This window comes from Halomicrobium sp. HArcel3 (assembly GCF_058933135.1).
Window position 1 is genome coordinate 56,807 of sequence record NZ_JBZYDN010000005.1, and the last position, 208,660, is coordinate 265,466.

Consider the following 208,660-nt stretch of genomic DNA (forward strand, 5'->3'; position numbering starts at 1 on the left):
AGTTCACCGACTGGCAGGCCGTCGACGACTTCGCGAACGACGTCGCCGCGTTCGTCGAGGGTCGCCTCGGTCACACGGTCCCCGACGCCGGAGTCAGTGAGGCGGGCGAGTAACCGAGCGAGTGACTGTGACTCCCTAGCCCAGGATGTACCGCATCCAGGGGTAGCGTTCGACGAGCGTCTCGCCGCCGACGTCGTAGTTCTCGATGTACGCGTCGAGACCCAGAATTCGGCCGGCGCCGAAGGCGGCGACGGCGAGGAACGTGAGCATGTACGCGAAGTCGCCGTTGATGAACCCGTGGGCCATGTCCCAGTTACCCAGGTAGAACATGAGCATCATGAACGCGCCCCAGAACGCCGCCAGGCGCGTCAATGCACCGAAGACGAGGCCGAGGCCGATGAGGACCTCACCCCACGGGACGGCGACGTTCACGAACGAGACGAAGACCTCCGACTGACCCATCGCCAGGAACAGGTCGGCGGCCGGACTGCCGCTGTTCGGGACGGCACCGGTGAGGTAGCCGCCGGCGCTGAACTCCCCGGACAGGACCTTGCTGAACCCGCTCTGGAAGAACGCGATTCCCATCATCAGCCTGAGCGCGAGGATGAACCAGACGCTCAGCGTGTGTAACCTGCCGCTCGCAGTGAACCCGGCCACAGTGCTCTCTAAGCGGACTTCTTCAGTAGACATGGTGTGGGCAGATACCACAGTATGGAGGGTCTTAAGTGTGTTCGCCAGGGCCGGCTCGATGAACGGCTCAGACGGCGCTGTGGGCCCGGTGTCGGAGACGTCTCGCTGGCGGTCTCGATCACGCGCCCGTTCGGCGGTAGGCGTCGTACAGCGCGGGGAGTCCGAGTGGGAGTGCGAGCACACCGAACGTCACCTCCAGCGCGACGACCCTGGCCGAATCGCGGAACGCGACAGCGGAAACGGCCGCGATGGCGCCGATGGCCACGACGACGTACGCGAAGTCGCTCCAGAGCGGGTCGTACGTCGAGCAGTACAGCCAGCAGACGAACGTGTACGACGGCGCGTTCCACGTCGGCGGCGTGAGTTTCGGCCAGAACACCCGACAGTAGGTCGTCCAGCCCAGCATCGCCAGCGTCGGTGCTCCGACCAGCCACGTCTCGGCACCGAACCGCGACCGGTCGGCGAGGCGTTCGTACCCCGCCAGAAACAGGGCGGGAAAGCCGAGTATCCACAGCCAGATCCCGATCGAGTACGTCACGGGCCAGTGCTCGATCCGGGGCTGCGTGACCGGCAGGCGGAACGAGGCGGGCAGGGAGAACCACGGGAACGACGGGTCCGGGACGGGGTTCGTGAACAGGGCGAGGAGACACAGACCCGTCCCGACGACGAGGCCGGACAGTGCGTACCTCGTGTACGTAGATAGCGAGCGTGGTAGCCGTCGCTCGCCGCCAGCGGTCGCCGTCCGTCGCGTAGTGTTTCGAGCCATCGGTCAGTGGTCGTCGTGCCCGCCCGAAGCCGCCCCCGACGCCGTCGGGTCGACCGTGGCGAACTCGTCTGGCGTCGCCTCGAACGCTCGTTTGCAGGTCCGCGAGCAGAAGTGGTACGTCTCCCCGTCGTGGGTCGCGCTGGGACCGTCCTCGCCGGTCCGCATCCCGCAGACCGGGTCGCGGTACTGGCCGGGCGCGCCGAGTCCGCGGCGGTAGACGAAGAGGAGGAACCCGGAGAGGGCGAACGCGACCAGGTTGAGGTAGAACGTGTAGTTCAGTTCGAAGTACGTCTGTTCGGTCGCCGTCTGGCCGCCGGCCAGGTCCGGGACGATGCCGAGCAGGTCGAACAGTTGCTCCATGAGAAAGCCCGTAAATGCCATCGTCACGAAGAAGACGCCGAGGATGTACGCCATCACCTTCCAGCCGTAGTACTTCCGGTAGACGTTGAGGACCGGGACGGTGATGAGGTCGGCGTAGACGAACGCGATGACGCCGGCGAAGCTGACGCCGCCGCCCCAGAGCGCGACGGCGAAGGGGACGTTGCCCATGCTGCCGACGAAACTGACGACGGCGATGGCGACGCCCATGACCGCGTTCTCGGCGCTCACCAGCAGGCCGTCGCCCTGCAGAAAGAGGGCGTTCCACACCCACTGGGGGACGAAGACGATGACGAACCCGGAGATCAGGAAACCTGCGATCACGTCCTTCCAGAGCATCGACCACTCCTTGCGGTACTGGTTACCGACCCTGTACCAGCCGCCCCACGACAGGAGTTCGTCGCGCCAGCCGCCGGTGCTCGCCGCTTCCTGCCGGTAGGTTTCCATGCAGCCCGCCGAGCAGAATTTCAGCGTCTCGCCGCCGTCCATGACGATGGAGAACTCGTCACTGCCCTCCATTCCGCAGGTCGGGTCCTCCGTAACACCGTGCTCGTGGTCGCGCTCGTTCAACTCCTCGCGAACCTCGTCGAAGAGATTCTCGGGAAGGGTCAGGTGGACGATGACCGCCATGACCGCGATGAGGACGACGACGCCCAGCAGTTCGGCGACGAGGAACTCCCAGCCGAGCAGTAGCAGGATCATCAGCCCGAGTTCGACGATGAGGTTCGTCGACGCGAACATGAACGCGAAGAAGTTCACCGCGTGGGCGCCCTTCTTGAACAGGCCCTTGCCGATGGCCACGGCGCCGAAGCTACAGCCGCTACTCGCCGCGCCGAACAGCGTCGCCTTCGTGAGTCCCTCGACGTCGCCCTCGCCGAGCACCGCCGCCATTCGCTCCTTGGAGACGTAGACCTGAACGAGACTGGTGATGGTCAGCCCCATGATGATCGCCCACGCCGCCGTCCAGAGGAATCCCACGCCGATGCGAAGCGCCTCGAGCACCTGCGGAACGAGTGTCCCTTGCATCGGTCGGTCTCACGGGCGGGTTTCGAGGCGTTCCCGTCGCCGTTCGTACTCCTCGTCGCTCAGTTCGCCGCGCGCGTAGGCGGCCCGGAGTTCGTCGAGCGCGGGGTCGGTCGACGCGTCCCGGCCGGTCAGCGCCCTGTAGCCGAGGTAGCCGACGCCGACGAGGACGGCGAGGAAGAGGAGTTGCATCCCCACGCCGACGACGAGCAGCCACCCCGACGGCCCGCCACTCGCGCCCCACATTCCGTGGTCCCACGCCCCGCCCATCATCGGTCCGGTGCCCATCGGTCCCGTGCCCGCCATTCCAGACCCCATGCTCAACACGGGGACGGTGACGAGGGCACCGACGAGTGCCAGGACGACCCAGCCGAGTTGCCGTTCGATCGATTTCGTTGTCATGGTATCACCCGGGTCGCGCCAAAACGCGACTCTTGTCTGAACAGACGGGTGCATCGTTCAATGCGATTGTCGTTACGATGTCAAATACAGACCGGGTGGAAATATTCGAATCGTGTCTCTGCACCGGTCCAAAGCTGTGAACGGACAGCGAACGTCGGGCAGGCCACGGGAGAAGGCGACAGTTTCGAGCGAGGGCGACCGCTTGCGATCCGAAGCCGGCGTCGAACCAGCCGGCCCGCCGTGACGGCCTTACTGGGTGAGTAGCCGTCTGAGGACGGCGTGGAGGATGCCGCCGTGTTCGACGTAGCGCACGGCGGCCGGCGTGCCGACCTGCGCCGTCACCGGGAACTCCACGGTCGAGCCGTCGTCCCGCTCGGCGACGACGGTCAACTCGTCCATCACGTCCAGGCCGTCGTCGAGGCCGTGGATCTCGAACACCTCGGACCCGTCGAGGCCGAGCGACTCCCACGAGTCGCCGTCCTGGAACTGGAGCGGCAGGACGCCCATGCCGACGAGGTTGTCCCGGTAGATGCGTTCGTAGCTCTCGGCGATGGTCGCGCGGACGCCCAGCAGGTCGGTCCCCTTCGCCGCCCAGTCGCGGCTGGACCCGGTCCCGAACTCCGCGCCGGCGAGCACCACGAGCGGCGTGCCCGCTTCCTGATAGCGCTGGCTCGCCTCGAACACAGTGGACTGCTCGCCGGTCGGGTGGTGGATCGTCTCCCCGCCCTCGACGCCGTCGAGCATCTCGTTCTCGATGCGGACGTTGGCGAACGTGCCGCGCATCATGACCTCGTGGTTGCCGCGGCGCGAGCCGTAGGTGTTGAACTCGTGGGGGTCGACGCCGTGGTCGAGCAGCCACTGGCCGGCGGGGAGGTCCGGACCGAACGGACCGGCGGGACTGATGTGGTCCGTCGTCACGGTGTCGCCCAGCGTCAGGAGACAGCGGGCGTCCGCGACGTCCGCGACGCCGGGCTTCTCCAGCGGGAAGTCCTCGAAGAACGGCGGCTCGCGGATGTACGTCGAGTCGTCGTCCCACTCGTACACGTCGCCGGTCGGCGCGTCGAGGGCCGCCCAGCGCTCGTCGCCCTCGAACACCGAGGCGTACTTCTCCGCGAACATCTCCGGCGAGACGCTGTCGTGGATGGCTGCCTGCACCTCCTCGGCGTCCGGCCAGACGTCTTCGAGATAGACGGGCTCGCCGTCGGCGTCGGTCCCCAGCGGCTCGTGTTCGAGGTCGACGTCCATCCGCCCCGCGAGGCCGTAGGCGACAACCAGCGGCGGGCTGGCCAGGTAGTTCGCCCGGATCTTCGGGTGGATGCGCGCCTCGAAGTTGCGGTTCCCCGAGAGGACGCTCGTCGTCCAGAGGTCGTGTTCGTCGATGGCCGCCTCGATGGCGTCGGGAAGCGGACCCGCGTTGCCGATACAGGTCGTACAGCCGTACCCGACGACGTCGTAGCCCAGATCTTCGAGATACGGGAGCAGCTCCGACTCCTCGAGGTACTGCGTGACGACGCGGCTGCCCGGTGCGAGGCTCGTCTTCACGTAATCGGGCACGGTGAGTCCCTTCTCGACGGCGTTGCGGGCGAGCAGGCCGGCCGCGATCATGACCGACGGGTTCGAGGTGTTCGTACAGCTCGTGATGGCGCTGACGAGGACGTCACCGTGACCGATCTCGACCGTCTCACCGTCCAGCTCGACGTCGACGCGCTTCGTGAGCGGACCCAGGTCGGCCTCGGGTTCGACCTGGACGCCGCCGTCTGACCGGGGGCCAGACGAGGTATCGTTCGCGTCGCTCTCGATACCGCCGTCGGTCTCCGCGCCTGCACCGCCCTCGCCGAGCCAGCGCTGGAGCGCGTCCTCGTCGACGGCGTCGAGGTCGTCCTCGAACTGTCCGTGGAGCAAGCCGCGGAAGCTCTCCTTCACGTCGCCCATCGGGATGCGGTCCTGCGGGCGCTTGTGCCCCGCGAGGCTGGGTTCGACGGTCGAGAGGTCGAACTCGACGACTTCGGAGTACTCGGGTTCCTGTTCCCCGAACAGTCCCTGGGCCTCCAGATACTCGCGGACGAGGTCGACGTGGTCGGGGTCCCGTCCAGTGAGTTCGAGGTACGCCAGGGTCTCCTCGTCGACCGGGAACATACTGACAGTCGAGCCCTGTTCGGGGGCCATGTTGGCGATCGTCGCCCGGTCGGGCACGGTGAGGTTCCCCACGCCCGGGCCGAAGAACTCGACGAACCGGTCGACGACGCCCACCCCGCGGAGCTGTTCGGTGATGTGGAGCACGAGGTCGGTCGCCGTCGCCCCCTCGGGGAGTTCCCCCTCGAGTCGGACGCCGACGACCTCCGGGAGCTTCATCGTGATTGGCTGGCCGAGCATCGCCGCCTCCGCCTCGATGCCGCCGACGCCCCAGCCGACGACGCCGATACCGCCGATCATCGGCGTGTGGCTGTCCGTCCCGACGAGCGTGTCGGGCAGCAGCCACTGCTCGCCGTCCCGCTCGCGGGCGTGGACGACGCGCCCGAGGTGTTCGAGGTTGACCTGGTGGACGATGCCCGTCCCCGGCGGGACGACGTTGAAGTTCTCGAAGGCGCCCTGGGCCCACTTGATCGCCCGGTATCGCTCCGCGTTGCGCTCGTACTCCAGGTCGACGTTCTTCTCGTAGGCGTCCTCGGAGCCGAAGTAGTCGACCTGGACGCTGTGGTCGATAACCAGGTCGCAGGGGACCTCCGGTTCGACGAGCGTCGGGTCCCGGCCCTCCCGCTCGACGGCCGACCGGAGCGCCGCCAGGTCGACGACGGCCGGGACGCCGGTCAGGTCCTGCAGGACGACCCGCGACGGCCCGAACGGGAGTTCGGTGTCGGGAACGTCGGGCTCCCAGGCGGCCGCGTTCCGGACGTCGTCCTCGGTGATCGTCTCCCCGTCGGCGTTCCGGAGGACGGACTCCAGGAGGATCCGGATACTCACCGGCAGGTCGTCGAGGTCGCACAGGCCCTCGTCTTCGAGGACCGTGAGGTCCGCCATCCGGTAGGTCGTTCCACCGACTTCGAGTTCGCGAACCGCGTCGAATGGTACTTCGGTCACAATGTGTGGACGTTCGTGCCAGGGCGATATCAATGACGCCCCCAATCTCACGCGCCGAGAATCGTTCGTGCGCGGGCAACGAGGTGCAGGGGTCCGGGCGGTCCGCTAGTCCCGGTCGATGACGCTCGTTCGCTGGGTGACCGGATCGACGTAGACGACGTACGACGAGGCGTCGCTCTCGGCGTCGACGACCCAGACGCTGACCTGGCGCTCGACGCCGGTGACGGTCGCGTCGATACCGTCCCGTTCGATCGCGGCGGTCGCGAGCTCCCGCGCCTCGTCCTTCGAGTCGACCGTGACGTCGGTCTCCCCGAGGCGGACGGTCATCACGGGACAGGTCGCGTTGCGGACGATGCGCTCGGCGACGCTCCCGATGACGCGTCGTTTGATCCCGGTCCGGCCGTGGGTCCCCGCGACGATCAGGTCGGCGTCGATATCGTCCGCGTACGCGACGATGGACTCGGCGGGGTCCCCCTCCTCGATGGCCGTGGTCACGTCGACGCCGTGGGCCTCGGCCATCTGCTCGATCCGTTCGAGCGCGCGCTGTCCCTCCGTCTCGAGTGCGTCCTCGCCGGAGAGCCCCTCGACGAGGCCCCGGAGGTCCTCGTCGACGACGTGGAGGACGTGTATCGTGGCGCCGTACTGCTGGGCGAGGTCGATCGCCTGCAGCGCGACGTGGGCCGTGCCGGCGCTCCCGTCGGTCGGGAAGAGGATCCGTTCGTACATAGCGGACTCAACGTCCTCCGGGGGTAAGAAAGCAGGCGTCCGTCGGCGCGTGGTGGTGGGGCGAGCGTGCCGCCGCTATTCCCCCGGCCGGGCGTCGGCGCGCGGCGACACGCCAGGGAGACTCGGGACGGAGAGGTCGACGCGGCGGAGCAACTGCGCGTTGACGGCGACGATCACCGTCGAGAGTGACATCAACAGCGCGCCGACGGCCGGCGAGAGCAGGATCCCGATGGGCGCCAGCACGCCCGCGGCCAGCGGGATGGCGAAGACGTTGTAGCCGGCGGCCCAGACGATGTTCTCCTGCATCTTCCGGTAACTCGCTTTGCTCAGTTTCGCGAGCCGGACGACGTCCATCGGGTCGTTCTGGACGAGGATGACGTCGGCCGACTGGACTGCCACGTCCGTCCCGCTGCCGATGGCGATACCGACGTCGGCCCGGGCCAGCGCGGGCGCGTCGTTGACGCCGTCGCCGACCATCGCCACGAGCTTGCCCTGGTTCTGGAGTTCCTGCACTTTGGTGTCTTTGTCCTCGGGCAGCACTTCGGCGAACACGGTGTCGATCCCCAGTTCGTCGGCCACGGCGCTCGCCACGTCCCGAGAGTCGCCGGTGAGCATCGCCACCTCGATACCGAGGTCGTGGAGCGCGTCGACGACCCGGAAACTCGACTCGCGGACGACGTCGGCCATCGCGAACGCCGCTATCGGTTCTCCCTCGCGGCTCGCGGGTCCGCCGTCCCCGCTCGCCCGTTCCGTGGCCTCGCTTCGCTCGCCCCCGCGGATCAAGTACACCACGGTCTGTGCGTTCTGGCCGGCCTCGTCGGCGAACGACTGGAGTTCGGGCGGCACGTCGCTATCGAGGTGAGCCAGGAGGTTCGGGCCGCCGACGTAGACCTCCCGGCCGTCGACGGTCGCCCTGACGCCCCGGCCCTTCATCGCCTCGAAGTCGGTGGCGTCCGGGACCGCGACTTCGCGTTCGGCGGCGGCCTCCCTGACAGCCCGAGCGATCATGTGTTCGGAGTCCCCCTCGACCGCGGCGGCGAGCGCGAGCGCCTCGTCCTCGTCGACGCCCGCGACGGTCTCCGTCCCGACGACGCCGTGTTCGCCCTCGGTCAGCGTCCCGGTCTTGTCGAAGACGACGGTGTCGAGGTTCCGGGCCTGCTCCATGGCGACGCGGTCGCGGACGAGCATCCCGTTGCGGGCCGCCAGTGAGGTGTTGATAGCGACGACGAGCGGGATGGCCAGCCCCAGCGCGTGCGGACACGCGATGACGAGGACCGTGACCACGCGCTCGATGACGGCGGCGTCGAACGACGTCGCGACGGTCCAGGCGACGGCGGTGACGACCGCGGCCCCCAGCGCGACGTAGAACAGCCACCCCGCGGCCCGGTCGGCCAGGACCTGCGTCTTCGACTTGCTGCCCTGGGCCTCCTCGACGAGGCGCATAATGCCCGCCAGCGTCGAGTCGTCGCCCGTCGCGTCGACCCGCACCCGGAGGCTCCCGTCGCCGTTGGTCGTGCCCCCGATGACCTCGTCGCCGGGTTCCTTCGAAACGGGTTTCGACTCGCCGGTGATCATCGCCTCGTTGACGTCGGAATCGCCCTCTTCGACGACGCCGTCGGCGGGCACGTTCGCGCCGGGCCGGACGAGCACCAGATCCCCCTCGGAGAGGTCGCTCACGGGCACTTCCTCGGTCTCGCCCGACTCGGTGATCCGCTCGGCCGTGTCGGGCAGCAGCTTCGCGAGTTCGTCGAGCGCGCTGGAGGCCCTGCGGACCGAGCGCATCTCGATCCAGTGACCCAGCAGCATGATGTCGATCAGCGTCACCAGTTCCCAGAAGAACGCCGACTGGGTCGGGTAGACGACGCTCGCCAGGCTGTAGACGAAGGCGACGAGGACGGCCATCGAGATGAGCGTCATCATCCCCGGCGACCGGTCCTTCAGTTCGGGCACCGCCATCCGGAGGAACGGGACGCCGCCGTACGCGAAGACGATCACCGCGAAGACCGGGTTGATCCACTCGCTGCCGGGGAACGCCGGGACGGAGAAGCCGAGCCACTCCTGCAGGGTCTCGCTGTACAGCAGGACGGGTATCGACAGCAGCGTCGAGAGGAAGAAGCGCCGGCGGAACAGCTGTTCGTGGCCCTCGTGCATGCCGCCGCCGTGGCCGTCACTGTGAGCGGCGCCGTGGCCCTCGTCGTGGCCGTCACTGTGACCGGCCCCGTGGCCGGTCCGGGAATCGGCCTCGCTCTCGGCTTCGTCCGCGAGCATCGACTGTTCGACCCTGGATTCGTCGTCGAGTCCGTCGTCCGTCTCGGCACTGTCGTGAGGACGGGAGTGTTCCGGCGAGTCGCCATCGTCGGGTGGATCGTCGGCCATGCCGTCTCGTTGACAGACTCTACAGTAGCGAGCGTGATGGATGTATGGGTGATGCCGGTTGCCAGGCCCGCCGAGCGTAGGGCGCGGGATGTCACAGAGAGACGAGACGGAGGCCAACGGCGTCAGTCCCGAGAGGAGGTCGACTCCGAACCAGGCCACTGCCGTTCGTCAGACGTGACGAGCCCCAGCAGTTTTCGTCGTCGGTCGTCGAGCGCGTCTACCGAACGCCCGAATTCCCCGTCAGAGACCGTCGGAATCCCCGCGTCGCGGAGAACTGATATCTCCGGGTCGGGCGGGGCCTCGTCGGCCGGTTCGACGAACGCGCTATCGAGCGTGTCCAGATAGCTCTGGACGCTGGATCTGGCCCCCGTCAAAGCGAGTTCGTGACGTCCATGCTGTTCGGGAACGCCGAACCGGAGGAGCGTGAGCGTCTCGTCGAGAAGAGCGATGCTCCGTGCCGGTGCCTGGCCGGCCTGTGGGGTGTAGAAGTAATGGAGAACTGGGTACGCCTTGTGGTTCGAGACGAGGGTGTCGAGCTCGGAAGAAATCGCGTTCAACTGGACGTCGAGTCCCCGGAACTCGTCGCCGTCCCAGCTCGTTTCGAGGATGTCGGTACTCCGGTCACCGAGGCCGCTGATACCGCTCGCGACGGACCGCTTCTGGGTGACTGCGCCGAGGACGGAGAGGACGTAGGTGACGCCCAGGGTGACGAACAGCATCCCGCTCCCGGTCGTCAGAGCCGTCGCGACCTGCCAGACCCCGTCTCGCGGCGTGAAATCTCCGTTGCCCATCGTGAACACCGAGTAGCCGACGAAGTAGAACCGCTCGACCCAGGATATCGGGCCCGCATCGCGAGTGTCGAAGAGGGCGTTCTCACCGCCAGCGAAGAGAACCGTCCAGCCGGCCCAGAGGAGCGCGATCCACGTCGCGAGACTGACGACGAGGACGAGGGGCCCAGCGAGGGAGAGCACCCGCGAATTGCCGCCCGCAACCGTCCGGAGCGCCTTCCAGGTCCACGACATCAGTCGCGTCGTGAGCGGGCCGGCACCGCCCTCCACCCACAGCGTCGTCCACAACAGATCCGTCGTGACGACCGCGAGGAGGACCGCACCGAGAGCGAGATACGCGGGCTCCACGGAGCTACCTCCGGAGGTGCGTCTCTCGCTGGCGGTCGGGCCTCGCAGTGGCCGCTCGCTCGATAGCTGGACTGGCCGGGGTGGTCGACGGCAGTGATGACACAGGCACGGCTACCTGTTCGCTCGCCAACCGGAAGTCCTCGGCGGTGAGCGTTCCAGTAGCCACGTCTCGATCCGGGCGCTCACCGGGAAACGCCGTGGAACCGCACGCCACCGACGACGGGATGGCCGTCACCGACGCCGGACGCCTCGACCGCGTTCGACCCCCTCCAGGTCGGCGTCGAGTAACTCAGTCCACTCGCTCGTCGAGGTGTCGGGCCAGGCCACGTCCGATAGCCTCCATCCCGGCGTCGCCCGGGTGGAGGAGGTCCGCGGCGAGCCCGGATATCTCCAGCAACTCGGGCCCCTCGACGATGGAGAGGTTGTCGTGGGGCGACTCGGCGACGATAGAGCGCAGCGACTCCCGGTAGGCCGCGGCGTGGTCGGCGTCGCCCGAGTCGGTGAGGTCGTCGAAGTAGGGGAACAGCGTCACACAGGCGATGGGTTTGTCCGGGTGTGCCGCTGCGATCGTATCGACGAACGTCTCGGCCCGGTCGCGGAACACCTCGGGGTCGAAGCCGCCGGTGTTGGCCATGTTGACCGAGAGCGCGAGCGTCGCGACGTCCCAGTCCTCGCGACTGGCGATGTAGTCGGCCATCGCGGCCTCGCAGTAGGCGGACCCGGAGCTACCGAAGTTCAACGCGTCGAAGCCGCAGTCGCGAGCGACGTGAGTGACGTAGTCCGTGTGAGTCGCCGACGCCGCGGCGCCCTCGGTGATCGACGTCCCGTAGGCGAGGTAGCGCCGGTCGGGCAGTTCGTCGGCCGTCGGCGGGCGACAGTCGCCGGCGACGTCGTGGATGGCGGCTGCGGTCCGGCGCTCGAAGAGGATCCGACCGACCCGCGGGTCGAACCGGCCCGTCCCGTCGCTCTCGGGGAGTTCCCGGAGTCGCTCGGGAACGGTGAACGTGAGCGTCTGGGGTTCGGGACCGATCTCGGTGGGCTCCCAGGGCTGGAACTCGCCCCAGAATTCGCGGACGTGCGTGGGTTCGACCGCCGAGAGCGTGATCTCGATCTCCGCCGCCTCGTCGGTGGGTACGAACCGGACCTCGCTCCCGGTGGGGTGGCGAACTCGCTCGCTGGCCATCTCGTTCAGTTCCGCGCCGACGTCGGCCGGGACGCGACAGAGCCTGTCACCGGCCGCGTCCCACTCGGCGGGCACTGTCTCCGCGACGTTGTGCAACGAAACCGACGGATACACCTCCCCCGTCATCTAAATCGGATTACCAGTCGGGGACCGCCCACATGGTTCTGTTGGAAACGGGCCGTCTCGCACTCGCTGAAGTCGACCTGACGTCGGCTCACACCGGTGCCGTGCCGGGAATTCTTTCGGAGGGGTTATCCGTTACAACACCAAGTGTAAAACGCTGGTACACGCACAAGTACTGGCATGGGACGCCCCGGCCGTCGATAGCCACCCCCACCCACCCCCAATCCACCCCACAGGCCATCACACCGGGGCCTTTTCGACGTACATCGTCGCGACGTGTTCGTCAGCGCGTGGTCGACACTGTTTGCCCGGCCAGCCACAGTGACGACGGGAACGCACGGGGACCGTTTTCCGACCCAGAAGTTCGGCATCGGCGTTCTTTACCACGGACGTTCCAGGGTCACACGCCAGCACAACTGGCAATGGGCCCCCTGGGAGTCCCCGCATAGCCTCTGACACCGCTATCGTCGGTCTCTTCCCGGGGTTTTTCGGACGAGTGGGCGAAGAGTTGCGACGCAGCCTGCTATCAGTCCCCGAACTCACTCACCGCGAGCAGGAGCTGACGTCCACGAACACGACAGTCGCTACCGCGAGATGTACGAGAGCGGCGACACCCTGGCGATCAGGACGGTCGCCGCGAGGCCGCTCAGGAAGCTGATCACGACGCCGAGCACCAGCCCGCCGGCGAGAACCTCCGTGGAGAGCTGGACGAGCCCCTCGAACCCGGCGATGGCCGCGGCCACCTCGTTGACCACCGCGACGCCGGGGTAGGTGAGGACGAGCCCCAGCGCGGCGCCCAGAATCCCGACGACTAGCGCTTTCACCGTCGTCACGGCGACGAGTGTCCGGGTTCGCCAGCCGATGGCCTTGATGGCGGCCAGCCTGTCGCGGCGCTGGTACACCAGCGAGAACTGGAGGTTGGTCGTCAGCGCGACGCCAGCGGCGACGGCGAAGGCGACCAGCGAGATACCGCTGGCGATCAGGACTGCTTGCTCGCGCAGCGTCGCCTCCAGTTGCTCCTCGTTGGTCCGGACGTCGTAGGAGGGGTAGTCGGCCTGTATCTCCCGTTCGACCTGTCCGACGTCGGCGCCGTCGTGGACGTCGATGGAGACGAACGTCGCCCGGTCCGAGTCGGTCGTCCCCGTCACCTCCTGGAGTTCGCTCAGGTGCATCGTCACCGTCGCGGAGCCGACGAACGCGGAGAAGGTGTTCGAGACCCCGACCACCTCGAACTCGTTCTGCCGGGCGGCGCTCAGCGTCCCGCCGACGTAGAGACTGTCCCCCACCTCGACGCCGAGCTGGTCGGCCGTCCGCTCGTCGACGACGATCTCGTGGGACATCGGCCCGTCGTAGGTGCCGTTGGCGTAGTGGGTGTCCCGCGTCGAGAACTCGCTGCCGTTGATGACGTTGACGGAGGGCCCGCGGGCGGGCGCGCCGACGCCGACGACGGTCTGGAACTCCTCGCCGTCGGTGCTGGCGTAGACAGTTTGGAAGCTCATCGGCACCGCCGTCTGTATCTCCTCGCGTTGCTCGATGTCGTCGGCGACGCGGTGGGAGTCGACGAGGGTGTTCTCGAAGCCGCCGACGGCGCCGGGGGAGAACTTGAGCGGGCCACCGGTCACCCACAGGTCCCGGCCGGAGGTGTCGAACTTCTCCTGGCCGGTCTCGACGACGCCGTAGCCGACGCTGGCCAGGATGGTAGTGGCGAGTACAGCCAGTGCCACGGCAACGATGGCCAGTAGCGTCCGGCCGCGCTCGTGGCGCAACTGCGCCGCCGCGATGCCCAGTACGGCGCGCATGCGCGACCCGATCATTCCGAAAGCACCTCCAGGATATCGGTGCGGCGGCCGAGGTAGATGGGGTAGACGCTCCCGACGACGCCGACGACGGCGGCGACGACGAGCCCGTAGGGGACCAGAAGCGGGTCGAAGACGGCCACCTCGGCGATACCGAACTGCGCGCCGACGACGCGGTTGACGACGCCGATGCTTCCCGCGCCGATGGCCACGCCGACCAGCCCGCCGACGACGGCGACGACCAGCGTCTCACAGCCGATGAGCAGCGAGCGGGAGCGACTGGCGAAGCCAAGCGTCGCGAGGGTCCCCAGCGTCGCCCGGTCAGAACTCACCTCCAGGCCCATCAGCGTCGCGATGAAGAGGACGCCCACGACCAGCGCCGACAGCAGCGCCGACAGCCCAACGGCCAGCGGGAGATTCGACGTCGATGCCTGCTGGGCGGAGAGACCGCGCTTGGTGACCACGGTCGTGTGCGGGTACAGCGACGCCAGGTCCGAGCGGACGGCCGGGTCGTTCGTGCTGACGAGGATCTGGTCGGCCTGGTCGCTTTCGGCCAGCCCCGTCGCCGACTGCAACTCGCTCAGGTGGACGACGGCGATGGGCGCCGACCCGAAGCCGAAGCCGGCCTCGCCCTGGGAGACGTTGAGTACCCGGAACGACCGGTTCGTCCCCGTCCGGGCGACCTGGAGTTCCTCGCCCTCGGACGAGTTCGTGATGGACGCGGCGGCGTCGTTCACCACGGCCTCGCCGGTCCAGGGGCCGTCGTAGCTCCCGTTCGCGTAGTGGGGGTCGCCGGGTGCAAGCGGCGTCGTCGAGAGCCCGAACAGCTCCTGGCCCTCCCGCGGGATGATCCCCGCGGCGAGTACGTACTCCGTCTCGCCGGTCGTCCGGTCCGTGACGGGGACGACGCTCAGCGCCACGGGCGTCGCGTAGTCGACCCGCTCGTCGCGCTCGATGCGTTCGCTGACGGCGTGGACGTCGCCGAGTTTGACGCCGCCGCTCGACACCGCGACGGACTCGGCCGTCGACTGCTCGGGGACGACCCAGAAGTCGGTGTCGTCGTTCTGGACGACGGACTCGGCGGTCAGGCCCAGTGCCACGCCCGTCACCGCGACCACCAGCGCGACGGCCAGCGCGACGCCGAGCACGCTCAGGACGACGCGCTGGGGACTGGACCGCAGTCGCCCGACGACGCGGTGGACGGCCAGCCCCACGAGCGCCCGGCGGCGTCGCAGCCACCTGGCTCCGGGAAGGCTCATCGGTCGGCGCCCTGCACGCGGCCGTCGCGGAGGCTGATCACCCGGTCCGCGATGGCCAGGGTCGGCTGGTCGTGGGAGGCCAGGACGATGGCGTGGTCCTCGCCCAGGTCCTCGAACAGGTCGAGCACCTGCCGGCCCGTCGCCGTGTCGAGTTCGCCCGTCGGCTCGTCGGCGATCAGGAGGTCCGGTTCGGTCGCCAGCGCCCGCGCGATGGCCACCCGTTGCTGTTCCCCACCGCTCAACTGCCCCGGCCGGTGCGTGGCCCGCTCACCGAGGCCGACGTCCGCCAGCAGGCTCGTCGCACGCTCGCGTCGCTGCCGCTTAGACCACCCCAGCTCCACCAGCGGCAGGGCGACGTTCGCCCGCGCCGACAGTGCCGGCAGCAGGTGAAAGCGCTGGAAGACGAGGCCGACGTGTTCGAGGCGAAGTTTCGCCCGGCCGCGTTCGGAGAGGCGCCTGATGTCCTCGCCGGCGACGGTGAGTTCGCCCGCCGTCGGCGTGTCGAGGGCGGCCAGCAGGTGCAACAGCGTCGACTTCCCGCTCCCGCTGGGGCCCTCGATCCCGACGATCTCACCGCGTCTGACCGAGAGGCTTACCCCGTCCAGCGCGCGCACGGTCGGCAGGCTGCCGCTGCCAAACCACCCACCGCCCGACCCGCGCGTGTACTCCCGGACGAGTGACTCGCAGGCGGCGATCACCTCGGTCTCGGTCGCACCCTCCCGTGCCACACCCCGCTCCTGGTTCCGGGAACTCATTCCTATGCGCACTCTGTAACGACAGTGACATAACAGTTTGGCGTTTGGTGCGACGGTGTCGATGGGGCGGCAGCGTTTCCGAAAAAGGATCGACGGGTTCGGTCCGGCCTCAGATCGCCAGGTGGCTGGCGATGGCGTCCTCGTCGGCGATCTCCGCGCTCGTCAGTTCGTCGACGATGGTGCCCCGTTCCATCGCGTAGCACCGGTCGGCCATCGTCTGGATGACGCCGAGGTTCTGCTCGACGAAGAGGACGGTCGTCCCCAGTTCGTCGTTGATCGCGCGGATGTCCTCGCTGATCTGGTCGACGATGGAGGGCTGGACGCCCTCGCTCGGTTCGTCGAGCAGCAGGAGGTCGGGGTCGCCGACGAGCGCCCGCCCGATGGCGAGCATCTGCTGTTGCCCGCCCGAGAGCGTCCCGCCGTCCTGCCCGGCGCGCTCTTCGAGCACTGGGAACAGGTCGTACACCTCCTCGTAGCGGGTCACGTCGCCGTCGGCGTTGACGTGCTCGCCCATCCGGAGGTTCTGCTCGACGGTCAGGTCGGGGAAGATGTCCCGGCCCTGCGGGATGTAGCCGATGCCGGAACGGGCGCGGTCGTCGGCCGCCAGCCCGGTGACGTCCCGGCCATCGTAGGTGATCGACCCCGACGTCGGTTCGAGCAGCCCGATGACGGTCTTCATGAGCGTGGTCTTGCCGACGCCGTTCTTGCCGACGACGCCGACGATCTCGCCTCGCTCGATGGCCAGATCGATCTCCCGGAGGACCGGCGTCGGGCCGTATCCGACGGTGACGCCGTCCAGCGAGAGCACGGTCATCGCGAATCACCGTCCGAGTCCTCGTCGGAGCCGAGGTAGATCCGTTTGACCTCGGGGTCGGACTCGATATCGCCTATCGAGCCCTCCCGGAAGATATCGCCCTTGTGGAGGACGGTCACCCTGTCGGCGATCTCCCCGACGAAGTCGGTGTCGTGTTCGATGACGACGAAGGCGATCCCCTCCTCCTCGTTGAGCGTCGTGATCCTGTCGGCGATCTCGGCGCGTTCGTCGACCGAGAGCCCGGCGACGGGCTCGTCGAGCAGGAGCAGGTCCGGTTCGAGGGATGCGGCCATGCTGATCTCCAGTTGCTGTTGCTGGCCGTGCGAGAGGGTGCTCGCGTCGACGTCCTCGGAGCCGGTGAGGCCGGCGGCGTCGATGGCCTCCTGGACGCGGCGACGTCGTTCCTCCCCGTCGGCGAACTGCTGGATCGGCAGCCGGGCGTTCTCGCGGACCGAGAGGTCGCCGTACACCGACGGCACCTGGAACTTCATGCTGATGCCCCGGTCGACGCGGGCGTTGGGTTCCATCTCCGTGATGTCGTGGCCGTCGTAGAAGATGCTCCCGTCGGTCGGTGAGAGCGTCCCGGTGATCAACTTCAGCAGGGTCGATTTCCCGGCACCGTTCGGGCCGATCAGACAGCGCAGTTCGCCTTCCTCGACCGAGAAGTCGACCTCGTCGGTCGCCGTGAACCCGCCGAAGGTCTTGACGAGCTCGTCCGTCTGGAGCAGCGTGTCCGTCCGGTCGCCGGTCGCCAGTTCGGCGGCGGTCTGGCGGACGTTCACGTCGAGACTTTCCTGGCCAGTCGAGTCGCTCACGATTCGGTCACCTCCGAGGACGCGTCCCCGCGAACTCGCTTCCGGATCCACGGGATGCCGTCGGTCCTGACCCACGGGATCCCCCGGGAGGCAGTCCACGGGACGACGCCGCCCGGGAGCACCAGGATCGACAGCAGGAGCAGCGCGCCGACCGCGACCAGCGCGAACTCCCCGCCGATGGACAGCCGGAGGTACTCGACTGCGATGGTCGCGCTGACCGCGCCGAGCAGGCTCTTCCGGCCGCCGACGCTCACCCAGACGACGGGCAGCGTCGCGAAGTACAGCTCGAACACCGACGGATCGATGTACACGTTCCGGGCCGCGTACAGCACCCCGGCGAAGCCGGCGAGGCCGCCGCCGAGCGTGAACGAGACGAGCTTGGCCCGCTTGACGTCGTAGCCGAACATCATGGTCCGGTCCTCGTCCTCGCGGATGGCGACGAGCACGCGCCCGAAGTCCATGTTGACCAGGACGCGCAGGCCGAGGTACGCGACCACGAGCAGGAAGAGCGCCAGGTAGTAGAACGGGTCGAAGACCCGCGTTCCGAGGAACGGGACGAACACCTCGTACTCGTTGAACACGAACTGGAAGGTGAACACGCCCTCGGCACCGAGGGTCAACAGCGGCATGCCGGGCATCCCGTTGAAGCCGCCAAGCGCCGCCTCGCCGATGGTCCACTCCGAACCGGCGGTCTGGGCCATGAACGTCAGCATGACCAGCGTCGAGACGAGGGTGATGATCGTCACGTAGACGTCCCTCACGCCGCCGTAGAACATGAAGTAGCCCAGCAGGGCCGCGAGGACGGCGCCGGCCAGCGTGCCCGCGGCGATGGCACCCGTGATACCGCCCGGCGACGGGAAGTTGATCGAGACGACGCCGAACGTGTAGGCGCCGACCCCGAAGAACACCGTCTGCCCGAAGCTGAGGATACCGGTGTAGCCCCAGACGAGCGAGAGCGACAGTCCGAGCAGCCCGAGCACGAGGAACAGCGAGAACTGGTTCCCGGTGCCGGCGCCGAGGATCGGAAACGCCACGAGCGCCGCCAGGACGAGGGCGAACCCGATCCAGAACGGTCGCGAGTTTCCGATCGTGTTCGGCCCCTCCAGCCGGTTCCGAAGGCGAGCGATGGGGGTAGGGGAGGTTCCCCCCGCAGGTGCCGACGATTCCGTAGCCATCTACGATCCCCCCTCTCGCCGGGCACGAACCCGTTCGATCAGCCCGGTGATGCCGCCTGGCAGGAACCGGAGCGCGAGCATCGCCGTGATCAACAGCGCGATCCGGCCGGCGAACTCTCCGAACTCGTCGGAGAACAGCGCGTCGATGGGGCCCAGCAGCAGGCCCGACAGCGACGTCCCGACGACGACGCTCGCCCCGCCGACGACGACGGCGACGAACGCCTCGACGAGGAACTGGTCGCCGATCGACGGTTGCATCGACAGCAGCGGCGCGAACAGGGCGCCGGTGAAGCCGGCCAGCCCGGAGCCGATGGCGAAGGTGTACATGTAGGTCCGCTCGGTGTCGATCCCGAGAGCCTTCGCCGTCTGTTCGTCCTGCATCGTCGCACGCACGCGCGTGCCGAACAGCGTCTGCGTGAACAGGACGTAGACCAGCGCTAACACGCCGGCAGTGATACCGACGAGCGCGATCCGGTAGTCCGGGTAGCCGGCGGTGCTCCCGAACGGGACGCCGATCTGGTCGATCGAGTTGCCGAAGACGATGCGAGCACCCTGGACCATGATCAGGCTCAGCCCGAACGTCGCCACCATCGAGTCGGCCAGCCGGTCGTAGAACGGCGTTATCAGGTCGCGACCGACGGTCCGCTGGCCGATCCAGTTGGGGACGTACCCGGAGATGACGACCCGCTCGACGACGAGGCCGAAGACGGCGGTGACCAGCGCACCGGCCACCATCGCGACCGGCAGCGGCAGGCCGACCTTCGTGACGGCGAGCGTCGTCGCGTACGCGCCGACGAGGATGAACTCCCCGTGGGCGAGGTTGATCACGCCCATGATCCCGAAGATGATCGCGAGTCCGATCGCCGCGAGCACGACGAACGAGACCGCGTAGGAGATCCGGAAGGTGAGGTTCGGGGTCGTGAGCGCGCCGACTGCGAACAGTACCCCGACCACGACGACGGCCCCGATGCCGTAGCGGGCCTGGGACAGTGCCTGCATCATCGTCTCGGCTCGCGGTCGCTGCGGGGCCGACCCCACAGCGACGGTGGGGAGACCCGTCTCCCGGTTCCGCCCGGTGCAGACAGACCCTCGCTCATCCTACTCGGCCTCCTCGAAGTAGTCGACCGGGGTGTACTGCGTCTGTTCGTCCTCCTGCGTGAGGTCGCAGCCGACGGTCTCCGAGAGGAACTGCTCGGGGATCTTCCGGTCGGTGATCGCCTCGACGTTGTGTTCCTCGTCGGCCTTCATGACCCACATGTGGTGGTCGACGTGGTGGGTCGCCGGGTCGAGTTCGATCGTCTCGCCCGCCGGCGCTTCGGGGGCGCGCTCGGTGCCGAGGCTGATCCCTGACTCCAGTGCCTCGATGACCTCCGGCTGTTCGAGCGTGCCGGCCTGCTCGACGGCCTCCTTGTACATGTAGGTCGAGAAGTAGTTCGTCTCGGCCTCCTCGTTGAGGTACGGCGCGTCGGGGTACATCTCGTAGTAACGGTCGACGAAGCCGCCGTCGCCGGTGTTGCTCTCGGTGGGGACCTCCTCCATGTAGTTGACGCCGGCGTAGATGTTGGCCATCGCCGGCGGGTCGATGCGGCGGTGTTCGTACCCCTGGGCCATCGCCGTCGAGGTGCCGATGGGGACGTCCAGTCCCGAGGAGGCCTTCTGCTCGTAGAAGGCGGTGTGGTTCGCGCCGACGAGCATCGACATCACGAAGTCGGGGTCGGCGTCCTGGATGCGGCTGATCGTCGAGCCGAAGCTGGATTCGGAGAGCGGGATGAACTCCTCGCCGACGACCTCCGCGTCGTTCTCGTCGGCCAGCACCTTCACCCAGTCGGCGGATAGCTGGCCGAAGTTGTAGTCCGCCGCGATCGTGTAGATCTTGGGCCCGAACTCCTCGCGGAGGTAGGGCAACACGCTCCCGAGCTGCTGGCGCGCGGTCGGTCCGACCGCGAACGTCGTCCAGTCACAGACGCCGCCCTCGTACTGGGTGGTGTAGAAGTACAGCTGCTCGTTGCGGTTGATGATCGGTCGGATCGCCTCCCGCGTTGCCGAGGAGTAGCCGGCCCAGAGAACGTCGACCTCCTCCTCGTTGATGTACTCGCGCGTGAGTTCCTGGTAGCGCTGGTTGTCGGACTGCGGGTCGGCGGTGACCGGTTCGATCTGCTTGCCGTCGATGCCGCCGTTAGCGTTGATCTCTTCGATGGCGAGCATCGACGCCTTGTACTTGGGGTCGCCGACGAGCGCGAAGTTGCCGGACTGGTCCTCGAGGACGCCGATCTTGACGGTGTCGGCGCTGCTGGCCGTGTCGGTCGACGCGCCGTCACTGCTCCCGTCGCCGGCGTCGCTGCCCTCGCTCTGGGAACAGCCAGCGAGGCCGGCGACCATCGCGGCGCCACCGGCAGTGACGAAGCGGCGACGACTGATTCGGTCGTTCATTCGCTTACCCCCGTAGAGAGAACGAGATTCGAAGACGTATTCGGAGATTTATCGATTGATTCGCACGTTTCGGCCGCGAATGCGTTACGAACGTCCATCATATGTTCCACTCCTTCCGTTTCGGACGTCGTAAATAAGGGTTGTCCATCCAATCTTATATTCACCCATTTCTCCTAAGTGGCGTATAAGGATGGTGTGGAGATAGAGGATTTATTGGCTGAACGTCCAAACTATAGGAGTTGATCTTGAGGATGTGCGATTTTCACATCCAGCGTCCGGCCGAACTGCCGGAGCGTCCAGCGCGGTCAGAACGTCCCTAGTCGGGGAGGTGTGCGAAAATCTGCGGTGTTTTTACCGGATCGTCACGGAATCGGGTCGACGGCCCTCACTCGCCCACGACGACGACCTTCACCTGGCGGACCCCCTTCACCGACCGGAGGCGGTTCGCCAGGTCGCTGATCTCGGTCCCCGGTCCCTCCACCGTGATGGTCTCCATGCAGCGGTGGTGCGAGAGGTGGACGTGCTGGACGGCGGTGATGATGTCCTCCGATTCGTGCTGCAGGCGCTGGAGCCGGTCGGCCAGGCCGTCGACGTGGTGCTCGTGGATGACCACGAGCGTCCCGTAGTGGGTCTCGCCGTGGTCGCTCTCCCACTCGTAGGCGGTGAAGAAGTCCCGCAGCGCGTCCCGGACCGCCTCCGACCGGCTGGCGTAGTCCCAGTCCGTCGCGATGTCGTCCAGCCGGTCGGTCATCTCCGGCGGGAGGGTGAGGCTGATGCGGTCGAGGTCCTCGCTCATGCACGGCCGTTTCGCGCCGGGCGCCAAGAGCCTGTTCCCACACCGAATAATACTGCGCGAAGGAAAAGTATTATCGACGGGGCGCCGGTCTCTGTGGGTATGCACATCCTCGACGGGTTTCTCGACCTGGCGGTCGCGGCCGTCTGCGCCCTGGCGTCGGCCGCGGTGCTCGCCTACGCGGCCAGACGCGTCGACGGCGAGCTCTCGGACGCGCGGGCGCCGCTGCTGGGTCTCGTCGCCGCGGGTATCTTCGCCGCCCAGATGCTCGACTGGCCGATCGTGGGCGGCACGAGCGCCCACTTCGTCGGCGGTGCCTTCGCCGCCATCCTGCTGGGCCCCCACCTCGGCGCGCTCTGCGTCGCCACTGTGGTCACCGTCCAGGCACTCGTCTTCGGCGACGGCGGCGTCGTCGTCCTCGGCGCGAACGTGTTCAACATGGCCATCGTGGAGGTGTACGTCGGCTACGCTATCTACCGGGCCCTCGCGGGCCACCACGAGATCGCCGCGGCCTTCACCGCCGGCTGGCTCGGCATCACGGCGGGCGCGCTCAGCGCGGCGGTCCAGCTGGGCCTGTCGTCGGCGTTCGCCTACGAACTCGGCACGGTCGTCCTGATAATGGGCGCCGGCCACCTCGCCCTCGGACTGATCGAGGGCGCCATCACGGCCGTCGTCTACCGCGCCGTCGTCGACGCGCGGCCGGACGTCCTCCCCTCGTCCCCGCTCCGGGAGGTGAAGGCGTGAGCGCTCTCGACCGCTCCTGGTTTCTGAAGGGGCTCGCGATACTCCTCGTCCTGGCCCTCCTCGCCCCGGTGTTCGGCTGGGCTGCCGGACAAGTGGGCTACGCCGAGCCGCTGGACAACGCCGCCGAGGCGACCGGCGCGACCGACGCCGCGGAGACGATCAACCCCGGGCTCATGCCGGACTACGGCGTCCCGGGGCTGGGCTCCGCGTCGGGGACGCTCCTGGCCGCGCTCGTCGGGACCGGACTGACCCTCGTCCTCGCGACGGGCATGGGCCGGGTGCTGGCGGACTGAGATGGTCGTCGACGCCCTCGACCGCACCGTCTCGACCGTGAGCGAGCGCGCGACGGCGTTCCTGCTGTCGGCGACCGTCCCCGAACGGGACGGCTTTCTCCAGGCAGTCCACCCCGTCGCCAAGCTCGTGGGCCTGGTCGCGCTCGTCGTCGTCACCGTCGTCACCGACGACGGCCGCGCCCTCGCCGCGCTGCTCGGCCTCGCCGTCGCACTGGCCCTCGCCTCGCGCGTCCCGGTCGGCACCTTCGCCGAGCGACTCACCCTGCCGACGCTCCCGTCGCTCCTGGTCGTCGCGCCGCAAGCCGTGCTGATGGACGGCCCAGCGATGGCGACGCTCCAGCTGCCGGTCGCTCCCCTGACGGTCACCGAACCCGGCGTCGCCTACGTCGTCGCGTTCGCCGTCCGGGTCGCCGCCTGCGTGGGCTTCCTGTCGCTGCTCTTGCTGACGACGCGCTTTGCCGGCGTGCTGGCCGCGTTCCGCCGGCTCCGCGCGCCACCGCTCGCCATCACGCTCATCGCCGTCACCCACCGGTACCTGCTGCTGTTCTTCCGGGAGTTGACCAGAATGACGCTCGCCCGGCGGAGCCGCCGGTTCGCACCGGAGTCGCTGCGGTCGTCGTGGCGGACCTCCGGGTCCTTCCTCGGCACCTTCTTCCTGCGGACGTTCGAGCGAGGCGAGCGCGTCCAGCGCGCCGCGGCCGCCCGCGGCGGCACCCAGATGCGTCCCTACGCCCGGCGCCAGCCCGTGGGCGTCGCAGACGCCGGATTCGCCGCGGTGGTGGCCCTCGCCGTCGTCGGCCGGGTGATGCTCGCGTGACGGACCCGGTGATCGAGGCCCGGAACCTCGCCTACGCGTACCCGGACGGCACGGCCGCCGTCTCGGAGCTCGACGTGTCCATCGGCGCCGGCGAGCGCGTGGCTATCCTCGGCCCGAACGGCGCCGGGAAGTCGACGCTGTTGCTGTTGCTCGGCGGGTTGCTCGACCCCGACACGGGGACGGTCCGCTTCTTCGGCGAGGACCAGCCCGCAGACGACGTCCGCGAGCGCATCGGCGTCCTCACCCAGGACCCCGGCGAGTACCTGTTCAACCCCACCGTCCGCGAGGACGTGGAGTACGGCCCCTCGCAGTTCGACCTCCCGAAGGAGGCGGTCGACGAGCGAGTCAGCGCCCTCGCCGAGCGGTTCGGCCTGACTCACCTGCTGGACCGGCCCCCGTTCCGCCTGTCGGGTGGCGAACAGCGCCGTGCTGCGCTGGCGAGCGTGCTCTCGTTCGACCCAGAGGTGCTCCTGCTCGACGAGCCCCTCTCGAACGTCGACGGCGCGAACCGGGCGGAACTGCTGGACCTGCTCGACGACCTCGTCGACGACGGCGTCACGCTCGTCGTCTCGACGCCCGACGCCGACCTCGTCCCCGCGGTCGCGGATCGGGTGATCCTCCTGGACCGCGAGGGTGAGATCGCCGCCGACGGGCCGACCCGCGAGGTGCTGACCGACGTGGCGTCGCTCCGGCGGGTCGGGCTCTCCGTCCCGACGGTCGTCGACCTGTTCGACCGGCTGGGAGTGGACGACCCGCCGATTACGATCGACGAAGCGGCCGAGAAACTGGACGATCGGTGAGTTCTGTCCGGTGGGAGTGCCAATATTGCGCACAACGTCGGTGATTTAGTCGCGACAGGGGAACCTCAGCGCAGATGAGCCACGAACGAGTACCGGCGAAAGCGGAGTCGAAGCGCGCACGGACGGGAGCGGGTGATCCGTCGTGACCGACCCGTTCGTCCCCGGCGAGGTACGGACGGACGAGGGAACGGTAACTCTCAACGAGGATCGCGAGACGACGACGGTCCGCGTCGCGAACACGGGCGACCGGCCCGTCCAGGTCGGCTCGCACTTCCACTTCTTCGAGGTGAACCGGGCGCTGTCGTTCGACCGCGCGGCGGCCTTCGGGACGCGGCTGAACGTCCCGGCGGGCACCGCGGTCCGGTTCGAACCCGGCGACGAGAAGACGGTCGACCTGGTCGCCGTCGGCGGCGAGGGGCACGTCCACGGGATGAACGGCCTGACGAACGGCGACGTCGACGACGCGACGAAGGAGCGCGCACTCCAGCGGGCCCGCGAGCGGGGCTTCGTCGCGGACGAGGACTCGACCGAGGGAGGTGAGCAGGCGTGACCCGCGACGTCGACCGGGAGTCCTACGCCGAGCTGTACGGGCCGGGCGAGGGCGACAGCGTCCGTCTCGGCGACACCGAGTTATTCGCCGCGGTCGAGCGAGACCTCCGGACGCCGGGCGACGAGGCGGTGTTCGGTGGCGGCAAGACGCTGCGGGACGGCCTGGGGCAGGCGCCGGGCGTCACCAACGCCGATGGCGCGATGGACTGGGTGATAACGAACGCGACGATCATCGACCCCGTCCTCGGCGTCGTCGCCGCGGACGTCGGTATCCGCGACGGGGAGATAGCGGGGGTCGGATCGGCCGGCAACCCTGACACGATGGACGACGTGGACCTGGTCGTCGGCCCCGGCACCGACGTCTATCCCGCCGAGGGGAAGATCGTCACCCCCGGCGCGCTGGACATCCACGTCCACTTCAACTCCGGCCAGCTGGTTGAGCACGCGCTGGCCTCCGGCGTGACGACGATGCTCGGCGGCGGCTTCGGCGGCGGTGCGACGACGTGCACGCCCGGTCCACGCAACGTCGAGCTGTTCCTCCGGGCGGCGGAGGAGTGGCCGGTCAACGTCGGCTTCTACGGGAAGGGGAACGCCTCGAAGCCAGACGCCCTCCGCGAGCAGGTCGAGGCGGGCGCCTGCGGGCTGAAGCTTCACGAGGACTGGGGCTCGATGCCGGAGGCCACCGACACCTGCCTCGACGTCGCCGAGGAGGAAGACGTCCAGGTGTGCATGCACACGGACACGCTCAACGAGGCGGGCTTCGTCGAGAACACGTTCGCCGCCCTCGACGGCCGGACGATGCACCTGTTCCACATCGAGGGCGCCGGCGGCGGCCACGCCCCCGACATCATGGCGATGGTCGGCGAGGAGAACGTCCTCCCCTCGTCGACCAACCCGTCGATGCCCTACACCGAGAACACCTTCGACGAGCACCTGGACATGGTGATGGTGTGTCACCACCTCAATCCAGACGTCCCCGAGGACGTCGCCTTCGCCGAGTCCCGCATCCGCGCCGAGACCATCGCCGCGGAGGACGTCCTCCACGACGAGGGCGCCATCTCGATGATGACGACGGACTCCCAGGCGATGGGGCGGATGGCCGAACTGGTCTGTCGAACCTGGCAGACCGCGGACAAGATGAAGCGACAGCGCGGTCCGCTCCCGGAGGACGAGGGAACCAGCGGCGACAACCACCGGATCAAGCGCTACGTCTCGAAGTACACCATCAACCCGGCCATCTCGGCCGGCATCGACGACTACGTCGGCTCGCTCGAACCGGGCAAGGTCGCCGACCTCGTCCTGTGGGACCCGGCCTTTTTCGGGATCAAACCGTCGGTGACGTTCAAGGGCGGCTTCCCGGTGTACTCGGAGATGGGCGAGGCCAACGGCTCGCTGATGACCTGCCAGCCCATCCAGCAGCGACCCCGGGCGGGGGCGATGGGGACCGCCAAGCAGGCGACGTCGATGGCGTTCGTCAGCCAGGCGGCCCACGACGCCGGCGTCGGCGAGGCCTACGACCTCCAGCAGGAGGTAGTCCCGGTCGGCGGCGCGCGCTCGCTCTCGAAGTCGGACATGCACTACAACGACTACTGCCCGGACGACGTCGAGGTGGACCCCGAGACGTTCGAGGTCCGCGTCGACGGCGAGCCGGTCACCTGTGAGCCGGCGGACACGGTGTCGCTGGGCCAGCGCTACATGCTGTGATGAGAGGAACGCCCAGTATTCCGGACACGATCTGGACGTATTTACACTATCCACAAAGGTCTTGCCCCGCCTGAGGAAATAACTCGCTGATAACAACAGATGTTCAACGAAATCGCGACTTCCGCGACCGGACGATCCAGTCGAGGCACGGAGAGCGATCAGTCGACGGGATCGCAGCGGCCGATGCGGGCGGGGTCGCGGCGGTCGATGCCGGCGGAGTCACGGAGGTGGGTATGAGCGGCGATCTAGTGCCGGGAGCCATCACCGCGCGCGGGGACGGCGTCCGAATAAACGAGGGGCGCGAGACCGCCACGCTCCGCGTCGCGAACACGGGCGACCGACCGATCCAGGTGGGGTCGCACTTCCACTTCTTCGAGGCGAACCGGGCGCTGTCCTTCGACCGCGCGGCGGCGTTCGGGATGCGCCTCGACGTGCCCGCCGGCACCGCGGTCCGGTTCGAACCCGGCGACGAGAAGACGGTCGACCTGGTCGCCGTCGGCGGCGCGCAAATCGTGACGGGGATGAACGACCTCACCAACGGGCCGATAGACGAATCGACGAAGGAGCGGGCGCTCGAACGCGCCGCGGCCGCGGGATTCGAGGGGGCCTGACCGATGCGTGACCTCTCCCCCGACGAGTACGCGTCCCTCTACGGACCGACGACGGGAGACCGGGTGCGCCTCGCCGACACCTCCCTCGTCGCCGAGGTCGAAGAGGACCGGATCACCCGCGGCGACGAGACCGTCTTCGGCGGCGGCAAGACGCTCCGCGACGGGATGGGGCTGAAACCGGGCCACACGGCCGCCGAGGGCGCGCTCGACTGGGTGCTGACGAACCTCACGATCCTCGACCCCGTGCTCGGCGTCTGCAAGGCCGACATCGGGATCAAGGACGGGCAGATCGCCGGCGTCGGTAACGCCGGCAACCCGGACACGATGGACGGCGTCGACGAGGACCTGATCGTCAGCGCCAACACCGAGGTCATCTCCGCCGAGGGGAAGATCGCGACGGCCGGCGGCCTGGACATCCACGTCCACTTCAACTCGGCACAGCTCCCGAAACACGCCATCAGTTCGGGCGTGACGACGATGCTCGGCGGCGGCGTCGGCCCCTCGACGGTCGGCATCATCACCAGCGGGAAACGGAACCTCGAACTGATGATGAAGGCCGCCGAGGAGTGGCCGCTCAACTTCGGCTTCTACGGCAAGGGCTCCTCGAACGAACCCGAGGTCATCCGCGAGCAGGTCGAGGGCGGCGCGGTCGCGCTCAAGATCCACGAGGACTGGGGCGCCACCCCGGCCGTCATCGACACCTGCCTCGAGGTCGCCGACGAGACCGGCGTCCAGGTCGCCATCCACACGGACACGCTCAACGAGTCCGGTTTCGCCGAGGACACCCTCGACGCCATCGACGGCCGGACGCTCCACGCGTACCACGTCGAGGGCGCCGGCGGCGGCCACGCCCCCGACATCATCGAGATCGTCGGGAAGCCCCACGTCCTCCCCTCGTCGACGAATCCGACGATGCCCTACACCGAGAACACCTTCGAGGAACACCTGGACATGGTGATGGTGTGTCACCACCTCAACCCGGACGTCCCGGAGGACGTCGCCTTCGCGGAATCGCGCGTCAGGACCGAGACAATCGCCGCGGAGGACGTGCTGCACGACCTTGGCGCCATCTCGATGATGACGACGGACTCCCAGGCGATGGGACGGATGGGAGAGCTGATCCCGCGCACCTGGCAGACGGCGAGCAAGATGAAGGACCAGCGCGGACCCCTCGCACTCGACGCCGAGGCCGACAACGACAACGAACGTATCCTGCGCTACCTCGCGAAGTACACCATCAACCCGGCCATCGCGGCCGGTATCGACGAGTACGTCGGCTCGCTCGAACCCGGGAAACTCGCCGACGTCGTGGTGTGGGATCCGGCCTTCTTCGGGATCAAACCCGACGTCGTGATCAAGGGCGGCTTCCCCGCGTGGAGTTCGATGGGGGAGGCCAACGGCTCGCTGATGACCTGCGAACCGGTCGAGCAGCGCCCGCAGTTCGGCGCGATGGGACGGGCCGGCGACGCGACCAGCCTCCAGTTCGTCAGCCGCCAGGCCCACGAGAACGGCCTCGCTGAGGCCTACGAGCTACAGAAGGAGGTCGTCCCCGTCGCGGACACGCGCGACCTCTCGACCGACGACTTCGTGCGGAACACGTACAGTCCGTCCGTGGATGTCGACCCCGAGACGTTCACCGTCGCGGTCGACGGCGAGCGGCTCACCTGCGACGCCGCGGACGAAGTGGCGCTCGGACAACGGTACCTACTATGAAACTCAATCCGAAAGATCAGGAACGGCTGACGGTGTTCATGGCGGCAGAGCTCGCACGACGGCGCAAGGACCGCGGCGTCGCGCTGAACTACCCCGAGACGGTGGCGTACATCTCCGACTGGGCGTTCGAACGCGCCCGCGACGGCTGGTCGGTCGCCGAGATCCGGTCGGAGGCAACGCAGTTGCTCTCCACGGACGACGTGATGGAGGGAGTCCCGTCGATGGTCGACATGATCCAGGTCGAGCCGACGTTCCCCGACGGGACGAAGCTGGTCACTATCCACGACCCCGTCCGGTCGTCGAGCGCTCGCGGGGAGAGCGGCGGTGCCGAGGAAGACGAGACGAACGAGGCCGACGACGCCAGCGCGGAGGCCGAGTCGTGAGCCTCACCCACCGGGACGTCGCCACGGTCGGCATCGGCGGCCCCGTCGGCTCCGGCAAGACCTCGCTGGTCAGCGAACTCGTCCCGGAACTCGTCGACCGCGGCCTCGACGTGGGCGTCATCGCCAACGACATCCTCACCCAGGAGGACGCCGACGCGCTGCGCGAGCGGTTCGCGGGCATCGTCCCCGAAGACCTCGTGGCCGGCGTCGAGACCGGCGCCTGCCCGCACACGGGCATCCGCGAGGACCCGTCGATGAACCTCACGCAGATCGACGCGTTTCTGGCCGACCACCCCGACCTGGACCTCGTCCTGATCGAGAGCGGCGGCGACAACCTCGCGGCGACGTTCAACCCCGAACTCGCCGACTACTCGCTGTACGTCATCAGCGTGGCGGAGGGCGAGGACATCCCGCGCAAGCGCGGCCCCGGCGTCGTCGACTGCGACCTCCTGGTTATCAACAAGACCGACCTCGCCCCCCACGTCGGCGCGGACCTGGACGTGATGAAAACAGACGCCGAATCGGTGCGAGAGGGGCCGTTCGTCACCACGAACTGCAAGACCGGCGAGGGGGTCGAATCGGTCCTCGAACACGTCACCGAGGGGGTCCTGTTCGCGTAGATGGCCGCCGACGCCCCCCACCCCGCGTTCGAACCCTACGCGGCCGAACCGGTCCCGCAGGCCCCCGTCGGCGCGCCGGGCAAGGAGGGCCGACTGGAACTGGCCTTCGCCGCCGACGAGGACGGCCAGACCCACCTCGTCCGCGACTTCGCCCGGGTTCCCTTCCACCTGAGCGGGACGCTCGGCCACGATCCACACCCCGACGCGGAGACGGTGTTCGTCCAGTCGCCGAACGGCGGCGTCGCCCAGGGCGACCGCCACACCATCGACGTCGAAGTGAAAAACGGCGGCGTCGCCCACGTCACCACCGGGAGTTCGACGAAGGTGCTCACGATGGAGCGTAACTACGCCGCCGCGGACGTCTCGCTCTCGGTGGGTTCGGGGAGCCACCTCGACTACGTGCCCGAACCAGTGATCGTCAATCCCGACGCGCGATACTACCAGGAGCTACGCCTGGACGTGGCGCCCGACGCGACGGCTGTCGTCGGCGACGTCGTCGTCCCCGGGCGTCTGGCCCGCGGCGAACGGTTCGACTTCGAACGCTACGTCTCCCGGTTCGCGTGCCACAGCGACGGCGACCTGCTGTTCGAGGACGTGACGCACCTGACGCCGGCCGACGGCGACCCGACCGCCCCCGGCGTGATGGGCGAGTATTCGGTGTACGGGACGCTGTTCGTCGTCGCGCCCGAGCGCGACGCGGCGTCGCTCTCAGACGCGATTCACGACCGGGTCGGCGATCAGACGGCGGACGCTGCGGCGGAAGCCCCGGAGAACGCCCGCGCCGCGGCGACGACGCTCCCGAACGACGCGGGCGTCGTCGTCCGCGCGCTCGGCCACCGGGCCGAGGACGTCACCGGGTTGCTGCACGCGGCCTGGGACGAGGCACGAAGCGAGTTGCTCGACGTCGGCGCCCCCGACGGGAGGAAGCTCTGATGCTCGTCGCCGACAGCTACGTCGGGAACGTCGACGAGGACTCGGACCTCGCCGAACGCCTCGACACCGATGACGCCCTGACCGTCACCGTCGACGAGACGGAGCGCCGTCGCTCCCGGTTCCGGACGACGGCCGACGACGGCACCGACCTCGGCGTGGTCGTCGGGCGCGAACTCCGGGCGGGCGACGTCCTCTCGGCCGACGGACGGCTCGTTACGGTCTCGCTCGAACCGGTCGACGCGATGGTGGTCGACCTCGGCGGCGTCGACGCCGATTCGGCCGCGGTCGCGACCGCGCTCGAACTCGGCCACGCCGTCGGCAACCGGCACTGGGATCTGGCCGTCGAGGGCCAGCGGGCCTACCTCCCGATGGCCGATTCCCGCGACCGGATGGAAGCCGAGCTCGAACCCCATCTGCCCCAGGGCGCCACGATCGGCTACGACGAGGTGAGTCCCGCGCTGTTCGACGAGGGCAGTGGTGGTGGGCACGGTCACGAAGACGGTAGTCACTCGCACAGTCACGGCGACGGCGGCCACTCTCACGACCACTCGCACGGACACGACGGCCACAGCCACGCCCACGGCGTCAGAGAGATCGACCCGGAGGGATCGTCGTGAGCGACGAGTCGACGCTGGCGGCGCTCCGGCTGGCCGACTCGGCGCTCCCTGTCGGGACCGACAGCGTCTCCTACGGCCTGGAGCAGTTCGTCGCCGAGGACCGCGTCGAGGACGCCGACGACCTCCGAGCCCTCCTGGAGACGTACCTCCGCCGTCAGCTCGGCGTCGCAGACCTGGTTGCGCTCCGGGTGGCTCACCGTAGCAGTACCGAGGACGACGTCGACGCGGTCGTGGCGGCCGACCGGCGGCTGACAGCGACGACGCTGACAGCGGAGTTCCGCGAAAGTTCCACGCGGACGGGCGAGCGGCTGCTCTCCCTCCAGCGCGAGTTGCGTGACGACACAGTTCTCGACGAGTACGCCGCCGCGGTCGAGGCGGGCGACGCGCCCGGGAACCACGCCGTCGTCCTGGGTGCGGTCGCCGGCCGCGACGGGGTCGACGCCGACGAGGCGTGCCTGGTGGCCTGTCACGGCTTCGTGACCGGCCTGCTCGGCGCCGCCCAGCGACTCCTGCGTCTCGGCCACACCGACGTCCAGCGGACGGTCGACGAGTTGCGGCCGGTGATGACGACCGCAGTCGAGGACAGCGCCGACCGCTCGCTCGACGAGATGGAGCCGTTCGCGCCGCTCGTCGACGTGGCGTCGGCCGACCACGAGCGCGCCGACCGGCGGCTGTTCGTCAGCTGATCGGCGGCGATCGGCTGGACGGCACTCGGTTCGAGAACGGCGACGTCGCGACGGCGACACTCCCCTCGCCGCAGCCGTGACGGCGGCGCTACGGAGGTCCGGAAGTCGAACATCCGTCGTATCAACGGCCCTACTTAAACTGAGTTCAGCAAGCCGTTATGGGGTAGGGCGCCATCGTCTCCGGTGTCATGTCTGAACAGTCGAACCCGGAGCTTCCGGAACTGCCGTACGACTACGATGCGCTCGAACCACACATCTCCGAGCAGGTGCTGACCTGGCACCACGATACGCACCACCAGGGCTACGTCAACGGCCTGCAGTCGGCCGAGGAGACCCTGGCCGAGAACCGCGAGTCCGGTGACTTCGGCGGCTCCGCCGGCGCGCTCGGCAACGTCACCCACAACGGCAGCGGTCACTACCTCCACACGCTGTTCTGGGAGAACATGTCCCCCAACGGCGGCGGCGAGCCCGAGGGCGACCTCGCGAGCCGCATCGAGGAGGACTTCGGCTCCTACGAGGGCTGGAAGGGCGAGTTCGAGGCCGCCGCCGGCGCCGCCGGTGGCTGGGCGCTGCTCGTGTACGACCCCGTCGCCAAGCAGCTGCGTAACGTCGCCGTCGACAAGCACGACCAGGGCGCACTCTGGGGATCCCACCCCATCCTGGCTATCGACGTCTGGGAGCACTCCTACTACTACGACTACGGCCCGGATCGGGGCAGCTTCGTCGACGCCTTCTTCGAAGTCGTCGACTGGGAGAAGGCCGCCGAAGAGTACGAGAAGTGCCTCGACCACTTCGAATAGGTCGGTAACCACCGCGCTTTTTTCGCGAATCCGGCCGTGGGCACACGGTTCGAACGCCGGCCAGCTGCGGATCGAGGAGATCGGCAGGGCCGGCCCGCTCAGTGCGCCATCGACGGTTTCGGCGGCTGGTGACGCTTGTGGCGGGTCCGTGCACACCACCGCCTGGCCCGGCGGACGACGGCCTCGTCGACGTCGACCCGCTCGGCGACGGCGGCGTCGGGTTCCTGCTCGTCGATAGAGAAGTGGAGGAGACTGTCCAGGGTCGTCTGCCCGACGCCGAGTTTCTCGGCGTCCGTGGGTTCCGCGTTCCCGGTGCGGCGCCGGGTGCCGTCGAGGATGACCTCCGGAAGGTCCATGTCCCTGGCGAGCGCCCGGATCTCGGTCCGGTAGAGGTCGCCGAACAGCGAGAGGTCGACGCCGTTCTCCCCGTACTTCGTGACGGAGCCGAGCAGGCGCTCGGTGCGGGTGACGGTGCCGACGACGAGCCGGTTCGTGGTGTTAGCGACGTAGTACGCGCAGGCCATCCGGAACCGCTCGCTGGCGTTCCCGACCGCGACGAGGTCGTCGGCCGGGGAGCCGGCCGTCCCGACGACGCGCTGGAACGCAGTGAGGAGCGGTTGCAGCGCCAGGCGCCGGTAGTCGACGTCGAGTATCGAGGCGACGGCCTCGGCGTCGCGAGCGGGCGCCTCGTCGTTCAACTGGGCGGGCATGACGAGTCCGGTCACGCGGTCGGCGCCGACCGCGTCGACGGCCAGCGCGGCGGCGACCGCCGTCTCGACGCTGCCGTCGAGTCGGACGACGAGGCCGTCCGCGTCCGCCTCGGCGACCCCGTCCTCGAGAAAGGCGGGCAGCAGTTGCTGGACCCGCCTGACTGCCGGTTTGGACGTCGCCAGTCCCGTCTCCTCCCGGGGCAGTTCGAGTATCCGTGGGTGTGTCGTCGCGTCGCTCACGTCACGCCGCTCCGTTCGCCGTGGTCGGTTCGACGGCCATCGCGACGTCGTCAGCTTCGACAGGTTCGACTGATACGTTCACGGTGAGTGTTGGGATTCCGATTCGGTATAACGGTTGCCAACAAATACCATAATCGCATTGAATCCCCTCACAATACCTATTACATAGAAAGCGATCTGTGATGTTTGAAAATAGCCGTACAGTTCTTCCCCCAGTCAGTCGAATTTCTGTCGGAAAAACGAGACTGAACGCGACGACCCAGCGTGCCCGAAACAGTGTGGATCAGTGGCAGCTGTGGGCGGTCCGAGCCGTCGCTCCGGGATGCGTGTACAGTGAAGCGCAGGCAGTGCCGTCGGCCCCCTCCGAGAGAGGCGGACCGGACGGCGACTGGCCGCTCCAGACGAACACCAGTTCGGCCGAACTGGGACGAATCGGCCGGTATATGCCGGTGATGGTGACAGGTCACGTTCTCGACGATGACACGGTACGACCGGGTTCGAGCACCAGCAGCGAGCTGCTGGCGAGTGATTTCGTCTCACGCTCGGGTCGCACCACCTCCGTGAATCATGAGAGTAACTGACTCACGCAGGGGCTTGAGTGTTTCGTACGATCTCCTAGAACACATCCCCAGTATAGAAAAGATATAACGAAGTTTGTCGAGATTTCCAGCTATTCTAAGATTTGGGTGGTGATAGATAAATACACGTCAGATTGTGTAGCTCACAATGAGACCGCCGAGACAGCCGGTATCACCGCCGGGTGTCTCGTCGTGTGTGCCGGGTCAGCAGCGGCTACAAGTACAGTGTGTGAAGAAAAGCAGCCGGAAGTCGGAATCTCGATCTAGTCGGCCGTGCTCTCGACCGGCGTCGTCTCCGTGTCGCCCCCGGCCATAGGCGTCGCGAGCTTGTAGAGGCCCCACAGCAGCAGGACCACTAATCCGAGGATCACCAGCCCCGTCCGGAGGTTCGGGTCTATCAGTGGCATCGCGATCACTTCGCCCGCGTCGTTCGTCAGCGGTGCCGCCCCGTAGGGCTGGCCCGCGAGCGTCTCTATCAGTCCGAGGACGACGACACCCAGCAGTATCAGGCCGCCGCTGACCGCCATCGCCGCCCTATCGACCGTCGATTTGATCTGTGTCATTGTTTGGTCACCTCGTCAGCCGAGCAGGTACCGGAGTTTCGGACGTTGCTGTACGAACTGCAGCTTCTCGATGACGGCGTCCAGGCCGTAGTACCGCCCCGCGGCCAGGACCATGATCGTCACGAACAGCAGCAGGCCCATCAGGTCGCTGTTGACCAGCCCGTGGCCGAAGCCGGCGTTCCCGACCCAGAACAGGGTCATGAAGAACGCCCCGCCGAAGGCCGCGAGCCTGGTCAGGACGCCGGCCATGACCGCCAGGCCGATCAGCGTCTCGAACAGCGGCACGCCCGGTGCGATCAGCCACGCCAGGTTGTTCCCCATCCACACGGGGATGGGGCCGAGCGCGGTGCCCTCCATGCCCTGCATGTACATCGGCCCGTAACTGTACGCCAGGCCGTCCTCCAGCAGCTTGGTCATGCCGGCGTGGAAGAACCACCAGCCGGTGAGTACCCGGAGGATCGCCAGCCAGTACGCCGTCAACGGCCCGTCCATGGCCAACTCGAACTCGCCCGCCAGTGGGTTGGCTGTGTTAGTAGACATCTGTGTGGCTCACATGTACGACTCCGTCCTCATAGCAGGTATAAACGGGAGAGGGTTCCCGATAGCTGAAAATCCGGGTAGATGGGTTAAGTGTGGACTTCTTCACTGGGGGTGTAGGCCACAGACGACCATCGCTTGACAGCTGGCCTACCTCTGGCGGTTTTCCTGTCGGTAGCCAGATATCACGAGGTGACGCTCTTCCCGGGGCGTGAGAACGACGCTCACGCTTGAAGGTGTGTCCAGGAGAAGTCGCTAGTAGATGCAGCGGTCGTATCACTGGGCCCGGGCGTCCCGGTCTCCGGGCCACGAACCAGGCGTTCCACGCACGAGCCGACACCATGACACTTCACGACACACTCACCCCACTGATCGCCGTCGTGACGACCGTCGCGGTCGTCATCGGCGCGACGATAACGGTTCTCGCCTTTCGAGCCGCAGATAGACACACGTCCCGGGCGCTCCGGCTGTTCAGCTACGGGTTCGGCGCCATCACCCTCGGGCTGCTCGTCGGCGGCGTCGGCGGCCTCGTGGTCGGTCTGGACGTCGAGCGAACCCTGCTGATCCAGGGCGCGCTGGTCGCCCCCGGATTCGTGCTGTTGCTCCGGTCGCTGTACAGCATCCCGCGGTCCGTCAGCGCGTAGTCGAGCACGGCCGCGAAAGTGGAAAAGGAACGGAGCGGAAAGGGGCGCGGAAACGGGAACGGAGCGGAAACGAGTGCAAACCGCCGGTTCTCAGGTCACCTCCCGGGTTCGTCACTCACTCCCGTCGAGAAACGCGGAAATTCGTCGCGCGGAGTCCGCCAGGAGCGGGACGTCGTCGGTGAACACCTCGACGGCGACCGTCCCGTCGAAACCGGCGAGGTGTTCGGTGACGAGGTCGTACTCGATTTCGCCCGCGCCGAGCGGGAGGTGGGTGTCGCCGCGCCCGCGGGCGTCGTGGACGTGGAGGTGGGAGACGAGGTCGGCGTACTCGCCGAGGAACCTGTCGACGCCGTCGTCGCCGTCCTCCATGTAGGCGTGGCCGACGTCGAAGCAGACGGCCGTCCCCGTCTCCTGCGCGATGTCACCGAGGACGGAGAGCTGTACCCCGCGGGCCTGGTGGCCGACGTTCTCGACGACGACCTCGACGCCGGCGTCCGCGCCGGCGGCGGCGATGGCCGAGAGCTGGTCGGCGAACACCGGGCGCTGGTCGGTATCGTGCGGGTTCCGCATCGTCGCGTGGAGGACGGCCTTTCTCGCCCCGAGCGAGCCCGCCCACTCGAGCAGTTCCGACTGGTAGTCGACGATGGCGTCGTCGATCTGTGGAATCGCCGTCGCGACGACCTGGTCGAACGGGAGGTGGACACAGAGGTCGGCTTCGACGGCCGCCAGTGCCTCGCGGATCCGTGCCTCGTCCGTCTCGGCCGGAACGAGCGCCGACTCCCCGACCGAGAGTTCGACGAACGAGAAGCCGTCGCCGGTCGCTTCCAGCCGTTCGATCGAGTCTCCTACCGTGAGTCCGACGTCCATGGGATCACGATAGTCCCGACGGGCCTTATGTGGTCGCCAGGGCGACGAACCCGGCCAGGGCCGCCGCCAGCGAACTGGGCGGCGGACCTGATTGGGTTATCCCTCCTCGTCGGCCCGAACGGTGAGTACCGGAACGTCGGCAGCCCGGACGACCTTCTCGGTGACACTTCCCAGCAGGTACCGGTCCAGGCCGCGCCGTCCGTGCGTTCCCATGACGATCACGTCCGCGGCGGCCTCGTCCGCGTAGTCGAGGATCTCCCGGTACGGTTCGCCGCTCCGAATCGTCGTCGTGACGTCGACGCCGCGGTCGCGAACCCGGTCGGCCGACTCCTCGACGGTCGTCTCACCGGTCGTCCGGAGGGCGTCGACGGTCGTCGCTTCCGCGGCGCTGCCACCGAGGTACGTCGTGTTGACGACGAACAGCACGTGTATCGCCGCGTCGTGGACCGCCGCGAGGTCGAGCGCGTGTTCGAGCGCCGTCTCAGCACCGTCGCTCCCGTCCGTCGGGAACAGTATCCTGTCGTACATACGTCGAACTTCACTGCCGAATCAGTTAATTGGGAGGTAGCGATCCCGCCGAGCAGGAATGAGAGGAAAACGTAAACCGAGGACCAGCTGTCCGTTCGTCCGATCGACGTCACTCGGGTGCAATCTGCTCCAAACCGGCGACAGACGGCCGGCCCCAGACACGGGGATCTCATAGTGGTAGTTGTACGCCCGTCCCGGCGTCCACGCGAACAGAGCGAGCGTGGGCTCGACGGACGAGCAGCGCGAGTCCGTCGGCGTCCCGACGAGCACGGCGAGTCGGGGCTCAGCAGTCGAGCGCAGCGAGTCTGCTGGCGTCCGGCCGAACTGCGTGAGGCCGGACTCGATAGACGAACGGAGTGAGTCTATCGGCGTCCTGTCGAGCGCAGCGAGACAGGGCTCATCGGATGAGCAGCGCGAATCCGATGGCGTTCGACGTGGCGGGTGCCGTCGAACGCCGGTGAAAAGGTACAACCACCACTATCAATCGTTGGCAGGGACGCCGGTGGCGTCGCCGATCTCGACCTCGAGCGGGTCGTTCGTCCAGGTGACGTCCAGCGAGCGGCGCGAGCAGTAGGGCGCCAGCGTCGCCCTGGAGACGACGCCGTGGGAGACGCCCCGGTCGTCGACGACGGGGAGGTGTTTGACACCGGCACGGCGCATCCGCTCCGCCGCTTCGCGGACAGTCGCCGATGGTCGTATCGTCCTCACGGGGGCGCTCATACACCGAGCGACCACGCCGAGGTCGTCCGTCTCGGCGACGAGCGCTACGACGTCGGATTCGGTGACGACGCCGACGACGGTGTCGTCCTCGTCACAGACGAGGAGGACCCGCACGGCCGGGTCGCGAAGGTGCTGGGCGGCGTCCGGGACCGGGGTCGAGGGCGAGACGACGGGTGCCTCGTGCATCGGGGTCGTTTCGACGGGGAGATCGAGCATGGCTTGGTAACAAGTGACAATCGTGACGACATAACGCTAGTGGACATACAGGATAAATTGCCTAGAGACCCTAGTAGACAGCGAACGTGTTCGCCTGTTGGGAGCAAGTTCGTCCAGAAATCGGTCGAAAAGTGGAGGAACGACAGAACAGAACGCGGTCGGGCGTCTGCGGTTCGCGCCCCTACCCCGCCGACCCGTCGGTCACGTTGACCCAGAGGTGGAGGTCCCGATACGAGTTCTCGACGCGCGGGTTCGCAGGCGCCTCGTCCGTGTAGAGCAGGAACTGCAACCGGAGCCGGGTCCCCGTCGTCGTCGGCGTGACCTCGTAGGGGTGGTGCCAGGTCTCGTTGTGGGCCAGTCGCGTCCCGAACCGGTCGAGTTCGCGCCGTTCGCGCACGCGCGTCTCGTTGTCGACGACGGCGACGTCCTGTAACTGGACCACCACCGTGTACGTCGTCGCCTCGTGCTCGTTGTTGCCGACACCGACCACCAGCGGTTGCCCCTCGCCGCGGACGAACTCAGTGGGGTAGCCGTCGGCCACGAGTTCGCCGTCCTCGCCCTCGGTGAGGAGGTAGAACTCGGAGAAGGACTCGCCCTCCTTGGGGACGGCGACGGCGTACCCGACGCTGGCGACGGCGACCAGCATGCTCAGCGCCAACAGGACGTTCAGCGCCCCGTCGGTCCGCGTCTCGGGGGCAAACAGCTCTTGGCGAGCGCCGCGGTACCACTGCCGGTAGGGGACGCGGAAGCGCTCGTCGGCGGGCAAGGCCCACCGGCGACGGGCGCCGACGGCGGTACAGGCCAGCGTGACGCCGCTGACGCCGACGAGGATGGGGACGAGGCGGATGCCCCACGGCGTGAAGTTCAGGACCAGCCCCACCAGCGGCACCACGGCGATGCTCGTCCCGAAGGCGAGCGCGACGCGTTCGATGCCGTCGATGCCGGCGTCGGCCACGCCGGACGTTCCGGTCGTCGAGCCGTCGGTGCCGGAGTGGTCGTCGTCCGCCGACGACTCGCCCCACGCCCCTCTCGTGACCCAGCCGGCTGTCTCCTCATCGTCGGTGCCGCCGGAGTCCTCGGCTGGTTCCCCCACGCGGTCCGGTCCCGCCTCGGGGAACAGCGCGGCGACGAGCGCGTAGCCCGGGAGGAAGAGCAGGTACGGCAGGCCGAGGACGACCCGCAGCGGCGTCTCCGCGACCACGGGAAGCGTCGCGGCGAGGACGGTGGCGAGCGTCAGGACGACGACCGTCGCCAGGTCGGCGGGCAGGTTCCTGAGCTGTGGCGGCAACAGTGCCCACAACCACCGGCGATTGTCCATTGGCGTAACATGTGTGAGTGACCTAAAAGAAACCCGTGGAAGGCGTCCCGCGACGCCGGTTCGGATCAGCGGTTGCGTACGGTGACCGAGGTGATCGCCTCGAGCACGGCGCCGACTGCCAACAGCCCCTTCACGACAGTCGGGAGCGCGCAGCCGAATCGAGTTCGCTTCTGCAACCTGCATCCGAACGTGAATTACTGCCACTGCGTCGACTGGCGCATAAATTGATTGTTTTTCACGGGCATACTCCTAACAAAGTTGTATTAAACGCGGATAAGGATGTTCCTAACCCTGGCCAGGCCTTCAAATTATCTTGTCATATCAGCAAGTATTATGCCACTGTCGTTTGTCCAACCGATCAAATGGTGGGATCCAGACTACCCCAGACGGTGGTGGCGACGATACTGGTGGGCATCGTGGTCGCCTCCGTCTCGACGATGGCGCTCGCCGGCGGGGCGACCGGAATCGCCCAGGCCGGTGACACACCCCCGAGTGGCGAAGTGTTTCAGCAGGGCGACATGGGCGTCTGGGAGCGGTCGATCGTGACCCTCCGCGCGGACGACGACGACGCGGCCTACGCCCTCCCGAACGCGGCCTGGCAGATCGAGAGTACCAGCGGCGACCAGGCGTCGCTGAACCGGGACCCCGTTCCGGTGTACGACGACGGCCAGAAGGTCAGGCTGACTTTCGATCCGGACCGGGCCCAGAAGGCAGACGACTACCTCGCGGGCCAGAAGACACAGCTGATCGCCGCCCACCTCGAGGAGACCGGCAACGGCGACGTCCCGCGCACGACCGCCGAAGCGTTCGACCTGCTCGACACGGACAACGCCGACGACGCGAACGAGAACGTCTCGTTCTCCGTCGCCGACGGAAAGCGCAAACTCGCCGCTGGCGAAAACGAGTACTTCGATTCGGTCGAGGCGGGTCACACCGTCTACTTCCTCGTGACCGTGAAAGACGGGGACGGCGTCACCGTCTCCGACGACGACGTCACTGGCGTCGACGGCGAGGTGACGGTCGTCGGGCTTGAACACGTCGTCGCCCGCGCGGGCGCGAGTTCGGTCGACGCCCCCAGCAAGGTCAAACCGGGCGAGACCGCCTCCTTCGACGTCGACGCGTCGGAACTCGAGGCGGCCGACGCGGGGGAGACCATCAACCAGGGCGTCGTGATCTACGACGAAGAGAAGTACGTGAACCAGCGCTTCCTGATCGAACTGAACGACAGGGTGAGCCGGGACTTCGACGTCGACGAGGACGCCACGTTCCACTCCGATATCGACGAGGTCAACGGCGTCGCTCGCCTCGACGACCGGGTCAGTATCTTCGGTCGCCAGATCGGTGACAACCGGGTGGCCGGGAGCGCCGGCCTCGGGTTCCTCTTCGACTTCGTCGGCGAGCAGGCCGGCACTGACATGGGGAGCATCGAGGACGACTCGGCGGACACCGTCGTCCTCGACGCGTCGACGACGTTCGTCAGCGGGTCGAGCGCCGACCGAACCGTCGAGGTCGAGACGTTCAAGAACTGGTCGACCGGCGAGTACCGCTGGGTGTACGTCGGCATGGGGCAGGACAGCTCCGACATGGTCACACAGACCGGGACCATACACGTGAAGAAGAAGTCGAAGGGCGGCAGCTCCGGCGGGAGCACCGGCGGCGATACCGGCGGTGACACCGGTGGGAGTACCGGTGGCGACGACGGCGGTGATTCCGGCGGTGACGACGGCGGAACGGGCGACGCCGGCACCGGCGGCACGGGCGCGCCCGACGCCGGCAACGAGACGGAGACCGAGAAGGACGCCGGCACCGGTGGCGACGACGACGATGACGACGACGGAGACGACACCGACGAGCCCGAGCCGGCCGCCATCGAGATTACGGACGCCTCGCTGAGCGCCTCAGAGATACCGGCCGGCGACTCGGTGAACGTCTCGGTCACCCTCGAGAACGACGGCGGCGAGGAGGGGTCCGCGACGATTCGCATCCGTGCGAACGAATCGGTCGTCGCGACCGAGCAGGTCACCGTCGGCGCGGGCGAGACGGTCACCGAGACTGTCGCTGTCACCTTCGACGAAGCGGGCACCTACGAAATCTCCGCCAGCGGCACCTCGGCCGGGACGCTGACCGTCACCGAGGCCGGCGGCGGCGACGACACGCCCGGCGGTGCGGAGCCGCCCGAGGACGGCGGCGGACTGCCGGTCGTCGCCATCGGCGTCGTGGTCGTGTTCGCGGGCGGCGCGGGCGCGTTCTACGTCTTCTGGATTCGGTAGCCCGCCCCGTCGTTTGGCGCCCACTACCAGCAATTTTCCAGTTCCGTTCGGATGTTAGCAGGTTGCTTAATCCCTGAATAAACCCGTCGTTTCATCAGGGTTGCACGTTCCCTGTCAGATGTATGAACGCGCGCAATCTCACAGCCCTCCTCGCACTCGTCGTCGTGGTGAGCCTCGCCCCGGCGGCCGGTGCCCAGTCCGGCTTCGAAATCTCCTCCTCAGACACGACGCCCATTCCGGAACGGACCGAAACCGTCGGCGGGAACACCTTCACGATCGACTCGATGATCCGCGCCGACGAGGGCGACACCGTCACGGTCGACGTGACCACACCGAACGACGACAGCTATCGGCTCGAACTCCGTAACAAAGACAACCAGGTCGACGCCCAGCGCCGTGGTAACGGCGGCGACGAGTCGTTCACATTCGACCTCTCGAACTACGAGCACGGCTCCTACGCCTTCGCAGTGTCCCAGGACGGGAGCTACGAGAAAGTCCAGCCGTTGCTCGTCAGCGGCTACGACGTCGCGGTCGACGCACCCGAGTCGGTCGGGAGTGACGGGAGTGCCGAGGTGACCGTCGACCTCACCGAGACGGCGGCGAGTGGCGACCCGGCGAACGTCCAGGTGATCGTCGCCCAGGGCGACACCACCGAGACGTTCGACGCCTCGGGCGGTGACGGCGAGTACACCGCGACCATCGACGGCGGCGCGCTGGAAGCGGGCGACTACACCGTCTACGCCGTCGCCCAGGGCGACGAAGAGGCGTTCGGCCGGAGCGAACTCCTCGGCCTCAGCGACGGCCACTCGCTCACCGTCGAGGCCGAGTCCGGCGGTAGTGGCGGTACGGGTGGCTCCGGCGACGACGGGACTGACGGCTCGGAGTCCACCGAGGAGTCGGAGACGACCGACGGAGACGACGCGAACGAGTCCGACGGCTCGGACGACGGGTCGAGTGACGGCGGCGACTCCGACGACGAGTCGGCGGACGACGGCGCAGCGAACCCGCCGGCCAACGAGACGACCGAGACCGAGACGACGACCGAACCCCCCACCACGACCGTGGCGATGACGGAGACGGCGACCGACACCGACGACGGCGTCGTCACGCCGGCCGACGACACCGAGACGGAGACAGAGACGGAGGCCACGGGCCTGGCCGGGCCCGGATTCACCGCCGCCGGTGCGCTGGCGGCGCTCGTGCTGGTCGGGCTGCTGGGCCGACGCCGACTGTAGGAGAGTGGCGTCTACCGACTGGAGGAGTGCCGTCGCTCGTCTGGTGAGCGCACGCGAAAAATAGGCGATTTGGGTCGGTTCGGGTCGGTTCAGGTCGGTTCAGTTCGTGTCGAGTCAGTTCGGATCGCGGTCGATTCTGTCGCCGACCGCCACCGAATTCACTTGTCCGACCCCTGTCCGTTCCCTTGCTGGCCGCCGTCGTTCTGGCCGTTCCCCTGCTGGCCGCTGGGGTTCACGGTGATACGGCCGTCGCTCGTGCTGATCTGGGAGCCGTTCTCGGCGGTGGCGACGTGGACGACGCGGTAGTCGCCGTTGGGCCAGTCATCGCCGGTCTGGACCGTCAGGACGCCGTTCGGGCCGCCTTCGACGGCCGTCATCGACGCGTGGAGGACGTTCTCCTGGCCGCTGCCCTGGCCGGAGCGGGACTCGGTGACGACGACGTCGAACAGCCCGTCGAGGGTCATCGGGAGCTGGAACTGCTCGTCGGTGAGGTTGACGCCGAGCAGGGTGGCGTTCTCGCTGGTGGTCGTGGTCCCCTCGACCCGGTCGAGGGTCGTCTCGACGGTGAGCTGGTCGGTGCTAAGGTTCCGGTCGAGGTCGCCCTCGAGGGTAGCCGTCGCGCGCTGGCTGACCAGTTCTGACTGCCGGTAGACGACGAGGCCGTGGGTGACGTTGTCCGCCTCGATGTTGGAGTCGACGTGGAACGAGGCTTTCTCGCCCGGTGCGACGCGGTCGGAGACCGGTTCGACGGTGGAGGAGGTGTCGTGGACGAGCGCACCGTCCATGCCGACGACGGTCACGTCGCTATCGGCCCGGAGGCTGTCGCCGTCGGTGGCGAAGCCGTCGCCGGACTCGACCGTCGCGAGCATGAAGAGGTAGCCCCCGGACTCGTTGGGCGTGTAGCTCACGTTCAGCCGGCCGTCCTGGTCGATGGCTCCGACACCGTCCTCGTCGTCGAGCACCTCGACGGAGACGGCCTCGGAGTCGTTCTGCACGAGGTCGCGGACTTCGGTGACGGTGAACCCGTCGGTGAACCGCTGCATGCTGGACTCGTTCTCCAGCTGGACGGCGACGAGCTGGGCGTCGTCACCGGCGAATGACTCCGTCCCCGCGCCCAGCGAGGACTCGAACACCATCGATATCGGTTCGCCCTTGTCGTACACCGAGAGCGTCGGCTTGTTCAGCGGGACGTCGCCGGTGTTCTGCTGCGGGACGTTGAAGAAGAGGCTCATCCCCTGTACCTGCGTCGGCCCGCCCGGATCAGTACGCAGTGGAAGGGGCGCTCGCTCCCACACGGAGACGTTGTCCGTGACCGAGACCGTCCCGACCGACGAGTCGCTGTCGACCTGCGGCGCGGATGCGGACACGGCGCCGGTCACGGGCGCGACCATCGATAGCAAAACCAGGCTACACACCGCTCCAACGGCCAGTTCTTGGAGTGTCGGCATGGGAACAACGACCAATCCGACGCCAATAGTACTTGTTATATTTCCAACCAGTTATGGACGTTCGTCGCTTGCCAGTAGCGGGCCGCGTACTCACGGGACGCGACAGATTACTCACCGCTGGCAGCCGACTGGGTACGGGATACTCTGCGGTTTTTCGGCGGTGAAATCCGCTGCAAGGGTCTGGCCACACGGGGCGACGTCGGCCCGGGTCTCAGCCGAACTGGGCCCGGAGCCGCGCGGTCCCGGGCGCCCCGTCCCGGACCCAGCACGCGAGCGCGACGGCGACCAGGGCGAACTCGAAGAGGAGGAACGGCGTCAGTTCCATCCCGAGAAAGTGGCCGACGAAGCTCCCGGGACCGTCGTAGACGACCGGCGGAAGGACCGGCCAGGCGAGGAAGGCCAGGTCGGCGACGTCCCCGGCGAGGGCGGGCTGCAGCGCGTCGCCGGCGAGGTGGAACGCGTAGCCGACGACGAACGCGACCCCGACCTCATGTTGCCCGATGCGACGCGCGACGGCGAGGACGACGACCCAGAGCAGGCCGGCGATCAGGACCGAGTGCGCGAGTGACCGGCCGTTCGGCAGGAGGGCGAACCACCACGCCAGAGGCTTGTCGACGAGGTCCGGCGCCTGCGTCCCGAACGCGAGGGCGACGGTACCGCGCTCGGTCGGATAGTCGCCCGACCGGCGCCGGAGGAGGGCGTAGGCGAGATAGCCGACGGCGAGGTGTCCCCAGGGCCACATGGTATTCTCCACTCCGGCGGCCGGGTAAAATAGCCTGTCCGTTCGGCCCAGCGGCGGCCGTCCGGGTGGCTCGTCGTTCCGAAATCCCGACAGCTTCTAACGGTTCGCGTGAGACGGTCCTGTCAATGACAACTCGCCGGCGCCAGCGCTTCGTCATCGGGCAGGTCGTCTGGATGCTCGGGGCGGTTCTCGTGCTCGCGCTGCTGGGGTCGCTGTCGCTGGAGCTGTTCTTCGTCGTCTCGCTCATCGGCCTGCTGATCGTCGTCGAACTGACGGCGTCGTTCAGCGTCACGCCGACCTGGCGGTCGCGCCTGAAGTGGCTGATACTGCTGGGGCTGGTCGGGTTCACGTACGTCGTCGTCAGACGGATCCTGGAGATACTGCCGCCGGGGGTGATCTGAACGTGGCGCCGGACTATCCGCGGATGGCCCTCGCCGGCTTCACGCTCGTGGTCGTCCTCGCGCTAGCCGTCGCCGGGAGCACCTCGGGAGCGGCCTTCGGCACGTACAACCCCTCCTGGGACGGCACGGCGGAGTTCCGATCGATCGCGGAAGGGACCGGCACGGACCAGGAGATCGCCCGGAACGCGAGCGTCTACCGGACGAGCCAGCCGAACGGGACGCTCGCCGTCGTCCTCTCACCCGAGACGGCCTACGACGAGCGGGAGAGCGCGGACGTTCGAGCGTTCGTCCGGGACGGGGGGACGCTGCTGGTCGCGGAAGACTTCGGCCCCAACGGTAACCGGCTCCTCCGGGACGTGGGCGCACGGGCCCGCTTCGACGGCGACCGCCTCCGCGACGAACGCAACTACGAGAACTCGCCGGCCCTGCCCACCGCCTCGGCCGTCGCCAGTCACCCCTACACCCGCGACGTCGAGACGCTCGGACTGAACCACGCGACGGCCGTCGCCGGCAACGTGACCGAGAACGGGACGGCTGGCGCGACGACCAACGGGACGGCGAACGAGACGAACGCGAGCGTGCTCGTCGAGAGTTCGTCGTACGCCTACCTCGATTCGAACGGGAACGACCAGCTCGACGACGACGAGACGCTGGCGAGTTCGCCCGTCGTGACCGTCGAATCCGTCGGCGAGGGGCAGGTTGTCGCGGTGAGCGACCCGAGCCTGTTCATCAACACGATGCTCGAGCGGGCGGACAACCGCGCGTTCGCGCGGAACCTCTACGAGACCCACGACCGGGTCGTCCTGGACGTCTCCCACGCCGGGTCGGTGCCGCCGCTCCAGGCCGCGGTGCTGACGCTCAGGGAGTCGCCGCTCCTGCAGGCAGCGGTCGGCGGAGCCGCGCTGGCGCTCGTCGCCGGCTGGGCCTCCCTCGCCAGCGCCGGACTGGCCCTCAGACGGCGGTTTGGCCGGGAATCGTCGACGATCGGTCGACTCGGTCGCGAGGCGATCGTCGCGGGCGTCCGCGAGCGCCATCCAGACTGGGACGAGACGCGGATCGAACGGGTAACGCAAGCAATTATGGACCGACCGCCGGAAGGGACGAACGATGAGTGAGCCTGCCGCCCTGTACGAGGCCATCGAAGCAGAGGTGTCGACGGTGCTCGTCGGTCACGACGAACTGGTCGAGCAGATCACCGTCGCGCTGCTCAGCCGCGGCCACGTCCTCCTCGAAGGGGTCCCCGGCGTCGCCAAGACGACGCTCGCGAACGTCTTCGCCCGGGCCAGTGGTCTCGCCTACAACCGCATCCAGATGACGCCCGACCTGCTGCCGGCCGACATCACCGGGACCACCGTCTACCGCAGCGGGACCGGCGAGTTCGAACTCCAGAAGGGACCGGTGTTCGCCAACGTCGTCGTCGCCGACGAGATCAACCGCGCGACGCCCAAGACCCAGTCGGCGCTGCTGGAGGCCATGGAGGAGAGCGCCGTCACCATCGAGGGAGAGACGCTCGCGCTCCCGGACCCGTTCATCGTCATCGCGACGCAGAACCCCATCGAGATGGAGGGGACCTTCGAGTTGCCCGAGGCCCAGCGCGACCGCTTCATGCTGAAGCTGACCGTCGACGTCCCCGACCGCGCCGACGAGCGCCAGATCATCGACCGCTTCTCGGCACAGCCTGACCTGGGTGCTGGCGACGTCGAACAGGTGGTCACCCCCGTGGAGATGCAACGGGCCCGCGAAGCGATCACCGAGGTCCACGTCGCCGACAGCGTCCGCGAGTACATCCTCGACCTCGTCGAGGCCACGCGGACCCACCCCGACGTCGAACACGGCGCCTCGGTCCGCGCCTCGCTCGCCCTGCTGTACACGGGCAAGGCCCGCGCGGCGATCCACGGCCGCGAGTACGTCATCCCCGACGACGTGAAGGCGATGGCCCGACCCGTCCTGGTCCACCGGCTCGTGCTGAACACCGACGCTGAACTCGGCGACGTCGGCCCGACGGACGTCGTGGCGGCCGTCCTCGACGACGTGACCCCGCCCGGCGGCGACCCCGAGGCCGAACTCGACGCGGCGGAGACGATAGCCGAGGGGGCCGCCGACGGTGGCCGGTCGGGAACTGATTTCACCCCCGACGGGGGCGAAGCCGCAGACAGGCGATAACGCGCTGTCGGGGACCGTTTCTATTCGGTCTCGTCGCCGTTCTCCCTACCGTCGTCATTCTCCGACTGCCCGGTGTCCCACCGGAGCGTGGCGACCGCCTCGCCGTCCGCGTCGTCGAGTTCGACCGTGACCGGCCGGTCCAGGCCGCGCGCCAGGGCGACGGCGACGGTCGAGACGATCGGATGGTCGAAGCGGGCGATGGAGCCGTAGGCGCCGTCGGTGACCGCCAGCGTGAGGCGACCGCCGGCGGGGTCGAGGTCGGTCCGGAGGGCGCCGGCGACCTCGAACTGTTCGACGACGGCCTCGCGCACCTGGCCAACCAGTTCGGCGGGGTCGCTGGCGAGCGGGCCGCCCAGCGCGGCCTCGAACTCGCGGAACAGCGTCTCGCCGGTGGGTTCGAGGGAGACACCCCGGGTCGCCGCGTCGCCGGAGACGACGAACAGCGACTCCAGCGCGTCGACGTCGGGGAGTGTCCACTTCTCTCGCTGGGGGACGTACAGCCGGACGCCGATAGACTCACTCCGTTCGTCTATCGAGCCCGTGGGAACGTACACCCGCTCCTCGGAGAGGCCGAGGACGAGACAGAGGCGCTCCTGGTTCCGGGCCAGCGCCTCGTAGACGGCGTCGCCGACGTCGGCCGAGACGAAGCGCTCGGGCGTGACGAACCAGGTCAGCAGGGCCGCGAACAGCCCCGTCCCGCCCAGCGCCAGCAGGACGGTCCGCGTCTCGGGGAATAGGACGCCGCCGGCCGTGGCGAGCGCCCCGAGGGCGGCGAAGCCCAGCGCCGTCCGCCGGTACTGGCTCCGGCGGGCGCGGACGTAGGACTCGCGGAGGCGGTCGGCCTCCGCTCGCTGGCGCTCCAGTTCGGCCAGCAGCGTCTCCCGGTCCGGTTCCTCGGACGGGGCGTCGTCGGCCGACGGCTCGTCGGCTGACGCTGGTGGCTCGTGGGGCTGGGCCTCGGGGTCGGTGGCGGGTGTCTCAGAACTCATCGGTTACCTCGACGGTGACGACTGTGAAGCGGTGCAGCCCGTAAGCGACGACGGCGGCGACGGGGATCAGAAGTGCCGCGGTCTGCCAGAGCCGGTCGAGCCAGACGACGCCGGCGACCGCGAGGCCGACGAAGGCAGCGAGGGCGACGACGGCGGCGACCAGGGTTCCGACCGGGGCTCGCCAGTCGGTCAGGTCGACGAGCAGAATCGCGGCCAGCGGCGCCTCGACGAGCGCGATGGTCGCGAGGGACGCGTCGGCCGGAAGCAGCGGGGCGAACAGCACCTGGCCGAGGGCGACGACGACCACGGGCGGCGCGAGGAGCCATGCGACGACCAGCGCCGCGCCGGCGAGGATGCCCGAGACGCCGGCGACGAGGAAGCCCACGGCGACGGCCCCGAGGGTCGCGAGACCGGTGAGGACGGCCGTGAGCCGGTCGTCGGTGTCGAGTACTCCCATCATGCGCTGGCCCTCCGTCGGCGGCGGTCCCGTCCGATCGACAGCACCGCTGCGAGCCTGTCGGCCGGCCCGACCTCGTAGGCCGAGACGCGCTCGAGGTTGGCCAGTTCGCGCCGAAACGCCTCGAACTCGCTGTATCGGTCGTAGGCCGCGTCCAGGTCCGCGACGTCGCCGTCGGCGAACAGCGCCGTCGGCGTCAGGAAGACGGTGACCTGGTCGGACTCGCCGCGGGCGTAGGTGACCGCCTCGCGCAGGGCGGCCCGGTCCGCGTCGTCGGTGACGATGACGGTCCAGACGGCCGTCGCCGCGCCGAACTCGGCGTTCCTGACCGTCCGATAGAGCGGGCGCGAGTCGAACCGGCGGCGGTAGGCGTCCCGGTCCGCGAAGTAGGGAGCCAGCGTCCGGCCGAACGCGGAGTCGTCGGAATCGAGGTGTGCGCTCGCGGCGCGGGCCGCGGTCGGCCGGACCGGGTCGGACGCGGCCGGCGCGCCGCGCGTCGGTTCGACCTCGAACAGGTGGGTCCTGACCGGGCGCCAGGTCTCGGTCCGGGTTCCCGGGTCGATCAGCGCCGTGGTCCCGCCGTCGCCGACGGCGTAGTAGCCCAGTTTGTCGTCCGACCGGCCGACCTGGTCGACGAGGGCGACCGCGAGCTGGCGGGCGTAGTCGATCTTTCGCGTCCCGGGCCGGCCGTCGGCCATCGTGGCCCGGTGGTCGAAGAACAGCAGCGTCTCCCGGTCTGTGTTGCCCTCGAACTCGCGGACGTGGGGCTGGTCGAGGCGGGCGGTCGACTTCCAGTCGATCTGGCGGACGGCGTCGCCGGGGACGTACTCACGGACCTCAGCAGGTTCGACGTCGCCGCCGGGCCGGCCCGCCTCGTGTTCGCCGAAGCCGGCCGCGATGCGGTCACCGCCCTCGCCGACGTGGACGTCCCGCGGCGCGCGCGGGTCCACCGCGACGTCGACGCCGACGTCCAGGGCAGCGGTCTGGCCGAACAGGCCGGCGTCGTCCGAGATCGTCGCGGTGACGTCGTCGACCCGGAACGACCCGGCGACGGGCCAGGTGAGCGTCGCGTGGTCGACGGCTGCGCGCTCCCCGGAACCGAGCGTGACCGTCACAGGCTCGCCCCTCGCGCCGGGCGGCGGCGTCACCGTGACGGCGACCGTAACCGGGAGCGCGCGGGCCAGTTCGGCGTCGACAGAGAGCTGTGCGGACTCCTCGGCCATGAGACGCGGCGCCGTCGTCAGTGAGACGTCGAGCGTGGCGGGGACCCGGCCGACGGCCCGGGCGAACTGGAACTGCCTGGCCACCAGCCAGGCGGCGACACCGGCGGCGCCGAGCAGGGCCAGCGGCTGTGCGACGACGACCCCCCAGCACGCCAGAAACAGGCCGACGACGACGAGCGTCCAGTACCGGCGGGTCACCTCCATAGCTGGTGAGTGCCACGGGGCGCCATTGAAGCTACTGGTCTAGTCAGTCAAGTTGATCGTTCCGTCCGCGGCGATCAGCTCCCCGCCCGGCGCCGCACTAGAATATCGATCTCAGTTTTGATATCGGTACGGCACGTTTATGGCTCAGAATATATCTCCTATTCTAGCAGGTAGAGCAGATTTGAAAACAATCTTGAGGTTGCGTAATTGCCAGCCAGTCTCTGAAACTCGAAATCGATTTTGATTCCAGACGAATGACGACCGAACCAGCCGAACCGTCCGAGGAGTCGCCGACAGCGACGCGCGAGCGCCGGCAGCGCGTCCGGTCGGCGCTGCCGGTCGTCTTCGTCGTGGTCCTCGCCGTCCTCACGACGGGATTTCTCGTGGCGGGTGGGCCGGTCCCGGACCAGAACGACGCCGCGGAGCGAGCGGCCGAGGGAACGCCGGGCGCCGAAGCCGACCGGCAGGACGGACCCGAGGAGGGTGACGGGTCGACGTCGGCGCCGTTCGAGACACTCCGCTCGGCGGGAGCTGAGACAGACGCGACCGGCGGAAACGACGGCGGGGCGAGCGCCGCCCAGCCCCCGAAAGGAATCGTCGGGCCGAACGAGAGCGGGGTGAACGACACCGACGGCGACGGCATCACGGACGCGGCCGAGCGAGATATCTACGGAACCGACCCGGCCGACCCTGACACGGACGGCGACGGCTACGCTGACGGGATGGAGGTCGCTTGCGGCGGTTTGCTTCCCGGCGCGGACCCGCGCCACCACGACGTCTTCGTGGAGGTCGATACCGTCCGCGGGACGCACCTGGACCCGGCCGCCGTCGGGCGCCTCCGGGCGGCCTTCGCCGACGCGCCGGTCGACAACCCCGACGGCGAGTCGGGTATCGCCCTCCACGTCAGGCGGAGCGACTCCGGCCTGCCGGTGAACGGGTCGGTCGACAGCGGCGCGCGGCCCGGCGACCACAACGACCTCCGAGACTACCGGGAGCGGTACGTCGACCACGGCGACTCGGGGTACTACTACGTCCTCGTGACGACGGAGGCCGCCTTCCGGGGTGACGACTACTACGCGGGGTCTGGCGTCGACGGCGCCGCAGTCGTGGAGTCGTTCGACTCGCCGAAGATCACGAGTTCACTGTTGATGCACGAACTCGGCCACGCCTTCGGGCTGGGCCCCGGCGAAGTCGGCGTCGACGAAGAGACCTTCGACGCGACCGACTACCGCAGCGTGATGAACTACAACGCCCTCTACGAGGTCGAGACGTACTCGGACGGCTCGGGCGATGTGGGCCGCGACGAGTGGTCCTTCGTCGCCGAGGACCGCTACCAGCCCCCCGTCGAGTGCGAAGACGACGGGACGGGTGGTGCCTGTGCGACCGCCTGCGTCGCCGGCCAGTGATTACGGACGGCGGCCCGCCCCGTTCTCGCCCCGTGCCAGTCCATTAATGGGGACTGCCGCCCTCTACCCGGTATGAGCCAGCTCCACGCGCTCGTCATCGGCGAGCGCACGTTCCCGTTCCACAGCTTCGACGAGATGGGGCCCCACGTCGAGGCGGCACTCGGCGACGACGTCAACGCCACCCTCACCGAGGACCGCGACGACCTCCTCGACCTCTCCGGCTACGACCTCGTCGTCGACTACCTCACCGACAGCACGCTCACCGACGACCAGCAGGCGAGCCTCCTCTCGTTCGTCGAGGACGGCGGCGGCTACCTGGGCGTCCACTGCGCCGCGGACGTCACCAGCACCCACGACGGCGAGGGTGGGATCGACGCGCGCGACGAACCCATTCCCGAGTTGCACGACCTGCTCGGCGGCTACTTCCTCACCCACCCCGAGCAGTCCACCTTCGACGTGAACGTCGTCGACGACGACCACCCCGTCACTGCGGGCGTCTCGGACTTCTCGGTGTTCGACGAGCCCTACCAGGTCGACTACGACGCCGACCGCGTCCAGGTGCTCGCGCGCATGGATCACCCCGACCTGGAGGACTACCCCGTCGTCTGGGTCCGCGACCACGGTACGGGGCGCGTCTGCTACGCCTCGCTGGGCCACACCGAAGAATCGCTGGAGAATCCGCAATACCGTCGCATCCTGCAGAACGCCGCCGGCTGGGTCGCTGGCGCGTAGTTCGGCAGCGCGGTCGCTTCTTCTGAAAACGAGGGTTCAGTACTCCGCCGGCCACGTGCCCGGCAGCGGCTCGGGCCGATCGAGAGCGGCGTCGAAGGACTGGTGTTCGCCCGTCTCCGAGGACTCCCGGATCCCGGCGAGGACGTCGAGGACGTGGGCGGCCAGGTCACCGCTCGTCCGGTGGGCCCAGTCGGTCCGGACCGCGGCGGCCAGGTCGGCGACGCCCGCGCCCCGTCCAGCGGTGTACTCGTGCGTGAGGTCGACTTCTTCGAACTCGCGCTCGCCCCGTTTCTGGACGCGGACCGGCCCCTCGAAGTGGTTCGGGTCGGGCAGGGCCAGGGTCCCCTCGGTGCCGTAGAGTTCGAACGCCGGCATGGGGAACGTCGACCCCTGGACGTCGAAGCTCGTCAGCAGGTTGGCAGAGACGCCGCCGGCGAACTCGATCAGGCCCGACTCGTGGGTCGGCACCTCGACGTCGATGGTCTCGCCGTTCCGCGGCTCGCTCGTAATAGTCCGCTCGTCGCTGGCCCGGGTGACCGAGCCAGTGACCCGCGTCGCCGGGCCGAGCAGGGAGACCAGCGCCGTCACGTAGTAGGGCCCCATGTCGAACAGCGGCCCGCCGCCCTCCTGGTAGTACAGGTCCGGGTTCGGGTGCCAGACCTCGTGACCCGGACTCGTCCAGATGGCCGTCGCGCCCACGGGCTCGCCGATCAACCCCTCGTCGAGGACCTGCCGGCAAGTCTGCAGGCCCGCGCCGAGGAAGGTGTCCGGTGCGGACCCGACCAGCAGTCCCTCGCGCTCGGCGGTCTGGAGGATGGATCGTGCGCCCTCGACGGTCGACGCCAGCGGCTTCTCGACGTAGACGTGGTTTCCCGCCTCCAGCGCCTGCGTGCAGGTCGCCTCGTGGACCGACGGCGGCGTGAGGTTGATGATTATCTCGATTTCAGGGTCGGCGAGCATCTCCTCGGGAGCCATCGCGGTGACGCCGTACTCGTCGGCCGCCTGTTCGGCGCGTTCCGTATCGAGGTCGGCACACGCGGTGATCTCGTAGGCGTCGAAGCGGTCGCCAGCGGAGAGGTAGGCGTCGCTGATCGTCCCACAGCCGAGCACGCCGGCTTTTACAACGTCCATACTCCCCCAAACCGACGAGCGGAAAAAGAGGTGTTGGGTCGCCAGTGGCGACTGGCGGGGGACTGGCGGCGGAGATCAGTTCTGGTCGTCCGCCCGCTCCCGGATCAGCGAGTTCTCGTCGACGTAGTAGACGTACGTCAGAGTGGACCAGTCGGAGATGAGTTCGGTGACAGCCTCCGTTCCTTCAGCCGGTCCGCCGGTGTTCGAGGAGCCGGAACAGCTCACCGTCGCCTCGTACCAGCCATCGCGCTCGGTGACATTCTGGAGTTCGCAGTCGAGGGTCACCTCGCTGTGCTCGCTGTACCACAGACCGTTGTACGCGTACCGGTACTCGTGGGTCTTCACGAACTCACCCACAGAGTCCTCGGTGAGCGTCTCTGGCCGCTCGGGTCGCTCCTTGGGGCCATCGGGGAGTTCGACCGTCCGATTCGGCAGCGGGGTCTGGACGTCGGTGGCGGTGTCGGTGACGGTGTCGGTTGGCGACTGGACAGCCTCGGAATGCGTCGCCGTCGGAGGACCAGCGGGACCCTCGACGCAGCCCGCCGTGAGGACGACGAGGGCGAGGACGGCGATCAGTGAGAGGGACGATTTCGGGGACACGTGCCGGCGTACCGACGGATCCGGTAAATGCTTTCTACCGGCGTGGCGATTCCGGGGCGCGAAAACCGCCGATCGTCGCACAGAGCCGCCACAGAGACCCAAGGGAAACGCTACAGAGACCCCACAGATGCTCGCAGAAGCCTTCTCGTTCCAGATACTCGTCGATTGACCGCGACCACTTCCGCTACGGATGGCGAACCTTCTTGAGCGAGGACGCAGTACCTACCCTCGATCGAATGGCCACTGCCGAGAACACCGAACTCACCGACGCGTTCGAGGAGTTCTACCGCAACTACTACCGGAACGAGATCGGTGAGCTCGCCCAGAAGTACCCGACCGACCAGAAGTCGCTGTGGATCGACTGGCAGGACCTGTACCGCTTCGACCCCGACCTGGCCGACGACTTCAGGAACAAGCCGGCCCAGCTTCAGGACTACGCCGAGGAGGCGCTGCGGCTGTACGACCTGCCGGTGGACGTCAAGCTCGGCCAGGCCCACGTCCGCGTGCACAACCTCCCGCAGTCGGAGGACATCCGCGCCATCCGGCACGAGCACCACGGTAACCTCATCTCCGTCCAGGGCATCGTCCGCAAGGCCACGGACGTCCGTCCCAAGGTCACCAACGCCGCCTTCGAGTGCCAGCGCTGTGGCACCCTGACCAGGATTCCGCAGGTCGCCGGCGACTTCCAGGAGCCCCACGAGTGCCAGGGCTGTGAGCGACAGGGCCCCTTCCGGCTCAACATGGACCAGTCGGAGTTCGTCGACGCCCAGAAACTCCGCGTCCAGGAGTCCCCCGAGGGCCTGCGCGGCGGCGAGACGCCCCAGGCGATCGACGTCAGCATCGAAGACGACATCTGCGGCGAGGTGACGGCGGGCGACCACGTCAACGTCACCGGCGTCCTCAAGCTCGACCAGCAGGGCAACGACCGCGAGAAGTCGCCCATGTTCGACCTCTACATGGACGGCGTCGACGTCTCCATCGAGGACCAGCAGTTCGAGGACATGGACATCACCGACGAGGACAAGAAGGACATCGTCGAGCTCTCGAACGAGGACGGCCTCTACGAGAAGATGGTCGGCGCCATCGCCCCCTCCATCTACGGCTACGACCAGGAGAAGCTCGCGATGATCCTCCAGCTCTTCTCGGGCGTCACCAAACACCTCCCCGACGAGTCCCGCATCCGCGGCGACCTCCACATGCTGATGATCGGGGATCCCGGTACTGGTAAGTCGCAGATGCTATCGTACGTCGAGAACATCGCGCCCCGCTCCGTCTACACCTCCGGCAAAGGGTCGTCCTCGGCCGGTCTGACGGCCGCCGCGGTCCGCGACGACTTCGGCGAGGGCCAGCAGTGGACCCTCGAAGCGGGTGCGCTCGTCCTCGCCGACCAGGGAATTGCGGCGATTGACGAACTCGACAAGATGAATCCGGACGACCGCTCCGCGATGCACCAGGCCCTGGAGCAACAGGAGATCAGCATCAACAAGGCCGGCATCAACGCGACGCTCAAGAGCCGGTGTTCGCTGCTGGGCGCGGCGAACCCGAAGTACGGTCGCTTCGACCAGTTCGAACCCATCGGCGAACAGATCGACCTCGAACCCGCGCTCATCTCCCGATTCGACCTCATCTTCACCGTCACCGACCAGCCCGACGAGGAGGAGGACGCCAACCTCGCCGACCACATCATCCAGACCAACTACGCCGGCGAGTTGAACACCCACCGCGAGATGAACGCCACGTCGGACTACAGCGAGGAGGAGGTGGCGAACGTCACCGACGAGGTCGCGCCCACTATCGAGCCGGAACTCCTCCGGAAGTACATCGCCTACGCCAAGCGGAACTGCTACCCGACGATGACGGAGGAGGCCAAGGAGTCGATCCGCGACTTCTACGTCGACCTGCGGGCGAAGGGGCAGGACGACGACGCGCCGGTCCCAGTCACGGCCCGAAAGCTGGAGGCGCTGGTCCGCCTGGCCGAGGCGTCGGCGCGCATCCGCCTCTCCGATACCGTCGAGGAGGAGGACTCCGAACGGGTCATCCAGATCGTCCGGTCCTCGATGGAGGACATCGGCGTCGACCCGGAGACCGGCGAGTTCGACGCCGACGTCGTCGAGACGGGGACCTCCAAGACCCAGCGCGACCGCATCCAGAACATCAAGGGCATCATCAACGACATCGAGTCCGAGTACGACGAGGGCGCGCCCATCGACGTCGTCGTCGAGCGCGCCGAGGAGGTCGGCGTCGACCAGTCCAAGGCCGAACACGAGATCGAGCAGCTCAAACAGAAGGGCGAGGTGTACGAGCCCCGCACCGACCACCTGCGGACGACGTAGGATGGACCGGATCTCGGCGCTGCGGAACGTGGAGGAATCGCTGGCCCGCTTCGAGGCGGGCGAGTGCTCGCTGGCGGAGCTGGAACGGGACGTCCGCGGCGTGCTCCGGACCTACGCCACCGACTTCGACGGGGAGTTGCGGGCTTACGAGGCGTCGGGCGAGGCCCTGGGGACGCTCACCGTCCTGGCGTCGTCCCGCGACGAGGCCCGCGAGCGCGTCGCGGACCTGGTCGAGGAACCGGGCAACTTCGCCGTCGAATCTGTCGAGTGAGGGGAAAATGGGAACAAATATGTTGTGGTATCGACAACTGCTGGGACGATGACCGGGGTCGCCGAGATGGTCGACGGTGTCACCACGACGCTCCTGTGCGGGGCGTCGCTGGGCGGCGAGACGCGGGAGTGCTGTGAAGCGTTACTCACGGCGGGCGCCGACGATGGCCGAGATGTGCTGTGGGTGACCTACACGCGGCCGCCGGCTGACTGTCTCGCGTCGGTGCCCGACGACGTGTCCGTCCGCGGCGTCCTCGCCGTCGGCGACGCGCCCCACTGGGAGACGTCCATCGACGGCGTCGACGTCGAGGTGGTCGCGACGCCCGGCGACATCACCGCGCTGGGGATCAAGCTGAGCCGGTTCCTCTCGGCCGGCGACGGCGACCTGACCGTCTGTTTCGACTCCGTGACGGCGATGTGCCAGTACGTCGAGCCGGAGACGGCCTACGGCTTCCTCCACACCATCGCCGTCCAGCTGTACGCCGCCGACGCGACAGCCCACTTCCACATCGACCCCGCGGCCCACGACGAGTCCACGGTCGACCTGTTCGCGTCGCTGTGTGACGCCGTGGTGAACGTCGGCGACGACGGCGACGACGAACCAGCCGTCCGGACGCGGCCCGTGCTCGACTAGACGGGCTCGTCGGACCGTCACTCGGCCGGCTCCATCCGGAAGCGCTGGATAAGAGAGATGTTATCCTCTTTAGTTTTAGTTAATTTTATGCAATATCAAGTGGCAACTAGATACGTGCTCCTCGTGATAACCTACTCGCGGGCGGCCCGACAGTCACTCCGGAACGTCTGCCGGGCCCACGAGGACAGCGTCGTGCGCCGGTTCGGTCGTGCCGCCCTGCTGGAGGCCACAGGGTTCGGCGCGTTCCAGGCGCTCAGGCTGCAGGCGAAACACGGCCTCGACGTCCAGGTCGAACGCGTCGAACCGTTCGTCGAGAGCGACGTGCCCGAGCGTGTTCGCGAAGCCGCCACCGCCTACGAGAACCGCGACCAGTCGTCGGTTCCCTACCGGCAGTTCGCGTCCGGGACCGACTACCCGTCGCCGGAGTCGCTCCGGGAGACCGACGTGTGATCCTCCGCGTCGGCGGGCGGACGTTCTGCGGTGCCGTCGTCGACCTGCGAGACGTCGACGTCGACGCCAGCAGCGATGGAGCGTCGATCGCGGCCGCAATCCGTGGCGAGGAATCCCGCTGTGGCGTGCACTGTCCGCCGGCGTCGCCGGTCCACGCCCGGGCGGGGTACGTCAGGCCGGGGATGGGACTGTCGACGCGGACCGCACTCGCCGCCGCCGGTCGGTCGCGCGGACTCGATACGTCGTCCGACGACGAACTGGCCGCGGTCCGCTCGGAACTGGCGGCGCTCGACGGCGACGAAACCGAGTGTCCGTCCGCGCCGACGACGGCCCCAGACGCCGACCGGGAACGCTTGCGCGAGCGAGTCGCGGAGCTACGGGGTCGCGTCCAGGCGCTCGAATCGACCGACCGAGACGCCAGCAACGCCCGGTCGAAACTCCGGGACGCCGCCCGTCGGCTCTCGGAACTGGAGACCGAACGCGTGGCCGCCGTCGAGACGCGCGAGCGATCGCGTGCGCTGCGGGACCGGCGGGAACGTCGACTCAAACTCCAGGACCGGGCGGCGAACCTCGAACGCGACGCGCGCGCTCACCTCGTCGCCGACCTCCGCGAGGAGTTCGCCGCCGCGGTCGACTCGCTGCAGGCGGTGAGTGTCGGGGGCGCCACGGCGAACGACCGCGACCACCCGTTCGACGTCGACCCGGTCACGGCGGCCCTGGCAATCCTGCGGATCGCCGCGGTTCGTGCCCCGGTCGTCCTCACTGTCGACCGGTTCGAGCACCCCGCAGCGGCCGCCCGGTGGCTGGCGGCGCCGGTCGTCCGTCTGTGACTGCCCGGAGTTTATACCGGAGGACGGGCCCAGCCCCGCCATGGTATCACTCACCTGTGACGCCGACCACCGGGACGGGGTCACCCTGGTCACGGTCCGCCTCGACGGGGCGGGCGTCGCCCAGCGCGTCCGGTTGGCGAACCGACTCGACGGGCCGGTCTGGCCGCCGCGCCGGCACGGGGTTCCGGCGGCGGGCTGGACCGACGACGGCTTCGAGACGGTCGTGCCGGCCGACGGAGTCGTCGCCGTCGGCTACGCCTCGCCCGCACCGCCGGTCGACGCGCCGGTCGCCGTCGTCGACCGCGAAATCGTCGAGGAAGGAACGGACGAGAAGGCCGCGACGGCGGCCGACGCGATCCGCGACCTGGGCGACCCGTCGCCGCCCCGGGACGCGGTGCCGGTGCCGGTCGACGACGCGCCGGAGCCGGCAGCGGAACCCGAGCCCATCGACCCCGAGCATGCCGACGACGGAACCGCTGAGACGTCGGCCCGGGAGCGTGCCGGCGGAGCGACCCGCGATCCGACCCCGAAAACGGAGACGGCACCCGAGCCGTCACCAGACGGCGAGATTCCAGCGGCCGTCACGGCGTGGCTCGACGACGTCGAGGAACGGGTCGCGACGGCCGAACGACTCGCAGCGGCCGAGACGGTCCCCGAGGCGACGGCCGCGATGCGGGCGGCTGGCGGGCTGGAAGAGGCCGAAGCGGTGGTCGAACGGCTCCAGCGGGATGCGGCGGCACTGGAATCGGTCGCCGAACGGGCCGAGGAACTCGCCGGGCGAACGACGGCCGCGGACGTCCCCCTGGAGACGCTGGAGCGCCTCGCATGATCCTGGCCGTCACCGGCGGGAAGGGCGGCGTCGGCAAGTCGACCGTCGCCTACAACCTCGCCGCGGAACTGGACGGCGTCGTCGTCGACGCCGACCTCGGGATGGCCGACCTCCCCGCCTCGCGCGGGCCGGACCTGCACGACGTGCTCGCGGGTCGTGCCGCGCCGCTGGAGGCCGTCCGCGAATCGGGTCCCGTGGCGATCCTTCCCTGTGGGCGCTCGCTCGCGGGCGCACGCGCCGCGGACCCGGCGCGACTCTGTGACGCCGTCGAGGCGGTCGAACGGGCCTACGGGACCGTCGTCGTCGACTGTCCGGCCGGCCTGCGGGCCGATGCGGGCCTGCCGCTGGTCGTCGCCTCTGCCTGCGTCGTCGTGACGACGCCCTCGGAGGCCGCCATCGCGGACGCGGTGCGGGCCCGCGAACTCGCCCGGGAGTTCGACGCCGGGCTGGTCCGCGTGGCCGTCAACCGCGCCGGATCGAACCCCCCGACCGCCCGGGTCGCCGACCTGTTCGGCGCGCCGGCGGTCCCCATCCCCGACTCGGAACGGCTCGGACGGGCCCAGTCGTCGGGCCAGCCCGTCCGCTCGCTGGCGCCGGCGTCGGCACGGGTCGTCGAGCAGTTCGAAACCCTCGCGCGGGCGGTTCAGTCCTGCAGGGCCTGATACGTCGACCGAAGCGTGACCGGGCTGACGTCCGCGGCGTCGGCAGCCGCCACCTGCGTGAGGTCGTGTCCCAGTTCCCTGGCGGCGGTGTACAGACAGCCCGCAGCGACGCCGCCGGGGTTCCGGCCGGCGACGACGCCCTCGTCGTGGGCGCGTTCGACCAGTTCCCCGGCCCGGCGCTCGACGTCGTGGGACACGTCGAGGTCGCTGGCGAACCGCGGCAGGTACTCGGCGGGGTCGATGGGGCCCGTCGGGAGCCCGAGTTCCCGGTTCAGCGCGTCGTAGGCGACACGCAACTCGTCCTCGGTGGCCTGAGCCGCGCCGGCGACCTCGTGGAGCGTCCGGGACACCCCCGACGTCCGGCAGTTCGCGTACACCGCGGCGGCGGCGAATCCCTCGATGGAGCGCCCGACCAGCAGGTCCTCGCTCTGGGCAGACTCGAACAGCACGCACGCCCGGTCGCGGATGGTCTGGGAGAGGTCCAGGCCGCTGACGACGCGGCGGACCTCGATGAACCCGAGCATCCTGTTCCGGTCGCGTTTCGACTCCGTCTGGGCGCGCCGGTGCTGCCGACGCAGGCGGCGCATCCGGCGGCGCTTGCGTCCCTTGAGTCGGGTCGACCGGCCGATCTCCGTCGACAGTCCCCAGTCGTGGCGCGACCGGGTGAGGGGCGCGCCGGTCCGGGCCTTCTCCGTCTCGTCGTCTTCGAACGACCGCCACTCCGGCCCGCGGTCGATGGCGTCCTCGGCCACCACCAGCCCGCAGCTCGCACACACTGTCTCGCAGTCCGACGCTTCCAGCGCCCCGTCACACTCGGGGCAGCCCTGAGATGTGATACTCATTACAGTTCGAACTTCGTCTCGAAGGGGAATGTAAAGACCGGGGGAATCACCGACTCGGCGGCGTCGGCCGGCGGATCTACCGACCGGTAACCGGTAGGTGATTCGGCGGCAACCGGACCCGTCGATACCGCAGCCGACAGGCTTACGTTCTGTCAACTGAATTGTGAAACGAATGGCGCTGTCGGACATCGCTGCGGGGATCGAGGTCACTACCGAGCAGCGCGACCGCGGCGTCGCGAGCGTCGACCGGACCGACGAGGCGCTGGCCGATCGACTGGCCGGCGCCGCCGACGACCTGCCGTGCGACGCCGAGACCGCGGCGACGCTGGTCGAACGCTACGCCGCGGGCGAGTCAATCGGCGACGCGGGCCGGGCCGCCGGCGTCGCGCCGATCACCGCCGCGAAGACGCTGCATCACGTCGGCGAGCACGTCTCACCGCTCTCGCCGACCGCCCGCGACGTCGTCCGGGACTGGCTCGACGGGCGGGTCTCGCGGAGCGAGGCGCTCGCGCTCACTGGCGCGAGCGAACGGGAGTTCGCGCTTGGCGTCTACGTGGAGACCCACGAGCCCTCGGCCGACGCCCAGGCCGCCGCGGAAGGCTATCTGACCAGTGAAGACGCCACCGGCGAGAAGCGGGCGTCGCTCGGCGAGTCGGTGGAAGCCGGCGACGGACTGCGGTAGTCTACGAGCGGAGTCGCTGGATGCGCTTCTCTGTCGGCGGGTGCGTCGAGAACACTCGCTGGAGGAGACCTCCGTCGGCGTTGAAGATACAGAGGGCGTTTACGCTGTCCTCGACGGTCGACTCGCGGCCCTCCGCGCCGCGGGATATCTTCTCGAGCGCGCGTGCCAGCGGGTCGCCAGTGCCGATGGCGTCGCGTGCGTCGGCGTCGGCGACGTACTCCCGGTACCGCGAGATAGCCATGACGAACACCATCACGAGCGCGTTCGCAAGCGACGAGGCGACCATCGCCAGTATCCACGAACCCACGTTCCGCTCGCCGCCGAACAACACCGCGAAGTAGGCGACGTAGCCCACGAGCATCCCGATTGACTGCCCGACGACCATCGTGATCACGTCCCGGTTCTTGATGTGGGCCAGTTCGTGGGCGACGACGCCCTCGAGTTCGTCGTCGTCGAGCAGTTGCATAAGCTCGGTCGAGACGACGACCACGCCCGCACCCTTCCGCCCGACGGCGAAGGCGTTGGGGACGCCCATCTCCATCGTCATCAGCCGCGGTTCCGCCAGGTCCATGTCGCGGCAGAGCCGCCTGACCATCTGATGGACGTGTCCGTACTGGCCGTCCTCGGGCATGTCCCGCGCTCCCCGGAGCGCCATCCACTTTCCGAGTTTGTACTGCACGGCTGGTACGACGAGAATGCCCAGGAGCAGGACCGGCACCAGCGGAAGGCCGAGGAGGGCCGACAGTGCGGTCCCGGCGAAGAGGTAGAACGCGAACAGGATCGCGCCGACGACGAGCATCCGCAGTTGCAGTCCCGTGTCTGTCATACGGCGGATGGAAGGCCGTCTGGCGGTAAAAGCCTCTTGGTGACCACCTGGATCCGGGCCACTAACCAGCCAGCTCTCGCTCGGCGGGTGGCCGGTGGTCGCGGGCCGGTGACGACAGACCCTCAGCCGAAAAACCCGTCCGAAGAGCGGTCGACCTCGACGTCGCGGTCGAAGAGGGCCGAGGTCACGTCCGCCATCGTCGCTGCGAACTCGCTGTCTGGCGCGACACAGGTTGGCGTCACGACGCCGTCCTCCCCCGTCGGGACGACGTGGTCGGCCTCGGGGAGGTGGGTCGGGGTTCCGTCCGCGACGCGGTTGGCGACCAGCGCGTCGGACTCGGAACCGAGGTCGACCAGTCGTCCCCGCATCCGGGGGAGCAGGTCCGCGCCGCGGCGGGCGTCGGGCGCGACGAGAACGCGCCGGTCCACGCCCGTGACGGCGGCGACCGACTGGTTGTCGGCCACTGGCGGGACGTCGACGACGACGTGGTCGAACTGGCGAGCGGCGTGGTCGACGCAGGTCTCGAACTGGCGCGCGGCGTCGGGCGCTTTCGCGCGGGCGACGCGCTCGAAAGGCGCGTGGACCGGAGCGATCGCGGCGCGGCCGTCCAGATCCGGCCAGACGTCCACGAGAGCGTCGCCGAAGGCGGCCTCGTCGGTGAGGACGCGGGTCAGGTCCGGGTCGATGCGGCCCTCGACGTGGGTGGCCAGTCCCTGGGTAGCGAACGCGGCGTCGAGGACGGCCACGGAGTGGCCGGCGCGGGCGAGCGTCGCCCCGGCCTCGACGCTGACGCGCGTCGTCCCCGCTCCGCCGGTCACCCCGACGAACGCGACAGTCGTGCTCATCGTAAATTCACTGTGTCGTCTCCCGATAAAAAGTGTCGGACGACCGCGTCCGTCGGCCAGGACCGATAGCGACCGGGCGAAGGCGGTCACTACCAGTTGCGTCCGGGCCGCCGTCGTAACCACAAAACATATTCCCCCCGTCTCGCATGTACGTGGTACGAAGTGGGCAGCGGGTAGGGGTACTCGTGCGTTCTGCCCACCATTATCTCACTCCCGAGAGTCTTCTCCGTCCGGCGCGCGCTACAACGAGACGGTGGAGAGTTCCTCGGAGATCTCCCGGACGTGGTCGTTGTACGCCTCTACGAAGGCCGGAACGTCCTCGACGTGGCGGCGCAGGTCCTTCGGCGACGGCGGTTCGTACTGGGAGAGGAGGTAGACGCCGCCTTCGCCGCCGACCCGGAGGTACTGCGCCCGGCCGTCCTCCCACTTGAGTTCCCAGCGGCTGCCGCCGACGCGGGTGTCGAAAGTGCCGTAGTTCGACCCCGCGACGCGGTGGAGTTCGCCAGCCATCCGGTCGGCACAGTCCCGGATCCGACTGAGGACCCGCTCGCGCTCGGCGACGATGTCCTCGGTCGATTCGACTGCGGGAAAGTCTGTCTCGACCTGGTCGAGCACGCCGTCGAGCGACCGGACGTGGTCGGCGAACGCCCGCACGAACGCGCCGTAGTCTTCCATCGCCGCGGCCAGCGCCTCGGGTTCGGGCTGTTGCTTCGAGGAGACGACGTACGTCTCCGTGCCGCCGTCCTCGAACCGGAGGTACTGGACGGTGCCGGCCTCGTACTTCAGCGTCCAGGTCCCGCGGCCGGTGTCGAACTCGGCCTGGCCGTAGTCCCCGCCCTGAAGTATCGAGAGTTCCCGGGCGACCAGGCTGGCGTGTTCGGTGACCTCGGCGACGACCTCGTCGCGGCGTTCCGTGGCGGCTTCGACGCCGGCGACGTCGGCGTCCAGTCCCTCGATCATGGTTGTAGAGAGGAGGGGATCGAGGGGGATAACGGCGTCGCATCGCCGCCGCGAGTCGCTTCTGGAACCGCCGTCACGCTCCCCGAGAGGTCCTCGAGTGGCCAATTCGCTCAGCCAGTCGGGGCGTCCCACTGGTCCGGTTCGTCAGGGTAGGCGAACAGGTCGACGAGGTGGTCCTCGTGACACCCCCGGCAGACGTAGTAGTCGTCGACCCCCTCGGCGTAGCTCGGGTTGAGCATGACGTGGACGGTGGCGTCGAAGGACGTCGCGGACCCGCAGATGGCGCAGTGTTCGGTCGGCATCGCTGACTCACCAGTGTGGATCGTTCACACCCCACGCACGTAAGTTGTCGTGTCCGGAGCGGTTCGTGGCGGGAGCGTCCGTTCGAAGGGGCTCGACCGTTTTCAGGCCGCATACCGTCGAAAACCGGGAGAACGGATCGTTGTTCACCAGTTACGGACCACAAAACCTATTACACACTTCGAGAACCCACCGAGTACGAAGGTGGGCAGCGGGTAGGGGTACTCGTATTCTGCCCACCGGAATCCCGTTTCGTGAGCGACGGCGCCGTCCGTCGCGATCGACTGGAGCGGGTCCCCTATTGGTAGGTACTCTATAGCGCTGGTTTCAGGCACTCTCTCCCGATAGCCCTCGAGTGAGCCGAGGCGTCAGTCGGCGCGTAACAATGGCCGGAGACCGCAAGGGCCGATCCATGACTTCGAGCGAGGGACCGAGACGAACGGGCAGACAGACGTCGCGTCGACGGGCAAGGGGTGACTGGCGACCCGCGGACCGCGCCGGCGGGCGAGCAACTGGCCGCGAGGTCGATCGCGAATGAGCAACCGGGCAGTCAGGACCGACGGTTGGCTGGACGGCCGGATAGACCAGATCGGTGCGGTCGCCGGCCTGCTGCTGGCGGCCGCCCTCTTCCCGCTGCGCTTTCTGACAGAGAACCTGTTCATCCAGGTCGTGCCGGTTCTCATCGGCATCGGAAGCGGGCTCTACCTGGTGACGGCCCACTTCGGGCGCGAGGACGTCGCGGCCGTCCGGTGGCGCCTCTCCGACCTGGCGGGCCGGAGCCTCGGCGGCGTGACGCTGCTGGCCGTCGGTTCGCTGGGGCTCGTCGCGACGACGACCGGCGGTCGGAGCCTCCCCTTCTTCGGCGTGGCGTCGGTCACCGGCGCGCTGATCTTCGTCCAGATACTGTTCGTCCGGGACTCGGCGTTACGCCCCGGGTCGATCGTCCTGCAGGTGGTCGCCTTCGCCCTCGTGGTGCGGTTCGCGGCGCTGGCGACGACGCCGGGGCTGATCGGCGTCGACAGCTGGACGCACGTCACCGAGTACGCGCAGGCGATCCGCGAGGGCGGGTCACTCGCGGCCATCGCGGACGTGAAGTACGTCGCCGCGCCGCTGTATCACCTGCTGGCCGTCGTCGCCGCCGAGGCGTTCAACACATCGATCCGGCTGGCCGTCTACGCGACGCTCGGGCTGGTGATGCCCCTCTCCGTCGTGCTCGTCTACCTGACGACCCGGCACTTCCTCCCCGTCCGCTGGTCGCTGTTCGCGATGGCGACCTACGCCGTCGCCGACCACGTCGTCCGGTGGGGCGTCCACCTCATCCCGACGAGCCTGGGGCTGGTCTTCTTCCTGGTGGTCGTCTACGGCATCACGAAGCTGTTCTTCGTCGACCGCGAGGGGCCCGTCTTCGGGCTGACGATACTGGTCGGCGTCGCCGTCGTGCTCACGCACCAGATATCGGCGTTCGTCACGCTCTGCTTCCTGGCGGCGGCCGTGGCCGCCCAGTGGGTCGTCTGGCTCGCCGACAGGCACGGCTCGCTCGGCCGGGTCACGGCCGGCCGGGAGACGACGAACGTGACGCCGGTGTTCGCATTGGTCTGCGGGCTCACCGTCGTCAACTGGGCGTTCACGCCCTACGGGTCGGGGACGTTCATCGAGACGATGGTCGGCAGCCTCCGGCGGGCCCTCGACGGTTCGGTCGGCTTCCTCCAGTTGATGGGGTCAGAGCCGGCCGCGGGCGGCGCCCTCGCGGCCGTCGTGACGGACGTCCCGAAGTGGGTCGAGTTCGTCGACGCGCTGGGCTTCTTCCTGCTGTTGACCGCGGTCGTCCTCGGCTCGCTGACGCTCGTCCGGAGCGACCGGTTCTCCCAGCTCTCGCTCACCTACGTCATCGCTGCCGCGGGGATGCTCGTGGTGGTGCTGGGGCTGCCGTTGTTCGGGCTGAACATCTTCCTCCCCGGCCGGTGGTACGCGTTCATGTACGCGCCGATGGCCATCATCGCGGCCATCGGGGTGCGGTACCTCTCGACGCGGCTCTCCTCGCGGGCCGTCGTCGCCGGCCTGCTCGTCCTCGCGCTGGTGTTCCCCGGCGCGATGCTCGCCTCGAACAAGGCGGCGCCGGGCGACCCGATGTTCGACGAGCACTACCCGCGCTACTCCGGGACGAGCTCCGAACTGGCCGCCGTCGAGACGGTGAGCGCCATCCACCCCGACGGCGCCCCAGCGCTCCAGACCGACCACCCCTACCGAACGCTGTTCACCCGCTGGCAGGGCGAGGAGGTAGAGGGGCTGGCGCTCGGTGAGGACGGCACCGTCAGCGCCGACGCCGCCGTCTACCGGGAGTACCAGACCCACGGCGCGGCCTCCGCGAGATACCAGGACGACTGGGTCCAGGTCCAGCTACAGGAATCGACCGTCTGCGGCGGCGAAACGGCCGTCCTCTACGCCAACGAGGAGGTTCGCTACTGCCAGTCGCCCGCCGCACTCTAGACCGATGTCAGGAACTACCACCACCTCCGGACGCGTCGCATCGCACACCGACCTGGCCGTCGCCGCCGGCTACGTCGTCGCAGTGACCGCCGTGCTGGCGCTCGTCGGCGACCTGCCGACCGCCGTCGCCGTCCCGCTGGCTCTGCCCGTCCTGCTGTTCGCGCCGGGGTACGCCGTCGTGACGGCAATCGCGCCCGCCACGGCCACCCCGACAGGTGCCGACGGGCCCGGTGACCGCCTCGGCGTCCGCCAGACCCACGACGGCCTCTCGCGGCTCGAACGGCTGGTCCTGTCCGTCGTGGCGAGCGTCGCCGTCGTCCCGCTCGTCGCGCTCGCGCTCGACTTCGTCGTCGGCGTCACTCTCGTGCCCGTGCTGGCCGGCGTCGCCGCCGTCACCGTCGTCTCCGCACTCGTCGCCGCGTACCGACGCGGGCCCGGTGCCGCACGAGGTGCTGGCGCGGCGGGCGGACCGGCGACCGACCGGTCGCTGCTGGCCGGCGTCCCGACGGACGGCCTCACCCTCGGCTGTGCGGCCGTCGCGGCCCTCGTGCTCGTCGGGAGCGCCACCATGGCCGTCACCGGCGACCAGGCCGCCGAGACGGAGTTCTACCTGGTCACGGAGACGGCCGACGGCGAGTACGAGGCCAGCGGCTACACGACCGACCTCGCCGACGGCGAGACGGCCGAGTACACGCTGGGCATCGAACAGCACAGTGCACAGCCCCGGGAGTACACCGTCGTCGCCCAGTTACAGGAGCGGTCGGGCGCTGGCGCGAACGCGACGGTCGAGAGCCGGGAGGAACTCGACCGGTTCTCGACCACGGTCCGACCCGGCGACGCGACCATGGAGACGGCGACGGTGACCCCGACGACGACCGGCGAGCACACGCTGGCCTTCTTCCTCTACGAGGGGGAGGCGCCCGCGGAGCCCGACCGGGCGTCGGCCCACCGGGTCGTCCACCTGCCGGTCGAGGTGACGTAGTCGGTAGATCACCGGACTGCGGTCGGCCGGAGTTCGGCAGTACACGATGCATAACTAACGAGCGATGTGGCGACGTTCCGGACGAGACCGGAGACAAACGAGTGAGTAATTGATGGTATCTGACACGACGACGCGCCGACACGCAGGTGACGCGGATGGCGAGTGACGTCGGTTCGGACGGCGGGGACGGGCGACCGCCGTGGCGACGGCGCAGCGACCCGTCCGGCGGACGGAACGGCTCGCCCGGCGAACGAAACGACGCCCAGTGGTCACTCCGTCGCGCGGAGACCCGACCCGGGCGAAGGACGGCCGAATCGAGTGACCTCCCGTCGCTGTCCGTCGTCGTCCCGACGTACAACGAGGAAGACCGGATCGAGACCTGCCTGGAGTCGATCCTGGCGGCCGTCGCGGACGACCCGTCGCTCGAGGTGATCGTCGTCGACTCGAACTCGACGGACCGGACGGTCGAACGCGCCCGCCGGTTCCCGGTGACGGTACTGCGGATCCCGGACGACGACCTGACGACCCCGGGTGCGGGCCGCTACGTCGGCCAGCGATACGCTACCGGCGACCAGTTGCTGTTCGTCGACGGCGACATGCGCCTCTCGGGGGAGTGGCTCGACCGCGCCCGGCGCGTGCTCGACCAGCGCGACGACGTCGCCGGCATCGACGGCCACCTCAACACCGCCGAGGCCACCGACCCCGAGCCGGTCGAGGCGCTCCGCGGCGTCGTGCTCTACGACGCCGACGTGCTCGACCAGGTCGACGGGTTCGACCCGTTCCTGCGGGCGCTCGAAGACGTGGAACTGGGCTACCGGATCACGGAGGCGGGCTACGACGTCCGGCGCCTCCCGATGGTCGCTGCCTCCCACCCCTACGCGCCCGGGGCGGCCGAACTGCGCCGGCGGTGGCGCAACGGCTACTACTTCGGCCTCGGGCAGGCCGTCCGGAAGAACCTCCGCTCACCGCGGACAGTGTGGAAGTTCGTCGACCGGTATCGCTACCGGGCGGCCTTCTACGGCTGGCTCGTCGTCGGGGCGGCGAGCCTGCTCGTCCAGCCCATCCTGGTGGTGGTGTGGCTCGCCGTCTCGCTCGCCATGTTCGCCGCCGACGTCGCCTGGGAGGGTCACGCCGACGCGACCCAGCGGCTGGGCAAGTACGTCCTCAGCAGCGCCGGGTTCGTGCGCGGCTTCTTCATGCCGCCGGACGAGCACTCGGCGTTCCCCGTCGAAGTCGCCGAACAGGTCGCCGAACCGGACGGGGGCGAACGCCAGCGATCCGTCGCCGACGGTGGCGACGTCGTCGAGTAGGCGACGGCTGCCCGGCGCCGGTCGATGCAATGGAGACACAGCGGCTGCGTAACTAACCCGCAGGCGAGGAACTCACACCACATGATCACCGACGACGCCGCGCCCGCTCGGTCGCTCCAGAGCGGGCCACCCGCCCACGCAGAAGCGGCGCCCGCGAGTCAGCCATGACCGGCAACCGTCCCTCCAGGCGGTCGTTCCTCCGTCGCGGGGCCGCCGTCGCCCTCCCGGCCGCCGTCGCGGGCTGCCAGTTCCGAGATGACGCGCCCGAGACGACGAGTCCGGAGCGAGACCGGACCACGGACACACCCACGCCGACGACGCCGACCTCGCGGGAGCGCCTCGCGTCGGCGTACGACGACCGGTTCGACGAGTACGTCGACGTCGTCGCCGCCGGCGCCAGCCCGGACGGATCCGAGCCCATCGACGACGTCCTGGAGCGGGTCGTCGCCGACGACACCCTGGCGTACGTCCCGGCGGGCACCTACCGGGTGAACTCGCTCCGCGTCGAGGGCGTCGAGAACGCCGGCCTGGTCGCCGAGTCGCCCGACGAGACGAGCCTCGTCCCCGGCCGGCCCGCCGTCGACATCGGGCACCAGTTCCTGCAGTTCCACGGTGTCAGCGACTTCCTGTTCGAGGGGTTCACGCTGGACTACCGCGCGTCCGGCGCCGGCGGCGCGACGCAGGTCTTCTCCCGGGGCGACTTCGCGGTGCGAGACGTCCGCGTGCGCGGGACCATGCCCGACGAGTCGCTGCCGGGCAACCCCGCCGCCTTCCGGTTCGACGTCCGCGAGGAGTCGGCGACCGGCACCGTCGAGCACGTCGTCGCGACCGACGGCGGCCACGACGGGGGCAACGCCGTCGGCCTCTACGTCGGCGCCGCCCACGCCGGCACCCTCGAGTTCGTCGATTGCGAGATCTCGGGGTTCCCGAACAACGGGCTGTACGCCTCTGCACCGGGCCGGGACGACGAGGCCCTGCGGGGCCGGGACGGCACGGTCCACGTCCGCGGGGGGCGCTACGCGAACAACAACATCGCCAACGTCCGCCTCGGCTCGACCGACTCGACGGCGCGGGACGTCACCGTCGTCGTCGACGAGCGGCCGCCCTCCCACGCCGGTGCGATGAACGCCCGCGGCATCCGCCTGCGCAACCGGAGCGGTATCGTCGTCGAGGACTGCGACGTCGTCGTCGGCGCCGACGCCGGCGAGGGGTTCGGCGGCCTCGTCTTCCACCCGAACGCCGGGACGTCGACGATCCGGGACACGACCGTCCGCGTCGACCGCGACGACACCCCAGCCATCCGGGCCCTCGACGACGACCCGGCGGACCCGTCCCCGGGCCCGACCTTCGAGAACGTGACCGTCACCGGGTCGGCCGCCGGCGGGTGGGCCGTCGAGATCGCCGGCCGCGCGGACGTCGCCTTCGAGGACTGCACCGTCAGCGGGACCGGTCCGGGCCGCAACGGCCTCTCCTTCACGGCCTGCGAGAACTGCGTCGTCGACGGCGGCGAGATCGACGTGCCCGGGATTCCGGTCCGGGGACGACGGTCGACGGTGGAGACGCTCGACGTTCGAACGGGCGACGCGCTGGATAGCGAGCAGTGAGGAGAGGGACCAGGACCAGTTCGGGAACTCGGCCGTAGGTCGTTTCTACGCCCCGTCAGCCGAGAAATAACAATCGGTCGGGGGTCGGACGGTCCACCCGAGACCGATGACATCGCTACGACGACGAACGCTGCTGAAGCTGGCGGGGGCCTCCTCGGCCGCCGTCGCCGGCTGTCAGGGGTTGAATCTGGACGCGGGGCAGGGAGCGGCGAAGACCGACCAGCAGGCGTCGGGTAGAGAGGTGACGACCCGGGAGGCCATCGAGACGGGACTGCTGAACGGCATTCCGCAGGTCCGGGCGCAGGCCGACGAAGGCTCGGGGACGCGCGAGGACCCCTACCAGGTGCCCCCGGACCTGTTCGCGGACTACCACGGCACCGTCGAGTTCGGCAGCGGCTGGTTCGAGACCGACGGCGTCGAGACCGACCCGGACTTCGACTACAGCGACACGTCGACGTACCTCAACGGCGAGGGAGTCCGGACGACGACGCTCCGTCACGCCGCGGACGAGCCGTCGACGCCGACCGTCCGGCTGGCCGGCGAGGCGGGCAACTTCGGCGGCGTCCGCAACATGACCGTCTACGGCGCCGGCGAGGGCGACCGGAGCGGCGACGCCAACATCGTCGAGACGGACGGCAACGTCATCGACTACACCTTCGAGAACGTCATCTTCCGCTGGGGCGGCGGCGACGCGCTCCACCTCGCGGCCAGCGCCAGCGGCTGTCGCGTCCAGAACGCCTGGGTCGAGAACGTGAACGGCCACGCGCTCTATCTCGGCGGCGGGAACCGGCTGAAGGTCGACAACGTCCACGCCATCGGGTCGGGGTTCAAGATAGAGGGCGCGGAGAGCCACTTCACGAACGTCACCATCTTCTCGGCGGGGGGCAACGACGGCATCGTCAACACGACGCCGGGCAACCAGTACGCCGACGTCATCCTGAAAGAGGGGCTGAACGCCGGCTTCCGGGGGACCTCGCGCTTTTCCATCTCGAACATGCACGTCGAGGGCGCGAAGCAGAGCGCCATCGTCGACGGCACCGGCAACTCGCCCATCTCGAACGTCTTCGCGCGGAACTGGGGACGCGACGACGGCTGGCGGCCGCTGCTACGGGCCAGCGGGTCGTCGGTGCGGGCCAGCGGCGTCTGGGGCGACCGGACGAGCGAGGAGTACTCGACCACCTTGCTCCGCGTCGAAGACGACGACTGCTACGTGAACGGCATCGGCGGCACCGCCGGCGATCCCTGGTCGATCACGATCACGAGTGGCACCGAGAGCGTCCTCGACAACGTCGCCAACGTCGACTACGAGCACGTCACCGACGAAGGTGTCCGGACGCTGATCAACCGCTGGGGGACCAACGACGGCGACCCGGCCGTCGAGGGCGAGTGGAACGGGCACGCCGACTACGCCGGCGCGACGAACGCCACCGTCTGGGACACGTCGACCGAGCCCTGGACCGCCTACCGCGCCCAGCCGGACGGCCAGAACTGGGTCGCGCTGTAAGGGAATCCGGCGCATCCCGGGCGGGGTGTTGTGAGGCGTGGTTCCGGAACGGGCCACCGTGCCGTCGATCCACGCCACTGGCGACGGTGCTGTAGCGAAGGCATAACTACGTGGAACGTCGTGGAACTGGGCTGGTATGCCAAGCGTCGCCCTCGTCGTGCTGGACACGCTGCGGTCGGATACCTTCGACGACCACTTCGAGTGGCTCCCGGGCCGGCACTTCTCGCGGGCCTACTCGACGTCGCACTGGACCGTCCCCGCCCACGCCTCGCTGTTCACTGGCACGTACGCCAGCGAGGTGGGCGTCCACGGCCACGCCGGCGACCTCGACTGCGACGAACCGGTCCTCGCGGAGTCGCTCCGGGACGCCGGCTACCGCACCCGGTGTCTCACGGCGAACCCGCAGCTGTTCCAGCACGACGGCTGGGACCGCGGCTTCGACGAGTTCGTCGGCCGCGACAGCCTGCCATCCTTCGCAGACGACGCCTTCGACTGGGGCGAGTGGTTCGCCGACCTCGATTCGACCGGCGTCCGGCAGTACCTCGACGCCGTCTGGCGCTGCGTCCGCTCGGACTGCGCGACACGCGAGTCGATCCGGCAGGGGTACGAGCTGTACTCGCGTTCGGCGGCCGACGGCGGCACGGCGGCGGTCCGCGACCGGGTCCGGGCCACCGACTTCGGCGACGAGGAGTTCCTGTTCGTCAACCTCGTGGAGACCCACACGCCCTACCACCCGGCGCGGCCGGACGACGACCCCGTCACGGTGGTCGCCGCAGACGCCTTCACCGACGAGGAGCCGGACCTCCAGGCTGCCCGTCGGGCCTACGAGCGCTCGGCGGCCTATCTCTCGGACCGCTACCGCGAAATATTCGACGAACTCTCCGAGAACTTCGACTACGTGGTTACTCTCTCGGACCACGGCGAGCTGTTCGGCGAGCACGGGATGGTGAACCACTCCTTCGGTCTCCACCCGGAACTGGTCCAGGTTCCGCTGGTTATCAGCGGCGACGGCGTCGCGGACGACGTCGACCACGGCGTCGTCAGCCTGCTGGACGTTCACCGGACCGTGGCCTACCTGGCGGGCGTCGACGTCGACTCCCGTGGCCGGAATCTGCTGGCGGCTGACCGCGAATCGCGGGACTTCCGCACGGAGTACCACGGCCTGCTCCCCTTCCACGAGGCCCAGTTCGCTCGCGAGGACGTCCCCGAAGCCGAGTACGAGAAGCGCGACGCGCCACTGTCCGGGTTCGTCTCCCGGACCGGCGCCTACGCCTACGAGACCCACACCGACGGCTTCCGGACCCTCGGGGAGTTCGCCGTCGACCCGCGCGAGCGCCTCGACGAACTCGACGACGCGGTCGACGTCCGGGCGGTGACCGACGGCGACCCGGCGGTCGACGAGGACGTCCGGGACCGGCCGGAGCGGGTCGGCTACGCCTGAGCGCGAGGGTGGGGACGCTGCTCGACGCCGGCGTCTGGCTGCGTCGGTCGACGCCGGCGCTCGTGGCGTCACTCGGCGTGGTCGGCGAATCGCGAAAACAGCGTTCAGCGAGGAAAACGGACGCGTGACCGGACTCGGAGACAGCCGACCTCGGGGACAGCCGACCTCGGGGACAGCCGACCTCAGGGACAGCCGATGTCCGACGACGGCGGCGTCGAGGAGCCGTAGTGATTGTTCTCGAACTCGACGTTCTGCCAGCTGGTGGTGTGGACCTGGATGATGGCCTCGTCGGTCCAGCCGTCGGGGGTGCTCCGGGGTTCCTCGGGGTTGTAGAACCAGTTGTCGTGGACGTACGCTCCGTCGGAGGGGACGCCGCGGATGGCCACCGCTGGCGCGTTCTTGTCCTTCCGGTCCTGGTCGACGACCTCGACAGTGTTGTTGTAGATCTCGATCCGGTCGCCGCCGGGCTTGTGCTGGTCGAAGACGTGAGAGATAGCCTTCCCGGTGACGTGGTTGTAGCGGGCCGTGTAGTCGCCGCCCGTCGACTCGACGCTGTGGCGGTTGTCGTAGAAGTGGTTGTACTCGACGAGGACGTCGTTCGCGCTCGTCGTCGCCACGCCGTAGCCCGAGCCGTCCTCGGTGTTGGTGTGGAGTTCGCTGTGGTGGACGTGGGCCGACTGCTGGCACCGGACCGCCGCCCAGCCCCAGCCGTAGGCCTCCACGTTGTCGACCTCACAGCCGCTGCCGGCCAGCGTCAGGCCCTGTTCGAGGACGCCGCGGTCGTACCAGTCGCGCCGGGGACCCTCGATCCGGAGGCCGGTGACGCGGACGTCGTCGGCCGCTTCGAGCATCGGCCACGGGTGGCGGTCGGTGTAGAGCCGGCCGCCGGCCGCGCCGTCGATGCCCCGGTCCGAGGCGAGCGTGACGCCGCTCGGGATGGAGAACTCGCTTTCCCCCATGTAGATGTCGGCGTCGCCGCTGACGTAGACGACGTCACCGGCGCTCGCGCTCTGGAGCGCGTCGTTCAGCTGGGCCTTCGTCGAGACGACGACGTCGGCCGCGGACTCGGGGACCGTGTTCGCGTATCCCTCGCCGCCGCCGATGACTGGTCCGTCGTTCTCCGGCGGTTCCTCGCCGGTGAGCTCGTAGGCCGAAACCTCCTCGCCGTCGAGGGTGAGCGTGAACTCGCCCTCCATCGGGGAGAAAGCGGTGACGTCGCCCGTCAGGTCGAAGGTGTCGCCGTAGCCGTTCCCGGTGAGTCCGCTGACCTGGTAGGTGCCGTCGGCGTTCTGCTCGATGGTGTCGTTGTTGGTCTCGGCCGCGAACTTGCTGCCGTCCTCGACGCGCTCGGCGCCGTCGGTGACGGTGAAGGTGTAGTCGATCTCCGTGGGGGAGACGATGCGCAGGCGCTTCGACTGTTCGGGTTGCTGGCCGGTGAGCTCGTAGGCGGTCATCTCCTGACCGTCGACGGTGATCGTGTGGTCGCCCTCGAGCGGCGTGAACTCGGTGACGTCGCCGTAGACGGTGAAGGAGTCGCCGTAGCCGTTGCCGGTGAAGCCGTCGGCGGTGACCGTGCCGTCGTCGTTCTCGGTGATCGAGTCGTTCCGGGTCTCGGCGGCGTTCCGGCTCCCGTCCTCGATGCGCTCGATGTCCTCGGTCGCCGTGAACTGGTAGTCCACCTCGGTCGGCGAGGTGACGACGATTTCCCGGCCCGTGTCGGGGAACAGCGCCTCGGCCGAGTCACCGAAGCGGACGTAGGCCCGGCCGTCGATCTCGATGGTCGAGACCCAGCTGGCGTACCTGATAGCGACGTAGCCCTGGTCGACCTCGCCCTCGACGCGGGTGTCGGTCGCGGTCGAGACGGTGTTCCCGTCGGTCGGGACGACCTCGATGGCCTCCGAGGCCTCGACGACGTAGTGGCAGACCTCCTCGGTGTCGGTCGTGTCCAGCAGCATGTACTTCGAGGGGGTGGTCTGGGCGCCGGCGCTCCCGACGCCGAGTAGCGTCGCGGCCGCGGCCGAACCCGTCAGCGTCAGCATACTGCGTCTATCGATTAATCGCTCCTTACCGGCAGTAGCGTCGTCTTTCTCTGTCACTGTACCCGGCTTTCTCTGGAGTTTTAGGTTAAGTGTTGTCGCGAGTAACTGGCTGAAACCTCCCTGATTGGCGTCGGTTACGTCCCGGGAGGGACCAGTTACACCGAGTTAGTTACCAGGTAGAGGCGAACTCCTCGTCCGAAAGGGCGGATAAAGAGCCACTCTGATAACAAGAAGAGGGTAGTACGGTCCGCTTACCAGGCCGTAACGCGTTAATACTGGCCACGCGCGTCCCGGACGGTAGCCCGTTGAGAGCCTACGAGACGATCAGCCGGACGCCGCGTTCGACCGGGTCCGGCAACAGTTCCGCGGCTTCGAGCAGTTCCTCGGCGTCGAGGGCGCCGGTGCCGAGCGCGACGGCGGCGAACGCGAGGAAACCGACGGCGGGGACGACGGCGAACGCGACGAGCGTGTTCGAGACGAGCGCGTCGAGCCCGACGATCAGCGGCGCGCCGACGGCGACCGTCGCGAGGAGTCTGGTCGGTCGCAGCCCCGAGAGCGGGTCGTAGCCGAGGTAGCGAGCGCAGGCGACCTGGAGGACGAACATCGACCCGTAGCCGATACTCGTCGCGGCGGCGGCCCCTGACATGCCGTACAGGGGGATCAGGGCGTAGTTCAGGCCGGCGTTGACGGCGGCCGCCCCGCCGGTGGCGACGATGAGCGGCCGGAGGTTCCCGTTGGCCTGGTTGATCCCGTACAGCGGCCGGGCGAGCGCGAACCCGAGCGCGCCCGGCAACAGCAGCGTCAGCGGCTCCAGCAGGACGACGAACGCCTGGCCGTAGTAGAACGGGACGAATCGGTCGGCCAGCGCGTAGACGCCGATGGCCAGCAGCGCCGTCAGCAGGAACGCGTAGCGCGTGACCCTGGTGGCCAGCTCTGAGATGGCCTCACGCCGGTCGTTCGACCAGAGGTTCGACGTCGAGTGGAGCAACAGCGTCTGCAGCGAGATCGGGACGAGCCACATGTACTCGGCCAGCGCCAGCGCCGCCTTGTAGTAGCCCGTCTGCGCGCTGTCACCCAGGAGCCGGAGCATCACGATGTCCACGTGGAACAGCGACATGAGCAACAGGACGAGGACGATGTTGAGCCCGTTGAACGACAGCAGCTCACGCCGCGGAAAGGAGGGCGCACTCGACCGAAGGACGCGGGGGATCGAGACGTGTCGCGAGAGGACGAACCCGCCGACGACGGCCGTGAGCGCGGAGGCGGCGATCTTGCCGATCAGGAAACCCGCGACGCCGTAGCCGATCCACGCCAGCCCCAGGCTGACGCCGAGCCAGGTGAGCTTCCCGGTCACGACCAGCGACTCGGAGTACTTCTCGAGGCCGACGCCCATCAGCGACCGCCGGACGAACGCCCGGAGCTGTGCCGCGACCACCAGCCCCGCGAGCAGGTAGAAGTACGTCCTGAACCGGGGCGAGAGCAGGCCGTCGACCAGCCCGAGCCAGGTGGCGCCCGCGAGGAGGACGCTGCCGACCAGCGCGAGCGCGACGGCGAGTTTCCCGTAGAAGCCCAGCACCTGCTCGCGCCACCCCGCGACGTCGCGCTCCTCGGCGACGAACTTCTGGACCCCCTCCGTCACCCCGGAGCTCACCAGGATCATCAGCATGGAGAACGTCGACATGAGGAAGGCGTAGTCGCCGTACCCGTCGGCGCCCAGTGCGCGGACGACGAAGGGCAGGGAGAGCACGCCGACGAACGAGACCAGTATCTTGGCGTTCAGGATCGAGAGGAAGCCGCTGGTCAGTTTGCGATTCATCGCCGTCTGCGCCCCGCTCGGCCCCGGATCGATCCGACGCTGTCCTGCCCGGTGCGGCCGGGCGCACGCGACGCGACCGCTGGTAGCCCCGTCGAGACGATCGGCAGTCCCATCGCTCCGATCCGTGCACGGCCCGGGCAAGGTAATACGGCGTCTACCAGTGAGACACGCGCCTCATTCCGCCTCGACGGTCGCCGTGATCGCGACGGCGTCCGCGTCCGACCGCTCGACGGAGACGCGACAGTCGGCGTACTCGAAGCTGAGCGCCAGCGGTTCGGCGCGCCCGGACGGGCGGGGCGCGAGGAGCGCGTCGAGAGCCTCCGGGTCGATCGTCCGGAACAGCGGCGGCAGGTCCATCTCGTCGCGCGACGTCGCGTCGGCGACCGTCTCGATCACGGCCCGGCTGATCGCCTGTTCGTCCCCCAGTGTCATCACCGTTCGTCGTCGCTCGCTCACGGTGCTATCACGACAGTGTGTTGCGCGTCGTCCCGGATAGCGGCTGTTTGTACGTCTGTAGAATCGGGTCGCCCCAGAGGAGTGCTATCGCCGACGGGCACCGCCGTCGTCGTCGAATATCGGCGTCAGGAGCTTGCGGAGACTGTCCCGGAGGTGGCGGTTGAACGTCGGCTGGCTGACGTCGAGGCGCTCGCCGACCTCCTGGCCGGAGCGCTCCCGGGGCCACTCGAAGTAGCCGCTCAGGTAGGCCATCTGGAGCGCGTCCCACTGGCGGTCGGTGAGCCGCTCGCGCAGCGCCGCCCGGAAGTCCGCCCGGGTCGTCGACTCGGTCTCGACCTCGCGACGGGCCACCAGGTCGGTCCCGGGGTATCGGTCCCGGACCATGCCGACGAACGAGGCGACGTCGGTCCCCGGGGGAAGTCGGACGACTGCGCGGCCGCCCTCGCCGTCGGGCGCCACCGACTTCGGGACGACCGCGTGGTCGAGCAACGTGCCGAGCAGTCCCTCGCCGTCGACGACCGCGTCGTAGGTCACCTCGCCGTCCCGCTCGGCGACCAAGGAGAGCGAGGCGAACGCGCCGACCGCCGCCGCGGCCGTCTCGACCCGTTCGGGGGTCGTCCCCTCGACGGTGAGAAACACGCCAAGTCGACCGGCCGTCTCGCCGTCCGCGTCCGGTTCCGGCACGACGCCGTCCACCTGGACAGTCTCGCCCGTCCGGACGGCGAAGTCGACGAAGGGGTCGCCGTCGGGGAGGGCGAGTGCGAGTTCGGTCGCCCGGCCGCTGACGAGAGCCCGGCGCCGGTCCATCGCGTTGCAGGCGAAGGCGACCGCCCGCCCGACGTCGGCGAGCACCGACTGCGCCCGGTCGTCGAAGGCCCCCGGTTCGTCGCCGTAGACGGACACCACCCCGTAGGAGACGCCCTCGTAGACGAGGGGCACGGCGGCGACGGCGTCGAACCCGCGGTCGCGGGCCGCCCCTCGCCAGTCGGCGTCGTCGGTCGCCGCGCCGACGTCGTCGACGACCTGCACCGAACCCGTTGCCGCCGCGCGGCCTGCCGGTTCCGCCGCCAGATCGGCCGTCGCGGCGACTGGCACGTCGTCCGGGTACGACGCAGACTCCCCGGCCGTCGCTCTCGGGGTGAGTCGGTCGCTCGTCGCGTTCGTCTCCCCGACCCAGGCGAAGCGCCAGCCCGGGACGTCGGTCAGGGCGTCGCAGACTTCACAGTCGACCGCCTCGCGGGCCGACGCCGTCACCAGGGCCGCGATTACGTCCCCCACGAGTTGCCGGTACGACCGGGCACTGACCCGACGCTCGCGCTGGGCGCGGACGGCGTCGAGCTGGCGGTCCACGGTCGCCTCGGTCGGGCCGTCGGCCAGGAACTCGTCCGGGGGGACGTAGAACGCGTTCGGACAGACCGCCCCGTCGGCGACCAGTCTGGGATGGGTCCGGACGACGTCCCGCAACACGGCCGGCGGAAACTGGCCGCGGTCGTACTGGCAGAGGCCGGTCATCGGCACGTCCGACCAGAAGTCGTTGAGCGTCGCCTCGTACTCGACGAGCGCGTCGGCGACCGCGCCGCGCTCGCCACCGGCCGCCCACGTCATCTCGGCGGTGAACCTGACGTGGTCGTACCCCCCGTTCTCGACGGCGTCGGACACCGTCTCGTCCAGGAACTCGATCGTCTCCGCCGGGTCGAACGACCCGCCAGAGCGGTAGACGTCGTCCGTCGAGTGGAAGGTGAGTTGCCCCGTCTCTCGGGCCGCCGCGACGGCGAGTCCCGCCCGTTCCATCGCCGCGACGACGTCGGCCGTCGCGGTGTCGTCGACGACGTAGAGGCATCGGTCGCCGCGTTCCAGGCCCGCGCGGACGAACGGGACGGCGGCCCCGAACTGCTCGTCCCGGCTCTCGTAGAGGAGGGCCGCGTGGTTGGCCGGGCCGCCGTGGTCGAACGCGGCGTCGATCCGCCGCTGCTCGGCGCCCAGGAGGTCACCACCGCCGCTGGCGTCGGATCCGAGAGGGTGTTGCATTGGAGAGTCGCTCGTCGTCGCGGTCGCGCTCGATGGTCGGTGACGGCCCTTCCGTTCCTCCCCTCCCCGGGCCACCGATTTCACCGGCGACGACCGACAACGCGCGTACGAAGTGCGTATGCGATACGAAGTGAAGGGGGCATGGCCTAGCTCTTTAGGTACCCCAGTCGGCAGCGGTCGGGACCGACCGCCAGCAGGCGACGATTCACCGTTCCTCGCACCGTAGGCACTCGAAAATGACCGAGGACCCCGCCGGTTCAAGGACCAGGCCGGCCGCGCCACGGGCGGTCGGACGAACCCGGATCGTGGTGTCTGTTGTACGCCCGTACAGTCGTTCGACGGCACCGGTCACGTCGAACACCGGCAGACTCGCTGCACTCGTCTCCCGAGCCCCGACTCGCCATGCTCGTCGGGACGCCGGTGAAAAGGGACAACCGACAGTATCAGTCCCGGGACAGCGCGACCTCGAAGGCGTCGCCGTCTTCCAGCGAGTCGCCGACGTCGTCGAGTTCCTCGCGAAGCCGGGCGAGTTGCTCCTCGACGGAGGCCAGTTCGTCGGCGGTCGCGTCAGTGCCCGTCACGAGTTCGGCGTAGCGCTCCGAGAGCGAGTAGTACGTCGCGAGCGTCCGGTCGTACCGGCCGCGGCGGTGGAGCCAGCGGACCGTGGTCCGGAGCGTCTGGTCGTCGATCGGGTTCTCGACGACCCCGTCACACCGGTCGCGGAGCGACTCGGCGACGGGCGCGTCGGCGATGGCCGCGACCTGGAAGCGACAGTCGCGCTCCGTGCCCGTCTCGACCAGGCGGTCGAGGGCGAACTCGTCGCTCGTCTCGTCGACGACGAGGACGGTGACGTTGCCGTCCAGGCTGGCGAGCGCGTCGGACTCGGAGTCGGCCGTCCGGACCGGGTAGTCCTGCCTGAGCACCGACGCCAGCCGCGCCCGCTCGGTCCCGTCGGTCACACACACCAGCACCGCGTCGTTCCTCGTACCGATACCGACTTCGGCGTCGTCTAGATATGTCCTGTCCATAGTCACTCACTCCGGCCTGGGGCCGCCGCTCGGACCGGCACCAGCGGCCCCGCTCACGTCGGGCCCCCTGTGGGAGTCCCGGAGCCACCAGGGGGCCGGTTCCGGTCAAACTGGACGACGAGGTCGAACAGCGTCGACAGCTTGACGAGCGTCGCCGGGTCGTGGACGTCGGCGTCGACGTGGTAGACGCCGCGGGCGCCGTTGCGTCGCACGCGCGAGAGGACGACGTGGAGGAAGTCGAAGGCCGTCTCCACGTCGACGTACTCCAGCAGGTCGGTCAGCGAGTAGAAACACATCGCCGTTCCGGCGCCGTGGTCGGCCACCTCGTCGGCGACGGTCTGGCCGAACGCCTCGACGGGGAGGACGTCGTCGACGTGCGTGACGTCCGAACCCGTCCCGGCGTCGTCGGTGGTGTCCGCGGCGGCCACCGACCGCGAGATGCCGTCGGTCGAGACGAACGAGAACGATGTCGACCCGCGCGGGAACGACCGGCGCCACGGCTCCAGGAAGTCCCACGGCGACTTCGACATCGTCACGCCGACGACGTGGTCCGGCGGTGATTCGAGCGATACCAGTAGTTCGGCGAAGAGCGACTCGACGGACTGGCCGACTTCCGGTGCGACGAGGAGGACGTTCGTCGCGTCGTCGAGGGCCGCCTGGTCGAGGTGGGGGAAGCCGGTCATGCGCCGGGCCACCTGCGTTCGCCCAGTTGGGGCATAATCGTTGTTAGGTATAGCATTCTACACCCTCTTAAGTATTTTCTCGGCCGGAGAATCGCACCACTGCAGGGTATTTTATCGTTCAGTGACTGTTTCGATTCGTATTCTTACAGTTATTTTTACGGTTAAAATATTGCATTTCTTTAGATAAATTGAATGCAGTTGGCATCCACTACCGACATGGATATGAGCCAGACAGAATCCACGACCGCGGCGTTCCTCGAATCGCACCCCAAGCTCCTCGGCGCGCTGTTCATGGCGCTCGTCCTGCTGACCCAGGCCGGCGCGGCGGCAGGTGCCATCGCCGGGACGACGGCAGGCCCCTAGAGCACGGTCGACGAAGAGATCTCGTTACTCCAGTACAGCGTGTCGTCCACGACCACTGGAATCGTCTCCATCTCCAGAAACTCGTCCAGTTCGTCGGCAGTCATCACGAAACGGTCGAAGAGTCCCGAGTTGAGATACTGGACGTCCTGGTCGTCGAAGTAGACCGACGACAGTGAGCCGAGGTGGTAGTTTTTGGACGGGTAGCCGTACAGTCCGACCCGAACCTGGTCTGAGCCGTCTCGTTCGACGGTGGCCGAAAGCGACGTCCCCGACTCGCTCTGGACGATGGAGGCGTTCCCGTCACCGACGACCATGTACCGCTGGGCCAGGCGATGGCTCTCCTCCAGCAGGTCGAGCATCGACAGCAGGGAGAATCCCTGGTTCAGGAGGTGTGAGACCGTCCGCCCGATCTCCGTCGCGGTCCGGTTGAGCACCTCGGTCAGCGTGACGACGCCGCCGAGCGCGCCGGCGTCGACGAGCCCCTGGCCCTGGTCGTAGGACTGGCAGGCGTTCAGCAGGAAGGCACCGACGTTCACCTCGGTCAGCGAGCGGGCGTCGAGGTGGCCGTCGGCACAGCGGATCCCGTCGTCGTCGACGTGGCCGATGTAGTGGAGGAAGTCGTAGTTCTCCCGGAGCAGGTCGGTGAGTTCGTCGGTGGTGACCCCCTCGCGCGTGGTGATGTCGAACTCGATCCACTCGCGCATGCCGTAGACGTCGCCGACGGCGTTCTCCTCGCGCATCGCGGGGTCGTTACACACCACGAGGACGCGGATGCGCTCGTCGGTCGTGGGCTCGACCGCCAGCCGGCGGTAGAGCTGGTCGACGGATATCTTGCTCGCGCCGAGCGGGACGCCCGACCCGATGTAGGTCTGCTCGATGCTGTCGGCCGGCGGCGGTTCGAACACGAGTTCGTCGGTAGTCGACTCGTCGTCGTTCTGTTCGGGACCGCTGGAGCGGGTGTTCGACCCGCGGACGAAGCCCGGCCGGGCGGTGGCGCCTCCCGACCAGGCCACGTCGACCCCTGGCTGGCCGCGGAAGAACGAGCGCACCTCGGGCGTCGAGTCGTCGAGCGAGCGCGAGTGCAGGGTCGCCGCCGCCGGACAGCGGATCGCCGCGAGTTCGTTCGCGAGGAACGGGAGGGCGGAGACGTGCTCGGCGTCCGGGACGACGTCGGCGGTGAGCTTCCACGCCGGGACGGCCCCGGCGATGGCCTCGTAGGGGACCGCGAGGTACTCGCGGAGCTGGGCGGCCAGCGGCTCGTCGTACAGCGACGCGAAGTCCAGGTCGACCGCGTCCTCGACGAGACCACGCTCGTGGAGGTCGACGTCGTAGTACCCCTCCGTGCGCGTGACGCAGTCCAGCAGGAACGCCTGGCGAAGGACGCGAGTCACCGTCGCCTCGACGTCGCCGTCGGCATCCAGCGGGAAGGATGCCCCGTCGGCCCGTAGCACCGGTTCTCCGCCGATCTCGACGGTCGCGCCGAGGTAGTACGCTAGCGACGCGACGGGGAAGAGATGGCCCAGGTCCGGCGGCACCTCGATGGTGACGCCGGTGTCGGGCGCCTCGATGGCGTCGGGGACGTCGAGTTCCGGGCCGAGTTCGATCAGCGGCGGGTGCCCCCGGAGCGTCGGGAACGAGCGCTCGCAACTGAGCGTCTTCAGCGCCGACCCGAGGTGGGACAGCGCCGTCGCGACGTCCGCGGGGTCGGTCGTCGTCTGGATCGTGGCCGCGGGCTGCTCGTGGAACGAGCGCGCGCCGACGGTCACCGACGCGGCGTCGGGGAACGTCAGCCGGACCCGACCGTCGCGCGGTTCGACGTCGACGCCCCCTTCGACGCCGAGGTAGAGCTTCATCTTGGCCGAGGACAGTTCCACGTAGTACTCGCCGGGGGGGAGCGACACCGACTCGCCGCTGGTACACTGGGCGACGAGGTTCACGTCCGCGTCGCGGACCCAGACGTCGACGAGGTGGGGCGTCTCCAGTTCGGTCGTGGCGACGGTCACCGCGGTGTCGACGGGCAGCGCGAACGCGTCGGTGTCCGCGCGGGTCGGATGGACCGGGACGGGCGTGAGGAGCGTGAACTGGGCGCTCTCGATGGGGTCGGAGATCCGGATCCCGGTGGGGCCAGTGATCGGCTCGACGTCCGGTGTCGTGTCCCTCATGTGCGGTCGTCGGTGTCCATCATATGCGGTCCTCGACAGGCCACAGCGTCCCGTCCGGGACGCCGGCCGTCGTCGTTCGTGCCGTGTCAAGATCCTAGCCGGAGAAAAGCCTTCCTCACAGCGCGTTCGAATCCGTTGCCCGCTTGCTATTTCCCACGTCGGATCCGTCCCTGCGGCCATGCTGGCCCACCGCGTCTGCTTACCGCTCGGCCTGGATGGCCGCAGCGATGTCGTCCATCTCCTCGTCGCCGACGCCCGGCCGGTCGTCGAAGAGCGCGTGGATCGGCCGCTGGCCGTCGTCACCGGACCGCGGGACGATGTGCCCGTGGACGTGAGGCACCTCCTGGCCCGCCGCCTCGCCGTTGTTGAACGCCACCGTCGTCGCGGGCGCGTCGACCGCCGCCTCGACGGCCGGGACGACGTCGTGGAGCAGCCCCAGCACCTCGGCCGCGACGTCGTCGGGCACGTCGTTCAGCCGGTGGTAGTGTTCCCTCGGGATGACCAGTGTGTGCCCCGGCGTCAGCGGATTGGCGTCGAGGAAGGCGACGGCGTCGTCCGTCTCGGCCACGACGTTTGCGGGGATGTCACCGGCCACGATCTGACAGAAGATGCAGTCCGAGTCCATGTGCGGGGATGCGAGCGGCCCGGCTATGAAAGTTGGTGTGAGAGGCACTTCTCGGTCGGGTTGTCGGAGTGCGCGTTTCGGATGGAGATCGATCGGTTCGCTCACTAGGAGTCGGCGTCGATACAACAAACGCCTCGAAAGCCCTCGGCCCGCTCTCTGGAGTCGGCGTCGATACCGCAAACACCTCGAAAGCCCTCGGCCCGCTCTCTGGAGTCGGCGTCGATACCGCAAACACCTCGAAAGCCCTCGGCCCGCTCGACTCGTGCGAACCCGCTGTGCGCGCTCGTTCCTCGCGTGCTTGCGGGTTCGGACTTCGCCGACCGTGCCTCGCCCTTTCAGTCCTCCAGGGGCAGCGTTGCTCGCGCCACGGAGGCGCTCGCGATTGAGTCCGCCACTCCTCCCCGAATTCGCGGCGTCCGCCGCGAATCACGCTTCCTTCCGCAACCGCGCGGCGGTTGGCCGGGAGCGCGTTTCATCGCGCGACCAGGGGAAGGGCAGGGCTGCGGTGCCTGGAGGACTGAAAGGGCGAGGCGCGGTCGTCGGCTCCCCGACGACGTAAGTACCGCAGCGCTAGCGAGGAGCGCAACGAGTCGCGGAGTCACGAGCGTGCCGAGGGCTTTCCTCTGTTTGCTGTATTGATGCTGACTGCAGAGGGCGCGCCGAGGGCTTTCTGGCTGTTGGCATCGGTACTCGTCCTCTAAGTCCTGAAGATGAGACCGAAGACCACTCGATGACGACCAGCCCAAACTGCTCCTAGTCCAGCGATTCGACCGTCTTCTCGGCCCAGGTGACGGCGTACTCGGCGCCGTACTCGCGGTAGGCCTGGGTGTCCAGCGCTGCAAAGGGAGTCGGCAGTTCCACGTCGTGTTTCACTGCGGAACAGGCCAGTTCCGCCGCGGCGGCGAAGTCGGTCCGGCCCATCGCGACCTCTTCGCTCAGGTCCGAGAGCCGCGGTTCCAGGCGCTGGCCGGCGTCGACCCAGGCGGCGTGGAGGCGAGGGAGGTTACCCTCCCAGTCGGCGAAGACTTCGCGGGAGTGGCGGCCGACGTAGGCGTCGAACAGCGCGGCGGCGAGCTGGTAGGTGCCGGCGGGGTCGAGCCGCCCGTCGACGGCGTCGGCGAGGTCGGCGTAGCGGTCCTCGAAGAAGCCCAGGAAGTGCTCGGGGAGGTCCAGACCCACCTCGACGAACGCCTCGGCGAGCAGGAAGTCGACGAAGTCCTCGGGCGAGCCTTCGAGGCGGGGCTTGACAAGCACGACTGGCGGGTCGGTCTGGCGAGTCCAGGCGACGCCGCCGTCGCCGGGCATGCCGACGGAGAAGGCCGTCGAAGCCAGCCGGTGGAGCGGTTCGGGCGCGTCGGCGGGCACCCAGTGGTCGGGGTAGGAGAGCGGGTCGACCGAGTCGGTCAGGAGGAGGAGGTCCTCGGCGACCGCGGGGTCGAGCGTCTCGAAGTCGCGCTCGCAGTCGCGGACGACCGCGTCCGGGACGTGGCGCTCCCGGACCGTCGCCACCTCGCCGTCGAGGGGGCGTTCCGAGAACATCACGCCGAGACGAGGACGAAGCTGGCGACGACGAGGAGCGAGAGGAGTGCGGAGATACCGACCGTGCCGACGACGATCTTCGTTGCCTTGCTCATACGTTGAGTTTCGAAAGGGGCCGACATTAAAGCTTCAGTTCTCGGCAGCGACGACGAGCATCCCTGGTGGCGGCAACGACGAGCATCGACAGCGACGACGAGCATCGACCGCCGCCGGCCTGCCGTCGTCAGTCCACGTCAGTCCGCATCCTCCAGCAGCGTCCGCGTTCGCTCGTTCAGCCTCGTGATCGACTCGCTGGCGGCGTCGAGCAGTTCGTCCTGGGGGTCGGCGAGGCCCGACTTGCCGTCCGGGTCCGGCCGGCCGACGACGACCGTCCCGACCATGCCGTTGGCCCGGTGGGGCTCGCAGTAGTAGTCGTAGACGCCGGGCGTCTCGAAGGTGTGCTCGAAGGTCGGGTTCGACTCCGCGAGCACGTCGCTGTCGAAGGACGACGCGTCCTCGGGGATCCGCTGCGGGCGGTCGTTGTCGGGGTGGTAGGCCGTCACCGAGTGGTTCCCGCTCTCGAGGCCCCAGGTGACCGTGCCGCCCGTCTCCACCCAGACCAGCGGCGGGTCGAACTGGAGTTTCGTGCCGTCGTCGCCCGCCACCATCGAGACCGTGAGACTGTCCCTGGGTTCCGACTGCAGCGGGATGGTCTCGGTTTCCGCTGCGTCGGAGCCGTCGGTGGCCTCGCTGCCGTTCTCCGAATCGGAGCCGTCGCCGCCACCGCCGCTCCCGTCGTCACCGGCGCCAGTCTCGTCGGCGGCGCCGTCACTCCCACCGCCACCGCTTCCGGCGTCGGTCGCCTCCTCGGGCGACGAATCGTTCAGTATCCCGCTACAGCCGGCCAGCGACGCGGCGGAGGCCCCCGCGAGTGCGGCCATCCGGCGTCGCGTCAGCGTCGGATCGGACATCGTTCGAGATACCAGAGGAGTGCCCCCACCATTACTAGCGACGTACTACGTAGCGGCCTTAGAGAGGTGGTACGGGCCCATCCCCGCGGCCGTCAGTCGTCACCGGCGCCCGCACCGACGCCCGATGCGCGAGCCACGTCGCGCCACTTCCCGGACCAGAACCGGCCCGTGTTGACGGCGGCCTTCAGGTAGAAGTCGCCGACGATGGCGGCGTAGATGGCTGGTAATCCCCAGCCGAGGCCGGGCGCCAGTGTGACGCCGACGAGCGGAGCGGTCACGGTGAACCCCACCGGGAGCGCGAGGAAGGCCACGGGGAGGCGGTAGACGTAGGCCCCCAGAACGGTCCCGTACAGCGGCCAGCGCGTGTCGCCCGCGCCGCGCAGGCTCCCGCGCATCGTCCGCGAGACGCTGAAGCCGGCGACGCCCAGCGCGAACGCCCGGACGAACTGCACCGTCAGGTCGGGGTTCTCGGTGCCGAAGGCGGCGGCGATGGGGCGAGCGAACGCCACCACGACGACGGCGATGATCAGCTGGGTGACCAGCGCGATACGCAACGTCTGCCAGCCGTAGTCCGTCGCCGACCGGTCGTCGCCCGACCCGACGTGCTGACCGACGAGCGTGCTCGCCGCCGTCGAGTAGCCCCAGGCGGGCATCAGCGCGAGTTGCATCACGCGGTTGCCGATGGCGTAGGCCGCGACGACGGGCGTCCCGATGGTGCCCAGCACGAACAGGAAGGGGAAGCGGGCGAACGTCTGGAGCAGTCGCATCCCGGTCAGCGGCAACGCGACGCGGACGATCTCGGTGATGAGCCCGAGGTCGAACTGCCGCCCACCGAGGCGGAGAGTGACGACGTAGCGCCCGGAGACCAGCAGCGCGAAAAAGACCACACCGGCGATGGCGTTGGCGACGACGGTGCCGATGGCCGCGCCGGCGATGCCGAGTTCCGGAGCGGGGCCGAGCCCGAAGATGAGCACGGCGTTGAGGGCGATGTTCGTCGGGAGGGTGAGCAGGCGGACGTACATCGGCGTGCGCGTGTCCGCGCTGCCGGCCAGCGCTCGCGCGGCGATCATGCTCCAGAAGCGCGGCACGAGCGCGATCATCACGATAGAGAGGTAGGTCGCGCCGTTCCGGATGGCGTCCGGGTCGTCCGTGAGCACGTCGACCAGCGCCGGCGCGTGGAACCACGAGACCAGCGTGAGCGGAATGGAGATGGCGAGGCCGAGCCACAGCGACTGCTTGACCGCCAGGTCGGCTCGCGCCGGGTCGCCCGCCCCCTGGAGCCGGGAGACGACGCTGATCGTCCCCGACGTGATCGCCAAGGAGAGCCCGAAGCCGACGAAGTAGTACTGGAAGCCCAGTTCGAGCCCCGCGATAGCGGCGTCGCCGAGCGCCAGCCCGACCATCGCGAAGTCGGCGATGCGCAGCAGGATGCGGAGGGCGCCGGTGACCATCACCGGCGCAGCGAGATCCAGCGCCTCGGTGGCCTTCTCGCGCTCTACGAGGCCGAGGCGCGCGAGGAACGCGGGAAATCCTTCGATGAGCCGACGCGGGACGTCGCGGACCATCTACTCGGAGTGTGCGCGGGAGGGTCCTGTCGTTTTCGGACGAACGGGCGAACCCGGTGGAATCCGCGGCAGGACGGCATACGTCTTTTGTCGCTCGACGGGATTCGGTGTGATCTAGCGGGTCGTTAAGTAAGTCCCCGTCCCCCGAGGTGGCGGATCGAAGTCATGTCCACACGAAGAACATTCATCGGAACGATCGGTGCGGCGATCGGCGCGACCGGTTTCGCCACGGCGGTGTCAGGACAGACGAGCAACGGCACGAGCCAACGGAACGGTGCGACTTCGGCGGCTGACCCCACCGACTGGCCCCGGTTCAAGTTCGACAGCGGCAACACCGGCTACAATCCGGCGGGGACGGCACCCCAGACGACACCGGAAACGCTGTGGACCGCCGAAAACGGGATATACGGGGATCAAACCCAGGACCCCTGCGTCGCCGGCGGGCTGGTGTACGACGCCCGCCAGAGCACCAACGACCAGACCCCCGGAGTCTGGGCGTTCGACGCCGAGTCGGGTGAGGAAGTCTGGAGCGCCGAACTCACCCAGACCCCCCGAACGATCGTCGCGGCGGACGGATCGCTCCACGTCGCAACGAGCATGCGCCTCATAAAGCTCGACGCCGAGACGGGCGAGCGACTCGAACAGCGACTGACGGCCGACGAGATCGATGCCACGCCGCCCGTCGTCGCCCCGCCGGCAGTCGCCGACGGAACGCTCTACGTCCTCAACAACGATCGGAACACGATCACCGCAGTCGACGTCGAGAGCTACGACCAGCTGTGGCAGACCGACCGGAACGTGGACGAGACACCACCGGCCGTCGCCGGCGGGTCCGTGTTCTTCGAATCCGACCACCGCGTCGCGGAACTCGATGCCGCGAACGGCGGCGAGCAGCGCGTCTTCGAATTCGATCTCGTCAGGGCCCCGGTCGTGTCCGACGGGGTGCTCTACGCGGCCACCGAAGGGGCGCTCGACGCGTACGACCTCGACACGGGCGACCGCATCTGGCGCTACGTGTCTGACGAGGTACGCCGCTACTATCCGACCTCACCGGTCGTCGACGACGACCGCGTCTACGTGTCAGACGGCCAGCCCAACACGCCGCTCGTCGCACTCGACGCCGCCACCGGGTCCGTCGAGTGGCGCTTCACGGACGATGCGGCCTGCGGAAGGCGGGACTGGGAGCCCGGTGTCGCTCGCGTCGGTGACCTCCTCGTCACGGCGAACAGCAAGGGCACGTTCTACGGTATCGACCCGTCGTCCGGCGAGATGCGCTGGCGGTACCATACCGACGCTGTCGACCCGTGGTCGAGCCGCACCCTCGTCGATTTCGCCGTCGCGGACGGCCATATCTACGCCCAGTTCCACGGCGAGAACGGCACGTACGACGAGATCCACGCCATCGGGGTGGCGGGGGGAAGCGAGTAAACGAGCTACTCGATCCGGTGCAGCGGCGAACGGAACTCCCTGTCGCGGGTCTTCTCTCGCAGGAAGAAGCCATCCGGACGACAGCGCCCCGTGAGTACGCACGGATCCAGGCGGCCGGGAAACGAAACGGCGGGAGACTGGGTAGGCGTCCCACTCGGACGGAATCGACGGCCTCGTTCGACGGCTCCGTGAGCCGGCCGGGGACACCGGGTCGCCGTCGCACTCGCTCCGCTCGACGCCCGCGAAGCAGTCGAGCGACCCGCCGGCGAGTCGTCGAAGAAAGGACCGGAGCGGTCAGTCGTCGGCAGCCGCCGCGTCGGCCTCGTCGACGGTCGCGTCACTCGCACCGTCCGCCGTGGCCCCGTCGGCACGCGGGAAGTTCCCGATGGTTGCCTCGCGGAAGCTCTCCTCGTCGAACTCGATCTCGCCGCCGAAGAAGTCGACGAGCGTGTGCGTGTCCTTCATCGCGTTCTTCAGGCAGGTCGAGGCGCCCGGCGAGGGCGTGATGTTGAAGATGACGCCGTCGCCGACGATCTTGGCCTCGCCCATGTCCAGGGACTTCTGGGAGGTGTCGACGATCTGCGGGCGGACGCCGCCGTAGCCCTCGGCGCGCTCGATGTCATCTAACTCGACGTTCGGGACGACCTTCTGGACGTGGGGGAGGAAGGCGCGCCCGCCGGCCTCCGGGACGTCGTAGACGAGGTTCCGGAGGACGTACGGCAGGAGAATCCGGTCGGCGAGGATGTTCCCGTAGCTGAGGAACGAGTCGGCACTGAGGCCGAACACGTCGAGGAAGTCCTGAACGGTCTCGTACTCGCCGCGTTCGAGCGTCGGGACGACCTTCGCCGTCGGACCGAACCGGGTGATCGAGCCGTCGTGGACGTCGGCGTCGCCGTGGACCGCGGCGAAGGGGAGCTTCTTCATCTGCAGGGTGTAGACCTTCCCGTTCAGCAGGTCGTCGGCCAGGAAGAAGCTGCCAGCGACGGGGAGCAGGGACAGGTCCTCGCCGTAGCCCATCTCCTGGGCGATCTGGAGGCTGTGGGAGCCGGCGGCGACGACCGTGGCCTCGGCCTCGATGAGGGCCTCCTCGGTGTCGATGGTGAACCCGTCGGCGGTCTCCCGGATGTCGCGGACCTCGGTCCCAGTGCGTACGTCGACGCCGGCCTCCGCGCGGGCGGCCTCGACGAGGGAGTTCGAGACCATGCCGTAGTCGACGACGTAGCCGTCGGGCGTCTGCAGCGCCAGCATCGGGACGTCGGGGTCCCGACCTTCGACGACGGCGGGTTCGATCTCGGCGATCTCCTCGCGCCCGATCGGTTCGAGCTTCGGGAACAGGTCGCCGAAGCCCTCCTCGTGGTAGCGCTCCTCGAGTTCGGCGACTTCGTCCTCGCCGACGGCCAGTACCATCTTCGAGCGCTTGCTGTGCATCTCACGGTCCGCGTCGACGCTCTCGAGGTAGCCGGCAAGCAGCTCGGCGCCCTCCTTGACGTCTTCGGCCTTCTCCAGGGTGTAGTTCGTCTCGATGTCCCCGAAGTGCAGCGTCTGTGAGTTGTTCGTGTGGTGGGAGTTGATCGCCGCGATCTCATCCTCCTTCTCGAGTAGCGCGACGCGCTCGACGTCCGTGAACTTCGCGACGGTGTAGAGCAGCGACGCGCCACTGATGCCTCCGCCGACGATGACGAGGTCGTAAGTGTCAACCATGGATCCTGAATTGTCCGGCGATATCGCAGTCGCTCGATGGTATCACAGTGCGTCTCATACTTAATCCACACTATCTGACATTCTGTTAGAAGGCGTGAAAATGCGAGAGTGTGTCACCCAAAGTCGGCAGTGCCGGCGTGCGATCGACGGCGTGGACGGGTGCGGGACGTGGACGAGTTCGTGGCGTGGACGAGTTCGTGGCGACCGGGCGGACTCTGGCGGCCGCCTCAGGGGACGATCTGTTCGCCGTCGTCGTCGTAGACGGTGATGGCCTCCACCGGACAGGCCCGCGCCGCGAACTTGGCGTCGAGTTCCGACCCCTCGGGCACCTCGCGGACGAACAGGCCGTCCTCTGTCTCCTCGCTATCCGTGAGGACTGCTTTGCCGGCGTCCTCGTCCCGCTCGAAGGCGTCCCACTCGGCGACGCACTGGAACATCCCGATGCAGGTGTCGCGGTCGTACTCGATTCGCATTAGTGGGGGATTGGTCCGGACGACCCTTAGCGTTCGGGATGTGCGCCGATAGACTCACTGCGTTCATCTCCCGAGCCCGGCCTCACACAGTTCGGCCGGATGCCGACCCGGCAGTGCTACCCGCCGTTCTCGAGACGGTCGAACGTGGCGGCGACGGAGCGGGCGAGGATGCCCACCAGGTCGCGCTCGGCGTCGTCGAACGTCCGCGGAGTGGTCGAACCGATGGCGAGCAGGCCGTGCTCACCGAGCGGATACATGAAGAGAGTCTCGAAGGCGTCGGTGACGGCGTCCTCGCGGTCGCCGTACTCCTCGACGACGCGGGGGTCGCCCGCCTCGAAGACGGTCATCTCGACGGCCCAGTCGGGGAGCGGCGAGACGCCGGCTTCGAGGCCCGCTTTCTCGGCGATGCGAGTGGCGTTCTCGGTGGCGGCGAGCGGGGCGAGGCTGTCGCCGCCGGAGTCGTACTCCCAGACGACGGCGACGGACTCGTCGAAGACGTTCTCGACGACGTCGAGCGCGACGTCGGCGACGGTCCCGCGGTCCTCGGCGACGAGCAGACGTCTGGTCGCGTCGTGGAGCGCTTCCAGGCGCTGTTCCCGGCAGTAGCGGTCGGTGACGTCACGGAGGACGACCTGCGAGGCGCGGACGCCCTCGAAGACGACCGGAGCGGCCTGGCTCTCTACCCTGCGAATCTCGCCGTCGAACCGGCGGAGGCGCCAGGAGAGCCAGCCGGCGGGCTCCCGGTCCCGGAGCACGCGGTCGACCCGGTCGGCCAGGCGCTCGCGGTCGTCGGGGTGGACCAGCGTGACCGGGTCGCAGCCGTACACCTCGGCGGCGTCGGCGGCGCCGGCGAGTTCGACGAGTCGCTCGTTCGCGTACCGGATCGCCTCGCCGTCGTGGACGAGGATGGCGTTCGGGGAGCTCTCGACGAGCGTCTGGTAGCGGGACTTCGTCTCGGCGGCGGCCTCGACCGAGCGCCGGTGGGCGACGGCGTTGCGGATCCGGTTGGCGAGGACGGCGTACTGGTCGGTCCCGGTCCCTTTCTGGAGGTAGTCGGTGACGCCGGCCGAGATGGCCTCGCTGGCGATCTCCTCGCTGCCGCGGCCAGTGAAGAGGACGAACGGCAGCGTCGCGTCGAACTCGCGGACCTCACGGAGCAGGTCCAGGCCGTCTCGCTCGGGCATCTCGTAGTCGCTGACGATGCAGTCGACGTCGCCGTCGAGGACGTCCAGCGCCTCGGCGGCGCCGTGGGCGACCTGCGTCTCGAACGCGCCGTCCCGACGTTCGAGATGCATGCTAGTGACGGCCCCGAGGTCGGGGTCGTCGTCGACGAGGAGAACCCTGATCGGCTCCTCGACAGTAGCCATGACATCGGGGTAGGACCGTGGCGGGTTAATTTCTTGTGGCCGACTAGCACACACCGGGAAGGGGCGACAGTTTAAACGGCGGGAGGGGCAAAGGTCGCCCTAATGGACGTCGCGGATCTGCCGAGCGTGCCCGACTGGTTACCCGACCACCTCCGCAACGAGGGGATCGAGTCGCTGTACCCGCCCCAGGCCGAGGCGGTCGAAGCCGGCGTCACGCGGGGACAGAACCTCGTCGCGAGCATCCCCACCGCCAGCGGGAAGACGCTCATCGCGCAGTTAGCGATGCTATCCGCTATCGCCGGGACCGCTTCGGGCGACGAAGCAGCGGACGACGAGCGGGCGGCCGGCGGGACCGCCCTCTACATCGTCCCCCTACGCGCGCTCGCGAGCGAGAAGAAAGCCGAGTTCGAGGAGTTCGAGCAGTACGGCCTCGACGTCGGCGTCTCGACCGGCAACTACGAGTCCGAGGGCGGGTGGCTCGCCAGCAAGGACGTCGTCGTCGCGACCAGCGAGAAGGTGGACTCCCTGGTCCGCAACGACGCGCCGTGGCTCGAAGACCTCTCCTGCGTCGTCACCGACGAGGTCCACCTCGTCGACGACGGCGAGCGCGGCCCGACACTCGAAGTCACGCTCGCGAAACTCCGCCGCATCAACCCGGACATGCAGACCGTCGCGCTGTCGGCGACCATCGGCAACGCCGCCGAACTCGCCGAGTGGCTCGACGCCCACCTCGTCGATTCGGACTGGCGCCCCATCGAACTCCAGAAGGGCGTCCACTACGGCCAGGCGCTCCACCTGGAGGACGGCAGCCAGAGCGAACTCCCTGTGCGGGGCAACGAGAAGCCCACCGCCGCCATCGTCCGCGACACGCTCGAGGACGAGGGGTCGACGCTCGTCTTCGTCAACTCCCGCCGGAACGCCGAGGCGGCGGCCCGCCGGCTGGCCAACACCGTCGAGCCGTACCTCTCCGGCGAAGAACGCGAGAAGCTCCAGGGCGTCGCCAGCGAGATACGGGACGTCAGCGACACCGAGACGAGCGACGACCTGGCCGACGCCGTCGCGGGCGGCGCGGCCTTCCACCATGCAGGATTGTCGCCGGGCCACAGAGAACTCGTCGAGGACGCCTTCCGCGACCGGCTGCTGAAGGTCGTCAGCGCCACCCCGACGCTCGCCGCGGGGGTCAACACGCCCAGTCGCCGCGTCGTCGTCCGCGACTGGCGCCGCTACGACGGCACCGCCGGCGGCATGCAGCCACTCTCCGTGCTGGAGGTCCACCAGATGATGGGTCGGGCCGGTCGTCCGGGTTTGGACCCCTACGGCGAGGCCGTGTTGCTGGCAAACAGCCACGACGAACTCGACGAACTGTTCGAGCGCTACGTCTGGGCCGACCCCGAACCGGTCCGCTCGAAACTCGCCGCCGAGCCAGCGCTCCGGACCCACCTGCTGGCCACCGTCGCCAGCGGCTTCGCCCGCTCGCGCGAGGGGTTGCTCGACTTCCTCGACCGAACGCTGTACGCCACCCAGACCACCGAGAGCGGCCGGCTCGAAGCGGTGGTCGACGACGTACTCGCCTACCTCCAGGTCAACGACTTCCTCGAACGGGAGGGGGACGAACTCTCTGCCACCTCGCTGGGTCACACCGTCTCGCGGCTCTACCTCGACCCGATGAGCGCCGCCGAGATCATCGACGGCCTGCGGGAGTGGGAGCGGACCGCCGGGCAGCAGGAGACCCAGTCGCCCCACGACAGACGGGCGGCTGCCGATGCGGGGGATGCCGACGCGGACGGCGAGCCGCCGGGCTTCACGACCGCCAGCGACCTGGTATCGGACGACGATAGGGGAGCCGGCGACGAGGACGGCGACGACGACGAGATCCCGGACCCGACGGCGATGGGCCTGTACCACCTCGTCTCGCGCACGCCGGACATGTACCAGCTCTACCTCCGCTCGGGCGACCAGGAGGAGTACTCGATGGTCGCCTACGAGCGCGAGGACGAGTTCCTCGGCGCGATGCCCTCCGAGTACGAGGACAACCGCTTCGACGACTGGCTCTCCGCGCTGAAGACGGCGCGCCTCCTCGAAGACTGGGCCGACGAAATCGACGAGAACCAGATAACCGAACGCTACGGCGTCGGCCCGGGCGACATCCGCGGGAAGGTCGAGACGGCCCAGTGGCTGCTCGGCGCCGCCGAGTCGCTGGCAAGCGAACTCGACCTCGCCGCGACGCCGGGCGTCCGGAAGGCCCGAACGCGCGTCGAACACGGCGTCCGCGAGGAACTGGTCGACCTGGCCGGGATTCGCGGCGTCGGCCGCAAGCGCGCCCGCCGGCTGTTCGACGCCGGCATCGAGACCCGCGCCGACCTCCGGGACGCCGACAAGTCCGTCGTCCTGGCGGCACTGCGGGGACGGGAGAAGACCGCCGAGAACGTCCTGGAGAACGCCGGCCACCGCGACCCGTCGATGGAGGGTGTGGAACCGAGCGACGACGTCTCCTACGAGCGGCGAGAGCGAAGCACAGCCAGCGGCGACGGCGGAGGTATCCCGTCGGAGAGTGCCGAAGACGACGAAGACCAGTCCAGCCTGGGTGACTTCTGATGGAACTCGTCGAGGGGACGGCGACCGTGGACGACGTGAACGGATTCGTCGAGCGTCTCGGCGCCGTCGGAGACGAGTACGGCGTCGCCGTCCAGGCGTTCGACGCCCGCTACGTCGTCGACCGCGAGCACCTCGAACGCGCCGTCGAACTGGCCGACCGCGCGTTCACCCGCGACGACGCCATCGCCCGCGACCGGAGCGTCGAGATCCTGCTCTACGCCGCGGGCCGCCGCCAGATCAACCGCGCGCTGGAGATGGGCGTCGACGAGGGCGAGACGCCCGTCGTCGTGGTCGTGCACGATGCCAGTGGCGATGGCGACGAATCGGGAGCCGTGGCCGTCGTCGCCGACCTGCTGGAACCGGCCAGCACTCTCGGAGAGTACGACGACGAGCGTGTCCGCGAGTTCTTCGACGTCGGGGACCGGGAACTGGCGGCGACGGACGGCACCCTGGCCGACCTGGTCCGCGAGCGCGTCGCGCTGTTGACCGTGGAGAAGTAGTCGGGAGGAGCCGCTTCAGTTTTCGTCACAGAGGACCCGCCCGTATTCGTCGATTTCGCCGGCGACCACGCGCGTCGACGAGATGCGCTCGCCGTCGTCGGCCAGGACGTACGGGACGAGAATTCCCTCGATTGGTTCGAGGTCGCGTGCCCGGCGGTTCTCGTTGATGTCCGCCAGCTCCTCGGCCGTCTCGGGCGAGGTGACCAGTGCGTCGATAGAGGGGTCGGTCGATGCGATACCGTGCTCGTCGTCGAGGGTTCGAATCTCGACTTCGCGATTCCACTCGTTCAGGGCGTCGAACTCTTCCCGGACCGCCGCTGTGCGATCTTCGAGCGACGGGACCTCCCGCGTGCGAGACGACGTGGCCATCTCCTGGCTCGTCACCGCGACCAGCACGCCCTCGTCGCCGTACTGCAGGGCGTGCTCGAACAGGTTCCGGTGCCCGTCGTGGATGGGACCGAACGTCCCCGCGACTGCGACTTTCATTCTCGTGACGACGGTTCGCTCGGAGAGGGGATAAGAATCGGGTCGGACGTGGATGATCTGAGTACGAAACTGCCGGAGCAACCTCTGCAAACAACAAGAAAGCCCCCGGGCGTTCACGGGCTGCGAACCCGCCTGCGCTCCTCGCTGACGCTGTCGTTCGAAAGGCGCGCAGCGCCTTTCGTGATGACGAGAGAGCTTCGCTCTCTCGAACCACGGTGCTTGACGGTTCTCGCTCCGTGAACGCCCGGCCCCTTTCAGTTCCGCCCCGTGGATCATCCAGTGGGTGGGACTGAAAGGGGCGCCCAGGTGGCCGAACCCCGGCGAAGGTGAGCCGAGTGCAACGAGGCGAACGTCGGAAGACGAGCGAAGCGAGTCTTCCGGAATAAGCACCGCAGGGAGCGCAGCGACTGAGGAGGGCAGCGAGCCGCGGGAGGTCAGCCGGGCGGGGCTTTCTTGTTGGTAGTGGCGTCACCGAGTTCAGTTGCGGCGATCGAACCAGCTTGAAATTCCCGTAGCCCCACCAGCCTTACCACCGGACCGGGCCGTATCAGAAGTCGATGGCGAGCCTGGAGGACCCCATCGACATCGGCGGCCTCACGGTGCCGAACCGTCTCTATCGCGCGCCCTTGCTCGAATGCGCGGGCAACGGTCCCGACGCCGTCGACCGCTTTATCGACGAACTCGAACCCACGGCGGCCTCGGGCGTGGGTCTGATCTTCCAGGGGGCGAGCATCGTCAGCGCCGAGAGCGGCTGTGCGGCGCCGAACATGACGCGGGTCCACGACCCCGACTTCGTCGCCCGACTCCAGCGGCTCACCGACGCGATTCATGCACACGAAGGAAAGATATTTATCCAGCTCGGCCACGGCGGGTTGCGGAGCCTGGAGGTGTGGCACGCCGAACACCGCCAGCGGAATCCGGACGTTTCCCAGCTGGCGGTCTCACAACCGCCGTGGCAGCTCCGGGCGCTCGACCACGCCGGGCTGATCGACCTGGACCCGCGCGTCCTCTCGGCGGCGGAGGTGTACGACCTGGCCGAGCAGTTCGGTCGCTGTGCGGGCTACGCCGTCGACGCGGGCTACGACGGCATTCACCTCTCCGGGGCGAACATGGGCATCGTCCAGCAGTTCCTCTCGCCGTTCTACAACCGCCGGGACGACGAGTTCGGGACCGGAGCGGACGGCCGCGGCGGCGTTCGCTTTCTGGAGGTCGTCCACGACGCCGTCCGCGACCACGCGGGCGACGTTCCGCTCGCGACGAAAGTGCCGGCAGAGACTGCCGCCCCTCCCATCGTTCGGCGGTCCCTCTCGGCGGCGGACGGCGTCGCCATCGCCGAGCGACTCGCGGCGGTCGGCTACGACGCGCTGGTTCCGGTCGAGGTCTCGACGTTCTGGGACATGAGCGTCGTTCGGGGAGCGTTTCCCGACCGGGCGTGGGACGCCGCGGACCTGCAGAACGACTACGCGACGGCCTTCGGCGGGCCGTGGCGGGCCCGGGCAGTCGAACTTCTCAATCGGTTGCAGGCGACGCAATTCGGCGACGAGTCGGGCTGGAACGCCGGGTTCTGCCAGGCCGTGCGCGAGCGGGTCGACGTACCAGTGCTCTGCGAGGGCGGGATTCGCGAGCGGGCGACGTGCGACCGGTTGCTCGGTGACGACGGCGGCAGCGGCGCCGATGGCGACCGAGCCGGTGCAAGCTGTGAGCCCGCGGCGGACCTGGTCGGGATGGGCCGGCCGTTCTACGCCGAGCCGCGGCTGGGAACGCGGCTGCTGGACGGGGCGGACGCCCTGTGCGAGAGCTGTAACAACTGCACGATTCCGCAGGTGGCCGGCGAGCCAGGCCGATGTCGAACGCCGTCGGTCGTCCGCGAACGGGCGCGACTGGAGCGGGCAGGAGAGTATTACGGGCAAAAGCGGAACGAAACGGACTCGGGGACCGGTGCGGGCGAGGACTGAGTCACTCGACCACCGTGGTCGGCGTCGCGTCTGCCGCGACGTCGCCGGATCAGTCGGCGTGTTCGATGTACCAGTCGTCGATGTACGTGACCGAGCGGCTTCCGCGGAGGTTGTGCCAGTAAACCTGTACCCAGACGTAGCTGTCGTTCCCGCCCCGGTCGCACGTCCCGACGACTTCGCCGGTGTCGCCCTTTTGCCGGTCTCCTCCGGGACAGAGCTCGTGGAAGTCGCAACACCGGGTCATCGTCGGCACGTGGTAACTGGTTACCTCGACGATGTCGCCCGGTTCGAAGCTGGCCGCCGTCGCCGAGATGGACGCCGTCGCGATACCTGTGGCCCCGACGGCCCCCGTCGCTGCGGTTTTCCGTAACAGTGCTCGTCGGCTCATCTGCTGTGCGTCATCGTCTGACATACAGTTCTAAAAGACGTGTATTTAATATATAAAGTTTTTTCAGCCATCATTTATGGAGTGAAACGATCGTTGCGGCGCGTCTCTCCCGTCTCGTCTCGGCTTGACACCCGACACCGCGACGCCGGGCGTCCGGCAGAACGTTCATTCCCGTCGGGCCGTGAGTGGTATCAGATGAATCGCCCACCAATCCGGACCAGTACCGCGTCCCTCGCCGTGGACGGGGACGACGTCGACGTGCGCTACCTCCACGGCGGCGACGGGCCGCCGCTCGTCTTCCTCCACGGCATCGGCCTCGACGCCGCGGCGGTCTCCTGGCGCCACGCCCTCCCGGCGCTGGCCGACGAGTTCTCGGTGTACGCGCTCGACCTGCCGGGCCACGGGGAGAGTGACGGGGTCGACCGCACGTATACGACCGACTACTACGTAGACGTGCTGGCTGCGTTCCTCGAAGCGATGGGAATACGGGGTGCGGGGTTAGTCGGCATCTCGATGGGTGGTGCCGTCGCCCTGGGCCACGCGCTCGACGGCGGGTCGCCGGAGCGGCTCGTCCTCGTCGATAGCTACGGCCTGGGCGCGGACGCCTACTGGCGTCAGGCAGCGAGCGCGGCGCTGCGCATCCCCTTCGCGAGTAGCTTCCTCTGGGGCAGCGTCTCTTCACGCGCGGGCGTGCGAACCAACCTCCAGGGACTGCTCGGGTCGTCGGTGCCCGAAGAGCTGGTCGACGACGTCCACGGGACGGTGACGAGTCGGTCGATGGACGCGCTCCGGAGCTGGCAGCGCCACGAGTTCCGGCCCCACGGCCTGCGGACGGACTACCGGTCGCGGCTCGGCGGGCTGTCGACGCCGACGCTGCTGGTCCACGGCGAGCACGACCCGCTGTTCCCGGTGTCGTGGTCGCGTGACGCGAGTACGCGGCTGAGCGACGGGGAGCTACGGGTGTTCGACCGGTGCGGTCACTGGGTGCCTCGCGAGCGACCGGAGCAGTTCAACGGGCTCGTGCGCGACTTCTGTCTGTCGTAGCGATCGCGACGCTCGGGAGCGAAAACCGTCGAAAATCGAAAGTAAGCGAGAAGTCGAGCCGCGTCCGTCCGGTCAGTCGTCGTCTTCGGGCAGGTCGTCGATCAGGACGACGGCCTCGCCGTCGATGACGACGTCGCCCGCGTCGACGACGCGGGTGGTGAGCCGGAACTGGTCGTTGCCGAGATCCTCGACGATCTCGACCTCGGCCGTGACGGCGTCACCGATGTGGACCGGGTTGTGGAACTCGAGATCCTGGGAGAGGTAGATAGTCAGCCCGGGCAGGCGCGCCAGCGCGGAGCTGATGAGCCCGCCGACGAGCCCGCCGTGGGCGATCCGGCTCTTGAACCGGGTCTCGCTGGCGAACTCCTCGTCGAGGTGGAGCGGGTTGGTGTCCCCGCTGGCGGCCGCGAACTTGCGCACGTCGTCGTCCGAGATGGTCTTCGTGAACTCGACGCGGTCGCCCACGCCCAGCCGGTCCGGGTGGTCTTCGCTCAGTTCGACGTGCCACTCCGGCAGGTCCTCGTCGGCCTCGATCCGCTCCGTCGGATCGGCAACGACGCCGTCCTCCTCGGAGGGATTGACGCCGAACGCGGCGAACGCGGCCCGGTTGGCCGCGACGACGCTGTTGAACATGTGCGTGGAGGTCTCCGTCCAGGTATCCAACAGCGTACTCCGGTGCGATTCAGAACTCATCGACAGCCGTGTTTGGGACTGGTGCTATTAAAGCATGGTGGTGAATCGGATCGAGGCTCGTTGACGGGGTCACAGGGCCGTAAACAGGACATTCGACTGTCGAAGACGGCAGCGGGCGAGTGATTTTCGAGCCTATTGAGGGATTTCTATGGTAGCATATGGTAGCAGATGGTAACGAGCGCAATCTTTATCCCTGCGAAGGATGTAGACTCTGTTGACAGATGACCGACGAGGACGACGCCCTGCCGTGGACGCCCCCGATGTTCAAAGGGATGCAGGAGATGAGCGAGCAAGCGATAGAACGCCAGCAGGAGATGATGCAGCAGATGCTGGGCGCCGGGATGTCCGGCATGGACATGAACCAGCTCGGCGCGATGAGCCAGACGGCTGCGTTCAAGACCCGCGTGCAGAGCGGCGGCCGGATATCTATCCCGGACGCCGAGCGCGAGGCCCTGGACATCGAGGAAGGCGACATCGTGCAGGCGTTCGTCCTCCCGGTCAAACGTTCCCGAAACGAGTAATCATGACTGAATACACCACCCCCGTCACCACCGCGTTCCAGCTGCAGCGACAGTCGATCGAACAGAGCCAGAAGGTCTTCGAGCAGAGCGTCGCGTTCCAGAAGAACGTCACCGACGCCGTCGTCGACAGCCTCGACAGCCAGGAGTCGGCCCAGCGCCGCGGCGTCGAGCTCGCCCAGACGGCCTTCCACAGCTACCTCGACACCGTCGAGGCTACCGTGCCCGGCGTCGCGCCGACCGTCGAGGAGGTCCGCGCGGCCGTCGACGAGCAGTACGAGTTCCTGCTCGAGAACCACGCCGAGGCGTTCGAGAACGTCGAGACCGAACTCGTCGAGCAAACCGACGCCTACGACGAACTCACCGAGGACGTGCTGACCGCGATGAACGAGCAGGTCGACCTGCTCGTCGAGGCCCACGAGGACCTCGAGGCACAGTCCGTCGAAGCAGCCGAGCAGTGGGGCACCCAGATCGAGGAGCTCCAGGATCAGGTCGAAGCGGTACAGGACCAGGTCCGCGAGGTCCAGGAGCAAGCAGCCGACGCCGTCGAGGCGTAAACGCTCGCAGCTTTTTGTACCGCGGCCGCGATGTGATTCCCAATGAGTAATTCAAACCAGATGCAACAGGAGTGGGCAGAGATGGTCGAACAGATGAACGAGGCGGTCTCCGAGTCCGTCGAACAGAACATGAAGGCCCAGGCGGCCTTCGTCGAGTCCTGGGCGGACGCCGTCGAGGACTCCATCCCCGAGGAAGACGAGTTCGCCGAGGGCATCCAGGGGTACAACCAGGCCTACGAGGAGTGGATGAACGCCGCAGAGCAGATGCTCGAACGGACCACCGACGCCGCACAGGGCGAGGAGGTCGACCCGACGGAGTTCCGGGACATCTGGCTCCAGTCCGCCAACGAGGCGTTCAAACACGTCATGGGCACGAGTGCCTTCGCCGCCGCGAACGGCCAGCTCGTCGAGGCGATGATGGAGATGCAACAGGAGGCCGACGACATCAGCCAGGACACCGTCGCCCAGCTGGGCTTCCCGACGCGGGACGACGTCGACGAGGTCGGCGAACGCCTCGTCGAACTGGAACGACGCCAGCACTCGGTCGAACAGAAGCTCGACCGCATCATCGACGAACTCGAGGACTAGCCATGGCGAGCAACCCCGCCAACCCGTGGGCCGCCGCGTTCAACTGGCAGCGCCAGTCCATCGAGGCGATGACGGAGGCCGTCGACAGCTCGCAGGCGGTCCCCGACAGCGTCGAGACGATGCAGGGCGTCGACGTCGGCCAGACCCCTAGCGACGTCGTTTACGAGGAGAACAAGCTGGAACTGCTCCACTACGACGCCGAGGCAGCCGGCATCGACGTGCCCGAGGAGGAGAAGGAGGAGATTCCCATCCTCATCGTGTACGCGCTGATAAACCGGCCGTACATCCTCGACCTGCAGCCCAATCGCTCGGTCGTCCGCCGCCTGCTCGAAGGCGGCCACGACGTCTACCTCATCAAGTGGAACGAGCCCTCGCGGCTCGACCAGCATCTGACGCTGGACGACTACGTCAACCGCTACGTCGAGAACTGCGTCGACGAGGTCCGCGAGCGCTCCGGTCAGGACGCGATCAACCTGCTCGGCTACTGCATGGGCGGCACCATGTCCGTCATGTACAGCGCGCTCCACCCCGAGAAGGTCAACGCGCTGGGCCTGATGGCCGCCGGCCTCTGCTTCGAGGACTCGGGCGGCGTCCTCGAGGAGTGGGGCTCCGACGAGTACTACGACCCGGAGACGATCACCGACACGTTCGGCAACGTCCCCGCGGAGTACCTCGACGTCGGCTTCGCGCTGATGGACCCGGTCGACAACTACGTCTCGAAGTACGTCCGTTTCGCGGAGAACCTCGAGAACGAGGGGTTCGTCGAGAACTTCGGCCGGATGGAGCGCTGGCTCTCGGAGGGCGTCGACGTCGCCGGCGACACGTACGTCGAGTTCCTGGAGAAGATCTACCAGAACAACGATCTGTACCACAACCGTCTGGAGATCGGTGGCAAACGCGTCGACCTGGACGAGATCACCATGCCCGTCCTCCAGCTCATGGGCGAGTACGACCACCTCGTCCCCGCGTCGGCCTCGAAGCCGTTCAACGACGTCATCGCCAGCGACGACGTCGAGACCATCGAGTACGCCACCGGCCACATCGGCCTCTCGGTGTCTTCCTCGTCCCACGAGGACGTCTGGCCCCGCGCCAGCGACTGGTTCAAAGAGCGGAACAGGGCGGCCGAACAGCGTGCAGCCGCCGACAGTGCGAGCGGGGCGGCCGAGCAGCGCGCAGCCGACGACGGCGCCGTCGACATCGAGATCGAATCGCCCGAGGAGGCAGCCGCCGAGGCCGTCGAATCGGTCGAGGAGCAGACGGACGAGGCCGTGGACGAGTCGCCCGACGTCTCCTCGGTCTCGGGCATCGGCCCGACGTACGCGGACCGCCTGCGCGAAGCCGGCGTCGAGACCGTCGCCGACCTCGCCGACTACTCGGCAGCCGAACTCGCAGAGATCGCCCAGACCAGCGAGACGCGCGCACAGGACTGGATCGACCAGGCCTGAACGCGGGTCGACGTCGGGAACGTTTTTGCGGTGACCGATTTCCTAGTGGCGACCGCAAAAGAGACTACGTCTGCAGTTCGTCGAGCCGGGCGGTCGCGAACGGGACCAACATCTCTCGCGGAGTCAGCCCGCCGTGCATCCCAATCTTCGGAACCACCGTCTCGGTCTCGTCGGCGACGAGTTTCTTCTCCGGATGATAGCACACTAGATCCCCGCATCGCCGCTCGAACGTCGGCTCCGGACTGGGACCGTACAGACCGAGGTCGGCCACTTCCGAGCGAGTGAACGTCCGCACGCCCATCGCTTCGAGCGCTTCCACGACGACGTCGGCAGCCCCATGGCGAAGCCAGAAGTGAGTCCCGCGAGGGTCGGCAACCGGCGGGATCACACGTCCCGACGACCACCGCGCCAGGTTCTCGGTGACCTCATCGATTTTACCCAGGTTGAGACAGCCCGCGGGACCAGGTTCGAGATCTGTCATGCCGTGGTCAGCAGTGATGATCAGCAGCGTCTCACTAGCAACGGTGCTGTCGAGGTCGTCGTATAGTTCGCGAGAGAGGTGACGAGTTACACGGGCGAGCGCGTCGTGATACGCACTCGAGTCAGTACCGTTGTCGTGCGAGGTACTGTCGAGCGCGGGCACGTAACAGTAGGCGTACGTCGGGCCCACGCTCGTCTCTAGAATCCGTCGCAGGCCCGCGGCACCCGCTCCGTACTGGTCGTAGGGGACCTGCCGCGCGCCACGGAAGGTGGCGTCTGCGTAGTCAGTTCCCAGCGTGTCCGCCGGCTGGACCACGTGGGACGTGACGCCCGTGTCAGCGAGCGTCGGATAGATGGGTTCGACGGCAACGACGTCCGCAGCCCCGACCGGGGTTGCGTCCAGTCCGTCGGCGTTCTCGCCAACCTCGTGTGGGAAGACCGAGACGACCGCTTCCTCGACTGGAAGGTGGACATCCCAGCCGAAGACGCCGTGGGCGGCCGGTGGCGCGGCTGTGTGGATCGTCGTTATCGCGGCCGCGGTAGATGACGGAAAGGTGCTCGTGAGCGGCGTGACAGTGCCCCGTTCGGAAACTCTGTCGAGGAACCTGTGGTCGGTCCGGTCGCGCTTCCAGCGGTGGAGACCGAGACCGTCCAGGAGGACGACCACGACGTTTTCGATGGTCGTCGATCCAATTGGGACGACATCCGCCGGGAGCGATGGACCCACCTCGACGCCGAAGACGTCCCCGATGGTGCCGGGGACGTTCGCCAGGCAGTAGTCGCGGTAGGCGGGGACGAGACCGGTGTCCCGGGCTTGCCGATCGCGGAGTGTCAATTCAACGTCTTCTCGGATCACTGCTAGTTACTCAAAACCTTAGTAAATAAGTGTGGTGGCGGTGTGTAGACAGATTATATCCTTCGTAGGAGACCGCCCGACGCGTACCTTTTTGTCGCGGCGTGCGATTGTCAGCCCATGTTGGACGGTCAGACCTGTCTGGTCACGGGGTCGTCTCGCGGCATCGGGCGCGGGATCGCCGAGGACCTGGGCGAACACGGGGCCGAGGTCGTAGTGAACTACCGGTCCTCGGAGGAGGCGGCCCACGACGTCGTCGACGCCATCGAGGAGTCGGGCGGCACAGCGATCGCCGCCCAGGGCGACATCTCGAAGTACGAGGACATGGAGGCGCTGGCCGAGCGGGTTCACGAGGCCTTTGGCCCCCTCGACGTGCTCGTCAACAACGCCGGCATCACCGTCGACAAGAAGTTCGACAACATGACCAAGGAGGACTGGGACGCCGTCATCGACGTCAACCTCGGCGGCGTGTTCAACGTCACCCACTGTTTCTGGGACGACATCAAACGCTCCGAGACGGGCCGGCTGATCAACGTCTCCTCCGTCGTCGGCCAGCAGGGCAACTACGGGCAGGCCAACTACGCCACCACGAAATCGGGACTGTTCGGCTTCACCCGGACGCTCGCGCTGGAACTCGCGAGCACCGGGTCGACCGCGAACTGCATCGCCCCCGGGTTCGTCGCGACGGACATGCTGGAGGAAGTTCCCAAGCGCGTCCAGGAGAAGATTCTCCGCCGCATTCCCCTCGATCGGTTCGCCACCATCGACGACATCGCGCCGGTGATCCGCTTTATGGCCAGCGAGGATTCGAGTTACATGACTGGCCAGATCATCGGGGTGAATGGGGGGATGGAGTGGTAGGATGGTTCTGAGCGGAGCGAAGAACCATCTTCCGTGCGAGCGGTGAGCGGAGCGAACCGCGAGCAGGCTGGGGCCGACCGTAGGGAGGGCCCAGCTTATGGACGAACGGCGAACGAAGTGAGCCGTGTGGTAGGGTGATTCCGACCGCAGGGAGGAATCACCTCGATTGCGAGCGGGAGCGACCGTAGGGAGCGACACGCGAGCAGGGTGGTTTCGAGCGACGTGAAGGGCCGACAAATTTCGAGCAGGCTGGTGCGAACTGAAGAACGTTCTAGAGCGCGTAGCCGTAGTATCGGTCCTCGTCCGATACTTCGAACAGGGCGACGTAGGGCTCGCCGTCATCCGCCGTCGGGCACTCGTCGGTCCGTTCGACGGGGAACTGCGCACCGGACAGGTTCGCGCCGTTAACGTCGAGCGTCACGGGGTACGACTTCGAGTCGAAGCCGAGGACGTGTTCGTTGTACCCGTCGTCGACGTACAGGCTCACGTGGACATCGCGTTCGGGTTCGCCCTGGGGCGACGGCGGGGCGTAGGCACTCCAGTTGCCGGCTGGACAGGCCTCGTACCGGGGTGCCTCGACGCGCTCGGGGAGCGGCGTCGGGTTGGTGGCGGTGATCGATCCGAGTTCGATCTGGTGCCGGTCGGCGCCGTCGACTTCGACCGTCGCGTCGTGCTGGAGCTCGTACGCGAGACCGCCGGTGACGACGTCCACGGCGAGGACGACGACCGCCAGCGCGACGAGCGCGCCGAAGGCGTAGGTCGCCAGCCGACCGCTGACGAACTGGCCGTCGGCGTCGAGCCGCGTCCGGAGGCCGAACAGGAGCCCGGCCAGGACCAGCAGTCCGAGGACGGTCAGTCCGTCGCCGAGGTCGAACGTCCCGACGACGTCGAAGAAGAGGATGACGGCGCTGACGACGACGACGGCGTAGCCGAACAGGACCAGCTGGTAGTCGTCGGAGCGCTGGGTGAGTGCGAAGACGCCGGACAGGAACGCCGCGACGAGGGCGACCTCCGACACCGGCGAGTAACCCAGTTCCACGTTGAGGACGAACACGAGGACGGCGATGGTGGCGACCGCGGCCGCCGCCCCGTTGAACAGCGTCTCGGAGTCGATGTCGACCATACGAGTAGCACCTCGACCGGCGTAAAAAAGCCGCGGGTGGGTGAAATCAGGGTTTGACCGTGGCGAGCCGCGGCGAGGGTCGCCACGGCCGGCGGTGGATTCACGGCGGCGTCGGACCCACTGGCAGGTATGCGCGTCTCGGTCATCGGCGGCGGCACAGTGGACGACGCGGCGGCCGAACTGGCCCGCGAGGTGGGCAAACTGCTGGGGAAGCGCGGCCATACCGTGGTCTGTGGCGGCCTCGGCGGCGTGATGGAAGCGGCCTGCGAGGGCGCGAAACGTGAGGACGGCGAGACGATCGGTATCCTCCCGACGGAGCGCCGGGCGGACGCCAACGAGTTCGTCGACACCGCGATCGCGACCGGCCTTGGTCACGGCCGGAACCACCTCGTCGTGCTCAACGGCGACGCGGTGATCGCCATCGACGGCGGATCGGGGACGCTCTCGGAGATCGGCTTCGCCGGCGTCTACGACCGCCCGATAGCGGGGCTCGGGACCCACCGGATCGACGGCCTCGACCACGTCGAAGAGGTCGGGACGCCCCCCGAGGCCGTCGACTACGTGGAATCGAAGGTGTGAGGGGAGGAACGAAGTTGCGGTCGCGGGAGTTCAGTGAGTCCTGGGGTTCGGCTGGCGTGATTCAGTGCCCAAATACCAACAGAAGAAAGCCCTCGGCCCGCTCGCCTCGTGCGACTCGCTGCGCGCGCTCACTTCGTTCGCGTGCTTACGTCGTCGGACTTCGTCGACCGCGCCTCGCCCTTTCATTCCTCCAGGAACGTACCGCATCACGGCCACACGCCTCCCCAGCCGATTCGTTCACTCGCTTCGCTCGTTCACTCATCCCTCGTGCGGTTTCGTCGCGGCCCGGAGGCCGCGACAGCGCACGCCACGGTGGAGGTCAGGGGTCAAGTGCAAAACCAGACTACAGCCAGTCGACGAAGCTTCCCTCCAGCAGGGTCCCCTGCTGTCGGTCGACGTAGCGCGATTGCATCCCCCAGATGGCTTCAGCCAGGGGGACGTTCTCGTCGACGGCCTCGCGGACCTGGTCGTGTTTCCAGCGGGCGGGGGTCAGGCGGCGGTCGACGCGCTCGCGGAGCGGGCGAACGTAGGAGTGGGCCGCCTCCGTCGAGAGGCCGCGCTGTTCGAGGCCCTCCCGGGCTATCTCGAACAGTTCGCCGTAGAGCTGGTCGGTGTCGGTGGTGTGGGTCCCGTCGACCGTGATCCACTCCATGTCGGCCCGGAGGCCGTCGCTGGCGGCGGCGTAGAAGTTTGTCTTCGCAGTCGCCCAGTCCAGGCCCTGGATGGGGTGTTCGACGCGGGGGAGTGCCTCCATCAGCCCGCCGAAGACGGCCTGGAAGGCGACGGCGTCGGAGAGCGTGGGCTGGCCGGGCAGTGGGCGGAACTCGATGCGGGCGTTGGCGGCCGACCGGGAGGCGCCGTCGAAGACGGGGCGGATCCACCGCCAGTAGGAGCCGTGTTTGTGCCGGAAGTGCGCGAAGGCGTCGTCGAAGCGGTCGCCCTCGGGGACGTCCATCGGGACGATGGTGTGGTCCGCGAGCACGTCGTCGATGGCGTCCTCGACAGTCTCGAAGTCCGGCGGGAAGCGGACCTTGTCCTCGTACTGGTCGTCCGCCGCGTTAAGCACGGTCTCGAACACGCCGATGCGGTTCTCCATGCGGGCATCGGCGACGATTTCGGGGTCGGGCGCGTCGTCGTACAGGTCCGGCGGGAAGAAGGGGGCGTTGACCCCCAGTGCGAGCAGCGGGCCGGCGATCCGGAGCGCGTAGCTGAAGTACTCGGGGAGGTCCGGCGCGTGGGGGATCTGGTAGTGGGGCTGGATGGAGGTGATGAGGCTCTCCGGCATGACGGTGTCGCAGGAGAGGGAGACGTGCGGGGCGTCGAGGCGCATGCCGGCCGGATAGTCGGCGTTGGCCATGACGTGGTAGCGAACGGCGTCGGACATGTTGGTCGCCAGCCGCACGCCCTGCTCCTCGACGGAGTCCGAGAGGTAGCTCCGGGCGGTCTCGCCCGTCGGCGGCACCGTCCACATGCCGTCGCTGACGAGCCGGATCCCCTGGTGGCCCGTCCGCTCCTGGGCGGGCGCGAGGTTGGCCCGGAGTTCGGCGACCTGTGCCGACAGCCCGTAGGAGTTCAGCGGCTGTGGGCTGGTCTGCATCTCCGCGTTGTGCAGCCCCAGCTCCTTCTCGAAACCGATGAGCCCGAGCAGTTCGCGAGGCATCCGCCGGAGCGCGTCGGTCTGGTCGTCGACGCCGTACAGCTCCAGCTCCAGCCCGACGATGGCCTGGGTGTTGTCGAAGGTGCCGGCCCGGACCTCCTCTTTGAGCCGGTCGGCCTCCGCGGCCGCCCGCTCCTGAAACTCCTCGGGGTCGACCTCCAGGGCCGCGGCCACCTGACTCGCCAGTTCCGAGGCAGACATGTCCGCGGCTTGGCGTCCGTCCGTGTTAAGCGCGGGGGAGTCAGGAGAGCGCGGGAGTCGGTACCACGACGACGGGCCGGTCCAGTTCGGCCAGCAACGCCTGTGCCGTCGACCCGACGCCCGCGGCCCCTGGCCCGCCGCGGTTGGGGCCGACGATCAGCTCGTCGGGGTCGTGCTCGTCGACTGCCGCCAGCAATTCCGGGAGGACTGTGCCCTCGCGCGTCTCGACAGTCGGCGTCGACGTCGCCAGTCGAGCGCGTGCGACGTTGGCCGCGTCGGCCACGTCCCGGTCCGAAGCGTCCGGCCCGGTCACGCCGACGACCACCACTTCGTCTGTCCCCGGATCGAGACGGTCTTCGAGGTAGTCCACCGCGGCCGCGGTCACGTGGACCGAGGCCGTCGCCACCAGAAAACGCGTCATGCGCGGGTGTGGACTCCGGAGACGCAAACCAGTTGTGGCGATCCTCCACCGGAAAGGAAGGGGTTACGGCAGGGGGTCGATCGCGGTAAGCCGCCCTCCTTCGTCGGTGGCGTAGACGGCGTCGTCCCTCGCTGCGACGCCGCCGAGGTCAGTCTCCCCTTCGTAGTAGTTCAGGACCGTCCCATCGGACGGATCGAGGGCGACCACGTACCGCTCGTAGGAGAGGTAGAGAGTGCCGTTGGCCAGGGCAGGCCTGGCGGTGTGGGAGGCGTAGGGATCCATCGTCGCGCCCGAGACGTCCCGTTCGAACTCGTTCAGTGGGTTCGACCAGCGCTCGGCGCCGTCGTCGAAGGCGACCGCTTCTACGCCCCGGTGATTCGTGTCGAATCCGACGTTTGGAACGTAGACAGTGTCGTCGCTGCTCGCGACCCCGACCTCGTGGATGCCACGGTCGATACCGGTTCGCCACACCTCGGAGCCGTCAGAAGGATCCCACGAGGCAAGTACGGGCTGTGAGAAGGACTCGCCCATGTCGCTGGTGAAGACGTACCCCGCTTCGGAACCAACCAGTCCGCGGTGTCTGCCGGTTACGGACCAGTTTCGACGGCCCGTAGCGGCCTCGACTGCGATGACGGCGTCCTCGCCGTCGGTCTCCGCCTCGACGTACACCTGCCCGTCGCCGATGGCCAGGTCGTCGATCGTCGAGAGCGCGCCGTCCGAGCCGTCGAACCGCCACCGTTCGGTGCCGGAAGCCACGTCTAGCGCCACCAACGACGTCTCACTGGACGAGCCGCCGGTTACCGGTGCGTACACTGTGTCGCCGTCGTGGACGAACGCGGCCGCCACGGACACCCCGTCGTCCACCTGCCACTGAACACTCCCGTCCGCCGCGTCGAGGGCGAGGAGCCGGTCCACGGTCCCGGCAAGGACAGTCCCACCGGTCACATCGATCCCACGCGTGACCGGCATACCGACGTCGTAGGACCACTGCCGTTCCTGGCTCGAACGAGCGAGCGAAACGATGGCGTTGCCAGTCGCCTCCGCTGGTGGACAGAATTCGCTCGCCCCCGCCGCCCCGGCAACGACGACGGCGTCGTCGGTTACGGCGGGCGGAGATTCGAAGGACATCGGCTTGCCACTGTCCACCTCGAACGTCTCGCGCCACTGAACCGCGGGACGTTCCGTTTCCGGCAGACACGGTGCCTCCGCCGCTGCCGAACCGATCACGGATCCACTTCCGGCCAGGAGCGTACTGGCCGCCGCGACTCGCCGCGCGAACGAGCGGCGTGTTTCTCGGGTCATGGTAGGTGAGGCATTGAGGAGAGAATCAATTACTACCAATCCGATAAGCCGGCTAAATTTCGGATTATCTACCACACAACGCGAGGATCACGGAGTGTTCGGCGAGTGCAGTATTCGAGAGAGGAACGCCGTCAGGACCTGACGGCGGCGCTGTGGCACCCAACCCAGCACGTGAGAGATTGCTGCCTGGCCGGAATTCCCATCCGGATCCGTATTTAATTGACTGTTATCGACATAACGTCGTATTATGACCGGAATCGCCCCCACCGATCCGAGATCACTCCCCGGTCAGAACGGTCAGCGCGTCGCCGCCGAACAGCAACGCGTCGCCCGCGATGGCAGGCGACTGGACCGGGAACGGCGACTCCGGTTCGAACTCCCAGCGGGTTTCGCCGTCGGCCGAGTCGAGCGCGTAGACGGCGACCTGCCGGCTTTCGGGGTCGGAGACGGCGGCGTAGACGGTCTGACCGCCGACGGTGACCGAGACGTCCCCGAGGCGGTCGGACCGCCACTCGGTCGACCCGTCCGCCGTCGAGAGCGCCGCGACGTGCTCCTCGTCCACGGGGACGTACAGGCGGTCGGGGCCGACCGCCGGCACGCCGGAGGGGTCGGTGGATCCGTCGGACGGCGACCCGTTCGCGTGCCATCGCTCGGTACCGTCGGCGAGTTCGATCGCGACGACGCCGTGTCTGGTGGTCGCGTACACGCTGCCGTCTGCGATAGACGGACGTCCCGCGTCGGGGACGTCGTGGCGCCACGCCTCGGAACCGTCGGCCTGATCCACTGCGACGACGCCGTCCTCGTCCGCCGTGACCACGAGGCCGTCCGCGACGGTCGGGACGAGCGTGCGGTCGGCGGCCGTCCCGTCCGCCAGATCCGTTCGCCACGCGACGGTCCCGCCGTCGTCGATGGCGACGAGCGAGTCGTCCGCCGCCACGAACGTCCGGCCGTCGGCGACCGTCGGCCAGGTGACCGTGACGGGGTCGAACTCGTGGTCCCACTCGACGGTCCCGTCGGCCGCGTCGACCGCCGCCAGCGTGGGCGGGACCGGGACGCACTCGGGCGACTGCTGGGATCCGCCGACGACGTAGACCGTGTCGTCAGCGACGGTCACGCCGGCCGCCGATCCCGGCGTGACGACCGTCTCCCAGATCGTCGTCTCCTGGTCCAGGTCGAACGCGGCCAGGCTCGGTCGCGCCCGGTTCCGGACGAAGTAGGCCACGCCGTCTGCGACGGCCAGGTTGCTGTCGATAGACGGTCCCGACTCCGCGAGGCGACGCGACGCCGGCGCATCGACCGGCCCCGCCGCCGACGTGAATCCGGCCCGGGCTGCGGTGCCGCGATACGTCGGCCAGTCCGTCGTCGCGTCGGCCAGCGACCACTCGACCCCCGTCGTCGATTCGGCAGCCCCCGCGCCAGGTCCGACACCGAGCCCGAGTAACACGGTACCCCCCAGTCCAGCGTTGCGAAGGAACGAACGCCTTGTTTTCCTCGTCATCTTCGGAAAAATAATCTAACGATGGAAAGATTATTAATCGGGTCGTAAATTCCACTAGCCACCTGCTATCCGCCCGTTCGGAAGCGGGAAAAACGGCGGCGTCGCTCCAGTCAGCGGACGACGCGGCGTGGTGCCGGATCCAGGTCGCGTCGGGGCAGACCCACCGACTGCGGACGGTCGATCCACGAGTTTAACTGCGACCGCGACCCCACCTAGTGTCGTGCGGGTCGAGAATTCGTTCATCGGGGTCAGCGGCGTCGGCGAGAAGACCGAGCGCGGGCTGTGGGAGGCGGGCGTCACTCACTGGGACGACTTCCACCCCGAACCGGTCGGGCCGAAGACGGGCGAGCGCATCGAGGCGTTCATCGACGAAGGGCGATCCCACCTCGACGACGAGAACGTCCGCTTCTTCGACGAGCGATTCCCCTCCGGGGAGCGCTGGCGCCTCTACGAGACGTTCGCCGACCAGGCGTGCTTTTTCGACATCGAGACCACCGGCCTCGAACCCCAGTGGTGTGACGTCACCACGGTGAGCCTCCACCAGGACGGCGAGACGACGACGCTTGTCCGGGGCGACGACCTGACTGCCGAGTCGCTCCGCGCGGCCTTCGCCGACGCTGGCCTGCTGGTCTCCTTCAACGGCAAACGCTTCGACGTCCCCTTCCTCGAAACCAGCTACGACGTCGACCTCGATATCCCACACCTCGACCTGATGTACACCTGTAAACAGATCGGCCTCTCCGGCGGGCTCAAGCCCATCGAGCAGGCCATCGGCATCAAGCGCGATCGGCCGGACATCTCGGGCGAGGACGCGGTTCGCCTCTGGCGCGAACACGAACGTGGGCAGGACGGCTCGCTGGAGACGCTGATCTCCTACAACCGCGAGGACACGAAGAACCTGGAGACCCTCGCCGAGGAGGTCACTGGGCGGTTGCACGAGGACGTTTTTGTGGAGTAGGGTGGTTCTGACCGCAGGGAAGAACCACCTATATGCGAGCGGTGAACGGAGTGAACCGCGAGTAGTAGGCTGGCGCGGCCGAAGGCCGGGCCAGCTAAAGGACGAACGGGGAGCGAAGCGACCCGTGAGTAGGGTGGTTCTGACCGCAGGGAAGAACCACCTATATGCGAGCGGTGAACGGAGTGAACCGCGAGCAGTAGGCTGGCGCGGCCGAAGGCCGGGCCAGCTTGAGGACGAACGGTGAACGCAGTGAACCGCGAGTAGGATGGTGCCTCACTCCGTTCGGCGCCATCACAATTGCGAGCTGCGTCAGCCCACTCCGGTACCCCATCGTTTCATGTGGAGAATCGCCCGACAGAGCGTTCGCTCCGCGGGAATCGATCGGGAAACCGCGACACGGAAGCCAGACCCGATCGTTTCGAGTGGAAACAGAGGGGTCGAACGGCGGTCCTGATCCGGTCAGGCGACCCCCGGCGCGGGGTGGTTCGACCGGCGCCGGAGGACGTGCAGCCGACCAGCGAGCAGTCCGAGTAACAGCCCGGTGAAGTGGGCGACGAGAGCGACCTGCTGGCTCGCCGTCGCGACGGTGATAGCCCCGGCGACGACGGCGAACAGGGCGAGCTGGACGCGCGGGCTCACCTCGAAATTGCCGACGACGCGGTCGGTGAGGCGGTTGCTCGTCAGCAGGTAGCCGAACAGCGCGAAGATGGCGCCGCTGGCGCCGAGGACGTTCACCTGGGCGACGATGCCGGGGAGCATCGACCCGACGACGGCGGCGAACCACACCTCGGCGAGGCCGGCGAGTGCGCCCGTGAGGAGGAAGAAGGCGTGGAAGCGAAGCGCCGTCGTCTCCCGTTCGAGCGGGAAACCGACGAGGACGAGCGCGACGGCGTTGGCGGCGAGGTGGGAGATGCCGCCGTGGGCGTAGACGCTGGTGATCACCGTCCACGGCTCCACGGCGACGGGCGTCGAGAGCGCGAACAGGGAACGAGACGCGAGCGGGCCGGAGACGACTCCGACGAGCGACTGGACGGCGAACACGACGGCGAACACCCCGAGGAGGGTGAACGTCGGACTCTCCAGCAGGCGGCGGCGCATACCGACACTATGTAGTGCAGCATACATGAAACGTGGGGACCGGGTCGTGATCACCGAGTCGCCAGCGCGGCCGGGGCCGGAACGCATAGACCGACGGCGGTCGAACGGGGGACCGAGCCGATGCCAGTCGGAACGTACACGCTCGTCGTCGAACGAACCGTGAGCGACGCCGTCGCGGTCGGCGCGCTCGGCGAGGTCCTCCTCCCCGCGGGCTGGTACGCCTACGTCGGGAGCGCGTTCGGCCCGGGCGGATTCATAGTGGTGGTTGTAAGCCCGTACCGGCGTTCGACGTGGCCGGTGCCGTCGAACGTCGGTGAAAAGTTACAACCACCACTATCAGTCGGGTCGACCGCCACCGCGAGATCGCCAGCGGCGAGCGCGACGTCCGACACTGGCACGTCGACTACCTGCTCGGCGACCCGGCCACGCGACTGGATGTCGCGGTGAAAACGGCGGACGTCGAGGCAGAGTGTGCGATAGCCGGGCAGATCGGCGGCGAACGGGTGGCCGACTTCGGGTCCTCGGACTGCGGGTGTGAGTCGCATCTCGTCTACCGCGAGGAACGGGACGTGCTCGTCGACGCAGTCGAGCAGGCCCACCGCGACGCGCGTGAGTGAAGACTACTGGGAGTCCGCCTGGGCTTCGGCGCGGAGGCGCTCTCCCGCCTCGGTCTCGACAGTGAGTTCCTCGGGCACGGGTGTTGGTTTCCCGTCCCGGATGGCGACGAAGACGAAGTGCGCGTCGGTTGTGCGCTGGGTCTCGCCGGTGTGAGGGTTCTCGCGGGAGGCGCGTACCCGCACGTCGACGCTCGTCCGACCGGCGTCGTAGACGTACGCCTCGACGAGGGCGGTGTCGCCGACGGGGATCGGTCGTTTGAACTCCAGACCGTCAGTCGCCGCGGTGACGCAGGCTTCCCCGGCGAAGCGCATCGCAGACATCGCCCCGATCTCGTCCATCCACTTCATCACGATCCCGCCGTGGGCTGACTCGTAGTTGTTGGCGTGGTTGGGCTGGACGCGGTGGCGGTTGACGATATGAGTGTCCTCGAGCGCGGGCATGTGCGAGGTTGGGTCGATGCGGGAAAAAAGGCAGCGGCTGGCCGGTCAGGGCTCGGTGCGCTCGACTTCGACGCCGGGTTCCTCGTAGGCCATCTCGATCTCCTCGTCGTCGTCGCCGGAACGGTATCGCTGGACCGCGATGGCGACGCCGGCGAGCACGAGCGCGACGAGGAACAGTTTCCCCTTGGAGCCGCCGGACTGGTCCGGGTCGTCGTCCGCATCGACGTCGACGTGCTCGACGTCGGTCTCGTCGACGCGACCGCTACTGAATACTTCGTTGGGCAGGTTTACCTCGAAGAACGTGACGTTGTCGAATGCCATGGTAGCAATATGGGTCGCAACCCACTTATAACCACAGTGACAGCTGCTGGCACCCGCACCGTCCAGTGGTTTTCGTACGGGCGCGTCAACTGATGTGGATAGCGGGCTTGTTCGGGCGGGCCTTCGGCGCCAGGTCGTCGCCGTCCGCGGCGCGACGGACTTCGACGGCGGCGTCGAACTCCTCCTCGAACAGCCAGGCGGCCTCCTCGATGATCTGGTGTTCGCGCTCGGCGTCGAGCACCGGTTCGAGGACGGCCTGCTCCGCGGCGAGCCAGTTCGCGAAGTCGGCGGCCGCGTCGCCGTGCTGCTGGATCCTATCCTCCGTCATGATGGTGCCGACAACGGCCTCGTCCGGGCTCGCAGTCCGGGCAATTTCGTAGGCGTCGTACTTCCACGGCTGGGCGACGACGAGTTCGATCCGGTCAGGGTCGGTGATGTCGACGACGTCGGTGATGTCGCGGACGTCGGCCAGCGTCGTCCGGACCAGGTCGCGTTCCAGGGCGTACTCGTCCACCTCCTGCAGGGGAGCGGGCCAGTCGGCCTCGGCGATCAGCCCGTCGCCGTCGAGTTTGGTCCAGAGTTCCTCGGCGAGGTAGGGAGCGATAGGCGCGATCAGTTTCGCGAGCGTCCGCAGGCCGCGGCTGTAGGCGAAGCGGTAGGGCTCGTCGTACGATCGGTAGCGACGGAGCAGCCGCGCGAACGACTGGAGTTCGCTGACGACCTGGTGGAAGCGGAAGCGCGCGTACTCGTCGGTGACGGCGGCGATGGTCCGGTCGATTTCACGTTCCAGATAGGCGTCGTGGGGCGCCTGGTCGGTTCGACCGCCACCGCTCGCTTCGAAGTCCGCGACCATCCCGTAGATCTCCTGCTGGAAGTCGTAGGCCGACCGCACGTCCTTGACGGTCCACTCGAAGTCCTGCTGGGGGTGGGCCGCCGAGAGGACGAATAACCTGGTGGTCTCGGCGCCGTACTCGTGGGGCGCGACGGCGTTGCCCTTCGACTTGGACATCTTCTCGCCGCTGTGGAGCACCGTTCCCTGGTTGATGAGGCGCTCGACGGGTTCCCGACGGTCGAGCAGGCCCGCGTCGGCGAGCGCCCGGGCGAAAAAGCGGATGTACAGCAGGTGGAGCACGGCGTGTTCCTCGCCACCGACGTAGACGTCCACCGGGAGCCACTCGTCGGCTCTCTCCTGGTCGAAGGGGGCCGAATCGAGGTGTGGCGAGAGATAGCGGAGGTAGTACCACGAAGAGTCGACGAAGGTGTCCATCGTGTCCGTCTCGCGCTCGGCCGGGCCGCCACAGTCGGGACAGTCGACCCGCTTCCACTCCTCGGCCGCGTCGAGCGGGTTCCCGGTCGTCTGGACGAACTCGGGGAGTTCGACCGGGAGGTCGTCCTCGGGGACCAGCACCGGGCCGCACTCCTCGCAGTGGACGACCGGAATCGGCGTCCCCCAGTAGCGCTGGCGGGAGATGAGCCAGTCCCGGAGACGGTAGGTCGTCGCTTCCTCGAACGCGTTCGCTTCGGCCAGGAGTCGCTCGGTCGCGGCGGCGCTCGCCAGGCCGTCGTAGTCGCCGCTGTCGGTGAGCATCCCTTCCCCGGTGAACGGTGCGTCCGGGAGCCCCGCATCGCTGCCGCCTACTGGTTCTACCACCTGTTCGATCGGAAGGTCGTGGGCCGTCGCGAAGGCGTGGTCGCGCTCGTTGTGGGCGGGCACGCCCATGACCGCGCCCGTGCCCACGTCGTCGAGGACGTAGTCGGCGACGTAGACGGGGAGCTCTTCGCCGGAGAGAGGATGGACGGCGACGGCGTCGGTCTCGATGCCGGAGGGACCGTCGGTGGCGCCGTCCGCGTCTCCGGGGCCGTTCCTGACCTGGTCTACGTACTCGGCCACGTCACCGTCGTCGCTCGCGAGTTCGTCGGCCAGTTCGTGGCCCGGAGAGACCGCGAGGAAGGTCGCGCCGAAGACGGTGTCCGGCCGGGTCGTGAACACCGCGACGTCGCCGTGGCCGGAGATCTCGAAGGAGATTTCGGCGCCCTCCTGTCGGCCGATCCAGTTGCGCTGGCTGTCCCGAACGCCCTCGGGCCAGCCGTCGAGGTCGTCGAGGCCGTCGACGAGTTCGTCGGCGTAGTCGGTGATCGCGAAGAACCACTGGTCGAGTTCGCGCCGCTCGACCGGCGTTTCACAGCGCCAGCACGTGCCCTCGACGTGGCCGTGGGACGCGCCATTCCCGTGGCTACCGTCGTCTCCGTCCGTAACGACCTGCGCGTCCGCCAGCACCGTCTCGCAGTCGGGACACCAGTTCACGGCGGCGCCCTCGTACTCGACCAGGCCCTCGTCGTACAGTTGCTCGAACAGCCACTGGTTCCAGCGGTAGTACTCGGGGTCGCAGGTGGTGATCTCCCGGGACCAGTCGTAGCCAAAGCCCATCGTCTCCAGTTCCTCGCGCATCCGCTCGATACAGCTACGGGTCCAGGACTCGGGGTCGGTGTCGCGCTCGTAGGCGGCGTTCTCCGCCGGGAGGCCGAACGCGTCCCACCCCATCGGATGGAGGACGTCGTCGCCCTGCATCCGGCGGTAGCGCGTGTAGGCGTCCGTGATGGCGTAGTTTCGGACGTGCCCCATGTGGAGCGCGCCCGACGTGTAGGGGAACATCCCCAGGACGTACGTCGGGTCCGACGCCCCCTCGTCGAGTTCGTACACCCCCTCCCGCTCCCAGACGTGTTGCCAGTACTCCCGGACCTGTGCGTGGTTGTAGCGATCCGTCATCGGAAATTCGTCGTTGGTGAGGGTGGGAGTGCTGGATACAAGATTGTTCGGGGGAAGGACGGGGCGCGACCGACGGGAGCGGCCCGTCTTATTGCGAGCGGGAGCGAACGAAGTGAGCGACACGCGAGCAGGATGGTTCCGAACGCAGTGAGGAACCATCTTATAGGCGAACGGCGAGCAACGCGAGCCGTGAGCAGGACGGGGCGCGACCGACGGGCGTCGCCGAGCGAAGCGAGGGGACGTCAAACAAGCGAACGGCGATCGCAGGGAGCCGAGAGCAGCGGGAGGCGCCGAACGGAGTGAAGGGGCTCCGAACGAGCGTGCAGTGAGAACCGAAAAAGCGGGTCAGGGCGCTCAGTCTCGGGAAGCCTGGCCATCCCCGGGTCAATTGGAGACGAGCGCCATCGGTGCGGCGCCCTGGCTGGCGTCGAGCGTCAGCGACTCCTCGTCCACGTCGGGATGGTCGGCGTACCGGACCGTCTCGAGGCCGTCGTCGACGACGAGTCCGGCGTCGCGGAGTTTCGGCAGGTGCACGTGGTACAGCGACGCGAGCGCGTCGTCGACGTCGTTCGCCGAGAGCGACGACGTCGGGGCGTCCCGCTCGCGGGCGAGGGTCCGCCGCGCGAGGTTCCGACGGCCGATGGCGCCGCCGTGGTCGACGACGATGGAGAGGGCCGTCCGGCGGCGGTCGTGGGCCAGGCACTCCAGGACGTCGTCCCACTCCGCCTCGGGCGCCGCCAGGACGCGGCGGATCTGCGGACTACCGAGCGCGGGGTGGTCGGCGGCCGCGACGGTGTCGGCGTCGCGGTCCCACTCGACGAGGCCGGTCGCGTCGAGTTTCGGCAGTTCGCGGTGGACGAGGGCGACGTGTTCGCGTCGGTCGTCGGTCACGTCGGTCGACGCGTCGCGGTCGTCGGCGACGCGCTTCGCGAGGACCCCGACGGAGACGGGGCCTGGTTCGTCGACGAGTGCGGCGAGTGCGATCCGGCGGCGTGAGGCCGCCAGGGCGACGAGGACCGAATTCGTCCGGTCCGAACGTGCGTGAACGCTCTCTGATTCCATACTCCTCCGAACGGCGCTTTCGGGGTTAAGGGGTCTTCCTAATTCTTTATCGTCGTACGTATGCCGCGATCAGTCGGTAGAAGTCCGGAGAGGACTGGGACCCAGATCGGAGTAAGCTGGAACCGACCCGGCGTAACCGCGGCGTATTCCCGGAGGGTGAACTGCTTCACCGGAAAGGGCAAGACATTCGCGAGCGGGGAATCTGGTCGCGTCGGCACCAGGAATGCGTTCCGCCGCCCGGGCGGAGAATCGGCGGAGGCGGCACCGCTCGACCGTCGCGCCGAGAACGGAGCGGGCGATCGAACACCGTAACCGAGAGTTACTCGACGTCCGTCTGCAGGTCGCGAAAAACGGTGGATTACCGCCGTCGGTGGCACCTCATAGTGGTAGTTGTTACTTTTCACCGGCGTTCGCCGGTACGGGCTTACAACTACCACTATCAGTCGACGAACTCGCGTATCGCGGTCAGGTTCGCCGGACCGACGCCGGCCACGCCGAGCAGGGCGTCGTCCGAGGCCGTCCTGACGTCCGCTTCGGTGACGAACCCCCGGGACCGGAGCTTCGCCGCAGTCGAGGGACCGATGCCGTCGACGGCTTCGAAGGGGACCTCCGGGGATACTGGTTCGTCGTCATCGTCGGGATTTTCGACTCGACCGAGCGCTTCGCGAAGGGCGTCGGCCTTGTGCTCGGCTTTACGGCCGTCCTGGCGATCGTACTCGGCGAGCAGGTCCTGCAATCGTTCGAACGGCCCGCCGGCGACGTCGGGATCCGCCGCCGGACGCCGGCGGTAGCGCGCGTCGAGCTCGGCGACGAACGACGCGCGTGGAACGAGCGTCGAGTGGGCCGTCTCGTCCCGGACGAGCACCACGCGGTCGTCGGCGTAGACGACCTTCCGGAGGTCGCCGGTGCGCTGGTCCGCGAAGACGAGGCCGATGTCGAAGTCAGTTCTGTTGGATTTCGGGTGGGCGAACTGCGTCTGTGTCATTGTCGGACGGGGAGCGGGTGCCGTGTTCGTTTTCCGCGACCGGCACGTCGTCCCTCGGTTCGACGGAGTCTCCGGGCGCTATAGAGGGCGTCGCTTACGCAGGCTATTCGAATTCGACGGGTACGTATCTGGCTCGTACGGGCGGGCAGGCGAGCGGTTCGGCTATCGTGCAGGGCGACGTTGCAATCCCCGCCGGAGAGAAAGCGATAGACGCCGCGTCGCGCAGGTTTTTGACCTCTGCGTGCGCAGGTACGGGTATGGCGACGACGGACGAAGTCGGACTGGCTGAACGGCTCGAAGACGCGTTCTGGTCGCGACACTCGAATCCGAAGAGCGGCTGGTCGCGGACGCTCACTGGACCGCTGCTCCTCCTCGCGCTCTACCGGCGGAGCTGGCGACTGTTCGTCTTCGCCGTGGCGTTCACGGCCCTCAATCCGGTACTGTTCGGCCGCCCCGACCCGGAGGCCGAGAGCTGGATGAAACGCGCCGTCGAGGCCGAGCGGTGGTGGCTCGCGGAGGGGAACGCGACGATGAGCCTCGGCTGGCCCAACGTGCTCAACGTCGCCAACGTCCCGACGTTCTGCTACGCGCTGCTGGCCGCCTATCGCCGACGGCCGGTCCGGGCGACGGTCGCGCTGGCGGCGTCGATGGGGCTGAAGTTCGGGTGGATAGAACTGATCGCGCGCCAGTACGACGGTGCGGCGGAGTCGGTCTAGACGGACGTCACTGCATCGCCTTGACCCAGCCGGGCACCGACGCCATCCCCTGCTTGTCCGCCCAGCCGTTCTCGCGGAGGTACGTCTCCAGGTCGGTGAAGGCGAAGCCGAAGCGGTCCTCGAGGGCGTCGACGTCCGCGTCGTAGCCGACCTCGTTGAACCACTCGCACATGACGGTGAACTCCTCGCCGAAGGAGTCGTAGGCGTCGTCGATGGGGACGTGGACCGCCTCGACGTCGACGCCGGTGACCTCGGAGAGCACCGCGGCCGTCTCGTCCAGTGTCAGATCGTCGCCAGCCAGTTCGACCCGCTCGCCGACGAACTCGTCGAGGTTCGCGAAGGCGACTGCGGCGGCGTGGCCGACGTCGTCGACGCCGACCATCTGCAGGGAGACGCCCTCGGCTAGCGGGAGTGCGATCTGGCCGTCCTCGACGATGTCCTCCGCGAACGCCTCGAAGTTCTCGAAGAAGAAGACGGGCTGGAGCACGGTCAGTGGCAGGTCCAGGTCCTGGGCGTACTGCTCGATGTCCCAGGCCGAGTCGAAGTGCGGGACGCCGGTGTCGCGCTCGTGGCTCCCGACGCCGCTGAAGACGAACTGGTCGACGCCCTCCTCGGCGGCGACGTCGGCGAGGTTCTGTCCCTGCTGGACCTGCGTGTCGTACCCCTGGGTCCAGAAGTTGGTGACGGCGAACACCGCGTCCGCGTCGGCGACGTGGGCCCGGACGGAGTCCGGGTCGTCGAGGTCGCCCTCGACCATCGTCACGCCGCGGTCTTCGAGCGCCGCGGCGGCGTCGCTGCCCGCGTCCCTGGTCAAACCGCGGACGTCGAAGGACTGCTCGGCCGCGAGCAGGTGGTCGACGACCGCACCGCCCTGGTTCCCCGTCGCACCGGTGACGAGAATTCGCTGGGTGTCTGTCATCGACTGCTACTCCGGCGCCCCCGTATGTGTCTTTTCTGCTACACGAATGTGACCACGTGACGTCGATGTCACTGGCCCCCGGTCCGCAGTCGCCGACGGCCGAGAGTATCGCGGGTTTAGGCACGTGCTAGACCACGGTTCGGCGCCGTCGGTGTTCCTGCGATCGATCCGACAGTAGCCATGGCCTTCATTAGCGTACCCCGAAAACCCGAAGCCATGGAAGACGTCGAGATCACGGACGTGCAGGCGACGCAAGTCGACGCTGACTGGTCGTGGACGTTCGTCCGCGTCTACACGGACGCGGGCGTGACGGGCACGGGCGAGGCCTACTGGGGCGGCGGCGTCGGCGACATCGTCGAGGGCGAGTGCCGCGACCGCCTGCTCGGCGAGGACCCGCGCGACATCGGGCCGCTGGTCCACGAACTGTTCGAGTACACCTCGGCGACCGGGTCACTGGCCGGGACGACGGTGTCGGCCATCGCCGGCATCGACGTCGCGCTCCACGACCTGGCCGGCAAGCTGGAGGAGCAACCGGCCTACCAGCTGCTCGGCGGGAAGTTCCGCGACGCGCCGCGGGTGTACGTCGACTGTCACGCCGGCGCCCACCTCGGCGGCGCCCACGACCCGGCGGACCGGGACGCCCACGACGTCGACATCTACGCGCCCGAGAGCTACGCCGACGCCGCCGAGGTGGTCGTCGACGAGGGGTTCGACGCGATCAAGTTCGACCTCGACGCCAGCAAACGTTACGAGAAGGACCGGCACAACCGCCACCTCAACGCCGAGGCCATCGACTACAAGGCCAGCGTCGTCGAGGCCGTCACCGAGCGCGTCGGCCACGACGCCGACGTCGCCTTCGACTGCCACTGGAACTACGCCGGCGAGAGCGCGACCAAACTGGCCCAGGCCGTCGAGGACTACGACGTCTGGTGGCTCGAGGACGTCGTCCCGCCGGAGAACCTCGACGTCCAGCGCGAGGTCACCCGGGCGTCGGAGACGTCCATCTGTGCCGGCGAGAACCTCTACCGCACCCACGGCGTCCGCCAGCTCATCGAGGAGCAGGCCGTCGACGTCCTCCAGCCGGACATGCCCAAGTTCGGCGGGATGTTCGAGACGGCGCGCGCGGCGTGGAGCGCCTCGGACTACTACATCCCCGTCGCGCTCCACAACGTCTCCTCGCCGCTCGGAACGGTCGCCAGCGCCCACGTCGGCGCCGCCATCCCGAACTTCCTCGCCCTGGAGTGGCACGGCCGTGACGACCCGGACTGGCCCGAGTTCGTCGAGGAGGACTCGGTCATCGAGGACGGTGGCATCCCGCTGTCCGACGACCCCGGCCTCGGCGTGACGCTGGATCTGGACACCGTCGCCGAGTTCGTGGCCGACGGCGAGACGGTACTGGACGAGGAGTGAAAGAACAGGTACGGGGGAAGAGCGAGTGTCGTCCGTCCCGGCTCACTCCGAGCCGTGGACGGCCGCCAGGATCGCGCGCTCGGCGACGGCGTCGTCGAGTTCGGTCACGTGCGTCTCGGCGTCGTAGGTGATCACGTCGGTCTCGGCGAGCCGTGGGAGGTGGTTGTGGACGAGTGCCGTGCGGACGTCACTGGCCGCCGCTGAGTCGTCTCTGTCGGTTATCAGGGTGACGAGGTCGTCGAGCGTCGCTGGTTCGCCCCACTCCAGGCGCTGAATGATCGCCCGCCGATAGCGATGTGCGAGCGCGTCGAACACCTCGTCGAGCTCCTCCGCGGAGTGAGGGCGAGCGACGACAGTAGTGTCGTCAGCGGTCATCGATCACCACCTGGTAGATTACGCAGTGCATAGTAAACTAAAGGAACAACCGTGTAAAAACAACGCGGCCTAATTGGATAGGGAAACCCGAGCAGGTGGCGTCGCCAGGACGTAGGCACCGGCCAACTTCGACGACGGCCGGACCGAACGATTATCGCGGGCGTCCAGGGCGTGATCTGAACCGGCAGGAGACGGCCAGGTGCGTCAATACTTTCCACGTTCGGGGCGACGGTACCGACGATGAGCGAAATCAGGTGTCGCGTTCCCGGATCCCGGGGACGGAATCACTGACCGTGGCAGACGCTATCTTCTGGGGCCTCGTTGCCCTCGCGACGGTCACCGGCCTGGTCACCGCGTGGGCCCTCGGTGCCAACAGTAACTCGCCGCCGTTCGCACCCGCCATCGGCGCCAACGCCATCTCGACGATGCGGGCGGCGTTCCTCATCGGGATCCTCGCGGCGCTCGGCGCGCTCACCCAGGGCGGTGCCATCTCGGAAACCGTCGGCGCCGGCCTGATCGACGGCGTCGCCATCACCTCGCTGGCTGCGACAGCGGGGCTGTTGACCGCGACGCTGTTCATGGGTTTCGGCGTCTACACCGGCTATCCGGTGCCTGCGGCGTTCGCGACGACGGGGGCGATGGTCGGCGTCGGCCTCTCGCTCGGCGGCGACCCTACTTTCGACACCTATCGGCGTATCGCGACGTTCTGGGTCCTCGTCCCGCCCGTCTCCGGTGGTCTCGCGTACCTGACGGCGACCGTGCTCCGGCGCGACGACATCCCGGAGACGGTGGGCGTTCCGCTGCTGGCCGCCCTCGTCGGCGGGATCATCGCCAACGTCCAGCTCGGCGTCATCCCGTCCCCGCCCGGTCAGGCACAGAACTCCATCGCCGGATTCGTCGCCGGATCCGTCGAGGCGCCGACCGTCGTCGGCCTCGACGTCGTCGCCGTCCTCGTCACGCTGGCTGCCGCCGCCGTGAGCTTCCAGTTCATCCGCCGACGGACACAGCAGTCCGTCGACCAGGGCGTCCGGACCTTCCTCGTCGTCCTCGGGAGCGTCGTCGCCTTCTCCAGCGGCGGGAGCCAGGTCGGGCTGGCGACCGGGCCGCTGGAGAACCTCTACACCGCCGAACTGGGCCTCCCGGGAATCGTCCTCCTCGCGCTGGGTGCGGCGGGCATCCTCGGCGGCGCGTGGATGGGCGCCCCGCGACTCCTGCAGGCCACGTCCCGCGAGTACGCCCAGCTCGGCATCCGGCGGTCCATCGCCGCGCTCGTGCCGGGGTTCGTCATCGCCCAGGCGGCCATCTCGCTCGGCATCCCCATCTCGTTCAACAACATCATCATCTCCGGCGTCATCGGCGGCGGTCTCGCCGGCGGGTCGGCCGGCGTCTCCCGCCGGAAAATCGGCGTCACCCTGGCGTTCTGGGTGATCACGCTCGTCAGTTCGATCCTCGTCGGCTTCGGCCTCTACCGGGCGCTGGCCTTCGTCCTGGGTGGATGACGAAATCGACCCGGCGTGGCCACAGGAGAGAACTGGTCCGGATCTCGGTGACCGTCACCGCACCACGGTGACGGTGACCGGCGTCTCGCCGACCACCTTCGTCGCCACGGTCCCGAGCAGTCGGCGGGCCACGGCGTTTCGCTCGCCCCCGTGGCCACCCATGACGACCTGGTCGACGTCGGTGGCCGCGACGTAGTCGACGATGGTCTCGGCGGGCGCCCCCGTCTCGACCACCACGTCGACGTCCCGCTCGCTCGGTTCGTCGTCGCCGACGCGCTCGAGGATGGATTCGGCGCGATCGCGCGCCTCGTCCAGTCTGTCCCCCTCCGGGGGCAGTGCGCCGCTCTCGCTCATCGACGCGTCGACCGGACTGACGACGTTGAGAACGGTCACCGGGCAGTCGAACACGTCGAGCGCGTACTCGAGGGCGTCCTCTGCCAGCGGCGACCCGTCCAGCGGGACGAGGACGTGCGAGGGTTGCATGTGTCACCCTCCCGTGGCCAGCGCCAAAAGGTGGCCGGTGGATCGGCCGGCGTCTCCCGCCGCGAGCGAGGCGTCGCCGCGCCGGTGTGAAGGCGTCCACTCGTCACTCGATTCCCGCCGGCCTGTGCATCCGCGGTGGGTTCGCGAGAGACCCGGCGCCCGAACGAGACGGCGACGCTGATGGGGGGCTGATAGCGCCGTTCTGCGTCGAATTCGCCGGTTTCCGGGCCGGACACGAACTGTGTAGCGTCGGTGTTTATGCCGGTAGCCGGGAGTGAGACGACCACATCGAATGAATGGAATGCGATCCGGGTCGGCCGGCGACGAGGACGCCGAGAGATACAGCAGGCGACGGGTGCTCGCGAGCGGCCTCGGCGGCGTTGCCGCGAGTTTCGCAGGGTGTTCCGAGCGGCTCTCCAGTGTGGGTGCGGGGGCAGACGACGAGACGGACGGCCTCTGGGAGGAGTGGTCCTTCGAGGACCCGCCGGAACTCGACGGGTGGCCGTCCAGACAGTACGACGGGAGGAATCTCGGCTGGAAGCCGAACACCACGGGACCGACCGAAGACGTCGACACCGCCTGGTCGTTCGACCCCGGGAGCGACGGCCGGTTCGGGTCGAGCCCGGTGGTCGCGGACGGCAGGGTGTTCGCCGGACACGAGGACGGGTTTCTCTACGCCGTCGACGCGGCGAGCGGCGACGAACTGTGGGCCGCCGACACCGGGGGCGAGATCCGGTGGAACAGCGCGACGGTGGCCGACGGGACCGTCTTCGTCGGGTCCGCCGGCAAGCGCTTCTGGGCGTTCGACGCCGCGTCCGGCGCAACGCGCTGGTCACACGAGGCTCGCTGGGGAATCCACAGCACGCCGGTCGTCGACGGCGGGCGGGTCTTCTACGCCGACGACGACGGGTACGTCTACGCGCTCGACGCGGTGACGGGCGAACTGATCTGGGAGATCGAACGGTCCTTCGGCACGCGAGTCCAGAGCGGCCTCGCGGTCGCGGACGGGACGCTGTTCGTGATGGCGGGACTCCTCACCGCGATGGACGCGGCCACCGGCGAGGTGCTGTGGACCGGCGACGACGGGGCGAACAACTTCCCGAACGGAACGCCGACCGTCGCGGACGGCTTCGTCTTCGGCGAGTTCGGCCAGTATCTCGGCGTGGCGAACACCGACGGGGAGAGTCTCGGCGGTGCATTCCGGTTCGGCGGGACTGGCTGGGGATCGCCCGCGCTCGCCAGAGACAGGATCTTCGTCGGACACACCGGCGGCGAGAGCCACCCCACGGTCCGGGCACTGACGCTCCGGAAGTCGGCGGTGACGACGAAGTGGGAAGTCGCCTGGGAGGTGACGACGTCCCGGGGCTGTTACGGGAGCCCGGTCGTCGTCGACGGAACGGTGTACGTCGGCGCGAGCGACCAGTTGCTCGCCGTCGACGCCGAGAGCGGTCAACGCCAGTGGACACTGGCGATGGAGATCCCCGACAACACCGCGCCCGCCGTCGTCGACGGGACGCTGTTCGTTGGGAGTGACCGACTCTACGCCATCGATGAGGGGGCCTGAATGCGAGAGAACGGCTCCGCGGAGCGCTGGCAGCGGGTCCTCGCTCCCTGCTGGGCGCTGTTGCTGATCACCTCGGCGATATCACTGGCCGGGGCAGGTGCCGGGGCGGCGGCCCGACCACAGGAGGTGGCGGACGAGACCGGCGTCGAGCCGGGCTTCGGCGCCGTCGCAGTCGACGCGGCGGCGGCCTCGAACCGCACGGTCGACGGCGCCTGCGTCTGGGAGAACACCGCCCAGGGCGACTACCGCACGCACTTCGACGTGTCCTGTCCGACCTCGACGCGCGATCGTGGGACGGTCCACTTCGACATGCAGGGCGGCTGGGCGTACGTCGTCGTCGTCGAACTGCCGACCAGCGTCGACAACGCGACGGCCAGCGTCGCACTGACCGGCGACGGCCAGACCCGAATGGAATCGCCGCAGACCCCCGAACTCGTGGGCGATCCGGAACTGCGCGAGGCGGTGGCGGACCACCTCAACCGCTCGTCCGTCGAGACGACGCCGATCCCCGACGAGGGCGGCGGGCAGGCCGAAGCCATCACGACGCATCGCGGCGAGGCCATCCTTCGCCCGGTCGAAGTGTCCGGCCAGAAAGACGGCCGACCGCGCGCCTTCCGCGCCCAGTCCGAGGACTTCTGGAACGCGGAACTCGACCTGGGTCGCCGGGACGTCGCCGTCGTCGGTGAAGGGTACACGAACGCGGGGGCCGGTGGCGGCGACGACAGCGTGCTGGTGTATCCGAAGAAGTCGATGACGGCGACCTTCGAGCTGGAGCCGGGCGTGTACGACTTCGAAGTCCGGGCGTACAGACCGCGCGTCCTGTCGACGAATCGGTACGCGGACGCCGTCCAGGAGAAGTGGCACCCGGTCGACGACGTCGAGGTGTCGTCGGGCTCGTTCTCCGTCGGAGTCGGCGACTGCACGCCGCGCTTCGCCGCCCAGCCGAAGCTCGAAGAGCTCTCGGTCCGATCCGACGAGGCCGGCGCTGACGTGGAACGGACCCAGCGGGAGCACCGACAGGGAGGCGGTGGCGGCGGCGGTGGAAGCGCAGCCAGCCGCGCGGCCGCGGCGGCGCGAGCCGGGGACGCGGACCTGAGCGGGTCCACCGGCGGCCCGATGACTGCCGGCCTCCCGAACGTGAGCCTGAAGCGGGCGTACGAAGGGCCGACCGACGACCCGAACGACCGCCAGCCGGACGTCGAGCAAAAGCGCGAGGATTCGGCGGCGCTGAACCCGCTGGCCCGGACGAAACGCGCCCTCGAAGACCGCGTGACGGCCAGCCAGCGGCTGGCAGGCGGGAGCGCCCCCGCCGGCGACGGCCTGGACGCGGTCGAGCGCGAGTACGCGGCGACGATGAGCGAAGTCCGTCGGTGCCACGGCGGTGGCTACGTGTCGGTCCCGCCGTCGACGGACGACGACGAAGCGACGTACGCCGCCGACATCGACGGGCGGACGGCGACACAGGCGGTGGCCGCGGCCCTGCGCGAGCGCGGCCTCGAACCGCCACAGGGGAGCGGTCTGACGATGGAGGACTACGTCTGGACCAGAGTGACCCAGGGATCGCGGGGCCAGACTGTCACGGGCACGCGCGAGGCGTACGTCCGCGTCGGCCCGGACGGGAACGTCCTGCCCAATCCCCAGACGCTCGCCAGACAGCGAGCACTCGGCGACGTCGAGGCCGAGACCCTCGAAGGCGCTTCGCACGTGCTGAACGTCGAGATGTACCGCTATCCCGACGGACAGCACGACGCGACGGTCCGGTTCGTCGAGGTCGAGACGGGGCTCATTCAGAACCAGCGCCAGGGCGTGGGGGCGACCGGCGACGCCGGCCTCGCCGAGGCCGTCGACGACGGCCTCGACCAGCTACAGGTCGACCTGGCCGAACCGACGGACGGCCGGAGCACCGGGAAGACGATCGGACTGTCCAACGGCGAGGGAAGCGGCAGTGGCGGCTCGAACGGAGGTGGTGACTCGTGACCCGAACGGGTGCACCGGTCCGTCGAGCGCTGCCAGTAGTGGCACTCACCCTCCTCGTCGTCCTCTCCGGGTGTAGCTTCCTCGGCGTGGAGCGCCCGTTCGGTGGACCGGATGCGAGCGGCAGCGCGGCCTTCGCCGACGTCACCGCGAACCAGTCGGCCGCGCTCGACCGGGCCGGCTCGTTCACGCTCTCCGTCGAGACGACGACGCGTAACGGCTCTCGGTCCGTCGAGGAGACCCAGACGATCCGGGCCGACAGGGACGCGGGGGTGGCGGCGTCTCGCATCGTGCGCGAGGTCAGCGGCCCGAACGAGACGACGCTGACGACCGACTCGTTTACCACCGGTGACCGGACGTACCTCCGCCACGTCGACCCCGAGCGCTCGTCCTACAGCTACGAGGTACACGAGTCGGACGCGGTCGCGAACTGGTCTGCGCCGTCGAACCTGTCGGCGCAGTTCGCGTTCGACCACCGGCGGACGGACGGTGGCGACCACCGCTTCGTTGTCGACTCGGCCGAACAGATCCGAGGCGACGACGGGGTCGACCAGGTCGAGAACGTCTCGATTCGGGTGCGCGTCGACGGCGACAGCGGCCTCATCACCGACCTCACCTACCACCTCGCGTTGAGTGGCACCGGTGGCACGACGACGTATCACACCGAGCGATCGCTGACCGACGTCGGGTCGACGGCGGTGTCGGCGCCCCACTGGCTCGACACGGCGGCCGATCGAACCGGGACGAGCGTCTCGCAGGCGCCGGCTTCGAGCGAGGACGACTCCTCGGACCCGACCCAGGCGGAGGCGGCCCCGGAGACCATCGAGGCCATCGCGGACCCGGCGGCACTGCGGGGGGACGTCACCGTGCGCCGGCCGGTGAACTTCAGCGTCTCTCGCGCGACGAGCGGCAACTTCGAGACCCTCGAAGGCGGCCCGTACGTCCACGACGGGCGGGTGTACGCGCTCTACACCGGCCTGAAGAAGTCCGGCGAGGACGGGGAGTTCTACACCGCGCTGTTCGCCCACGACCCGACGACGATGGACCCGACGTGGCGCCACGAGTTCCCCGCCGACCACTCGCGCGTGGGCGAGCCGGCGTTCGAAAACGACACCGCCTACCAGATCACGCTGGAAAACCGCGGCCGTGACGAACGGAACCCGTACACGCTGTTCGCCGTCGACGCAGCCGACGGCACCACGCGCTGGGAGCGCGGGCTCGGCGAGATCCACCTCCGGAACGACGTCGACCTCGCGGCGGGGAGCGCAGAAGTGTACACGCACGGCGGGCTTGTGTACGTCCTCACCGTGAATTCGGGGCCACAGAAACTGCTCGCGCTCGACCCAGAGACCGGCGAAACCGTCTGGTCGACCGGGGGCGTCAGCGTCGACGGCGGCGGGGTCGCGTTCCACGGCGACCGCGTCTTCGTCGGCACCGAGCGCGCGGGAACGAGCGCTGCGGTCGCACTGGACGCGGCCACCGGTGAGGTCCGCTGGACCCGCTCGTTCGCGGACCGGTCGGCCGCTTTCGGCGTCGACCACGCCGATTCGAAGGGGGTCTACGTCGCGGAAGCGGCCAGGGGCGCCTCGACCACGCTCCGCTCGCTCCGGCCCGACTCCGGCGAGACGCGCTGGGAGTTCGACGTCGAGGCGAACTACCCCACGTTCCTGCGGTCGTACCCCGACGCCGATATGGTGGTCGTCGAGCGACGTAACCAGCAGCTACTCGGTCTCGACCGCGAGGACGGCACGACGCTGCTGTCCTCGCCGGGGAACGAGCCCACCCGCTGGAACTCCCAGGCCGGCGAGCGGAACGTCTACTTCGGCACGACCACGAAAATCGAGGCCGTTCAGCCGGCCACGTTCGTCGCGGACTCGGCGGCCGGGTCCTGGACCGTCCGGCGGGACGGGGGAACGTTCGGCAGCGGTGAGATCCACCGGCTCCAGGTGGTCGACGGCGTCGTCTACGCGACCGATGGCGAGGGGACGATGACGGCCTACGCGGCCAGCGACGGCCGCGCGCTGTACGAACAGTCACTCGATTACGCGATCGTCGACCGCGTCGACGCCTACCGGGGCGTCGTGTACGTCGGCGACCGCAATATGAACGCCGTCTACGTCCTCGCACCGGTGGCCGCGAGCGACACTACAGAGACCGAGCGCGAACCAGCGGACGGGAGCGGGACCGTCACCGCGGCCTCGTCGAGAACCGGTCCCGGCTTCGGTCTCGGCGTCGCTCTCGCGAGCCTGGTCGCGCTCGCGCTGCTCGCAGGCCCTCGCGGTCGCCGCGGTAAGAGGTAGCCCGGGTTCTCGCGAGGGGACCCGGGCCGCCGCGACGTTCGTCGCGAGACAGTGATTCAGCAGGACTCGAACCGGAGGGAGACGTGCTCACTCACGGACTGTTCGTGGCAAAAATAGTCCATCCTGGATTCGAACCGGAGGAAGACGTGCTCACTCGCTCCGCTCGTTGCGCGTGACTTCCAGGGTTCGAATCCAGTCGGACGTATTCGTCGCTCACACGGAGAGCCGAGCACACGCTACGCGGTGCTCGGCGGTGGTTCGCGACAGAATAGTCCATCCTGGATTCGAACCAGGGTCGAAGCCCCCAGAAGGCTTCAGGATTGGCCACTACCCTAATGGACTGCGTGCAATATCGAGTAAATCGTAGGGCAATGTAAGCGTTGCGCGATGGAATTTGTCGTGGTACTGGATAGCAAGCCCCTCGAAGACATCGACATCTACTTTCCGGCGACGGCCGCAGCCTCTTCCATGTACGTCGGACGATTCGTCGTCGTCAGTCCCGAAGTCGGCGCGTATCGCGTCTCCTCGCGCTCGTTCCCCAACCGCAAGGCCGTCGACCGCGACGGCACCGTCACCGTCGGGCCGACGGCGGACGCCCCGGAGACGGACAACCCCTACATCTCCTACAACGCGGTGCAGGTGACCGACCGGGGCGCCGTCGTCGGCAACGGCTCCCACGTCGACCCGATCGCCGAGAAACTCGAACTCGGTTATCCCGCGCGTGACGCGCTGGCCGAGCCGCTGCTGGCGCTCGACTTCGAGAAGGACGACTACGACACGCCCCGCGTCGCTGGGATCGTCGGCGTCGATCCAGAAGACCCCAGCACGAACGCCGACGGGCCGGGCGCGGTCATCGGCACCGTTCGTCGGGACGCGCTGCTCGTCGAGGAAGTCACCGAACCGACGCTCGTGGCGACCTACGAGAAGGACAGCCCCGAGTCGTTCGCCCTGGACGCTCGCGACGCCGAGAGCGCCGCACGTCAGGTGTACGACCTCGAGTTCGAACACGCGGTCTGCTCGGCCGGCGTGGCCGTCGAGGGCGAGGCGTTCGGGGTCGCCGTCCACAACGGCTGAACAGGAGGTTCCGTACTCCGAGAAGCCCCCTCTTCACTCTTTTCGACGCGTGGTAACGTTTATCATCATAGACCATCAAGGAGATAGTGACGATCACCCATGGGTACCCTCGAGAAACTGGGACGCTGGTTCGAACCGCCCGTCGTCGAGCGGGCGGTCTACCGGTGTCTGGAGTGTGAGTCGGAACTCGGGCGGAAGGAACCGTCCTGTTCCGAGTGTGGTGGGGAGGTAACGGAAGTGACCGAGCCGGTCGAGTACATCTACTGGGGGCCGTACCACTGAGAGGGACCGCTGTCGTTCTGTAGCGGCCGGGGAACTGCGTTCAGGTCCAGCAGGTGTCGAGTCACAACCATAGACCGGACCGTGAGGGGGTCTCAGGAGCTGAGGCAGGTGTCGATACTATAAGGACGGAGCAGAAGTAGTCCCTAGTAATGAAGCTGGGCGTCATCTCCGACATCCACGGGAACCGGGTCGCGCTCGATGCGGTGCTCGCCGACCTGCCGCCCGTCGACGCGCTGGTGTGCGCCGGCGACGTCGTCGGGTACAATCCCTGGCACGCCGACTGCGTCGACGAGATCCGCGAGCGCGAGATCCCCACCGTGCAGGGCAACCACGACCGCGCGGTGGCGGCGGGGTCGGCCCCGCACTTCAACGGGATGGCCCAGGCCGGCGTCGAACACGCCCGCGAGCAGCTCTCGGACGACCAGATCCAGTGGCTGCGAGAGCTCCCCGTCGAGCGCCACGTCGCCGACGGGCGCGTGAAGGTCGTCCACGGCCACCCCGACGACCCCGACCACTACACCCGGCCCCGCGAGTTCGGGCCGGACCTCCTCGACGACGAGGACGTCCTCGTCATGGGCCACACCCACGTCCAGGCCCACGAGGTGTACGACGAGGGTATCGTCATGAATCCCGGGAGCGTCGGGCAACCCCGCGACGGCGACCCGAAGGCCGCCTACGCCGTCCTCGACCTCGAGGAGATGGCCGTCGACGAGCGCCGCGTCGACTACGACACCGGCGAGGTGATCCGGACCGTCGAGGACGAGGGACTCCCCCGCCAGATCGGGTTCCGGCTGGCGCAGGGCCGGTAGGAGAAGGCCTTTTTCGCCGCTCCGAGTAGGCCGACACACCCCGCCCGCTCGACGCATGGCCGACGAGACGCCCCTCCCCCGCCGCGACACGGCCGAACGACTCGCGCTGGTAGCGGTGCCGACGCTCCTCGGCGTGGTTCTCGCCGCGACGAGCAGTGCGTTCGATCACCCGCTCACTGGCCTGGTCCTCGGTGGCGCAATCGGGTTGCGCCTGTCCCGGGCCCGGAACCACTACCGCGCGGTTCGAACGGCCGACGGCATCGAACGACGACGGCGTCCCCCGGAGGAGTTCTGGATGTACCGCGTCGCACAGATCGATTACGACGAGCGCTGGGACAGAGTGCTCGCGGTGGTGGCGCTGCTCGTCGGCATCGGCGCGTTCGTCGCCGTCCCGGTCGTCGACGTCGAACCGATGGACAGGGTCCGCCTGACGGTGCTGGGGCTCGGTGGAATCGTCGTCGCCGCGATGACCTACGGCTCGCTGTTCGTCGACGACGAAGCGGGAAGCGAGAACGGAGCGGGAAGCGAGAGAACGGACGGCGGCGGCAGCGAGTTGCGCGAGTGAACAGTCGGTCAGAAGACGCCCTGGACGAGTTCGAGGGCCTGTTCACGGTCGTCCCAGGGGACGAACACGGACACCGACGTCGCAGAGGTGATCACGTCGTACAGAGTGATGTGGGCGTTCGAGATGGGGTCGACGACGCGCTTGACGGTGTCGGGCTGGTTCGGGAGTTCGCCGCCGGTGACGCGGACCACGGCGATCTCGTCCTCGACGGTGACCGACGACAGGGCGTCCTCGTCGACGACGCGGTCGTGGAGCAGGGCCTCGACGTCGTCGGAGTCCTCGTCGTTGACGTAGAACGTCAGCGAGTCCATCCCCGAGGAGTTGGCGTCGATGTTGATCCCCTCCTCGCCGATGGCGCTGGCGAGGTCGCCGAGGATGCCGGGGCTGTTACGGATGGCGCGGCCGGCGACGGTGACGCAGGACAGCTTGTCCTCCTGGAGGTCGATGAGGTTCTGGAACTCGCCCTCGATGGAGGTGCCGCCGGCGAGCAGGTCGCCGTGCTGGTAGTGGACGACGCGCACGGAGAGGTCCTTGTCCTTGTAGGAGAGGGCCGAGGGGGCGACCACCTCCGCGCCGCGGAACGACAGCGACCGGAGTTCGTCGACGGAGATCTTCCCGACGTTACGGGCGCCCTCGACGACGCGCGGGTCGCCCGTCATGACGCCCTCGACGTCGGTGACGATGACGACCTCGTCGGCGTCCATGTAGTTGCCCAGCATGACGGCCGTGGTGTCGCTCCCGCCGCGACCCAGCGTCGTCACGTTGCCCTGCAGGTCCTGGGCGAGGAAGCCGGTGATGACCGGGACGACGTTCTGGAGCTGGCCGGCGAGCGCGTTCGCGCGCCGCATCGTCTCGTCGACGTCGACCTCGCCGTACTCGTCGGTGATGATCGGCCACTCCTCGCTGCCGGGTTCGAGGAACATCGCGTCGATGCCCCGGGAGGCGAGTGCGCCCTTGAGCATCCGGACGGAGGTCCGTTCGCCCATACTGACGATCTCGGCGCGGTCGGCGTCGTCTGCCTCGTACTCGATGTCTTCGAGCAGTTCGTCCGTGGTGTTGCCCATCGCCGAGGCGACGACGGCGACTTCGTGGCCCTTCTCGACGGCGGTGGCGATGGAGTCGGCGGCCCGGTTGATCCGGTCGCCGCTCCCGAGACTCGTCCCGCCGAACTTCGCGACTACGCGCATGCTGCCACCCGGCGCGTGCGTGCGTCTATCATATGCCCCCGGTTGCCCGCCGTCCGGGATAACTGTGTCCATCTTTTTCGGCAGGGGGAGACGGGTATCGGGCGCTCCCCGGATCTAGCCACCGTCTAAGTCGTGGAAGCGGAACGGCGTTCAGCGGAATCGAAGCGCAGCGAGGGAACGGTTCCGGGACGGCCAACCGTTTATTTGCCTCGCCACCGACCGACACGACATGGAGATTCGGGACGCCGTGGAAGCCGACGCCGAGCGGATGGCCGACATCGCGGACAGCCCGCCGGACGTGATGCGGAACCTGGTTCACGACCGGACGGTGCGAGTCGCAGTCGAGACTACCGACGACGAGGGCGAGGAGACGCTCGGCCTCGTCAGCTTCGACGCCCGCGACGCCACCGTCCACGTGACCCAGCTCGGCGGGACGGGCGAGGCCTGCGGCCGCTTGCTCGACGAGCCAGTCCGGTTCGCCCGGCGCGAGGGGATGGCCGTCGAGCTACTGGTCGCGGAAACGGACGACGACGTCCGTGACGCCGTGGAGGACGCCGGCTTCGAGCGGAGCGGCCCAGGCCCGCGGTTCGAGGGCGAACAGACCACCCGGTACCGGCTCGAACCAGGCAAAGCCGAGCAGTAGGCACGTCCACTCGCCACCGTGGCGAACGACCGCCCGCTTCTGACTCCACCCGCTCGCCCAGCGATCGTTCCGTCTCACCGACAGAATCAAATAGGTGTGTAAAGAACGCTTTACTGTAAAGTCCGCTTTACGATGCGGGCGGTACACCACCCATGTCGACGACACCGACCGGACGGAACCGGCACGAACTCCTCGCGAAGCGACGGCGTTACCGCCGGCTGATGGTCGGCTCCATCGCCGTCGGCGTCGCGCTCAGTCTCCTGCTCAGAGCGCTCGAGTACCCGCTCGTCGGCGAAGTCGTCTACTGGGCCGGCATCGTCGGCTTCGTCGCCGTCTGGCTGGCGACGCCAGTACAGCTGTTCGACGAACGCGACGTCGCCCTGGAACGGCGGGCGGCCCACCTCACGCTGAACGTCTTCGCGCCGGTCCTGGTCCTCGGCGCGTCGGCGGCCCGTATCCTGACCCACGTCGGCGCCTACGAGGTGCCGGCAGTCGTCAGGGGTGCGCTGTGGGGCTACTTCGCGCTGTTCGTCACCTTCGCCGTCGCGTACGGCTGGCTCCGCTACCGGTCATGAACAACGACCTCCCGGCGCGCCGCGAGACCGCCGGTCTGAGCCAGGCCGACCTGGCCGCCGCCGTCGGCGTCAGTCGCCAGACGATCAACGCCATCGAGCGGGACCGCTACGACCCGTCGCTGGAACTGGCGTTCAAACTGGCCGCGTTCTTCGACTGCGCCGTCGAAGAGCTGTTCGACCCGGGGTTCGACCCCGACCGCCTCCACGAGTGATCCATGTCATCCGCTCCGTCAGTCACCGACTGGCTCCCCGTCTCGCCCGACAACGCGCTCCCGTTCGCCACGGCCGTCGCGATGGTCGCCTGGGTCGCGCTCGAATTCGTCTTCCGCCGGGGACTCGGCACCGTCGTCGCCGAGTCGCTGGGAACTCCCGGCACCGGGGACCCGTTGATGCTCGCGCTGGCGTTCCCCCTGATCGCGGGAATCGTCGCCTGGTGGGGGACCCGGGTCGGCATCGGCCGGGCTGACTGGGCGTACGTCACGTCCCTGCGGACAGTCGGTGCGGGCATCGGCGGTTTAGTCGCCTACTTCGTCGTCTTTCTCGCCCTGGTGCTCGTCCTCGATTCGGTGCTGGGGGTCACGCAGACCGCCACCCCGGGCGCGCCCGGCGTCGGCGGCGGTGTCCCGACATGGGTCCTCGTCGTCTTCCTCGCGGGTAACGGCATCGTCGTCCCGATCGCCGAGGAACTCGCGTGGCGCGGCGTGATCCAGACCGCGCTCACCGAGTCCTACGGCACGTACGTCGCCGTCGTCGTCACTGCGCTGGCATTCGCGGGCAAGCATCTGGTCGTGGACTTGGCCGCGCCGCCCGTCCGGGTGACCTCGCTGCTCGTCCTCGCGTTCGTCCTCTGCGGCCTGCGCGCCCGCTGGGGAACGACAGCCAGCACGGTTTCCCACCTCCTCGCGAACTTCCTCGCGACGGCGTCGCTCGTGTTGCTGTGACAGACAACCACGAGACACTTACCACCGACAGTGGACTTGCGAGCTATGCGAACGGTCGTCAACCTCGACTACGACTTCCCCGTAGATCTCCCGGAGTGGGCCGACAACGAGGTCAGATCCCCGCCGGCCGTCGTCGAACGGTTCCTTGCAGAGTTCACCGAACCGGGCGACGTCGTCCTCGATCCCTTCGCCGGGTTCGGGACGACGCTCCGCGTCGCCACCGAGATGGATCGGGAGGCCCACGGCGTCGAGTACGAGCGAGAGCGCGTCGACTATATCCGCGAACGCGGCGGCCACGGCGGGAACCTCGTCTACGGCGACGCCAGAAAACTCGGCGACCTCGACCTGCCGGCAGTCGACTGCGTTCTCACCTCCCCGCCGTGGATGGTCGAGGGAATGGAGACCAACCCGCTCCAGAACTACGACGGCGAGAGCAATTACGGACAGTACCTCGACGATATGGCCGACGTGTTCGCCGGCGTCGCCGACTGTCTGGCACCGAACGGCGTCGCGCTCGTCGACGCGACGACCTTCGACGTCGACGGGCAAGTCACGACGCTCGCCTGGGACCTCGCGGACGCCATCGGCAAGCCCCTCGACTTCGACGGGGAAGTCGTCGTGGCGTGGGAGACAGAGGGGGAACCCGGGCCGGACGGCGTGGACGGGACCGGGTTCGACCACAACTACGTCCTACGGTTCTCGAAGGAGTGAGCGAAGAGGGCGGTAGGCGTCAAGCATACCGCGGCGCGACGCGCCGCGGTTTCACCGGCCGCGAACGAAGTGAGCGGCCGGGACTTTTTCATCGACGTTTTTCGAGGAGAGGTTCGAGCGCGGCGGAGCCGCGACTCGAACCCGACGAAGAAAAAGGTCGTCTTACATAAAGTCGGCAATCCCGCTCTGCTTGTTCTTGTCGTTCTCGAAGACGCGCTCGATGGAGCGTTCCAGGATCTCCAGGCGCTGTTTGGTGTACTCGCGGCAGCCGAACTCGTGGGCCACCTCCGTCGCGGTGTCGATGTACTTCGTCACCGACCCCTCGTGGACGGTGAGGTTGACGCGGCCGCCGCACTCCCGGCACTCGCCCGACAGGGGCATCCGGCGGTACTTCTCGCCACAGTCCAGGCAGCGAGTCTCCTGGCGCGAGAACGCCCGGAGGTTGCCGATGATGTCCGGCATGAAGTGGTACTCGATGATGCGCTCGGCGACGTCCGTCTCGTCGACGGCCCGGAGCTTCCGGGAGAGGGCGAGCTGGGCGTCCATCTTGTCGGTCATCGACCCCAGCGTCTTGTACGCCGAGAGGTCCGGCCCGGCGGCGAGGTTCGAGGTGTCGTGCGTGTGCGCGAAATCGGTGTACTCTCGATCCGTCCCGAGCGTCTCCTCGGCGATCTTCATGATGTCCTCGACCTCGCCGGGGTCGGCCAACTCCCGGGTGGCCTCGTAGAACTCCTTCGGGTACTCCCACATGATGTCCATGTTGTGGGCCTCGTCGTCGATCTCCGAGGGGTCGATGCGGGAGGACATGACGAGCGGGGCGTCCATCTTCCCGCCGCGTTTGTCCGGGAGGAACGACTTGCTGAAGTTCAGCAGACCGTCCATCAGAAGCATCACGCAGTCCTCGTCGCCGTCGCACTGGCCTACGAAGAGGTCATTGGCGACTAGCGTGTTGGTATCCTCGACAGTCAACGAATAGAGGTGGGAGACCTCACTTTCGACGATTTCAACGCGCTCGACCTCGTCGGTCCAGATCTCACCGCCGTCACCGCAAAGCCGTTGTGTTCGAAGTTCGATCGAGTCGAGGGCGTTCTGCAACGTGTCTGATTTTCTATCAAGATGGAATCCGATCCTGTCCGCAAAACGCGCGGCGTTTTCTGACGTGAGTTTGAGGACCCATGTGTCGAATGTCTGTGGTTCGTCGTAGAACTCCGCAACAGCGCCAGTCTCCGGGGTACGGGTTTCCTGATAGGCCTTCGCTACCATATCGAATCGTTTCAGTGCGGCAATTAGATCCGACTTCAGTTCGTCGCTAACGGTGTGGGCCCGTACCTCGATACGGTCCGCGGAAGCACTACCGTCACCGCTGAAGTACGCCGCGAGGAAACTCTGGAGGACCGGTTCTGGACTCTCCATAATCGCAGACGGTATCCGCTTCCTCTCGGCACGGCATCCAGTTGAAAGGATGTCGTCGAAGAGAACCGTGACCAGCCGGCTCGAAACCGTGACTTTCCACTCGTTCTCTTCGAAACAGTCGACGCCCAGTGACTCGTCGAAGACATCGATGATATCCTCACGGGCCGATTCGTCGGGGATACAGATCGTCGTCTGGTAGAAGTTGCCCGACTGCTGGCGGGTGAACCCTTCGGCAGCGTAGTATCCAAGAACGGTAGCGAAGTCGTCATCGATTTCCAGATATCGATCGACGTTGGCCGAATCTCGTCGTATCGAGAGTGAAACATCGCCAGGAATTACCTCGGAGAGGGGCTCTTCAAGTAATTGATCGAGGACGCCCGCAGGGATACTATCACGGCCAACCCAGTTGTAGACGGTGGAGTCGCTGACACCTAACTGTTCGGCAGTCGGTTTCAGGTAGTAATCGCCCGACGTTGCGTCGTCGAGAAGTGATTTGATCGTCTCCGAACCGAGCCCCCGGATCATCAGATCCTCGTTTGGAATCGCATCAGAATCGAGGAATCGGCTGAGGAGATCGATCTCCTCAACCGAGCCGTCGACTGTAACCGACTTCGGCATCGGTAACTCGTCGCCCTCTTGGAGGTCACGAGCGTGTACGCGCTCGATCGAACCATCCCAACGGCGCATCGAATGCTCGGGTGAAACGGTCAGCGTGCGACCTGCTTTCGTTTCAATTTCGATGAGGTGGTCCGGGGACGGATGCTTTGAAACCGCATCGATAGGTTTTCTCACCGGTTCGCCATCCTCAGTTACCGACGGAACGAACAGATTGCCGTCCAGTTCTTCGACCAGCGAGCCGAAGTCGTCTTCTCGTGGGCTGTCGAGGTTCTCTTCGACGACCTCCGCTATGGTAGCGTATCTGGCATCGCCATCAGCGGCCTCGTACCATACTTTCGTCTCCGGATGGAAACAGTTGCGACGCTTAGCGGCGTGAAAGTACGGATGCGCGTATCCGACCGCTGCTGTCGTAAATCCGATAACTCTCCCAACTGTCGCCGCGCTGGTGTGTGGCGCCATCCCGAAGACGAGTTCGCCGACGAGTTCCTCGCGGTCGTCGAGGTCGTAGAAGGGTTCGAGGCCGTAGTACTGCTCTAACAGGTCGTCGACGAAGTCGGCGGTCTTGAGCATGTGCTCGGCCGCGCCGTCGGAGAGGACGACGTCCTGGACCTTGAGTTCGACCAGCTGGTCGTCGTGTCGGAGCGGGTCGCCGTGGACGTCGGTCTCGTAGCCCAGCGACTGGAGCTGGTCGACGGTCACGTCGAGTTCCGTCGCCCGAACCGCCGTCACGGGCAGGTCCGTCATGTCGTAGCGGACGGTGCCGTCCTTGAACGCCGTGACGTCGTGTTTGGCCCGGAGGATGCCCTTCTCCATCGGCTCGGGGACCTTCTCCGCGGACATCAGCCCTTCGACGCCTTTCACGATGTCGAAGGCCGTCTCGCGCTCGCCGACCGATTCGAGGGCGTTCCGGAACTCCTCGCCGATGTCGATCTCCGTGTACTGGGTCGGATAGGCGCCCGTCTCGCAGGAGGGACACTCGGCGATACCGGCCTCGTCGGGTTCGACCTCGCGGTCGCAGTCGGGGCACTCGTAGACGGCGTCGGTGAGGCCGTTGCACTCCGGACAGCGCGCGCGGAACGTCTCCTCCCCGCAGTCGGTACAGCGCTGGCGGGCGATTTCGACGTCGACGATGCCCTGGCGGTCGTTCATCTCCTCGGCGTGGGAGGCCGCGTCGCTCACCGAGCGCTGGGCGCCGCCGGCCTCGTCGATGGGGAAGAGCGTGTGGACCGCCGGCGAGAGGTCGCGGCTCTCCGATTTCTCGGGGCGGCCCATCCGGTTGCCGATGCGGGTGGGGGCCCGTTCGCGGACCTCGAAGGGGGCGACCTCGTTGATCGCCTCGATGGCGTTGTCGCCGCCGTCGTAGGTGCGAGCGCGTTCGGAGAGGTCGCCGACCGTCCAGTCCCGGTCCATGGTGTCCAGGTCGAAGCCCAGGGTCGCCACGAGCGGGCGCCAGTCCGGGACGACGAGGTCGTCCTCGCGCTGGGTGTGCTCGACGAGCAGGTGTTCGAGGGCTTTTCGGACCGTCTCGGAGCGCGGGAGGACGAGGTCACCGTCCTGCGTCGACGCCGGGTCCACCGCGACGGCACCGTCGGTCTGTGCGACGCGACTGTTCTCTACCGCCGTCGCCAGCGCGTTGACCTCGCCGACGCTCACGTCGTGCCAGCAGTGGGTGTACTTCGGATGGATCGGTGCGTCGTACTCGCGGGCCCACGCCATGGCCTCGTCGGCAGAGGGGTCCGCCAGGTCGACGTGGACGTCGTCGGCCATCGCCTGAACGTCGGCGCCCGCCGCGTCGAACTCCTGGCGCCACCACTCGACGGTGTAGGAGGCGGGCGCGAGCGGGTGGTTGTTCTCGACGAACTCGCCGTAGTTGACGAGGTACTCGCCCAGGTCGAGTATCTTCTCGACGCCGTTCCTGACTTCGAGCGCTTCCTCGGGGTCGTCGATCCGCCGGACGTCGCCGTTGGCCAGGCGGACAGTCGGGCCCTCGATGCTGTCGACCGGGACGACCCCTGCCGCTTTGCCGGGCCGTTCGGTCTTGATCTGGGTCCCCGTCGCGAGGAAGTCGTCGACGAGGTGCATCGTCGCCGGGTGGACGCCCGCGGTCGCGAACCCGTGGTTGCGCGAGCGGCCGTAGCGCAGGCGGAACCCGCCGGCGTTCGAAGGGTGTGAGAACACCGGGCGACCCGCGATCAAGTCCCGGAGGTACTTCTTGGCGGGGTCGACGCGGGGCGAAGTGGGGTAGTCGTCGCCGCCGTCGCCGCCCTCGGACTCCTCGGCGTCGCTCGCTTCGCCCTCCGCTTCCTCCCCGTCCGCTGCGTCGCCGTCGTCCTCTCCTTCTCCCTCGCCGTCGTCCTTGCCGATGGTGCCGTCGATGAGGTCCTGCAGCCACGGCCAGTCGACCTCGTCGAGGTTGCGGGTGTAGCGCTGGATCTTCGGGGCCTTGAGCGCGATCCCCTCTGCAGCGACGAGGCACATCCCCCCGCGGGCGGAGTTGGTGTCCACTCGGTCGAGGTCGCGGAAGCCCGAGACTTCCTCGTCGCCAGTGGCCTCGCCGTCGAGCATGATCGGCATGTTCTCGGCGATGAACTTGCTCTCCTTCTCCTTGGGCGAGTACTGGAGACCGGTCTCCTTGTCGTAGAGGTCGATCTCCTCGGCGTAGCGGTTGATCTCCTCGTCTCTCGCCTTGTACTGGTCGATGCCGAGCAGCGCGCGGGCGTAGTCGGCAACCAGGACAGAGAGGGCCTGGGCGGTCCCACCGGCCGACCGGATCGGGCCGGCGTAGTAGACGTTGACGAACTGCGTGCCGTCGTCGTTGTCGAGGATCTCGACCCGGTCGATCCCCTCGATGGGAGCGGCGACCACGCCCTCGGTCAGCAGCGCGACTGCGGTTCTGACTGCCCCCTCGATCTTGCCGGCCTTGGAGTCGTAATCACCGACCTCGCCCTCGACGAAGTCCTCGACGAGTTCCAGGGCCGCCTCCTCCCTGCTCATCTCGCCTTCGAGCTCGCGCACGCGCGCGGCGACCCCCTCGATGCCGAGGATGTTCTCGACGCGGTCGGCCATGTCGCGGGCGGTCGGAATCTCGACGTCCTTCGTCGGGTCGCCGCCGCGTTCGCGGGCGGCCTTCGCGACCTCGAAGGCGTCGTCGAGGTCGGATTCGAGCCGTTCGAAGTACTGCTCGTCGGCCTCCCGCATCTATAGCTCCCAGAGATCTAGATCGGTCGCTTCGTCGTGTTCCCGTTCGAGTGAGCCCTCGAACGCGCGGACGTGCAACTCACCGGCCCAGACGGTTCCGCTGTCGAGGTGGCCCGCGATAGCCTCGCCGTCGGGCCGCGAGAGCACCGCGTGTGTGTGCGCGAACGGCTCTCCATCGAGGATGGAGACGTTGCCGACGCAGGCGGCGACCTCCAGCGGTTCGGGGAACACCATCGACTCGTACGCCATCTCCTCCTGGTCGTAGAACATAATCTCGGCGTCCTGCACCGCGCCGAGGCCGGTGAAGAAGGCCGCGTCGATCCCCTCGTCGGCGGCGAAGGTCTCGATCTGGGCGCGCCAGTCGCCCCCGTGGTCGAGCGTGCAGACGAACTCGCGAGTCGTCTCGACCTCACGGTAATCCATACGCGAATGAGACGGAGTCGGTTATCAAAAGACTACCGCCACCGGTCTGCAGTCGGCGCGGCGTCCGACGGATACGACGGACTCGTCGGCGGGTCGGACGACAGTGCTACCCCCGCCGTGTCGGCAAGAGGTATAGCGCTCCGCGCCCTATGCTGACGTATGCCAGACAGCTCGTCGCTGGAATCGACCTCGGTGACCGAACGGCTCGTCCTGCACGAACTCGCCGAACTGGCCCGTGCGGACCGGACGCCTGCCCAGGCGACGGACGTCCTCCAGGCGTGTCGCGGCCGGCTCGAAGACCTCGAAACCGTGGTCGGCAGCCGACTCACGGAAGGCGACCTCGTCAAGGCCTGTCGGACTCTGGAGGACCGGGGGCTGGTGACCGGCGAACGACCGGAGCGGACCTCGCCAGTCGGCAAGGGTCGGCCGGCGTACGAACTCGACGTCGCCGTCGAGACGGTCCGGACGTTCGTCCGCGAGGACGACCGGCTCTCCGAGTTGCCGGCCTGAGAAGGGCGGCACTAGGCGGCGCAGTTCGGCGACGGGTGCGATCAGGCCGGGAGGGAGATGCGACTGGCCTCGTGGCCGCGCTCGGCGTCGAGGAAGGAGAGCGCCTCGACGTGCCACTCCACCGGCTCTATCTCGCGGTCGCACATCCGCCGCGCGGCGTCCATCGGCCCGCCCCGGGCGATGGTGACGTGGGGGTCGTAGTCCTCGCCCTCCAGCCCGTCGAGCGCGCCGAACTCCTCGCACAGGCGCTCGTGGAGGTCCCACAGCCCGGGGCTCTCGACGGTGAGGTAGATCACCGGCGAGGAGCCGTTCGTGGCCTCCTCGAAGATGTCGATGCCGTCCACTCTGGCGGCGAAGGCGGGCTGCCCGTCCAGAAGCTCCCGGACGCGGGCCTCCATCGCGTGGTAGGACTCGTAGCCACCCGTCCCGAGGCGCTTGACGACGAGCGTGTGGCGGCCGCGCGAGCGCTCCTCCGCGCCCGGAATCTCCAGGGCGAGGTCGCTCGCCAGCCTGGCCACCTCGCTCGGAACGGGGACGTTGAGGCTGAACACGTCTATCGAGAGATGGGCAGCCGGCAAAAGCGCCGCGATCACGTCTCCGGGCTCGTCGCCCGAAATCCGGAACGTCCGTCGGTCCCCATCAGTCCAGCCACCAGACGACGACCAGGACGACGATCAACAGACCGACGAGGGGGCGGAACGGTCCGAGCAGTTCGAACACCAGTTCGGAGACGATGTCGAGCGCGATCCAGACGATCACGAGGACCAGTACGACCTTCAGGAGCGTCTCTACCGCGACGTCGTCGAGCATATCCGCCGGTCGGAGAGGGGCCACGACAAGCTTTGTGGCCGGCGAGTGGGGCGTGTCATACCACCGCACTCCGGACTGATCTCGCAAGCTATTAGTACGAATCCGTGATACCCCGAGGTACATGAGTCAGACCCGCGCCGATGGCGTCCGCTCGGTCGCCACCACCGGGTCTGTTCGACGTTTCCCACCGCGATTCCGGCGACGGGCCCTCTTCTAGGCCCACCACTACTTCACCTCTCGTCCTCCGGTTCGTCTCGCTTCCGAGCACCGCTCGCCGTCTGTCGAGCGGACATCTGAATCGACAGACACACCACACGCTACACCAACACACCAATCATGACAGACGGAAACGGAACCGTCGCGCTCGCCTTCTCCGGTGGGCTCGACACCACGGTCTGCGTCCCGCTGCTGAAAGAAGAGTACGGCTACGACGACGTCATCGGCGTCACCGTCGACGTCGGCCAGCCGAGCTACGAGTTCGACGAGGCCGAGGAGACGGCCGAGGCCCTCGGGCTGGACCACTACGTCGTCGACGCCACCGAGGAGTTCGCCGACCTGTGCCTGCAGGCGGTCAAGGCCAACGCCGACTACCAGGGCTACCCGCTGGGCACCGCGCTCGCGCGCCCGGTCATCGCGAAAGCCATCCTCGACGTCGCCGAACAGCAGGGCTGTGCCGCCATCGCCCACGGCTGTACCGGCAAGGGTAACGACCAGCTCCGCTTCGAGGCGGTCTGGCGCGACTCCGACCTGGAGGTCATCGCCCCCGTGCGCGAACTCGGTCTCACCCGCGAGTGGGAGAACGAGTACGCCCAGGAGAAGGGCCTGCCCGTCGAGGGCGGCGACGGCGGCCGCTACTCCATCGACACGAACCTCTGGAGCCGCTCCATCGAGGGCTCCGAACTGGAGGACCCCTCGACCATCCCCGAGGACGACATCTACCTCTGGACGGACAATCCCTCCGGCAAGGACGCCGAACTCGTGGATATCGAGTTCGACGAGGGCGAGGCCGTCGCCGTCGACGGCGAGGAACTCGACTCGGTCGAGCTCGTCGAACAGCTCAACGAGCAGGCCGGCGCCCACGGCGTCGGTCGCACGGACATGATGGAGGACCGCATGCTCGGGCTCAAGGTACGCGAGAACTACGAGCACCCCGCCGCGACGGTGCTGCTCACCGCCCACGAGGCCCTCGAAGGGCTCGTCCTCACCGCCGAGGAGCGCGAGTTCAAACAGCACGTCGACCAGCAGTGGTCCCAGAAAGGGTACCAGGGCCTCGTCGACGCCCCCCTCACGGGCGCGCTGGAGGCGTTCATCGACGAGACCAACGAGCGCGTCACGGGCTCCGTCACCGTCAAGCTCGAAGGCGGCCACTGCCGCGCCGTCTCCCGCGACTCCGAGTACTCCGTCTACAGCGAGTCGGCGGCGTCGTTCAACGAGGAGGCCGTCACCGGCTCCATCAGCCAGGAGGACGCCACCGGCGTCGCGAAGTACCACGGCTTCCAGTCCCGCCTGGCGAACAAGGTACTGGAGAAGGCGAAGGGCAAGAGCGAGGCCGTGACGGACGGCTCAGGTATCTCCGCCGCGGAGCACCACGACACGGAGGAATAGAGAGATGAGCGACGGAGAGGACCAGACCGGCGCGAACGACGCGGGCCAGGCAGCCGCCGGACGCGAGACGGCCGTCCGCCGCGACCGCTTCAGCGGCGGCCCCGCCCGCGCGTTCCTCTCCTCGCTCGACGCCGACGAGCGCATCTTCCACGCCGACCTGGCCGTCGACCGCGCCCACGTCGTGATGCTCGCCGAGCAGGGCATCGTGGACGACGAGACGGTCGGCGAGATTCTGCGCGCGCTGGACGACATCGAGAAAGACGGCCACGGCGCGCTCCCCGACGGCGAGGACGTCCAGGAAGCCATCGAATCGGCCGTCATCGACCGCGTCGGAAGCGAGGGCGGCAAGATGCACACCGCGCGGTCGCGCAACGACGAGGTGGCGGCGGACATCCGCTACCGCCTGCGTGAGGATCTGCTCGACACCATCGAGACGGTCGTGGAGGCCCGCGAGGCGTTGCTGCGCGTCGCCGAGGAACACGCCGACACCGTGATGCCCGGCTACACCCACCTCCAGCCGGCCCAGCCGACGACGGTGAGCCACTGGGTCGCCTCCTACGAGCAGGCCCTCGCTCGCGACACCGAACGCCTGCTCGACGCCTACGGGCGCGTGAACCGCAATCCCCTGGGCGCCGGCGCCTTCGGCGGCGTCCCCTACGACGTCGACCGCGAGCGCACGGCCGAGTTGCTCGGATTCCAGGGTATCGTCGAGAACTCGATGGACGCCGTCTCGACGCGGGACTTCCTCGTCGAGACGAACGCCGCGCTCGCCGCGCTGGCGACGACGCTGTCCGGGCTGGCCGAGGACGTCGTCGGCTTCGCCAGCAAAGGCCACGTCGAACTGGCCGACGAGTACTCGTCGACGTCGTCCATCATGCCCCAGAAGAAGAACCCCGACACGATGGAACTCGTGCGCGGGCGCACCGGCGACGCGACGGCGGGGCTGAACGGCCTGCTCACCACGTTGAAGGGGCTACCCCGCGCGTACAACCGCGACCTGCAGCGCGCGACGACCCACGTCTGGGGCGCTGTCGACGCCGTCACCGAGAGCGTCGAAGTCGCGACCGGTGCGGTGGCGACCGCGGAGTGGCCCGCGGACGTGCTGGCAGAGGCGGCCGGCGAGGGGTTCTCGACGGCCACGGGCGTCGCCGACCTGCTGGCGAAGGCCGGAGTCCCGTTCCGCACCGCCCACGAAGTCGTCGCGACGGTCGCCAGTCGTGACTTCGAGGGACAGGCGCCGGACTACGAGGACCTCGACGCGGTCACGCGGGAGGTTCTGGGCGAGTCACTCGACGAGCACGTCTCCCGCGACGCGGTCGAGGCCGCACTCGATCCCGTCGAGAGCGTCGCGATGCGCGACTCCCGCGGTGGCCCCGCGCCCGACGCGGTGACGGCGCAGTTGTCAGCCGCCGAAGACGAACTGTCGGCCCACCGCGACGCCGTCGTCGCCGAACGCGACGCCGTCGAATCCGCCGGCGAGACGCTCCAGACGGAGGTGGAGCGCTATGTCTGAGTTCCGGTTCGCCCGGCGACCGGTAGAGCGGCCATCCCCGCGAGGGGAAATTATACCACATTCCTGATATAGGAAGTCGCCGTGTTGCTGTAATTGCGCGTTTCTGACCGTTAGACGGTAGTATGCGTTACTATTCTATTCTGATAAGTTCGAAGGCTTTAAGTGGGTCGCTGATCGAATTGGGAGTACAATGCCAGAATGCGTCGAGTGTGGGGCCGAAGTCTCCCTGCACGAGGACCTCGAAGTCGGAGAGATCGTCGACTGTTCCACCTGCGGCGCCGAACTCGAAGTGATCGGCGTCGACCCCGTCGAGCTCGACTCCGCGCCCGAGCTCGAGGAAGACTGGGGAGAGTAAGTCCGTCGTGACTACTCTCGCCGCACAGAGACAAAAATGAACACCACTGAAACACGTTTCAGTGAGCTCACCCTCGCCACCAGGAGGTGGCTCACGTGAACGTAGGAATACTCTATTCGCGCATCCGCCAGGACGAGAAGCTCCTGCTCAACGAGCTTCGCGAGCGTGACCACGAGGTCACCAAGATCGACGTCCGGAAACAGCAGTTCAACATCGAGGACGCTCCCGAGATTTTCGACGGCGTCGATATCGTCGTCGACCGCTGCCTCGCGACCAGTCGCTCCGTCTACGCGACGAAGTTCGTCGAGGCCTACGGCATCCCAGTCGTCAACGGGCCAGAGACCGCCGAGATCTGTGCCGACAAGGTGAAAAACAGCCTCGCGCTGGTCGAGGCCGGCGTCCCGACGCCGAACACCGACGTGGCGTTCACCAAGGACGCCGCCATGGAGTCCATCGAGGCGTTCGGCTACCCGTGCGTCCTCAAGCCCGTCGTGGGCTCGTGGGGTCGCCTGATGGCCAAGATCGACTCGAAGGACGCCGCCGAGGCCATCCTCGAACACAAGGAGACCCTGGGACACTACGAGCACAAGATCTTCTACGTCCAGGAGTTCGTCGACAAGCCGGGCCGCGACATCCGCGTGCTGGCCACCGACGGCGAACCCGTGGCCGCGATGGTGCGCGAGTCCGAACACTGGCTCACCAACGCCGCGAAGGGCGCCGACACCGACACCTTCGAACTGGACGACCGTGCGCTGGAACTCGTCGAGAAGGCCAGCGACTCCGTCGGCGGCGGCCTGCTGGGCATCGACCTGATGGAGGTCGGCGAAGACGCCGACGGGAACCCCGAGGACTACACCGTCCACGAGGTCAACCACACGGTCGAGTTCAAGGCCCTGTCCGAAGTCACCGACGTCGACGTCCCCGCGAAGGTCGTCGACTGGCTGGAGACGAAGGTCGAGGAAGAAGCAGAAGCGGGCGAGGTGTCGGCCTGATGTCCTACACCGCAAGCGTCGTCGGCGGCTCCGGCTTCACCGGCGGCGAGTTGCTCCGTTTGCTGGACGGCCACCCCGAGTTCGAGATCGCACAGGCCACGAGCCGTTCGAAGGAGAACAAGACGGTGGGCCACTCCCACCCCAACCTCCGCCACCTGGACCTGCGCTTCACCAGTCCCGAGGACCTGGAGAGCGTGGACGTGCTGTTCGCCGGGACGCCCCACGGCGTCTCGATGCAACAGATCGACGCCTTCCAGGAGGCCGCCGACACCGTCGTCGACCTGTCTGCGGACTTCCGCCTCGATTCGGAGGAGCAGTACGACGAGTGGTACGACGGGCACACGCGCCCCGAACTGCTCGCCGAGTCCGAGTACGCGCTCCCCGAACTCAACCGCGAGAACCTGCCCGGCGCGGACCTGATCGCCTCCGGCGGTTGTAACGCCACGGCGACGATCATGGGCCTGAAGCCCCTGTTCGACCACGACATTCTGAGCGGGGACGAACAGATCGTCGTCGACGTCAAGGTCGGCTCCTCGGAGGGCGGCGCCGGCGGCGGCGAGGCGTCGAGCCACCCCGAGCGCTCGGGCGTCGTCCGCCCGTACGCGCCCACAGGCCACCGCCACGAGGCGGAGATCGAGCAGTTCCTCGGCGTCGACGTCTCCTTCACCGTTCACGCCGTGGACATGATCCGCGGCGCGGCGGCGACCTGCCACGTCTTCCCCGACGGGCCCGTCTCGAAGGGCGACATGTGGCAGGCCTACCGCGGGAGCTACGAGGACGAACCGTTCGTCCGCATGGCTTCGGGCGGCGGCGGCGTCTACCGCTACCCCGAGCCCAAGGCCGTCGCGGGCACCAACTTCGCCGAGGTCGGCTTCGAGGTCGACGCCGCGAACAGGCGCCTCGTCGTCTTCTCGGCCATCGACAACATGATGAAGGGGTCGGCGGGCCAGGCAGTCCACGCCGCCAACGTCGCGCTCGGTCTCGAAGAGACGGCGGGGCTGGACTTTACCGGCTTCCACCCCGTCGGCGCGCCGTAAGCTGGAGGTGAATTTTCCATGACAATCGTTATCAAAGTCGGTGGCGCTCGCGCGGTCGACCCCGCTGGAGCGCTCGCTGACGTCAGTGAACTGGTGGAGCAGGGCGAAGACGTGGTCGTGGTCCACGGCGGGTCGACCGCCGTCGACGACACGCTCGAACGGCTCGGCATCGAGCCGACGTACGTCGAGACGCCGTCGGGCGTCGTCGGTCGATTCACGGACGAGGAGACGATGGAGGTGTTCGAGATGGTGTTCGGCCACCTCAACACCCAGCTCGTCGCCGGCCTGCAGAGCCAGGGCGTCGATTCGGTCGGACTCAACGGCGTGGACGGCAAGCTCCTCCACGGCCCCCGCAAGTCCGCCGTCCGCGTCGTCGAGGACGGGAAGAAGAAGATCAAGCGCGGCGACCACTCCGGAACCATCCGCGAGGTCAACGTCGACCTGCTGGAGTCGCTGTTCGACGGCGGCTACACGCCCGTCGCGAGCCCACCGATGGCCGGCGCCGACGACGACGAAATCCTGCCCGTCAACACCGACGCCGACCGCTCGGCCGCGGCCATCGCCGCCGCGCTGGACGCGACGCTCGTCCTGCTGACCGACGTCGAGGGCATCTACGAAGACCCGGACGACTCGGAGACGCTGATCGAGACCGTCGAGACGGGCGAGGAGTGGGCAGACCTGGAGGACGCCGCCGAGGGGTTCATGGGCCGCAAGGTCATGGCCGCCGAGGAGGCCCTCGACGGCGGATCTCCCGAGGTCGTCGTCGCAGACGCCAACGCGGACGAACCGATCCTCTCGGCGCTCGACGGCGACGGCACCCATCTCTACGATTCGGCGCTTTCCGACGCCGAGGAGGCCGAGCAATGAGTTTCGATACGACAACGTACGCTACCACGCGCTTCGACGCTTCGACAAACCGCCGTTCGGGAGGAATGAAAGGGGCCGGCCGTTCGATCCGTCCCGGACGACGTAAGCACCGCAGCCCGAAGTCCTCGCGAGCGAAGCGAGGGAGGGCTCGTCAGAGCTTCGCTCTGACGGTGGGCGAGGAGCACAACGAGTCCCGGACGGTCGAACGGTCGGGGGCTTTCGAGTTCCTGTCGACGACGGTAGATTCGACGACAGCGGTCGCTACAGGTGATTTCCAATGAGCGGATTCGTCTTCAACGAGAAACCGATCCAGATCGAGGAGGGCGACGGGCCGTACCTCTACGACGACAGCGGTACCGAGTACCTGGACATGGGCGCGAGCTACGCGTGCGTCCCGCTCGGACACCGCCACGAGGCGGTCGACGCCGCGGCGAAGGGCCAGATAGACAAGCTGACCTACGTCCAGGCGTCGTATCCCAACTCCGCCCGCACGGAGTTGTACGAGACGCTCGCCGACACCGCACCGGACCCCATCGACAAGGTGTGGCTCTGTAACTCCGGGACGGAGGCCAACGAGGCGGCGCTGAAGTTCGCTCGCAGCGCCACCGGGAACTCGAAGATAATCGCCGCGATGCAGAGCTTCCACGGCCGCACCATGGGCTCGCTCGCGGCCACGTGGAAGGACAAGTACAAGAAACCCTACGAGCCCCTGGCCGGCGACGTGGAGTTCGTCCCCTACGACGACCCCGAGGCCATGCACGAGGCCGTCGACGACGAGACGGCCGCCGTCATCGTCGAACCCGTCCAGGGCGAGGGCGGGATCAACCCCGCCTCCGCCGAGTACCTCGAAGCGGCCCGCGAGGCGACCGAATCGGTCGGCGCGGCGCTCGTCTTCGACGAGGTCCAGACAGGGATGGGGCGCACCGGTTCGCTGTGGGCCTGCGAACAGACCGGCGTCGTCCCCGACATGATTACGTCGGCCAAGGGACTCGCCAACGGATTCCCCATGGGCGCGACGCTCTGCCGGGACTGGATCGCCGAGGAGTACGGCTCCCACGCCTCCACCTTCAGCGGCGGTCCCGTCGTTTCCGCTGCAGCCAACGCCACCGTCCAGACCATCGTCGAAGAGGACGTTCCCGCCCACGCCGAATCGGTCGGGAACTACCTGCAGGAGCGCCTGGAAGCGGAACTCGGCGACGACGTCCGCGAGGTCCGCGGCGAGGGGCTGATGGTCGGCGTCGAGGTGAAACGGGGGGCGATGCGGTACCTCAAGCAGCTCGCGATGAGCCACCAGATCCTGGCGCTGCCCGCCGGCCGCACCGTCGTCCGCCTGCTCCCGCCGCTGACCATCACGGAGGACCAGGCCGACGAGGTCGTGGAAGCCATGGCCGAGGTGATAGGATGACCGCAGCGGAGACGGCCACCACCGTCACCGACCAGTCGGCCCGCGAACTCCTCGAAGAGGTCGTCCGCATCCCCTCGGTCACGCCCGAGGAGGCGGAGTGCGCGCAGTTCCTCCGCGACTTCTTCGAGGACCACGGCCGCGAGGCGTGGCTCGACGACGTCGGCAACGTCCGCGCGCCCGCGGACGACGGCGTCCTGTTGACCTCCCACGTCGACACCGTCCCCGGCGACATCCCCGTCCGCATCGAGGAGAACGACGAGGGCGAGGAAGAGCTGTGGGGCCGTGGATCGGTCGACGCCAAGGGACCGCTGTGTGCGATGGCGGTCGCCGCCGTCCGCACCGGCGCGAGTTTCGTCGGCGTCGTCGGCGAGGAGGTCGACTCCCGCGGCGGGCGTTTCCTCGTCGAGGACCGCGATGCCGAGCCCGACGCCGTGATCAACGGCGAGCCCTCCGGCTGGGAGGGTATCACGCTGGGCTACCGCGGCCTGCTCGCGGGCACCTACGTCGCCACCTCCGAGTCGGGCCACTCCTCCCGTCCCGAGAACAACGCCATCCAGGACGCCATCGACTGGTGGGCCGCCGTCGACGAGGAGTTCGAACCCGACGACTGGATCCCGGTGTTCGAACGCGTCACTACCAAGCCCGTCTCGATGGACGGGGGCATCTCCGAGGACGGCCTCTCCGTCGAGGCGACGATGGACGTGCAACTGCGGGTCCCGCCGGAGTACACCACCGACGAGATCCGCGAGATCGCCGACGGCCACCTCACGAACGGCACCGTCCACTGGGACGACAAGGTCGAGCCCGTCATGCAGAGTCCGCGGACCAGCGTCGCCCGGGCGTTCCGCGCGGCCATCCGCCAGCAGGGCGGCGACCCCGCCCTGCTGCGCAAGACCGGGACGAGCGATATGAACGTCTTCGCCCAGTCCTGGGACTGCCCGATGGTCACCTACGGCCCCGGCGACTCAGACCTCGACCACGCGCCGAACGAACACATCGTCCTCGATGAGTACGACCGCTCGGTCGCCGTCCTCGAGGACGTCACCGACCGCCTGCTGGAGGACTGACCATGCAGCACTACCTCGACGTCGACGACCTGACGACCGACGAACTGACCGACGTGCTGGACCGCGCGGCGACGATCAAGTCGCTGGGCGGGGAGAACCTCCTCGGGGGCCAGACGCTAGGGATGGTCTTCGAGAAGCCCTCGACGCGGACCCGGGTCTCCTTCGAGACCGGGATGACCCAGCTGGGCGGCCACGCCGTCTTCCTCGGCCCCGACGACATCCACCTGGGCCACGGCGAACCCGTCAGGGACACCTCCCGGGCGCTCAGCCGCTACGTCGACTTCCTGATGGCGCGAGTCTTCGACCACGCGGACGTGGAGGAACTGGCCGAGTACGCCGACGTTCCCGTCGTCAACGGCCTCACCGACGACGCCCACCCCTGCCAGACGCTCGCCGACCTGCTCACCATCCGCGAGGAGTTCGGCGACTTCGACGAGGTCAGGGTCGCCTGGGTCGGCGACGGCAACAACGTCTGCCAGTCGTTCGCCCTCGGCGCGGCGATGACCGGCCTCGACCTGACCGTCGCGACGCCCGAGGGGTACGGCGTCGACGAGAGCGTGCTAGAGCGGGCCGAGGCCGTCGGCGACGCCCCCGAGACCACCAACGACCCGGACGCCGCCATCGCCGACGCCGACGTGGTCTACACCGACGTCTGGGTCAGCATGGGCCAGGAGGACGAGCGTAGCGAGAAACTCGAAGCGTTCGACGGCTTCCAGATAACCCCCGACGTGCTCGGCGACCGGACGCTGATGCACTGCCTGCCCGCCCACCGCGGCGAGGAGGTCACCGACGCCGCCATCGAGAGTGAGAACGCCATCGTCTGGGACCAGGCAGAGAACCGCCTGCATGCCCAGAAAGGGTTGCTGGCGTGGCTGGCGGCGCAGAGCTAGTTTCCGGGCCGAACGCAGTGAGGCCCGCCTTTTTTCGCCCACGTTTTTCGAGAAGCGGTCGTGAGCGGAGCGAACGACCCGACGAAGAAAAAGGTGGCTCGGGAGGGGTTGCTGGCGTGGCTGGCGGCGCAGAAGTAGTGCCGAGCGAGCGGAGCGAGGTCGGTTTTTCGGTCCAGATTTTCCGAGGAGTGCCCGTGAGCAGAGAGCGGTTCGCGAGCGCCGCGAGCCACCCACCTATTTGGCGATTGTAAGTTCCGCAATCGTAACAGGAATGGTGGCCGTGGGAGTCTATACACCTGACGGGGCCGATGTCGAACCGGCCGACGTCGCCAACAACCATGTCACAGGACGCTACAGCGACGAACGGCGAGCGGACGGAGCATCGAACGAACGGGCTGATCGGCCGGCGGCGGTTCGTCCAGTCGGCCGTGTCGACGGCGGCGCTCGGAACGTCGGGACTCGCGAGCGCCAGTGCAAGCGGGCGAGAGGCGAGCGGGTCCGGCGCTTGCGGCGGCTTTCCGCCCGAGTCGCTCACGAAGTGGGGTCCCTCGGTGACTCTGGGGGACGGTGAAGCGCGGACGTTCACGACGACGACCACCTCCGGGACAACAACCATCCACGGTGTCCTGATCGACCGGGCAGCGCTCCAGGAACTACCGTCCGCAGCCGATCTCGCGGACTGCGGCGGATACGACGACAAGTACGGGCCCGGCGGCCTGGCGACGACGATACACGGGAAGCGCTCACTGGAGTTCTTCGTCCCGTTCCCGGACGCCGAGGGCACGTCGATCACCTTCCTCGGACTCAACTGGAACCCTGGCGGGCATCCGCCGCCTGGCGTCTACGGGGTTCCCCACTTCGACGTCCACTTCCACGCGCTGCCGATGGCCACCGTCGACGCCATCGAGGGTTTGCGACGAGCGAGCCACGACGTGCCAGCGGCCCGGATCCCGGAAGGCTTCTCGCGGGCGCCGGACCCGAACGTCGGCGGCCCCGCCGTCGTGACGGACATGGGCGAACACCTGGTGAACCGCAACGCATCGGAGTTCGACGGCGAACCGTTCACGAACGCGCTCATCTGGGGCGTGTACGACGCGGACGACGACGGCGTCGCCGAACTCTCCTTCGTCGAGCCGATGGTCACGAGAGCGTACCTGACGGGACTCTCGGGCACCGACGAACGGCCCGTCCCACAGGCAGAAGACGCCCACGGGACCGGGCCGTGGCCGAGAACCTACAGCGTCCGCGACGTCCCGACTCGGGACGCCATCGCGATAACGGTCCGGGGATTCGACGGCGACTGACTGGCGGTGCCGTGGCGACGTCGCCCACCGCGTCTCGTACCAGATGGCGGTAATTCTGCCACCCGGCCGCCGGATGCCGGTACCGGCGCTACACGGGACGAGAAGGATAATTACACCGGCAATGTTTTGCATAATATCCAAACGTTGAATACGGATGGGAAAGAGTGTCTCTCTGGTATGGCTGAGGCACAAGCGGATACAGCAGGTGGCAGCGGCAACGAACAGCTGATAGCGCTCGTCCTCTCCTTTTTGATCCCCGGCGTCGGGCAGCTCTACCAGGGGCGGAAGAAGGAAGCGATCGCCTTTTTCGGGGGATTCGTGCTCGCGATCGTCCTCAGCGTGGTACTGACGGTCGTCACGCTCGGTCTCGGGGCCATCCTCGTCCCCATCATCGTCGGCTCCGTGTGGGCGCTCGGCCTCTACGACACGTACGCCGAGTGGCTCGAACTCTGAACGGGCGGTTCTGACGACGAAGTGGGCCGGTCTGACCGACCGCGATTTTTCTCGACCGACGAGCCACTGGAATCGCACTCGTAGCAACTGCTCGCCGCCGAAACGGGACGGGGCTTGACTGGACGGGATCACCACCGTCTACCCCGCCCGAACGACGGCCGGGGACGAACCGGTCCGCGCTAGAACCGGTCGTGGACGACGGCGAAGACGCCACCCAGGACGGCGCCGTAGACGGCGTGCCACAGCAGCGACGGGAGCGCGAAGTTCGGGAACGGCGGGCTCGCCGGGGACCCGACGGCGCCCAGCCACAGAGGCATGACGAGCGCGGCCAGCACGAGCCAGGTCACGACGCCCCAGCCGAGGCCCGCGGCGACGACTTTCGCCGGGGAATCGACCGAGAGCGTGCCGACGAGGCCGGCGAACGCGAGCCCGAGGGCGGCTCCGTGGAACACGTGAACGAGAAACCCAAGTTGCAGGTTCGCCGGCGGTGCGAGCGTGTACAGCGACGGGATGGCGACGGCCAGGACGGCCGCGTTCATGACGACCATGAGCGCGCCCATGGCCAGGCCCCCGACGATTCCCCCGATGACACCAGCCGTCGCGTCGAACGAGACGTCGTCTTCGATCGTTACGGACCGTTGTGTTTCAGATGACATACAGGAGAAGATTCACGCGGAGTGAGGTATGACAGTATGGCGGCTGTGTTCCATCGGGGTCAGACCGCGGTACTTCAATACGGTTGCCGCTCGAATCGGCGGCAACGACCAAACCGATGGCCTCCGAAGTTCCCACTATGGACCCGCTCGTCACGACGGACGGCGCGATGGGCGCCGACGAACTGCTCGCCGCGCTCGATGACGGCCGACGCGTGGTCGTCCGGACCGAGTTCCTCGGCGAGGAACACGAGGTGACACTGCGCCGCGACGGCGACGTCTTCTACTGCGACACACCGACCCGACTCCACAGACACGAGAGTCGCGAGGAGATGCGGACCTGCATCGAGAAGCAGGGCTACGCCAGCGAGTGAGCGCGGGCGGACGCGGCGTCCTTTTAACCGGATTGAGCTGGCGGGTCACCCATATCGTCCGCCCGCCGACGAAGTACGGTCACCGTTCAGAACGGCATCCCACGAACGAACGGAGGGAGACGAGCAACGAACGGTCCGGAAAACATACACACCCAACCTGTGGAATCAGCAATATGAAGCGGCGGACGGCAATGATAGCAGGAGTCGTCGTCCTCGCCCTACTAGCGGGCCTGACGTGGTATCAGGGCGAATCCTGTGGTGACCCGTCGGGTATACACGTCGACAGCCACTACGCCCAGCGTGACGTGCTGTCGCAGACGGCGTCCGCGGAACGGGGGGTTCTGGAGCAAGGCAGTGAGCCGCGGACGGTCGTCACCAGTGAAAGCGAGGCGCGACGAACCCTCGAAAACGGAACCGAAGCGGCGGCGTTCGCCCGCGAGACCGACTTCTCGCAGTCGTACGTCCTCGTCGTCCAGACGGACAGTTCCTCGAAAACTCGTCTCGAAGCGCGCTGTATTCGCCGGACCGAGGACGGGATCGTCGTCAGGGCGGCCCTGACGAACCAGTCCGGACCGAGGACTAGCGATCTCGCGCCGCACTCGCTCGTGCTACGGATCACGGACGAACGAACCCCGGCACCGGAGAACGTGACCGTCGAGGTGACCGGTCATGACGTCTCGCCGGTGTTCCCGTTCGGGCGCGTCGGCGGCGTCGAATAGGTCACCGCCGAACCGTGTCGACGCGGTCCATCACACAACGTTCGCGGTGACCGGCGGGTAACTAGATGGTTTACCTCGCTGGGACCAGAACTGCTCCGCATGGCCGTCGACCCCTCCCCCGAACGCTTTCGCGACCTGATGCTTGGCGACGAACCCGGCCTCGAAGAGGTGATGGCCTGCGTGTTCGGCATCCAGAAACACGAGGTGCGAACCTACCGGACGCTGCTCGACGAACCCGCGAGCACCGTCGAGGAACTGGCCCAGGAACTCGACAGGGACCGGAGCAACGTGAACCGGTCGCTGTCGACGCTGCGCGAGAAGGGGCTGGCCGACAGGGAACGGCGCCTCCTCGACGGCGGCGGGCACGTCTACCAGTACGCCGCCACGCCGCTGGAGGAAGCCCGGGAACTGATGCACCAGACGCTCGACGAGTGGGCCGCCTACGTCCACGAGCGCATCGACGAGTTCGGGGACTAAGGGGCGAATTGTACTGTCACGGAGAGTGTCCCGGAGGAAGCCCGTTTCGAGTGTACTGGTCGCGGCGTTCCACAAAGGACGGACACTATCGTCGTGCCGTTCTGCGAACACAGCCTCTTACTCGTGCACTCGGAAGAACCGGTGTCCCCTATAGCTGACAGTGAAAGAGATTATTAGCCGTGCCTGCGGCCATACACTATGTCGATTGCCAGCCGGAGTACAGCCCATCGCCTGATCGGAGGCGCGATACTGCTCGTCGGTACTGCGGCGCTATTCTCTGGAGCCAGTTTGGGTGCAGAGAGTCTCGTCTCCATCTCGTTCTTGTTGTACGGCGTCGTGAGCGTCGGTATCGGGTTCAAGTTACTCATTTCGAACTCGTCGAGGTCCGGCGCGGCAGATTGAGCGAATACGACTGTGCGATCTCCTCACCGACTGCGCTCCGTCGCTGATATTACGTCCCGCTCCAGTCGAAATGAAGGGGTTTCAGTTCACCGGCGACCGCTCGACTCCGTGCGCTACCGGCCGGCTTTATTGTCGCCGCGTTTGCAGGTCGAGCTATGGCGCCCTCCATCCGAACCCTGGCGCGGGGGTTCGCGGCGGTGTTCAGCTCACTCGTTCTACTCGGCCCGCTGGCGTTCGTCGCCCTCGTCGGTGCGCCCGTGATACTGCTCGAAGCGACGGGGCTCACCGTTCCCGACCCCGTAGCGCTCGCCTGGATCGGCGCGTCCGCCGTGGCGGCGCTCTGGCTGGCGGTCGAGGGCGCGACGGTCCAGCTGTACGGACTCGACGCCGTGGATCGCGGTGGTTCGTCCCAGCGAACGGCCCGGTACGCGGTGATCGCGGTGACGACGATTGCCGCGCTCGTCGTCGCCGTCCGGTTCCTGGCCCTGGCGATCCCGTGGGCGTTCGGGACGGGCGGCGCCGCCGCACAGGTTTTGGCCGTCGCCGTCGTCCTCGCGCTACTCGCCAGCCTCTACAGGACGGCCGACGCGGTACGAGACGGCTACCAGCGCGCACGGAGCGACCCGTCACGAGAAGCGAACACCCGCCGGCGCTAACCGCCCCACTTTTTGCCGCAGGGGGTCTGGCCCAACGTAATGGCCGAACTGGAGCTCACGGACGACGTGCCGTCGGTCGCCGACGACGGCGTCTGGCTGACCTGCATCGAGTGCGGCGAGGCGTTCGCACCCTTCGACGCGATTCGCTACACCTGCGACGAGTGTGACGGACTGCTGGAAGCGCGCTACGCCGACCTGCCCACCTGGGACGACTTCGAAGGGGAGGGCGTCTGGCGGTACAACGCCGCGCTGCCTTTCGAGGAGGGCGTGACCCTCCCCGAGGGACACACGCCGCTGCACAAGGTCCCGCGGCTGGAAGACGACGTCGGCGTGAACGCGCTGCGGATCAAACACGAGGGGATGAACCCCACCGGGTCGTTCAAGGACCGCGGAATGACCGTGGGGGTTCGCGTGGCCCAGGAACTGGGCGTGGGTCGGCTGGCCTGCGCGTCGACGGGGAACACCTCCGCCGCGCTCGCAGCGTACGGCGCCCGCGCGGACCTGGAGACGCTCGTCCTCCTGCCCGCCGGCAAGGTCGCCGCCGGCAAGGTCGCCCAGGCGTCGCTCCACGGCGCCCGCATCCTCGAAGTCGACGGCAACTTCGACCAGTGCCTCGACATCGTCCAGGACCTCGCGTCCCGTGGCGAGGCCTACCTCCTGAACTCGCTCAACCCCTTCCGCCTCGAGGGCCAGAAGACCATCGGCCTGGAGTTCATGGAACAGTTCCGCGACGACTACGGCACCTTCCCCGACCGCATCGTCCTCCCCGTCGGCAACGCCGGCAACACCGCGGCGCTGTACAAGTGCTTCCGCGAACTCCGCAAGGCCGGCGCCATCGAGGAGTCCGACGTGCCCGCCATCACGGGCGTCCAGGCCGAGGGCTCGGCGCCGATGGTCGAAGCCGTCCAGGAGGGCAACGACGAGGTCCGCCGCTGGGACGAGGTCGAGACCATCGCGACGGCCATCCGCATCGGCAACCCCGTCAACGCGCCCAAGGCGCTCCCGGGTATCCGCGAGACGGGCGGCACCGCGGTCGCCGTCACCGACGAGCAGATCACGTCGGCCCAGCGCGACCTCGCCGAGGAGGGCGTCGGCGTCGAACCCGCCTCCGCCGCCAGCGTCGCCGGCCTCCGCAAGCTTCGCGAGCAGGGCGTCGTGGACGCGGACGAGAACGTCGTCTGTCTGACGACCGGTCACCTGCTCAAGGACCCCGACGCCGCCGCGAAGGCCGGCGTCGACCCCGAACCCGTCCCCAACGACACCGACGCCGTGCTCGACCACCTGGCCCAGAACTGACTGGCGGCCCGAATCGCGCCCGTCGGCGCTTCGACCCAAATTTCCGTCGCGCTCACGAAGGATTTTACGTACCGCCGCAGATGCGAACTCCATGAGCGCGCTGTACAGCGTGGTCGAAGGGGCGCTGTTTCTGCTCGGACTGGCCTCCCTACTCACGTGGACGGCCATGGACTCGGCGGCACGAGACGGTGTCAGTACTCGCGTCTGGACGGCGTCTGCCCTCTTCCTCCCCGCTGTGATTTTCTACGCCGTATTCGTTCGGACGCGCCATCCGCGTCGCCGGACGCCGACGAGACTCGAACATGCGGCTCTCAGTCTCGCTATCGCAATCCTGGGCTGGACACTTCTGGAATTTTCGTACTCTGCCGCCGTTCCGAGGAATGCAACCATCGCTGGAATCACCCTGTTTTCGATTCTGTCGTTTTCAGCGACGGTGTACGTCTCATTGAGCAGCTTCTGGCCACGGAATCCGGAGTCGTCGCCAAACGCGAACGTGGACGGCCAGTAGAGGTCTCTCTGAGGATTTTCCAACTGGCGCGCGCTGTCGCGGCCTCCGGGCCGCGACGAAGCCGTGCGAGGGATGAGGAGCGCAACGGAGTGAGCACCGCAGTCGGTTGGGGAGGTGTGTGGCGGTCTGCTGTGCGGTGCGTCCCTGGTGGATGAAAGGGCGAGGCCCGGTGGCCGAAGCACGGCGAAGTAAGCACCGCAGCCGACAGGCGAGGAGCGCAGCGAGCCGCGCGAGGCGAGCGGGCCGAGGGCTTTCGACGTGTTTGCAGGTGTACAGTCGGCTGCGGCAAAACGGGCCGAGGGTTTTCCACAGACACCCCGATAATCGCCACACGTAACGGAGAATACACACCATGTGACGCGCGTCCGACGCAGCTTTTTGTAGCCGCCCGTGGTACTCACTAGCGTGTCCTCGAACGCTTCGACCGCCGAGAGCGGGGTCTCGGCCGAATCAGCCACCATCCCAGGCATCGCCACCGACGAACGCAACACCACCAGCACCCGGACGCAGTTCGACGTTGAGCGCGAGATCCTCTGTAACTACATCGAAGAACTGGAAGCGGAACTCGTCCGCGAACGCCAGCGCAGAGAGCAGGTCGTCGACCACTACGAGCAGTTGCTGGACGCCGAACGGAGTGCAGAGCCCGAATCGACCGGTGTGCTTCACAGCCTCTTCTGAGTCGCGAGAGACGCACCCGGTCGGACTATTTTCGACGCTATCCGGTCGACTATTCGCTGCGGTAGTGACCGATGGCTATCAATCCGACCAGCACCAGAACTCCGATCGTAGCGGTCCTGGCAGTCCGCACGGCGACGACGAGTACTAACAGGAAGGTCGCGAGCAGTAACAGCAAGGCTGCATCGAGGCGGTGACGGAGGGCGTCGTCCATGCGGGCGAATCGAACAGCGCGGAAAAATCGGTTCCGGTGCGGACCGACCCCTGTGGCCGGCCGAATCCTCGTCTCTCAGGCGCCGTTGAGCGAGATGTGCTTCGTCTCGATGATGCGCTCGTCGTCGTTGAGTCGGGCGAGTACGTCGTCGGTGGGCTCCTCGTCGAGGTTGTACACCGACAGGGCCTCGCCGCCGATGGTGCCGCGGCCGTTGAACATCCCCGCGATGTTGATGCCGCCCTCGCCCAGCACCGTTCCGATGAAGCCGATGACGCCGGGGGCGTCCTCGTTGCGGGCGACGAGCATGTGGCCGTGGGGGATGGCGTCGACGCGGTAGCCGTCGATGCGGACGATGCGTTCGTCGTCGCCGGCGAACTGGGTGCCGCTGACCTTGACGCTCTCCTCGCCGTCGCCGACTTCGACGGTGATGAGGCTCTGGAAGTCCTCGGCCTGGTTGGTCTTGGTCTCGGTGACCTCGATGCCGCGGTTCTCGGCGATGCCCTGGGCGTTGACGCCGTTGACGCTGCCGACGAGGGGTTCGAGGACGCCCTTGAGCGCGCTGGCGGTGACGAGTTCGACGTCTTCCTCGGCGATGTCGCCGGCGTAGGTGACGTTCACGTTCTCGACGCGGCCGTCGAACAGCTGGACGGCGACCTTGCCGGCGGTCTCCGTCAGGCCGATGTAGGGCCGGATGCGGCTGAAGACGGCCTCGTCGACGGAGGGCGCGTTGAGTGCGTTGACGACCGGTTCGTCCTCGAAGGCGGCCAGAATCTGGTCAGCGGTGGAGGTGGCGACGCCCACCTGGGCGGCCTCCGTCGAGGCGCCGAGGTGGGGCGTCACGATGATGTCGTCGACGTCCAGCAACGGGCTGTCCGCGGGGAGGGGTTCCTCCGCGAAGACGTCGATGGCGGCGCCCTTGAGGACGCCGTCCTCGACGGCCTCGGCGAGGGCAGGCTCGTCGATGATGCCGCCGCGGGCGCAGTTGACGACGTAGCCGTCTTCGAGCTGGGCGAGTTCCGCCTCGCCGATCATGTCCTCCGTCTCGGGCGTGAGGGGGGTGTGGATGGTGAGGAAGTCCGCCGCGGCGAGACAGTCGTCGAGGTCCTCGACGAGTTCGGCGTTGAACTGCTCGGCGCGCTCCTCGCTGATGTAGGGGTCGAACGTGACGACGTCCATCCCCAGATTACCGAGGCGCTTGGCGACTTCCTGGCCGACGCGGCCGAAGCCGACGACGCCGAGCGTCTTGTTGTTGACCTCGGTGCCGAGGTAGTCGCCCTTGGCCCACTCGCCGTCCTTCAGGCGGTCGTGGGCCTGCGGGATAGAGCGGGCGGTGGCGAAGGCCATCGCGACGGAGTGTTCGGCGGCGGCGCGAACGTTGCCCTCCGGCGCGTTGGCGACGATGACGCCGTGGTCGGTGGCGGCGTCGATGTCGATGTTGTCGACGCCGATGCCGGCCCGGCCGACGATGACGAGGTCCGGCGCGGCGGCCAGGACTTCCTCGGTGACTTCGGTGCCCGAGCGGACGATCAGCGCGTTGGCGTCCGACACGGCGTCCAACAGTGCCTCTCCTTCCACGTCGTAGGCAGTCTCGACGTCGTGGCCCGCCTCCCGCAGGCGGTCCAGACCCGCGTCAGCGATCGGATCGGTAACGAGTACGTTCATGTGCGTGGAATCTGTGGGGGAAGGGATAACGCTTGTTTTTCGGCCGGGGCTGAGCGCAGCGAAGGCCCGGCGAACGGGCGAGCGGGAGCGAACGAAGTGAGCGACACGCGAGCCGGCTGGGCCCTCCCTTCGGTCGGCCCCAGCGAACGCTCGAACGGTGAGCGAAGCGAGCCGTAAGCAGCGAGCCGTGAACGACGGTCGACCCCGCAGTCGACCAGTGTCTCGGAGGGCTCGAACCGAGAACTCCCGGGGGGAACCGAGAGGGTGGACCGACTCACTCGACGTCGGCCCGGTCGAAGAGGTCAGTCAACAGCGATCCCTCGGCCTTGCGGAGGTGGGCGTGTAGCGTCGGGGCAGTGATGTCGAGCGAGTCGGCGACGTCTTCGGCCGTCGAATCCCGGGGCCAGTTGAAGTAGCCGGCGCGGTACGCGGCCTCGATGACCTCCCGCTGGCGGTCGGTGAGACCGGCCAGTCCCGCGTCCCGGATGCCGGCGGGTTCCTCCAGCGGGCCGGTGCGCTCTCGCTTGGCGACGACGACGGCGTCGGGGTACTGCCGGTCGAGGTGGTCGGTCAGGGCCCGAACGTTCGCGTCGGCGGGAACCTCGACCTCGTAGGTGGCCCGGTCGTCGTCCGTCCGGGCGGCCTGGACCGCGCTGCCGAACTCCAGGAGGGTGCCGAGGAGCGACTCCCCCGCCACGGACCACTCCACGAGCCCGTCGGTCTCGCCGTCGCGAATGGTCCGGACCGACCCGGGAACGCGAGAGTCGAGCGCCGCCGACACCATCGCACCGGGCGCGCCCGTGACGTGCACGTACGCGAGGTGGTCCTCGGCGGTTGCAGGGACGAATCCGGAGACGGTGAGGTCGGCGCCGGTGGCGGCCGCAGTCGCGGCGAGGGGGTCCGACTCGGCAGGGTGTTCGAGTTCGAGTTCGATGATGGACTCCGCCGACAGCAGGCGTCGGGTCTCGACTGCGTTGATGGCGTGGCCGATGCTCTCCCCGAGTTCTCCGAGGACGGCGCGTTCCCGGTCGCTCACGTCAGCGCGCTCGGTGTCCAGCCCGAGCACGCCGTACACCGTGCGGCCGTAGCCGACCGGGACGACGACCCAGGTACCGTCGTCGGTCTCGGCCGTGGGGACGGCGCCTTCGTCTTCTGCCCGGGACACGCGGCCCAGGACGTCGCCGTCGAGGGCGTCGTCGAGCGCTGGTGGGGCGGGGCCGGTGTGGTCGCCGGCGACAGTCCATCTGTCGGCGTCGCCGGTCCAGGTCGCGACGTCCGCGATACATGCCGTCCGGTAGAGGTCGGACTCCACCACGCGGTCGGAGACGGTGCGCTCGATCCGCTCGCGGGAGGGGGCCGAGACGAGCGCCTGATTCACGCCTCGAATGACGGCGTTCAGGTCGTTGAGCGTGGCGAGTTCGTCGCGGTGGGCGGCCAGCTCGCGCTCGCGCTCGAACCGGGCGGTCACGTCGTAGTAGACGAGCGTGTTCCCGATCTGGCGGTCGTGGCGGTCGACGATCGGCGATATGCGGACCTCGTAGACGCTGTCTTCGAGTTCGATCTCCGCCAGGGCGTCCTCGGCGCCGAAGTCGATCCGCGACTCGTCGACGAACGACCGGGCCGGTTTGCCCAGCGCCGCCCCCGGGTCGTAGCCCAGTATCTCGCCGGCAACGGCGTTACTGTAGACGATTCGGTGGGCGTTGTCGACGATGACGACGCCGGCGTCGAGCTGTGAGATCGCGGCGTTGCGACCGAGCTGGCGCGTCGCGGGCACGAGGTCGAACAGCTGGCGGCGAAACAGGGCGTAGCCGAACGCGAGGCCGGTGACGGTGAAGGCGTAGGGCGTCAGGTCGATCGTCTGGCCGGGTTCGAGGAACACGATGTCGAGGACGTTCGCGACGAACGGCGTCGCGATCCCGAGCAAGAGGAGGACGGACTGGTCGGTGTACAGGTAATCGGAGACGAAGACGAGTCGGACGAGCAGGGCGACGGCCACGGCTATCAGCACGTACGTGTAGAGCGTGTGGACCCAGAAGCCCGGACCGTAGGTGAACTCGACGAGCGCGAGGCCGTCGACGTCGAGGACCCGGACCTCGGTCCACATCAGACGGTGCCACGGATTCGTCCAGAACGCGAGGACGGAGAGAGTCGGAAAGACCCCCAGCAGCGCGACGCTCCGGCGCGTCACGTACTGGTCGTGGCCGGTGTAGGCCAGCGCGAAGAGGAACAGCCAGAGGTGCAGCGTCGTCCCGATCCACTGGACGTCCTCCCAGAACAGCCGCCAGGCGGGCTGAGGCGTCAACAGGGCGATGGCGTACCCACCCGACCAGATCGACAGCGAGACCATCAGGAGGGCGAACGGCACGGCACCCGGTTCGCGCCGATGCCGGGAGGCGTAGCCCGCGAGCGCTGACATGATACCCGTGCAGGCGACCAACAGCGCGACGAAGAGCCAGCCCCTAGTGGTGACTACCATGGTTCGACCTCGGCGTGTGTGTCAGTTTCGTCCCGATCGTTCCGTCCATAGTGATCGCTCGTATTGAGGATTGCGCGAGTGGTGAAATAATTTGGCCAATTATCGGTCTCAATCACGGTAGCACATCCAGCAGCGGATTCGACGTCGCTGCAGTACGTCGGTTCAGACCATCGACGGGCGTGAACCGGCGTACCGCCGGCGAGGGGCGCCCTCGAATAGCCCTCCTCCGGCAGGGCGACACCGTATGCGAGGACGCGGGGATCACGACCTGACTTCGAGCCCACCGGTCGTCCTGCTGCTCATGCCGACGCCGCCCCCGAGCCAAGCGAGAAACGGGTTGTTCCCGGTGAGAAATGGGTTGTTGCCGGTGAGAAACGGATTGTTGCCAGTGAGAAATGGATTGTTCCCGGTGAGAAACGGGTTGTTCCCGGTGTCGAACAGGGGGACGCGCTGGATTCCCGCAGCGATGACCACGTCGTCCGGCGACACGCGGGCGAGATTGACGACAGTGACCCAGGGATGGGCCTCGCCAGAGACGACACCGACGAACGTCGCGGTCTCGGCCGACTGGCCCAGGATCGAGTGGCCGTCGGCCCAGTTCGAGATCGGTTCCGGCGGGCTCTCGGAACCGCCCTGCGACTCCGATTCGAGATCCACCGCCGTCGGTCCGGCGATCCACTCCACGGATCCGGCGTCCGTGGCCCCGGCGGTTCGGAGCATCTCGCGGGCGGCGTCGTGACGGAGGAGCTCCCCGAAGGGCATCTCCGTCAGTGGATTGCCGGACTGGCCGGCGAGCGACGCGTTCGGCGTCGCGAGGGTGGCGAATCCGTACGACTGCCCGCCCATCGGCGCCGGAAAAGTCGTCGTGTCCGCCGCGTCCAATCGGTCGCTCCCCGTCGCGACGTCTCCGGGGACGACGTAGACGGTGTTCGGATCGGTTGAGTCGAACGTGTCACCCGGCTCGATCCGCTCGCCGGGTGACTCCGATTCAGACCGGCCAAACGCGTTCGCCCGGGAGAACGCCTTCGACTCGCCGTGCAACACCACGACGCGGAGGTCCCTCGGATCCTCGGGCGCCCGCTGCGACCCAGGATACCACGGCGACCCCGAGTCCCACTTCGACCCCGGATACCACTTCGAGTCCGGGAACCACGCCGGACCGGGAACCTCGAACCCGCTCGCCTGGACGGTCACCTCGTCGGCGTCAATCGCGCTCCCGTCGAACATCGCGAGAGTCAGGGCCGCGGGGACCGTCGATTCGCCGAACGCCTGCTCCGGGATCAGGAGGGTCGCCTTCGACGGGTCCGCGAAGACCGACGCATCGCTTCCCACCGCGAGCCGGTCGAGTCCGAAGTCGGCGGCGTTGCCAAGCGCCGGTATCGACCGCCGAGTCCCCGTCTGGTCGGAGAGCTCCCCGACGCCACCACCGCCTCCGAGGGTCGCCGCCTGCTGAGCGCCGGGTACGGAGCCGTCGGGAGCGCGCAGCGTCGCAGACCCGGATCCAGGCGTGGAGACGGTAGCGAGGGCGGCTTCGAGGAGCGTCGGCTCCGACAGTGGCGAACGTCCGTAGACGGCGATCCGGTTCGTGATGGTGACCTCGCGGTCGACCGAGTCGATGGTCCGGACGACCGTCGGCGACTCCCGCGCCACCTCGGTCATTCCGAGTTCCGTCTGGACCCCGTCGGGGAGTATCACCGGATCGGCCTCGAACTCCGTACCGGCGAGCTCGCCACAGCCGGCTATCCCGGCGGTCGCACCGACGCCACAGGCGGCCAGAAACGCCCGACGTGATCGTTTCCACTGTGCTCCGGTCCGCGTCGCCCTGTCTTTTCGTCGCATGGGACGAGGCTAACTGGGACGGTTGTAAATCGCGACGCTACGTACCTCGTGTCCCGTCGCACTCCGGTTGCCGTCGTGCGGTTCAGTAGCGAGAGCGGCAGGTCGGCGACGTCGACAGCAGAGCGGTCGCCGGGAGGCAACCTATGGCGACTGCCACGTCGCGTTACCAGCGGAACCAGACCCGGCCTCCCCATCCGTCCGCGCTTCGGAGACCAGTCCATACCCGAACGGGACGACGCCGAGGACGCGAACGGTAACCGGCATCGCCACGCCCACGGCGGTAGGCGGTCGGCGCGTCCAGTCGTCGGTCTCGCAGCGCGATCCCGCCGCTGCGACTACCCGAATCTACCCGTCAGTACCGGTCAGTCGTCGAAAAAATTCGATCGCTCAGAGGCGAACCTACCGCCAGGCCGGTAGCGAGGCGGCGTCGTCGAGGGGGAGCGTCAGATAGGCGCCGTCCGTCGTTACGTCGGCGATGATGAGCGTATCCTCCTGGCCGGCTTCGACGGAAGCCATGACGTCTGCATCGGTTGCCGCCTCGGTCTTTGCTACCGTGTTCGACTCCATGTATGACAATGTGTAACACCCATATATAAGAATACCGGAATCCCGGGACGGGGGTAAGTTTTGCGTCGGACGAACGACTGACTCAACGGCATATTGCGGTAATATATGCCCACAACGGGCTTCAGTACCGTCGTGTGAAGTGGTAACAAACCAGAATGTCGCTCACGCGCGCTCGGGAACTATCTTGATAGGGCCGCGGATCCGGTCGCGGTGCGGTCTGCAGTGGCGGTTTCGGTGCGGTGACGGTGCAGTGGCGGCGCGGTCGGCACCAGCGCAGCACCCGGTTGCGAACGAGCGAAGCGAGTGAACGACCGGTCTTTTTTGGTCCACGTTTTTCGAGGAGTGGTTCGCGAGCAGCGCGAGCGAACCCGACGACGAAAAAGGTGGGAACGGTTAGGACTTTGTACGTGGGGGCGGTGAATCGCAACATGAACGTCGCAGACGCCATGACGCCCCGCTCGGAGGTCGTGACTGTCGAGATCCCGGGCACCCGCGCCGACGTGCTGGAGTACCTCCAGGAGCGCAAGTTCTCTTCGGTTCCGATCATCAAGCAGACCGACGACGGCGAACAGTTCCGCGGGCTGGTCTCCCGCGAGTCGCTGATCGAACAGCCCGACGAGGACCAGCTGGCGCTGCTCATCGAGGAGACGCCAACCGTCACCGCCGACGCGAGCATCGAACACGTCGCGGCCGTGATGGCCGCCGAGGGAGCACGCCGGGTCCCCGTCGTCGACGGGAAGCTCGAGGGGATCGTCACCGTCACCGACGTCATCCGCGCGATCGCGACCGGCAACGCCGACGGCGACACGAACGTCGGCGAACTCGCCCGGCGGTACGTCAACTGCGTCTACGCCGGGACGCCCCTGCCCGTCGCCGAGCAGGAGCTGTTCCACGCCGACGTCCCCTACGGCGTCGTCCTGGACGACGACGGGGAGACCTGCGGGATGATCACCGAGGTCGACATCATCGACGTCGCTCGCGTCGTCGAAGGAGAGGCCCAGACGGGTGACTCGATGGCCGGGGACGACGACGACTGGAAGTGGGAGTCGATCAAGGCGGTCGGGAGCCGGTACATGCCGACGCGGAACGTCGAGATCCCCAGCACGCCGGTCCGGGAGCTCATGACCGCGGATCTCGTCACCATCGGCGAGCGCCGCACCGCACGCGATGCGGCCCAGATCATGATCGAGGACGACATCGAGCAGATCCCGCTCGTCTCGGGCGACCAGCTCGTCGGCATCGTCCGCGACATGGACCTCCTGGAGGGCCTATGACGGACGACGCCGAGCGGCGGGCGTCGTCGACCGAAGGGAGCGACGCCGAAGGAGCGAGCGGCGGAGCCGCGAGCAGCGAGGGGTCGTCGAACGGCGAGCGGGAGCAGCCGGAGGGTGCGACACGCGAGCGAGACGCGGACGGCCAGACACTCGTCGAACTTGCGAAGCGACGGGGCTTCTTCCTCCAGTCGGCTGGCGCCTACGGCGGCGTCTCGGGCTTCTACACCTTCGGTCCCCAGGGCGCCGCGCTGAAACAGGCCATCGAGGACACCTGGCGCGACCGCTTTACCATCCGGGAGGGGAACGTGGAGGTCGACGCGCCGACAGTGATGCCCGAGGCCGTCTTCGAGGCATCGGGCCACCTCGACGGCTTCGACGACATGCTCGTCGAGTGCCCGGAGTGTGGCGAGAGCCACCGCGCCGACCACGTCGTCGAGGACAACACGGACCTGGAGGACGCCGAGGCCCTGCCCGTCGAGGAGGTCGAGGAGCTTATCGCCGAGTACGAACTCGTCTGCCCGAACTGCGGCGCCGGCCTCGCCGGCCAGGCCGTCGAGGACTTCAACCTGATGTTCGCGACGAACATCGGTCCCGGCGACTCCTCGCCGGGCTACCTGCGACCCGAGACCGCCCAGGGCATCTTCGTCGAGTTCCCCCAGCTGGCCGAGTACGCCCGGAACCAGCTCCCCTTCGGCGTCACCCAGATCGGTCGGGCCTACCGCAACGAGATCTCCCCCAGGAAGTCGCTCCTGCGGGTCCGGGAGTTCACCCAGGCCGAACTGGAGCTGTTCATCGACCCGGAGGAAGACGAACCCGACCTCGGTCCCGTCGCGGACGTGACGGCGCCGTTTTACCCCGCGACCGAGCAGGAAGCCGACGACGGCGATCCCTACGAGGCCACTATCGGCGAGATGGTGGAGGACGGCGTCATCGCCAAGCCGTGGATCGCCTACTACCTCGGCGTCGCGAAGGAGTGGTACGAGCGGATCGGCGTCGACATGGACCGGTTCCGGTTCCGCCAGCACCTCTCGGGCGAGCGGGCTCACTACGCCGCGGACTGCTGGGACGCCGAGGCCGAAGTCGACGGGGACTGGATCGAACTCGGCGGCTTCGCCTACCGCTCTGACTACGACCTCTCGAAACACGACGAGTACTCCGACGACGACTTCACGGTGTTCAAACAGTACGACGAGCCGATCACGACCGAGCAGGCACTCGTCGACCCGGACATGAGCTACCTCGGGCCCGAGTTCGGCGGCGCCGCCCAGGACGTCGCCGACGCGCTGGCGGACCTGGCCGAGCGAAATCCCGCGGCCTTCGAGGAAGCGGGAGAAGACGGCGAGGTCTCCGTCGAGGTCGACGGCGAGGAGTACACCGTTCCCGTCTCCCAGACCGACTTCCGGGTCGAGGAGGTCACCGAGTCGGGCGAGCACGTCACCCCCCACGTCGTCGAGCCCTCGCTCGGTATCGACCGGGCGCTGTACACCGTCCTCGACCACACCTATCGCGAGGACGAGATCGACGGCGAGGAGCGGGCGTTCCTCGAACTGCCTGCAGAGGTCGCCCCGACGACCGTCGGCGTCTTCCCGCTGATGGACAGGGACGGGCTGGGCGAGAGAGCCCGCGAGGTCGCTCGCGAGTTGCGAGAAGCGGGCCTCTCGGTCACCTACGACGACGCCGGCGCCATCGGCCGCCGGTATCGCCGGCAGGACGAGGTCGGCACGCCGTTCTGTGTCACCGTCGACTACACCACCATCGGGGAGGGTCGGGACGACGACGAGGGGGAACCGGGGACCGTCACCGTCCGCGAGCGCGACACCACCGCACAGCGGCGGATTCCGGTCGAGGAACTGACCGAGACGCTGACCGCGCTGCGGGACGGCGACCTGTCGTTCGACGACCTCTGATAGTGGTGGTTGTAATTCGTTCCCAACGTTTATCCGTCGACGGTCGATTCAGCCCTGAGACACACTCGATAGCGTCTACCCGACGAAAATGGTTACAACCACCACTATGAGACGATGGCCGAGGAACTGAAGCGTCGGCTGGTCCACGCCAGCGGCACCCTGGTCCCGCTCATCGCCGTCGTCGACCCCTCCCGGTGGGAACTCGTCCAGGGGGTGCTCGTCGCCGGTGCGGTCGTCGCCGTCCTGCTCGAAATCGTTCGTCTGTACGTCGGCCTCGACTGGGTCGTCTACGACCGCCTGACCAGAGAGTACGAACAGGACAACCTGGCGGGCTACGCGCTGGCGCTGATCAGCATGGGCGTCGTCGCCGTCGCCTTCGACCAGTCAGTCGCCATCCCGGCCATCCTGATGCTCACCATCGGTGACCCGATCAGCGGCCTGCTGGGCTCTGGCGAACTGCGGACCGCCAAGCAGGCCTACGTCCTGCTGACGATGTTCGGCGTCTGTCTGCTCATCGCGGCGGGGCTGGGTGTCCCGACCGTGCCCGCGGTGCTGGGCGCGCTGGCCGCGACGGCCGCCGACGGGCTCAAACCCGTCGTCGCGGGCTACGTCATCGACGACAACCTCACCATCCCGCTGGCGGCGGCCGTCGCGATCGCGACGGGGATCCGGTATCTCCCGTCGGTCGTCTGAGCGCGACCCGCCGTCACTCGCCGGTCACGTCGGCCACGAGCGGCGCGAGTGAGTCCGTCAGCCGGTCTGCGTGCTGGATCATGACGGTGCCGAGGACGCTCATCGCGAGGACGTAGCCGACGGTGAACGCCGGGACGACGTCCGCGAGGGTACCGCCCGCGCCTGCGGCAAGCGTCGCGATGACCAGCGAGAACTCCGCTCGCGGAACGAGGCCGATACCGGTCCGGAGCGACCTGGTGGGCGAGAGGTCGTAGACGCGGCCACCGATGGTACCGCTGACGAGTTTGGTTCCGGTGGTGAGGACGACGGCGACCGCGAGCAGGGCGGCGACGCCGGCCAGCACGGTGACGTCCGTCGTCAGCCCGATGGCGAAGAAGAAGACGGCGGCGAAAAGATCCCGGACCGGGGCGACGACGTCCTCGATGCGCTCGGTGTGGGGCGTCTGGCTGAACGCGGTCCCGACGAAGAAGGCGGCGACGGCCTCGCTGACGCCCGTCGCGAGCGCCGCGCCGGCGACGAGCGTCGTCGCGCCGAGCACGTGCAACAGGAACAGTTCGTCGTTGGGCAGGTCGAAGGCCCGCTCGACGTAGTCGGTTCCGTACCAGGCCACGGCGGCAATGGCCCCGAGGAAGGCGAAGGCCCGGGCGACGTCCATCGCTGCGCCGGCCAGGTCACCCGAGCCGGTGAGCAGCGCCGCGACGAGGGCGAGGTACACCGCGATGACGATGTCCTCGAAGACGAGCGTCCCGAGGATCGGTTCGGCCTCCGGGTTCGCGACCCAGCCCCGGTCGATGATCGACTTCGTGACGACGGCCGACGAGGAGATGTAGACGACGCCGGCGATCAGCAGCGTCTCCAGGGGCGTCCGACCGAAGAGGACGCCCAGGGCGACGCCGGCGCCGAAGTTCAGCAGGAAGTCCACGGAACCCGCCTTGGTGATCCGCTTCCGGTCGGCCAGCAGCTGGCCGACGCTGAACTCCAGCCCGAGGAAGAAGAGCAGGAAGACGATGCCGAGTTCGGCGGCGACCGCGATGAACTCGCCGTACGCGACGAGCTGGAGCGAGACGCCCAGCACCTCCGTGGGCCACTCCGGACCGACGAAGATGCCGGCGACGATGTAGGCGGGGATCACCGACAGGCCGACGCGGTTGGCAGCCAGGCCGGCGAGCGCGACCGCTGCCAGGGCGATCCCGATCTCGACGAGTGACGCCGCCATCAGTCCTCGACCAAGTCCGACAGGGCCGAGTGCTCCTCGCGCGAGCCCAGGGTGACGAGCACGTCGCCGGTCTCGATGGTCGCGTCGGGACCGGGATTGGGGATCGTCTCCTCGCCCCGCTGGATCGCCATCACGGACACCCCGGTCCGGCTGCGGATGTCGCAGTCGGCGATGCTCTGGCCGACGACCGGTGCGTCCGCCCCGACCTCGGTCCACTCGATGATCGCCTCCCCCAGCGGCACCTCCACCTCGTCGAGTTCCACCGGCTGGAAGTACGCCCCCTCCAGAATGGAGCCGAGCTGGCGGGCCTGCTTGCCGGTCAGCGAGAAGAGCTGTTCGCTGTCGGCGTCCGGGTCCGGCCGTCTGTAGACGTCCCGCTTTCCGTCGTGGTGGATGATCACCACCAGGCGCTCGTCCCCGTCGATTTCGAGTTCGAACTTGTGTCCGACCCCGGGGACCTCCGTCTCGTAGATAGTCACGTTTCGAGGTTCGTACCGCCCGTTATTAAGCGACGAGGTCCCTCCAGCGGTCCCACCGGCCCCAGCAAGCTTAAGCCCGCGAATCACGACTCGGTGCGTATGCTCGTCGAGGTGCTCGTCGGTGCCGCCGTCAGTCTTCTCCTGCTCGTCGTTATAATCGGGTACGCGATCCGGCGGAGCCCACAGCTGTTCGTCGCCGAGCGACTGGCCGAGAAGGTGTACGAGGACGACGAGTAGGTGTCGTTGGTGAGGTGTGGTTGCTAGTTACAGTGTGTAGAGGTATCCTATGGGAGTTCGAGTTATCGACGCGACTGGAGACGACAACACGTCGAAAGCCCTCAGCCCGGTCGCCTCGGGTGACTCGCTGCGCGCCTCACTCCGTTCGGTGCTTGCGTCGTCAGCCGTCGGCGATCGGTCCTCGCCCTTTCATTCCTCCAGGGAAACCGTGACGCTCGCGCGATGAAACGCGCTCGCGATTGACTCCCCACTCCTCCCCGGATTCGGCGCGGACGCGCCGAATCACGCTTCCTGACCGCTCCGTAACCGTCCGGCCGGGAGCGAGTAGCCGAGCGAAAGTGAGGCTCTCGCGACCAGGTCAAGGGCAGGGCTGCGGTGCCGTGCCTGGTGGACTGAAAGGGCGAGGCGGACTCCGGGAACCCCGGACCCGCAAGCACCCACGGCGCGCAGCGGGTCCGCGGGACCGGAGTGCGCCGAGGGCTTTCTGGTTGTTGTTGTCGCTGTTCGTTTCACCAACTCGACCGAGAGTTATCCATTCAACTCTCACACCCAATGATTCGAGCGGAACCCGTCCCCATAGCTTCACTTCCGCCACGCTACGCGAACCCTTAAACTGAGAGAGGGCGAACGACCGACCGGATGGCCCAGTCCGACGCCGAGTACGAGGGCGAGTACGTCGAGCACCCGCGCATCACGCCGGAGATGCTCGAGAAGCGCCGCTACCAGACCGAACTGGCCGAGGCGGCGCTGCGCGACCACACCCTCGTCTGTCTCCCGACCGGACTGGGCAAGACGACCGTGAGCCTGCGGGTGACCGCGGAGCGACTCGAAGACGCCGCCTGGAAGTCGCTCCTGCTCGCCCCGACCAAGCCGCTCGTCCAGCAACACGCCGAGTTCTACCGCGAGGCGCTGACGATTCCCGACGACGAAATCGTCGTCTTCACCGGCGACGTCCGGCCGGACTCGCGGGCCGACCTCTGGGAGGACGCCCGCGTCGTCATCGCGACGCCGCAGGTCGTCGAGAACGACCTGGTTGGGAACCGCATCTCCCTGGAAAACGTCGTCCACTGCACCTTCGACGAGTGCCACCGGGCCTCGGGAGACTACGCCTACAACTACATCGCCGAGCGCTACCACGCCGACGCCGACGACCCGCTCGTCACCGGGATGTCCGCCTCGCCCGGCGGCGACGAGGAGGAGATCCTGGAGGTCTGTGAGAACCTCGGGCTGAACGAGGTGACGGTGATGACCGAGGCCGACGCCGACGTCGACGAGTTCACTCACGACACCGACGTCCAGTGGGAGCGGGTCCAGCTCCCCGACGAGGTCATCGAGATCCGCGACGCGATCAACGAGGTCGTCAGGGACCGCCTGACCAAGCTGAAGGAACTGGGCGTCGCCTCCTCGACCTCGCCGGACGTCTCCGAGCGCGACATCCAGGGGATGCAGGCGGAGCTCCGGAAGTTGATGGACAACGACCAGTCCGAGGGGTACAGCGGGATGAGCCTGCTGGCCGAGATCCGCAAACTCCGGACCGCGGTCACCTACGTCGAGACCCAGAGCGTCGAGGCGCTGAACCGCTACTTCGACCGCCAGCGCGAGGCCGCCCGCTCGTCCGGTGCGTCGAAGGCCGACCAGCGACTCGTCAGCGAGCCGAAGGTCAAGGAGGCGATGCGGAAGGCCGACTCCTACGACGACCTGCACCCGAAGTTCCGCCAGACGCGCATGCTGCTGGCCCAGACGCTGGGCATCGAGAACGGCGAGCGCGTCATCGTCTTCACCGAGTCCCGCGACACCGCCGAGACGCTCGTCGAGTTCCTCTCGAACCACTTCGCGGTCCAGAAGTTCGTCGGCCAGAGCGACACCGACGGCAGCGAGGGGATGACCCAGACCGAGCAACAGGAGACCCTCGACCGGTTCCGCGCCGGCGAGTTCGAGGTCCTGGTGTCGACCTCCGTCGCCGAAGAGGGTCTGGACGTCCCCGAAGTCGACCTCGTCCTGTTCTACGAACCCGTCCCGACCGCCATCCGCTCCATCCAGCGCAAGGGGCGGACCGGGCGCCAGACGTCGGGCAAGGTCCACGTCCTGCTGGCCGAGGACACCCGCGACGAGGCGTACTTCTGGAAGTCCCGACAGGACGAGAAACGGATGGAACGCGAGCTCCGGGACCTGAAGTCCGCCGCCGACGAGATCAAGTCGGAACTCGTCGACGACCAGGCCGGGCTGGACGAATACGAATCCCAGAGCGATGGAGACGAGTCCGCGGCCGAAGGGAGCAGTGACGGGGCCGATGGCGGTAGTAAGGAGGGCCCTACTGACGACGAAAATGCCACCGTTTCAGGTGGAACCGATGATGCTCCAGAACGCCCTATCGACACCCATACAGGCCGGGACGCAGACGAAGGAAAGGGGATGGCGAACGGCGGCTCGAAGGAGGGCGACGGGCAGGCCGGCCTCGACGCGTTCGCCGGGACCGACCGGGCGGCGGAGTCGAACGCGCCGGACGTCGGTGGCGAGGCTGACGGTGCTGACGAGGCAGCGGCGGAAGGGACCTACCCCGAACCACACGCCGACGGCGAGGAGTCGGTCGAGATCGTCGCCGACCAGCGCGAACTCGACTCGACCATCGCGCGAGACCTCTCGACGCGGGACGGGATCGAGACCAGGCTCGAGACGCTGGCCGTCGGCGACTACATCCTCTCCGACAGGGTCTCGGTCGAACGGAAGACCGTCAGCGACTTCCTCGACACGCTCACGGGCGGGGACCGCTCGATGTTCGAGCAGGTCGGTGACGCCGCCCGCAACTACGCCCGGCCGGTCGTCGTCATCGAGGGCGGGGACCTCTACGGGGCGCGCAACGTCCATCACAAGGCCATCCAGGGGGCGCTGGCCTCGCTGGCCGTCGACTTCGGCGCGAGCATCCTCCGGACGACCGACGAGACGGAGACCGCGGACCTGCTGGAGACCATCGCCCGCCGCGAGCAGGAGACCGGTGACCGGGAGGTCGACGTCCACGGCGAGAAGCAGTCCCGGACGCTCCCCGAACAACAGGAGTACGTCGTCTCCTCCGTCGCGGAGGTCGGCCCGGTCACCGCCCGGACGCTGCTCGACCACTTCGGCAACGTCGAGGCGGTGATGACTGCCGGCGAGGACGACCTGATGGACGTCGACGGCGTCGGCGAGGTGACCGCCACGCGCATCCGCGAAGTCGTCGCTAGCGGCTACGAAAGGTAAATTAGGCTACTGTTGTGGCAAGTTTAATGGTCGTTCAGTATAGACAAATATCGGGGGTCAGGTGTGAGTACACCGACGTATCAAGTGGGGGAATCGTTCGAATTCGCACTGCCGGATACAGGTGCGGGTGGAGAAACGCGTACGGCGACGGAACTGGCGGGGAGTCACGACTACGTCGTCGCCGTACTGTTACGTGATCACTACTGTCCGCGGTCCCGCCAGCTCGTGCAGTCGCTGGCCGCTGCCTACGAGGAGCTCGCCGGCCGTTCGACGGCCGTCGTGCCCGTCCTGCCGGACTGCCCGGAACGGGCGTCTGTCTGGCAGCGGCGATACGACCTGCCGTTCGGCCTGCTCACCGATCCGAAATCGGTGGCAGACGACGGCAACGCGTTCGACGCGTTCGAGCCGTTCCAGCGGCTCCTCCCGGAGTGTCCCGGGTCGGTGCTGTTCGAGTCCGACGGCGACCAGCTCCGGTTCGCCCGGACGGTCCAGACCGACAGGGCGAGCGACGCGTCCGCGGTGGACGCCGTGCTCGCGGCCATCGACGACCACGCGACCGACAGCGTCGTCGACCCGGTCGGCACCGGTCCGGACGCGGAAGCGGCCGGCGACGGTTTCTGAAGCCGGTGACGACGCCGACCGACCGCGGTCCCGGACCGCCGTCGGTGCGTCGGCTCCCGTCGAATCGCTAGTACCCAGTCGCCTCGAGCGTCTCGGCCGCCTCGCGCGCGGTTTCGAGGTGCTCGCGGGTCTGGCGTGGCGTCTCCGCCGCCGCCGCGAGCCGCGCGTGGCGCTCGACGGTCTGGGCGAGGACGACCTGTGCCTGGCCGAGGTGCTGACCGACGGCGTCGCTCGACGGCGTCCCGGTCGGTTCGTCCACGCCGACGTCGACCGACTGCGACCCCGGCCTCGACGGCCCCTGGTCGGTGTTCGCTGACGCCGAAGGGGCGGCCGACGGGACCTGCTGGACGGTCTCGTCAGCGCCGCGGTCCTGACCGGGAGCCTCCTGCGGTTCGTCTGCAGACTGATCCGCGATGGCCTCGCGCGCCTGATCCGCGGCCGACCGGTCGGCTCCCGGTCGGTTCGATTCGGTCGCCTCGTCGCTCCCGAACTGGACGGTGGCGTCGTCGCTCGGACTGGTCACCTCGATGTTGTCGGGTCGGGCCTCGCCGTTCGCCGCGGGACGGTCGCCCGATTCGGCCGTCTCCGCAGCGCCCTCCTCGGCAGCCTCCTCGCCCGCGGACCCACCGCCGTCGCCGCGGTCGACCGGCTTCTGGCAGGTCGGACAGAACTCCTGGCCGTCGTAGCGGAAGATCGGGTCGCCGCAGTCCCCGCAGTGGGCGTTGGTCATCGTCGCGCCCTTCAGGAGGAGTTCGCTCATCTGTTCGGTCGTCTTCCGCCGCTCCTCGTCCTGCTCGTACTTCTCGCGTAACTTCTCGCGTTCGGCTTCCTTGTCGAAGTCGCTCATACGAAACGTGTGGCCGCGCGGGAGAAAAGGGTTTGCGGGAGAAGGTTCATCGGCCCGTCCGTCGTAGGACCGGCCATGTCACTCGTCGGCGCCGTCGTCGTCTTCCTCGTCGGCTACGTCTCCGGGCGGGTCACCCTGTGGCTCGCCGGCCTCGCTGCGGTCGTCGCGCTCGTCCTCGCGGTCCTCGGACTGGCCGCCCCGGCGGCCGTGACGAACGTCGTCGACGGCGTCCTCGCGGCCTACTACGTCGGGAACGAACTGCTCTTCCTCTCCGGGTTCCTGTTCGGCGTCGCCCACGACCAGTACGAAGGCGAAGAGTAGGCCAGCTGGTCGCGACCCACTCGCGGACGGAGCGAACCCCGCCAGCGGCCGTGCGAGGTGGTGACACTCCGACAGCCTTTTCGTCCGTCCGGGCGCCATGTGACACGTTATGACGAAGGTAACAGTCGTCGGCGCGGCGGGAACCGTCGGTGCCGCCGCGGGGTACAACATCGCCCTGCGCGACATCGCGGACGAGCTCGTCTACGTCGACATCCCGGACCAGGAGGACGTGACCGTCGGACAGGCCGCGGACGCCAACCACGGGGTCGCCTACGACTCCAACACGACGGTCAGGCAGGGCACCTACGAGGACACCGCCGGCTCCGACGTCGTGGTCATCACGGCTGGCATCCCGCGCCAGCCCGGCCAGACCCGCATCGACCTGGCGGGCGACAACGCCCCCATCATGGACGACATCGGTTCGTCCATCGCCGAGCACAACGACGGCGACTACGTCACCATCACCACGTCGAACCCCGTCGACCTGCTCAACCGCCACCTCTACGAGACGGGCGACCGCTCGCGCGAACAGGTCATCGGCTTCGGCGGCCGTCTGGACTCGGCCCGCTTCCGCTACGTCCTCTCCGAACGCTTCGACGTCCCCGTGCAGAACGTCGAGGCGACCATCCTCGGCGAGCACGGCGACGCCCAGGTCCCCGTCTTCTCGAAGGTCCGTATCGACGGCGCCGACCCCGAGTTCGACCAGGACGAGCGCGAGGAGATCCTCGAGGACCTCCAGGAGTCGGCGATGAACGTCATCGAGCGCAAGGGCGCCACCGAGTGGGGCCCCGCGACCGGCGTCGCGCACATGGTCGAGGCCGTCGTTCGCGACACGGGCGAGGTGCTCCCCGGCTCGGTCGTCCTCGACGGCGAGTACGGCCACGAGGACACCGCCTTCGGCGTCCCCGTCAAGCTCGGCTCGAACGGCGTCGAGGAAGTCGTCGACTGGGAACTCGACGACTACGAGGAGGAGCTGATGTCCGAGGCGGCCGACAAGCTCGCCGAACAGTACGAGAAGATCAGCTGAAGACGTTGCGAGGGCGTCGATCGGTCGTCGCACGAACGGCCGAGCCGTCGATTTTATCTGAACGACTGGACGTCATATCGTCGCGCGATCGCTTCGCCGGCGCGCCACAGCACACCGAGCGCCAGCGCACCGACTCCGAGAGCCAGTGACCCCATAGCACCGTAGTACGGAATTCGAGCGGAGTCCAGGCCCATCACCAGACTGACGACTGGAACGACGACGATCCCGAGCGTGCCGATCGTCGATGTGAGAAAGCAGTACCGCTGTCCCCGAGAGAACGCGATCCCCCACCGCTCACCGGCCGGAATACGCAAACCGATACCGGTGACGAGCAACCCGAGCCAGCCGACGAGGGCGGCGAGCGCGACTGCGAACCCGGCCGTGTGACTCTCCGGACCCGAATCGATCCCGACGAGCCAGAAGAGTCCGACGGCGACGACGAGCGCGACGGCCCCGAATCCGGCCACTGTAAGCTGGGCCCCGCTACTCGCCTCTCTCGCGTCCATAATTCGTGACTAACCGGCGATGTAACAATCCTTCCGGTGCGGAGGCAACGTTCGAAACCCGCCTAATCGGCGGCAATAGCCAACGCGAACCGGCAACCGAGCCTCCGGATCAGCCAGCGCCGTCGTCGGAGACCAGCCGGTCCGCGTCGTCGCGGTCCAGCAGGTCGTCGGCGAGGTCGTCACCGAGGAGCGCGGCCCACTCTTCGAGATGTCGTGGCTCTCGGTGCATGGTGGTTGTGTCGAACGAATGGATCGAATATAACGATTGTGCCCGCAGGGGTAGGGCCGGCGGGCGAGGTGACGACCCGTTATCGATCAGTAACTGTCGGATACGTTCCCGTTATAGCCCGGAGTACGTACTCGGCGACGCCGAGGGCAGTCATCACCCCGAGCGCGAACAACAGCGCGAAGAGATTTCGCACTTACGGGCTCCCGAGCGACGCCGACTGCGGTTGCACGATCTGGAAGGATAGGGCCGCGAGTACGACGATGGGCGTCACGAGCCGATACTCCGCCCACGCGTACCCGACGAGGCTCGCAATTTTGGTCAAGAGAACGATCGGGAAGAGATACACAATACTCGTCCCGACTGGCGATTCCGTGAACGTCGCAACCGGGTCCTGGATCGCCTGCGTCGTCAGCACGATGCCGCCGATTACCCCATAGAGTACACCGAAACGGAGCGCCGACCGCGTACTATCGGAGTCGATCCGTGAGAGGTGGAGGGCCACTACGGATTCCGTTTCGCAAGTGTCTCGAATAAAAATTGGCGTCGGCGGCGCACACGAAACGGGGGTGTCGAATCGTCAGTCCCGGAAGTTCTCGGGGACCTGAATCGAGTAGCGGCCGTCCTCCTGGAGCGCGACGATGTACTCCTCGCGGTCGTACAGCTCCATCAGGTTAAGCTCGTACTGGCCGGGGCTGAGCACCTTGATGCTCTCGAACTGGTCGTTCAGTTCGGCCCGTAGCTCTTCGAGGTCAGGCCTGTCGCGGGATTCTGTCGACTGGTCGTCGGCTGGTTCCTCGGCTGCCGACGGACTGGAAGCGGTGGCGGCCTGGCCGGCCTGGCCGGCGGGCACCGATGCCTCGGCCGCGGATTCGCGCTCGGTGGTCGTCGAGGCCGCAGCGCCATCGTCGGATTCGTCGTCGGTCCGGACGGGCTGGAACCGGTGTTCCGTGTCGCCGGTGGTCCCGGAGGGGAGTTCGTCGGGCGAGACGATGTCGCTCCGGGCGCTGGCCTGGGCGGTGTCCTCTTGCGTGGTCGGAACGCCGTCGTCCCCGCCGAGAGGGCCCGAGTCGGGCGCCCCCACCGACGGCTCCTCGTCGTCGGAACTGCCCATCAGGTCACGGACGGTGGCGGCGGTCTTGCCGACCGTGCGGGCCACGGACGACGAACCCGCCGGGTCCGGTGGATCCGCGGGCTCCGGTGGTTCAGCGGTCGTGTCGACGGACGCGTCCGAGCCCGCGGGTTTGAACTGGAACTTGTTGCCGCCGCAGTTCGGACAGCCCGAGAGCATCTCCTTGGACCCGTCGTCGAACACGCGCGAACAGTCCGTACACTGGTGTGGCATTATTTCCGGGAGACGAGCGCGCTGATGAGGGTTTCGTCCTTGTGCAACGTCTCGATCTGGTTGGCCGGGCCGATGACGGTCAGTTTCTTCGTCGACTCGTCCGATCCCATCAGCCGCTCGAAGATGCCGCTCTTCGAGGAGCTAGATTTGGGGTAGGTCTCGATCTCGATGCCGTTGAACTCGTCGGGGCTGATCTCCGTCATCGTGACCTCGATGAGCCGGGACTCCTCGTCGGGCGAGAGTCCCTCCTCGAGGACCACGATGTTGCCGTCGCGGACGCCGTCGAGGATCATCCGGATCTTCTCCATGGAGGTCAGTCCGTCCATGCGTTCGCCGCTGATGAGGTCGATCTGGACGCCCTCTTTTGATTTCATTTCTGCCATCTGCTATCCTCCGAAGTACTCCGCGATCTTGTCGTAGACCTCGTCCATGTTGTCGCCTTCCAGCGCCGAGAGCGGAATCGTCTCGTGCTGGGGGAACGCGTTCGAGATGCGCTGGACGCTCGAGTCGTCGAGGTCCGTCTTGTTCGCGAGAATCAGGACCGGGAGGTCCTGGCTCTCGATGATACCGATGAGCATCGTGTTGACCTGCGTGAAGGGATCCGTCGAGGAGTCGAGCACGTAGATGACGCCGTCGACGTCCTCGCGGAGCCAGTGCATCGCTTCGGCGACGCCTTCCGTGGCCTCGCGGGAGCGACGCACGGCGTCGTCTTTCTCCATATCGTGGTCGAGGAACTCCTCGTAGTCGACCTTCGTCGTCACGCCGGGCGTGTCGACGATGTCGATAGTGACGGTCTTGCCGTCCCGTTCGATCTCCACGTCCTCCTTCCGGCGGGCGCGCCGGGTCTCGTGGGGAACGTGGCTCTCCGGACCGACGGCGTCGCCGGTCCAGTCGCGAGCGATGCGATTGGCCAGGGTCGTTTTCCCAGCGTTCGGCGGGCCGTAGATGCCGATACGCTTGGGGTCCTCTTCCGAGAACAGGCTCGATGCAGCCCGTGATATACTGTCTCTGAGGTTTGTTAGCAGTCCCATCCTCTATCCTCCCGCCGAACGTGCGTATTCGGTGGTGTAAGCGTTGTACACAGTCGTACTCACTTAAGCCTACGTCAGACAACTGTAACAATTCTTATTCTATCGCCGATCGCGGACTGCTCTGATTCCCGCCCTACCGGCCGTTCTCGCGGGATAGGAGTATTTTCCTGTCAGGAACTCGTCCCAAGAAAGATGACGTCTGATCGCCATGGAGGCTGAACGACTCGTTAGTTTCCGTTCGTTTGCTTTCAGCTGGGGAACAGATACCACGAGCAGGAACGTGATGTGAGAGTGGACAGGGAAGAGCGCTGTTGAAACGGGGGATGCTGTGGAAACGGGGGGCGCTGTGGAAATGAGAGATGCAATGAAAATGGGAGGTGAGGGTGGTCCAGAAACGAGGGTGTGAGGAGTGTGGAAACGAGGGTGTGAGGAGTGTGGAAACGAGGGTGTGACGGAGCGAGCCGCGACGGGGAACGACTGACGCCTCTCCTCGGTATCGAAGCGAGATCTCGAGGAATCGTTCGTCCCGCATTCGGGACAGGAACGAGACAACGAGTGCCCCCCAACCCCTTCGTTTCGACTGGAGTGGAACAACCCCACGAATCCGTGAGGGACGGAATTCCCGGACAGAGAGCGGTAGAAACGGCAGTTTCGACGACAGAGCGGTCCAACACCGTCTGTTTCGACTCTAGCTAGTATCTAGGCACCGCCGCCTCCACCAATTATTCTTTTTTCTCTAGTACGGATTTGGTTTTTCACGGGTTATAATAAATCTTTCCTAGTTGTCGGCAGGATCTCTCTGAGGGTCGTCCCCGTCGATATCTCGTTCCAGTTGAAACGAAGGGGTTGGGGGGTCGGTTCAAGTGGAATCGACTGCCCATCCGTCTCCCCAGACGGAACTGTAGGACAGCCATCACCACTGGTTGGTCATCCCAGTCGAAATAGGCGCTGTAGAAAGCCGATATCGAACTCCGGCTGTCCATCGGTGGACTCACTCACGACGAGACGGGGGGAAGCGTCCGGACCGAAAACGGCTCGGACCGAAATATTTAATATTCCTTCACCCACCGTTTCTGCTGGTTCAACTGGACGGGCCTCGCACGTCGAAATCCGGCAGAGCCGGTCAATCACGGCCTCTCTGGCCCGTCCTGGTATTGCGCACGAGGATTTCCACTTGAAACGAAGGGGTTTGCGTTCCACACCATGACAGATACGGGCGACCAATCGGATCCGGACGATGGCGGTAGCGACGGTCCATCGAACGGTCCGGACGGAACCGGAGTCGACGACGCGGACAGCGTCAGTGAAGACGAGCTGACCGAGGCGTCCGTCGGGACCGACCTCGACGACGTCGTCCTGGACGAACTCGACGCCGACGGTGACGGCGAGTCGGGTGAGGCCTCCCGGGGTCTGTTCGACGACCTCCTCTCGGGGGAACCGATCTTCGAGAACAAGGAAGTGCTGCGGCCCTCCTACACGCCGCACAAGCTCCCCCATCGCGAGGAACAGATCAACAAGATGGCGACGATCCTCGTCACCGCCCTCCGAGGGGACTCGCCGTCGAACATCCTGATCTACGGAAAGACCGGCACCGGCAAGACCGCGAGTGCCAAGTTCGTCAGCGAGGAACTCGAGACGACCTCCCAGAAGTACGAGGTCCCCTGCGAGGTCGAGTACATCAACTGCGAGGTGACCGACACCCAGTACCGCGTCCTCGCACAGCTCGCGAACAAGTTCATCGAGAAGAACGGGGCGGTCATCGACGACCGCGTCGACGAACTCGAAGACCTGCGCGAGCGCGCACGCGAAGACGAATCGGTACTGGCCGACTCGGCGTTCGACGACGTCGAGGCCGTGACCGAGGAGATCGACGACCTCGAGTCCGACAGGGAGGGATTCGAGGAGGTACCGATGACCGGGTGGCCCACCGACCGGGTGTACAGTTCGTTCTTCGACGCCGTCGACTACCACGAACGCGTCGTCGTCATCATGCTCGACGAGATCGACAAGCTCGTCGAGAAGTCGGGCGACGACACGCTGTACAACCTCTCGCGGATGAACTCTCAGCTGGAGAACTCCCGGGTCTCGATAATGGGCATCTCGAACGACCTCAAGTTCACCGACTTCCTGGACCCCCGCGTCAAGTCCAGCCTCGGCGAGGAGGAGATCGTCTTCCCGCCCTACGACGCCAACCAGCTCCGGGACATCCTCGACCACCGTTCTGACGTCTCGTTCAAGGACGACGCGCTGTCGGACGACGTCATCCCGCTGTGTGCCGCCTTCGCCGCTCAGGAACACGGTGACGCCCGCCGTGCCCTCGACCTGCTCCGGACTGCCGGCGAACTCGCCGAGCGCGACCAGACGGACCTCGTCCAGGAGGCCCACGTCCGCAAGGCCCAGGAGAAGATCGAACTCGACCGGGTCGTCGAGGTCGTCCGCACGCTCCCGACGCAGTCGAAGATCGTCCTCTTCGCGATCATGCTGCTCGAGAAGAACGGCGTCCGCAACATCAACACCGGCGAGGTGTACAACATCTACAAGCGCCTCTGCGAGGAGATCGACGCCGACATCCTCACACAGCGCCGAGTCACCGACCTCATCTCCGAACTCGACATGCTCGGCATCGTCAACGCCGTCGTCGTCTCGAAGGGCCGGTACGGCCGGACCAAGGAGATCAGCCTCTCGGTTCCACTCGAAGAGACGGAGGCCGTGTTGCTCTCTGACTCCAGGCTCGGTGACATCGACGACGCCGAACCGTTCGTCCAGGCCCGCTTCGACAACTGATGCTGTCGGTCGTAAGCCCGTACCGGGGTCCGGCCGAACTGCGTGAGGTCGGGCTCGATAGACGAACGGAGTGAGTCTATCGGCGTCCTGTCGAGCGTAGCGAGACAGGGCTCGACGGACGAGCAGCGCGAATCCGATGGCGTCCCGACGAGCATGGCGAGTCTCCCGGCGTCGACGCAAACGGAGCCGTCGAACCCCGGAAAACAGTTACGACCGACACTACGAACCCCTTCGTTTCACGTCGAGATATTCGACCGGTAGCGACGTCGAACCCCCCGCAAAATCCTATAGCAGTTCGCACGCGCCGGGCCGGGTGGCGGCGCCCGTCGCGCTCAGCCTGATACAGCCGAGCCACGGGACTCTGACCTCTGCTGTTCCGATGACCCAGCTCGCCTTGACCGGTCCGGAGAGGTTCGTCACCTGGTCGTACTGGCCGTTGTAGTCGCCCTTGGTGATGAAACCAGATTCGTTCGCCGGGCAGTTGTTGAGTTCCTCGCAACTGTCGGCCGCGCCGACGTACTCGGGATTTGCCTCGTCGTACCAGTTCTCGCCGTCCTCTACCCAGAACATCGCCCGGTGGATTATCGGCGTGGTCTGGTTGTTCCCGTCCGGCGCGTAGACGATGACGTCACCCGGCTTCTGGAACTTCGAGTAGCCCGCCGACTGCGCGGCGTGGGCCGTGACGACGCCCGTCTCGCCCTGCTGGACCTCGCCGGCGAACCGCTCTTCCTCCATCACGAAGACGAGATCGCCAACGTGGATGTTGGGGCTCATGCTCTTGGACTCGATGGCGACCAGCGGCGGCCAGACGCCGCTGACGGCGAAGAGCAACAGCCCCACGAGGACGACGGCGGAGATACTGCTCAGGAGGTCGGTCACGTAGGCTTTCCAGGACGGATCGTCGGGCTGGTCCGGCGGGTTCGGACCGCGCGCCTCGCTCATCGTCGAAAGGTGGGTCGGAAGTCCGTATCAACCTTCTGTCTCGTCGTGGATGGGTCCGCGATGGATCCGCGATGCTCGACCCGATTTCCAGTGGAACCAGTCCCTCGGTAGTTCAGACGACGGGCAGCTCGCAGGCATCGGGTCGCCTCTCCGGCCCGCTCGCGCGCAACCGGAGACACCCGAGCCACGGCAGACGGGCCTCTGCGGTCCCGACGATCCACTCGGGTCTGACTGGTTCGAACATTCCCTGGGCCTGGTCGTAGCCGGGGTTCGTCCGGGCGTTGTCGCCCTTGGTGACGAAGCCGGCGTGGGGCGCTGGACAGTTACGGAGTTCCGCACAGCTCTGGGCGTCACCCACGAATTCGGGGTTCGCCTCGTCGTACCAGTTCTCGTCGTCCTCCACCCAGAACATCGCCCGGTGGATCACCGGCGTCGCGTCGTCGTTCCCGTCCGGCGCGAAGACGACGACGTCGCCTGGACCGTCGAACGTCGCGTACCCGTTGTCGGCGGCCGTCCTCGCGGTGACGACGCCCGTCTCGCCGTGGGCGCCGTCTCCGGGGAACCTCGCCTCGTCCATCACGAAGACGAGGTCACCGACGGCCATGTTCGGTTCCATGCTCTCGCTCTCGACGGCGACCATCGGCGGCCAGACGCCGCTAATCGCGAACAGGAACAGGACGACTAGCCCGACGGACAGCACGCTGCTCGCCAGGTCCGCCAGGTACACCTGCCAGGATGGCTTCGAAGACCCGGCAGACGCCCCCGTCCCGTCGGACTCGCTCACGGTCGAAACCATCGACGGACTGACTGTTCAATCTTCTGTCTCCTGGTTCGTCGGTCCGCTACGTTTTTTGGGCCGTCCCGCGGACCAGTAGCTGTGCCTCTGGAGACGCCGGCGCGGATCGTGAAGCAACTCGCCCGCCGGGGCTACAACGCCGAGCGGGAAGCGGTGACGTTGCTGGCGGACGAGCCGGACTCCGACGCCGCGCTGGAACGCGCACTGGAAACGCTGCCCGACGACGCGCTGAAGCTCACGACGGATCACGTCCGGGAGTCGATCGAGACCGAGGGACGTGACGGGGATGGGTCGGAAATCCCCGATGGAGACCGATCGACCCGGGACGGTGACCGCCCCGTCGGCGAAAACCCCCCTACTTCGACTGGAGACGACGACGGATCGTCGGGAGACGGCGGTGGCGGTTCTCCACCTGAAACGAAGGGGTCTGGCGGGGAAGTTGCGGCTGCGGCTACGACCCCGACTGCGGCCGCGGACGGGGCGGCCGAGCCGATCAGTCGGAACACCGACCCGTCGAAGCGGTCGATCACCGTCGAGAACGACATGACCGGTCAGTCGACCGGGACCGGCGAGTACGGCGACTTCGTGAAGGTGTTCCGGGACCGTTACGAGAAGCTCTCGAAGCAGTTGCGCGGCCGCGTCAACCACCGGCCGACGGACGCCCTGGAGTCGATGGGCGGCGGGAGCGACGCCGCCATCGTCGGGATGGTCTCCGACGTCCGCTCGACGGCGAGCGGCCACTGGCTGGTGGAACTCGAAGACACGAACGGCACCTTCCCGTGCCTGATCATGAAAGACCGGAAGTGGGCCGACCAGGTCCAGGAGTTGCTGTTCGACGAGGTCATCGCGGTGGAGGGGACGCTGGCCGACGACGCGGGCATCCTCTTCGTCGACTCGATGCACTTCCCCGACGTCCCACGGACGTTCAAACCCTCGACGGCGGACCGACACGTGCAGGCGGCGCTCATCTCCGACGTCCACGTCGGCAGCCAGGAGTTCATGGAGGACGCCTGGCACCGCTTCGCCGACTGGCTCCACACCGAGGAGGCCGCCCGAATCGAGTACCTCCTCATCGCCGGCGACATGGTCGAGGGCGTCGGCGTCTACCCCGACCAGGACGAGGAACTCGACGTCGTCGACATCTTCGACCAGTACCGCGCGTTCAGCGAGTATCTGAAGGAGGTCCCCGGCGACATCGAGATCCGGATGATCCCCGGCAACCACGACGCCGTCCGCCTCGCGGAACCACAGCCGGCCTTCGACGAGGAGCTCCGGGACATCATGACGGCCCACGACGCGCAGGTCCACTCGAACCCCGCGATGGTCACCGTCGAGGGCGTCACAATCCTGATGTACCACGGCGTCTCGCTGGACGAGGTCATCGCCGAACTCCCCGACGACAAGGCCAGCTACGACGAGCCCCACAAGGCGATGTACCAGCTCCTGAAGAAGCGCCACGTCGCGCCCCAGTACGGCGGCCACACCAGGCTGGCGCCGGAGGACCGGGACTACCTCGTGATGGAGGACGTCCCCGACGTGTTCCACACCGGCCACGTCCACAAGCTGGGCTGGGGGAAGTACCACAACGTCCTCGCGCTCAACTCGGGGTGCTGGCAGTCCCAGACCGACTTCCAGAAGTCCGTCAACATCGACCCCGACTCGGGCTACGCGCCCATCCTTGACCTGGACACGCTGGACATGACGGTCCGGAAGTTCAGTTGACGGGTGCGTTGCTCTCGCAGGGATCGTCGTCACAGCTACAGTAGAAAGGCAGATTTAGGACCCGAGGGTCGTACGGTTCACACAGTCGTCATGTTCGGGCCGACCGCGCCGACTCATCCGATTCTGCACGCGATCGGTCTGGTCGTCCTCGGAGTGCTTGCCTCCATGCTCCTGCTGTACGTAACGCCCCTGGTGGCGATATTTCTCCTGCATCGCGGCTGGTCCTGGTATCTCTCACTCGAATCGCGACGGGAGAAAGCGGGTCTCGTGCTCCTGGCGGGTGGAATCGCGTTGCTATACCTCTCCTATGTCGTGTATGCGGGCCTCCTCCGGATGCCCGAGTTCACCGACGGACTGGCCCGCGGGATGGCTTGATAGTGGTGGTTGTAACTTTTTACCGGCGTTCGCCGGTACCGGCCACGACGAACGCCGGTAAGTGCTTACAACCACCACTATGAGTTCGTCTCCTCACCTCGAACCCCACCTCTTCAACTCGAACCCGTTCGCAACTCCCCCGAATACTGGCCGGTATCGGCGACACGTGGCACGGTCGGCCGGCGTCGCGGGTAGTTAAGGGAACTGCGCCCATGTACTGGCCTGTACAATGAGCGACCCAGAGCGCGGATTCGAGACGAACGCCTTGCACGTCGGACAGGAGACGCCGGAGTCCCACGCGAATGCTCGCGCCCCACCCATCTATCAGACTACGTCGTACGTCTTCGAGGACGCCGAGGACGCCGCCTCGCAGTTCGCCCTGGAGAAGCCGGGGCACATCTACTCGCGGCTGATGAACCCGACGAACAACGTCCTCCAGGAGCGCATCGCCGCGCTCGAAGGGGGCGTCGGCGCCGTCGCGACGTCCTCGGGGATGGCCGCGCTCAACCTCGCGACGTTCTTGCTGGCCGACGCTGGCGACAACATCGTCACCGCGTCGTCGCTGTACGGCGGGACCTACACCTACTTCACCCACACCGCACCGCGGAACGGCGTCGAGGCGCGCTTCGTCGACACGCTCGACTACGAGGCCTACGAGGAGGCCATCGACGACGACACCGCGTACGTCCACTTCGAGACCATCGGCAACCCGTCGCTGGTGACCCCCGACATCGAGCGCCTGGCCGACATCGCCCACGACCACGGCGTCCCGCTGTTCGTCGACAACACGTTCGCGACGCCGTACCTGTGCAACCCGCTCGAACACGGCGCCGACGTCGTCTGGAACTCGACGACGAAGTGGATCCACGGCCACGGGACGACGGTGGGCGGCGTCCTCGTCGACGGCGGGAGCTTCCCCTGGGGCGACCACGCCGAGAAATTCCCCGAGATCGCCCAGGAGAACCCCGCCTACCACGGCGTCAACTTCCACGAGACGTTCGGTCCGGCGGGGCTCACCTACGCCGCCATCGCCCGCGGGCTGCGCGACATGGGGAACCAGCAGGCGCCCTTCGACGCCTGGCAGACCATCCAGGGCCTGGAGACGCTCCCGGTTCGGATGGAACGCCACAGCGAGAACGCGATGGCCGTCGCGGAGTTCCTGGAGGACCACGACGACGTCTCCTGGGTCACCTATCCCGGCCTGGAGTCCCACGAGACCCACGACACCGCCAGCGAGTACCTCGACGGGGGGTACGGTGGCATGATCACCTTCGGCCTCGAAGAAGGCTACGACGCCGCCCGGTCGACCGTCGAGTCCACCGAGGTCGCCTCGCTGCTGGCCAACGTCGGCGACGCGAAGACGCTCATCATCCACCCGGCCTCCACCACCCACCAGCAGCTCACCGACGAGGAGAAGCAGGCCGCCGGCGTCACCGACGACCTGGTGCGCCTCTCCGTCGGCCTGGAATCGGCCGACGACATCGTTTCGGACCTCGACCAGGCCATCGAACAGGCGACGAGCTAGACGCCACGATTCAGTCCGTTGCCACCAGTTTCCCACGCGGTTTTATTTCCAGTGTCGTGAGCCAGTTTTAATACCAGTTACTGCAGAGTTACGTGTGAAATGGCCCCCGCGACGTACTCCTCCAGCCAGCCCTCCCCGCCGCTCGGCATCAAGATAATCTGCGTTCTCGGTGCGCTCGGCGGTATCTTCGGGCTACTCGGATCGCTCGTCATGCTCGGCGCGTCGCCGCTACTGGGCCTGTTCGCCCTCGTCATTTCGGCCGCCCAGTTGGTCGTCGTCTTCGGCCTCTGGAACCTCCGGTCCTGGGCCTGGACGGTGGCGATGGTCGTCTACGGGCTGGGCGCACTGGGGGACATTCTCGGTGGAAACGTCGTCGGGCTGTTGATCAGCCTGATCGTCATCGTCTACTTGCTCTCGAAGAGCCACCTGTTCCGGTAGGTCTCAGTGCATGGCCTCCGACACCCGATCATCTGGCCACTCCGCCCTGCCGCCCGGTATGAAAGTCGTCTGCGCGTTCGGCGCTCTCGGCGGCATCGTGGGCGTGTACGACGCGATCGCCTCGTTTCGATTCGGGTCGGATCCGGTCGTCACGCTCGTACTCGCTCTCGTCCAGCTAGCGGTCGTCGTCGGTCTCTGGGAGGGAGAGTCGTGGGGGTGGATTCTCGGTATGGCGCTTTACGGAGCGAGCGTTCCGCTCGGGTTCGTCGACCTCTGGCACGTGGAGCTGTGGGCCTGGATCCTGGGGATCGCGTTCTACGGACTGCAAAATCCGCTCGCGATCGAACAGCTCGGCTGGATAGAAGTGGTCGTCAGCCTCGCCATCGTGGGCTACCTCGCGTCGAAGTATCGACTGTATCGTTCGCAGATACTGGGATGATCCGGATCCGTGGATTCCCCGATCGGACGCCGCTACAGAATGCCTTCCGCTTCCAGCAGGTCCCCCAGTTCTTCCATCGTCTCGACGGTCTCGTGGCAGGCCGGTTCGACGGCCGGTTTCGGGTCGAAGCCGATGGCCAGACTCGCCACCTGGAGCATCGGGAGGTCGTTGGCGCCGTCGCCGACGGCGACCGTCTCGGTCGGGTCCGCGTCGACGACGCTGGTGACGACTTCCAGCGAGTTGTCCTTCGTCCCCGTGATGTGGGGGCCGCGGACGTCGCCGGTCAACTGGTCGTCCTCGACGAGCAGTCGATTGGCGACGATGGAGTCGACGGTGACGCCCTCGTGTTCCAGTGCGGCCGCGACGCCGCGCTCGAACCCGCCGGTGAGGATGGTGACGTAGTGGCCGGCGTCGCGGAGCGCTGCGATGACGTCGGCGGCCCCGGGTCGCAGGCGGACCTCGTCGAAGGCCCCCTGGGCCAGGTCGTCGTCCAGGTCGGCCAGCAGCTCACAGCGCTGGCGGAGGCTCTCGGCGTACTCGAGCTCGTCGTTCATCGCCCGCTCGGTGATGTCTGCCATGTCGTCGGCCGTGCCGTTCTGGCTCCCCAGCAGGACCGTCATCTCGGAGTCCGAGAGCGTCCCGTCGAAGTCGAACGCGATTAGCATTGACGCGGAGTTGCCCCTCGGGGGTCACAAAGCCCCCGGTTTCGGGTGGAGCGACGCGACCCGGGCGCTCGGTAGTCGTCGGACTCCGCGGTCTCGTCGTCGACGGGGACGTAGCACCCGTGTCCTTCGGTCCGGCCGGTGGGTTGGTAGCCGGCTTCGTCGTGTTCGAACATCAGGCCGTCGCCGGGCGGCCCTCGGTGGGCGCGACCGGCGATCACGAATTCGTCGAGGGATACGACCGCTGATTCCTTGAGTTCGACCACCGTGGCTCGTATCGGCGGTGAGCGCGGGCCGTCTGCTCACCCGGTGTAGGGGAACGACGCCGCGGAGACGTCGCGAACGAAGACGAGCCCGTCGAGCACTTCGCCGGGCGGCTCCGGCAGTGGTCGGGCGCCGTTCTCCGGAGCGCTGGGTGTCGTGACCTGTATCGTCGAGGCTCCTGCTATCCACTCGTCGAGTACGGACCGCTCGCGCGCCGCCTCGAAGTCGAGAAACAGCGGCGACGAGGTGGCGTCAGCGAGCGTCGATTCGAGCGTCCCGTCCAGGAGACCGCCGGTCTCGAACGTCTCGAACTCGGTTCCCTCGTGGTTGGCCGGCACCGCGAACGACCCCGACCCGAACAGCAGTCCCAGCGAGTAGTAGTCCGAACCGAACTCGTCGGCCAGGTGCTGGCCCATCCGCGTTCCCGGCTTACTCGCCGGCGCGGCGTTCCCCATCGTGTGGTTCGCGCTCCCCATCACGACGGCCCGGTCCGCGCCCGTCCACTCCCGGAGCCACGCCACGTTGTCGGCCATCGCCCTGTCGCGTATCTCTTTGCCAGCCGGAAACTCCTCGGCGGCGAACTTCTCCATGAACCGGAGCCCCTGCTCCAGCGTCCAGACGTGTCGCTGTGCGAGTTCCAACGCGGACTCGGAGCCCTGTTCGACGTACTCGCTCTCTTTCGTCTCCAGTCGGGTCCGGAGGTCCTCGATCAGGGCGACCTGCGAGTCGGTCATGTACGCAGACGCCGACCCGTGGGACCGCGTGGTGAGCGGCTCCAGCGAGTCGGCTATCTCGGTCAGGTGGTCCGGGTCGACGCGCTCGAGGTAGGTGCGGAGCGCCCTCGCGTTCACGTCGTAGAACTGGGCGTCGTACCCTCGCACGGCGACGCGGTCGTCCCGCGGTCGGCCCTCGTTGAACGCACGGAGCCACGCCAGCATCTCCCGGACCTGGTCCGACCCCCAGAAGTGGAACTCGAGGGCGGACAGCGCCGATTCGAGATCGCCCTCGCCCTCGGTGACGTACGCGTTCACGGGCGCGAACTCGCCGAGGGTCCCCTCCATCGCGATCAGGCGATAGCCGTGGTCGCTCACGAGTCTTCGGACGAGCAGGCGGGGAATCGACTTGAACTCGCTGACGCCGTGGGAGGCCTCACCGATGCCCACGATGGCAGATTCCGCGAGCCGATTTGCGACGGCGTCGAGGTTCTCGGCCGAGGCGGTCAGTTCGAACGGGACCGCCTCCCGCTCGATGGCGTCGAGGAGTTCGCTCGACGCCGCCGTTTCGGTCGTCGGTGCGTCCGACGTGGTCGCGTCAGTGCTGGTGGTGGACGTCGAGTTCGGTGCCGTTTCTCCCGCACCGTCGTCACCGCCGATGCATCCCGAGAGCGCACTGGCTCCGAGTGCCCCGGCCAGCGCCGCGAACTCGCGCCGCGAAACGTCGCTTTCCCGTCTCATGAGTGATCGCCTCACGCTTCGGCGAGCGAGCGAAAGAAGCCCTTCACAGGTTTCCACGCCGTGGAAACGATGGCACAGATCACCGCGTTTATCCGCCCACTGTCCGAAGCCAGGCGTCGAACCGTCCTGGAGTTGCGCGCCACTCCCATCGGTTTTCGTGGTGGGCCGTCCGGCGGTGGACCGTCCGGAATCCTACGGCGTCGGCGGGTCGCCGTCGTAGCCGTCGATGTCGCTGTAGAAGTTCAGCATCGCGAACTTCAGCTTGTCCGGGTCGATGTCGATCATCTCCCGGCGTTCCTCCGGCGGGAAGGTGCCACGGACGGCGTAGTCGCGCATCTCCATCTCCGCCTCTTGCGTGTAACGTTTGTCGAGCAGGATGCGGGCGCCGAAGTCCTCCGGCGAGCGCACCACCCGTCCCAGGGCCTGCCGGGTCTTGCGGACCGTCGGGATCTCGACCGCGTATCGCCAGCCGGCCTCCTCGTCGTTCTCCGTATCGAACGCCGTCTCGTAGGCCTCCTGGACGGCGTCCATCCGGTCGTCCAGGTGGGGGTAGGGGACGCCGACGACGACGACGGTGCGGGCGTCGTCGCCGTCGTAGCTCACGCCCTCGCCCAGGGTGCCCCACAGCGAGGTGAACAGCACCGCGTCGTCGTCGTCGACGAACGACTCTCGCATGTCGTGGGCCGATTCGCCCGGCCGGTCCAGGTAGGTCGTCCCGTCGACGTCGACGCGCTCGTGGTAGCGCTCGGCCTCGGCGTAGCTCGGGAAGAACGCCAGGGTGTTGCCGGGCGTCATCCGGGCGGCGTCTTCCAGCACGCCGCCGATGGTGTCCTGGGTCGCCGGGTCGTCGCGCTCGCTGGCGAACAGTGCCGGGCCGGAGACGGCGTAGGTGCGCCGGCGTTCTTCGGGGAACTGCGCGCCGTAGGCCATCGTCTCCACCTCGTCGAGCCCGAGGACGTCTGCGGTCACGTCGAAGGGGCGCAACGTCGCGCTCATCAGGACGGCGGCGTGCAGCTCCTCGAACAGGTCCGTCGTCACGTTCGAGGGGATGCAGGTGTACAGCTCCGCGCGGCCGTACACCTCGCCAGTGCCCTCGTCACGGCGGACCGAGACTACCGGATACTGGCCGAGGTCGTCGCTCTCGGCGAGCCAGTCCGATAGAAACTGGGCGGCCTGGAGCGTCTGGCACTCCTCACGCGTGCTCGTCTCGCCGTTCTTGAACGCTTCCTCGTACTCCTCGTCCAGGTCGCGACCCAGTTCGACGGCCTGGTCGAGTTCCTCGTGGAACCCCGGGCCGGAGTACGCCTGGAGGAACGCCAGCGTCAGGTCGTCGCGGCGGTCCTCGTTCGCGATGGGAAGGTCCTCCCAGTGTTCGTCGACGGCCTCCCGCTGGCCGAACCCGAAGGCGTCGTCGTAGGCCTGGCGAAGCGCCCGGAGAAAGGTCGCGATCACGTTGTGAGCGGCCTCCGAGCGGGCGTCGTCCGTGTCGGCGAGTTCGTCGACGGCGCTCTCCAGCGTCGTCTCTGTGAGCGTCCGCCGGGCGTGGTCCCGGGCCGCGTCTTCGACGTTGTGGGCCTCGTCGAAGACGGCGATGACGTCCTCCGGGTCCCGGCCGAGCCAGCGGAAGAACTGCTCGCGGATGCCCGGGTTCAGGAGGTGATGGTAGTTGCAGACGACGAGGTCCACGCCCTCCATGCCCTCCTTGAGCAGTTCGTAGCCACAGAGTCCGCGCTCGTGGGCGTACTCGTAGACGTCGTCGGGCGTCCGGACGTCGTCGTTGAGCCAGGCGTAGAAGTCCGTCGTGTCGGTCGTGAGGTTGCGGTAGTAGTGGTCGCAGGTCGAGCGCTCGGTCTCCAGTTCCTCTATCTCCTCCTGGAGGTGCTGGAGTTCGTCGACGACGGAACTGCGGGCCTCGGCCGCCTCGTCGCTGCCCTCCTGCATCTCCTCGAGGAGGTCCGCCTGGCGCTGTTCGAGTTCGGCGGCGTCCTGTTCGGCCTCGGCCAGGTCGCGGGTCGTGTCACGCAGCGCCTGGCACTCCTCGTAGTCGACGTCGATGTGGCACATCGACCCCTTGCCGCGGAAGACGACGGCGCGCAGGCGCTCTCTCTCGGTGATGGCGCGGGCGTCCTCGACGAACTGGCGCATCTGCTGGTGGACGTTGGTCGTGATGACGACGGTCTTGTTGGCGTGTCTGGCGTACTCCAGGGCCGGGACGAGCGACGCCAGCGTCTTCCCGGTGCCACAGGCGCCCTCGAAGAGCACGTCGCGACCGTCGGTCAGCGCCTCGTGGATGGTGGCCATCGCCTCGCGCTGGTGGTCGTACGGCTCCTCGTAGGGGAAAAACCGCAGGTAGTCGTCGTCGGTCGTCGCCACGGGGATAGGTTTGACCGCTATCGGTCAAAAGGGTTCGGCACGGGGCGGAGGTGATACCACCCCAGCGGGGGCTGCTACAGCGTCTCCGTCTCGAGGTAGACCCGGTCGATCCCCTCCTGTACCCCCCGGAGGGCCTCCTGGATGTCCGTGATCCGGGCGTCGATGTCCTCGGCATCGAGATCGGGCTCGAAGGCGACGTCGCCGGTGACGAGGATCTGGCCGGGCCCGAAGTAGACCGTGCGGAAGTCGAGGACCTCGGCCACGCCGGGGTGGTCCGCGATGATCGCTCGTAGCTCGTCCTCCTCGTCCTTCGGGAGGCTCTCGCCCAGCAGGAGCCGCTTGTTCTCCCAGGCGAGCGCGACGGCGAAGCTCATCAGCATGATACCGATCAGCAGCGCCGAGACCCGGTCGAAGAAGGGGTTCCCGGTCTGCTGTTCGAGGAAGAGGCCGACCAGCGCGATGACGATGCCGAGCAGGGCGATGGTGTCCTCGGTCAGCGCGGTCAGCGTGGTCGTGTCGCTCGTCTTGCGGAACGCCTCGCGGTAGCCGCTCCAGTCGTTGGCGTTCATCTGGCGCTGCATCTCCGCGCGAGCCTTGTACAGCGCCCACGTCTCGAAGACGAACGCGCCGAGGAGGACGGTGTAGTTCACCCAGAGCGGGTCGAGCCACGCGGGCGGCGTGAAGCTGATCCAGAGGAATTCGACGGCCTCTCCCGGGTGGGGGCCACCGCCGTGACCGCCGCCCGTGAGCTGGCTGTAACCGTGCTTGAGACTCTCCCAGCCGGCGATACCGAACAGGAACACGGACACGAGGAAGCTATAGAAGAACTGCGACTTCCCGTACCCGAAGGGGTGCTGGCGGTCGCGCGCCCGGTCGCTGTATCGGATCCCTATCAGCAGGAACACCTGGTTGCCCGTGTCGGAGAGGCTGTGGTACGTCTCCGACAGCATCGCGGCGCTGCCGGTGAGGAGGAATCCGAAGAACTTGAGGACGGCGATGGCCCCGTTGGCCACGAGTGCCGCCAGGACGACCGATTTACTTCCTGCCATCGACGGGACGACTCGCGGCCGGACCAAAGGGGTTCGGGATTTAACGCCGGAGCGACAAGCCCGAGTATGCTCGCTATCGTCTCCGACACCCACGGCACCGACGGCCATCGACTCGAGGGTCGCACCCTCGACGCCGTTCGCGAGGCCGACACCGTCGTCCACGCCGGCGACTTCACCACCGAGGCCGTCTACGACGCGTTCGCGGCCGAGTCGAACGACCTGGTGGCAGTCCACGGGAACAACGACGACCCGTCGCTGGTCGAGCGACTGCCGTCAGTCGAGACGCTAGAGTGGCAGGGCTGGCGGTTCGTGGTCGTCCACGGCCACGAACACTCGGAGACGTCACTGTCGATGCTCGCGCGACAAGAGAACGCCGACGTCGTCGTGGTCGGTCACTCGCATCGGCCGGAACTGGGGGAACTGGCCGGTCGAGTGCTGGTCAATCCGGGGAGTCACGCCGACCCGCGTCAGTTTCGGCCGGGACACGTCGAGGCCACTGCCACTGCCGAGAGACTGATGGTTCGGTCGCATCGACCGGGTGAGGGGGTCGTTGGGGAGGTGAGCCGTCCGTCGTGAGCGCGACAGCACAGGCGTGTACTGTCAGTCCCGGAGCGCGGTCCAACGCCCGGGACGGCGGTCGGTCGTGTCCGGTCGGGTGTGTGTCCGGTCGGGGGTCGGTCCGGCCGCGGAGGGCCGAAGCGAGTCGGCGCATTCACTCCTAGGTAACCGAGTCAAAAAATACCCACTGTAAACTCAAATGGCCGTTTTACAGAACTCGATTCGTCGGGTCGGTACGTCAAGTCGCCGTTTCACCGATCGACGTACCAGATCGCGAAGACGAACGCGAGCACGACGGCGCCGCCCGCGAAGAAGGCGAGTCCGGGCGGGAGAATCGTCGCTACGGCGGACTGGGCCGACCCGGCCGCGCTGGCGGCCGTCTCCGTCGCGACGTCCGTCGCCTGCGCAGAGACGCCGCTCGGGGACGTCCCGTTGGTGAGGTAGCTCGGGTCCGGCGTCGTCCCGCCGGCGCTCCCGCGCTCGACCGACGGCCCGAAGAACGTCTCGAGCCCCCGGCCGAACAGCTGCTGGACGAGCAAACTGGCGACCGCGAGCGTGCCGACGCCGCCCAGCAGGCTCGTCAGGGCACTCCGGACGCCGGAGGTCTCCTGTTCCCCGCCGGCACAGATGACCAGCGGCTGGTTCGCGGGCGCGTACACGTCCATCTCCCGGCCCTTCTCCGAGTAGGCCGTGTCGACGACTTCGACCGCACCCGCGGTTTCGAGCTTCTCGAGGTGGTACTGGGCGTTCTGGAGCGAGGTGTCGACGCGGTCGGCGAGTTCGCCCGGCGGCGCGGGCGTCTCGTTGAGTTCGGCGAGCAGTTTCCGCGCAGTCCCCGCCGAGAGCGCCGCGAGCACGTCGTCGGCGTCCTCGCTATCGACACCGATCACCCGGGGCTCCGCGTCGGGCGCCGTCGGGTCCCTGGAGGGAAGGAGTGACATGGTTAAAGGATATGTTCTACTCCGGTATTAGTCTTGGTGCCGATCACTCAAAGAGCCGTTTGACTAACTCTGTTCCGGCCACAGTTAGTTCATCGCGGCCGATCTCGGAAATTCGCCGCCATCTCGCGTTCCCAGCCGGCGTGTCCGCCAACCCCGTAACGACTTTGAACGCCGCCGGTGAAAGACGGGATATGCAGGAGTGGATCACCTACGGCATCCTCGCTGCCCTACTGATGCTGTTTTTCTTCTTCTACCTAATGATCCGCCGGACCGTCCAGGGGTTCAAGGAAGGGATGCGCGGGAACCGCAAGTAGACGAAACTGGTTAGTGAGCGACGGCGGTCACCTCACGTATGGACCCCCGGATACGCAACCACGCCGAAATCGTCGTGAACCACTCCGTCTCGCTCGAACCCGGCGACGACGTGCTCGTGGTCGCGCCCCCCGTCGCCGAGGACCTGGTCGTCGCCATCCACGAACTGATCGGCGACGTCGGCGCGAACCCCGTCACCATGTTCGACAGTGATCGCGCAGAACGGGCCTTCCTCCGCGCCGGCGACGACGAGTTCGAGACGCCGGCCCACGAACTCGCCCTCATCGAGGAGACGGACGCGTACATCTCGGTCCGCGCGGACGACAACGTCACCGAGACCAGCGACGTCGACCCGGCGACGAACGCCGCGTACCGGCAGGCCAACCAGCCCGTCCTCGAAGAGCGCCTCTCGAAGCGCTGGTGCGGTACCCAGTTCCCCGCGCCGGCCAACGCCCAGCTGGCCGAGATGAGCACCGAGGGCTACGAGAACTTCGTCTGGGACGCTATCAACAAGGACTGGGACGCCGTCCGCGAACACCAGGCCCAGATGGTCGAGATCCTGGACCCCGCCGACGAGGTGCGTATCGTCTCGGGCGACACCACCGACGTGACCATGCGCATCGACGGCAACCCGACGCTCAACGACTACGGCGAGAAGAATCTCCCCGGCGGCGAGGTGTTCACTGCCCCCGTCGCCGACAGCGTCGAGGGCGAGGTGCTGTTCGACAAGCCCCTCTACCACCAGGGCCGCGAGGTGACGGAGGCCTACCTCCGCTTCGAGGACGGCAAAGTCGTCGAGCACTCCGCCGCCAAGAACGAGGACGTCCTGACGCAGGTGCTGGAGACCGACGAGGGCGCCCGCTACCTGGGCGAACTCGGCATCGGCATGAACCGCGACATCGACCGGTTCACCTACAACATGCTGTTCGACGAGAAGATGGGCGACACCGTCCACATGGCCGTCGGCCGAGCCTACGAGGACACTGTCGGCGAGGACAACGAGCGCAACGACTCCGCGGTTCACGTCGATATGATCGTGGACATGTCGGAGGACTCGTTCATCGAAGTCGATGGGGAGGTTGTTCAGCGGGACGGGACGTTCCGGTTCGAGGACGGGTTCGAGGAGTAGCATCCGCCGAGCGACGCGAGGCGGTTCACCGGACGCGAACGAAGTGAGCGTCCGGCATTTTTCATCGACGTTTTTCAAGGAGTGGTGCCCGCAGCGAGCAACGCGAGCGAGGACACCCGACGCAGAAAAAGGCCGGTCGGACATGATCGTGGACATGTCGGAGGATTCCTACATCGAGGTGGACGGGGAAGTGGTTCAGCGGGACGGGACGTTCGTCTTTGAGGACGGGTTCGAGGAGTAGGGAGATTCCGACCGCCAGGAGGAATCTCCGTAAAGACGAACGGCGAGTGGAGCGAGCCGTGAGGACGGGTTCGAAGCGTAGCTCCGGGAGGGAACTCACCGCCAGCTACTCCCATCCAGACGCCCTATGCCGATTATGGCCATCGGTCAGTTCGAACTCGCGTTTCGAGTGCTGGCGGGACTGTTCGTCGTCGTCGCGCCGACGCTGCTGTTTCTCGGCCTCTGGAAGGGGCTCACGTACCTGCGCGACGACGAACTGATCGAGCGGGCACGCCGGATGGAGGGTCGTTCCAGCCCGTCGCCGGACCCGACCGGCATCTCCGCCTTCCCGGCGTCGGCGTTCGACGGGAACGAGGGGGAGGAGGCCCAGGAGACCGTCGTCTGCGATGCCTGTGGGACGGCGAACCGGGCCGGTGTTCGGTTCTGCCGGGAGTGCTTCGGGCGGATCCCGGACGAGTAGCTGGATCACTGAGTATTGACGGCCTGATAGAGGACAACAACACCCCGAAAGCCCTCGGCGCGCTCTCTGGAGTCGGAATAGAGACCGCTAACAACATTCAGAAAGCCCTCGGCGCGCTCTCTGGAGTCGGAATAGAGACCGCTAACAACATTCAGAAAGCCCTCGGCGCGCTCGACTCGCGCGGACCTGCTGCGCTCCTCACTCCGTTGCGGTGCTTACGGGTCCGTGCTTCGCCGACCACGCCTCGCCCTTTCAGTCCTCCAGGCCCAGCCTTGCTCGCGCAGCCTCACTCCGTTCGGCACGCGCTCGCGATTGAGTCCGCCACCCCTCCCCGAACCCGCCGCGGACGCGGCGGGTCACGCTTCCTTCCGCAACCGCTCGGCCGGGAGCGCGTTTCATCGCGCGACCAGGGGAAGGGCAGGACTGCGGTCCTGTCCTGGAGGACTGAAAGGGCGAGGCGGGCTCGGGGAACCCGGGCGATGCAAGCACCGCAGCCGAAGGCGAGGAGCACAGCGAGCCCCGGGAGCCGAGCCCGCCGAGGGCTTTCTGGTTCTAGTCGTCGCTGTCCATTTCATCGACTCGGCCGAGAGTTATCCGTTCAATTCACACACCGACGGACCGGGGCGGACGTCGATGGACGGAGCGAACCCGCCTTCTCTCGAACTGTTCCACGCAGATTGCTCAACACGGGAGTCTTCGACCCGAAACTCCCCGTCGCGACGTGACAGCGAATTTTAGAGTGCTATGGGCCGGAAGCGAGGGGTTCAAGCCCGCGAGGCGGCGATCCGTAGGCGTGCATCTGACGTTCGTCGTCGGCGTCCGTCCCCCCGCGGACGGATCTGTCGATGAGACCACTGGCCGGCCAGCACCGCTTCCCCGTCGCCCATGAGTGAGTCGGCGACGGCGAAGCCCCCGGGCCGCCTGGGCGTCTTCGTCTCTATCTGTACGTTCTCCTTCCTGGTGAACTTCGGCCGGATCGCCTTCGCGCCGCTGGTGGACTTCTTCATCAGCAACGACATCAGCCCGGCGGCAGCGGGCCTGGCGGCGACGGCGGTGTGGGTCGGGAGTGCGTTGCCGCGCTTGCCGACGGGCTACCTGCTCACGTTCGTCAGCCGCCACCGGACGCTCCTGGGGATGGGGCTGGGGCTCTCCGCGGCGGCGGCGTTCACCGCGCTCGCGCCGGGCATCTGGCTGACGGTCGTCGGCGCGCTGTTCGTCGGCCTCGCGACGGGAGTGTTCTTCATCGCGGCCAATCCCCTGGTGAGCGAACTCTACCCCGAGAACGTCGGGATCGCGGTGGGGTTGCGCGGGATGTCCTCGCAGATCGCCGCCGTCAGCGCGCCGTTCCTCGTCGCCGTGGCCATCGGCATGGGGTCGTGGCGCATCGCCTTCGGCGCGCTCGCTGTGCTGGCGCTCGCTGGAACGGCGGCGTTCGCCCTCGCCGTCCGCCGGGCCGAGTTGCCCGACGCCGGCCGGGACGACCGCGACCTCATCGCCGGCATCCGGGCCCAGTGGCCGCTGGTCGCCGCCGGCGTCGTCTTCGTCGGCTTCACGGGCTTCGTCTGGCAGGGCGTGTTCAACTTCTACGTCACCTACCTCGGCGCCGCGAAGGACATCCCGCCGGGGACGGCCAACAGCCTGCTGACGCTCACCTTCGCCGCCGGCGTCCCGTCGTTCATCGTCGCCGGCCGCCTCGCCGACCGCTTCTCCTACCTCTCGATACTCCTCTCGGTGCTCGGCGGCTTCGTCGTCACGCTGGTCGCGTTCACGATGGTCGAGGGCGTCGTCGCCATCGCCGCCGTCTCCGTCGTGATGGGCCTGGTCGTCCACGGCCTCTTCCCCGTCGGCGACGCCTACCTGCTGGACAACCTCCCCGACGAGAACCGCGCCAGCGCGTACTCGGGCTTCAGCGCGACGATGATGCTCATCCAGGCGCCCGGGAGCGTGGCGGTAGGGCTTCTGGCGCAGGCTGGGTTGTCGTATTCCGGTGTGTTCTACGGTTATGCTGGTCTTGTGGCGGTGATCGCTATCGGGATGGCGGTGTTAGCGAGGGCCGGGAAGTTGCCGACTGGGTCTTGAGACATCCATCTACGGTCTTGCCATCCCCTATCATGGAGAATTATGGCGATGTAGGTAGATGGAGGCTGGTCGAAGGAGATACCCCATCAATGTTATGCACTTATGGGATAGATTGGAACTATTGATGGTCTCAGGAACGACATCCGCTCTAATCGCCGGATTCTTTGCTGTACTGGGATCTGCGATAACAGGTGGAATCGCCATTATTCGGTCAAGACAAGAGCAAAAGGCCGCAAACAGTAGATTACGGGCGGAAAAGATTGCGCAACGAAAAGCGGATGCAATTATCGAATTAGGAATACAGCTAGAAAGATCTAGAAATGTCTATGATCGCTATCTAAGGGGAGCTATTAGAAATTCAGTTGATGAGGAGGAATTTGAAAAAACTGTACAGGACGAATATCGAGAGTTGAGAAGATCTATCGAAGAATCACACGTCTTCCTTAATGATGAAGGAGAGGAGATTCTATGGCAGTTTCATGACCTGTTGATTGACGCAGAGGTTTATATAAAATGGAAAGCTGATAACCATGATCAACTTGAATTTCGTGAGGGTGATATTATGGAACTTTGGCGGACAGAACACAGGCCTGAAGAGAAAGATTTCGATTTTCGAGAATTTCAGAGAATGTATAATTTATCTCGACAAGCTATAAAAAAGGACGTTTCTGAGAGAATTGACTCTTTGGAATATGTGAGTTAGAGTTCCTGAGAAAATGAAACTGAATCAGGAATATTTTTAATTGATATGTTTGCTATGTAAATGGAAGGTATTCAAAGTTGTTTGCAACCGCGATTAACCCACTGCCTATTGCGAAAGGAGCGCTCATGACAGCTGCCGCCAAGGCAGGCGACGTAATTACTCCGATTATGTACAATATGGGGACAATAATGGCAATGATGGTTCCAAGAAAAACAAGAGTTCCTCCAAGAGCTCCGAGCTTGTCTGAAATATTAAACTGTCTTTTGATTTCAAAGGCAATGTCAAGAGTCCCATCTTCCCGAATTCCCAATTCAACTATCGAATTATCCGTTGATGAGTCAGTATAGCTCTCTCTAGATGACTGTGTGGGTTTTGAATCAGTAGCAGATTTGGGCCCGGCATCTGTTCTCCTAAAACGATCCCTATCCTCCCCCTCTTTTCCTTCCCTAATCACCTCCTCCTCATTACTCATCGCTTCCAACCTCTATACCAATTTCCGCATTACTTTTGAGGCTGATAAACTGGCCTG

At 67.6% G+C, this 208,660-nt stretch carries 202 protein-coding genes, 1 tRNA gene and 1 pseudogene (1 of these 204 only partly in view); 106 read left to right on the top strand and 98 right to left on the bottom strand.

All coding sequences use genetic code 11. The features are described 5' to 3' along the window. Positions 1–113: the final stretch of a flavodoxin domain-containing protein gene (locus tag AC5FRV_RS13790; RefSeq protein WP_493561664.1), read on the top strand. 472 nt of this gene lie to the left of the window's left edge; the window shows 113 of its 585 coding nt (coding positions 473–585); its start codon lies beyond the left edge, outside the window; its stop codon occupies positions 111–113. A 22-nt stretch (positions 114–135) separates the two neighbouring features. Here the strand turns inward: AC5FRV_RS13790 and AC5FRV_RS13795 are convergent, their stop codons facing one another. From AC5FRV_RS13795 to nikR, 18 genes are all read right to left on the bottom strand, one after another. Continuing rightward, the gene (locus tag AC5FRV_RS13795; RefSeq protein WP_493561665.1) at positions 136–690 is read right to left on the bottom strand and encodes a DoxX family protein; all 555 of its coding nucleotides are present in this window, start codon (positions 688–690) and stop codon (positions 136–138) included. A 118-nt stretch (positions 691–808) separates the two neighbouring features. Beyond that, positions 809–1,456 (bottom strand): hypothetical protein, encoded by a 648-nt coding sequence (locus tag AC5FRV_RS13800; protein ID WP_493561666.1) that lies wholly within the window; start codon positions 1,454–1,456, stop codon positions 809–811. A gap of 3 nt (positions 1,457–1,459) precedes the next feature. Then, complete coding sequence (locus AC5FRV_RS13805) at positions 1,460–2,860, bottom strand: permease (protein ID WP_493561667.1); 1,401 nt, start codon at positions 2,858–2,860, stop codon at positions 1,460–1,462. A 9-nt stretch (positions 2,861–2,869) separates the two neighbouring features. Further along, positions 2,870–3,259 (bottom strand): SHOCT domain-containing protein, encoded by a 390-nt coding sequence (locus tag AC5FRV_RS13810; RefSeq protein ID WP_493561668.1) that lies wholly within the window; start codon positions 3,257–3,259, stop codon positions 2,870–2,872. Positions 3,260–3,508: 249 nt separating this feature from the next. Further along, positions 3,509–6,277, bottom strand: coding sequence for an aconitate hydratase (locus AC5FRV_RS13815; RefSeq protein WP_493561858.1), 2,769 nt, complete (start codon positions 6,275–6,277; stop codon positions 3,509–3,511). A 165-nt stretch (positions 6,278–6,442) separates the two neighbouring features. Beyond that, complete coding sequence (locus tag AC5FRV_RS13820; RefSeq protein WP_493561669.1) at positions 6,443–7,063, bottom strand: universal stress protein; 621 nt, start codon at positions 7,061–7,063, stop codon at positions 6,443–6,445. A 75-nt stretch (positions 7,064–7,138) separates the two neighbouring features. Then, on the bottom strand, positions 7,139–9,214 hold the full coding sequence (locus tag AC5FRV_RS13825; RefSeq protein ID WP_493561859.1) for a copper-translocating P-type ATPase: 2,076 nt from the start codon (positions 9,212–9,214) through the stop codon (positions 7,139–7,141). 347 nt (positions 9,215–9,561) lie between these two features. Further along, positions 9,562–10,575 carry an ion channel gene (locus AC5FRV_RS13830; protein WP_493561670.1) on the bottom strand — a complete coding sequence of 338 codons (1,014 nt, stop codon included), beginning with the start codon at positions 10,573–10,575 and terminating at the stop codon, positions 9,562–9,564. Between the two features lie 289 nt (positions 10,576–10,864). Then, entirely contained in the window at positions 10,865–11,884 is a 1,020-nt protein-coding gene (locus AC5FRV_RS13835) for a GDSL-type esterase/lipase family protein (protein WP_493561671.1), read from the bottom strand. 581 nt (positions 11,885–12,465) lie between these two features. Next, positions 12,466–13,695 carry an ABC transporter permease gene (locus tag AC5FRV_RS13840; RefSeq protein WP_493561672.1) on the bottom strand — a complete coding sequence of 410 codons (1,230 nt, stop codon included), beginning with the start codon at positions 13,693–13,695 and terminating at the stop codon, positions 12,466–12,468. Continuing rightward, positions 13,692–14,936, bottom strand: coding sequence for an FtsX-like permease family protein (locus tag AC5FRV_RS13845; RefSeq protein WP_493561673.1), 1,245 nt, complete (start codon positions 14,934–14,936; stop codon positions 13,692–13,694). The genes AC5FRV_RS13840 and AC5FRV_RS13845 overlap by 4 nt, the downstream gene beginning before the upstream one ends. Beyond that, positions 14,933–15,691: an ABC transporter ATP-binding protein gene (locus AC5FRV_RS13850; protein WP_493561674.1), complete on the bottom strand. Its 759-nt coding sequence runs from the start codon at positions 15,689–15,691 to the stop codon at positions 14,933–14,935. Before AC5FRV_RS13850 ends, AC5FRV_RS13845 begins: the two co-directional genes overlap by 4 nt. Positions 15,692–15,800: 109 nt before the next feature. Then, positions 15,801–16,505 carry an ABC transporter ATP-binding protein gene (locus tag AC5FRV_RS13855; protein ID WP_493561675.1) on the bottom strand — a complete coding sequence of 235 codons (705 nt, stop codon included), beginning with the start codon at positions 16,503–16,505 and terminating at the stop codon, positions 15,801–15,803. Continuing rightward, on the bottom strand, positions 16,502–17,323 hold the full coding sequence (locus AC5FRV_RS13860) for an ABC transporter ATP-binding protein (protein ID WP_493561860.1): 822 nt from the start codon (positions 17,321–17,323) through the stop codon (positions 16,502–16,504). The genes AC5FRV_RS13855 and AC5FRV_RS13860 overlap by 4 nt, the downstream gene beginning before the upstream one ends. Next, positions 17,317–18,495, bottom strand: a complete 1,179-nt coding sequence (locus tag AC5FRV_RS13865; RefSeq protein WP_493561676.1) for an ABC transporter permease subunit — start codon at positions 18,493–18,495, stop codon at positions 17,317–17,319. The genes AC5FRV_RS13860 and AC5FRV_RS13865 overlap by 7 nt, the downstream gene beginning before the upstream one ends. Continuing rightward, a complete protein-coding gene (urtB, locus tag AC5FRV_RS13870; protein ID WP_493561677.1) occupies positions 18,496–19,497 on the bottom strand; it encodes an urea ABC transporter, permease protein UrtB in 1,002 nt (333 codons plus the stop codon). Between the two features lie 96 nt (positions 19,498–19,593). Further along, positions 19,594–20,925, bottom strand: a complete 1,332-nt coding sequence (locus tag AC5FRV_RS13875) for an urea ABC transporter substrate-binding protein (protein ID WP_493561678.1) — start codon at positions 20,923–20,925, stop codon at positions 19,594–19,596. 385 nt (positions 20,926–21,310) lie between these two features. Then, positions 21,311–21,721 (bottom strand): nickel-responsive transcriptional regulator NikR, encoded by a 411-nt coding sequence (gene nikR, locus AC5FRV_RS13880; RefSeq protein WP_493561679.1) that lies wholly within the window; start codon positions 21,719–21,721, stop codon positions 21,311–21,313. Positions 21,722–21,820: 99 nt separating this feature from the next. Here nikR and AC5FRV_RS13885 point away from each other — a divergent pair, with 99 nt between their 5' ends. The 14 genes from AC5FRV_RS13885 to sod all read left to right on the top strand — a co-directional run bounded on the left by AC5FRV_RS13885 (position 21,821) and on the right by sod (position 32,988). Continuing rightward, positions 21,821–22,462, top strand: a complete 642-nt coding sequence (locus tag AC5FRV_RS13885) for an energy-coupling factor ABC transporter permease (protein ID WP_493561680.1) — start codon at positions 21,821–21,823, stop codon at positions 22,460–22,462. Beyond that, positions 22,459–22,755, top strand: coding sequence for a PDGLE domain-containing protein (locus AC5FRV_RS13890; RefSeq protein WP_493561681.1), 297 nt, complete (start codon positions 22,459–22,461; stop codon positions 22,753–22,755). Before AC5FRV_RS13885 ends, AC5FRV_RS13890 begins: the two co-directional genes overlap by 4 nt. A 1-nt stretch (position 22,756) precedes the next feature. Further along, positions 22,757–23,572, top strand: coding sequence for a cobalt ECF transporter T component CbiQ (cbiQ, locus tag AC5FRV_RS13895; protein WP_493561682.1), 816 nt, complete (start codon positions 22,757–22,759; stop codon positions 23,570–23,572). After that, complete coding sequence (locus tag AC5FRV_RS13900; RefSeq protein ID WP_493561683.1) at positions 23,569–24,372, top strand: energy-coupling factor ABC transporter ATP-binding protein; 804 nt, start codon at positions 23,569–23,571, stop codon at positions 24,370–24,372. Before cbiQ ends, AC5FRV_RS13900 begins: the two co-directional genes overlap by 4 nt. Before the next feature lie 142 nt (positions 24,373–24,514). Continuing rightward, positions 24,515–24,922: an urease subunit beta gene (locus tag AC5FRV_RS13905; RefSeq protein WP_493561684.1), complete on the top strand. Its 408-nt coding sequence runs from the start codon at positions 24,515–24,517 to the stop codon at positions 24,920–24,922. Next, on the top strand, positions 24,919–26,625 hold the full coding sequence (ureC, locus tag AC5FRV_RS13910) for an urease subunit alpha (protein ID WP_493561685.1): 1,707 nt from the start codon (positions 24,919–24,921) through the stop codon (positions 26,623–26,625). The genes AC5FRV_RS13905 and ureC (AC5FRV_RS13910) overlap by 4 nt, the downstream gene beginning before the upstream one ends. A 233-nt stretch (positions 26,626–26,858) precedes the next feature. After that, positions 26,859–27,236 (top strand): urease subunit beta, encoded by a 378-nt coding sequence (locus AC5FRV_RS13915; RefSeq protein ID WP_493561686.1) that lies wholly within the window; start codon positions 26,859–26,861, stop codon positions 27,234–27,236. A gap of 3 nt (positions 27,237–27,239) precedes the next feature. Continuing rightward, on the top strand, positions 27,240–28,949 hold the full coding sequence (ureC, locus tag AC5FRV_RS13920) for an urease subunit alpha (protein ID WP_493561687.1): 1,710 nt from the start codon (positions 27,240–27,242) through the stop codon (positions 28,947–28,949). Then, positions 28,946–29,332, top strand: coding sequence for an urease subunit gamma (locus AC5FRV_RS13925; protein ID WP_493561688.1), 387 nt, complete (start codon positions 28,946–28,948; stop codon positions 29,330–29,332). Before ureC (AC5FRV_RS13920) ends, AC5FRV_RS13925 begins: the two co-directional genes overlap by 4 nt. After that, positions 29,329–29,952, top strand: a complete 624-nt coding sequence (ureG, locus tag AC5FRV_RS13930; protein WP_493561689.1) for an urease accessory protein UreG — start codon at positions 29,329–29,331, stop codon at positions 29,950–29,952. Before AC5FRV_RS13925 ends, ureG begins: the two co-directional genes overlap by 4 nt. Beyond that, positions 29,953–30,885: an urease accessory protein UreD gene (locus AC5FRV_RS13935; protein ID WP_493561690.1), complete on the top strand. Its 933-nt coding sequence runs from the start codon at positions 29,953–29,955 to the stop codon at positions 30,883–30,885. Next, the gene (locus AC5FRV_RS13940; RefSeq protein WP_493561691.1) at positions 30,885–31,502 is read left to right on the top strand and encodes an urease accessory protein UreE; all 618 of its coding nucleotides are present in this window, start codon (positions 30,885–30,887) and stop codon (positions 31,500–31,502) included. Before AC5FRV_RS13935 ends, AC5FRV_RS13940 begins: the two co-directional genes overlap by 1 nt. Then, positions 31,499–32,188 (top strand): urease accessory protein UreF, encoded by a 690-nt coding sequence (locus tag AC5FRV_RS13945; protein WP_493561692.1) that lies wholly within the window; start codon positions 31,499–31,501, stop codon positions 32,186–32,188. Before AC5FRV_RS13940 ends, AC5FRV_RS13945 begins: the two co-directional genes overlap by 4 nt. Before the next feature lie 188 nt (positions 32,189–32,376). Continuing rightward, on the top strand, positions 32,377–32,988 hold the full coding sequence (gene sod, locus AC5FRV_RS13950; RefSeq protein ID WP_493561693.1) for a superoxide dismutase [Mn]: 612 nt from the start codon (positions 32,377–32,379) through the stop codon (positions 32,986–32,988). A gap of 98 nt (positions 32,989–33,086) precedes the next feature. Here the strand turns inward: sod and nadE are convergent, their stop codons facing one another. From nadE to AC5FRV_RS13965, 3 genes are all read right to left on the bottom strand, one after another. After that, a complete protein-coding gene (gene nadE / locus AC5FRV_RS13955) occupies positions 33,087–33,938 on the bottom strand; it encodes an NAD(+) synthase (protein WP_493561694.1) in 852 nt (283 codons plus the stop codon). A gap of 841 nt (positions 33,939–34,779) precedes the next feature. Then, a complete protein-coding gene (locus AC5FRV_RS13960; protein WP_493561695.1) occupies positions 34,780–35,079 on the bottom strand; it encodes a hypothetical protein in 300 nt (99 codons plus the stop codon). A 15-nt stretch (positions 35,080–35,094) separates the two neighbouring features. After that, the gene (locus AC5FRV_RS13965) at positions 35,095–35,619 is read right to left on the bottom strand and encodes a DoxX family protein (protein ID WP_493561696.1); all 525 of its coding nucleotides are present in this window, start codon (positions 35,617–35,619) and stop codon (positions 35,095–35,097) included. A gap of 338 nt (positions 35,620–35,957) precedes the next feature. On the opposite strand from AC5FRV_RS13965, the gene AC5FRV_RS13970 reads away from it, so the two are divergent. Next, positions 35,958–36,260 carry a DUF7521 family protein gene (locus AC5FRV_RS13970; protein ID WP_493561697.1) on the top strand — a complete coding sequence of 101 codons (303 nt, stop codon included), beginning with the start codon at positions 35,958–35,960 and terminating at the stop codon, positions 36,258–36,260. A 111-nt stretch (positions 36,261–36,371) separates the two neighbouring features. Here AC5FRV_RS13970 and AC5FRV_RS13975 read toward each other — a convergent pair whose 3' ends face one another. The 4 genes from AC5FRV_RS13975 to AC5FRV_RS13990 form a co-directional block, all read right to left on the bottom strand. Then, a complete protein-coding gene (locus AC5FRV_RS13975; protein WP_493561698.1) occupies positions 36,372–37,127 on the bottom strand; it encodes a sugar phosphate isomerase/epimerase family protein in 756 nt (251 codons plus the stop codon). Positions 37,128–37,223: 96 nt separating this feature from the next. Beyond that, positions 37,224–37,655, bottom strand: coding sequence for a universal stress protein (locus AC5FRV_RS13980; protein ID WP_493561699.1), 432 nt, complete (start codon positions 37,653–37,655; stop codon positions 37,224–37,226). A gap of 480 nt (positions 37,656–38,135) precedes the next feature. Continuing rightward, positions 38,136–38,591, bottom strand: a complete 456-nt coding sequence (locus AC5FRV_RS13985; protein WP_493561700.1) for a CBS domain-containing protein — start codon at positions 38,589–38,591, stop codon at positions 38,136–38,138. A gap of 181 nt (positions 38,592–38,772) precedes the next feature. Beyond that, a complete protein-coding gene (locus AC5FRV_RS13990) occupies positions 38,773–39,909 on the bottom strand; it encodes a DUF1616 domain-containing protein (RefSeq protein ID WP_493561701.1) in 1,137 nt (378 codons plus the stop codon). Positions 39,910–40,271: 362 nt separating this feature from the next. Here AC5FRV_RS13990 and AC5FRV_RS13995 point away from each other — a divergent pair, with 362 nt between their 5' ends. Both AC5FRV_RS13995 and AC5FRV_RS14000 read left to right on the top strand, forming a co-directional pair. After that, entirely contained in the window at positions 40,272–42,179 is a 1,908-nt protein-coding gene (locus AC5FRV_RS13995) for a hypothetical protein (RefSeq protein ID WP_493561702.1), read from the top strand. Positions 42,180–42,301: 122 nt separating this feature from the next. Then, a complete protein-coding gene (locus tag AC5FRV_RS14000) occupies positions 42,302–43,414 on the top strand; it encodes a hypothetical protein (protein WP_493561703.1) in 1,113 nt (370 codons plus the stop codon). A 158-nt stretch (positions 43,415–43,572) separates the two neighbouring features. Here the strand turns inward: AC5FRV_RS14000 and AC5FRV_RS14005 are convergent, their stop codons facing one another. Continuing rightward, entirely contained in the window at positions 43,573–44,862 is a 1,290-nt protein-coding gene (locus AC5FRV_RS14005; RefSeq protein ID WP_493561704.1) for a PGF-CTERM sorting domain-containing protein, read from the bottom strand. A 211-nt stretch (positions 44,863–45,073) separates the two neighbouring features. Further along, positions 45,074–45,604, bottom strand: coding sequence for a metal-dependent hydrolase (locus AC5FRV_RS14010; RefSeq protein WP_493561705.1), 531 nt, complete (start codon positions 45,602–45,604; stop codon positions 45,074–45,076). A gap of 125 nt (positions 45,605–45,729) precedes the next feature. Here AC5FRV_RS14010 and AC5FRV_RS14015 point away from each other — a divergent pair, with 125 nt between their 5' ends. From AC5FRV_RS14015 to AC5FRV_RS14025, 3 genes are read left to right on the top strand one after another with little or no spacing between them, the layout of a single operon-like run. Next, positions 45,730–46,005, top strand: a complete 276-nt coding sequence (locus AC5FRV_RS14015; protein WP_493561706.1) for a DUF8044 family membrane protein — start codon at positions 45,730–45,732, stop codon at positions 46,003–46,005. A 2-nt stretch (positions 46,006–46,007) separates the two neighbouring features. Then, positions 46,008–47,120 carry a DUF4350 domain-containing protein gene (locus AC5FRV_RS14020; RefSeq protein WP_493561707.1) on the top strand — a complete coding sequence of 371 codons (1,113 nt, stop codon included), beginning with the start codon at positions 46,008–46,010 and terminating at the stop codon, positions 47,118–47,120. Continuing rightward, positions 47,113–48,168, top strand: a complete 1,056-nt coding sequence (locus AC5FRV_RS14025; protein ID WP_493561708.1) for an AAA family ATPase — start codon at positions 47,113–47,115, stop codon at positions 48,166–48,168. Before AC5FRV_RS14020 ends, AC5FRV_RS14025 begins: the two co-directional genes overlap by 8 nt. A 20-nt stretch (positions 48,169–48,188) precedes the next feature. On the opposite strand, the gene AC5FRV_RS14030 is transcribed toward AC5FRV_RS14025, so the two are convergent. From AC5FRV_RS14030 to AC5FRV_RS14040, 3 genes are read right to left on the bottom strand one after another with little or no spacing between them, the layout of a single operon-like run. Then, a complete protein-coding gene (locus AC5FRV_RS14030) occupies positions 48,189–49,157 on the bottom strand; it encodes a DUF7982 domain-containing protein (protein ID WP_493561709.1) in 969 nt (322 codons plus the stop codon). Beyond that, entirely contained in the window at positions 49,147–49,617 is a 471-nt protein-coding gene (locus AC5FRV_RS14035; RefSeq protein WP_493561710.1) for a DUF8163 family membrane protein, read from the bottom strand. Before AC5FRV_RS14035 ends, AC5FRV_RS14030 begins: the two co-directional genes overlap by 11 nt. Continuing rightward, positions 49,614–51,041 carry a DUF58 domain-containing protein gene (locus AC5FRV_RS14040; protein ID WP_493561711.1) on the bottom strand — a complete coding sequence of 476 codons (1,428 nt, stop codon included), beginning with the start codon at positions 51,039–51,041 and terminating at the stop codon, positions 49,614–49,616. Before AC5FRV_RS14040 ends, AC5FRV_RS14035 begins: the two co-directional genes overlap by 4 nt. A gap of 254 nt (positions 51,042–51,295) precedes the next feature. Here AC5FRV_RS14040 and AC5FRV_RS14045 point away from each other — a divergent pair, with 254 nt between their 5' ends. Together AC5FRV_RS14045 and AC5FRV_RS14050 are read left to right on the top strand one after the other, a co-directional pair. Further along, on the top strand, positions 51,296–52,447 hold the full coding sequence (locus AC5FRV_RS14045) for a zinc metalloprotease (protein ID WP_493561712.1): 1,152 nt from the start codon (positions 51,296–51,298) through the stop codon (positions 52,445–52,447). Positions 52,448–52,519: 72 nt separating this feature from the next. Further along, a complete protein-coding gene (locus tag AC5FRV_RS14050; RefSeq protein ID WP_493561713.1) occupies positions 52,520–53,179 on the top strand; it encodes a ThuA domain-containing protein in 660 nt (219 codons plus the stop codon). Between the two features lie 36 nt (positions 53,180–53,215). Here the strand turns inward: AC5FRV_RS14050 and AC5FRV_RS14055 are convergent, their stop codons facing one another. Then, positions 53,216–54,310 carry a Gfo/Idh/MocA family protein gene (locus tag AC5FRV_RS14055; RefSeq protein WP_493561714.1) on the bottom strand — a complete coding sequence of 365 codons (1,095 nt, stop codon included), beginning with the start codon at positions 54,308–54,310 and terminating at the stop codon, positions 53,216–53,218. 75 nt (positions 54,311–54,385) lie between these two features. Next, entirely contained in the window at positions 54,386–54,910 is a 525-nt protein-coding gene (locus tag AC5FRV_RS14060) for a hypothetical protein (protein ID WP_493561715.1), read from the bottom strand. Between the two features lie 236 nt (positions 54,911–55,146). Here AC5FRV_RS14060 and AC5FRV_RS14065 point away from each other — a divergent pair, with 236 nt between their 5' ends. From AC5FRV_RS14065 to AC5FRV_RS14095, 7 genes are all read left to right on the top strand, one after another. Continuing rightward, a complete protein-coding gene (locus AC5FRV_RS14065; protein WP_493561716.1) occupies positions 55,147–57,243 on the top strand; it encodes a minichromosome maintenance protein MCM in 2,097 nt (698 codons plus the stop codon). A 1-nt stretch (position 57,244) separates the two neighbouring features. Continuing rightward, positions 57,245–57,514, top strand: coding sequence for a DUF7854 family protein (locus AC5FRV_RS14070; protein ID WP_493561717.1), 270 nt, complete (start codon positions 57,245–57,247; stop codon positions 57,512–57,514). Between the two features lie 48 nt (positions 57,515–57,562). Beyond that, positions 57,563–58,147 carry a DUF7504 family protein gene (locus AC5FRV_RS14075; protein ID WP_493561718.1) on the top strand — a complete coding sequence of 195 codons (585 nt, stop codon included), beginning with the start codon at positions 57,563–57,565 and terminating at the stop codon, positions 58,145–58,147. Between the two features lie 114 nt (positions 58,148–58,261). Next, on the top strand, positions 58,262–58,597 hold the full coding sequence (locus AC5FRV_RS14080) for a DUF7855 family protein (protein ID WP_493561861.1): 336 nt from the start codon (positions 58,262–58,264) through the stop codon (positions 58,595–58,597). Beyond that, complete coding sequence (locus AC5FRV_RS14085) at positions 58,594–59,427, top strand: DUF7856 family protein (RefSeq protein WP_493561719.1); 834 nt, start codon at positions 58,594–58,596, stop codon at positions 59,425–59,427. The genes AC5FRV_RS14080 and AC5FRV_RS14085 overlap by 4 nt, the downstream gene beginning before the upstream one ends. A 40-nt stretch (positions 59,428–59,467) precedes the next feature. Next, positions 59,468–60,256 (top strand): DUF7857 domain-containing protein, encoded by a 789-nt coding sequence (locus tag AC5FRV_RS14090; RefSeq protein ID WP_493561720.1) that lies wholly within the window; start codon positions 59,468–59,470, stop codon positions 60,254–60,256. Beyond that, positions 60,253–60,918, top strand: coding sequence for a MinD/ParA family ATP-binding protein (locus tag AC5FRV_RS14095; RefSeq protein WP_493561721.1), 666 nt, complete (start codon positions 60,253–60,255; stop codon positions 60,916–60,918). Before AC5FRV_RS14090 ends, AC5FRV_RS14095 begins: the two co-directional genes overlap by 4 nt. Here the strand turns inward: AC5FRV_RS14095 and AC5FRV_RS14100 are convergent. After that, positions 60,900–61,760, bottom strand: a complete 861-nt coding sequence (locus AC5FRV_RS14100; protein ID WP_493561722.1) for a transcription initiation factor IIB — start codon at positions 61,758–61,760, stop codon at positions 60,900–60,902. The two genes, AC5FRV_RS14095 and AC5FRV_RS14100, sit on opposite strands and share 19 nt — an antisense overlap. Positions 61,761–61,932: 172 nt before the next feature. On the opposite strand from AC5FRV_RS14100, the gene AC5FRV_RS14105 reads away from it, so the two are divergent. Further along, the gene (locus tag AC5FRV_RS14105; protein WP_493561723.1) at positions 61,933–62,442 is read left to right on the top strand and encodes a DUF7858 family protein; all 510 of its coding nucleotides are present in this window, start codon (positions 61,933–61,935) and stop codon (positions 62,440–62,442) included. A 1-nt stretch (position 62,443) separates the two neighbouring features. Here AC5FRV_RS14105 and AC5FRV_RS14110 read toward each other — a convergent pair whose 3' ends face one another. The 4 genes from AC5FRV_RS14110 to AC5FRV_RS14125 all read right to left on the bottom strand — a co-directional run bounded on the left by AC5FRV_RS14110 (position 62,444) and on the right by AC5FRV_RS14125 (position 65,375). Then, positions 62,444–63,268 (bottom strand): M48 family metallopeptidase, encoded by an 825-nt coding sequence (locus AC5FRV_RS14110; RefSeq protein WP_493561724.1) that lies wholly within the window; start codon positions 63,266–63,268, stop codon positions 62,444–62,446. A 122-nt stretch (positions 63,269–63,390) separates the two neighbouring features. Then, a complete protein-coding gene (locus tag AC5FRV_RS14115; RefSeq protein ID WP_493561725.1) occupies positions 63,391–64,113 on the bottom strand; it encodes a cellulose synthase operon protein YhjQ/BcsQ in 723 nt (240 codons plus the stop codon). A gap of 240 nt (positions 64,114–64,353) precedes the next feature. Further along, complete coding sequence (locus tag AC5FRV_RS14120; protein ID WP_493561726.1) at positions 64,354–65,073, bottom strand: profilin-fold protein; 720 nt, start codon at positions 65,071–65,073, stop codon at positions 64,354–64,356. Between the two features lie 110 nt (positions 65,074–65,183). Continuing rightward, positions 65,184–65,375: a hypothetical protein gene (locus AC5FRV_RS14125; protein WP_493561727.1), complete on the bottom strand. Its 192-nt coding sequence runs from the start codon at positions 65,373–65,375 to the stop codon at positions 65,184–65,186. A 532-nt stretch (positions 65,376–65,907) separates the two neighbouring features. Here AC5FRV_RS14125 and AC5FRV_RS14130 point away from each other — a divergent pair. The 6 genes from AC5FRV_RS14130 (at position 65,908) to AC5FRV_RS14155 (ending at position 74,701) form a co-directional block, all read left to right on the top strand. Next, entirely contained in the window at positions 65,908–67,860 is a 1,953-nt protein-coding gene (locus tag AC5FRV_RS14130) for a hypothetical protein (protein ID WP_493561728.1), read from the top strand. Positions 67,861–67,864: 4 nt separating this feature from the next. After that, positions 67,865–68,842, top strand: coding sequence for a DUF1616 domain-containing protein (locus AC5FRV_RS14135; RefSeq protein WP_493561729.1), 978 nt, complete (start codon positions 67,865–67,867; stop codon positions 68,840–68,842). 155 nt (positions 68,843–68,997) lie between these two features. Continuing rightward, a complete protein-coding gene (locus tag AC5FRV_RS14140; RefSeq protein WP_493561730.1) occupies positions 68,998–70,152 on the top strand; it encodes a glycosyltransferase family 2 protein in 1,155 nt (384 codons plus the stop codon). Between the two features lie 164 nt (positions 70,153–70,316). Then, positions 70,317–71,756, top strand: a complete 1,440-nt coding sequence (locus tag AC5FRV_RS14145) for a right-handed parallel beta-helix repeat-containing protein (protein ID WP_493561731.1) — start codon at positions 70,317–70,319, stop codon at positions 71,754–71,756. Positions 71,757–71,862: 106 nt separating this feature from the next. After that, positions 71,863–73,260, top strand: a complete 1,398-nt coding sequence (locus AC5FRV_RS14150; RefSeq protein ID WP_493561732.1) for a hypothetical protein — start codon at positions 71,863–71,865, stop codon at positions 73,258–73,260. A 136-nt stretch (positions 73,261–73,396) separates the two neighbouring features. Beyond that, positions 73,397–74,701, top strand: a complete 1,305-nt coding sequence (locus tag AC5FRV_RS14155; protein ID WP_493561733.1) for a sulfatase-like hydrolase/transferase — start codon at positions 73,397–73,399, stop codon at positions 74,699–74,701. A gap of 182 nt (positions 74,702–74,883) precedes the next feature. Here the strand turns inward: AC5FRV_RS14155 and AC5FRV_RS14160 are convergent, their stop codons facing one another. The 6 genes from AC5FRV_RS14160 to AC5FRV_RS14185 all read right to left on the bottom strand — a co-directional run bounded on the left by AC5FRV_RS14160 (position 74,884) and on the right by AC5FRV_RS14185 (position 82,751). After that, positions 74,884–76,740: a right-handed parallel beta-helix repeat-containing protein gene (locus tag AC5FRV_RS14160; protein ID WP_493561734.1), complete on the bottom strand. Its 1,857-nt coding sequence runs from the start codon at positions 76,738–76,740 to the stop codon at positions 74,884–74,886. A 313-nt stretch (positions 76,741–77,053) separates the two neighbouring features. Continuing rightward, positions 77,054–78,556 (bottom strand): oligosaccharide flippase family protein, encoded by a 1,503-nt coding sequence (locus tag AC5FRV_RS14165; protein ID WP_493561735.1) that lies wholly within the window; start codon positions 78,554–78,556, stop codon positions 77,054–77,056. A gap of 174 nt (positions 78,557–78,730) precedes the next feature. Continuing rightward, positions 78,731–78,988, bottom strand: coding sequence for a DdfA family disk-determining factor (gene ddfA / locus AC5FRV_RS14170; protein ID WP_493561736.1), 258 nt, complete (start codon positions 78,986–78,988; stop codon positions 78,731–78,733). A 108-nt stretch (positions 78,989–79,096) separates the two neighbouring features. Continuing rightward, complete coding sequence (locus AC5FRV_RS14175; protein ID WP_493561737.1) at positions 79,097–81,040, bottom strand: MEDS domain-containing protein; 1,944 nt, start codon at positions 81,038–81,040, stop codon at positions 79,097–79,099. Between the two features lie 443 nt (positions 81,041–81,483). Then, on the bottom strand, positions 81,484–82,068 hold the full coding sequence (locus tag AC5FRV_RS14180) for a HalX domain-containing protein (protein ID WP_493561738.1): 585 nt from the start codon (positions 82,066–82,068) through the stop codon (positions 81,484–81,486). Positions 82,069–82,121: 53 nt separating this feature from the next. After that, positions 82,122–82,751, bottom strand: a complete 630-nt coding sequence (locus AC5FRV_RS14185; RefSeq protein WP_493561739.1) for a DUF7504 family protein — start codon at positions 82,749–82,751, stop codon at positions 82,122–82,124. Between the two features lie 192 nt (positions 82,752–82,943). On the opposite strand from AC5FRV_RS14185, the gene AC5FRV_RS14190 reads away from it, so the two are divergent. Continuing rightward, a complete protein-coding gene (locus AC5FRV_RS14190; RefSeq protein ID WP_493561740.1) occupies positions 82,944–83,114 on the top strand; it encodes a DUF7503 family protein in 171 nt (56 codons plus the stop codon). On the opposite strand, the gene AC5FRV_RS14195 is transcribed toward AC5FRV_RS14190, so the two are convergent. From AC5FRV_RS14195 to AC5FRV_RS14220, 6 genes are all read right to left on the bottom strand, one after another. Then, on the bottom strand, positions 83,111–85,276 hold the full coding sequence (locus AC5FRV_RS14195) for a hypothetical protein (RefSeq protein WP_493561741.1): 2,166 nt from the start codon (positions 85,274–85,276) through the stop codon (positions 83,111–83,113). The two genes, AC5FRV_RS14190 and AC5FRV_RS14195, sit on opposite strands and share 4 nt — an antisense overlap. Positions 85,277–85,475: 199 nt before the next feature. Then, a complete protein-coding gene (locus tag AC5FRV_RS14200; protein WP_493561742.1) occupies positions 85,476–85,901 on the bottom strand; it encodes an HIT family protein in 426 nt (141 codons plus the stop codon). 753 nt (positions 85,902–86,654) lie between these two features. Then, positions 86,655–87,440 (bottom strand): DUF7089 family protein, encoded by a 786-nt coding sequence (locus AC5FRV_RS14205; protein WP_493561743.1) that lies wholly within the window; start codon positions 87,438–87,440, stop codon positions 86,655–86,657. After that, complete coding sequence (locus tag AC5FRV_RS14210; protein ID WP_493561744.1) at positions 87,440–87,535, bottom strand: hypothetical protein; 96 nt, start codon at positions 87,533–87,535, stop codon at positions 87,440–87,442. Before AC5FRV_RS14210 ends, AC5FRV_RS14205 begins: the two co-directional genes overlap by 1 nt. A 138-nt stretch (positions 87,536–87,673) precedes the next feature. Then, positions 87,674–88,390 carry a plastocyanin/azurin family copper-binding protein gene (locus AC5FRV_RS14215; protein ID WP_493561745.1) on the bottom strand — a complete coding sequence of 239 codons (717 nt, stop codon included), beginning with the start codon at positions 88,388–88,390 and terminating at the stop codon, positions 87,674–87,676. Between the two features lie 92 nt (positions 88,391–88,482). Next, complete coding sequence (locus AC5FRV_RS14220; RefSeq protein WP_493561746.1) at positions 88,483–89,955, bottom strand: MATE family efflux transporter; 1,473 nt, start codon at positions 89,953–89,955, stop codon at positions 88,483–88,485. 165 nt (positions 89,956–90,120) lie between these two features. Here AC5FRV_RS14220 and AC5FRV_RS14225 point away from each other — a divergent pair, with 165 nt between their 5' ends. Next, positions 90,121–91,383 (top strand): outer membrane protein assembly factor BamB family protein, encoded by a 1,263-nt coding sequence (locus AC5FRV_RS14225; RefSeq protein WP_493561747.1) that lies wholly within the window; start codon positions 90,121–90,123, stop codon positions 91,381–91,383. A 294-nt stretch (positions 91,384–91,677) separates the two neighbouring features. On the opposite strand, the gene AC5FRV_RS14230 is transcribed toward AC5FRV_RS14225, so the two are convergent. The 3 genes from AC5FRV_RS14230 to AC5FRV_RS14240 all read right to left on the bottom strand — a co-directional run bounded on the left by AC5FRV_RS14230 (position 91,678) and on the right by AC5FRV_RS14240 (position 94,924). After that, positions 91,678–93,084, bottom strand: a complete 1,407-nt coding sequence (locus AC5FRV_RS14230; RefSeq protein ID WP_493561748.1) for an FAD-dependent oxidoreductase — start codon at positions 93,082–93,084, stop codon at positions 91,678–91,680. Between the two features lie 227 nt (positions 93,085–93,311). Then, the gene (locus AC5FRV_RS14235; protein WP_493561749.1) at positions 93,312–93,557 is read right to left on the bottom strand and encodes a ferredoxin; all 246 of its coding nucleotides are present in this window, start codon (positions 93,555–93,557) and stop codon (positions 93,312–93,314) included. A gap of 116 nt (positions 93,558–93,673) precedes the next feature. Next, on the bottom strand, positions 93,674–94,924 hold the full coding sequence (locus AC5FRV_RS14240) for a response regulator (protein WP_493561750.1): 1,251 nt from the start codon (positions 94,922–94,924) through the stop codon (positions 93,674–93,676). 102 nt (positions 94,925–95,026) lie between these two features. On the opposite strand from AC5FRV_RS14240, the gene AC5FRV_RS14245 reads away from it, so the two are divergent. Beyond that, on the top strand, positions 95,027–97,519 hold the full coding sequence (locus AC5FRV_RS14245) for an ATP-dependent DNA helicase (RefSeq protein WP_493561751.1): 2,493 nt from the start codon (positions 95,027–95,029) through the stop codon (positions 97,517–97,519). Further along, positions 97,519–98,019 (top strand): KEOPS complex subunit Cgi121, encoded by a 501-nt coding sequence (gene cgi121, locus AC5FRV_RS14250; RefSeq protein WP_493561752.1) that lies wholly within the window; start codon positions 97,519–97,521, stop codon positions 98,017–98,019. The genes AC5FRV_RS14245 and cgi121 overlap by 1 nt, the downstream gene beginning before the upstream one ends. A 15-nt stretch (positions 98,020–98,034) precedes the next feature. Here cgi121 and AC5FRV_RS14255 read toward each other — a convergent pair whose 3' ends face one another. Beyond that, a complete protein-coding gene (locus AC5FRV_RS14255) occupies positions 98,035–98,505 on the bottom strand; it encodes a phosphopantetheine adenylyltransferase (protein WP_493561753.1) in 471 nt (156 codons plus the stop codon). Positions 98,506–99,062: 557 nt separating this feature from the next. Here AC5FRV_RS14255 and AC5FRV_RS14260 point away from each other — a divergent pair. Further along, the gene (locus AC5FRV_RS14260) at positions 99,063–100,460 is read left to right on the top strand and encodes an oxidoreductase (RefSeq protein WP_493561754.1); all 1,398 of its coding nucleotides are present in this window, start codon (positions 99,063–99,065) and stop codon (positions 100,458–100,460) included. Between the two features lie 49 nt (positions 100,461–100,509). Here the strand turns inward: AC5FRV_RS14260 and AC5FRV_RS14265 are convergent, their stop codons facing one another. Further along, on the bottom strand, positions 100,510–100,872 hold the full coding sequence (locus tag AC5FRV_RS14265) for a hypothetical protein (protein ID WP_493561755.1): 363 nt from the start codon (positions 100,870–100,872) through the stop codon (positions 100,510–100,512). A gap of 171 nt (positions 100,873–101,043) precedes the next feature. Here AC5FRV_RS14265 and AC5FRV_RS14270 point away from each other — a divergent pair, with 171 nt between their 5' ends. Beyond that, complete coding sequence (locus tag AC5FRV_RS14270; RefSeq protein ID WP_493561756.1) at positions 101,044–101,892, top strand: alpha/beta fold hydrolase; 849 nt, start codon at positions 101,044–101,046, stop codon at positions 101,890–101,892. A 72-nt stretch (positions 101,893–101,964) separates the two neighbouring features. Here AC5FRV_RS14270 and AC5FRV_RS14275 read toward each other — a convergent pair whose 3' ends face one another. Next, entirely contained in the window at positions 101,965–102,525 is a 561-nt protein-coding gene (locus AC5FRV_RS14275) for a MaoC family dehydratase (protein WP_493561862.1), read from the bottom strand. Between the two features lie 281 nt (positions 102,526–102,806). Here AC5FRV_RS14275 and AC5FRV_RS14280 point away from each other — a divergent pair, with 281 nt between their 5' ends. From AC5FRV_RS14280 to phaC, 4 genes are read left to right on the top strand one after another with little or no spacing between them, the layout of a single operon-like run. Then, on the top strand, positions 102,807–103,106 hold the full coding sequence (locus AC5FRV_RS14280; RefSeq protein WP_089813105.1) for an AbrB/MazE/SpoVT family DNA-binding domain-containing protein: 300 nt from the start codon (positions 102,807–102,809) through the stop codon (positions 103,104–103,106). A gap of 2 nt (positions 103,107–103,108) precedes the next feature. Continuing rightward, the gene (locus AC5FRV_RS14285; protein ID WP_493561757.1) at positions 103,109–103,660 is read left to right on the top strand and encodes a hypothetical protein; all 552 of its coding nucleotides are present in this window, start codon (positions 103,109–103,111) and stop codon (positions 103,658–103,660) included. Positions 103,661–103,702: 42 nt separating this feature from the next. Continuing rightward, entirely contained in the window at positions 103,703–104,248 is a 546-nt protein-coding gene (locus AC5FRV_RS14290; protein WP_493561758.1) for a poly(R)-hydroxyalkanoic acid synthase subunit PhaE, read from the top strand. 2 nt (positions 104,249–104,250) lie between these two features. Further along, positions 104,251–105,693 carry a class III poly(R)-hydroxyalkanoic acid synthase subunit PhaC gene (phaC, locus tag AC5FRV_RS14295; protein ID WP_493561759.1) on the top strand — a complete coding sequence of 481 codons (1,443 nt, stop codon included), beginning with the start codon at positions 104,251–104,253 and terminating at the stop codon, positions 105,691–105,693. 64 nt (positions 105,694–105,757) lie between these two features. On the opposite strand, the gene AC5FRV_RS14300 is transcribed toward phaC, so the two are convergent. After that, complete coding sequence (locus tag AC5FRV_RS14300; RefSeq protein WP_493561760.1) at positions 105,758–107,029, bottom strand: alkaline phosphatase family protein; 1,272 nt, start codon at positions 107,027–107,029, stop codon at positions 105,758–105,760. A gap of 117 nt (positions 107,030–107,146) precedes the next feature. Here AC5FRV_RS14300 and AC5FRV_RS14305 point away from each other — a divergent pair, with 117 nt between their 5' ends. After that, positions 107,147–107,887: a beta-ketoacyl-ACP reductase gene (locus AC5FRV_RS14305; protein ID WP_493561761.1), complete on the top strand. Its 741-nt coding sequence runs from the start codon at positions 107,147–107,149 to the stop codon at positions 107,885–107,887. A 271-nt stretch (positions 107,888–108,158) separates the two neighbouring features. Here the strand turns inward: AC5FRV_RS14305 and AC5FRV_RS14310 are convergent, their stop codons facing one another. Next, on the bottom strand, positions 108,159–109,010 hold the full coding sequence (locus AC5FRV_RS14310; RefSeq protein WP_493561762.1) for a hypothetical protein: 852 nt from the start codon (positions 109,008–109,010) through the stop codon (positions 108,159–108,161). 129 nt (positions 109,011–109,139) lie between these two features. Between AC5FRV_RS14310 and AC5FRV_RS14315 the strand changes: the two genes are divergently transcribed. Further along, a complete protein-coding gene (locus AC5FRV_RS14315; protein WP_493561763.1) occupies positions 109,140–109,589 on the top strand; it encodes a TIGR00725 family protein in 450 nt (149 codons plus the stop codon). A 343-nt stretch (positions 109,590–109,932) separates the two neighbouring features. Here AC5FRV_RS14315 and AC5FRV_RS14320 read toward each other — a convergent pair whose 3' ends face one another. The 4 genes from AC5FRV_RS14320 to AC5FRV_RS14335 all read right to left on the bottom strand — a co-directional run bounded on the left by AC5FRV_RS14320 (position 109,933) and on the right by AC5FRV_RS14335 (position 114,668). Further along, positions 109,933–111,447, bottom strand: a complete 1,515-nt coding sequence (locus AC5FRV_RS14320; RefSeq protein ID WP_493561764.1) for a glutamate-cysteine ligase family protein — start codon at positions 111,445–111,447, stop codon at positions 109,933–109,935. A gap of 40 nt (positions 111,448–111,487) precedes the next feature. Further along, positions 111,488–111,868, bottom strand: coding sequence for a universal stress protein (locus AC5FRV_RS14325; protein ID WP_493561765.1), 381 nt, complete (start codon positions 111,866–111,868; stop codon positions 111,488–111,490). Positions 111,869–111,931: 63 nt separating this feature from the next. Then, on the bottom strand, positions 111,932–113,170 hold the full coding sequence (locus AC5FRV_RS14330; protein ID WP_493561766.1) for an outer membrane protein assembly factor BamB family protein: 1,239 nt from the start codon (positions 113,168–113,170) through the stop codon (positions 111,932–111,934). A gap of 277 nt (positions 113,171–113,447) precedes the next feature. Further along, positions 113,448–114,668 (bottom strand): PQQ-binding-like beta-propeller repeat protein, encoded by a 1,221-nt coding sequence (locus AC5FRV_RS14335; protein WP_493561767.1) that lies wholly within the window; start codon positions 114,666–114,668, stop codon positions 113,448–113,450. 220 nt (positions 114,669–114,888) lie between these two features. On the opposite strand from AC5FRV_RS14335, the gene AC5FRV_RS14340 reads away from it, so the two are divergent. Next, positions 114,889–115,626, top strand: coding sequence for a ribonuclease H-like domain-containing protein (locus tag AC5FRV_RS14340; protein WP_493561768.1), 738 nt, complete (start codon positions 114,889–114,891; stop codon positions 115,624–115,626). Between the two features lie 459 nt (positions 115,627–116,085). Here AC5FRV_RS14340 and AC5FRV_RS14345 read toward each other — a convergent pair whose 3' ends face one another. Beyond that, positions 116,086–116,724: a rhomboid family intramembrane serine protease gene (locus AC5FRV_RS14345; RefSeq protein ID WP_493561769.1), complete on the bottom strand. Its 639-nt coding sequence runs from the start codon at positions 116,722–116,724 to the stop codon at positions 116,086–116,088. Between the two features lie 189 nt (positions 116,725–116,913). On the opposite strand from AC5FRV_RS14345, the pseudogene AC5FRV_RS14350 reads away from it, so the two are divergent. Continuing rightward, positions 116,914–117,171 (top strand): annotated as a pseudogene (locus tag AC5FRV_RS14350) (hypothetical protein); the annotation flags it as partial. Continuing rightward, positions 117,087–117,341, top strand: coding sequence for a DUF123 domain-containing protein (locus AC5FRV_RS14355; RefSeq protein WP_493561863.1), 255 nt, complete (start codon positions 117,087–117,089; stop codon positions 117,339–117,341). The pseudogene AC5FRV_RS14350 and the gene AC5FRV_RS14355, both read left to right, overlap by 85 nt. A 3-nt stretch (positions 117,342–117,344) precedes the next feature. Here AC5FRV_RS14355 and AC5FRV_RS14360 read toward each other — a convergent pair whose 3' ends face one another. The 5 genes from AC5FRV_RS14360 to AC5FRV_RS14380 all read right to left on the bottom strand — a co-directional run bounded on the left by AC5FRV_RS14360 (position 117,345) and on the right by AC5FRV_RS14380 (position 122,917). After that, entirely contained in the window at positions 117,345–117,782 is a 438-nt protein-coding gene (locus AC5FRV_RS14360) for an acyl-CoA thioesterase (RefSeq protein WP_493561770.1), read from the bottom strand. Positions 117,783–117,827: 45 nt separating this feature from the next. Further along, the gene (locus AC5FRV_RS14365; RefSeq protein ID WP_493561771.1) at positions 117,828–118,103 is read right to left on the bottom strand and encodes a hypothetical protein; all 276 of its coding nucleotides are present in this window, start codon (positions 118,101–118,103) and stop codon (positions 117,828–117,830) included. An 85-nt stretch (positions 118,104–118,188) separates the two neighbouring features. Beyond that, entirely contained in the window at positions 118,189–120,870 is a 2,682-nt protein-coding gene (gene leuS, locus AC5FRV_RS14370; protein ID WP_493561772.1) for a leucine--tRNA ligase, read from the bottom strand. Positions 120,871–121,254: 384 nt separating this feature from the next. Further along, on the bottom strand, positions 121,255–121,932 hold the full coding sequence (locus tag AC5FRV_RS14375; RefSeq protein WP_493561773.1) for a DUF7344 domain-containing protein: 678 nt from the start codon (positions 121,930–121,932) through the stop codon (positions 121,255–121,257). Positions 121,933–122,371: 439 nt separating this feature from the next. Beyond that, entirely contained in the window at positions 122,372–122,917 is a 546-nt protein-coding gene (locus AC5FRV_RS14380; protein WP_493561774.1) for a helix-hairpin-helix domain-containing protein, read from the bottom strand. Between the two features lie 257 nt (positions 122,918–123,174). Between AC5FRV_RS14380 and AC5FRV_RS14385 the strand changes: the two genes are divergently transcribed. Further along, positions 123,175–123,633, top strand: coding sequence for a DUF6653 family protein (locus tag AC5FRV_RS14385; protein ID WP_493561775.1), 459 nt, complete (start codon positions 123,175–123,177; stop codon positions 123,631–123,633). 7 nt (positions 123,634–123,640) lie between these two features. Here the strand turns inward: AC5FRV_RS14385 and AC5FRV_RS14390 are convergent, their stop codons facing one another. After that, positions 123,641–124,552: an NmrA/HSCARG family protein gene (locus tag AC5FRV_RS14390; RefSeq protein WP_493561776.1), complete on the bottom strand. Its 912-nt coding sequence runs from the start codon at positions 124,550–124,552 to the stop codon at positions 123,641–123,643. Between the two features lie 216 nt (positions 124,553–124,768). On the opposite strand from AC5FRV_RS14390, the gene AC5FRV_RS14395 reads away from it, so the two are divergent. Then, on the top strand, positions 124,769–125,962 hold the full coding sequence (locus tag AC5FRV_RS14395; protein WP_493561777.1) for a mandelate racemase/muconate lactonizing enzyme family protein: 1,194 nt from the start codon (positions 124,769–124,771) through the stop codon (positions 125,960–125,962). Positions 125,963–126,004: 42 nt separating this feature from the next. Here the strand turns inward: AC5FRV_RS14395 and AC5FRV_RS14400 are convergent, their stop codons facing one another. Beyond that, complete coding sequence (locus tag AC5FRV_RS14400) at positions 126,005–126,337, bottom strand: DUF7344 domain-containing protein (protein WP_493561778.1); 333 nt, start codon at positions 126,335–126,337, stop codon at positions 126,005–126,007. A 293-nt stretch (positions 126,338–126,630) separates the two neighbouring features. Between AC5FRV_RS14400 and AC5FRV_RS14405 the strand changes: the two genes are divergently transcribed. Continuing rightward, positions 126,631–127,836 (top strand): inorganic phosphate transporter, encoded by a 1,206-nt coding sequence (locus tag AC5FRV_RS14405; RefSeq protein WP_493561779.1) that lies wholly within the window; start codon positions 126,631–126,633, stop codon positions 127,834–127,836. A 54-nt stretch (positions 127,837–127,890) separates the two neighbouring features. Here AC5FRV_RS14405 and AC5FRV_RS14410 read toward each other — a convergent pair whose 3' ends face one another. After that, positions 127,891–128,319, bottom strand: a complete 429-nt coding sequence (locus tag AC5FRV_RS14410; protein ID WP_493561780.1) for a universal stress protein — start codon at positions 128,317–128,319, stop codon at positions 127,891–127,893. 292 nt (positions 128,320–128,611) lie between these two features. Between AC5FRV_RS14410 and AC5FRV_RS14415 the strand changes: the two genes are divergently transcribed. The 3 genes from AC5FRV_RS14415 to AC5FRV_RS14425 are packed head-to-tail and all read left to right on the top strand — an operon-like array spanning position 128,612 to position 134,157. After that, positions 128,612–129,883, top strand: coding sequence for an outer membrane protein assembly factor BamB family protein (locus AC5FRV_RS14415; RefSeq protein ID WP_493561781.1), 1,272 nt, complete (start codon positions 128,612–128,614; stop codon positions 129,881–129,883). Further along, on the top strand, positions 129,884–131,860 hold the full coding sequence (locus tag AC5FRV_RS14420) for a hypothetical protein (RefSeq protein WP_493561782.1): 1,977 nt from the start codon (positions 129,884–129,886) through the stop codon (positions 131,858–131,860). 38 nt (positions 131,861–131,898) lie between these two features. Further along, positions 131,899–134,157: a DUF7537 family lipoprotein gene (locus tag AC5FRV_RS14425; RefSeq protein ID WP_493561783.1), complete on the top strand. Its 2,259-nt coding sequence runs from the start codon at positions 131,899–131,901 to the stop codon at positions 134,155–134,157. Between the two features lie 269 nt (positions 134,158–134,426). Here AC5FRV_RS14425 and AC5FRV_RS14430 read toward each other — a convergent pair. Further along, positions 134,427–134,499: transfer RNA gene (locus tag AC5FRV_RS14430), tRNA-Gln, on the bottom strand. 126 nt (positions 134,500–134,625) lie between these two features. Here AC5FRV_RS14430 and AC5FRV_RS14435 point away from each other — a divergent pair. The 4 genes from AC5FRV_RS14435 (at position 134,626) to AC5FRV_RS14450 (ending at position 136,887) form a co-directional block, all read left to right on the top strand. Further along, complete coding sequence (locus tag AC5FRV_RS14435; protein WP_493561864.1) at positions 134,626–135,231, top strand: IMP cyclohydrolase; 606 nt, start codon at positions 134,626–134,628, stop codon at positions 135,229–135,231. A gap of 99 nt (positions 135,232–135,330) precedes the next feature. Beyond that, positions 135,331–135,513 carry a hypothetical protein gene (locus AC5FRV_RS14440; RefSeq protein WP_493561784.1) on the top strand — a complete coding sequence of 61 codons (183 nt, stop codon included), beginning with the start codon at positions 135,331–135,333 and terminating at the stop codon, positions 135,511–135,513. 149 nt (positions 135,514–135,662) lie between these two features. Next, positions 135,663–136,322, top strand: coding sequence for a metallophosphoesterase family protein (locus AC5FRV_RS14445; protein WP_493561785.1), 660 nt, complete (start codon positions 135,663–135,665; stop codon positions 136,320–136,322). A gap of 55 nt (positions 136,323–136,377) precedes the next feature. Beyond that, positions 136,378–136,887, top strand: coding sequence for a hypothetical protein (locus tag AC5FRV_RS14450; protein WP_493561786.1), 510 nt, complete (start codon positions 136,378–136,380; stop codon positions 136,885–136,887). 8 nt (positions 136,888–136,895) lie between these two features. Here AC5FRV_RS14450 and AC5FRV_RS14455 read toward each other — a convergent pair whose 3' ends face one another. Then, positions 136,896–138,074: an aspartate kinase gene (locus tag AC5FRV_RS14455; protein ID WP_493561787.1), complete on the bottom strand. Its 1,179-nt coding sequence runs from the start codon at positions 138,072–138,074 to the stop codon at positions 136,896–136,898. 229 nt (positions 138,075–138,303) lie between these two features. On the opposite strand from AC5FRV_RS14455, the gene AC5FRV_RS14460 reads away from it, so the two are divergent. The 5 genes from AC5FRV_RS14460 (at position 138,304) to AC5FRV_RS14480 (ending at position 140,944) form a co-directional block, all read left to right on the top strand. Further along, a complete protein-coding gene (locus tag AC5FRV_RS14460; RefSeq protein ID WP_493561788.1) occupies positions 138,304–138,717 on the top strand; it encodes a hypothetical protein in 414 nt (137 codons plus the stop codon). Positions 138,718–138,869: 152 nt separating this feature from the next. Continuing rightward, entirely contained in the window at positions 138,870–139,292 is a 423-nt protein-coding gene (locus AC5FRV_RS14465; RefSeq protein WP_493561789.1) for a DUF2178 domain-containing protein, read from the top strand. Next, the gene (locus tag AC5FRV_RS14470; protein WP_493561790.1) at positions 139,289–139,504 is read left to right on the top strand and encodes a helix-turn-helix transcriptional regulator; all 216 of its coding nucleotides are present in this window, start codon (positions 139,289–139,291) and stop codon (positions 139,502–139,504) included. The genes AC5FRV_RS14465 and AC5FRV_RS14470 overlap by 4 nt, the downstream gene beginning before the upstream one ends. Positions 139,505–139,507: 3 nt before the next feature. After that, positions 139,508–140,233, top strand: coding sequence for a CPBP family intramembrane glutamic endopeptidase (locus AC5FRV_RS14475; protein ID WP_493561791.1), 726 nt, complete (start codon positions 139,508–139,510; stop codon positions 140,231–140,233). Positions 140,234–140,278: 45 nt separating this feature from the next. Beyond that, the gene (locus tag AC5FRV_RS14480; protein ID WP_493561792.1) at positions 140,279–140,944 is read left to right on the top strand and encodes a DNA methyltransferase; all 666 of its coding nucleotides are present in this window, start codon (positions 140,279–140,281) and stop codon (positions 140,942–140,944) included. Between the two features lie 162 nt (positions 140,945–141,106). Here the strand turns inward: AC5FRV_RS14480 and AC5FRV_RS14485 are convergent, their stop codons facing one another. Both AC5FRV_RS14485 and AC5FRV_RS14490 read right to left on the bottom strand, forming a co-directional pair. Then, positions 141,107–146,173, bottom strand: coding sequence for a DNA polymerase II large subunit (locus AC5FRV_RS14485; RefSeq protein WP_493561793.1), 5,067 nt, complete (start codon positions 146,171–146,173; stop codon positions 141,107–141,109). Further along, on the bottom strand, positions 146,174–146,596 hold the full coding sequence (locus AC5FRV_RS14490) for a PPC domain-containing DNA-binding protein (RefSeq protein ID WP_493561794.1): 423 nt from the start codon (positions 146,594–146,596) through the stop codon (positions 146,174–146,176). Positions 146,597–146,755: 159 nt separating this feature from the next. Between AC5FRV_RS14490 and AC5FRV_RS14495 the strand changes: the two genes are divergently transcribed. Continuing rightward, complete coding sequence (locus AC5FRV_RS14495) at positions 146,756–147,106, top strand: hypothetical protein (RefSeq protein ID WP_493561795.1); 351 nt, start codon at positions 146,756–146,758, stop codon at positions 147,104–147,106. A gap of 41 nt (positions 147,107–147,147) precedes the next feature. Here the strand turns inward: AC5FRV_RS14495 and AC5FRV_RS14500 are convergent, their stop codons facing one another. Continuing rightward, complete coding sequence (locus AC5FRV_RS14500) at positions 147,148–147,657, bottom strand: 2'-5' RNA ligase family protein (RefSeq protein WP_493561796.1); 510 nt, start codon at positions 147,655–147,657, stop codon at positions 147,148–147,150. Positions 147,658–147,745: 88 nt separating this feature from the next. After that, positions 147,746–147,916: a DUF7554 family protein gene (locus tag AC5FRV_RS14505; RefSeq protein WP_493561797.1), complete on the bottom strand. Its 171-nt coding sequence runs from the start codon at positions 147,914–147,916 to the stop codon at positions 147,746–147,748. Between the two features lie 336 nt (positions 147,917–148,252). Between AC5FRV_RS14505 and AC5FRV_RS14510 the strand changes: the two genes are divergently transcribed. The 11 genes from AC5FRV_RS14510 to AC5FRV_RS14560 all read left to right on the top strand — a co-directional run bounded on the left by AC5FRV_RS14510 (position 148,253) and on the right by AC5FRV_RS14560 (position 159,404). Then, a complete protein-coding gene (locus AC5FRV_RS14510) occupies positions 148,253–149,521 on the top strand; it encodes an argininosuccinate synthase (protein WP_493561798.1) in 1,269 nt (422 codons plus the stop codon). A gap of 4 nt (positions 149,522–149,525) precedes the next feature. Beyond that, positions 149,526–151,034 (top strand): argininosuccinate lyase, encoded by a 1,509-nt coding sequence (argH, locus tag AC5FRV_RS14515; RefSeq protein WP_493561799.1) that lies wholly within the window; start codon positions 149,526–149,528, stop codon positions 151,032–151,034. A 190-nt stretch (positions 151,035–151,224) separates the two neighbouring features. Further along, complete coding sequence (gene lysW / locus AC5FRV_RS14520; protein WP_089813023.1) at positions 151,225–151,389, top strand: lysine biosynthesis protein LysW; 165 nt, start codon at positions 151,225–151,227, stop codon at positions 151,387–151,389. Between the two features lie 95 nt (positions 151,390–151,484). Next, a complete protein-coding gene (lysX, locus tag AC5FRV_RS14525; protein WP_493561800.1) occupies positions 151,485–152,381 on the top strand; it encodes a lysine biosynthesis protein LysX in 897 nt (298 codons plus the stop codon). Then, positions 152,381–153,418, top strand: a complete 1,038-nt coding sequence (gene argC / locus AC5FRV_RS14530; RefSeq protein ID WP_493561801.1) for an N-acetyl-gamma-glutamyl-phosphate reductase — start codon at positions 152,381–152,383, stop codon at positions 153,416–153,418. Before lysX ends, argC begins: the two co-directional genes overlap by 1 nt. An 18-nt stretch (positions 153,419–153,436) precedes the next feature. Next, positions 153,437–154,285 carry an acetylglutamate/acetylaminoadipate kinase gene (locus tag AC5FRV_RS14535; RefSeq protein ID WP_493561802.1) on the top strand — a complete coding sequence of 283 codons (849 nt, stop codon included), beginning with the start codon at positions 153,437–153,439 and terminating at the stop codon, positions 154,283–154,285. A gap of 277 nt (positions 154,286–154,562) precedes the next feature. Beyond that, positions 154,563–155,690 carry an aspartate aminotransferase family protein gene (locus tag AC5FRV_RS14540; RefSeq protein WP_493561803.1) on the top strand — a complete coding sequence of 376 codons (1,128 nt, stop codon included), beginning with the start codon at positions 154,563–154,565 and terminating at the stop codon, positions 155,688–155,690. Beyond that, positions 155,687–156,757, top strand: a complete 1,071-nt coding sequence (locus AC5FRV_RS14545; RefSeq protein ID WP_493561804.1) for a [LysW]-lysine hydrolase — start codon at positions 155,687–155,689, stop codon at positions 156,755–156,757. Before AC5FRV_RS14540 ends, AC5FRV_RS14545 begins: the two co-directional genes overlap by 4 nt. 2 nt (positions 156,758–156,759) lie before the next feature. Beyond that, positions 156,760–157,647 (top strand): ornithine carbamoyltransferase, encoded by an 888-nt coding sequence (gene argF, locus AC5FRV_RS14550; RefSeq protein WP_493561805.1) that lies wholly within the window; start codon positions 156,760–156,762, stop codon positions 157,645–157,647. Positions 157,648–157,985: 338 nt separating this feature from the next. Next, complete coding sequence (locus tag AC5FRV_RS14555; RefSeq protein WP_493561806.1) at positions 157,986–158,951, top strand: hypothetical protein; 966 nt, start codon at positions 157,986–157,988, stop codon at positions 158,949–158,951. Positions 158,952–159,128: 177 nt separating this feature from the next. Beyond that, on the top strand, positions 159,129–159,404 hold the full coding sequence (locus tag AC5FRV_RS14560) for a hypothetical protein (RefSeq protein WP_493561807.1): 276 nt from the start codon (positions 159,129–159,131) through the stop codon (positions 159,402–159,404). Positions 159,405–159,583: 179 nt separating this feature from the next. Here AC5FRV_RS14560 and AC5FRV_RS14565 read toward each other — a convergent pair whose 3' ends face one another. Then, positions 159,584–160,060 carry a DUF6789 family protein gene (locus tag AC5FRV_RS14565; RefSeq protein ID WP_493561808.1) on the bottom strand — a complete coding sequence of 159 codons (477 nt, stop codon included), beginning with the start codon at positions 160,058–160,060 and terminating at the stop codon, positions 159,584–159,586. A gap of 137 nt (positions 160,061–160,197) precedes the next feature. Here AC5FRV_RS14565 and AC5FRV_RS14570 point away from each other — a divergent pair, with 137 nt between their 5' ends. From AC5FRV_RS14570 to AC5FRV_RS14600, 7 genes are all read left to right on the top strand, one after another. Continuing rightward, a complete protein-coding gene (locus AC5FRV_RS14570) occupies positions 160,198–160,431 on the top strand; it encodes a DUF8001 family protein (RefSeq protein ID WP_493561809.1) in 234 nt (77 codons plus the stop codon). 191 nt (positions 160,432–160,622) lie between these two features. Then, positions 160,623–161,150, top strand: a complete 528-nt coding sequence (locus AC5FRV_RS14575) for a hypothetical protein (RefSeq protein WP_493561810.1) — start codon at positions 160,623–160,625, stop codon at positions 161,148–161,150. A 99-nt stretch (positions 161,151–161,249) separates the two neighbouring features. Further along, the gene (locus tag AC5FRV_RS14580; protein WP_493561811.1) at positions 161,250–161,627 is read left to right on the top strand and encodes a helix-turn-helix domain-containing protein; all 378 of its coding nucleotides are present in this window, start codon (positions 161,250–161,252) and stop codon (positions 161,625–161,627) included. Between the two features lie 557 nt (positions 161,628–162,184). Beyond that, a complete protein-coding gene (locus AC5FRV_RS14585) occupies positions 162,185–162,685 on the top strand; it encodes a hypothetical protein (protein WP_493561812.1) in 501 nt (166 codons plus the stop codon). A 39-nt stretch (positions 162,686–162,724) separates the two neighbouring features. Further along, complete coding sequence (gene thrC, locus AC5FRV_RS14590) at positions 162,725–163,981, top strand: threonine synthase (protein ID WP_493561813.1); 1,257 nt, start codon at positions 162,725–162,727, stop codon at positions 163,979–163,981. Between the two features lie 91 nt (positions 163,982–164,072). Continuing rightward, a complete protein-coding gene (locus AC5FRV_RS14595; RefSeq protein WP_493561814.1) occupies positions 164,073–164,489 on the top strand; it encodes a hypothetical protein in 417 nt (138 codons plus the stop codon). Positions 164,490–164,894: 405 nt separating this feature from the next. Next, complete coding sequence (locus AC5FRV_RS14600; RefSeq protein ID WP_493561815.1) at positions 164,895–165,167, top strand: hypothetical protein; 273 nt, start codon at positions 164,895–164,897, stop codon at positions 165,165–165,167. A gap of 49 nt (positions 165,168–165,216) precedes the next feature. On the opposite strand, the gene AC5FRV_RS14605 is transcribed toward AC5FRV_RS14600, so the two are convergent. From AC5FRV_RS14605 to AC5FRV_RS14625, 5 genes are all read right to left on the bottom strand, one after another. Continuing rightward, complete coding sequence (locus AC5FRV_RS14605; RefSeq protein ID WP_493561816.1) at positions 165,217–165,378, bottom strand: hypothetical protein; 162 nt, start codon at positions 165,376–165,378, stop codon at positions 165,217–165,219. Between the two features lie 75 nt (positions 165,379–165,453). Beyond that, positions 165,454–167,040, bottom strand: a complete 1,587-nt coding sequence (serA, locus tag AC5FRV_RS14610; protein ID WP_493561817.1) for a phosphoglycerate dehydrogenase — start codon at positions 167,038–167,040, stop codon at positions 165,454–165,456. A gap of 274 nt (positions 167,041–167,314) precedes the next feature. Continuing rightward, positions 167,315–169,516, bottom strand: a complete 2,202-nt coding sequence (locus AC5FRV_RS14615) for a histidine kinase N-terminal 7TM domain-containing protein (protein WP_493561818.1) — start codon at positions 169,514–169,516, stop codon at positions 167,315–167,317. Positions 169,517–169,777: 261 nt separating this feature from the next. Then, on the bottom strand, positions 169,778–171,355 hold the full coding sequence (locus AC5FRV_RS14620; RefSeq protein ID WP_493561819.1) for a hypothetical protein: 1,578 nt from the start codon (positions 171,353–171,355) through the stop codon (positions 169,778–169,780). 399 nt (positions 171,356–171,754) lie between these two features. Continuing rightward, the gene (locus AC5FRV_RS14625) at positions 171,755–171,922 is read right to left on the bottom strand and encodes a DUF7556 family protein (RefSeq protein WP_493561820.1); all 168 of its coding nucleotides are present in this window, start codon (positions 171,920–171,922) and stop codon (positions 171,755–171,757) included. A gap of 428 nt (positions 171,923–172,350) precedes the next feature. Here AC5FRV_RS14625 and AC5FRV_RS14630 point away from each other — a divergent pair, with 428 nt between their 5' ends. From AC5FRV_RS14630 to AC5FRV_RS14640, 3 genes are all read left to right on the top strand, one after another. Further along, the gene (locus AC5FRV_RS14630; protein ID WP_493561821.1) at positions 172,351–173,196 is read left to right on the top strand and encodes a CBS domain-containing protein; all 846 of its coding nucleotides are present in this window, start codon (positions 172,351–172,353) and stop codon (positions 173,194–173,196) included. Continuing rightward, the gene (glyS, locus tag AC5FRV_RS14635; protein WP_493561822.1) at positions 173,193–175,103 is read left to right on the top strand and encodes a glycine--tRNA ligase; all 1,911 of its coding nucleotides are present in this window, start codon (positions 173,193–173,195) and stop codon (positions 175,101–175,103) included. Before AC5FRV_RS14630 ends, glyS begins: the two co-directional genes overlap by 4 nt. Positions 175,104–175,217: 114 nt before the next feature. Beyond that, positions 175,218–175,796, top strand: coding sequence for a dolichol kinase (locus AC5FRV_RS14640; RefSeq protein ID WP_493561823.1), 579 nt, complete (start codon positions 175,218–175,220; stop codon positions 175,794–175,796). Between the two features lie 13 nt (positions 175,797–175,809). Here the strand turns inward: AC5FRV_RS14640 and AC5FRV_RS14645 are convergent, their stop codons facing one another. Together AC5FRV_RS14645 and AC5FRV_RS14650 are read right to left on the bottom strand one after the other, a co-directional pair. Beyond that, entirely contained in the window at positions 175,810–177,012 is a 1,203-nt protein-coding gene (locus AC5FRV_RS14645) for a cation:proton antiporter (RefSeq protein WP_493561824.1), read from the bottom strand. Beyond that, complete coding sequence (locus tag AC5FRV_RS14650; protein ID WP_493561825.1) at positions 177,012–177,491, bottom strand: cation:proton antiporter regulatory subunit; 480 nt, start codon at positions 177,489–177,491, stop codon at positions 177,012–177,014. Before AC5FRV_RS14650 ends, AC5FRV_RS14645 begins: the two co-directional genes overlap by 1 nt. Before the next feature lie 99 nt (positions 177,492–177,590). Here AC5FRV_RS14650 and AC5FRV_RS14655 point away from each other — a divergent pair, with 99 nt between their 5' ends. From AC5FRV_RS14655 to AC5FRV_RS14665, 3 genes are all read left to right on the top strand, one after another. Next, positions 177,591–177,728 (top strand): hypothetical protein, encoded by a 138-nt coding sequence (locus AC5FRV_RS14655; RefSeq protein ID WP_493561826.1) that lies wholly within the window; start codon positions 177,591–177,593, stop codon positions 177,726–177,728. A gap of 639 nt (positions 177,729–178,367) precedes the next feature. Beyond that, entirely contained in the window at positions 178,368–180,962 is a 2,595-nt protein-coding gene (locus AC5FRV_RS14660) for a DEAD/DEAH box helicase (RefSeq protein ID WP_493561827.1), read from the top strand. Positions 180,963–181,025: 63 nt separating this feature from the next. After that, positions 181,026–181,583 carry a peroxiredoxin family protein gene (locus tag AC5FRV_RS14665; RefSeq protein WP_493561828.1) on the top strand — a complete coding sequence of 186 codons (558 nt, stop codon included), beginning with the start codon at positions 181,026–181,028 and terminating at the stop codon, positions 181,581–181,583. Positions 181,584–181,650: 67 nt separating this feature from the next. Here AC5FRV_RS14665 and AC5FRV_RS14670 read toward each other — a convergent pair whose 3' ends face one another. Continuing rightward, entirely contained in the window at positions 181,651–182,430 is a 780-nt protein-coding gene (locus AC5FRV_RS14670; RefSeq protein ID WP_493561829.1) for an Sjogren's syndrome/scleroderma autoantigen 1 family protein, read from the bottom strand. Positions 182,431–182,505: 75 nt separating this feature from the next. On the opposite strand from AC5FRV_RS14670, the gene AC5FRV_RS14675 reads away from it, so the two are divergent. Both AC5FRV_RS14675 and mdh read left to right on the top strand, forming a co-directional pair. Beyond that, positions 182,506–182,751, top strand: coding sequence for a hypothetical protein (locus AC5FRV_RS14675; RefSeq protein WP_493561830.1), 246 nt, complete (start codon positions 182,506–182,508; stop codon positions 182,749–182,751). A 109-nt stretch (positions 182,752–182,860) separates the two neighbouring features. After that, the gene (gene mdh, locus AC5FRV_RS14680; protein WP_493561831.1) at positions 182,861–183,778 is read left to right on the top strand and encodes a malate dehydrogenase; all 918 of its coding nucleotides are present in this window, start codon (positions 182,861–182,863) and stop codon (positions 183,776–183,778) included. A 53-nt stretch (positions 183,779–183,831) separates the two neighbouring features. Here the strand turns inward: mdh and AC5FRV_RS14685 are convergent, their stop codons facing one another. The 5 genes from AC5FRV_RS14685 to AC5FRV_RS14705 all read right to left on the bottom strand — a co-directional run bounded on the left by AC5FRV_RS14685 (position 183,832) and on the right by AC5FRV_RS14705 (position 186,886). Further along, on the bottom strand, positions 183,832–184,284 hold the full coding sequence (locus tag AC5FRV_RS14685; RefSeq protein ID WP_493561832.1) for a hypothetical protein: 453 nt from the start codon (positions 184,282–184,284) through the stop codon (positions 183,832–183,834). A 422-nt stretch (positions 184,285–184,706) separates the two neighbouring features. Beyond that, positions 184,707–185,015, bottom strand: a complete 309-nt coding sequence (locus AC5FRV_RS14690) for a hypothetical protein (RefSeq protein WP_493561833.1) — start codon at positions 185,013–185,015, stop codon at positions 184,707–184,709. A 75-nt stretch (positions 185,016–185,090) separates the two neighbouring features. After that, entirely contained in the window at positions 185,091–185,855 is a 765-nt protein-coding gene (locus AC5FRV_RS14695) for an OapC/ArvC family zinc-ribbon domain-containing protein (protein ID WP_493561834.1), read from the bottom strand. Then, the gene (locus AC5FRV_RS14700; RefSeq protein ID WP_493561835.1) at positions 185,855–186,238 is read right to left on the bottom strand and encodes a DUF2073 domain-containing protein; all 384 of its coding nucleotides are present in this window, start codon (positions 186,236–186,238) and stop codon (positions 185,855–185,857) included. The genes AC5FRV_RS14695 and AC5FRV_RS14700 overlap by 1 nt, the downstream gene beginning before the upstream one ends. Positions 186,239–186,241: 3 nt before the next feature. After that, positions 186,242–186,886, bottom strand: a complete 645-nt coding sequence (locus tag AC5FRV_RS14705; protein ID WP_493561836.1) for an Era-like GTP-binding protein — start codon at positions 186,884–186,886, stop codon at positions 186,242–186,244. A 1,203-nt stretch (positions 186,887–188,089) separates the two neighbouring features. Here AC5FRV_RS14705 and AC5FRV_RS14710 point away from each other — a divergent pair. After that, positions 188,090–189,670: a Cdc6/Cdc18 family protein gene (locus AC5FRV_RS14710; RefSeq protein ID WP_493561837.1), complete on the top strand. Its 1,581-nt coding sequence runs from the start codon at positions 188,090–188,092 to the stop codon at positions 189,668–189,670. A 285-nt stretch (positions 189,671–189,955) separates the two neighbouring features. Here AC5FRV_RS14710 and AC5FRV_RS14715 read toward each other — a convergent pair whose 3' ends face one another. Next, the gene (locus tag AC5FRV_RS14715) at positions 189,956–190,612 is read right to left on the bottom strand and encodes a S24/S26 family peptidase (protein ID WP_493561838.1); all 657 of its coding nucleotides are present in this window, start codon (positions 190,610–190,612) and stop codon (positions 189,956–189,958) included. A gap of 112 nt (positions 190,613–190,724) precedes the next feature. Beyond that, complete coding sequence (locus AC5FRV_RS14720) at positions 190,725–191,396, bottom strand: S26 family signal peptidase (protein WP_493561839.1); 672 nt, start codon at positions 191,394–191,396, stop codon at positions 190,725–190,727. Positions 191,397–191,489: 93 nt separating this feature from the next. Here AC5FRV_RS14720 and AC5FRV_RS14725 point away from each other — a divergent pair, with 93 nt between their 5' ends. The 5 genes from AC5FRV_RS14725 (at position 191,490) to AC5FRV_RS14745 (ending at position 195,907) form a co-directional block, all read left to right on the top strand. After that, positions 191,490–193,130 (top strand): DNA-directed DNA polymerase II small subunit, encoded by a 1,641-nt coding sequence (locus tag AC5FRV_RS14725; protein WP_493561840.1) that lies wholly within the window; start codon positions 191,490–191,492, stop codon positions 193,128–193,130. 165 nt (positions 193,131–193,295) lie between these two features. Further along, entirely contained in the window at positions 193,296–193,505 is a 210-nt protein-coding gene (locus AC5FRV_RS14730; protein ID WP_493561841.1) for a hypothetical protein, read from the top strand. Positions 193,506–193,734: 229 nt separating this feature from the next. Then, entirely contained in the window at positions 193,735–195,030 is a 1,296-nt protein-coding gene (locus AC5FRV_RS14735) for an O-acetylhomoserine aminocarboxypropyltransferase/cysteine synthase family protein (RefSeq protein WP_493561842.1), read from the top strand. Between the two features lie 99 nt (positions 195,031–195,129). After that, a complete protein-coding gene (locus tag AC5FRV_RS14740) occupies positions 195,130–195,468 on the top strand; it encodes a hypothetical protein (protein ID WP_493561843.1) in 339 nt (112 codons plus the stop codon). A gap of 58 nt (positions 195,469–195,526) precedes the next feature. Next, positions 195,527–195,907 (top strand): hypothetical protein, encoded by a 381-nt coding sequence (locus AC5FRV_RS14745; protein ID WP_493561844.1) that lies wholly within the window; start codon positions 195,527–195,529, stop codon positions 195,905–195,907. Positions 195,908–195,939: 32 nt separating this feature from the next. Here AC5FRV_RS14745 and serB read toward each other — a convergent pair whose 3' ends face one another. The 4 genes from serB to AC5FRV_RS14765 all read right to left on the bottom strand — a co-directional run bounded on the left by serB (position 195,940) and on the right by AC5FRV_RS14765 (position 201,709). Next, a complete protein-coding gene (serB, locus tag AC5FRV_RS14750; RefSeq protein WP_493561845.1) occupies positions 195,940–196,572 on the bottom strand; it encodes a phosphoserine phosphatase SerB in 633 nt (210 codons plus the stop codon). A 299-nt stretch (positions 196,573–196,871) separates the two neighbouring features. After that, positions 196,872–198,287, bottom strand: a complete 1,416-nt coding sequence (locus AC5FRV_RS14755; protein ID WP_493561846.1) for an erythromycin esterase family protein — start codon at positions 198,285–198,287, stop codon at positions 196,872–196,874. Between the two features lie 192 nt (positions 198,288–198,479). Next, entirely contained in the window at positions 198,480–200,660 is a 2,181-nt protein-coding gene (locus tag AC5FRV_RS14760) for an ATP-dependent DNA helicase (RefSeq protein ID WP_493561847.1), read from the bottom strand. 74 nt (positions 200,661–200,734) lie between these two features. After that, positions 200,735–201,709 carry a cation diffusion facilitator family transporter gene (locus tag AC5FRV_RS14765; RefSeq protein WP_493561848.1) on the bottom strand — a complete coding sequence of 325 codons (975 nt, stop codon included), beginning with the start codon at positions 201,707–201,709 and terminating at the stop codon, positions 200,735–200,737. A 66-nt stretch (positions 201,710–201,775) separates the two neighbouring features. Between AC5FRV_RS14765 and AC5FRV_RS14770 the strand changes: the two genes are divergently transcribed. After that, the gene (locus AC5FRV_RS14770; protein ID WP_493561849.1) at positions 201,776–202,285 is read left to right on the top strand and encodes a metallophosphoesterase; all 510 of its coding nucleotides are present in this window, start codon (positions 201,776–201,778) and stop codon (positions 202,283–202,285) included. 233 nt (positions 202,286–202,518) lie between these two features. Here AC5FRV_RS14770 and AC5FRV_RS14775 read toward each other — a convergent pair whose 3' ends face one another. Next, positions 202,519–203,208, bottom strand: coding sequence for an ArsR/SmtB family transcription factor (locus AC5FRV_RS14775; RefSeq protein WP_493561850.1), 690 nt, complete (start codon positions 203,206–203,208; stop codon positions 202,519–202,521). Positions 203,209–203,399: 191 nt separating this feature from the next. Here AC5FRV_RS14775 and AC5FRV_RS14780 point away from each other — a divergent pair, with 191 nt between their 5' ends. The 5 genes from AC5FRV_RS14780 to AC5FRV_RS14800 all read left to right on the top strand — a co-directional run bounded on the left by AC5FRV_RS14780 (position 203,400) and on the right by AC5FRV_RS14800 (position 208,131). After that, positions 203,400–203,522 carry a DUF7859 family protein gene (locus AC5FRV_RS14780; RefSeq protein WP_281244858.1) on the top strand — a complete coding sequence of 41 codons (123 nt, stop codon included), beginning with the start codon at positions 203,400–203,402 and terminating at the stop codon, positions 203,520–203,522. A gap of 38 nt (positions 203,523–203,560) precedes the next feature. After that, the gene (locus tag AC5FRV_RS14785) at positions 203,561–204,649 is read left to right on the top strand and encodes an aminopeptidase (protein WP_493561851.1); all 1,089 of its coding nucleotides are present in this window, start codon (positions 203,561–203,563) and stop codon (positions 204,647–204,649) included. 376 nt (positions 204,650–205,025) lie between these two features. Beyond that, positions 205,026–205,349: a DUF7577 domain-containing protein gene (locus AC5FRV_RS14790; RefSeq protein WP_493561852.1), complete on the top strand. Its 324-nt coding sequence runs from the start codon at positions 205,026–205,028 to the stop codon at positions 205,347–205,349. 885 nt (positions 205,350–206,234) lie between these two features. Beyond that, positions 206,235–207,428: an MFS transporter gene (locus AC5FRV_RS14795; protein ID WP_493561853.1), complete on the top strand. Its 1,194-nt coding sequence runs from the start codon at positions 206,235–206,237 to the stop codon at positions 207,426–207,428. Positions 207,429–207,552: 124 nt separating this feature from the next. Beyond that, the gene (locus AC5FRV_RS14800; RefSeq protein WP_493561854.1) at positions 207,553–208,131 is read left to right on the top strand and encodes a hypothetical protein; all 579 of its coding nucleotides are present in this window, start codon (positions 207,553–207,555) and stop codon (positions 208,129–208,131) included. 52 nt (positions 208,132–208,183) lie between these two features. Here the strand turns inward: AC5FRV_RS14800 and AC5FRV_RS14805 are convergent, their stop codons facing one another. Beyond that, entirely contained in the window at positions 208,184–208,603 is a 420-nt protein-coding gene (locus tag AC5FRV_RS14805) for a hypothetical protein (protein WP_493561855.1), read from the bottom strand. Positions 208,604–208,660 lie beyond the last annotated feature (57 nt).

Coding starts and splice junctions, on each gene's coding strand:
- AC5FRV_RS14700 (WP_493561835.1), bottom strand. CDS start 186,238: ATGGCAGAAATGAAATCAAAAGAGGGCGTCCAGATCGACCTCATCAGC.
- AC5FRV_RS14165 (WP_493561735.1), bottom strand. CDS start 78,556: ATGAATCGCAAACTGACCAGCGGCTTCCTCTCGATCCTGAACGCCAAG.
- AC5FRV_RS14410 (WP_493561780.1), bottom strand. CDS start 128,319: ATGCAACCCTCGCACGTCCTCGTCCCGCTGGACGGGTCGCCGCTGGCA.
- AC5FRV_RS14110 (WP_493561724.1), bottom strand. CDS start 63,268: ATGACAGACACGGGACTGCAACTGCGGATGCTCGTCGTCGGCGCGATC.
- AC5FRV_RS14540 (WP_493561803.1), top strand. CDS start 154,563: ATGAGCGGATTCGTCTTCAACGAGAAACCGATCCAGATCGAGGAGGGC.
- AC5FRV_RS13970 (WP_493561697.1), top strand. CDS start 35,958: ATGACACTTCACGACACACTCACCCCACTGATCGCCGTCGTGACGACC.
- AC5FRV_RS14015 (WP_493561706.1), top strand. CDS start 45,730: ATGACAACTCGCCGGCGCCAGCGCTTCGTCATCGGGCAGGTCGTCTGG.
- AC5FRV_RS13800 (WP_493561666.1), bottom strand. CDS start 1,456: ATGGCTCGAAACACTACGCGACGGACGGCGACCGCTGGCGGCGAGCGA.
- AC5FRV_RS14435 (WP_493561864.1), top strand. CDS start 134,626: ATGTACGTCGGACGATTCGTCGTCGTCAGTCCCGAAGTCGGCGCGTAT.
- AC5FRV_RS14065 (WP_493561716.1), top strand. CDS start 55,147: ATGGCCACTGCCGAGAACACCGAACTCACCGACGCGTTCGAGGAGTTC.
- AC5FRV_RS13985 (WP_493561700.1), bottom strand. CDS start 38,591: ATGCTCGATCTCCCCGTCGAAACGACCCCGATGCACGAGGCACCCGTC.
- AC5FRV_RS14565 (WP_493561808.1), bottom strand. CDS start 160,060: ATGTCATCTGAAACACAACGGTCCGTAACGATCGAAGACGACGTCTCG.
- AC5FRV_RS14035 (WP_493561710.1), bottom strand. CDS start 49,617: ATGATGGGAGTACTCGACACCGACGACCGGCTCACGGCCGTCCTCACC.
- AC5FRV_RS14380 (WP_493561774.1), bottom strand. CDS start 122,917: ATGACACAGACGCAGTTCGCCCACCCGAAATCCAACAGAACTGACTTC.
- AC5FRV_RS14555 (WP_493561806.1), top strand. CDS start 157,986: ATGTCACAGGACGCTACAGCGACGAACGGCGAGCGGACGGAGCATCGA.
- AC5FRV_RS14625 (WP_493561820.1), bottom strand. CDS start 171,922: ATGGAGTCGAACACGGTAGCAAAGACCGAGGCGGCAACCGATGCAGAC.
- AC5FRV_RS14730 (WP_493561841.1), top strand. CDS start 193,296: ATGCTCCTGCTGTACGTAACGCCCCTGGTGGCGATATTTCTCCTGCAT.
- AC5FRV_RS13925 (WP_493561688.1), top strand. CDS start 28,946: ATGAAACTCAATCCGAAAGATCAGGAACGGCTGACGGTGTTCATGGCG.
- AC5FRV_RS14710 (WP_493561837.1), top strand. CDS start 188,090: ATGACAGATACGGGCGACCAATCGGATCCGGACGATGGCGGTAGCGAC.
- AC5FRV_RS14645 (WP_493561824.1), bottom strand. CDS start 177,012: ATGGCGGCGTCACTCGTCGAGATCGGGATCGCCCTGGCAGCGGTCGCG.
- AC5FRV_RS14005 (WP_493561704.1), bottom strand. CDS start 44,862: ATGCCGACACTCCAAGAACTGGCCGTTGGAGCGGTGTGTAGCCTGGTT.
- argH (WP_493561799.1), top strand. CDS start 149,526: ATGAGCGACGGAGAGGACCAGACCGGCGCGAACGACGCGGGCCAGGCA.
- AC5FRV_RS14330 (WP_493561766.1), bottom strand. CDS start 113,170: ATGACCCGAGAAACACGCCGCTCGTTCGCGCGGCGAGTCGCGGCGGCC.
- AC5FRV_RS14545 (WP_493561804.1), top strand. CDS start 155,687: ATGACCGCAGCGGAGACGGCCACCACCGTCACCGACCAGTCGGCCCGC.
- AC5FRV_RS13935 (WP_493561690.1), top strand. CDS start 29,953: ATGGCCGCCGACGCCCCCCACCCCGCGTTCGAACCCTACGCGGCCGAA.
- AC5FRV_RS14535 (WP_493561802.1), top strand. CDS start 153,437: ATGACAATCGTTATCAAAGTCGGTGGCGCTCGCGCGGTCGACCCCGCT.
- AC5FRV_RS13805 (WP_493561667.1), bottom strand. CDS start 2,860: ATGCAAGGGACACTCGTTCCGCAGGTGCTCGAGGCGCTTCGCATCGGC.
- AC5FRV_RS14705 (WP_493561836.1), bottom strand. CDS start 186,886: ATGGGACTGCTAACAAACCTCAGAGACAGTATATCACGGGCTGCATCG.
- AC5FRV_RS14655 (WP_493561826.1), top strand. CDS start 177,591: ATGCTCGTCGAGGTGCTCGTCGGTGCCGCCGTCAGTCTTCTCCTGCTC.
- AC5FRV_RS14695 (WP_493561834.1), bottom strand. CDS start 185,855: ATGCCACACCAGTGTACGGACTGTTCGCGCGTGTTCGACGACGGGTCC.
- AC5FRV_RS14205 (WP_493561743.1), bottom strand. CDS start 87,440: ATGTTCTCGGAACGCCCCCTCGACGGCGAGGTGGCGACGGTCCGGGAG.
- AC5FRV_RS14220 (WP_493561746.1), bottom strand. CDS start 89,955: ATGGTCCGCGACGTCCCGCGTCGGCTCATCGAAGGATTTCCCGCGTTC.
- AC5FRV_RS14055 (WP_493561714.1), bottom strand. CDS start 54,310: ATGGACGTTGTAAAAGCCGGCGTGCTCGGCTGTGGGACGATCAGCGAC.
- AC5FRV_RS14715 (WP_493561838.1), bottom strand. CDS start 190,612: ATGAGCGAGGCGCGCGGTCCGAACCCGCCGGACCAGCCCGACGATCCG.
- nikR (WP_493561679.1), bottom strand. CDS start 21,721: ATGAGCGAGGACCTCGACCGCATCAGCCTCACCCTCCCGCCGGAGATG.
- AC5FRV_RS13980 (WP_493561699.1), bottom strand. CDS start 37,655: ATGTACGACAGGATACTGTTCCCGACGGACGGGAGCGACGGTGCTGAG.
- AC5FRV_RS14325 (WP_493561765.1), bottom strand. CDS start 111,868: ATGACGCGTTTTCTGGTGGCGACGGCCTCGGTCCACGTGACCGCGGCC.
- AC5FRV_RS14455 (WP_493561787.1), bottom strand. CDS start 138,074: ATGCGCGTAGTCGCGAAGTTCGGCGGGACGAGTCTCGGGAGCGGCGAC.
- AC5FRV_RS14215 (WP_493561745.1), bottom strand. CDS start 88,390: ATGTCCGATCCGACGCTGACGCGACGCCGGATGGCCGCACTCGCGGGG.
- AC5FRV_RS13815 (WP_493561858.1), bottom strand. CDS start 6,277: ATGGCGGACCTCACGGTCCTCGAAGACGAGGGCCTGTGCGACCTCGAC.
- AC5FRV_RS14095 (WP_493561721.1), top strand. CDS start 60,253: ATGATCCTGGCCGTCACCGGCGGGAAGGGCGGCGTCGGCAAGTCGACC.
- AC5FRV_RS13795 (WP_493561665.1), bottom strand. CDS start 690: ATGTCTACTGAAGAAGTCCGCTTAGAGAGCACTGTGGCCGGGTTCACT.
- AC5FRV_RS14585 (WP_493561812.1), top strand. CDS start 162,185: ATGGCGCCCTCCATCCGAACCCTGGCGCGGGGGTTCGCGGCGGTGTTC.
- AC5FRV_RS14675 (WP_493561830.1), top strand. CDS start 182,506: ATGTCACTCGTCGGCGCCGTCGTCGTCTTCCTCGTCGGCTACGTCTCC.
- AC5FRV_RS14345 (WP_493561769.1), bottom strand. CDS start 116,724: ATGCGCCGCCGCCTGCTGGAGAGTCCGACGTTCACCCTCCTCGGGGTG.
- AC5FRV_RS14440 (WP_493561784.1), top strand. CDS start 135,331: ATGGGTACCCTCGAGAAACTGGGACGCTGGTTCGAACCGCCCGTCGTC.
- AC5FRV_RS14460 (WP_493561788.1), top strand. CDS start 138,304: ATGGAGATTCGGGACGCCGTGGAAGCCGACGCCGAGCGGATGGCCGAC.
- AC5FRV_RS14385 (WP_493561775.1), top strand. CDS start 123,175: ATGGCGACGACGGACGAAGTCGGACTGGCTGAACGGCTCGAAGACGCG.
- AC5FRV_RS14465 (WP_493561789.1), top strand. CDS start 138,870: ATGTCGACGACACCGACCGGACGGAACCGGCACGAACTCCTCGCGAAG.
- AC5FRV_RS14265 (WP_493561755.1), bottom strand. CDS start 100,872: ATGTCAGACGATGACGCACAGCAGATGAGCCGACGAGCACTGTTACGG.
- AC5FRV_RS14670 (WP_493561829.1), bottom strand. CDS start 182,430: ATGAGCGACTTCGACAAGGAAGCCGAACGCGAGAAGTTACGCGAGAAG.
- AC5FRV_RS14235 (WP_493561749.1), bottom strand. CDS start 93,557: ATGCGAATCGAGTACGACCGCGACACCTGCATCGGGATGTTCCAGTGC.
- AC5FRV_RS14280 (WP_089813105.1), top strand. CDS start 102,807: ATGACCGACGAGGACGACGCCCTGCCGTGGACGCCCCCGATGTTCAAA.
- AC5FRV_RS14255 (WP_493561753.1), bottom strand. CDS start 98,505: ATGAAAGTCGCAGTCGCGGGGACGTTCGGTCCCATCCACGACGGGCAC.
- AC5FRV_RS14420 (WP_493561782.1), top strand. CDS start 129,884: ATGCGAGAGAACGGCTCCGCGGAGCGCTGGCAGCGGGTCCTCGCTCCC.
- AC5FRV_RS14075 (WP_493561718.1), top strand. CDS start 57,563: ATGACCGGGGTCGCCGAGATGGTCGACGGTGTCACCACGACGCTCCTG.
- argF (WP_493561805.1), top strand. CDS start 156,760: ATGCAGCACTACCTCGACGTCGACGACCTGACGACCGACGAACTGACC.
- AC5FRV_RS14200 (WP_493561742.1), bottom strand. CDS start 85,901: ATGGACTCGGACTGCATCTTCTGTCAGATCGTGGCCGGTGACATCCCC.
- AC5FRV_RS14100 (WP_493561722.1), bottom strand. CDS start 61,760: ATGAGTATCACATCTCAGGGCTGCCCCGAGTGTGACGGGGCGCTGGAA.
- AC5FRV_RS14145 (WP_493561731.1), top strand. CDS start 70,317: ATGACCGGCAACCGTCCCTCCAGGCGGTCGTTCCTCCGTCGCGGGGCC.
- AC5FRV_RS14490 (WP_493561794.1), bottom strand. CDS start 146,596: ATGGATTACCGTGAGGTCGAGACGACTCGCGAGTTCGTCTGCACGCTC.
- AC5FRV_RS14805 (WP_493561855.1), bottom strand. CDS start 208,603: ATGAGTAATGAGGAGGAGGTGATTAGGGAAGGAAAAGAGGGGGAGGAT.
- AC5FRV_RS14685 (WP_493561832.1), bottom strand. CDS start 184,284: ATGGACGCGAGAGAGGCGAGTAGCGGGGCCCAGCTTACAGTGGCCGGA.
- AC5FRV_RS14395 (WP_493561777.1), top strand. CDS start 124,769: ATGGAAGACGTCGAGATCACGGACGTGCAGGCGACGCAAGTCGACGCT.
- AC5FRV_RS14560 (WP_493561807.1), top strand. CDS start 159,129: ATGGCTGAGGCACAAGCGGATACAGCAGGTGGCAGCGGCAACGAACAG.
- AC5FRV_RS13820 (WP_493561669.1), bottom strand. CDS start 7,063: ATGTACGAACGGATCCTCTTCCCGACCGACGGGAGCGCCGGCACGGCC.
- AC5FRV_RS14775 (WP_493561850.1), bottom strand. CDS start 203,208: ATGTCACTCCTTCCCTCCAGGGACCCGACGGCGCCCGACGCGGAGCCC.
- AC5FRV_RS14275 (WP_493561862.1), bottom strand. CDS start 102,525: ATGTTCAACAGCGTCGTCGCGGCCAACCGGGCCGCGTTCGCCGCGTTC.
- AC5FRV_RS14660 (WP_493561827.1), top strand. CDS start 178,368: ATGGCCCAGTCCGACGCCGAGTACGAGGGCGAGTACGTCGAGCACCCG.
- AC5FRV_RS14230 (WP_493561748.1), bottom strand. CDS start 93,084: ATGGTTGACACTTACGACCTCGTCATCGTCGGCGGAGGCATCAGTGGC.
- AC5FRV_RS14615 (WP_493561818.1), bottom strand. CDS start 169,516: ATGGTAGTCACCACTAGGGGCTGGCTCTTCGTCGCGCTGTTGGTCGCC.
- AC5FRV_RS14270 (WP_493561756.1), top strand. CDS start 101,044: ATGAATCGCCCACCAATCCGGACCAGTACCGCGTCCCTCGCCGTGGAC.
- AC5FRV_RS14320 (WP_493561764.1), bottom strand. CDS start 111,447: ATGTCTGCCTCGGAACTGGCGAGTCAGGTGGCCGCGGCCCTGGAGGTC.
- AC5FRV_RS14470 (WP_493561790.1), top strand. CDS start 139,289: ATGAACAACGACCTCCCGGCGCGCCGCGAGACCGCCGGTCTGAGCCAG.
- AC5FRV_RS14315 (WP_493561763.1), top strand. CDS start 109,140: ATGCGCGTCTCGGTCATCGGCGGCGGCACAGTGGACGACGCGGCGGCC.
- AC5FRV_RS13810 (WP_493561668.1), bottom strand. CDS start 3,259: ATGACAACGAAATCGATCGAACGGCAACTCGGCTGGGTCGTCCTGGCA.
- ddfA (WP_493561736.1), bottom strand. CDS start 78,988: ATGACACTGGGGGACGAACAGGCGATCAGCCGGGCCGTGATCGAGACG.
- AC5FRV_RS14050 (WP_493561713.1), top strand. CDS start 52,520: ATGAGCCAGCTCCACGCGCTCGTCATCGGCGAGCGCACGTTCCCGTTC.
- AC5FRV_RS14360 (WP_493561770.1), bottom strand. CDS start 117,782: ATGCCCGCGCTCGAGGACACTCATATCGTCAACCGCCACCGCGTCCAG.
- AC5FRV_RS14285 (WP_493561757.1), top strand. CDS start 103,109: ATGACTGAATACACCACCCCCGTCACCACCGCGTTCCAGCTGCAGCGA.
- AC5FRV_RS14135 (WP_493561729.1), top strand. CDS start 67,865: ATGTCAGGAACTACCACCACCTCCGGACGCGTCGCATCGCACACCGAC.
- AC5FRV_RS14090 (WP_493561720.1), top strand. CDS start 59,468: ATGGTATCACTCACCTGTGACGCCGACCACCGGGACGGGGTCACCCTG.
- AC5FRV_RS14755 (WP_493561846.1), bottom strand. CDS start 198,287: ATGAGACGGGAAAGCGACGTTTCGCGGCGCGAGTTCGCGGCGCTGGCC.
- AC5FRV_RS14765 (WP_493561848.1), bottom strand. CDS start 201,709: ATGGCAGGAAGTAAATCGGTCGTCCTGGCGGCACTCGTGGCCAACGGG.
- cbiQ (WP_493561682.1), top strand. CDS start 22,757: ATGGTCGTCGACGCCCTCGACCGCACCGTCTCGACCGTGAGCGAGCGC.
- AC5FRV_RS14105 (WP_493561723.1), top strand. CDS start 61,933: ATGGCGCTGTCGGACATCGCTGCGGGGATCGAGGTCACTACCGAGCAG.
- AC5FRV_RS14740 (WP_493561843.1), top strand. CDS start 195,130: ATGGCCCCCGCGACGTACTCCTCCAGCCAGCCCTCCCCGCCGCTCGGC.
- AC5FRV_RS13965 (WP_493561696.1), bottom strand. CDS start 35,619: ATGTCTACTAACACAGCCAACCCACTGGCGGGCGAGTTCGAGTTGGCC.
- AC5FRV_RS14225 (WP_493561747.1), top strand. CDS start 90,121: ATGTCCACACGAAGAACATTCATCGGAACGATCGGTGCGGCGATCGGC.
- AC5FRV_RS14155 (WP_493561733.1), top strand. CDS start 73,397: ATGCCAAGCGTCGCCCTCGTCGTGCTGGACACGCTGCGGTCGGATACC.
- AC5FRV_RS14195 (WP_493561741.1), bottom strand. CDS start 85,276: ATGAGGGACACGACACCGGACGTCGAGCCGATCACTGGCCCCACCGGG.
- AC5FRV_RS14120 (WP_493561726.1), bottom strand. CDS start 65,073: ATGATCGAGGGACTGGACGCCGACGTCGCCGGCGTCGAAGCCGCCACG.
- AC5FRV_RS13990 (WP_493561701.1), bottom strand. CDS start 39,909: ATGGACAATCGCCGGTGGTTGTGGGCACTGTTGCCGCCACAGCTCAGG.
- phaC (WP_493561759.1), top strand. CDS start 104,251: ATGGCGAGCAACCCCGCCAACCCGTGGGCCGCCGCGTTCAACTGGCAG.
- AC5FRV_RS14070 (WP_493561717.1), top strand. CDS start 57,245: ATGGACCGGATCTCGGCGCTGCGGAACGTGGAGGAATCGCTGGCCCGC.
- AC5FRV_RS14040 (WP_493561711.1), bottom strand. CDS start 51,041: ATGGAGGTGACCCGCCGGTACTGGACGCTCGTCGTCGTCGGCCTGTTT.
- AC5FRV_RS14160 (WP_493561734.1), bottom strand. CDS start 76,740: ATGCTGACGCTGACGGGTTCGGCCGCGGCCGCGACGCTACTCGGCGTC.
- AC5FRV_RS14365 (WP_493561771.1), bottom strand. CDS start 118,103: ATGGCATTCGACAACGTCACGTTCTTCGAGGTAAACCTGCCCAACGAA.
- AC5FRV_RS14475 (WP_493561791.1), top strand. CDS start 139,508: ATGTCATCCGCTCCGTCAGTCACCGACTGGCTCCCCGTCTCGCCCGAC.
- AC5FRV_RS14770 (WP_493561849.1), top strand. CDS start 201,776: ATGCTCGCTATCGTCTCCGACACCCACGGCACCGACGGCCATCGACTC.
- AC5FRV_RS14335 (WP_493561767.1), bottom strand. CDS start 114,668: ATGACGAGGAAAACAAGGCGTTCGTTCCTTCGCAACGCTGGACTGGGG.
- AC5FRV_RS14800 (WP_493561854.1), top strand. CDS start 207,553: ATGGTCTCAGGAACGACATCCGCTCTAATCGCCGGATTCTTTGCTGTA.
- AC5FRV_RS13855 (WP_493561675.1), bottom strand. CDS start 16,505: ATGACCGTGCTCTCGCTGGACGGCGTCACCGTCGGATACGGCCCGACG.
- AC5FRV_RS14445 (WP_493561785.1), top strand. CDS start 135,663: ATGAAGCTGGGCGTCATCTCCGACATCCACGGGAACCGGGTCGCGCTC.
- AC5FRV_RS13840 (WP_493561672.1), bottom strand. CDS start 13,695: ATGATCGGGTCGCGCATGCGCGCCGTACTGGGCATCGCGGCGGCGCAG.
- AC5FRV_RS14140 (WP_493561730.1), top strand. CDS start 68,998: ATGGCGAGTGACGTCGGTTCGGACGGCGGGGACGGGCGACCGCCGTGG.
- AC5FRV_RS14630 (WP_493561821.1), top strand. CDS start 172,351: ATGAACGTCGCAGACGCCATGACGCCCCGCTCGGAGGTCGTGACTGTC.
- AC5FRV_RS14480 (WP_493561792.1), top strand. CDS start 140,279: ATGCGAACGGTCGTCAACCTCGACTACGACTTCCCCGTAGATCTCCCG.
- AC5FRV_RS14415 (WP_493561781.1), top strand. CDS start 128,612: ATGAATGGAATGCGATCCGGGTCGGCCGGCGACGAGGACGCCGAGAGA.
- AC5FRV_RS14115 (WP_493561725.1), bottom strand. CDS start 64,113: ATGAGCACGACTGTCGCGTTCGTCGGGGTGACCGGCGGAGCGGGGACG.
- AC5FRV_RS14190 (WP_493561740.1), top strand. CDS start 82,944: ATGCAGTTGGCATCCACTACCGACATGGATATGAGCCAGACAGAATCC.
- AC5FRV_RS13875 (WP_493561678.1), bottom strand. CDS start 20,925: ATGAACGACCGAATCAGTCGTCGCCGCTTCGTCACTGCCGGTGGCGCC.
- AC5FRV_RS14180 (WP_493561738.1), bottom strand. CDS start 82,068: ATGGACAGGACATATCTAGACGACGCCGAAGTCGGTATCGGTACGAGG.
- thrC (WP_493561813.1), top strand. CDS start 162,725: ATGGCCGAACTGGAGCTCACGGACGACGTGCCGTCGGTCGCCGACGAC.
- AC5FRV_RS13995 (WP_493561702.1), top strand. CDS start 40,272: ATGGTGGGATCCAGACTACCCCAGACGGTGGTGGCGACGATACTGGTG.
- sod (WP_493561693.1), top strand. CDS start 32,377: ATGTCTGAACAGTCGAACCCGGAGCTTCCGGAACTGCCGTACGACTAC.
- AC5FRV_RS14745 (WP_493561844.1), top strand. CDS start 195,527: ATGAAAGTCGTCTGCGCGTTCGGCGCTCTCGGCGGCATCGTGGGCGTG.
- AC5FRV_RS14400 (WP_493561778.1), bottom strand. CDS start 126,337: ATGACCGCTGACGACACTACTGTCGTCGCTCGCCCTCACTCCGCGGAG.
- AC5FRV_RS14010 (WP_493561705.1), bottom strand. CDS start 45,604: ATGTGGCCCTGGGGACACCTCGCCGTCGGCTATCTCGCCTACGCCCTC.
- AC5FRV_RS14045 (WP_493561712.1), top strand. CDS start 51,296: ATGACGACCGAACCAGCCGAACCGTCCGAGGAGTCGCCGACAGCGACG.
- AC5FRV_RS13975 (WP_493561698.1), bottom strand. CDS start 37,127: ATGGACGTCGGACTCACGGTAGGAGACTCGATCGAACGGCTGGAAGCG.
- AC5FRV_RS14505 (WP_493561797.1), bottom strand. CDS start 147,916: ATGCTCGACGACGTCGCGGTAGAGACGCTCCTGAAGGTCGTACTGGTC.
- AC5FRV_RS13845 (WP_493561673.1), bottom strand. CDS start 14,936: ATGAGCCTTCCCGGAGCCAGGTGGCTGCGACGCCGCCGGGCGCTCGTG.
- mdh (WP_493561831.1), top strand. CDS start 182,861: ATGACGAAGGTAACAGTCGTCGGCGCGGCGGGAACCGTCGGTGCCGCC.
- AC5FRV_RS13850 (WP_493561674.1), bottom strand. CDS start 15,691: ATGAGTTCCCGGAACCAGGAGCGGGGTGTGGCACGGGAGGGTGCGACC.
- AC5FRV_RS14575 (WP_493561810.1), top strand. CDS start 160,623: ATGATAGCAGGAGTCGTCGTCCTCGCCCTACTAGCGGGCCTGACGTGG.
- AC5FRV_RS14375 (WP_493561773.1), bottom strand. CDS start 121,932: ATGGAATCAGAGAGCGTTCACGCACGTTCGGACCGGACGAATTCGGTC.
- AC5FRV_RS14605 (WP_493561816.1), bottom strand. CDS start 165,378: ATGGACGACGCCCTCCGTCACCGCCTCGATGCAGCCTTGCTGTTACTG.
- AC5FRV_RS14000 (WP_493561703.1), top strand. CDS start 42,302: ATGAACGCGCGCAATCTCACAGCCCTCCTCGCACTCGTCGTCGTGGTG.
- urtB (WP_493561677.1), bottom strand. CDS start 19,497: ATGATGCAGGCACTGTCCCAGGCCCGCTACGGCATCGGGGCCGTCGTC.
- AC5FRV_RS14595 (WP_493561814.1), top strand. CDS start 164,073: ATGAGCGCGCTGTACAGCGTGGTCGAAGGGGCGCTGTTTCTGCTCGGA.
- AC5FRV_RS14130 (WP_493561728.1), top strand. CDS start 65,908: ATGAGCAACCGGGCAGTCAGGACCGACGGTTGGCTGGACGGCCGGATA.
- AC5FRV_RS14150 (WP_493561732.1), top strand. CDS start 71,863: ATGACATCGCTACGACGACGAACGCTGCTGAAGCTGGCGGGGGCCTCC.
- AC5FRV_RS14795 (WP_493561853.1), top strand. CDS start 206,235: ATGAGTGAGTCGGCGACGGCGAAGCCCCCGGGCCGCCTGGGCGTCTTC.
- AC5FRV_RS14580 (WP_493561811.1), top strand. CDS start 161,250: ATGGCCGTCGACCCCTCCCCCGAACGCTTTCGCGACCTGATGCTTGGC.
- serB (WP_493561845.1), bottom strand. CDS start 196,572: ATGCTAATCGCGTTCGACTTCGACGGGACGCTCTCGGACTCCGAGATG.
- AC5FRV_RS14640 (WP_493561823.1), top strand. CDS start 175,218: ATGGCCGAGGAACTGAAGCGTCGGCTGGTCCACGCCAGCGGCACCCTG.
- argC (WP_493561801.1), top strand. CDS start 152,381: ATGTCCTACACCGCAAGCGTCGTCGGCGGCTCCGGCTTCACCGGCGGC.
- ureC (WP_493561687.1), top strand. CDS start 27,240: ATGCGTGACCTCTCCCCCGACGAGTACGCGTCCCTCTACGGACCGACG.
- AC5FRV_RS14785 (WP_493561851.1), top strand. CDS start 203,561: ATGGACCCCCGGATACGCAACCACGCCGAAATCGTCGTGAACCACTCC.
- AC5FRV_RS14485 (WP_493561793.1), bottom strand. CDS start 146,173: ATGCGGGAGGCCGACGAGCAGTACTTCGAACGGCTCGAATCCGACCTC.
- lysW (WP_089813023.1), top strand. CDS start 151,225: ATGCCAGAATGCGTCGAGTGTGGGGCCGAAGTCTCCCTGCACGAGGAC.
- AC5FRV_RS14510 (WP_493561798.1), top strand. CDS start 148,253: ATGACAGACGGAAACGGAACCGTCGCGCTCGCCTTCTCCGGTGGGCTC.
- AC5FRV_RS14310 (WP_493561762.1), bottom strand. CDS start 109,010: ATGGTCGACATCGACTCCGAGACGCTGTTCAACGGGGCGGCGGCCGCG.
- AC5FRV_RS14390 (WP_493561776.1), bottom strand. CDS start 124,552: ATGACAGACACCCAGCGAATTCTCGTCACCGGTGCGACGGGGAACCAG.
- AC5FRV_RS14570 (WP_493561809.1), top strand. CDS start 160,198: ATGGACCCGCTCGTCACGACGGACGGCGCGATGGGCGCCGACGAACTG.
- cgi121 (WP_493561752.1), top strand. CDS start 97,519: ATGGAACTCGTCGAGGGGACGGCGACCGTGGACGACGTGAACGGATTC.
- AC5FRV_RS14620 (WP_493561819.1), bottom strand. CDS start 171,355: ATGCGACGAAAAGACAGGGCGACGCGGACCGGAGCACAGTGGAAACGA.
- AC5FRV_RS14780 (WP_281244858.1), top strand. CDS start 203,400: ATGCAGGAGTGGATCACCTACGGCATCCTCGCTGCCCTACTGATGCTG.
- AC5FRV_RS14175 (WP_493561737.1), bottom strand. CDS start 81,040: ATGCAACACCCTCTCGGATCCGACGCCAGCGGCGGTGGTGACCTCCTG.
- AC5FRV_RS14790 (WP_493561852.1), top strand. CDS start 205,026: ATGGCCATCGGTCAGTTCGAACTCGCGTTTCGAGTGCTGGCGGGACTG.
- AC5FRV_RS13960 (WP_493561695.1), bottom strand. CDS start 35,079: ATGACACAGATCAAATCGACGGTCGATAGGGCGGCGATGGCGGTCAGC.
- AC5FRV_RS13940 (WP_493561691.1), top strand. CDS start 30,885: ATGCTCGTCGCCGACAGCTACGTCGGGAACGTCGACGAGGACTCGGAC.
- AC5FRV_RS13915 (WP_493561686.1), top strand. CDS start 26,859: ATGAGCGGCGATCTAGTGCCGGGAGCCATCACCGCGCGCGGGGACGGC.
- AC5FRV_RS14305 (WP_493561761.1), top strand. CDS start 107,147: ATGTTGGACGGTCAGACCTGTCTGGTCACGGGGTCGTCTCGCGGCATC.
- AC5FRV_RS14025 (WP_493561708.1), top strand. CDS start 47,113: ATGAGTGAGCCTGCCGCCCTGTACGAGGCCATCGAAGCAGAGGTGTCG.
- AC5FRV_RS14210 (WP_493561744.1), bottom strand. CDS start 87,535: ATGAGCAAGGCAACGAAGATCGTCGTCGGCACGGTCGGTATCTCCGCA.
- serA (WP_493561817.1), bottom strand. CDS start 167,040: ATGAACGTACTCGTTACCGATCCGATCGCTGACGCGGGTCTGGACCGC.
- AC5FRV_RS13835 (WP_493561671.1), bottom strand. CDS start 11,884: ATGACGGGGGAGGTGTATCCGTCGGTTTCGTTGCACAACGTCGCGGAG.
- AC5FRV_RS14260 (WP_493561754.1), top strand. CDS start 99,063: ATGGCGAGCCTGGAGGACCCCATCGACATCGGCGGCCTCACGGTGCCG.
- AC5FRV_RS14185 (WP_493561739.1), bottom strand. CDS start 82,751: ATGACCGGCTTCCCCCACCTCGACCAGGCGGCCCTCGACGACGCGACG.
- AC5FRV_RS14125 (WP_493561727.1), bottom strand. CDS start 65,375: ATGCCGACCGAACACTGCGCCATCTGCGGGTCCGCGACGTCCTTCGAC.
- AC5FRV_RS14030 (WP_493561709.1), bottom strand. CDS start 49,157: ATGAGTTCTGAGACACCCGCCACCGACCCCGAGGCCCAGCCCCACGAG.
- AC5FRV_RS13885 (WP_493561680.1), top strand. CDS start 21,821: ATGCACATCCTCGACGGGTTTCTCGACCTGGCGGTCGCGGCCGTCTGC.
- AC5FRV_RS14450 (WP_493561786.1), top strand. CDS start 136,378: ATGGCCGACGAGACGCCCCTCCCCCGCCGCGACACGGCCGAACGACTC.
- AC5FRV_RS14735 (WP_493561842.1), top strand. CDS start 193,735: ATGAGCGACCCAGAGCGCGGATTCGAGACGAACGCCTTGCACGTCGGA.
- leuS (WP_493561772.1), bottom strand. CDS start 120,870: ATGACGGATCGCTACAACCACGCACAGGTCCGGGAGTACTGGCAACAC.
- AC5FRV_RS14495 (WP_493561795.1), top strand. CDS start 146,756: ATGCCAGACAGCTCGTCGCTGGAATCGACCTCGGTGACCGAACGGCTC.
- glyS (WP_493561822.1), top strand. CDS start 173,193: ATGACGGACGACGCCGAGCGGCGGGCGTCGTCGACCGAAGGGAGCGAC.
- AC5FRV_RS14240 (WP_493561750.1), bottom strand. CDS start 94,924: ATGGCTACTGTCGAGGAGCCGATCAGGGTTCTCCTCGTCGACGACGAC.
- AC5FRV_RS14245 (WP_493561751.1), top strand. CDS start 95,027: ATGGACGTCGCGGATCTGCCGAGCGTGCCCGACTGGTTACCCGACCAC.
- AC5FRV_RS13865 (WP_493561676.1), bottom strand. CDS start 18,495: ATGGCTACGGAATCGTCGGCACCTGCGGGGGGAACCTCCCCTACCCCC.
- AC5FRV_RS13825 (WP_493561859.1), bottom strand. CDS start 9,214: ATGCACGAGGGCCACGAACAGCTGTTCCGCCGGCGCTTCTTCCTCTCG.
- AC5FRV_RS14290 (WP_493561758.1), top strand. CDS start 103,703: ATGAGTAATTCAAACCAGATGCAACAGGAGTGGGCAGAGATGGTCGAA.